The sequence below is a fragment of the Comamonas sp. BIGb0124 genome (genome assembly GCF_003752175.1).
Taxonomy (GTDB): Bacteria; Pseudomonadota; Gammaproteobacteria; order Burkholderiales; family Burkholderiaceae_C; genus Comamonas_F.
The window spans coordinates 745,167-972,871 of record NZ_RJVF01000009.1 but is presented as its reverse complement, the minus strand read 5'-3'; the positions used below and the strand labels follow the sequence as shown (position 1 = coordinate 972,871).

The following is a 227,705-nucleotide window of genomic DNA, read 5'->3' as shown; positions in this document are numbered from 1 at the left end:
GAACGCGATACAGCGGCCACCGTGTGGTCCTGCTTGAGCGTGGCGGCTTCGGATTTCGGCAGCCGGGCCAGGACTTCGTTCACGTCGAGCTTGAGCGTACGCGACATGCTCGAGGCCAGGCCCCGCACAAAAGCCATGCCGGGCAACTGGTCGTAGCGGTCGGCCTCGAGCGCTTCGAGTCGCTGAACGGGCACCTTCAGCACGGCGGCCAACGAGGCCAGATGGAGGCCGGCCCGCTCGCGGGCCTCGCGGAGCATCTGGCCGGCGCTGACGGCCTGCCCGGAGGCGGGCGCAGCTGCGCTGTCGACATGGGACGTCTGAGGGGAGTTGGCGCGCTCACTGGAGGTCATACTTCACTCTTCAAAATCTGCCGTTCTGTTCAGCCAGCCGGTCGGCCGCCTCGGGATACCGGCTGCGCAGACGCACAGCCAGTCTTTCGGCGGCCATCGGCGAACCCAGAACCTGCTCGAGCTCGATGCCCAAGAGCAGGCTGCGGGCATCGGCCTGGTCGCTGTCATTGATACGGCGCAAATAAACACGCGCATCGGCACTCTTGCCTTGCCGATGCAATACATCCGCCAGATGGTAAGCGGCAACCGGGTCGTCCGGCATCAAAATCACCGCACGCGTCAAGGCAGCGGCTGCGGCGTCGCGATCGCCATCCTGGGCGTGGCAGACACCACGCGCCATGAAGGTCCGTCCGGCCCGGCGGTAGCCGGGTTCGTCCAGCGCCCGGGAGAACCAGGCCTGGCCCTGCTCGCGAGAGCCCATCTGGCACATCATCCAGCCCAGGTTGTGCATGGCATCGGCATGACGGGCATCGACCGTCAGCGCCTGGCGAAAATCGAGTTCGGCCTGCGCATAGGACTTCATGCGCGAATGCACGAGCCCGCGCATGCTGTAGGCATCGGCCAATCGGGCGTCATGCACCAGCGCCTGGTCGATCTCCTCGAGGGCGATATCCAGGCGGTTGTGCTCGAAATACGCCGCCGCCAGTGCCAGTCGCGCCTGAGCGCGCGCAGTCGCAGAGGCGACCGTCACGGGCATCGGCTCGGGGCTTTCGGTCACGGGCGATCGCGAAGACCGTGACGGCTCGCGACTGTCCGACCGGCCTGAGGCACAGGCCGACAGCAGGACAGCCAGCATCAGCATGCACACGAACGCCTGCAGGGCTCTGGCCTGCGCACGGGTCATGGCGACGCTCATGACGGGCAGATCCTCACGCGCCGGTGGACAGGGCCGCGGCGCGGCTCGACACGGGTTTGAGTTCGATGACCCGCTTCTGCGCCATGCGGGTTGCCGCATTCGTGCGGTCGCGCACGTCGCCCGCCAGCTGGCCGCAGGCGGCATCGATGTCGTCGCCGCGCGTCTTGCGCACGGTGGTCACGATGCCGGCGGCACTGAGCAAGGCGGCAAAGGCCTGAACGGCCGCATTGGACGAACGCAGCAAGCCCGAGGCCGGGAAGGGATTGAAAGGAATCAGGTTGAACTTGCACGGCACACCCGTGCCACGATGCCGCTGCACCCATTCGATGAGCTGACGGGCATGTTCGGGCTGGTCGTTGACGCCGTCGAGCATGCAGTACTCGAAGGTGATGAAGTCCCGCGGTGCATGTTCGAGGTAACGCAGGCAGGCATCGAGCAGTTCGGCAATCGGATACTTGCGATTGAGCGGCACCAGATGGCTGCGCAGTTCGTCGGTGGGCGCATGCAGCGACACCGCCATGGCGACGGGGCAATCCAGGGCCAGGCGGTCCATCATGGGTACGACCCCCGATGTCGAGACCGTGACGCGGCGGCGTGAAAGGCCGTAGCCGTGGTCGTCGAGCATGGCGCGCAGGGCCGGCACCAGGGCGTTGTAGTTCTGCAGGGGCTCGCCCATGCCCATCATCACCACGTTGGAGATGACGCGCTCGTCGCGGCCGAACTTGCGGCGCAACAGATGTTCGGCATACCAGAGCTGCGCCAGGATTTCGCTCGTCTTGAGGTTGCGCGCAAAACCCTGATGGCCCGTGGAGCAGAAACGGCAGCCCACGGCACAGCCCGCCTGGGACGACACGCACAAGGTGCCGCGATCGTCCTCGGGAATGAATACGGTTTCGACCGCGTTGCCGTCGCCCACGTCGAACAGCCACTTGATGGTGCCGTCGGCGGAGACATGTTCGGTCAGCACGGTCAGGGCACGCACTTCGGCGCAGCCCTTGAGTTTCTGGCGCAGGGATTTCGCCAGATCACTCATCTGGTCGAAATCCGAAGCTCCCCGCTGATGGATCCAGCGAAACAGCTGGGTGGCGCGAAAACGCTTTTCCCCGAGCTGCTCGCAGAACGCGGCCAGACCGTCGAGATCGAAGTCGAGCAAATTGGCCGTGGTCATGGTGGGTATCCGTGTCGGGAAAGTGTCCGCGCCGTCTCAGCTTAGCGGCTGTAGACGTTCAGTGCGGGAAAGAAGAAAGCGATTTCGACGGCAGCGGTTTCGGCGGCGTCGGAACCGTGCACGGCGTTGGCGTCGATGCTGTCGGCGAAGTCGGCGCGGATGGTGCCGGCGTCGGCCTTCTTGGGATCGGTAGCGCCCATCAGGTCACGGTTCTTGAGGATCGCGCCTTCGCCTTCGAGCACTTGCACGAACACGGGGCCGGAGATCATGAATTCGACCAGGTCCTTGAAGAAGGGACGCTCTTTGTGCACGCCGTAGAACTGCTCGGCTTCGGCGCGCGACAGTTGGGTCAGGCGGGCAGCAGCGATCTTCAGGCCGGCGGCTTCGAAGCGAGCGACGATCTGGCCGATGGCGTTCTTGGCAACGGCGTCGGGCTTGATGATGGAAAGGGTACGTTCGATAGCCATGATGAATTCCTGTCGAGGAGTTTTCTGAAGGGGAAAAATCTGAACAGGCGCTGCCACCGGCAACGCCTTGCGCAAAGGGTCGGTATTTTAACCCGGAGACTCAGCGCGAACGGCCGCCCCGGCCTCCGCCGCTGCGGCGTCCACCGCCGTTGCCGCCGTATCCGCCGCCATTGCCCCCACCGTTGCCCCCGCCGTTACCGCCGAAACGGCCCCGATTGGGACGGCCGGAGAAACCTTCGGCACCGATGTAGCCCAGCGAGGTGCGCATCGGATCGGGTTGACCGCCCGCACCGCCGCCCGGCAGGCCGCTGTCGTTGAAACCGCCGCGGCGGCGTCCACGCCCCTGCATGAGGGCCAGACTGTGGCTCTGCTTGTAGGCATCGGCCGTCGGCTGGCGATCGCCACGCGGATCCTCGTAGTCGTCACGATCCCGATCCCGTTCGCGATCCTGGTTCGGATTCTGAGTGGGGTAGCGGTCGGCATTGCCACGTTGTTTCGGGCCCGGGCCTGCATTGCCGTTGTTGAAACGCGCCTGCTGGCCGTTGCGGTTCTTGTTGTTGCCGCCGTTGCCGCCGTTGTTGTTGCCGCCACGGCCCTCGCCCTCGAAGCGGGCGCCCTGCTGCTGGCCGCCTTGCGGATTCCGGGCCTGACCGCCCTGCTGGCCGCCTTGCTTGTTGTTGCGGCCGCCCCGGCCATTGCCTTGCGGCTGGCGGTTGCCGCGACCCGGGCGGGGCTGCTGGATGCTGTCGGTCGCCAGGGGTCCGCCGGATGCCTCGGTCAGTTGGCGGATCTCGCGCTCGTCGAGCTCGAGCCAGGCGCCACGCTTGAGGCCACGCGGCAACATCACGGCGCCATAGCGGATACGGATGAGGCGGCTGACAGCATGCCCCACGGACTCGAGCAGCCGGCGAACCTCGCGGTTGCGGCCTTCGGCGATCGTGACGCGATACCAGCAGTTGGCGCCGTCGCCGCCGCCGTCTTCGATGCTCTGGAACTGCGCCATGCCGTCATCCAGACGCACGCCATCGAGCAGTTGCTGCTTTTCTTCGTTGTTCAGTGCACCAAGGACCCGCACGGCGTACTCGCGCTGCAGGCCAAAACGCGGGTGCATCAGGCGGTTGGCCAACTCACCGGAACTGGTGAACAACAGCAGGCCTTCGGTGTTCAGATCCAGACGCCCCACCGATTGCCATTTGCCCTGGTAGAGCTTGGGCAAGCGGCGAAACACCGTCGGACGATTTTGCGGATCGTCGTGCGTGACCACTTCGCCGACCGGCTTGTGATAAGCCAGCACGCGCGGCGGCGGCGGTGCGATGCGGTAGCGGATCGGCTTGCCGTCGACCTTGATCTGGTCGCCGAACTGGATGCGCTGGCCCACATGGGCCGGTTCGTTGTTGACGAAGATCTTGCCATCGGCGATGAGCTTTTCCATCTCGAGGCGCGAACCCAGACCGGCCTGGGCCAGCACCTTGTGCAGCTTCGGCGTTTCGGGTTGGGGCTGAAGCACACGCTTGAGGGAAGGAAGGTTCTCGTCCTCTTCGTCGGCATCGAACTGGCCGGAAATCACATCCGAGAACAGCAGCGGCGCAGGCGCTTCGTTGAAGACCGTGGGTGCACGTGCACCGTCGGCTTCGTCTTCCTCGACGTCGGAACCAGCGGATTCCGGCTGCTGCTCGACCACGGCACGTTCGGCTGCGGCACGCTGGCGGCGGCGCTTGTTGGCCCCAAGCAGGCCCACGCCAGCACCGCCGGCAGGCCCATTGCGGACCGGCTCTGCAGCGGATGCGTCGTCGCTTCGCGGAGCTTGTTCGTGCGCATCGCCCTGCGGGGCTGCATCGGCATCCAACCCGGCGGCAGCCACCGGTGCGACCGGCTCGGCGGCAACGGCGTCGCGAGGGCTCGATTCGACCGGATCGACCCCTGCCTGCGACGTGGCACCCGATTCGGCATCCACATCGGCCTTGGGCTTGCGCGGACGGCGTGCACGCTTGACGGGCGCAGCGTCGGCCGCGTCGCCGGCAGCGGCGACTTCAGCCGTTCCGGCAGCCTCGCCCCCCTCGGCCGCAAGGGCCTGCTCGGCAACCGGCGCATCCTGCTGGACGTCCGCGACCACCTTGCGGGCGCGCGGCTTGCGAGCCTTCACGGGCTGAGCCTCGACGGCATCGGTCGCGGGCGCCTGCGGCTCGGAACCGGGCAACGAGGGGGTGTTGGTCTTATCGTTCATGTACGAAGGTCAGTAGTTGGACTTCAGCCACCGGCATGCACCAGGTGGGCGTCAAATTGTTATTCTGAGTCGGCTGCACGCGGTCCCTGGGGACCTCCTGCGGCCTGATCGTCTTCGGCGCGAGCGCCGGCCGCCGAATCGGCGAGCGTCTGTTCATCGGCACGTTCGCCTGCAGCATCCACGGCCTGCTGCGGCTGTTCGAATGGCTGTGATTCCAATTCGAAAGCCTCTGCCACCGCGGCCGAATCGACCGTTGCCGCATCTTCTTCGGCCCCCTGGGCCACGCTGGACTGCGGCTCGGCATCGGCTGCCACCGCACCGGGTTCGTTTCCGGCCTCACCGGTATCGCCGGTGGCGCCGGGCTCGACCGCATCCATGGCGAGCGAGCCTTGCAACTGCTCGAATGCCGCCGCGGCGGCCTGTCCATCGAGCGTCGGCAATTCCTCGAGAGTCGCCAGCCCCAGGTCGTCCAGGAACTGGCGGGTGGTGGCGAACAAGGCCGGCCGTCCCGCCGCTTCCCGATAGCCGATCACCTCGATCCAGCCACGATCCTCGAGCTGCTTGATGATCTGCGAGTTCACCGCCACCCCACGGATATCCTCCATGTCGCCCCGCGTGCAGGGCTGACGGTAGGCGATGATAGCCAGCGTCTCCAGTGTAGCGCGACTGTAGCGCGGCGGCTTCTCGGGCCGCATGCGATCCAGAAACTCGCGCATTTCAGGCCGGCTCTGGAAACGCCAGCCCGAAGCCACCTGAACCAGTTCGACACCGCGCGGTGTCCATGACACCCGCAAGGACTCGAGCAGGTCCCGGATGGTGTCGGCGCCCAGTTCGTCGTCGAACAGCACGCGCATCTCGCGCACGGTCAGCGGTTGCTGCGCGCAAATCAAAGCGGTCTCGAGGACGCGGACTGCATCCACCGTGTTCATGGTGCCATCAGTTTTCAGGAAGGGATGCCAGGCAACGCGCCGGGCGATCAGCAGGTATTCAAAACCGGAACGGGGCGAGAGAGCCCTCTGGACTGCCTTGGCAGTCGGCTGCCGGTCCGCCTTGCGGATGCCGGGGCTGGCGCGGTATCAACGGCCAGCGGCTGTCAGCCTAGATGACGCCATTGTAACTGAGGCCGAGAAAACGTCCAGCCTGTGCCATGTCCTGTGGCAATTCGGCATAAAAACAGAGCGCTTCGCCGGTCATCGGATGCTCGAACGCAAGACGCCAGGCGTGCAAGCCTTGTCGCGACAGTCCGCCGGCCGGCATGCCGCCATACAGCGCATCGCCGACCAGGGGGTGGCCCAGACTGGCCATATGCACCCGGATCTGGTGAGTTCGCCCCGTGTGCAGCGTGCAGCGCACCCAGCAGTGCTGCTCGACCGTTTCCAGCACGTCCAGCGTGGTCGAGGCCGTCTTGCCCGCATGATGGGCCAGATCGACCACGGCCATGCGCAGGCGATTGGCGGGATCGCGTCCGATCGGCGCCTCCACCTCCCGGCGCGCCGGGCCCCGCCAGCCCCGATGGGCCAGCGCCGCATACTGCCGGTTGACGTCGCGTCGCGCGATCATCTCGACCAGGCGGTCCATGGCCGTACGGCTGCGCGCCACGACCATCAGGCCGCTGGTGTCCTTGTCGAGCCGGTGCACGATGCCGGCGCGGGGCAGCATGGCCGCCTGCGCGTCGGCAGCCAGCAAGCCGTTCAGCAGGGTTCCCGACCAGTTGCCCGGCGCAGGGTGCACCACCAGGCCGGCCGGTTTGTGGATGACCATCAGGTGCTCGTCGCGGAAGACCACGTCGAGCGCCATGTCTTCAGGCCGGAAGGCCTGGCTTTGCTGGGTGGGCCGCAGTTCGACCTGCCAGCGCTCGCCCGCCTTGACCTTGAGCGAGGTCTTGAGCGCCGCGCCAGGCTCGGTGGGCATGATGCCGCCCACCGGCTTTACCGATCTTTTCACCAGCCCTGCGCCGATGAGCTGCTGGAGGTAGCTGCGCGAGAATTCCGGCAATTCGTCGGCCAATACCCGGTCAAGGCGCATGCCGTGGGCTTCCACGGGCACGATCAGCTCGCGCCACTCGACCGAATCGGCACTGTCGGCCACGTCGGCGAGCTCGTCCGGCAACTCTCGGGAATCTTCTGGGCTGAAATTTGTCAATGGAGCGATCTATATAATTTTGGCGGGGCACTTCAGTGGTGCCCCGCCCTGTTGAACGAAAGATAGGATTTTGATGTCCAGCACTAAATTATCAATGCTGCGAGCCGGCAGTCTCGCAGTATTGGCTGCCCTGCTCTTTGCAGGCTGCGCCACACAGAACGAAGACCCGACGGTGGGCTGGAGTCCGAATCGCATCTATTCGGAAGCGAAAGACGAATTCGCGGCCGGCAATTACGAAAAGGCCATCACCTACTACGACCGGCTCGAGGGCCGCGCCGCAGGCACGCCGCTGGCCCAGCAGGCGCAGCTGGAAAAGGCCTTTGTGCAGTACAAGAACGGCGACAAGGCGCAGGCCCTGTCCACGCTCGACCGCTTCATCCGGCTGCACCCCGCAAGCCCCGCCCTGGACTACGCTTTTTACCTGAAGGGCCTGGTCAACTTCAACGACGACCTGGGCATGCTGTCGTTCATCTCGCGCCAGGATCTGTCCGAGCGGGACCAGCAGGCGGCCAAGGAGTCCTACGAGTCCTTCCGCGAACTCACGACCCGCTTTCCCGAGTCGAAGTACGCCACGGATGCGACCCAGCGCATGACCTATATCGTCAATTCGCTGGCGCAGTACGAAGTGCACGTGGCACGTTACTACTATTCCCGCGGCGCCTATGTGGCCGCCATCAACCGGGCCCAGACGGCCATCGCCGAGTACCGCGAAGTGCCGGCCGTCGAAGAAGCGGTCTACATCCTGGTGAAGTCGTACGATGCACTGGGTATGACGCAGTTGCGCGACGATGCGGCCCGCGTCTTCAAGGAAAACTACCCCAATCGCCGTCTGGACCGCGAGTTCATCCGGGATCAGGACAATCCGTGGTGGAAGCTCTGGTAAGCGCCTCCAGCGCTGCCTGGTAATCGGCCGGGCCGCCCAGTACACGCATGGGCGGCAGTGACGCCAGGAGGCGGCGGCCGTAGCCCATGTTGACCAGACGGGTGTCGCCGATGACCAGGATGCCCCGGTCGGTCTCGCGCCGGATCAGACGGCCGGCCCCCTGCTTGAGGGCCACCGCAGCCTCGGGCAGCGAGTAGTCGGCGAACGAACTGCGGCCCTGCGCCTCCAGACGCTTGGAGCGCGCCTCGACCAGCGGGTCGTTGGGCGGCGGGAACGGCAGCTTGTCGATGACGACCAGTTGGAGCGCATCGCCGGGCACGTCCACCCCTTCCCAGAACGAGGTCGAGGCCACCAGCACACAGCCACGCTGCTGTCCGTCCTGGTCGCCCTGCCGGAAACGCTCGATCAGCGAGCGCTTCGAAGCCTGCCCCTGAACCAGCACCTCCAGTTGCTCGCCGAGCGCCTGGGCCAGCACGTCGCCGATGGTGCGCAAGGCCCGCAGGGTGGTGGTGAGCACCAGCGTGCGTCCCTGCAGACGACGTGCGCCTTCGGCCGCCACATGGGCGATCGCGGCGCTGTGCGAGGGATCCTGGGGCCGCGGCAGGTGACGCGGAACGTAGAGAGCCGCCTGACGTGCATAGTCGAACGGGCTTTCGACCTGCAGGATGTCCGCATCCTGCAGACCGCAGGGCTCGGTGAACCAGCTCAGACGGGCATCGGCTCCCAGCGTGGCCGAGGTAAAGATCAGCGCGCACTGCACATGGGGCTGCACGCCCTCGGCGGCCTGCCGATCGCCGGCCAGCCAGGCCGACTCGGCCTCGTCTTGCCAGGGCGGATCGAAATCGTCGTCCCCCACCGCGTCGTTCGCCGGTGCGGCCGAGGCGTCGCCGGCAGGCTGGACGCCCAGCATGCGCCGCTTGACGGTTTCGGCAATGTCCAGCGGGGCTTCCTTGAGCCGGATCTGCTGGCTGCCGACCTCGACCCAGCGCACGTACTCGGGTGACGGCAGACCCATGAAGTGTTCGCAATGCGCGGTCATCTGTTGCGCGCGCTCGAGCAGCTTGACGAAATCGGGCGCCATTTCCTCGACCGTGGCCAGTCCCTCCTCAGCCAGCCCGCAAGCCGCGTGCACGGCCGCCAGGGCCGTTTCCCAGGCCTGCGCATCGACGTCGTCGGGCGATGTGCCCTGCCAGCGCAACTTGGCGTCGGGATACTGCCGCCCGACCGCCAGGCGCAGTTCGCGCGCCGCACGATCCAGGCTGGCGGCCATGAGCTGCCAGTCGACGAGTCCGCGCGCCCGCTGGAGGCCCGCCGCCAGCACGTCGTGCGCCAGATCGAGCAGTTGGCGGCTGCCCAGTTGCCGGCCGAGAAACTGCACACCGGTCTCGTTGAGCTGGTGGGCTTCGTCGAAGACCGCGACCGACACCGAAGGCAGCAGCTCGGCAACGCCGGATTCCCTGACGGCCAGGTCGGCAAAGAACAGGTGATGGTTGATCACCACCACGTCGGCGGCCATGGCCTCGCGCCGCGCCAGGTTGACGTGGCAGGCCTTGTAGTGCTCGCAGTCGGAACCGAGGCAGTTCTCGCGGGTCGAGGTCACCAGCGGAATGATGGGCGAGCGTTCGTCCAGGCCCTCCAGTTCGGCCAGATCCCCGCGGCGCGTGCTGTGCGACCAGCGCTCGACGCGAGCCAGGGCCCGTTGCATGAAGGCGTCCTGCAGCGCGTCGTCGTGGCGGGCCAGCTCCATGCGATGCAGGCAGAGATAGCTGGCCCGGCCCTTGAGCAGCGCCAGCCGTGCAGGCAGGCCCATGGCCTCGACCAGCATGGGGATGTCGCGCCCGTAGAGCTGATCCTGCAATGTCTTGGTCGCCGTGGAAATCAGGGCCCGTTCACCCGACAGCAGCGTCGGCACCAGGTAAGAGAACGTCTTGCCCACGCCCGTGCCGGCCTCGACCACCAGGGGCCGACGCGACAGGATGGCCCGCGCCACGGCCCGCGCCATGGCCTGCTGGCCGGAGCGTTCGTGGAACTGCTGGGTCGCGTGTGCCAGCCAGCCATCGGCCGCGAAGGCATCGGCGACGGCTTGTTCCAGCGGAATGCCGTCAAAAGGGGAAGATTCGGTCGTCAAGGGTTGCGATAGAAGTTGCGATGCGCGCCCGCTCGGCAGAGCGGGCCGTGCTCAGGTCAGCTTGGTGTCCACCACGCGGCGCTCGAGCGCCAGGAACTCGGCCGACTGCATTTCCGTGAGCCGGGAGACCGTGCGCGGAAACTCGTGCGACAGGGGCCCTTCGACGTACAGTTGCTCGGGCGGCGCGGCAGCGGAGATCATCAGTTTGACACGCCGGTCGTACAGCACGTCGATCAGCAGCGTGAAACGGCGCGCGGCCGATGCCATCGCCACCGACATGACCGGCACGTTGGAGAGCAGCAGCGTGTGGTATTGATTGGCCACTTCCAGGTAATCGTTCTGCGAGCGAGGGCCGTCGCACAGGGTCTTGAAGTCGAACCAGATGACGCCGCCTGCGCGGCGCCGGGCCGTCAGTTCGCGGCCCTCGATGGTCACCACCGGGTTCTCGTCCTTGACCTCGGCGAGCTTGTCGAAAGCCTCGCCGAGCGCGGCATCGGCCTGCGGACCCAGCGGCGTGTGATAGAGCCGGACCTGCTCGAGCGTCCGGCGGCGGTAGTCGGTGCCGTTGTCGACATTGATCACTTCGAGCCGGTCGTTGAGCAGCTTGATCGCCGGCAGGATGCGGTCGCGATGCAGGCCGTCGGGATAGAGCCCGTCCGGCCGGAAATTGGAGGTGGTGACAAAACCGACGCCGTTGTCGAACAAGGCTTCGAGCAAACGGTAGAGGATCATGGCGTCGGTGATATCGGCCACGTGGAATTCGTCGAAGCAGATCAGCTCGTAGCGCTGGGCGATGCGGCGCCCCAGCTCGTCGAGCGGATTGACCGTTCCCTGCAGGCCGGCCAGTTCCCGGTGCACCTCGTGCATGAACTCGTGGAAATGCAAGCGGGTCTTGCGCTCGACGCCCACCGCATTGAAGAAGCAGTCCATGAGAAAACTCTTGCCCCGCCCGACACCGCCGTACATGTAGACGCCGCGCGGCACGACAGGCTTGCGGAACAACCGCTTGAGCCGGCTGCCCGACTGCGCCTTGTAGGCTGCCCATTCGTCGGCACAGCGCTCGAGCGCCTCGATGGCGCGCATCTGCGCGGGATCGCTTTGGAAGCCGCGCTGCTGCAGCTCGGCCTGGTAGTTTTCGATGACGGACACGGTGGTGCGGACTCGTAGGCTGGTGAGGCTGAACCGTAAAACGGGGCCTGGGTGGAGCGGCGGCGCCGAAACGACGACGCCTCGATGCCATGATGGTATCGAGGCGTGCTGCGGCAGGCCCCGGCCGATGCCCTCAGGCAACAGACGGGTCGGGCCTGTGGTGCTCAGAAATTGAGCGTACGCTTGTCAACGGCCAGTGCGGCTTCCTTGGTCGCTTCGGACAACGAAGGATGGGCATGGCAGATGCGTGCGATGTCTTCGGCGCTGGCCTTGAAGGCCATGGCGACGACCGCTTCGGAGATCAGCTCGGAAGCCATGGGACCCACGATGTGCACGCCCAGGATCTCGTCGGTCGTGGCATCGGCCAGGAACTTCACGAAACCGGTCGTGTCGCCCAGGGCACGGGCACGGCCGTTGGCCAGGAAGGGGAACGAGCCCGCCTTGTAGGCCACGCCTTCGGCCTTGAGCTGCTGCTCGGTCTTGCCGACCCATGCGATTTCCGGGTTGGTGTAGATCACCCAGGGGATGATGCCGAAATCGACATGGCCGTGCTGGCCGGCGATGCGCTCGGCGACCGCCACGCCCTCTTCTTCGGCCTTGTGGGCCAGCATGGGGCCACGCACCACGTCGCCCACCGCCCACACGCCGGGCAGGTTGGTACGGCATTCGTCGTCGACCACGATGGCACCGCGCTCGTCGAGCGCAAGGCCGACGGCCTCGGGGTTGAGGCCCACGGTGTTGGGCACGCGGCCGATCGACACGACCAGCTTGTCGACATCCAGCGACAGGGCTTCGCCCTTGGCGTTGGTGTAGGCGATGCTCACGCCCTTCTTGCCGGTCTTGATCTCGCCGACCTTCACGCCGAGCTCGATCTTCAGACCCTGCTTGGTGAAAGCCTTGAGGGCTTCCTTGGCCACCTGTTCGTCGGCCGCAGCCAGGAACGTGGGCATGGCTTCGAGCACGGTGACCTCGGCGCCCAGACGACGCCACACCGAACCCATTTCAAGGCCGATGACGCCGGAGCCGATCAGGCCCAGCTTCTTGGGCACGGCACCGATGCGCAACGCGCCGTCGTTGGAAAGCACGGTTTCTTCGTCGAAAGGCGTGCCGGGCAGCGGGCGGGCGCTGGAACCGGTGGCGACCACGATCTGCTTGCCGGTCAGGATTTCTTCTTCCTTGCCTGCAACCTTGATCTCGTAGCCGCCTTCGACGGCCTTGACGAAAGAGCCACGGCCGTGGAAGAACGACACCTTGTTCTTCTTGAACAGGTAGAGGATGCCGTCGTTGTTCTGCTTGACCACGCCGTCCTTGCGGCCGATCAGCTTGGCCAGGTCGAGACCCAGGCCCTTGACTTCGATGCCGTGCTCGGCAAAGTGCTTGCCGGCATGCTCGTAGTGCTCGGAAGACTGCAGCAGCGCCTTCGAGGGGATGCAGCCCACGTTGGTGCAGGTGCCGCCGGGGGCCGGGCCGCCCTTGTCGTTTTTCCACTCGTCGATGGCTGCCACGGTGAAACCGAGCTGGGCCGCGCGGATGGCGGCAATGTAGCCGCCGGGGCCGCCGCCGATGACGATGACGTCGAATTGTTTGGACATGTCTTGGATTCCTTGTTCAGTGACGCGCCAGGCGGCCCGCAAGGGCTCTGGCTGCCAAGAAGGCGGCAGGACGGACCCCACGCGAACACGTCACGGGAGCCCGCCTGCCAGGCTGGGAGCGGACACGGCCGCTCCGAAGCGATGCCCGCGCCCGCAGGCGCAGGGCTGGCGGACGATCAGATGTCGAACAGCAGGCGCGAGGGATCTTCCAGCGCTTCCTTCATGGCGACCAGGGCCAGCACGGCTTCGCGGCCGTCGATGATGCGGTGGTCATAGGACAGGGCCAGGTAGTTCATGGGACGCACCACCACTTGGCCGTTCTCGACGACGGCACGGTCCTTGGTGGCGTGCACGCCCAGGATGGCCGACTGGGGCGGGTTGATGATGGGGGTCGACAGCATGGAGCCGAAGGTACCGCCGTTGGAGATGGTGAAGGTGCCGCCCGTCAGGTCGTCGAGGCCCAGCTTGCCGTCCTTGGCCTTCTGGCCGAACTCGGCGATCTTTTTCTCGATGTCGGCAAAGCTCAGTTGGTCGGCGTTGCGCAGGATGGGCACCACCAGGCCACGCGGCGAACCGACGGCGATGCCGATGTCGAAGTAGCCGTGATAGATGATGTCGTTGCCGTCGACGCTGGCGTTGACGATGGGGTACTTCTTGAGGGCGTGCACCGCAGCCTTGACGAAGAAGCTCATGAAGCCGAGCTTGACGCCGTGTTCCTTGGTGAAGCTGTCCTGGAAGCGCTTGCGCAGATCCATGACCGGGGCCATGTTCACTTCGTTGAAGGTCGTCAGGATGGCGTTCTGCTGCTGCGATTGCAGCAGGCGCTCGGCCACGCGGGCACGCAGGCGGCTCATGGGCACGCGCTGTTCCGGACGCTCGCCCAGGCCAGCCAGGGTGGGAGCGGGAGCGGCAGCCTTGGGAGCCGGTGCGGGTGCAGCGGACTTGGCACCGGAGGCCACGGCCGACAGCACGTCGCCCTTGGTCACGCGGCCATCCTTGCCGGAACCGGTGACATCGCCGGTCTTGAGGTTGTTGTCGGCCAGCAGCTTGGCGGCAGCGGGCATGGCCACGTCGGCCTTGCTGGTGCTGGCAGCGGGTGCAGCAGCGGCGGCGGGGGCCGGAGCCGGGGCGCTGGTGGTCTCGGGGATGGCCTTGACTTCGAGCGGGCTGGTCTTGGCTTCGGCTGCGGTATCGATCTTGGCGATGATTTCTTCGCTGCCCACGGTCGCGCCATCGTCCTTGACGATGTGGGCGATCACGCCCGAAGCGGGAGCCGGGACTTCGAGCACGACCTTGTCGGTTTCGATTTCGATCAGGATTTCATCGGCGGTCACGGCCTCGCCCGGACGCTTCTTCCACTGCAACAGCGTGGCTTCGGCGATGGATTCAGACAGCTGCGGGACCTTGACTTCTACGATAGACATGGTTGTTTTCCTTGATGAGGCGATGTGTCGTTACGTTTATGTAAAGCAAAGCGGAACCGGGCATAGGCCGGTTCCGCTCGTCTCCTGTTTTACTTGGTCAGGATGAAACCCTTGAGCTTGGCGAAGGCCGCATCGGTCAGGGCCTTTTGCTGCTCTTGGTGCAGGTGGGCATAACCGACGGCCGGCGATGCCGAAGCCGGACGGCCGGCGTAACCCAGGCGCTGGCCTTCGGACAGCGTTTCATGGATGTAGTGCTGCACGAAGAACCAGGCACCCTGGTTCTGGGGTTCGTCCTGCGTCCACACCACCTCGGTGAGGTTGGGGTACTTCTTGAGCTCGGCGGCGAACGCCTTGTGCGGGAAGGGATAGAGCTGCTCGACGCGGATGATGGCCGTGTCGTAGTCCTTCTTCGCTTCGCGTGCCTTGACCAGGTCGTAGTAGACCTTGCCCGAGCAGGCAACCACACGCTTGACCTTCTTGGCATCGATGTCGCCGAAGACTTCGCCGATGACGGTCTGGAAGCTGCCGTCGGTGAACTCGGACAGCGGCGACGTGGCGTCCTTGTTGCGCAGCAGCGACTTGGGCGTCATGATGATCAGCGGCTTGCGCAGCTGACGCACCATCTGGCGGCGCAGCAAATGGAAGATCTGGCTGGCGGTGGTGGGCTGCACCACTTGCATGTTCAGATCGGCCGACAGCTGCATGAAGCGCTCGAGGCGAGCCGAGCTGTGCTCGGGGCCCTGGCCTTCGTAGCCATGGGGCAGCATCAGCGTCAGGCCGTTGACGCGGCCCCACTTCACTTCGCCCGAAGCGATGAACTGGTCGATCACGACCTGGGCGCCGTTGGCGAAGTCGCCGAACTGGGCTTCCCAGATCACCAGGGTGTTCGGATCGGTCGAGGCGTAGCCGTATTCGAAGCCGAGCACGGCCTCTTCGGACAGCAACGAATCGATGACGACGAACGGAGCCTGGTTCTCGGCCACGTTCTGCAGCGGGATGTAGGTGCCTTCGTCGAACTTCTCACGGCTCTGGTCGTGCACGACCGAATGACGGTGCGTGAAGGTGCCGCGGCCGCAATCCTCGCCCGACAGGCGGATCGGATAGCCGCCGGCCACCAGCGAAGCGAAGGCCATGCTCTCGCCCATGCCCCAATCGACGTTGATCTCGCCGCGGCCCATGGCTGCACGGTCGTTGTAGACCTTCTTGAGCAGCGGGTGCGGCGTGACGCTTTCGGGAATGGTGGTGATGCGTTCGGCCAGACGCTGCCACTCGGCCACCGGAATGGCGGTGTCGGCGGCATCGGTCCACTTCTTGTTGAGGAAGGGGCTCCAGTCGACGGCGTACTTGTTCTTGAAGTTGGTGAGCACCGGATCGACCGTGTGCTTGCCTTCGTCCATGGCGGCACGGTAGGCCTTGACCAGGTCGTCGCCCAGCGTTTCGCCCAGGCCCTGTGCGGCCAGCTTGTCGGCATAGAGCTTGCGGGTGCCGGGGTGGGCCGCGATCTTTTTGTACATCAGCGGCTGGGTGAGCGAAGGCGTGTCTTGCTCGTTGTGGCCCAGCTTGCGGAAACACACGATGTCGACCACGACTTCCTTGCCGAAGGCCATGCGGTACTCGACCGCCAGTTCGGTGGCCAGCGCCACGGCTTCGGGATCGTCGCCGTTGACGTGCAGCACGGGGGCTTCGTTCATCTTCACGACATCGGTGCAGTACAGCGTCGAACGGGTGTCGCGCGGATCGGACGTGGTGAAGCCGATCTGGTTGTTGATCACCAGATGCACCGTGCCGCCCGTGGTGTAACCGCGGGTTTCGGCGAGCGCCAGCGTTTCCATGACCACGCCCTGGCCAGCAAATGCCGCGTCGCCGTGCACCAGCACGGGCAGCACTTGTTTGCCCTGGGGATCGCCACGACGGTCCATGCGGGCGCGCACCGAGCCCTCGACCACGGGGTTGACGATTTCAAGGTGGGACGGATTGAAGGCCAGCGACAGGTGCACCGGGCCGCCGGGGCTGGACACGTCGGAGCTGAAACCCTGGTGGTACTTCACGTCACCGGAGGGCAGATTCTCCGGCGCGGTGTGATCGAACTCGGAGAACAGATCCTTGGGCGCCTTGCCCAGGGTGTTCACCAGCACGTTGAGGCGGCCGCGGTGGGCCATGCCGATGACGATTTCCTGCACGCCGCGCGAGCCGGCCTGGCGGATGATCTCGTCCATCGACACGATGAAGCTTTCGCCGCCTTCGAGCGAGAAACGTTTCTGGCCGACGTACTTGGTGTGGAGGAAACGCTCCAGGCCTTCGGCGGCCGTCAGGCGTTCGAGCAGGCCCTTCTTGCGTTCGGCGGAATACTGCGGCTTGGTGCGCGTCGTTTCCAGCTTTTCCTGCCACCAGCGCTTCTGGGCCTGGTCGGTGATGTACATGTACTCGGCACCGATGGTGCCGCAGTAGGTCTCGCGCAGGGCGTTGAGCAGCTCGCGCAGGGACATCGTGTCCTTGCCGAAGAAGGTGTTGCTCGTGTTGAAGACGGTTTCGAGATCGGCGTCGGTGAAACCGTAGAAAGACGGTTCGAGTTCCGGAATCGAAGGACGCTCGCGGCGCTTGAGCGGATCGAGATCGGCCCAGCGCACGCCCACGTTGCGGTACGCGGCGATCAGTTGCTGAACGGCGGTGCGCTTGCGGCCCAGTTCCGAATCGGCACTAGCGACCACGACCTTGTTGTAGCCCTGCTTGGCGCGGTCCGCAAAGGCGTTGACCACCGGCAGGTGAGGCACGTCGCGGGTGTCGCTGCCGTCTGCAGCGGGAACGTGCTGCAGCGCGTCGAAATACTCGCGCAGATGCTCGGGCACGCTGCCCGGGTTATCCAGATAGTTCTCGTACATTTCTTCGACATAGGGCGCATTGCCGCCGAAGAGGTAGGAACTGCCATTGAAGGCATCGTAGACCTTGTTCGTCTCACTCATTTTTAACGCTGACTTTCACTTCCCTGTGGGAAGCTGTAGCTGGTTAGTAAACCTTCCGCGACACGGCTTCACCGGTTAGCGGATTGCGACTGTGGCTAGGGAAGGGCCAAGTAATAATGCGCAGTCATTGTGCCACCGAACATCCCTACACGTCGTCGGGAGTTGCACCAGTCTGCTCAAGTTTCCACACATTCGACACACTCGGATCGCCAAATGCCGTCCAGAGTTCCCCCCACCCACCCCGTGAAAACCCTGATCCGCCCTTTTTTGGGCGCGATCCACCCACCTGGCGGCCGGCCGCGCAGGCCTCCGGCAAAATAGCGCCCATGTTGATCCAAATCCTCTCCCTGATCCTGAATGTGGCCGTGGGCCTGCTGGCCGGCGCCTGCCTGCTGCGGCTGTACATGCAATGGACGGGGACGCCTTTCTACAACCCGATCGGGCATCTGGTGCTGTCGCTGACCAATTGGGTGGTGTTGCCCTTGCGCCGGTTCATTCCGGCTCTCGGACGCCTCGACACGGCCAGCCTGGTGGCGGCCATGCTCATGAAAGTGCTGCAGCATCTGTTGCTGTCCGCGCTTCTGGGCGGCCTGATGGGCGCAGCCACGCCGCTGGCCGCTACCCTGGTGATGGCCCTGTTCGATCTGCTGGCCCTCGCGCTGAGCCTCTGCACCGCCATCCTGATCGCCTCGGTCATCGCCTCGTGGCTGCGCACCGATCCGGCCATCAACCATGTGCTGCAGCGTCTGGCGGCTCCCCTGCTCGATCCCATCCGTCGCTGGCTGCCGACTCCCGGCGGCCTCGACCTGTCGCCGCTGGTGGCGCTGGTGCTGATCCAGATCCTCTCCATCGTGCTGGGCTATCTTCAGGACGGCGTGCTGCGCAGCCTGGTGGTCGGCTGAAGCCCGCCGGTCACGTACACATGGGGGGCCGCGCCCTCACCCGCCCGCCGCAGAAGCCACCCGACCGCCTTGCGCGAGAAAAACCAGCAGCCGGCGTTCCGCTGCACTGAGGCCGCGCGGCGAGGTGCGTGAACCCAGGGTGTCCCAGATGCCCTCCAGGGCCGGGTCGTCCGACTGCAGCAGGCGTGTGCCCAGCGCCATGATTTCCGGATGGACATAGGCCTTCCGGCAAACCGCCGGTGTATTGCCCAACTGACTCGCCACCTTCTTCAGGATGGCCATGGCGGCCATGTCCTTGCGGGCCGTTTCCGTCCGGCAGGCCAGCCGGGTCAGCTCGAGCGCCAGCACCGATCCATGCCAGGTGCGGAAATCCTTGGCGGTGTAGCCGTCCCCGCCGGCCTCCGCGAGATAGTCGTTGACCTGCCCGGAGTCCACCGCGTGGCTCGCGCCGTCCTGTCCTTCGTAGCGGAAAAGCTCCTGGCCAGGCAGTTGCTGGCACCGCCGGACCAAGCGCGCGATGCGGGGATCGTCGACCCGTGCACTCTGCTCGACGCCGCTCTTGCCCCGAAAGCGCAAAGTCAGCTGGCTGCCCTCCAGCTTGGCATGGCGCTGGCGAACCGTGGTCAGGCCGTAAGAGCCGTTGCTGGCGACGTACTCCTCGTGCCCCACCCGCATGAACGTGGTGTCGAGCAAGTGCACGAGTGCGGCCACCACGGTCTGCCGGTCGGGCACGCTCAGACGCGCGCCGGCCTGCAAGTCCCGCTCCACCTGCCGCCGTATGCGCGGCAGCGCCCGGCCAAAGGCCTCCAGACGTTCGAACTTGCCGGCATCGCGCAGCCGGCGCCAGTCGGCGTGATAACGGTATTGCCGTCGCCCCTTGGCGTCGAGCCCGGTCGCCTGCAGGTGGCCGTTGGGCAAGGGGCAGATCCAGACCTGCGTATAGGCCGGCGGGATCGCCAGACTGCGGATGCGCGCGAGCACCGCCTTGTCCTGCAGCCGGCGCCCGGCGGCGTCGCGGTAGCCGAACGCCCGACCATGACGCACCCGGGTCAGTCCCGGCATCGCGGCATCGACATAGACCAAGCCCATGGGCAAGCGCCGGGCATGGGCCGGGCCGGCGGATGTCGGAGGTCTTGCGGCGGGTCTTGCTACGGATGGCATGGGCAGACTGTCCGATGCCTGGCCGCCCCTCCCTGTAGGAAACGGGACGCGAATGCGGTGGGACTTCTGCGACTCGGTTTGCTGCACCACAGCAGAAACACAATCCCCGTGTATAAAACACCGTGCCCGGCACCCGGTGCACGACGGCACGCCCGCCTGCCATTCGCTCTATCCCCAACCCCACAGGAGACACCCGCCCATGGCCAGCACAGCCGCCATTCTCGTTTCGCTTCTTTTGCTGATGTTCCTGGCCTATCGCGGCGTCACCGTGCTGCTGCTGGCGCCGCTGATGGCGGCGCTGGCGGTACTGCTGTCGGGCGACGTGGCCTTTCTGCTGCCGATCTACACGCAGACGTTCATGAGCGCACTGGGCAACTATGTGCTGCAGTTCCTGCCCATCTTCCTGCTGGGCGCACTGTTCGGCCAGCTCATGGCGGATTCCGGCGCGGCAGAGGCCATCGCCCAGTCCATCGTCCGGCGGCTCGGCCACCGCCACGCGCTGAGCACGGTGGTACTGGCCTGCGGCGTGCTCACTTACGGCGGCGTCTCGCTGTTCGTGGTCGCTTTCGCGATCTATCCGATTGCCCGCGAACTGTTCCAGTCCGCCCAGATCCCCAAACGGCTGGTTCCGGCCGCCATCGCGCTCGGCTCGTTCACCTTCACCATGACGGCCCTGCCCGGTACGCCGGCCATCCAGAACGCCATCCCCATCCCCTACTTCGGCACCAATGTGTTCGCGGCACCGGGCCTGGGCATCATCGGCGGGCTGATCATGCTGACCGGCGGCCTGTGGTGGCTGCAGTCGCGCGCGGCGCGGGCTCGTGCAGTGGGCGAAGGCTACGGCGAACACGACGAGACCAAGGCCCAGGCCGGCAGCGCGGGCAACGATGCACAGGGCTCGGCCGCGGCCCCCATGCCGCTGCCGCTGGCCCTGCTGCCTCTGGTGCTGGTGATCGCACTCAACGCCCTGTTCACCTACGGCGTGTTCGCGGGCATGAACTTCGATGCCATGCGGGAACGGTTCCCCAACGTCGATCCCGCCAAGGTGTCGGGTCTCTGGGCCCTGATCATCGCCCTGACCGGCGCCTGCACCGTGCTGGTCCTGCTGCGCCTGCGCCATTGGCGCAATCTGCGTGAGACCATCAACAAAGGGGTTTTCGGCTGCATGCTGCCCCTGTTCAACACCGCCTCCGAAGTCGGTTACGGCGCGGTCATCGCCGGTCTTGCGGGCTTTGCGCTGATTCGCGATGCCGTGCTCAACGTGGCGCCGAACAATCCGCTGATCTCGGAAGCGGTGGCCATGAATGTGCTGGCGGGCATCACGGGTTCGTCTTCGGGCGGGCTGAGCATCGCGCTGCAGACGCTGGGCAGCGACTACCTGCGCATGGCCCAGGAAACCGGCATCAGCCCCGAACTGCTGCACCGCGTGGCCGTGATGGCCGCCGGCGGCTTCGACACCCTGCCCCACTGCGGCGCCATCATCACGCTGCTGGCCATCTGCGGGCTCAACCATCGCCAGTCCTATCTCAACATCGCGGCAGTGACCATGCTGTTCCCGTTCATCGCGCTGGTGACGGTGATCACCCTGGGCACGCTGTTCGGCAGCTTCTGACGCATCGCCGACCAAACGCGGCCGCAACGCCGCTCAGGCTTCCAGACGCGCGCGGAGGTGCTCGATCACGGCGGGATCTTCCAGGGTGGTGAGGTCGCCCGGCTCACGTCCCTCGCAGATCGCCTGGATCACCCGGCGCAGCATCTTGCCCGACCGCGTCTTGGGCAATGCCGACACCAGATGCACGGCACGCGGCCGCGCCAGCGCACCGAGATGGCCGTCCACCCGCGCGCCGATCTCGCGGACCAGCTGACTGCCGCCGGTGTCGCCGAGTTCGCTCAGGGACCGGCGCGGCACGACGAATGCCAGCGCAGCCTGGCCCTTGATCGCGTCCTGAACGCCGACGACGGCGACCTCGGCCACGCCGGGGTGGCCGGCGATGCTTTCCTCGATCTCGCGGGTGCCGAGGCGATGGCCGGCCACGTTGATGACATCGTCGGCACGGCCCAGGATGAAGTAGTAGCCGTCCGCATCCCGCGTGGCGTAGTCGAAGGTGCTGTACACCTGCCGTCCCGGAATGCTGTGCCAGTACGTCGCCTCGAAACGTGCATCGTCCTGCCACAGGGTCTGCAGGCAGCCCGGCGGCAGCGGTCCTTTGAGGGCCAGTACGCCTTTCTGCCCGGGCTCGGTGAGTTCCTCGCCGCTGGCCGGATCGAACAGGGCGGCGTCGTAGCCGTACATCGCGAATCCCGGGCTGCCCAGCCGGCCGGGCGAGGAATCGACGCCCTGGGCGATCGTCAGGATGGGCCAACCGGTCTCGGTCTGCCAGTAGTTGTCGACCACAGGCACACCCAGGCCTTCGCCTATCCATTGCGCCGTGGGCTCGTCGAGCGGCTCGCCGGCCAGGAACAGGCGCTGCAGGCTGGACAGGTCGTACTCGCGCAGCAGGGCGGCATCGTGCTTCTTCAGCACCCGGATCGCCGTGGGTGCGCTGAACATGTGGGTGACACGGTAGCGTTCGGCCAGGCGCCACCAGATGCCGGCATCCGGATTCACGGGCAGCCCTTCGTACATCAGCGTGGCCATGCCGGCGATCAGCGGGGCGTAGACGATGTAGCTGTGGCCCACCACCCAGCCGATATCGGACGTACAGAAAAACACCTGCCCGGCCCGCGCATCGAAGATGTGGCGCATGCTCGCGGCCAGTGCCACCGCGTAGCCTCCGGTGTCGCGCTGCACGCCCTTGGGCTTGCCGGTGGTGCCGCTGGTGTAGAGCGTGTAACTGGCATGGGTGGCATCCACCCAGGCGCAGGCGACCTCCGCACCGGCCAGTTCGTCGCGCAACGCAGCGTAGTCGTGGTCGCGACCGGGCATGCGCGACATGGGCGCCAGCCCGCGGTCGACCAGCAGCACCTGCGCCGCCGACCCCGACAGCGCCAGGGCTTCGTCGAGCATGGGTTTGTAAGGCACGATCTTGCCCCCGCGTGAACCCGCATCGGCGCTGACAATGGCGGCCGGCTGGGCATCCGAGATGCGCGTCGCCAGGCTGCCGGCGGCAAAACCGCCGAAGACGACCGAATGCAGCGCACCGATGCGGGCACAAGCCAGCATCGCAAAGGCGGCCTGCGGCACCATGGGCATGTAGATGAGCACCCGGTCGCCCTGCCCGACCCCCAGCCGCTGCAGGATGGCGGCCATGCGCTGCACTTCGTCGTGCATCTGCGCATAGGTGTAGGTCTGCTCCTGCCCGGTTTCGGTCGAGACGTAGATGAGCGCGGGCTGATCGGCACGTTCGGCGAGGTGCCGGTCGATGGCGTTGTGGCACAGGTTGGTCAGGCCGCCGGCGAACCACCGGGTATGGGGCGCACGGCTGTCGTCGCACACGCTGTCGAAAGGCCGATGCCAGTCGATCAGCGCCGCCTGCTCCCGCCAGAAGCCGTCGCGGTCGACCAAGGACCTGCGGTGAAAATCCGCATACGCCACCATACCTGTCTCCTTGTCTTGTTCAGGAGACCATGGTCGGCCGGGCGACTTGCAGCGCGCTGACAAGCGCCTGACGCACCGCCTCAGGATTACCCTGAGCCGGCGCGCGGTGCTCCTCGGCGCCTCAGTCGACGACGGGAATCAGGAAGTCCTTGCTGATGCGACCGCCCAGGTTGTTGACCCGGTCCAGGAACTGCGTGAGGAAACCATGCAAGCCGGACGCCAGGATCTCCTGGATCGAGGCGTACTGCAGGTCGGCGCGCAGCTTGCCCGAGTAACGCTGGGTCTCGGCCGACTGTTCGTTGGCCAGCACCTTGAGGTTGTCGTCGACCTCGATCAGGCAGCTCAGCAGCGAGCGCGGCATGTCGGGACGCAGGATGAGCAGTTCGGCAACGCGCTCGGGCTTGATCACATCGCGATAGACCTTGCGGTAGACCTCGAAGGCCGAGACGCTGCGCAGGATCGAGCTCCAGTGGTAGAAGTCAAGCTCCTGTTCGCTGTCGAGCTCGACATCGGCGGACTGCGACTGGCTTTGCGAGCCGCTGGTCTTCACGCCCTCGATGGGCAGGGCATGGAACTTGACGTCGATCAGCCGCGCGGTGTTGTCGGCCCGTTCGAGAAACGTGCCGATGCGCATGAACTGGAAGGACTCGTCCTGCAGCATGGTGCCCAGGGTCACGCCCCGCGAAAGGTGCGAGCGGAACTTGACCCACTCGAAGAACTCGGCCGGATCGCGTTCGATGTCGTCCTCGCGCAGCATGCGGCGCAGTTCGAGCCAGGTCTGGTTGGCCGTCTCCCAGGCTTCGGTGGTGAGGCTGCCGCGCACGGCCCGTGCGTTCTCGCGTGCGGCGCGCAGGCACGAGGCAATGGACGACGGGTTGTTCTCGTCGCGGATCATGAAGTCCATGACATGGCGCGGGGTGACTTCCGTGCCGTATTTGGCGGCGTAGCCGGGCAGCAGCTCGCTGATGCCCAGCGCGCCTCGCCAGCCGGCCTCGGCGGCACTGGCCGACTGCGGCAGCAGCGAGGTCTGGTAGTTGACATCGAGCATGCGCGCCGTGTTTTCGGCCCGCTCGGTGTAGCGGGACATCCAGAAGAGATGGTCAGCCGTGCGTGACAACATAAGGATGGGCTTTCGTAGAAGAAGGCGCGTGCTGGGCCGCGCCGTTCGCGCAAGGGAGTGTGGCGTGTTGGACGGAGGGTGTCGTCATGACGTGCGGCGTGCGGTGCGGACTCAGGACTCCAGCACCCAGGTGTCTTTTGTTCCACCACCCTGAGAGGAGTTGACGACCAGCGACCCTTCCTTGAGCGCCACGCGCGTCAGGCCGCCCGGCACCATCTGCACCGTCTTGCCCGACAGCACGAACGGCCGCAGGTCGATATGCCGGGGCGCGATGCCCTGCTCGACGAATGTGGGGCAGCTCGACAGGCTGAGCGTCGGTTGCGCGATGTAGTTGTCCGGACGCGCCTCGACGATCTTGCGGAACTCCTCGATCTGCGCCTTGGTCGAGGCCGGGCCGACCAGCATGCCGTAGCCGCCCGCGCCGTGCACTTCCTTGACGACCAGGTCCTTCATGTTGGCCAGGATGTACTTCAGATCGTCCGCGTTGCGTCCCATGAACGTGGGCACGTTGCTGAGGATGGGTTTCTCGCCGAGGTAGAACTCGATCATCTTGGGCACATAGGGATAGATGGACTTGTCGTCTGCAATGCCCGTGCCCACGGCATTGCACAGCGCCACGTTGCCGGCCTTGTAGGCCCGCATCAGGCCCGGGCAGCCCAGCGTGGAATCGGGGCGGAAGACTTCGGGGTCCAGGAAATCGTCGTCCAGGCGGCGGTAGATCACATCGACCTGGCGCGGACCGCGCGTGGTGCGCATGTAGACAAAATCGTTCTTGACGAACAGATCCTGCCCCTCGACCAACTCCACCCCCATCTGCTGGGCCAGGAAGGCATGCTCGAAATAGGCCGAGTTGTACATGCCCGGGGTCAGCACCACGACCGTGGGCGACGCGGTGTTGGGCGGCGCAGAGGCCTGCAGCGTCTCGAGCAGCAGATCGGGATAGTGCGCGACGGGCGCAATGCGATTCTGCGAAAACAGCTCGGGAAAAAACCGCATCATCATCTTGCGGTTCTCGAGCATGTAGCTCACGCCGCTCGGGACACGCAGGTTGTCTTCCAGGACGTAGTACTCGCCCTCGCCGGCCGCATTGGGTGCCCGCACGATGTCGATGCCCGCAATGCTGGAGTAGATCTGGTTGGGCACGTCGACCCCGATCATCTCGGGACGGAACTGCGTGTTGCCCAGCACCTGCTCCTTGGGCACCAGGCCGGCCCGCAGGATGTCCTGGTCGTGGTAGATGTCGTGCAGGAAACGATTGAGCGCCGTGACCCGCTGCGCCAGGCCCCGCTTCATGGTTCGCCACTCGGCGGCGGGAATGATGCGGGGGATCAAGTCGAAGGGGATCAGGCGCTCGGTTCCCGACCCGTCCTCGTCCTTGTCGCCATAGACGGCAAACGTGATGCCGACCCGACGAAAAATGACTTCTGCCTCATCCCGCCGGCTGCGCATGACTGCATCCGTCTGGTGAGCCAACCAATCACTATAGTTTTTATAGTGACCCCGGACCACCTCGTTGTGGTCGCGCATTTCGTCGAACTTTTGCATTGATCGCTACTCCTGTGCGAAAGCATAGCAATATCCAGGCCTGGGAACGGCGCTCGTGCACCGGCTTTTTTGTCGTCCGCCATGCGCCTCTCCTGTCGGCAAGGGGCCATCGAGGATCAGGGCATGCCGACATGATGCCAGTAGCGAAGCACGGTTTCACGTTCGCAACGACCTGTTGCGGGCCGATCCGACCGCCAGAGCCACGCGCCGCAACGCGCTGTATCGACGATCTCGACCCCTTGTGCCCGGTAGCGTGCCACGGCATCGGGAGCCGGATGACCATGCCGGTTGCGATAGCCTGCCTGGGCAACGGCCCAGCGCGGCTGCAGTTGCGCCAGAAACGCCGGCGACGACGAATGGCGGCTGCCGTGGTGCGGCATCGTCAGCCCGTCGACACGCCAGTCCGCCCCTTGCAGGACCAGCAGTTCGCGCTCCTGTGCCACACCGATGTCGCCGGGCAGCAGGACCTCGGCGCGGCCGTTGCCGACCTGCAGCACACAGGACATGGCATTGGCCTCGTGTTCGGCCCGCGCATCGTCGGGTTCTTCGGGATAAAGCACACGAAAGTTCACACCATCCCATTGCCAAGATTGGCCGCGACGGCACGGCACCCCGGCGCGCTGGCGATGCAGCGCAAAGCCGGAGGCGGCCGAACCCAGCCAATCGGCCTTTGCATGGGCCTGCAGCACAGCCGCTGCGCCGCCGGCATGGTCGATGTCGGTGTGGCTCAGCAACAGGCGGTCGAGCGCCAGGCCGCGGGCCTGCAGGTAGGGAAGGACGATGCGCTGGCCGGCATCGCCCTGCTTTCCGATGGGCGGGCCGCTGTCGACCAGCAGAACATGGTGCGCAGTCCGCACGACGATCGCCTGCCCCTGACCGACATCGAGCGCAACGACCTCGAATTCGCCCTCTTTTGGTGCAGGCCATTGCCACAGCAGCAAAGGCAATGCCCAAGGCAGGAACAGCAGTCGCCAGCGCCAGGGCCACGGCAGGACCGCGGCCGCGCCCGCGATCACGCCCAGCACGGCGATCCACAGCGGCCGCGCCGGAATCGACCAGGTGGCCCAGGGCCAGGCGGCAAAAAAAGCCAGCGCACGCATCATGGCGTCGATGAGCACGGCGTCGAGCGACCACAGCCAGGGTACGGCAACCCCCAGCAAGGCCAGGGGCAGCACCAAAAACGAGACATAGGGGATGGCAGCGAGGTTCACCAGCAGTCCCACCAGCGAGGTCTGCTGGAACAGCAGCAGGCTCAGCGGGGCCAACGACAGCGTCATCCGCCATTGCTCGCGCGAGACGGCAACCAGGGGCGCCGCCAGGCGTCCGAGGCGTGCAAACCGGCGGACGACGGGTGCCCCCATCGGTGCAACGACCTGTCGCGCCTCGGTGAACAGCACGCCGACGGCGACAAAACTCAGCCAGAAACCGGCCTGCAGCAGGGCCCACGGATCGGCGGCGACGATGACGGCCATCGCCGCCGTCCAGATCATGGGGCGGGGCCAACGCCCACCCGACAGGCGCAGCAGCGTCACCAGGCCCAGCATCCAGATCGTGCGCTGGGCCGGCACGCCCCAGCCGCAGAACAAGGCGTAGAGCGTGGCCAGCAACAAGCCGCCCAGCGCGGCCGCGACCGGCGCGGACATTCGCCGCGACAACCAGGCCGAGCGCCGCCAGAGGCGGCGCAGGCCCTGGACGGCCAGCCACGCGAACAGCGTGATGTGCAGACCCGAGACCGCGATCAGGTGGGAGATCCCGGTGTCGCGGAAAACATCCCAGTCCTCGGCAGCGATCGCCCCCTGGTCTCCCAGGACCAGGGCAGCCAGGATCCCGCTGGAGCGCCGCAGCGCTTCGTCGTCGCCGAGCGCGGCCCGCTGCTCGATCCGGTCCCGAACCTGCTGCCGCCACCGGTCGACCCACCGGCCCTCCGGCTGGCCCAGTTGCACCGGCTGCAGATCGAGCGGACCGTCGCGCACGCTGCCCTGGGCCAGGATGCCGCGCTCCCATGACCACAGCTCTTCGTCCCGTCCGTGGGGATTGACGTAGCCGTGCGGTGCCTGCAGCCGGACAGCCAGCCGCCAGCGCTGGCCGGCACGCATGTCGCGCGTCGAGGGGGGTCGGGATCGCTGCGCCGTTGGAAGATTGTCCGGCTCGGCGGACTCGCCGGCCTGCCGCTCGCCGGTCGCGCCCATCGTTGTTTCGGCCGGGCGCCCGGCCGATCGGGCGCCTGATCGCTTCTCGGGCCGAGGCGCATACCAGGCCAGCATGAGCCGGGGCGGCACCTCGACCGCCGGGCCGGCGACCGACGAATCGCCTGCGGAGGCCGATCCGGCCGCCGCACGCGGCTGGAGCTGCGTCGCGTGCTCGACCGCCAGGACAAAACGCCAGGAGCCGTCGGGCGTACGGCGCGGCAAGTCGTCGATGCGCCCGGTCACGAGCAGATCGCGCCCTTCGAGCTCGGGCTGCAGGACGCCGGCATGGCGGACCGTGGCACGCCATCCCACCTGCGCCATCGACACGGTCGCTGCCACGGCCAGCCACAGCCAGCAGACGCCCGGCAGGCGTCCGGCGCGCACGGCGAGGACCAGCGCGGCGCCGGCGCCGACGCATCCGATGCCGAGATAAGTCGTATCCGCCCACAGCCGGGCCTGCTGCATCTGGACGGCGGCGCCCAGCACCCAACCGATCAAGGCAAAGAACAGCCGGCCACCCACTGGGCCTACCGCCAGGTCCGAACCATGCCGTGTTCGAGATGACACGGCCATGAAAAGCAGCGTGCAGGGCACAAAAGCTCTGCGACTATGCCGTGCAATGGCTCAGCTCTTGCTAGCATGTCGTCACCGACTGTCCGGCAACAACCGATCTTTTTATGTCCATCCACGCCGCGCTACACCACGTCACGCATTACCGGTACGACCGATTGATCAATCTGGGGCCACAGATCGTCCGGCTGAGACCGGCGCCCCATTGCCGCAGCAAGATCATTTCCTACTCCCTCAAGGTCGAGCCTGCGGGCCATTTCGTCAACTGGCAACAGGATCCGTTCGCCAACTACATGGCTCGCCTGGTCTTCCCGGAAAAGACCCGCGAGTTCAAGGTCACGGTGGATCTCGTCACCGAGATGGCCGTCTACAACCCCTTCGATTTTTTCCTCGAGCCCGCGGCGGAAACCTACCCCTTCGTCTACGACGAATCGCTGGCCGAGGAACTTGCGCCTTATCGTAAGCCGGCACCTGCCACACCTCTGGTACAGGCCTACCTCGATCAGATCGATCGCACGCCGAAACGCACCATCGACTTCCTGGTGCAGATCAACCAGCAGGTGCAGAACGATGTGGGCTACCTGATCCGCATGGAACCTGGCGTGCAGACGCCCGAAGAGACGCTGACGCTGCGCTCGGGTTCGTGCCGCGACTCGGGCTGGCTTCTGGTGCAGTTGCTGCGCCACTGCGGCCTGGCCGCGCGCTTCGTGTCGGGTTACCTGATCCAGTTGGCGCCCGACGTCAAGTCGCTCGACGGCCCCAGCGGCACCGAAGTCGACTTCACCGATCTGCACGCCTGGTGCGAGGTCTTCCTGCCGGGCGCCGGCTGGATCGGCCTGGACCCGACCTCGGGGCTGCTGGCCGGCGAAGGCCACATACCCCTGGCCTGCACACCGCAGCCCTCGAGTGCCGCGCCCATCGAAGGGCTGATCGACGAGGCCGAGGTGACGTTCGGCCATGAGATGAGCGTGAGCCGCCTCTACGAATCGCCCCGCGTCACCAAGCCCTACACGGAAGACCAGTGGGCCGACATCCAGGCGCTGGGCGAGGCAGTCGACGCCCGGCTGATCGCCGGCGACGTCCGTCTGACCATGGGCGGCGAGCCGACTTTCGTGGCCACCGTCGATCGCGATGCGGGCGAGTGGAACACCGATGCGCTGGGTCCGACCAAACGCGGTTATGCCACCGAACTCGTCGACAAGCTGCGCGAAGAATACGGCCAGGGCGGATTCCTGCATTTCGGCCAGGGCAAGTGGTACCCCGGCGAACAACTGCCACGCTGGGCCCTGTCCATTTTCTGGCGGGCCGACGGCCAGTCCGTCTGGAGCAATCCCAAGCTGTTCGCCGACGAGCGCAAACCCACGAGTTATACCGACGCCGATGCGCAGCGCTTCATCCACGGCCTGGCGGGCAAGCTCGGGCTCGAGAACAAACACATCCTGCCCGGCTACGAAGACACCTGGTACTACCTGTGGCGCGAGCGTCGCCTGCCGGTCAATGTCGACCCCTTCAACGCCAAGCTCGACGATGAACTCGAGCGGGCCCGCCTGCGCCGCATCTTCGAGCAGGGTCTGGACAAGGTCGTGGGTTACGTCCTGCCGGTCTCGCCGGGTCATGGCCCGGGCCTGCAAGGTCCGAACTGGACCACCGGCCCCTGGTTCCTCCGCGATGAACGCCTGTACCTGATGCCCGGCGACTCGCCCATGGGCTACCGGCTGCCGCTGGATTCGTTGCCCTGGGCCAGCAAGGGCGACTTCCCCTACATCAACCCCACCGACCCCATGGATGCGCAGCCGGCGCTGCCGGCCTCGGGCCAGATTCACGGACGCTACAGCGTCGGTGGCCCGAGCGGAACGGCAGGCGGTGCGACGGCCGCAGGTCCCGGTGGCCACACGCCGGCCGGTGCCGGAGGCGCTGCGGCAGGCTCGACGCCGGGCGCCGGACTGCAGCGGCCGTCGGTGCTCGCCAAAGCCCGCGTGGCCCTGCAAAGCGCCATCGGCCCCCAGGGCGAGGACCATGCGACCCGCGACGCGCAACCGGAACCCGACGCGTTCTCTCGCGCACCCCAGCGTTCGGAGTCCGCGCACGCGACCATCCGCACGGCGCTGTGCGTGGAGGCCCGCGATCCGCGCCGTGCCAACGGCCCCCGGGCCGAGCGCCAGGGCCAGGCCAGCGGCGTTCTGTACGTCTTCATGCCGCCGCTGGAGCGGCTGGCCGATTACCTCGACCTGCTGGCCGCCATCGAGGCCACCGCCGAGGAACTGGGCGTCACCATCGCGCTCGAGGGCTATCCGCCGCCGCGCGACACCCGGCTCAAGCTGCTTCAGGTCACGCCCGATCCCGGCGTGATCGAGGTCAACATCCACCCGGCCCATAACTGGGGGGAACTGGTGCAGCACACCGAGTTTCTCTACCAGGCGGCATTCGAGACCCGGCTGTCCGCCGAGAAGTTCATGACCGACGGCCGCCATACGGGCACGGGCGGCGGCAACCATTTCGTGATGGGCGGCTCGACGCCTGCCGACAGCCCCTTCCTGCGGCGGCCCGAACTGCTGGCCAGCCTGCTGGCCTACTGGCACAACCATCCGAGCCTGAGTTATCTGTTCTCGGGCCTGTTCATCGGCCCCACCAGCCAGGCCCCGCGCGTGGACGAGGCCCGCAACGACCAGGTCTACGAGCTCGAGATCGCCATCGCCCAGATCCATGCCAACCGCGAGAAATACGGGCAGTCGATGCCGCCGTGGCTGGTCGACCGCACGTTGCGCAATGTGCTGATCGACGTCACGGGCAACACCCATCGGGCCGAGTTCAGCATCGACAAGCTCTATTCCCCCGACAGCGCGACCGGCCGTCTGGGACTGCTCGAACTGCGCGCTTTCGAGATGCCTCCACATGCCCGCATGAGCGTGGTTCAGCAGTTGCTGCTGCGCGCCTTCATCGCCCGATTCTGGGACGAACCCTACACCGCTCCGCTGACGCGCTGGGGCACCGAGCTGCATGACCGTTTCCTGCTGCCGTCGTTCGTGAAACTGGATTTCGAGGATGTGGTGCGCGACCTCAACGCGGCCGGTTACGCCTTCGACCCGTCGTGGTTTGCACCGCACTTCGAGTTCCGCTTCCCGCTGGTCGGCGAGCTGGCGATCCAGGGCATGCAGCTCACGCTGCGCAACGCCCTCGAACCCTGGCACGTGATGGGCGAGGAAGGCGCACCGGGCGGCACGGCGCGTTATGTCGACTCCTCGCTCGAACGGCTGGAGATCCATCTGAGCGGCTTCAACGAAAGCCGCTACGTGGTGACCGTCAACGGGCGTGCACTGTCGGTCCAGCCGACCGGGGTGAAGGGCGAGTTCGTCGGCGGCGTGCGCTACAAGGCATGGAACCCGCCGTCCTCGCTGCATCCCAGCATCGGCGTGCATGCGCCGCTGGTCATCGACATCGTCGACACCTGGAACGGCCGCTCCATCGGCGGCTGCCAGTACCACGTGACGCATCCCGGCGGCCGCAACTACGACACCTTCCCCGTCAATGCCTACGAGGCCGAAAGCCGCCGGCTCTCGCGCTACTTCAGCATGGGTCACACGGGCGGTGCACTCAAGGTCCCGCCGGCGACCATCAACGTCCCGGGCAGCCGCGAGTTTCCCTTCACGCTGGACCTGCGCCGTTGAACCTCGCACCCTTGCCTCCCGGCGCAGCCGTGGCGCCGGGTCTGGCGACGGTGCATGCCGATGCCGCACTGCTGGCCTTCGACAAGCCCAGCGGCCTGCTGTCCGTCCCCGGCCGGGGACCGGACAAGCAGGACTGCCTGGCCACCCGTGCGCAGGCCTCTTATGCCGATGCGCGGGTCGTCCATCGCCTCGACATGGCGACTTCGGGGCTGATCGTGATGGCCCGCGGCCTGGAGATGCAGCGACGCCTCAGCCAGTGTTTTGCCGATCGGCACACGCACAAGGCGTACGTCGCCCTGGCCGACGGCTGGCTGGCCGAGGACGATGGCGAAATCGATCTGCCCTTGCTCACCGACTGGCCCAACCGCCCCCGTCAGAAAATCGACCCGGTGCTGGGCAAGCCGTCGCAGACCCGCTGGCGTGTCCTGGCACGCCTGCAGGACGCCTCGGGCCAGCCGTGTACCCGTCTGGCGCTGATTCCGATCACCGGCCGCACCCATCAGTTGCGTGTGCATCTGCTGGCCCTGGGCCATGCCTTGCTGGGCGACACGCTGTACGCCAGCGCCGAGGTCCAGCAGCGGGCACCGCGTCTGATGCTGCATGCGCAGGCGCTGCGGCTCCCCCACCCGGAGACCGGCGCAACGCTGGCATTGACCTGCCCCGCGCCGTTCTGAGGAGCCGGGCGGCACCAGGCAACGGAGCACCGGAACGCCGCTTCGGCCCGTCGGTCATGCAGCGAACGCCGCAAGCGACTATCCTGTCAGGGCCCGACGCCGGGCACCATCACGTGCAGGGCCCGGGCTGTCGCCTGGCCCTGCCAACCTTCTCTCGATCCATCGTCCAGGAGTTCCAGCCATGTCCTTGCGCCCCGATCTCGAATCCGACTTCCATGCCCTGCTGCCCGGCTCGGCCACCGAACGTGGCAATACACGGCGTTCGGCCCTGCAGATCGCACTCGGCGTCGGCTATGCAGCCAGCGTGCTGCCCGCGCTGGCCCAGACGGCGATCCAGACGCCCGACGACGGCCTCGAAAGCGGCCCGGTGACCATCGATGTCGACGGTTTTGCGTTGCCCGCCTACCGCTCGGCTCCCGCCGGCCGGCGCAACCTGCCCGTGATCCTGGTCATCCAGGAAATCTTCGGTGTGCATCACTACATCGCGGATGTCACCCGCCGCCTGGCGCGTCAGGGCTACCTGGCCATCGCCCCCGACCTCTTCAAGCGCCAAGGCGATCCGACCCAGGTCACGGACATGAGCCGGCTGATGGCCGACATCGTGTCCAAGGTTCCCGATGCCCAGGTCCTGGGCGACCTGGATGCAACCGTGAAATGGGCCGGCGAGCATGGCGGCAATCCGCGCCGGGTGGGCATCACCGGATTCTGCTGGGGAGGACGGCAGGTCTGGCTGTACGCGGCTCACAACCCCGACGTACAGGCCGGTGTCGCCTGGTACGGCCGGCTGGTGGGCGCGGCCACGCCGCAGACGCCCAAGCAGCCGATCCAGGTGACGCCGTCCCTCAAGGCCCCGGTGCTGGGCCTGTATGGCGGCGCCGACACCGGCATCCCGGTCACGTCCATCAACGAATTCAAGACCGCGCTGGAGACGGCGGCCAAGGCGGGCAACAAGGCCGCCGGCGAATCCACCTTTGTGCTCTATCCCGACGCACCGCACGCCTTCCACGCCGACTACCGGCCCAGCTACCGGGCCGGTCCTGCCCAGGATGGCTGGAACCGCGCGCTCGCCTGGTTCAAGCAACACGGACTCGGCTGAATGCCGAACGGGCGGCCGGCTGATCGACGCCACACCGATTTCACGGTAAAAGAGGTGTCCGTTCACCACCGCCTGCCGCCCCATGCCACCAGACACGATTCACAGCCGGCGAACGCCTGCTGAGCAGACCCCCCGGCTGCCGCGCATGGAGTTGCCCGGCGCAGTGGCTTCGGCCCTTCCCGCAGCCGTGGCGGCCGAAACGACCGAACCTTCTTTGCAAACCCAGGCGCAACCTGGCGCCGCCTCGTCCTCTCCCATGTCCCAACACCTCTACATCCTGACCGGCGCCTCGCGCGGCCTGGGCCTCGCGATGGCCCGCGAACTCCTGCAGCCCGGCAACCAGTTGCTGTGCCTGTCGCGCAAGACCCAAGACGAACTGCAGCAACAGGCCGAGGCCGCAGAGGTCGTGCTGGAGCAGTGGTCTCAAGATCTGTCGTTGGCAGGCGAAGCGGCGATCCGGCTGGAAAGCTGGCTGACCGCGCTGCCGCGCCAGCCGCTCGAGAGCGTCACCCTGATCAACAACGCCGGCATGATTCCCCATATCGGGCCGCTGGACGCACTGCCCGTCAACGACCTGGCCCAGGCCATTCGAGTGGGCATCGAGGCCCCCATGCAACTGACCGCAGCCTTTCTGCGCGGCACGGCCGATTGGCCCATCGCGCGCAAGGTGCTCAACATCTCGTCGGGCCTGGGGCGCAAGCCGCTGGCGGCACAGGCGGCCTACTGCGCGGTCAAGGCCGGCATGGATCATTTCACGCGCTGCGTTGCGCTCGAGCAGGTGCTGCTGCCGCACGGCGCGCGCATCTGCGCACTGGCCCCGGGGGTGGTGGACACCGACATGCAGGTGCAGATGCGCAGCGCCGACGAGTTCCCCGACCGCGAGCGCTTTGCGCAACTCAAGGCCGAGGGAAAACTGACGTCACCGGAAGACGCAGCTCGCCGCATCCTCGCCTATCTGGCGAGGCCGGATTTCGGCGACCAGCCCATCGCCGACGTGCGGGACTGAATCAAGCCAGCCACCGGGCCGGACGGAATCCGCCGGCCCGGCAGGCCGGGTCAGACGGCGTTGACGTCGTCCTTCAGCTTGGGACTGCGAACCACCAGCACGGGAACCGTGGCACGGCCCAGCACCCGCAGGGTCTCGCTGCCCAGCAGCAGCTTCTCGAGTCCCTGGCGGCCATGCGAGGACATCACGATGAGATCGGCGCCGATTTCCTTGGCGGTCTCGAGAATGCCCTCGTGCACGACATGCTGCTCGACGATCCGGCGCTGGGGCGTGACGCCGAGCGCTTTGACGGTGTCTTCGGCTTTGTCGAGCGCGGCCTTGGCATTGGCATTGGCGGCCGCCAGATACTCGACCTGACCATAAGCGAAGTCGGCGCCGACGCCAGTGAAAGGATAGCTGTCGACCACACACACCAGCGTGAGCGATCCACCAAAGGCCTTGACCAGTTCCACAGCTTGGTTGGCGGCCTGCAGGGCCGTAGCGGAACCGTCGACCGGCAACAGGATGTTCTTGAACGACATGGTGTACTCCTCGGTGTCAAAAGTGAAGAAACAGCGGATGGGCCCGCTGAAAAACATCGTGCAGCCAGCGTTCCGTTTTGTCAAAGAGCGCAATGTGGCCGCAGGGCATTTCAGTATCGATTCAGTAGCGCATTCCGCTCTGGAATTCGTACTTTGAACGGTATCTGTCGATTTCTTAACGGAGATCAAGACAAAGCTTTGTCGGACAGACCGCTTAAGCTTACGAAGCCAGGGTTATCACCGACTATGGATGAGCCAACTCCGGATAATTCATGTCCATGAGTACGACACACGCCCCTTCTCCCGTTTCCGCCCGCCCTCGCATCGTCATCGTCGGCTGCGGTTTCGGCGGACTCGAGGCCGCGCGTGCACTGGCCGACGCCGACGTCGACATCACCGTCGTCGACCGCACCAACCATCACCTCTTCCAGCCCCTGCTCTATCAGGTGGCCACGGCGGGCCTGGCTTCGCCCGCGATCTCGGCACCGATCCGACGGCTTTTTCGCGAGCAGCGCAATGTCACCAGCCTGCTCGGCGAAGTCGTGGACATCGACACGCAGGGGCAGGCCGTGCTTCTGCAGACCGGTGAATCGCTGCCCTACGACCACCTCGTCGTCGCCGCCGGAGCCACGCACAGCTACTTCGGGCGCGACGAATGGGCCGCGCACGCCCCGGGCATCAAGACCCTCGCGGATGCCACCGAAGTGCGCCGCCGCATTCTCATGGCCTACGAGGAGGCCGAGCGCATCCACGACCCCGTGCAGCGGGAGGCCTTGCTGACCTTCGTGGTGATCGGCGGCGGGCCGACCGGCGTGGAAATGGCGGGCACGCTCGCGGAAATCTCGCGTCGCACGCTGCCCGGCGAGTTCCGCCATTTCGAGCCCTCGCATGCCCATGTGCTGTTGCTCGAAGGCGGCTCTCGTGTCCTGCAGGCCATGCCGCCAGAGCTCAGCCGCCGGGCAGAGGAACAGCTCAAGGCGCTGGGCGTGGATGTACGCACCGGCGCCAAGGTCACGCACATCGACGAACAGGGGCTCGAGGTGGAAACCGCCTCGCCTGCCGAGGGTGCCGCTGCGGCCGGCGAGGCCGGGGCCCGCTACACGATACGCAGCAAGACCGTGATCTGGGCGGCCGGCGTGGCCGCCTCGCCGCTGGGCCGCATCCTGCAACGGCATACGGGTTGCGAGACCGACCGTGCAGGCCGGGTGACGGTCGAGGCAGACCTCAGCCTGCCGGGCCATCCCGAGGTGTGGGTGATCGGCGACCTCGCGGCAGCTCGCAGCCACCACGGGAACGAGCTGCCCAAACCCGTCCCCGGCGTCTCGCCGGCTGCCAAGCAGATGGGACGGCACGCGGCGGCGAATCTCAGGCGCCGGCTGCAAGGCCAGGCGACCCTGCCCTTCCACTACCGCGACTATGGCAATCTGGCGACCATCGGACGCAACTCCGCCGTGGTCGACCTGACCTCGCCGGTCGGACCCATCCGGTTTTCGGGCTGGACGGCCTGGCTCTTCTGGCTCGTGGCGCACATCTATTTCCTGATCGGTTTCCGCAACCGGCTGATGGTGCTGTTCGACTGGGCCAGCGCCTATTGGAGTTCGCAGCGCTACGCCCGCATCATCGCCAACAACGAGCCGCACCGCTCGCGGGCAGCCCGTGCGCCCGACCAACCGCCGGCTGCACCGCCACCCGGCGAGGCCTGAGTTCCCGCCGGTCTCCCATGCCCGACCGGCCCGGGCGCCGGCAGCGGCTGCTCTCCATTTACGCTACTTTACAAACGTAAAGCGCGCCGACATCAGCGGTGGCCCGACGACCGCAATACTCGAAGTCATCTCCATAGCGCAAGCCGTTGTCATTCAGCGGCACCGGCCTTTGCGCCACAATGCGTGCGCCGTGGCCTGCCACGGACCGCAAGTCCCGCTTGTCCCGTAGACCCCTCCATCCTCTGCCTCCATGACTTTGAATTTCCGTCCCGCACGTGTCATCCGTCTGGTCCTGATCCTGCTGGCCGTGGTGCTGGCCGTCTGGGCGGCCAAGACTTACATCTGGCCCGACAAGCCGGTGCAGAACTTCATCACCTCGCCGGTCCGCAAGGGCGACATCGAGGACACGGTCCTGGCGACGGGTACGCTCGAAGCCTTCAAGCTGGTGAGCGTCGGCTCGCAGGTCTCCGGTCAGCTCAAGTCGCTGAAAGTGGAACTGGGCCAGAGCGTCAAGGCCGGCCAACTGGTCGCGGAAATCGACTCGACGACACAGCAGAACAACGTGCGCAACACCGAAGCGGCATTGGCCAGCGCCCGCGCGCAGTTGCAGTCCGCCGAGGTCTCGCTCAAGCAGGCGCGCCTGGTCTTCCAGCGCCAGAAGCAGTTGCGTGATCAGGATGCGATCTCGCAGGCCGACTACGAATCCGCCGAAGCCGCCTACGAGTCGGCGCAAGCCGCGGTGAACACCTCGAAGGCCCAGGTCACGCAGTCGGAGATCTCGGCCGACACGGCACGGGTTAACCTGGGCTACACCCGCATCACCTCGCCCATGGACGGGCAGGTCGTGGCCATCGTGACCGAAGAAGGCACGACCGTGAACGCCAACCAGTCGATTCCCACCATCATCAAGGTCGCCAACGTCGACACGATGACGGTGCAGGCGCAGATTTCCGAAGCCGACGTGCCCAGCGTGAAGCCCGGCCAGAAGGTGTATTTCACCATCCTCGGCGAGCCCGACAACCGCATCAGCGCCACGCTGCGCGCGATCGAGCCCGGCCCGGATTCGCTGAGCACCAGCACCACGTCGTCGTCGTCGTCCTCCTCGTCCTCGTCGTCCTCCTCCTCGTCTTCGTCGAGCACCGCGATCTACTACAACGGCCTGTTCGACGTTCCCAACCCGGATGGCAAGCTGCGCATTTCGATGACGGCTCAGGTCTATATCGTGCGCGGCGAAGCCCGCGGCGTGCTGGTGGTGCCCTCGGCCGTGCTCGGACGCCGCGGACGCGATGGCAGCTACACCGTGCGTGTGCTCAACGCGAAGGGCGAAGCCGAGAGCCGCCAGGTCACGGTGGGACTCAACAACAACGTCAATGCCGAAATCAAGTCGGGCCTGACCGAAGGCGATCAGGTGGTGCTGGGCGACGGCTCCATGGCGGGCAGCGCGACCAACCCGCGCCGCATGCCCGGGCCCGGCGGCATGCGCCTGTGAGGCCTGCGGTCCACCTCGTCCTACCGGGTGCCTGAAGCGCCCCTGTCCTACCGACTCTCAGCACACCAGGCATGAATACCCCCGCCCAATCGGCCCCCTTGCTCTCCCTGTCCAAGGTCCGCCGGGAATTCCCGGCCGGCGAACAGATGATCGCCGTGCTCAAGGACGTCGACCTCGACATCCGGGCCGGCGAAATGGTGGCCATCGTCGGCGCGTCGGGCTCCGGCAAGTCGACGCTGATGAACATTCTGGGCTGTCTCGACAAGCCCACCCGCGGTCAGTACCGTGTGGCCGGACGCGAAACCGGCCAGCTCGGCCCCGACGAACTGGCCGAGCTGCGCCGCGAACACTTCGGTTTCATCTTCCAGCGCTACCACCTGCTCTCGGACCTCACGGCCCAGGGCAATGTGGAGGTTCCGGCCGTCTACGCCGGCGTGACGGCGGATCGCCGCCATGCCCGTTCGAGCGAGCTGCTCGACCGGCTGGGCCTGAGCGACCGCATGGGCCACACGCCGGGCAAGCTTTCGGGCGGCCAGCAGCAGCGCGTGTCGATCGCCCGCGCGCTGATGAACGGCGGCAGCGTGATCCTGGCCGACGAGCCGACCGGCGCCCTCGACAGCCGCAGCGGCGAGGAGGTCATGAAGATCCTCCAGGAACTGCACGCCGAGGGTCACACCATCATCATCGTGACGCACGACATGCAGGTGGCCCAGCATGCCGAGCGCATCATCGAGATCAGCGACGGCGTCATCATCGGCGACCGGCAAACCCGCGCCGGCAACCCTGGGCAAAGCCAGTTGCAGCGCACCGCCGGCGTGCCCGCGAGCTGGGCCGCGCGCCAACGGGCCGTGTGGGATCGCTTCACCGAAGCCTTCCACATGGCCCTGCTGGCCATGAACGCGCACCGGCTGCGGACTTTCCTGACCATGCTCGGCATTATCATCGGCATCGCCTCGGTGGTGTCCGTGGTGGCGCTGGGCACGGGCTCGCAGCAGAAGGTGCTGCAGAACATCAGCGCCATCGGCACCAACACCATCGAGATCATGCCGGGCACAGGCTTCGGCGATCGCCGCTCCGGCTCCATCCGCACCCTGGTGCCGGCCGACGCCAATGCGCTGGCGCAGCAGAGCTACGTGCAGGCGCTGTCGCCGCAGGTCTCGACTTCGGTGACGCTGCGCTACCGCAACATCGAGGCCTCGGCCACGGTGGCCGGTGTCGGCGAGAACTTCGACATCGTCAAAGGACTGAAGCTGGCCCAGGGCAGCTGGTTCGACCGCAGCGCCGTGCAGCAGCGCACCCAGGCCGCCGTGATCGACGAGAACACCCGTGCGGCACTGTTCCCGAACACGCCCAACCCCATCGGCGAAGTGATCCTGCTGGGCAAGGTGCCGATGCGTGTGATCGGCGTGACCGCCAAGCAGGACATCGTGGGATTCGGCAACACCGAGAGTCTCAACATCTGGGTGCCCTACACCACGGCCATGGGTCGCATGGTGAGGCAGAACCACTTGCGCAGCATCACCGTGCGGGTGGCCGACGATGCCCCCATGGCCGCGGCCGAACAGGGCATCACGCAGTTGCTGACGACACGCCACGGCCGCGTCGACTTCTTTGTGCTCAACACCGACAGCATCCGCCAGACCATCGAGAGCACGACCCAGACCATGACGCTGCTGATCTCCTCGATCGCGGTGATCTCGCTGATCGTCGGCGGCATCGGGGTGATGAACATCATGCTGGTGTCGGTCACCGAGCGTACCCGCGAGATCGGCGTGCGCATGGCCGTGGGTGCACGCCAGAGCGACATCCAGCAGCAGTTCCTCATCGAGGCGGTTCTGGTGTGCCTGCTCGGCGGCGTTCTGGGCATTCTCGGGGCCTTGGCCTTCGGCCAGGTGTTCGCGCGCGCCAGCGCCGAGTTCACCCTGGTGTATTCCACCGGGGCCATGGCTGCCGCTTTCCTCTGCTCCACCCTCATCGGCGTGGTCTTCGGGTTCCTGCCGGCGCGCCGCGCCGCGCAACTCGACCCGGTCGACGCCCTGGCCCGCGATTGATGCCTCTGCACATGACCACTTTCCGATCCTCCGTGCCGCACGCACGAGACTTCCGCCCTACCCCGTTCGTCGCAGCGGCCTGCGCCCTGCTGCTCGCCGGCTGTGCCGCCACGACACCCTACAGCCGGCCGGCCCTGGATTTGCCGACGCAATGGGCCCACGAGAGCACGGACGGTGCGCAGCCGGCGGCCACGGGCCCGTTGTCGCCATCGTCCGCGCCGGCCCAGTCGGCCGCCAGCCGCTGGTGGCAGCGCTTCGGCGACGCCCGGCTCGACAGCCTGATCGACGCGGCACTGGAGCGCAACGCCGACCTCGCCCGTGCCGCGCTCAATGTGCGCCAGGCACAGCTCAGCGTGGGACTCAGCGGCGACCCGCTGGCGATCGGCCCCGAAGCCGCGTTGAGCGCGGGCGGCAGCCGCCGGCTCGACAATGGCCGCACGAGCAACAGCCGCGCCAGCAGCGTCACGGCCAGCGTGAGCTACACCGTCGACCTGTGGGGCCGCCTGGCGGCCCAGCGCGACATCGCCGCCTGGGCCCTGCAAGCCAGCGAAGCCGACCGCGAGACCGTGCGTCTCAACGTGATCAGCACCACGGCCGATCTCTACTGGCAGTTGGCGTTCCTCAACCAGCGGCTGGCCAACGCACAGCAGAGCCTGGAAACCGCGCAGCGCACCCAGCAGCTGGTGCAGGCGCAGTACACGGCCGGTGCGGTCTCGGCGCTGGAACTGCGGGAGGCCGAGCAGACGGTGCTGAGCCAGCGCAGCAATCTTTCGCAACTGCAGCAGTCGCGTGTGGAAACGCGCAATGCGCTGGCCGTTCTGTTCGACGCGGCACCCGGCGCCAGTGTGCTGCAGCAGGTACTGGGGGCAGAGCCCGGCACGCTGCCGACCGGCCCGTTGCCGCGCGTGGACGAAGGCCTGCCGGCCGAACTGCTGGCACGCCGCCCCGACCTGCGCTCGGCCGAATGGAGCCTGCGCCAGAGCCTCGCCAATGTGGACGTGGTGCGCACCAGCTACTACCCCAACCTCAGCCTGACCGGTACCGTGGGCACCAGCAGCACCTCGCTGGGCAACCTGCTGGCCAACCCGATCGCCACGCTGGGCGCCGGGCTGACGCTGCCTTTCCTCAACCTCAAGGAAATGCGGCTCAACACCGAAGTCGCCCGCGTGCAGTACGAGACCGCCGTGGTCAACTTCCGCCAGACGCTCTATCAAGCCTTTGCCGATGTGGAAAACGCGCTGTCGGCGCGCACCCGCCTGGCCGAGCAATCCACGCTGCAGGAACAGAGCCTCGTGGCCGCACGCGAAGCCGAGCGGCTCTATGAAATCCGCTACCGCGCCGGCGCCGTGCCGCTGCGCACCTGGCTCGATGCGCAGGAATCGCGCCGCAGCGCCGAGATCAACCTGGCCCAGGTCCAGTTGAGCCGCCTGCAGAACCAGATCACGCTGTTCCAGGCCATGGGCGGGGACACCGTCCGGCCGTCCACGAACTGAGCACCGTCGCGCCCGCTCAGGCGGCCGGCGCGGCGCTCAGTGCGCCTTGTCCCAGTTGGGGCCGACGCCGACCTCGGCCACCAGCGGCACCTTGAGCTCGGCCACGCCGGCCATCAGCTCGGGGATGCGGCGCCGCAGCCATTCCACCTCGCCCTCGGGCAGCTCGAACACCAGTTCGTCGTGCACCTGCATGATCATGAGCACATCGGGTTTTTCGGCATCCAGCACGGCCTGCACGGCCACCATGCTCTTCTTGATCAGATCGGCTGCCGTGCCCTGCATGGGCGCGTTGATGGCCGCGCGCTCGGCACCGGCCCGCCGCGGCCCGTTGGGCGAGTTGATCTCGGGCAGCACGAGACGGCGTCCGAAGACCGTCTCGACATAACCCATGTCCTTGGCCTGGGCCTTGGTCTCGTCCATGTAGCGCTTGACACCGGGATAACGCTGGAAATAGCGGTCGATGTAGTTGCGTGCCGCCGTGTTGTCGATGCCGAGGTTGCGCGCCAGTCCGAAGGCGCTCATGCCGTAGATCAGACCGAAGTTGATGACCTTGGCGTACCGGCGCTGCTCGCTGCTGACCTGTTCGACCGACACGCCGAAGACCTCCGCCGCCGTGGCGCGGTGCACGTCCTGGCCGGTGGCGAAGGCCTGCAGCAGCGACTCGTCGTTGCTCAGGTGGGCCATGATGCGCAGCTCGATCTGCGAATAGTCGGCGCTGGCGATCACCCGGCCCGGCGGGGCGATGAAGGCCTCCCGCACCCGGCGGCCTTCCGGTGTGCGGATGGGAATGTTCTGCAGGTTGGGATCGTTGCTCGAAAGCCGCCCCGTCACGGCCACGGCCTGGGCATAGTGGGTGTGCACGCGCCCGGTCCGCGGCAAGGCCAGAGTGCCCAGCTTGTCGGTGTAGGTGCCCTTGAGCTTGGACAGGCCACGGTGCTCCAGGATGCGGGCCGGCAGGGGGTAGTCCTCGGCCAGTTTTTCGAGCACTTCCTCGTCGGTGCTGGGTGCGCCCTTGGCCGTCTTCTTGATGACCGGCAGCCCCAGGCGCTCGAAGAAGATTTCGCCGATCTGCTTGGGACTGGCGAGGTTGAAGGGCTGGCCGGCCAGCTCGTAGGCTTCCTGTTCCAGCGCCAGCATGCGGGTGCCCAGTGCGTGGCTCTGCGCGGCCAGCACGTCGGCATCGATCAGCACGCCGTTGCGTTCGATGCGATAGAGCACCTCGCTGGTTTCCATCTCGAGCGCATAGATGCCGAGCAGCCGGGCATCGGCCTCGAGCTGCGGCCACAGCACCTGGTGCACGGCCAGCGTCTGGTCGGAATCCTCGCACGAATACTCGCCGGCGCGGACGATGTCGACCTGGGCAAAGGGAATCTGCTTGGCGCCCTTGCCGCACAGGTCCTCGTACTGGATGCCGCCGCGTCCGAGATGGCGCTCGGCCAGGCTCGACAGGCCATGGGGCTTGTGCACCTCCAGCACGTAACTCTGCAGCATGGTGTCGTGGCGGTAGCCCTGCACCTCGATGCCGTGGTTGGCGAACACATGCCGGTCGTACTTGACGTGCTGGCCCAGCTTGGCATGCTGCGGGTTCTCCAGCCAGGGCTTGAGGCGCGCCAGCACCTCGTCGCGCGGCAGTTGCGCCGGCGCATCGGGATAGTCGTGGGCCAGCGGCACATAGGCGGCCCGGCCGGGCTCGACGCTGAAACTCACGCCGACGATTTCGGCCCGGCTCTCGTCGAGCGAAGTCGTCTCGGTGTCCAGCGCGACCAGTCGGGCCTGCTCGAGCCGGAGCAGCCAGGCGTCGAAGTCGGCCCAGGTCAGCACGATGTCGCAGGTCAGTCCCGACGACACGCCTGCCGGGGCCGCCTGCGGCACACCGCCCGGTTCGTCGCCGTCGAAATCGAAACCCGCCTGCCCGTCGTCGGCCTTGGGGCGGCTCTTGGGGGCGGCCGCAGCCGGCGCCGGTGCGGCGGCCGTCGCGGCCGTGCCCAGCGCCTTCGCCAGGCTCTTGAAGCCGTAGCGCTCGTAGAAAGCCGCCAGTTCATCGACCCGGGCCTGTGCCATGCGCACGCCGTCGAGCGACGGCAGGCCCTCGATGTGGCCTTCGAGGCCGCAGTCGGTCTTGATGGTCACCAGGCTGCGCCCGGTGGGCAGCCAGGGCAGCGCCTTGACCAGATTCTGTCCCGCCACGCCCTTGATCTCGCCGGCACGGGCCATCAGTTCCTCGAGGCTGCCGTACTCCTTGAGCCACTTGGCGGCGGTCTTGGGGCCGACCTTGTCGACGCCCGGCACGTTGTCGACCGTGTCGCCGACCAGGGCCTGGAAGTCGATCATCAGGCTGGGCGGCACACCGAACTCCGCTTCGACGCCCGCGACATCGCGGGTCTTGCCGTTCATGGTGTCGATGACGGTGATGGCCGGCGTGACGAGCTGGCTCAAGTCCTTGTCGCCGCTGGAAATCACCACTTCGTAGCCCTGGGCCTCGGCCAGGCGGGCGAGGGTGCCGATGACGTCGTCGGCCTCGACGCCCGGAATGTCGAGCAAGGGCCAGCCCATCAGCCGCACCACCTCGTGGATGGGCGTGATCTGCTCGCGCAGCGCATCGGGCATGGGCGACCGATTGGCCTTGTACTCGGGATAGATCTCGTCCCGGAAAGTCGGTCCCTTGGCATCGAAGATGCAGGCGGCGTAATCGGCCGGGATGTCCTTGCGCAGGGCCTGCAGCATGTTGATCATGCCGCGGATGGCGCCCGTGGGCGCGCTGTTCATGTCCCCCGGCACCGCCCGCAGATCGGGCATGGCGTGGAAGGCACGGTACAGATAGCTGGAGCCGTCGACCAGCAGCAGGGTCTTGGCGGGCGGCTGGTCGTCACCCACGCCGGTTGGCACATGGGTGCCCGGGCCGGTCGGCCGGGGCAGGTCTTTTTCAGTCACGTTGGCTTCACTCATGCGCGCATTGTGCATGCCAATGCCACCCGTACGAACGGGCAGCTTGCCGCCGACGGCCGGTTGGGCTGCGCGCTTGCTGGCAAGCCCCCCGAGGCCCGCCTACAATCGGAACATGAAACACACACTACGCTCCGTGAAGGCTGCCTGGCTGCTGGCTTGCATGCTGGCGGGCAGCGCGACTGGCGCCTGGGCCCAGGCTCCGGCTGCCACCCCCGATTCGTCCAGCGGCAATGCGGCCTCTGCGCTATCAATCGAGGACACATCCACTCAACCCTCGGCCCAGAACCAGCGCATCGAGCGGCTCAGCCATGAAGACGCCGGCAGCCGCGTCGACGAGCTGCGCGTCGGCGGCCGAAGCAAAAGCGTGACCGTGACGCCCAAGACCGGCGCCCCGGCTTACGAAATCGTCCCCAACGACCCCTCGCGCAACCGCGGCGACAACAGCAACGGCGACGGCTCCAGCCCGACCGGTCGCCGCGTCTGGAAGCTCGGCAACTTCTGATCGCAAGGCTCGACATGGCGGTCTTCACCGAAGTTTCCCTGCAGGAAGCCGATGCCCTTGCCAAAAAGCTCAAGCTCGCCCCGGTGGCGCAGCTCAAGGGCATCACCGGCGGAATCGAGAACACCAACTACTTCCTGACCACTGCGCAAGGGGATCAGTACGTGCTCACGCTGTTCGAGCGCCTGAGCGCCGAACAGTTGCCGTTCTACCTGTTCCTGATGAAGCATCTGGCGTCACGCGGCATTCCCGTGCCCGACCCGGCTGCCAGCCCGCATGGCGAGATCCTCCACGAGGTCTGCGGCAAGCCGGCCGCGCTGGTCGATCGCCTGCGCGGCGCCAGCGTGCTCGAGCCCCAGGCCAGCCATGCCGCGCGGGTCGGCGACATGCTCGCCCGCATGCACCTCGCAGGCCAGGACTACCAGCGCAGCCAGCCCAATCTGCGCGGGCTGGATTGGTGGAACGAGACCGTGCCCGCCGTGCTTCCGCATATCGGCGAAGCGCAGGCCCGGTTGCTGGGTGCCGAACTGGCCTACCAGAACCATGTGGCCGAAAGCGCGGCCTATGCCGCCCTGCCGCGCGGCCCGATCCATGCCGACCTGTTCCGCGACAACGTGATGTTCGACACGGACGGCGAAGGCCAGTTGCAGCTGACCGGCTTTTTCGACTTCTACTTCGCAGGCGTCGACAGTTGGCTGTTCGACCTCGCGGTCTGCCTCAACGACTGGTGCATCGACCTGCCCACCGGCCGGCACGACCCGGACCGCGCACGGGCCATGGCGCAGGCCTACTGCGCCGTGCGACCGCTGACGGCCGCCGAACGCCATCTGCTGCCGGCCCTGGTGCGCGCTGCGGCCCTGCGTTTCTGGATCTCCCGCCTCTGGGATTTCTACCTGCCCCGCGAAGCCGCCCTGCTCAAGCCCCACGACCCGACGCACTTCGAGCGGGTGCTGCGCGAGCGCATCGCCTATCCGCTCGGCGCCGAGGCCTTGCTCGAGGAATCCGCCGCCGGCCAGCCGGCCCAGGTCGAGCCGGTGAACGCCACCGCAGAAACCACCCCATGACACCGGCGGCGCCTTCGGCGCGCCCTTCGACCCCTTGCGCGCACCCCAGGGTGCGGCAGTCGACCTACCCCTGAAAGTCCATGAAACTCAACCTGGTTCCCGCACGCTCGGGCATCTCCTGGATCAAGGAAGGCGCCACCACCTTCTTTCGCAATCCGCTGGCGCTTTCCAGCACCTTCATTCTGTTCATGATCGTGCTGACCGTGCTGTCCGTGTTTCCGCTGGCCGGCGGCATCGCCGCACTGGTTCTGCTGCCGGGCATGACGCTGACCATGATGAGTGCGACACGCCTGGTCGCCGAGTCGAAGCTGCCGGTTCCCGGCGTGATCGGGCGCGCACTGGCGGATGTGCGCGGCAGCACACGCTCGCTGCTGGTGCTGGGCCTGATGTATGGCGCAGGGTACCTGCTCATCATGGGCATCAGCTACCTGATCGACGGCGGCACGCTGGCTCGCCTGATGCTGGTGGGCGAGCCGCTCTCTCCCGAAGCGATCGGTGCGCCCGGATTCATGGCGGCGACCTGGGTGACGGCAATCCTCTCCATGCCGCTCTCGCTGGCGTTCTGGCATGCGCCCGGCCTGCTGCACTGGTACCAGGTGCCGCCGGCCAAGGCCCTGTTCTTCAGCCTCGTGGCCTGCCTGCGCAACTGGAAGGCCTATGCCCTGTTCCTGCTGGGCTGGGTGGGGGTCATCCTCGCCCTCAACATTGCAGTGCTGATCCTGGGCCTGCTGCTGGGCTCCATCGGTGGCGGCGAGATGGTGGGAGCCGTGCTTCGCACCTGCTCCACCGCGGCCATGCTGATTGCAGGAGCCGTGTTCCTGTGCTCGTCCTACTTCCCCCTGCGGGACAGTTTCATCCCCAGTTGAAGTCGGGCCGACCCCGGCGCCGCCGGGGTCGTCGTCATCCGTTCACGGGCGTGAGCTTGGCGACGCTCAGCGCCAGCCACTTCACGCCGTGGCGCGGGAAGTTGATCTGCGCGCGTGCATCGGCGCCGCTGCCTTCGAGCGTCAACACGGTGCCCTCACCGAACTTGGTGTGGAAAACCTGCATGCCCAAGCGCAATCCGTGGCTGGGGGCGGCTTTCTGGGCCGGCACCGGCCCCGCGCCCGTCATGGCATCGTAGGTGCCGAAATCGCCGTTGCGCCGCACGGACGACGGGGCATAAGCTCCCGATTGCGGCACCTTGCCCGCCATCGACGACCCGAAACCCCCATTGCGCGGCGAGATCCACTTCAAGGCCGACTCGGGCAACTCGTCGAAGAACCGGCTCTTGACGTTGTAGCGGGTCTGCCCGTGCAGCAGACGCGTCTGGGCATGGCTGAGGTACAGGCGCTTGCGTGCCCGCGTGATCGCCACATACATGAGGCGGCGCTCCTCCTCCAGGCCGTCGAAGTCGGACAGGCTGTTTTCGTGGGGAAACAGGCCTTCCTCGAGACCGGTGATGAAGACCACGTCGAACTCCAGGCCCTTGGAGGCATGCACGGTCATGAGCTGTACCGCATCCTGCCCGGCCTGGGCCTGGTTGTCGCCCGACTCCAGGGCCGCGTGCGTCAGGAAAGCGGCCAGCGGACTCAGCGTCTCGCCGTCGGGCGAGATGGCCTGCATCTGCTCGACCCGCTCGTCGGGCGCCACCATGGGAAGCCCGAAATCGACGCCCTGGCTCGCCGGCGATTGCCCGCCCAGTTCGTCGACCGGCATGGCCACCGCGTCGCGCCCGAACCCTTCCTGGGTCACGAAACTTTCGGCGGCATTGATCAGTTCCTGCAGATTCTCGATGCGGTCGGCGCCTTCCCGCTCTTCACGGTAATGGTCCATCAGGCCGCTGAGGTCGAGCACGGCCTCGATCGTCTCGCGCAGCGTGGCGTTCTGGGTGCGCTCGCGCAGCACATCGATCTTGGCCACGAACGCGCTCAGGTTGGCACCGGCCTTGCCGCCGACCTGACCGACGGCCTCGCTCAGCGGCAGGCCGTTGCCGCGGGCCGCATCCTGCAGTTGCTCGATGCTGCGCGCACCGATGCCGCGCGGCGGGAAGTTGACCACCCGCAGGAAGCTGGTGTCGTCCCGGGGATTCTCGATCAGCCGAAGATAAGCCAGGGCGTGCTTGATTTCGGCACGCTCGAAGAAGCGCAACCCGCCATACACGCGGTAAGGAATGGCGGCGTTGAACAGCGCCGTCTCGATCAGCCGGCTCTGCGCGTTGCTGCGGTAGAGCACCGCCACTTCGCTGCGGCTGCCGCCCTCTCGCACGTGGTGCCGGATCTCGTCGACCAGCCACTGGCTCTCATCGAGATCACGCGCGGCCTCGAGCACCCGCACGGGTTCGCCGGGGCCGGCATCGGTGCGCAGATTCTTGCCCAGCCGATGACGGTTGTTGCTGATCAGCTCGTTGGCCGAATCGAGGATGTTGCTGTGGCTGCGGTAGTTCTGTTCGAGCTTGATCTGGTGCTCGACGCCGAACTCGCGTACGAAATCCGACATGTTGCCCACGCGTGCGCCCCGGAAGGCGTAGATGCTCTGGTCGTCGTCTCCCACGGCCAGCACGCTGGCGGGATGGGCCGTACCCTGTCCGGCAAACAGCTTGAGCCAGGCGTACTGCAGCTTGTTGGTGTCCTGGAACTCGTCGACCAGGATGTGGCGGAAACGCCGCTGGTAATGCTCGCGCAGGGCGGCGTTGTCGCGCATGAGCTCGTAGCTGCGCAGCATGAGTTCGCCGAAGTCGACCACGCCTTCGCGCTCGCACTGGTCCTGATACAGCTGGTAGAGCTCGATCTTCTTGCGGGTGTCGGCATCCCGCGCATCGAGACTGCCGGGACGTTCGCCGTTTTCCTTGGCGCCCGAGATGAACCACATCACCTGCTTGGGGGGATAACGCTCGTCGTCCACGTTGTGCTGCTTCATGAGCCGCTTGATGGCCGACAGTTGGTCTTGCGTGTCCAGAATCTGGAAAGTGGCCGGCAATCCGGCGAGCTTGGCATGCGCACGCAGGAAACGGTTGCACAGGCCGTGGAAGGTACCGATCCACATCCCCCTCACCTGGATGGGCAGCATGGCGCTCAGGCGTGTGAGCATCTCCTTGGCGGCCTTGTTGGTGAAGGTCACGGCCATCAGCCCGCCCGGCGAGACCTGCCCGGTCTGCAGCAGCCAGGCGATGCGGGTGGTGAGCACGCGCGTCTTGCCCGACCCTGCGCCTGCCAGGATCAGCGCCGGGACGGCCGGCAGAGAGACGGCGGCGCGCTGTTCGTCGTTGAGGGTGGCCAGCAGCGGCGACTGGAGGGCATCGGCCGCGGGGCCGTCAAACAGGGAATCGAGAGACATATGCTGACCATTTTAATTTTGAAACGCCGTCCGGACCCGGGCAGGGCCGACGATGGCCCCAAGTCCGGAGGTTCGAGGCTTTTCAAGAGCGGCGAAGTCAATAAGGTGTATCACGCCAGCGTTATGGCCAGGATGGCGTACTGCGCTATAGTCAGTCACCGGGCCCAAGTTTCTTGCGCCCGGTTTTTTGTGGACAAGAGGTCGCCAGATCTCGCTGCGCAGTCTTCGGCCCAGGCCGGTCGCTGCAGCCCAGCGTCCCGTCAAACCGGTCCAAGCCAAGTGCTCAAGCAACCTTCTCTTCTATCTGGAGCTTGAGAGACCATGGAAATCTTCGACTACGACAACGTCCTGCTGCTGCCGCGCAAATGCCTCGTGGAAAGCCGTGCCGAATGCGACGCATCGGTGGAACTGGGCGGCCGCAGCTTCCGCTTGCCGGTGGTGCCTGCCAACATGAAAACGGTGGTCGACGAAACCATCTGTTTCAAGCTGGCGCGCGAGGGCTTCTTCTACGTCATGCACCGCTTCGACCTCGACAACGTGGCGTTCGTGCGCCGCGCTCGCGAAGCGGATGTGTTTGCCTCGATCTCGCTGGGCGTCAAGCAACCCGACTACGACACCGTCGATCGCCTGGTGGCCGAAGGCCTGGTGCCCGAGTACATCACCATCGACATCGCCCACGGCCATGCCGACAGCGTCAAGAACATGATCGGCTACATCAAGTCCAAGCTGCCCCAGTCCTTCGTGATTGCCGGCAACGTGGGCACGCCCGAGGCTGTGATCGATCTCGAAAACTGGGGCGCCGATGCCACGAAGGTCGGCATCGGCCCGGGCAAGGTGTGCATCACCAAGCTCAAGACCGGCTTCGGCACGGGCGGCTGGCAACTGTCGGCGCTCAAGTGGTGTGCACGCGTGGCGACCAAACCCATCATCGCCGACGGCGGCATCCGCAGCCATGGCGACATTGCCAAGAGCGTGCGTTTCGGCGCCACCATGGTGATGGTCGGTTCGCTGTTTGCCGGACACGAAGAATCCCCGGGCCAGACCGTCGAGGTCGACGGCCAGCTGTTCAAGGAATACTACGGCTCGGCCAGCGACTTCAACAAGGGCGAGTACCGCCATGTGGAAGGCAAACGCATCCTCGAACCGGTCAAGGGAAAACTGAGCGAAACGCTGACCGAAATGGAGCAGGACATCCAGAGCTCCATCAGCTACGCGGGCGGACGCAAGCTGCTCGACATCCGCAAGGTGAACTACGTCATCCTGGGCGGCGACAACGCCGGTGAACACCTGCTGATGTGAGATCGCCGGGAGACGAGAGCTTGTCGGTGCGATAGACACCGACTGAAACGTGCGGCGTCGCGGCCTTCTTGGGGCCCCGGCGCCGTTTTTGCGTTCGGCACCAGCGCGCCATGCCCTGCACCGTGCAGCAGACGGCAAACCGGACGGGCAAGCCTCGAGCGGCCCCGCCGAGCCTGCGCAAGGCCCGGACTCAATCGTCGGGGATCAGTCTTTTGCCCAGGCTCACGGCCGCATCGGCGCCGTAGCCGAGCCGTGCATAGAACGCCAGCACCTCGGTGTTCTCGCTGCGAACCTGCAGATTGACCTTGGGGCACCCCAAGTCCAGCAGCAGTCGCTCGACTTCGCCGACCAGCGTCTGGCCGATCCGAAGACGCCGGTGCCCGGCCGAGACGGACAGGTAGTTCATCCAGCCCCGATGGCCGTCGTAGCCGGCCATGACGCTGGCACAGATCACGCCTTCGCACTCACCCACCAGAAACAGCTCGCGCTGCACCGTCAGCTTGCGCGCAATGTCCTTGTACGGATCGTTCCAGGGGCGCAGCAGACCACATTCGCGCCACAGCGCGACCACGGCCTCGCGATCCTGTTCACGGTACGGCCGAATCGCCAGACCCTGCAATCCGCGCCTGGCGGCGACCGGGGGGACTGGCGACCCGCCCTGCTCCGCCGGGCGATGCGCACTCACTTGCGCAGCAGGGCCTTGAGCACGGCCTGCAGGCGGCGTGCCTGGCCTTCGTCGTGAGGCGCGGCAAGGACCCGGCCCACATCCTGCGTCCAGGTCTGGCTGGGCGACGGATCGTTGCGGCGGGTCAGCAGTTGAAGCTGCAGCGCACGGCGTGCGTCGAGCTGAGCGGCCGGTGTCGGCACCTCGGCTGCCATCTCCAGGCGCAGCAGGGCTTCGCCGGCTTGTTCGGGCTGGCCATTGCCGGTGGAAACGGCCTGCTGCCATTGACCGCGCGTCGAGGCGTTGACACGCGAGCCGAACTGCTGCGCGGAAGGCAGTTGTTCGACGTCACGCGCCGACCAGGCCGACAGCAGTTGCGTCAGCACTTCGCCATGGGCCTGGGCCGCCAGCTTGCGCAGAGCCTGCTGGGCGTGCTCGACGGCATCCCGGCTGGCCTGGAAAGCCGCGCTGGACAAGCGGGGGCCCCGCGGTGCGTCGCCATAACGGCTGCCCCGGTCGTCGCCGCGTCCCGGACGCGCATCGTCGCGGCGCGGGCCACGGCCTGCGCCGTCACGGCTGTCACCTCGGCCACCCGGGCCACGGCGGTCGTCGCGGCCGCCCCGTGCGGGTCCGGCCGAGACGGGTTCTCCCTTGCGGGTGCCGGGACGGTCGTCACCCCGCACAGCCACGACGGGCTTGCGCGGAGCCGGGGCAGGCGCTGCTGCCGCAGCGGGAGCATCGCCTTCTTCGCCGGCGCTGGCTTCGTCGGTGGCTGCAGCGGTTGCGTCTTCGGATGCCGCCGTTGCTGGTGCGGATGCGGATGCGGATGCGGATGCCGAGGGCGTTTCGGCCCGGGGGGCCGGCTGAGCCAGCGTCGCGGCCTCGAGCTCGGCAATGGCGGCATGGATGCGCTGTGCATCGCCGCTCGCATTGGCCGCCTCCAGCGCCTTGGCCGCCTCGAGAACCCGGCGGTCGACTTCACTCACGGAGGAAGCCGCTTTTTCGCGCTCGGCAGACTTGCGGTTGAAAGCCTCGTCGATGGGCTTGCGGAACGCATCCCACAGACGCTGCTCCTGGCGGCGGTCGAGGGGCACACGTTGCGCCTCGGCCTGCCAGCGCTGCTGGAGAACCTTGACCGCGTCGACACGGAAAGCCGGCGTCTGGCCGATTTCGGTGGCTTCTGCGATCAAGGCCTTGCGGGCGTCGACGCTGCTCTTCTGAGCGGCTTCGAGCGGCGCGTGGGCAGCCGAAATGGCCGTCTTCCACAGCGGCTGCAGTTGTTCGAACAGCTTTTCGCTGAGGTGGCCGGCCTGGCGCCAGCGGTCGCTGAAGACCTGCAGTTGACGGTTGACGGCCTTCCAGTCGCTGGTCTGCGCGTGTTCGGCGGTCCAGGACTTGACTTCCTCGATCAGCGCCAGGCGATGCGACTTGAGGGCTTCGGTTTCGGCCTTGGACTTTTCGAGCCAGGCCTCGACGACCTTGTGCGCCTCGTTGCAGGCTTCGTCGAAACGACGCCACAGGGCATGGTTGGCCGGGCCGCCCTGGTCCACCTGCTTCCATTCCTCGCGCAGCTTGCGCAGGGCATCCTGCATCTTGCGGCCCTGCAGGCGCGGCGTGCGGCCCCGAACGGGCGCATCGGTGGCTTCCGGCTCGGCCTTGGCCACGGCCGGCTCTTCAGCGGCGGCACCGGCTGCCGCTTCGGCAGAAGGCTCCTCGGCCACGGCGTCGGTCGACGGCTCGGCAGCCGAAACGTCGGCTGCATCGGCAGCGGATTCGGTCACGGGCGCAGCGGCTGCGTCTGCAACGGGAGCCGATGCAGCAGGCTGGGGCTCGAACAGGGCTTCGGCGCGCTGCACGAGTTCTTCGCGCAGTTGGTCGGCCCGCCAGCGCTGCCAGTCCTCGAGCTGTCCTGCCGCGGCCAGGGCGGCATGCGCCGTGGCCTCGGCGGTCTTGCCGATCTGGTGGCCGAATTCCTTGAGTGCCAGACGCAGGTCGGCTGCGGCCTTGGGCGTGGCCTTGCCTTGGCCTTCGGCGACGGCTTGCTGCACCTTGGCGGCTGCATCGTTGACGGCACGATCCGCGACCACGCGCGCACCCGGGTCGACCAGCTTCTCGGGCCGGTTGCCGCGAGCGGGCTTGGGCGAGGACTCTGCCGCCACGGCCTGCGCCGCGACCGGTTCGCCACGGCCTGCACGCAGTTCATCGGCCCAGACGGGCACCGGCGGCAGTTCGGCGGCGGCGTCTTCCGCAGCCAGCACGGCTTGCGCCAGGGCCGACACGAAAGCTTCCCACACGGCCACGAGCTGCTGGCGCGAACCGTCGAGCTGGGTCGGGAAACGTGCATCGACATTGCCCCACTGCGCATCGGTGGCCAGGGCGTCGGCCTGCGCCTGCCACTGCGACACGTCGGTGGACAGCGCGTCTTGCACGGCCTGTGCTTCGCGCCAGGGCTTGGTCGAGAGAATCTCGATGCGCTGGGCCAGCAGGACGGCGGCTTCCCGGTGGATCTGCGCGCGAGTCTGCAGGTCCTCGATGGTCTTGATGCGTTCGGACAGGCTGTTGCGCAGGCTGGCCAGCGGCTCGCGTGACAGCGGTGCGCCGGCCTTGGCGGCATCGCGCTGCCAGGCCATCGCATCGGCGATGTTGAGGCGCTCGGCGGCCAGCAGGCCCTGGGCCTTGGCGGCCCATTCCTCGGCGATCAGTTCCTGGTTGCGAATGCGCTTGATTTCATCAAGCTTCTCGCGCAGCGGCTTGGCCGCCCCCTTGTCCTTGACGCTGAGCTCTTTGTAGACATCCTGCATTTGATCTGCGCTGGGCTGCGTAGCCAGCCAGTCGCGGACGCGGGCGGCTCGTTCGCCGGACGTCGGCGCAGTGAAGGCACCTCCCGTCATGGCGTCGAGCGTCGGAATATCGGATGCGGATTTGGCGGGCGACTGTGGCACGGCGTTGATGACCTAAACAGGAAAATTGGTTGGAGACAAACCGCTATTGTCGCCGCATTGCGCTCCGCTCTGCCAAGCGGGGGGAGCAGGCGCCTGCAAACACACGCACAAGCATGCACCGCGGGCCTGCCGGACACGACAAAAACGCCGTGATTTCAACACGGGCCCGGGTCTTGCGGCAAGAGGACTTTCGACATCGACTTGTCCTACATGGCCTAACCCACAAGGTCCGACAACGGGTTCGCCGCCAGCCCCCTACAGTGATCCTATGCCATGCAGAGACATGGCGCGCTGGTCCGCCGGATAGTCACCCTGCCAGACGGACGGCATCCACAGGCTGTTCCATCCATTGCACAAAGGAGCTACGTCATGAACACTCGCCTTCGCACCTATTCCCGAGCCCCCTTGACCGCGCTGTCCGCCCTGGCGCTTGCGCTGGCGCTGTCGGCTTGCGGCCGGGAAGAATCCCAGACGCCGACTGCCGCTCCCACCCCGGCGCCGACCGCAGCGGAAACCGTGCCCGCGCCCGCCACCGGCGCCAACGATCCGGCCAGCAACAACAGCGTGACGCCGGGTGCGAGCACCGCCCAAGGCTCGATGGGCCAGGCCGCGGATGCCACACGCGATGCCGCGGGTTCGGCCGCCAGCAGCGCCGCCGTGGCGCTCGACGACACCGGCATCACCGCCAAAGTGAAGACCGAGCTGGCCAAGGACAGCGAACTGAGCGCCCTGGCGATCTCCGTCGAGACCAACGGCGGACAGGTCACCCTGACCGGCCCCGCGCCCAGCGCCCAGGCCAAGGAACGCGCCGAAGGACTTGCCAAGGCGGTCGAAGGCGTGAAGGGCGTGACCAACAAGCTCGAGGTCAAGGCCGCAGGCTGATCGACCGCCCTGGCCTCTCGCCAGGGCCCTCTGCAAAAAAAAGCCCCTGCGGTACACATGTCCGCAGGGGCTTTTCGTTGCCTGGGATCGACCGGGGAAAACCAGGGCCGTCTCAACGCAGGGCGATCGAAAAAATCGGCCGATGCCGGATCGTGAAACCCGGCCCGGAGATCGCGCACGTCACTTGGGATCGACGTCCGTGACATCCTTCGCTCGTTTGTCACGCCAGTCGCCCGACGCCGACAGACGGCCGCCGTCGTCGCCGCCGGTCGGTGTGTGTGCCGCTTCACCGTTGGCTTGGCCCGGGCCGCGCGCGCCCCGCGCGAACGGATCGCCCGCGCGGTAGAACCGGTTCCATCCGGCGCGCGGATCGACCTTGAAAACCCAGGCCTGCACCGGGCGGCCCGTCAGTTTGGCCCACATCAAGCGGACCCACCACACCACGGCCAGGACGGCCGCCGCACACAGCAGGCTCAAGGCAAACACCAGCCCGATTGCCAGCAACACGATACGGACGGTGACGCGCAACAGCAGGGACAAAAAATCGTTCAAGGCCATTCCTTTGGAAAGCAGACAGGCAGCGGACACGAGGGGCCGCTGCCTTGGGGGCTATCCTAAAGGATGGGGTGCACCGCCGCCTGTTTCAAGAGGCGATGCACCCGACGGATCTCAATCCGTCACGGGCTGGCCGTCGGCGGCGAAGTGGAACTCGCCGGGCGCCTGCACCGGATCGACGCTGACCCCGATGGTGCTCTTGGGCGGGAAACGCCCTTCCAGCAGCAGGCGCGAGAGCGGATTCTCGATGCGCTGCTGGATGGCCCGCTTGAGCGGACGCGCACCGAACAGCGGATCGAAACCGACCTTGGCCAGCTCTTCCAGCGCGGCCGGCGTCACGTCCAGCGTGAGATCCATCTTCGCCAGCCGTTGGGTCAGGCCGTCGAGCTGGATGCCTGCGATCGAAGCGATGTGCCTGGCGTCGAGTCCATGGAAGACCACGGTCTCGTCGATGCGGTTGAGGAACTCGGGCCGGAAATGCCCTTTCAGCTCTTCCCACACGGCATCCCGGATCTCCTGCTGGTCACGGCCGGCCAGCATCTGGATGATGGGCGAACCGATGTTGCTGGTCATGACGATCACGGTGTTCTTGAAGTCGACCGTACGGCCCTGGCCGTCGGTCAGGCGGCCGTCGTCGAGCACCTGCAGCAGGATGTTGAACACGTCCGGATGGGCTTTTTCCACCTCGTCGAGCAGCACCACACTGTAGGGTTTGCGGCGCACGGCCTCGGTCAGATAACCGCCTTCGTCGTAACCCACGTAGCCCGGAGGCGCGCCCACCAGGCGGCTCACCGAGTGTTTCTCCATGAATTCACTCATGTCGATGCGGATCAGGTGGTCGGTGCTGTCGAACAGGAAATCGGCCAGCGCCTTGCACAGCTCGGTCTTGCCCACGCCGGTGGGGCCCAGGAACAGGAACGAGCCATAGGGACGGTTCGGATCCGACAGACCCGCACGCGAGCGCCGGATGGCATTGGAGACGGCGACGATGGCCTCGTCCTGGCCGACCACGCGCTCATGCAGCTTGGCCTCCATGGTGAGCAGCTTGTCGCGCTCGCCCTGCAGCATGCGGGACACGGGAATGCCCGTGGAGCGGGCCACCACTTCGGCGATTTCCTCGGCCCCCACCTCGGTACGCAACAGGCGGTTGCCCTGACCCTGGCCATCGCCGCGGGCCTCGGTCGCCTGGGCTTCCTTGAGTTTTTTCTCGAACTCGGGAAGCCTGCCGTACTGCAGCTCGGCGACCCGGTTGAAATCGCCCTTGCGTGTCGACTCCTCGATCTGGAACCGCAACCTGTCGATCTCTTCCTTGATGTGGGCGGAGCCCTGGGCTGCGGCTTTTTCAGATTTCCAGATTTCCTCGAGGTCGGAGTATTCCTTCTGGACCTTCTCGATCTCCTGCTCCAGCAGTTCGGCACGCTTGATCGAGGCCTCGTCGGTCTCTTTCTTCATCGCCTCGCGCTCGATCTTGAGCTGGATGAGCCGGCGGTCGAGCCGGTCCATCGCCTCGGGCTTGGAGTCGATTTCGATCTTGATCTTGGCGGCTGCCTCGTCGATCAGGTCGATGGCCTTGTCCGGCAGGAAACGATCGGTGATGTAGCGGTTGGAGAGCTCGGCCGCCGCCACGATGGCCGCGTCGGTGATCTCCACGCCGTGGTGGACTTCGTACTTCTCCTGCAGTCCGCGCAGGATGGCGATGGTGTCTTCGACGCTGGGCTCGCCCACGAGGATCTTCTGGAAACGGCGTTCGAGCGCGGCGTCCTTCTCGATGTACTTGCGGTACTCGTCGAGCGTGGTGGCCCCCACGCAGTGCAGTTCACCGCGGGCCAGGGCCGGCTTGAGCATGTTGCCGGCATCCATGGCGCCGTCGGCCTTGCCTGCGCCGACCATGGTGTGGATCTCGTCGATGAACACGATGGAGCGGCCTTCGTCCTTGCTCAGTTCGTTGAGGACGGATTTCAGGCGCTCCTCGAACTCGCCACGGTACTTGGCACCGGCCAGCAAGGCGGCCAGGTCGAGCGACAGCACCCGCTTGCCCTTGAGCGAGTCGGGGACCTCGCCTGCGATGATGCGCTGGGCCAGGCCTTCGACGATGGCGGTCTTGCCCACGCCCGGCTCGCCGATGAGCACGGGGTTGTTCTTGCTGCGGCGCTGCAGCACCTGGATCGCGCGGCGGATTTCCTCGTCGCGGCCGATCACCGGATCGAGCTTGCCCAGCCGGGCCCGCTCGGTGAGATCGAGGGTGTATTTCTTGAGCGCTTCGCGCTGGCTCTCGGCATCGGCCGAATCGACGTTCTGGCCGCCACGCACGGCCTCGATGGCCGCTTCGAGCGACTTTCTGGCCAGGCCGCCCTCTTGCGCCAGCCGGCCCGCGTCGCCCTTGGCATCGGCCAGGGCCAGCAGGAACAGCTCGCTGGCGATGAAATGATCGCCGCGCTTGAGCGCTTCCTTTTCGGTCGCCTGCAGCAGGCGGATCAGTTCGGGGCCGGGCTGGACCTGGTCATGGCCCTGCACCTTGGGCAGACGCTGGATGGCGGCCTCTGCGGCCGTCTGCAGGCCGCCGACGTTGACGCCGGCGCGCTGCAGCAGCGACTTCGGTCCATCGGCCTGCTTGAGCAGGGCCGAGACCAGATGGGCCGGCTCGATATAGGCGTTGTCCGCCCCCAGCGCCAGTGACTGGGCGTCGCCGAGCGCTTCCTGGAATTTGGTGGTGAGTTTGTCAAAACGCATGGATGAATCCCTTTCAGACGGATGCCTCTTCGAGCTGCTGCTCCGGCATTCCACTGTGAGAACATGTGCGCCTGCCGGCGCCGTTTTCAAGAGTGTCCCATTCTGGGCAAGGGGGCCATCCATCGGCCCCCACTTCGTGAACGAATCTGCCGGCCGGACAGGCCGCACCGAAAAATGTGACAATCGACGGATTCATCGCAAACGAAGAATTTTCCCCAACACGGAGACCGCCATCATGACTGGCATGCACACGCCGCGCACCTCGCGCGGCTTTTTGTTTTACGCCTGCTGGGCGATCCTGCTCGCACTGCTGGCGGGCTACTGGATCTCCCCCCTGCTGCCGGTTTCGGCAGGCTGGGAAAACGGCGTCATCGAGAACACGCAGGTCGCGGTCTGCCTGTTCGGACTGGTCTGCGCCATTCACTATGCGCGCCGCGACCGATCGCTGCCGGACGGCTGGTTCTGGCTCATCATCATCCCGTTCTGGGCGGCCTTTGCCGCACGCGAACTCAGTTGGGGCGCCACCCTGTTCGCACCGCTCGAATTCTCGGAACTCACCGGGCCGGGCTTTTCATCGCGCAGCCTGCCCTATCGCCCCCTGATCACCCCCGTGCTGGCGCTGGTGCTGCTCGGCTGCCTGTATCTGGCCTGGCGCCACCGGCTGGACCGGTTCCTGGCGCAGTTGGTCCAGGTCCGGCAGTTTCCGTTGGCCGAGGCCGCATTGTTTGTGCTTTGCATGATGACCAGCGCCGTCGCCGAAGGCCACATGGGGCTGTTGCATCTGAGTTCGCTCGATCACCTGCATGCCCAGGTCTACGAGGAGTGGGCCGAGTGCCTGGGCTACGCGACGCTCTGGCTGGCCCAGTTGCGCATCCACAGGGCCCTGCCGGCCATGGCTGCCGCGCCCCGCGCGCGCTGACGCCCCCATCGGGCTCTGGCTCGGGCTCACTGGGCCCGGCGGCCCCCCCAGTGCCGCCCGGTCGCCGGACACAAAAAAGCCCTGAGCCGCAAGGCCAGGGCTTTTTTTGGGTCGTAGCCGGGGCGAAGGCGGGTGCAGGCCGGCTCGGACCGGCCTGCACCCCGGTCTCAGTGCGCCACCCGGCTGGTGCCGTTGACCGTGAGAACACGCACACGATCGCCGACCCGGAAGGTCTCGCCTTCGTTGACCTGCTGCACGTAGGCGCGCGTATTGCCGTGCGAATCGAGGATGGTGATCTCCACACCCTGGGTGCGGGTCAGGCCTTCTTCGGTGGCCGAACCCAGCAGGCCGCCGCCGAGGGCACCGATGATGGCTGCCACCGCAGCGCCTCGGCCACCGCCGATGCCGCTGCCGGCCACGCCGCCGATGGCCGCGCCGCCCAATGTTCCGATGTTGCTTTTGGTGCCCTCGATGCGCACCGGGCGCAACTCGGTGATCACCCCGGTCTGCACGCTCTGGACGGTGCGTGCTTCGGAGCGGGAATAGGTGTCGCCGGTCAGGCTGGAGGCGCAACCGGCCAGCGTCAGCGTCGCGGCAGACATGCAGACGACCAGCAAGGTCGACAGGTGCGGCGGACGCCGCATGAGCAGAGTGGAGGGTCGCATCGATAGCTCCTGGTGTTGTGCTTTACATACAGTCACCCGATCAGACTGCAGCAGACCGCCAGAAGTTCAACCGTTTGCAACACGGCATTGCGACGGCCTTGGCCGGGGTGACAAAGCGCGGACAGCCTGCCGCAGGCCGGTCGGCGCCAGCCTCATTCTAGGGCGCACCTGCCGGCCAGCCGGAAAGCACTGCACCAAATTGCGGCGAAACGGGGGAGGACCGGATGGCGACCGGTGCCGGGACGTGGTCCAATAGCGCCCGCATGTCTTCCGTCACCCCCTTGTCTGCCGCCTGGCCCGCTACGGCCAATGGGCGCGCCATCGTGTTCATGGTGGCAGCCATGGCGTGTTTCATCTGCAACGACACCCTGGTCAAGTACCTCGGCACCGCGCTGCCGGTGGCGCAGATCCTCGTGCTGCGCAGCCTGCTCGTCATGGTGGTGCTGCTGGCCGCGACCCGCCCCTGGATCGCGCACGGAGACACCCCTGCCGTGCGCTGGTCGATGCTGGGCAGCCGGTGGGTGGTGCTGCGCGCCCTGTGCGATGCGGCCGGCACGTTCATGTACCTGACCGCGCTGGTCAATCTGCCCATTGCGAACGCATCGGCGATCGGCATGTCGCTGCCGCTGATGCTGGTGGTGCTGGCCGCCCTGTTCCTGGGCGAGCGTGTCGGCCTGGTGCGTTCGCTGGTGGCCGGCCTGGGTTTCCTGGGGGTGCTGCTGGTCATCCAGCCGCGAATCGACGGTTTTAATGCCTTTGCGCTGCTGTGCCTGACCGGTGTGGTTTTTCATGCCATGCGCGATCTCATCACACGCCAGTTGCCGCGGCGGATTCCCTCGGTGCTGATCAGCCTGTCGTCGGCCCTGGGCATTGCGCTCGTCGGCGGCCTGTTCAGCCTGCAGCAGGGATGGCTGGCGCCCAACGGCGGCCAGGTCGCCATGCTGGTGGCCTCGTCGCTGCTGATGGCGGCAGCCTATCAACTCATCATCACCAGCCTGCGCACGGGCGAACTGTCGGTCATCGCACCGTTCCGCTACAGCACCCTGCTGTTCGCCCTGATCATCGGCTGGCTGCTGTGGGACGATGTTCCCAACCCTCTGGCCTGGCTGGGGATCGCGCTGATCACCGGATCGGGCCTGCTGATGCTCAGGCTGCAGTCCGTTCCCGCCCCCCGCAGCTGATCGCGCCGGCCCGAATCACGCCTGCCACTTGCGCACGGCCCTGTCGTCGCTCTCCCGGGCATCGACCCAGCGCTCGCCTTCGGGTGTGGACTCCTTCTTCCAGAACGGGGCTTCGGTCTTGAGGTAGTCCATGATGAATTCGCAGGCATCGAAAGCCGCACCGCGGTGTTCTGCCGTGACGGCAACCAGCACGATCTGCTCCTGAGGCTGGAGCAACCCCACCCGATGGATCACCCGAGCCGCGCGGATCCCGAAGCGTTGCCGGGCCTCGTCCACCCGGCCGGCGATCAGCGACTCGGTCATGCCGGGATAGTGCTCCAGTTCCATGCTGCGGATGTCGCTGCCTTCGCTGCGGTCGCGCACGGTCCCGACAAAACTGACGACAGCCCCCACGCCGCCATCTCCGGCCCGAAGGCTCCGCACCTCCTCGCCCAGGTCGAAATCCCGCTGCTGGATGTCGATGCGGACAACGATGCGGGGAGCCAGGGAGGGGTCGGCGGGGCGGTCTGTGCGGGAAGCGTTCATACACCGATTTTGGCACTGCGGCAGACCGATGAACCGCAGCCGGCCCGTGCACCATGGAGAATGAGCACCTGTCCGCGTCGCCGACGCCCCTTCCAGATCGCCCAGACCGTCATGCCCGCTCCTACCGCTGCCTCAGCACTGCCCCACGTCGTCATCCTTGCCACCGGCGGCACCATTGCCGGCAGTTCGGACAGCAACACCGACACCACGGACTACCTGCCCGGCGCCATCGGCGTGGCCGACCTGATCGCCGCGGTTCCGGAAATCACCCAGGTCGCCCAGGTCAGCGGGCATCAGGTGGCCAACGTCGCCAGTTCGGACGTGGATCAGCAAGTGCTGTTGACGCTCAGCCGCCGGATCACCGCCACGCTGGCCGATCCGCAGGTGCACGGCGTGGTCGTCACGCACGGCACCGACATGCTGGCCGAATCCGCCTTCTTCATCGACCTGACCGTGCGCAGCACGAAACCCGTGGTTTTTGTCGGTGCGATGCGGCCGGCCACCGCCATCAGCGCCGACGGCCCCATGAACCTGCTCAACGCCGTCACGCTGGCGGCCAGCGCGCAGTCCGCAGGGCGTGGCACGCTCGTTGCGCTCAACGACCGCATCGGCTCGGCTTACTACACGCTGAAGACACACGCCACCAGCCTCGACACCTTCGGGGCCGACGAGCAGGGTTACCTGGGCTTGATGGTGGCAGGCAAGCCCCACTTCTATTTCGAGCCCGCGCTGCCGACCGGCCGCCCGTCCTTCGACATCGCCGGACTCGACAGGCTGCCACGCGTCGACGTGCTGTATGCCCACCAGGATCAGGGGCCCGAGCTGCTGGACGCGGCCGTGGCCGGCGGCGCCCGGGGCGTGGTGATCGCGGGGTCGGGCAACGGCACGCTGACCGAATCCCTCAAGCAGCGGGTGCAGGAGCTCGATGCCCGTGGGTTTCCGGTGGTGCGGTCTTCGCGCACCCACAACGGTTACGTCACCCCCAAGGCCGAGGGCATCGCCTCGGGCATTCACAGCCCGTCCAAGGCCCGCTGGGTGCTGGCACTGGCCTTGGCGAGGAACGAGCCCCTGGCGCAGATCCGGGCGCATTTCGGCGCCTGATCGGCCACCGGGACCTCAGGACCTCAGGACCTCGGGACGGCGGGGCCGGGCCTGGCCGCCGGCAAGTGCGGACGCCGAGGCAGGGAGTGCGGGAAAAGCCCCCGCAATCCGGGGATCAACCGCCCGTCACGGGCGGGAAAAACGCCAGCTCGGCGCCGTCGCGCAGAGGGGCCGACTCGTCGCACAGGGTCTGATCCAGCGCCAGGCGAACCGCACGCCCGCGCGACAGCGTCTGGGCATAGGCGCCGCCACGCGCCAGCAGCTCGTCACGCACCTCGGCCACGGTGCGGGCCTGGGTTTGAAGCGTCTCTTCGCCGTGGCCCAGGGCCTCGCGGATCGACGCGAAGAATCGGAGTTGCAAGGTCATGTTCGCCATGGTGTCATCTCGTCGTGGTCAATCCAGAAAGGCCGAGAACGGCAGGAAACGAACGACATCGCCGGGCGCGATGGTCTGGCCCGCCGGATTGTCGACCAGACCATCGGCCCAGGCCACCGAAGTCAGGACACCCGAGCCTTGATGTGCATGCCGCTCCAGCGCGCCCGACGCATCGAGCCGCACCCGCAGAAATTCGCGCCGCTTGGGATCGGGCGCATCCCAGGTGAAACGAGCCGTCGCCGGCAGCGCCTGCACAACGATGTCGCGCCGGCCCTGGAGGCGCAGCAGAAAGGGGCGCAACAGCACCAGGCCGGTGACATAACTCGACACCGGATTGCCCGGAAGGCCGATGAAATGGGCGGCATCGTCCAGCCCCGCAGCCGAGGCATCGCGGCGCACGCGACCGTAGGCAAAGGGTTTGCCGGGCTTGATGGCGACCTGCCACAGCTCCAGGCTGCCCAACGCCTGCACGGCCGGCTTGACGTGGTCTTCCTCGCCCACCGAAACCCCGCCGCTGGTCACGATCACATCGTGGTCGCGGGCGGCCTTCGCCAGGGTCTGCCGTGTGGCCTCGAGTCGATCGGGCACGATGCCCAGGTCGGTGACCTCGCAGCCCAGCCGCTGCAGCAAGGCGCGCAGGAAAAACCGGTTGGAGTTGAAGACGCCGCCGCGCGGCAGGTCGGCCGGCGCCACTTCACCGGGCATGGCCAGCTCGTCGCCCGTGGACAGCAGGGCCACGCGGGGCTTGCGGCAGACGGTCAGGCGGGCCGCCCCGATGCTGGCAGCCAACCCCAGATGAGCGGCCGACAGCCGTTGACCGGCCTCCAGCACCGCCTGTCCACGGGCCACGTCTTCGCCCGCACGCCGGATGTTCTGGCCGGCCCGCGGCTCGGCCGTGAAACGCACGCGCCCGTCGGCATCGACGACGCTGTCCTCCTGGATCACCACGGCATCCGCTCCGGGCGGCACCGGCGCACCGGTGAAGATTCTGGCGACCGTTCCAGACGCCAGCGGCGCATCGCCGGCTGCACCTGCCGCCACGCGCTGCGAGACCTCGAACGAGGCCTCGGCTCCTGCGTGGAGCAGATCGGACAGGCGCACCGCGTATCCGTCCATCGCGCTGTTGTCGAAACCCGGCACTTCGAGCTCGGCGATCAAGTCCTGTGCCAGCACACGGCCGTCGGCATCCCAGGTCGCCACGGTTTCGCAAGCCAGCGGCGTGGCCGCAGCGGCTCTGTCGAGCAGATTGGAGAGCGCCTCGTCCAGCGGCATGAGCGGCTTGCGGGGAGGCGCCGGCGACGGGGCCGTGCGTGCGGTATCGGGTGTGTTCATGGAAGGGGCAACTCACTCTCTGTCAAAGGCCGGGCACCCAGTCGGCAATGGCGCCCGAACGGCCCTGCTGCAGCAGCCAGAGGGCGATGTCGTCGACCCGGTCCAGATCGAGACGGTGCACACCCGCATGCGGCCATTGTGGCAATTCGGCGCCGGCGGGCACGGCGACGGCGCACACGGCGGCATCCTCGAGATAACGCACCGGTTTGCCGACCTCCGGCCGCCAGACCTCCAGCTTGGGCAAATCGCCATGCTTGAAGCCCTCGACCAGCACCCAGTCGACGCTGCGGTCGAGCCGCTCGACGAGCGCACGGCAATCGGGCTCGTGCGGCTGCTCGTATTCACGCATCAGGGCCAAGCGGGTGTCGGATGCCACCAGGACCTCGAGAGCCCCCGCCTTGCGATGGCGCCAGCTGTCCTTGCCCGGCCGGTCGACCTCGAAGGCATGGTGCGCATGCTTGACCACCGAGACCCGCTGCCCCTGGGCACGCAGGGCCGGTATCAGCCGCTCCAGCAGCGTGGTCTTGCCTGCACCGGAGTACCCGGCGATGCCCAGCACCTTCATGGCGTGCTTGCGCTTTCTTCGTCAGTCCCGGGCATGCGCCACGATGTAGTCCTTGACCTGCTGCACATCGGCCGGCAGCACGGTCACCCGCTTGGGCAGCGCTTCGATGCCTTCGAACTTCGCCGGCCGCTCGGGCTGACGGCCCAGGGCTTCCTCGATCGTGGCGGCGAACTTGATGGGCAAGGCCGTCTCCAGCACGATCATGGTCACGTCGCCTTCACGACGCTCGCGTGCCACCTTCAGGCCGTCGGCGGTGTGGGTGTCGATGGTCACGCCGAAACGCGCATCGGTGTCGCGGATGGTGGCCAGGCGGTCGGCATGGGTGCTCTTGCCGCTCTGGAAACCGAACTTCGCAGAGGCATCCCTGAACACCGCTTCGCCGCTGATGTCGAACTGGCCGTCGGCGCTCAGCGCTTCCTTGAAGAGCGACTGCACCCGTACGCCGTCGCGTCCCAGCAAGTCGAACACGAACCGCTCGAAGTTGCTGGCCTTGGAGATGTCCATCGAGGGGCTGGAGGTCTCGTGGGTGTCGGCGCCCGCGCGCACACGGTAGATGCCGGTGCGGAAAAACTCGTCGAGCACGTCGTTCTCGTTGGTCGCGACCACCAGATGGGCGATCGGCAGTCCCATCATGCGCGCCACGTGGCCTGCGCAGATATTGCCGAAGTTGCCCGAAGGCACGGTGAAGCTCACGCGCTGCTCGTTCGATTGCGTGGCCTGCAGGTAACCGGCGAAGTAATAGACCACCTGTGCCAGCAGGCGGGCCCAGTTGATGCTGTTGACGGTGCCGATCTTGTAGCGCCGCTTGAAATCGAGGTCGTTGGAGACGGCCTTGACGATGTCCTGGCAGTCGTCGAAAACGCCTTCGATCGCCAGGTTGTGGATGTTGGCTTCCTGAAGGCTGAACATCTGGGCCTGCTGGAAGGGGCTCATGCGGCCATGCGGGCTGGTCATGAACACCCTGACGCCCTGCTTGCCCTTCATGGCGTACTCGGCCGCGCTGCCGGTGTCGCCAGAGGTCGCGCCCAGGATGTTGAGCTGTTCGCCGCGGCGGCCCAGTTCGTATTCGAACAGGTTGCCCAGCAGTTGCATGGCCATGTCCTTGAAGGCCAGCGTCGGGCCGTTGGACAGGGCCTCCAGGTACAGACCGTCCTCGAGCCCGCGCAGCGGCACGATGGCTTCGGTGCCGAAGACCTCGGCCGTATAGGTCTTGCGCACCAGCGCCTGGAGGTCGGCGGCGGGAATGTCGTCGATGTAGAGCGACAGGATCTCGAAGGCCAGTTCGGCATAGCCCAGTCCGCGCCAGCGGGTCAGGGTGGCGGCATCGACCTGCGGGTAGGCCTCGGGCAGGTAGAGGCCGCCGTCCGGCGCCAGGCCTTCGAGCAGGATTTCGCAGAAACTGCGCGGCGTGGCGTCGCCCCGGGTGGAGATGTACTTCATGCCAGTTCCTCCTTGCGGATGCGGGTGATCGGCGCCTTGACTGCAGGCAGCGCCTGAATGCGGGCCAGGACCTCGTTCATGGTGCCTTCGCGCGTTTCGTGCGTCAGGATGATGAGGTCGGTCTGGTTCTCGCCCTCGCCGCTGACCTGGTCGGCCTCGCGCTGGATCACGGCATCGATGCTGATGCTGGCCTCGGCCAGCAGGCGGGTGACCGTGGCCAGCACGCCGGTCTCGTCGGCCACGCGCAGGCGCAGGTAATAGCTCGTCACGACCTGGGCCATGGGCAGCACCACCTCGTCGCCCAGCGCATGCTGCTGGAAGGCCAGGTAAGGCACGCGCTGGCTGGCGTCGGCTCCGGCCAGACGGGCGATGTCGACCAGATCGGCGATGACGGCGCTGGCGGTGGGCTCGCTGCCGGCGCCCTTGCCGTAGTACAGCGTGGTGCCCACTGCATCGCCCTGCACCACCACGGCATTCATCGCGCCTTCGACATTGGCGATCAGCCGCTTGGCGGGAATGAGCGCGGGGTGCACACGCAGCTCGATGCCTTCGGGCGTGCGTTTGCTGATGCCCAGCAGCTTGATGCGGTAGCCCAGCATCTCGGCGTAGCGGATGTCCTGGGCGGCGAGCTGGGTGATGCCCTCGACGTAGGCACGGTCGAACTGCACGGGCACGCCGAAGGCCATGGCGCTCATCAGCGTGGCCTTGTGTGCGGCATCGATGCCCTCGATGTCGAATGTCGGGTCGGCTTCGGCGTAACCCAGTGCCTGGGCCTGCTTGAGCACGGTGTCGAAGTCCAGCCCCTTGTCGCGCATCTCGGAGAGGATGAAGTTGGTCGTGCCGTTGATGATGCCGGCCAGCCACTGGATACGATTGGCGGTCAGCCCTTCGCGCAGCGACTTGATGATGGGGATGCCGCCGGCCACGGCCGCCTCGAACGCCACCATCACGCCGCGGGCCTGGGCCGCCGCGAAGATCTCCGTGCCGTGCACGGCCAGCAGCGCCTTGTTGGCCGTGACCACGTGCTTGCCGGCCGCAATCGCTTCGAGCACCAGTTCGCGGGCCAGGTCGTAGCCGCCGATCAGTTCGACGACGATCTCGATCTCGGGGTCGCGGATGATGTCGCGCGGATCGGCCACCACACGGGCGGCATCGCCCACGATGGCGCGGGCCTTTTCCAGATCGCGGCGCGAGACGGCGCTGATCTCGATGCCCCGGCCGGCGCGGCGCGTGATTTCTTCCTGGTTGCGGCGCAACACCTCGAACACGCCACTGCCGACGGTGCCGATGCCCAGCAGACCCACTTTGACTGGCTTCATACTCACTCTACTCTCAACGAAATCAAGGAAAAAACGACCTCAGGCCGGCTTGCGCGGATGGCGGGCCCGGTAACCTTCGAGGAACTTCGCAATGCGCCCGATGGCTTCGCGCAGGTCGGGCTCGTGCGGCAGGAAAACGATGCGGAAATGGTCGGGGTGCGGCCAGTTGAAGCCCGTGCCCTGGACCAGCATGACCCGCGTGGCCTCGAGCAGTTGCAGGAAGAACTGCCGGTCGTCCTTGATCGGATAGACCTCGGGGTCGAGGCGCGGGAACATGTAGAGCGCGGCCTCGGGCTTGACGCAGGTCACGCCGGGGATGGCGGTGATCAGTTCGTAGGCCAGATCGCGCTGGCGGCGCAGCCTGCCGCCGTCGCAGACCAGGTCGTTGATGCTCTGGTAGCCGCCCAGTGCGGTCTGGATGGCCCATTGCCCCGGCACGTTGGCGCACAGCTTCATGTTGGCCAGCATGTTCAGGCCTTCGATGTAGTCGGCTGCGCTGGCCTTGTCGCCCGAAACCACCAGCCAGCCGGCCCGGTAGCCACAGGCCCGGTAGCTCTTGGACAGGGAGTTGAAGGTCAGCGTGAGCACATCGGTCGACAGGCTGCCCAGCGCGGTGTGATGGACGCCGTCGTACAGCACCTTGTCGTAGACCTCGTCGGCCAGGATGACCAGGCCGTGCTCGCGGGCGATGGCCACGATCTCGTGCAGCACTTCGTCGGGGTAGAGCACGCCGGTGGGGTTGTTCGGGTTGATGACCACGATGCCCTTGGTGCGGGGCGTGATCTTGGCCCGGATGTCGTCGAGGTCGGGAATCCAGCCTTTTTCCTCGTCGCACATGTAGTGCACGGGCGTGCCGCCGGACAGGCTGGTCACGGCCGTCCACAGCGGATAGTCGGGGGCCGGCAGCAGCAGTTCGTCACCATCGTCGAGCAGCGCGTTGGTGGCCATCGCGATGAGTTCGGAGGCGCCATTGCCCAGATAGATGTCCTCGAGCGTCACGCCGGCGATGCCTTGCTCCTGCGTGTAGTGCATCACCGCCTTGCGCGCCGCGAAGATGCCCTTGCTGTCGGAGTAGCCCGCCGAGTTCGGCAGGTTGCGGATCATGTCCTGCTGTACTTCCTCGGGCGCATCGAAACCGAACACGGCCAGATTGCCGATGTTGAGCTTGATGATCTTCTGGCCCTCGTCCTCCATCTGCTTTGCGCGGTCCATGATGGGACCGCGGATGTCGTAGAGGACATGCGCGAGCTTGCTCGATTTGTGGATGGTCTTCATGGATGGCAGGCGCTGCGGGGGCGCCCCTTTCTGCGATTCTTGTGGCTCCGGCCTTGTTGTCTTTCACGGCGCTGCGCAGTCTCCGAAGCGCCCGGTCGACGGAAAACCTACAATTGAACCACAATCCCGGCCCGTGCCATCGCCTTGGGCCACGTGTCCCTGCGTGGACGCGCCTTCGATACAACATCCGAGCGCCCATGAAACTCCAGCCCGACAAATTCGATGTGCAAAGCGTCAACGCCTACGGCGAGGGCTGGCTGGCCCTCAACGGCGAACGCATCGAGCACAGCGTGGTATTCGGCTCGCACGGCGAGCGGTTTGCCTGGGACTGCCGCACGGTGGCGGACCTGACGCCCCAGCATTTCGAGGAGATCGTCCGGATCAAGCCCGAACTCGTCATCCTGGGCAGTGGACCCACCCTGCGTTTCCCGCCCGTGGCCGTGCTGCGCCCGCTGATTGCCGCGGGCATCGGGGTCGAGACCATGGACAGCGCGGCCGCCTGCCGCACCTACAACATCCTGGCGGGCGAGGCACGCCATGTGATCGGCGCCATTCTCGTCGCGCCGGCGGCCGTGGATCCGGCCTGAAGGCTTTCTGGCCCGCCTTGGAGCCCGGCCCGTACAGGCCCGCGGAGGGCCGGCGCGCACGCCCTCATGCAGCCAGCGCAGAAGCACTTGCGCGGCGTGTCTGACCACGGGCCTGACGGCGGGCGTGGTTTCGGGTAAAATTATGCCTTTCGCGAGGTTGTCCTGGCACTGAAGTGGGGTTGTCGACCGGTTGGGTTCCGATCCGGCCGCCCGCCTGACTCTCTCCGTGCGCTGCCCCAGGTCAACTTTTATGCTCTGCCTCGTCGCAGTGCACCGCCGAGGATAGCGTACCGCTACCTTTTTGGTGCCCGCTGGTTTGGCGCCCGTCTTGAAAGAAACTGAAACATGGCGATTGTTGTCAACAAGCCCCTTCCTGAATTCGAAGCAAACGCCACCAACGACGTCAAAGTTTCCAACACCTCGCATCTCGGCCAGACCATCATCCTGTATTTTTACCCCAAGGACAATACGCCTGGCTGCACCACCGAAGCGATGCAGTTCCGCGACAAGTACAAGGATTTCGTCAAGGCCGGTGCCGAAGTGTTCGGCGTCTCGCGCGACAACATGAAGTCGCATGACGACTTCAAGGCCAAGCTCGAACTGCCCTTCGAGCTCATCGCCGACACCGAAGAAAAAATGTGCCACATGTTCGGCGTGGTCAAGAACAAGATCATGTACGGCAAGAAGGTCAAGGGCATCGAGCGCAGCACCTTCCTCGTCGGCCCCGACGGCGTGCTCAAGCAGGAATGGCGCGGACTGAAGGTCCCCGGCCATGTGGACGAAGTGCTCAAGGCCGTCAAGGAACTCAAGAAGGCAGCCTGAAGCCCGGATAGGCGAAGGCGCCAATCCCCTCCGCGCGGCTGCGCCGCAAATCAGAAACCGGGCTTGTCCCGGTTTTTTTATGGGCCGGGACCCGGCTTGGCCCGGCGAACACACGATTCCGGCAAGCGGGGATCCGGGAGTTCGTTCATCTCGGCTGCGGGATGTCCCGCCTTGTGCATAATGGTTTCATGCCGTTGAGACTGACATCTTCTGTCACCGCCGCAAATCCGAATCCGAAAGAGCCCCCTGGCTTGCCAGGAGGCTCTTTGTTTTTTTCGTTTCCCGCTTTCCACCACACGCCGTAGCCCGGCCATAACCGCCTATGCCACTGCCACCCGCCCCCACCAAGCGCGCAGCTCTGCTGGCGCATGAAGCCTACGATGCCCCGGCACGCAGCAAGGCCCCCAGCTCATCCGGCAGCCGCGGTACGCGCAAGCCGGCCGGCGACGACAGGCCCCAGGCCCTGTCGGCCCCTGCCTACGACCGGACCGACGACGCCACGCTCGGCGCGTCCCCCATCCAGGAAATCACCGAAACACCCAAGTCCGGCCGAACCTCGGCCAAGGCCAAGTCGACCGGCAAGACCGAAGTGGCGCGCAAGACCGCAGCCAAGACCGGCAGCCGCCGTGTCTCCGCGCTCGTCCAGGCGCCTCCGGCCCCGGAAGCCCCGGTGCCGCAACCGGTGGCTACGCCCATCGAAGCCGCAAGCCAGCCCGCCGGCAATGCGGTCAACGCATCCTCTGCACGGGGACGCAAGCGTGCGCCGCACACGGGACCGACCAAGCTGTTCGTGCTCGACACCAACGTGCTGATGCACGATCCGATGAGTTTGTTCCGCTTCGAGGAACACGACATCTTCCTGCCCATGATCGTGCTCGAAGAGCTCGACGGTCACAAGAAAGGCACGACGGAGGTCGCTCGCAACACCCGCCAGGCCAGCCGCACGCTGGATGCGCTGGCGGCCATCAAGGGCGCTGACCTCAGCAAGGGGCTCACCCTGGACGCCACCGGCCACCACGAGGCCGGCGGCAAGCTGCTGTTCCAGACCACCCCGCTGAACTACACCCTGCCCACCAGCCTGCCTCAAGGCAAGGCCGACAACCAGATCCTGGGCGTGGTCGAGGCCCTGCGCCAGGCCCATGCCCCGCGCGACGTGGTGCTGGTGTCGAAAGACATCAACATGCGCGTCAAGGCGCGCGCGCTGGGCCTGCAGGCCGAGGATTACGAGAACGACAAGACGCTCGACGACGGCGACCTGCTGTACTCGGGCGCCCTGGCCCTGCCCGGCGACTTCTGGGACAAGCACGGCAAGACGGTCGAGAGCTGGCAGCAAGGCGGGCACACCTACTACCGGATCACCGGCCCGGTGGTGCCGCAACTGCACATCAACCAGTTCGTCTATTTCGAGGCCCCCGGCGAGCCGTCGTTGTATGCACGCGTCAGCGAGATCCGCGGCAAGACCGCCGTGCTCAAGACGCTCAAGGACTACAGCAGCCAGAAGAATGCGGTCTGGGGCGTGACCACGCGCAACCGCGAGCAGAACTTCGCCATGAATCTGCTGATGGATCCGGAAGTCGATTTCGTCACGCTCACCGGCACTGCCGGAACGGGCAAGACGCTGCTGACGCTGGCCTCCGGCCTGACCCAGGTCCTCGACGACCGCCGCTACAGCGAGATCATCATGACCCGGGCCACCGTCAGCGTGGGCGAGGACATCGGTTTCCTGCCGGGCACCGAAGAGGAAAAAATGGGGCCGTGGATGGGCGCGCTGGATGACAACCTCGAGTTCCTGGGCCGCAACGACAGTGGCGGCGCCGGGGAATGGGGCCGTGCCGCGACTAATGAACTGATCCGCTCGAAGATCAAGATCAAGAGCATGAACTTCATGCGCGGCCGCACCTTCCTGAACAAGTACGTCATCATCGACGAAGCGCAGAACCTGACGCCCAAACAGATGAAGACCCTGATCACCCGGGCCGGTCCGGGCACCAAGATCATCTGCATGGGCAATCTGGCGCAGATCGACACGCCTTACCTCACCGAAGGTTCGTCGGGCCTGACCTTTGCAGTGGACCGCTTCAAGGGTTGGCCGCACGGTGGGCACATCACCCTGGCGCGTGGCGAACGCTCGCGCCTGGCCGACTTCGCCAGCGAAGTCCTCTGACCGGGCTCCAGGCGGTCCGCTGGACCGCCCGGGCTTGAAACCGCACCATTCGCCGGTATCTGCATCAACAGAACCGGCGTTTTTTTATTCTGCTGAAGGAGACCCCTGTGGCCCTACCCTGGCTCGCCGCCCTGAAGATCATCCCCTGGAAAGATGTCATCGCCGCCACGCCGCAAGTCGTCAAAGGCGCGCAGAAGCTGTATGACTCGGTCAAGAACAACCCGAAAAAAACCGAGCCTCCGGTTTCGAGCGAAGAGATCGAACGCCTGCACCACGACCCGCAGGCCCTGCGCAACCATGTCCAGGCGCTGCATGACCGTCTGGGCCGTCTGGAGCAGGAACAACGCACCAGCGCGGAGCTGATCCGCGATCTGGCCGAACACAACGAACGGCTGGTGGCCGCAGTCGATACGCTGCGTGTGCGCACCCGCCTGCTGTTGCGCGTGGGCTACGGCATGGCGATCGTGGTGCTGGTGCTGGCGATCCACGCCTGGCGCACCTGAATGCGGGGGCGCACGGCGCCTGCCCGAAGGCCAGGCAGAGACCGGCGCTCGTCGGCGCCCGACGGGTTTCAGTCTTCAAACGACCGGCAGGCGGCGGCCACGACTCACCGCTGAGGCGGCCTGGGCGGCAAAAGCCGGCTGGCGGCATTGGCGCCGGCATTGACAGGGGCCGGCGCTGCAGCGGCACCCGGCGAACCTGCGGGACGGAGCGTGCGTGCTGCACCACCTGCACCGACCTTGGATGCGTATTCCTGAGGCATGTCCAGTGTCCAGTCCGCATGGCCCTGTTGCACCAGCACGGCCCGCTGGGTATCGAGCGAACCGACCGTATAGCCGTCGGCCACGACCTGCCCGGGCCGGAAAGGCTGAGCCGGAGCGCCGTTGATGGCGATCAGCGCTGCACCGCCGTCGGCCCGGGCCACCACGCCTGCCAGCGTGAGCTGGGCGCGCGAGGAAGGCGCGGCGGCGGCGGCCGGTCCGGGGGCGGCCCCGAGCAGCCGGGCCACGCTGGCTTCTTCGGCCACGGGCAACGGTGGCGTCACAGGCGCAGGGGCTGCCGCGCTCGAGGACCAGGCCAGCAGCTTGAGACCCCAGTAGACCACCACGGCACCGCCGGCCAGCCAGACCGCGAGGGTGGCCAGTCGTGCAAGAGTCAGGGAAGCCACGGGGCTGGAGGCCGAAGATGAAAGGGTGTTGGCAGACATCCGTCGATTATGATCCCGTGCGCTGTCGGTTGGTGCCAGTGCGCGCCAACTTCGATATCGTCACCCCGCGGTCATGACCATGTCATGATAGACGTTGCAAAATGACCGATTCCCCGAATCGCACCTGAGGAACATTCCAGCTATGCATAGTGCAGTCCACGCACCCGCCCGCCGTGCCCGCCGGCAACGGGGTTTCACTCTGATCGAACTGATGGTGGTTCTGGCCATCATCGGCGTGCTGGCTGCGCTGATCGTGCCCAATGTACTCAACCGCGCCGACGACGCCCGGGTGACGGCCGCCCGCACCGACGTCAACAATCTGATGCAGGCGCTCAAGCTGTATCGTCTGGACAACCAGCGCTACCCGACCACCGAGCAGGGCCTCCAGGCCCTGGTCACCCGCCCGACCACCAACCCGGCCCCGAACAACTGGAAGTCCTATCTGGACAAGTTGCCCAACGACCCCTGGGGCCGTCCCTACCAGTACATGAACCCGGGCGCACGGGGCCCGGTGGATGTGTTCTCGTACGGCGCCGATGGCCAGCCTGGCGGCGAAGGCAACGATGCCGACGTCGGCAGCTGGCAGTAAGCCGGCGGCGCGCTGGCTTCGGCTTTCTTCCCAATAGTGGCATCCGGACGTGACCCGCGCCTTCCGCCCTTCACGTGTGATGCCGCGCGCGCGCGCGGCGGGCTTCACGCTGCTGGAGCTGCTGATGGTGGTGGCGCTGATCGCGACCGCTTCGGCACTGGTGACGCTGTCGTTGCCCGATCCCGATCGGGCCGTGCTCGAACGCGACGGACAGCGACTGGCCGCCCTGCTCGATTCGGCCCGGGCGCAGTCCCGTGCCAGCGGACGGCCGGTGTTCTGGCGTGCCATCGACGGCGGTTTCCGTTTTGAAGGCATGCAGCCCTCCGGCCAGGCCGCGCCCGGTCCCCGCCCCGCCATGCGCTGGCTCGACGGCGACGTGCGCATCGTGCAGGGTGCAGGCGTGATGCAGCTGGGCCCCGAGCCCATCATCGCGGCGCAGGGCGTGGTGCTGGGCCGCGGCAGCCAGAGGTTGCAGATCGCCAGCGATGGCCTGCGGCCTTTTGCGGTCACGCTGCTGCCATGAAGCGCATGCCCCAGACACGCCGGCCGGCGCCATCCAGGGCTCGCGGCTTCACACTGGTCGAGGTCCTGGTCGCGCTGGCCGTGGTCGCCCTCGCGCTGGCAGCCGGCCACAAGGCCGCCGGCTCTCTCATCCACAACACGCAGCGGCAGGACGACGCCCTGCTCGCCGAACTGTGCGCTGACAACGCCCTCATCGGCCTGCGTCTGGCACGGCAGTTGCCGGGCATCGGCAACAGCACCAGCAACTGCATGCAGGCCGGGGTGCGCTACGACGTGAGCCTGCGGGTGCAAGGCACGCCCAACCCGACCTTCCGCCGCGTCGACGCCCAGGTGCTGCGCGACGGCGCCAACGTGCTGACGCTGTCGACCATCATGGGGCAATACTGACATGCGGTATGGCGTCGCCGCACGGCCCATGCGGGGCTTCACGCTGGTCGAAGTGCTGGTGGCCCTCTTCATCCTCAGCGTGCTGGCCATGCTGAGCTGGCGGGCGCTCGACGGCATGTCGCGCGTGCAGACCCAGGTCTTTGCGCACAGCGACCAGACCCTGGCCCTGCAGTCCGGCCTGGGCCAGTGGCGCAGCGACCTCGACGCCGTGCAGGAAAACGGCATCTACAACGCCATGGACTTCGACGGCCGGGTCTTGCGCATCACCCGCAAGGCCGCGGCCACCGGCCTGGTCGATACCGAGGGCAGCCTGCAGCTGGTCGCCTGGACCCTGGTGCCGGCCAACGGCACGATGACCTGGCAGCGCTGGGCCTCGCGCACCTTCACCACCCGGGGCGAGCTGCGGCAGGCCTGGCAGGCCGCCGGCGACTGGGCCTCGAGCGGCGGCGCGTCCGCCAGCGCACAGATCATCACACCGGTGATCGCCGCCACGAGCTGGCAGTTGCTGTATTACCGCAACAACAGCTGGACCAATCCACAATCGAGCGCGGATGCGGCCACCGAATCGCCCAACGACACAGGGACGGGCACCGGCACCCCGGAGGCCGCCCCGCGCACCGGGCTGCAAGCGATCCCGGACGGGGTCCGCCTGGCGCTGACTCTCGCCAGCCCGAGCGGCATGCAGGGCGAAATCGTGCGCGACTGGATCCATCCCATCGTGGGAGGCACCCAATGACGCGCACGATCCATCGCGGCCGCCAACGTGGCGCAGCGCTGCTCATGGCGATGCTGACCGTCGCACTGGTCGCCACCCTCGCGGCAGCGGCCCTCTGGCGCCAGTGGCGCGGCGTCGAGGTCGAGACCGCCGAACGCGGACGCGTGCAGGCGCGCTGGATCCTGGCCGGTGCGCTCGACTGGGGACGGCTCATCCTGCGTCAGGACGCTCGCAGCGGCGGCCCCGACCATCTCTCCGAGCCTTGGGCCATCCCGTTGGCCGAAGCCCGCCTGTCGACCTTTCTCTCGGGCAACTCGGATGCCTCCGCGGCCAGCGAGGACGACGCCATGAACGCCTTCCTCACGGGCTACATGGTCGACATGCAAGGCCGTCTCAATGCCTACAACCTCATCGAGAACGGCCAGATCTCGGAATCGCAGTCGCTGGCGTTCGAACGTCTGTTCAGCTTGCTGGCGCTGCCCGCGTCCGAGCTCGAACGCTGCGTGCAGCAACTGCGCCTGAGCATGCCGGCGAGCGCCGGCAGCCAGACCGGCAGCTCCGGCAGTGCAGGCAATACAGGCGGCGACTCGGACAGCAACACGGTGATCGCGCCCACCCGGTTTGCCGATCTGCGCCGCATGGGCCTGAGCGCCACCACGCTGGCCCGGCTGGCGCCCTATGTGACCTGGCTGCCCTCGCGTACCACCGTCAATCTCAATACCGCGCCGGTCGAAGTGCTGTACGCCAGCATTGCCAACATCGACCGCGCCGGTGCGCAAAAAATTGCACAGGCTCGGCAGAACACCCACTTCACGTCGGTCGACGAGGTGCGTAAAGTCCTGGGCTCGACCAGTACCTCGGGTGGAAGCGGCGACGCACCTGCACCCGAGATCAGCAGCCAGCTCCACGGCGTGAGCAGCCGCTATTTCCAGATCAACGGCCAGGTCCGCATCGACGATACCCTGGTCGGAGAACAATCCATCGTGGTCCGTAACGGCTTGCAGATCCGGACGCTGCAGCGCGATTCGCTCTTTGCGCCCTTACCCATGCCATCGTCCTGACGTGGCTGCCGAACTTACCTACCGTCCATGACGCTTTTTATTGCCTTAGCCCCCCCCCATACCGGTGATGTGCCTGCCGGCCAGTACCGTTATGCGACCAGCGCCGACGGCACGACACTGACCGCGCAAGGCACGGCGCCGCTGGCGGTGCTGCCGCGCGGGGCCGGGGAAACCGTGGCCGTCGTGCCGGCCAGCGCGCTGTCGTGGCATGCCGTGCGGCTGCCGCAACTGCCGCGCGGCACATCCGCGGCCCGGCTGCGCAGCGTGCTCGAGGGCCTGCTCGAGGAACACCTGCTCGACGACCCCTCAACCCTGCATTTCGCACTGGCCCCCGGTCGCCATACAGGGCAGTCCGAAGTCTCGCCGGTGTGGATCGCCTGCTGCAACAAGGCCTGGCTGACCAGCCAGTTGCAGGTACTCGAACAAGCCGGCCTGCCCGCCGCACGCTTGCTGCCCGCGCAATGGCCGCGGCCGGCCGGAGCCCTCCCCGATCTGCTGTTGGCCGGCGAGCCGGATCAGCCCGTGCTGCTGGCCAGTTCGGCGAACGGCGTCTGGCAGATTCCCGTGCGCAGCCAGCAGGCGTTCGAACAGGCGCTGGCCCAGTGCGCGGTTGCCCATCCGGCCCCGGCAGCGAGCGACGCACCCGACACCGACGGCGCCGTGGAGCCGTCCGGTCCGGTGCTGCACACCGAACCCGCCGTCAGCGTGCTGGCCGAGAAATGGCACGGCGCACCGGTGCCGCTGCGCACGCTCGAGCAGAACTGGCTGGCCGCGCATGCCACGGATTTCGATCTGGCCCAGTTCGACCTGCGGCTGAGCGGCGGTGGCCACGTCCTGCGGCGCTGGCGCAAGGTCGGCACACGGCTGCTGCACGCGCCCGAATGGCGTGCCGCCAGGGTCGGTCTGGTGGTCCTGGTCGCCGCGCAGCTCATCGGGCTGAATGCCTGGGCCTGGATCCAGCAGCGGCAGTTGCAGGCCACGCGCGCGGATATCCAGACGCTGCTGACGCAGACCTATCCGCACGTGCGCGCGATCGTGGATGCGCCCTTGCAGATGGAGCAGGAAACCGATCGGCTGCGCCATGCCAATGGCCAGGCGACCCGCCGCGATGCGGAAACACTTCTGCAGGCGCTGGCCAGTGCCTTGCCGACCACCCAGCGCCTGGAGCGCCTGGCATTCTCGGCGGGCGAGCTGCAGTTCAACACCCGGGCCCTGTCCGCCGAGGCTCTGGAGGATGCCCAGGCCCGGCTGCAATCGTTCGGCCTGCTGCTGCGGCCGGCTGCCAACAACCAATACACGCTGACCGTCCAGGCGGCACCCTGACCCGGCCATGACACAGACCCGAACCTCACGATCCTCCCCGTCGCGCGGCAGCCGTGCCTCGCCCGCACCGGCCCGGCCTTCGGGCGCCGCGGCCCAGTTGCGGGCCCGCTGGAACACGTTGCAACCGCGCGAAAGATTGCTGCTGGGCGGCGGCGGCGCCCTGCTGGCCTTGACGCTGGCGTGGCTGCTGCTGCTGTCGCCCGCCCTGAACGTGCTGGCCACGGCACCGGCCCAGATCGAACGATTCGAACGCCAGAAACAGCGCATGCAGGCGCTGGCTGCCGATGCGGCCACGCTGCGCGAACAGGCCAGCGCCGTGCCGGAAGACCGTGGCGCCGCGGTGCAGGCCACGGCCCGCGTCGTGCTCGGCGACCGCGCCAATCTCACCCTCGGAGGCGAGCAGATCGTCGCCCGGATCGAACGGGTGCGCGGCGACGAGCTGATGAGCTGGCTGTCCCAGGTCCGCAGCAATGCACGGCTCACCCCCGACGAATCCAGCCTGGAGGCCGACGCCGCCGGCCTCTGGAAAGGCAGCGTCACCTTCAGGCTGCCGCCGGAGGCCCGCTGATGACCTTTGTCCTTCGCCGCCGACAGCCCCCCGAACCGCTGGCCGCCCGCGCCGCACGATTCGACGCCACCTCGCAGGCCCGCCGGGCCACACTGCCCAACGCACCGAACACCAGCCTCTCGCTTGCCGACATCATGAGCCATCCTCTTTCCCTGATCCGCCTGGCCACGCTGGCCGTCTGCATGTCCACCGCGCTGGCCTCGCCGCTCGCCCATGCCCAGGCCGCTGCCAATACGCCTGTCACGCTGAACTTCGTCAACGCCGAGATCGAGGCGGTGGCGCGCACCATGGCGGTCATCACCGGCCGCAACGTGGTGGTCGATCCCCGTGTCAAGGGCACGCTGAATCTGGCCAGCGAGACGCCCCTGTCGCCCTCCGCCGCCTGGGACCAGTTCATGGCCGGCCTGCGGCTGCAAGGCTATGCGGTGGCCGAATCGGCAGGCATCTACAAGGTCGTTCCCGAGGCGGAAGCCAAGATCCAGACCACGGTGGTGAACGCCGGCCCGGCACGCCTGGCCGGCAACCAGATCGTCACGCAGATCTTCGCGCTCAACCACGAGAACGCGAACGGCCTGGTGCCCGTGCTGCGCCCGCTGATCACGCCCAACAACACCATCAATGTCAGCCCGGGCACCAACGCGCTGGTGATCACCGACTATGCCGACAACCTGCAGCGCATCGCACGCATCATCAGCGCGCTGGACGTGAGCAATGCCGGCGACGTGGATGTGATTCCCTTGCAGCACGCCATTGCGACCGACCTCGCGGTGCTCGTCAACCGCCTGGTCGAAGGCGGCAGCGCCGGCGCCTCCGGCAGCGGCACACCGGCCGGTGTGCAGACAGCGGCCAATTCGGCTTCCGGCGACAGCTACCGCACGTCGGTGCTGGCGGAGCCGCGCAGCAACAGCCTGGTGATCCGCTCGGCCAACCCGGCCCGTGCGGCCCTGGTCCGTTCGCTGGTCAGCCGCCTCGACCGCCCGACTTCACAACAGGACAACGGCAACATCCACGTGGTCTATCTGCGCAACGCCGACGCCACGCAACTGGCCGTGACGCTGCGCGCGGCCATGAGCGCCGACCCGGGTTTCGCCGGCAACAACAACACCGGCGGCGGCGCAAGCACCGGCGGCACGAGCAACACCAGTTCCACGGCCAGCCTCAGCGGCCTGAACAGCAACACCAGCACCTCGACGCTGGGTTCGGGCAGCAGCAGCTCCAGCAGCATGGGCAACAGCAGCAGCAGCGGCAGCAACCTGATGACCGGTGCCGCACAGCCCAGCACCGGCGGCATGATCCAGGCCGACCCGGCCAACAACGCCCTCATCATCAGCGCCCCCGCACCTCTGTACCGTCAGATGCGCGCAGTGATCGATCAGCTCGACACGCGCCGTGCACAGGTCTATGTCGAGGCGCTGATCGCCGAAGTCACCGCCGACAACGCCAGCGACCTGGGCGTTCAGTGGCTGGGCCTTGCCGGCAGCGGCAACGGCTACATCGGCGGCGGCACCAACTTCGGCTCCACCGGCAACCTCTTCAACATCGCCGCCAGCGCCGCGCTGGGCACGACCACCGGCTACAGCTACAACCAGGGCCTCAACATCGGCCTGTACAAGGGGTCTCTGGCGGTGCTGGCCAACGCGCTGGAAACCAAGACCAATGCCAACATCCTGTCCACGCCAACGCTGCTGACGCTGGACAACCAGGAGGCCAAGATCACCATCGGCCAGAACGTGCCGGTGGCCACAGGCTCCTACTCCAACAGCAGCTCCAGCGGCACGGTCAATCCCTTCACGACGTTCGACCGCATGGACGTGGGCCTGACGCTCAACATCAAGCCGCAGATCAACGCCGACGGCACCGTCAAGATGCAGATCTACCAGGAGGTCTCGAGCATCTCGGGCTCGCTGGGCTCGGCCACCACCGACTCGTCCAACCTGGTGACCAACAAACGCACCGTGGCCTCGACCGTGCTGGTGCAGGACGGCAGCACGGCCGTGCTCGGCGGCCTGATCCAGGACCAGCTCGAAGTCGGCAACAGCGCCGTGCCGGTGCTCGGCCGCCTGCCCGTGATCGGGGCCTTGTTCCGCAGCGAGAGCCGCTCGCGCAAGAAGACCAATCTGATGGTGTTCCTGCGTCCCGTGATCCTGCGCGACAACTCCAGCATGGACCGCCTCTCGCTCGATCGCTACGACATGATGCGCACCCTGCAGACGATAGGCCAGCCCGAGCCGAGCAGCGTGATGCCGATCAACAGCGGCCCGATCCTGCCGATCGAGCCCAACAGCGCGCCGCTGAGCACCAACGGCAGCGCTCCGGTGCCGCAACCGCTGGTCCGGCCCTTCGATCCGCCGGCACCCGCGCCCGCACCCGACCTCACCCCCATGCGCCGCAGCACGCCCGCCGCGCCGGCAGCCGATCCGTTCTTCCGCAGCGAAATGCCCTGAGGTCCGCCATGAGCAGCAATCCCGCCCGCGCCCTGGCCTATCCCTTGCCTTACGCGTTCGCGCGCAGCCACCAGGTGCTGCTCGAGGACGATGGCCAGGAACGCCTGCTGTGGCTGAGCCCCGCATCGAGTTCCGCCGCCTGCGGCGAGGTGATGCGCCGCCATGCCGTGCACGACATGCGCCGAGAGGATGCGGCCAGCCTGGCCCAGCGCATCAGCAATGCCTATGCCCAGGGTGAATCGAGCGCCGCGGCCGTGGTCAGCGAAGTCGAGTCCGACGCCGACCTCTCGCGCATGATGCAGGAACTGCCCGCGGTCGAGGATCTGCTCGAGACGGCAGGCGATGCGCCCATCATCCGCATGCTCAACGCCCTGCTCACGCAGGCCGCGCGCGACGGTGCCAGCGATATCCACATCGAACCCTTCGAGCGGCACTCGAGCGTGCGTTTCCGGGTCGACGGTGCGCTGCGCGAGGTGGTACGGCCCAACCGCGCCCTGCACGCCGCGCTGATCTCGCGCCTGAAGATCATGGCCGAGCTCGACATCTCCGAAAAACGACTGCCCCAGGACGGCCGCATCGCCCTGCGCATCGGCAACCGTGCGGTCGACGTCCGGGTCTCGACCCTGCCCTCGGCACACGGCGAACGGGCGGTGCTGCGCCTGCTCGACAAGAGCGAGAGCAAGCTCACGCTGGAAGCCATCGGCATGCAGGGCGAGGTGCTGGGCGAATTCACGCGCCTGGTGTCGCAGCCGCACGGCATCGTGCTGGTGACCGGGCCCACCGGCTCGGGCAAGACCACCACGCTGTATGCGGCGCTCAACCGCATGATTTCCGGCACGACCAACATCATGACGGTCGAAGACCCCATCGAGTACGAGCTCCAGGGCATCGGCCAGACGCAGGTCAACAGCAAGATCGACCTGACTTTCGCCAAGGCCCTGCGCGCCATCCTCCGGCAGGATCCCGACATCATCATGATCGGTGAAATCCGCGACTTCGAGACGGCGCAGATCGCCATCCAGGCCTCGCTCACCGGCCACTTGGTGCTGGCCACGCTGCACACCAACGATGCCTCGAGCGCGGTGACCCGTCTGATCGACATGGGGGTCGAGCCCTTCCTGCTCAGCTCGTCGCTGCTGGGCGTGCTGGCCCAGCGGCTGGTGCGCAAGATCGACCTGACGGACCCCAGCGGCTACCGTGGCCGCACCGGGCTGTTCGAACTGCTGGTCGCCGACGACGCCATCCGCGCGCTGGTGCACCGGCAGGCCTCGGAAGCGGAGATCCGCGAAGCCGGACTGGCACGCGGCATGACGCTGATGCGGGACGACGGCCAGAGGCTGGTCGAGCTGGGCGTGACCAGCCTGGAGGAAGTGCTGCGCGTGACGCGAGACTAAGCCCGGGCCCTTCGCCCGCCATTCCGATCTTCCTCTAGCCATTCCACCATGCCCGCCTACGCCTTCGAAGCCCTGGACGCCCAGGGCAAATCCCGCAAAGGGCTGATCGAGGCCGATACGGCCCGCGCCGCCCGCAACCTGCTGCGCAACCAGTCGCTGGTGCCGCTCGAGGTCAAGCCCGTCGCCGGCGATACGGCGACGGCCGCTGCGGCGGCTCAATCCGGCAGCGGCGCTACCCGCGCGAGCTGGAACATCACCCTGTGGCAGAGCCGCGCCTTCAGCTACACGGCGCTCACCGTGTGGACGCGCCAGCTCGCCGATCTGGTCAGCGCCGGTCTGCCGCTGGAGCAAGGTCTGGCTGCGCTGGCCGAGGAGTTCGAGGACGAGCGCCAGCGGGCCCTGGTCGCCACCTTGCGTGCCGAGGTCAACGGCGGTTCCTCCTTCGCGCGAGCGCTGGGCCTGTATCCGCGCGAGTTCTCGGACATCTACCGCGCGGTCATCGAGGCGGGCGAGCACAGCGGCAAGCTCGATCTGGTGCTCGACAAGCTGGCCAACGACATGTCCGACAACCAGGCCCTGCGCGGCAAGCTGCTGGCTGCCGTGCTGTACCCGGCCATCGTCACCCTGGTGGCCATCGCCATCGTGATCTTCCTGTTGAGCTATGTCGTGCCGCAGGTCGCCCAGGTGTTTGCCGGCTCCAAGCAGGCCCTGCCCTGGCTGACGGTGATGATGATGAATCTCAGCGATGCGGTGCGCAACCATGGCTGGGCCATGCTCATCGGCATCGTGCTGTTCGCCGTGCTGTGGCGGCGGCTGATGCGCGTCGATCGATTTCGCCAGCTGTTCGACAGCTGGTGCCTCACGCTGCCTGTGGTGGGGCGCCTGGCAGCAGGCTACAACGCCTCGCGTTTTGCTTCGACCCTGGCGATGCTGGCCGCAGCCGGCGTGCCCATCCTGAAAGCCTTGCAGGCCGCCGCCGATACCCTGGGCAACAGTGCCATGCGTGCCGATGCACAGGACGCCCTGGTGCTGGTGCGCGAAGGCGCGCCGCTGGCTTCGGCCCTGCAGGGCAAACGCGGCTTTCCGGCGCTGGTCGGCATGTTTGCCCGGCTGGGCGAACAGACCGGCCAGTTGCCCATGATGCTGCAGCGGGCCGCCGCACTGCTCTCCAACGACGTGCAGCGGCGAGCCATGCAGTTGGCCACCATCCTCGAGCCCCTGCTCATCGTGGGCATGGGCATGATGGTGATGTTGATCGTGCTGGCGGTGCTGATGCCCATCATCCAGCTCAACCAGTGGGTGGGATGAAGCCGATGGCCCTGCGTTCACGTTCATCCGCGCCCGCCGCCTCGAAAACCGCCCGCGTCAGGCGTACACGCGGCCTGCGGATCTGGCCCTATGCCGCCACCGGCCTGGTGGTCGGCGGCCTGATCACCCTGGTGAGCCAGTTCCCGGCCGCCTGGGCCGCGCAGTGGATCACCTCCGGTACCGACGGACGCGTCAAGTTGCTCGATGCTCGCGGCACGATCTGGCGCGGCTCGGCCGTGCTGGGCGTAGGCGGTGGCGCCGGCAGCCGGGACGCCCGCATGCTGCCCGGCCGCCTGTCGTGGAACCTGCAGACCGCCCGATGGCCGGACAGCTACCGCCCGGCCCTGCGCCTGGCACTCGATCATGCCTGCTGCCTGCAACGGCCGGCCGAGGTGCTGCTGAGCCCGGCCTGGGGTGGCGGCGCCTTCACCCTGAAGGACCTCGACCTGCATGTGCCCGCCAGCGTGCTCGAAGGGCTGGGCACGCCCTGGAACACGATGGCGCTCGACGGTGCGTTGTCGCTGACGGTCGCTCAATGGGGCGGGAGTTTCAGCGAAGGGCGTTTTGCACAGCAGGGCAAGGCCAGGTTGCAGCTCACCTCGCTGACCTCGCGGGTGACCACGGTGAAGCCCGTGGGCAGCTATCGGGTCACGTTCGATGCCGGCGACGGCGAGCGCCCTGGCCCGTTGCGTTTCACGCTCGAGACCCTGCAGGGCGCACTCCAGCTGTCCGGCCAGGGCGAACTGGCCGGCAACGGCTGGCGCTTCAACGGCGAAGCCGGCACCGAGCCCAGGCACCGCGCCGCGCTGGCCAACGTGCTCAACCTGATCGGAACCCGCAACGGCCCGATCATCTTCCGCATCCGGCCCTAGCCAGCCGCTCCGGCGGCAGACACGGAACGGCAAGCAGGCCACGGGCGCCTCGCGTGGCGCGCCCAGCGTGTGCCTTGCGCTGCATCGCCCAAGGCGGGGCCGGACGGCCCGATTTCAGCGCCTGCCCAGCCGCCGCCACAGCGCCAGCACGGCCAGCCAGGCCAGTGCGGTCGCGACGCCGTACACATGGGCCGCGCCCACGATGGCGCCACCGATCATGCGCTCTTCGGAGGCCATGGGCCCGGCGATCTGCTGCCAGGCCATCCAGGCCAACACCAGCGCCAACGCACCCGCCATCCAGGGATCACGCCGCTGCGGCCACAACACCAGCACCAGCAGACCGTACAGCACGCCCGAGAAACCGACGTAATGTCCGATTCCGGGGGAAAAAAGCCACAGCCCGCCGCTCACGCCGGCCATCAGCAGGATCAGCACGCCCAGCGCGCTCCACACGCTGTCCAGGCCCGCCGATGCAGAGGCCGAGGGCCCGGTGGCCACGCTGCCCAGCGTCCGCTCGCCCCTGCTGTGGCCGGCCTGCGTTGCAAGGCTCAGGCACAGTGCCAGTCCGACCAGGTTGAGCGCCGCATGCACCCATCCCAGATGCACGAGGTGGGCCGTGACGATGCGCCACCACTCGCCGTCGGCCAGCGCCGCACGCTCGTAGCGCAAGGCCAGCCGCCAGCGGTCTCCGCCCAGGCAGGCCACGGCGAACACGGCGCATGCCGATCCCAGAGCCAGCCACTTGCAGCCGGTCCCGAAGAACCGGGCCGCACGCGGCGGCTCAGAAATCATCGCCACCCATGCCGGCCGCCAGATTTTCGAACTTGGTCAGCGGCTTCAGGAACGCCAGCTTGACGGTGCCCGTCGGGCCGTTCCGCTGCTTGCCGATGATGACCTCGGCCACACCCGGCTCCTTGCTGTCCTTGTTGTAGTAGTCGTCGCGGTAGATGAACATGATCACGTCCGCATCCTGCTCGATGGCGCCGGATTCGCGCAAGTCGCTCATCATGGGGCGCTTGTCGGTGCGCTGCTCGACCGAACGGTTGAGCTGCGACAGCGCGATCACCGGACATTGCAGCTCCTTGGCCAGCATCTTCAGGCCCCGCGAGATCTCGCCCAGCTCGGTGGCACGGTTGTCGCCGCCCCCGCCCGACGAACCGCTCATGAGCTGCAGATAATCGACCACGATGAGGCCGAGCTTGCCGCACTGGCGCGCCAGGCGCCTGGCATTGGCTCGCAGTTCGCTGGGGGTGAGGCCCGGTGTTTCGTCGATGTGCAAGGACACCGCCCGCAGTTTCTCGATGGCCTCGGTCAGGCGCGGCCATTCGTCGTCGGTCAGCTTGCCCGTGCGCAGATGGCCCTGGTCGACGCGGCCGATCGAGCCGACGATACGAATCGCCAACTGGGCCGCCCCCATTTCCATGGAGAACACGGCCACCGGCAGGCCTTCGTTGAGCGCCACGTTTTCGGCGATGTTGATGGCCAGCGAGGTCTTGCCCATCGAGGGCCGCGCCGCCAGCACGATCAGGTCGCCGGCCTGCATGCCCGAGGTCATGCGATCGAAGTCGTAGAAGCCCGTCGGCACCCCGGTGATGTCGTGCGGGTTGTCGGACATCTCGGTGACCCGGTCGATCAGGTCGGTGACCAGCGAAGACATGGGCTGGAAGCCCTGCTTCATGCGGGAACCTTCTTCGCCGATGGCAAAGATCTTCTGCTCGGCCTCGTCGAGGATCTGCGCCACCTTGCGCTCGCCCCGGTTGAAGACGCTGGTCGATATTTCGTCGCTTACGCCCACCAGCTTGCGCAGGATGGAGCGCTCGCGCACGATTTCCGCATAACGCCGGATGTTGGTCGCGCTGGGCACGTATTGCGCGAGCGCATTCAGGTAGGCCAGGCCGCCGATTTCCTCGGCCTTGCCCAGCGCCTGCAACTGTTCGTAGACGGTGATGACGTCGGCCGGCTTGCTTTCGTTGATGAGCTTGCCCACCACGCCGTAGACCAGCCGGTGTTCGTAGCGGTAGAAGTCGCCGTCGCTGAGCAGGTCGCCCACCCGATCCCAGGCCCCGTTGTCGAGCAGCAGGCCGCCCAGTACGCTCGATTCGGCCTCGGTGGAATGGGGGGGCGTGCGCAACTGCTCGACTTGGCGGTCGGGCTGGTCATCGGCGGAAGTCAGGACAGCGGACATAGATACTCAGGTAGTTCCCGACGGGACAGGAAAGGCAGACAGACGGTCGAGGAAAGCAAAAGCGGTATTTTGCCAGCCCGAAGCAGAAAGCAAAAAAGCCGCCCGAGGGCGGCTTTTCGCGTGGACACGGAAAACCGTGTCGCGACTCAGGCGGTTTCGCCGTAGACCGTCACGGTCACGTCCACTGCCACGTCGGTGTGCAGGGAAACGCTCACGGTGGTGTCGCCGATAGTCTTGATGGGACCGTTGGGCAGGCGCACTTGCGACTTGGCAACAGCGTGACCTTGCTTGGTCAGCTCTTCGGCCACGTCGGCGTTGGTCACCGAACCGAACAGACGGCCATCCACACCGGCCTTTTGCGTCAGCTTGACGACAAAACCGCTGAGGGTTTCGCCTTGAGCCTGAGCAGCAGCCAGCTTTTCAGCGGCGGCCTTTTCCAGGTCGGCACGGCGAGCTTCGAACTCGGCCTTGGCAGAGGCGGTGGCACGGCGTGCACGGCCGGTGGGGATCAGGAAGTTACGTGCGTAACCGTCCTTCACCTTGACGATCTCACCCAGATTGCCCAGGTTCACGACTTTGTCGAGCAGAATGATTTGCATGGTTCGTGCTCCTTAGATCTTGTGCTGGTCCGTGTAGGGAACCAGGGCCAGGAAGCGTGCGCGCTTGATGGCGGTGTTGAGCTGACGCTGATAGATGGCGCGCGTGCCGGTCAGGCGGGCGGGCACGATCTTGCCGTTTTCGCCGATGAAGTCACGCAGGGTGTCGACATCCTTGTAGTCGATTTCTTCGACGCCGGCGACGGTGAAGCGGCAGAAGCGCTTGCGCTTGAACAGCAGGGATTGCGTGTTGCGCTTGGGGCGCTTGTCTTTGTTGAAACGTTTCGGTCCGGGCATGATGGGACTCCTGAAAATTAAGCTTGTTCGATGTGCTGGATATGAAGCAGCAGGCCTTTGCCATTGCGGGTGTTGCTTAGAAAACCAGTGAATTGCCAACGGCTGCCGACTGGCTGCCGTGTCAGTTTCTCGGCCATCGAGCCAAAGGCCACGGCCTTGAGCTCGAACTTGACTCGACGAAGCTGACCTGCTTCCCTGACTTCGGACTCGTGTTCGAGCCGGATGTCGAGGGCGGGCAAACCGGCCGGTGTGTAACGCAAGGCGGCAACTTCAGCCACCACTGCCACGAGGGCCAGATGATTCACTTGACTTCGATGGGTTTTCTGCAACCAGCCGCACAGGGCGATCAGGCGCTGGCTTGCTCCTGCTGGGACTTGCGGGCTTCTTCGCGCTCGACGGCCTTGAGCATGGAGGAAGCGCCGGTTTCGGCCTTCTTCTTCAGCACGGTCAGGTGGCGCAGCACGGCGTCGTTGAACTTGAACGCGTGTTCCAGTTCACCCAGCACAGCCTGGTCGATCTCGATGTTGACCAGCAGGTAGTGCGCCTTGTTGAGCTTGTTGATCTGGTAAGCCAGTTGACGACGGCCCCAGTCTTCCACGCGGTGGATCTTGCCGCCGCCCGTGGTAACCATGCTCTTGTAACGTTCCAGCATGGCAGGAACTTGCTCGCTTTGATCCGGGTGGATCAGCAAGATGATCTCGTAATGACGCATATTTACTCCTTGTGAGTCTGAAGCCACCCACTGCGTCTGTTAGTGGTGTGGCAAGGGAAAGCCGACGATTATAGCGTGGCTGCCGGCATCTGGCCAGCCGACCGTTTTCCCTGCTCCGTCACCAGGCTCACCAGCACCGTCACGATCACCCCCGCGGGCACCCCGAACACCCCCGCAGAGATCGGCTGTATGCCCCACCACAGCCCGGTGAACGAGGGCGCCAGACCCTGCATCCAGGCCGATGCCAGCAGCATGTAGCCCAGGGTCACCACCATGCCCGCGAGCATGCCGGCCACGGCACCGGCCCGCGTGGCGCCGCGCCAGAAGATGCCGAGCACCATGGCGGGCACAAAGATCGCGGCCGCGAGCGAAAAAGAGGCCGAGACCAGGTACAGGATGTCCGCCGCCCGCTGCGCCGCCGCATAGGCGGCCAGCAGAGCGACCAGAAGCAAGGCGAACTTGGACAGCATCACCCGGCTCATGGCCGAGGCCTTGGAGTCGACTTCGCGGAAGTACGTGTCGTGTGCCAGGGCATTGCCGATCGACAGCAGCAGCCCGTCGGCCGTCGACAGCGCCGCCGCCAGCCCGCCTGCGGCCACCAGGCCCGATATCACGTAAGGCATGCCGCCCAGCTCGGGCATCAGCAGCATCAGCACGTCGGCTCCCATGCGGATCTCGTTGAACTGCACGCGCCCGTCGCCGTTGATGTCGGTCACCGACAGCAGGGTCGGGTCGATGCGCATCCACTGCGTGATCCAGGCCGGCAGATCGGAAAACGCATGGCCGACCAGTTGTTCGAGCACCTCGTAGCGCACCATCACGGCCAGCGCGGGCGCACTGACGTAGATCAGGCCGATGAACAGCAGTGTCCAGGCCACGGACTGGCGCGCCTGGGCCACGCTGGGCGTGGTGTAGTAACGCACCAGCAGATGGGGCATGCCCATCGTGCCCAGCATCAGGCAGAAGATGAGCGCCATGTAGTTCAGCCGTGAACGCTCGAAGCGCTCCTGCTCAGGCTCATCGCCTTCCGGGTCGCCCGCATAGGCCTGTCCCCAGAGCACTCCGCTTTCGACCGGGGCCGCACGCGCCCGGTTTTCTTGCAGCGAGGCCGACCAGCGCCGCCGGGCATCGGCTTCGTCGCGCGGCACCTCGGCCAGATCCCGTCCGGCCGCAAACACCGCGTCGGCACTGGCCCCCCGGTCCATCAGGTGCTGCAGCCGCTCCTGCGCCAGCCGGCGTTCCTCGGCCAGCGCCAGAGGGACATTGGCCAGCTTGCGCTCGTCTTCCTGTGCGCGCCGCAGGTACTCGGCCTGAACCGCCTGCTCGGCCGGGTCGTGCTGCAGCGCGCGTTCGCGGCTGTCGATCTGGCTCACCAGTTGGCCGTAGGCCACGGGTGCCAGCGGCGAGCCGAGCTGCTTGTAGGCCAGCCACGAGATGGGAATGAGGAAGGCCAGCAGCATCACGGCGTACTGCGCCACCTGCGTCCATGTGATGGCCCTCATGCCGCCCAGGAACGAGCACACCAGCACGCCGCCCAGCCCGAGCAGAATGCCGATCTCGAAACGCACCCCGGTGAGGCGCGAGGTCACCAGTCCGACGCCGTAGATCTGCGCCACGACATAGGTGAAGGAGCACAGCACCACCGCCACCACGGCCACGCGCCGCGGCCATTGCCCGCCATAACGCACACCGAAGAAATCGGGCAGGGTATAGAGCTTCATGCGCCGCAGGTAGGGCGCCACGAGGATGGCCACCAGCACGAAGCCGGCGCTCCAGCCCATGATGTAGGCCAGCCCGCTGGGCAGACCGTCGCTGCCGCCGTAGCCGTAGAGGTAGATGCCGCCGGCCAGGCTGATGAAGGATGCGGCACTCACCCAGTCGGAGGCGGCCGCCATGCCGTTGTAGAAAGCCGGGATGCGCCGGCCGGCCACGTAGTATTCCTCGGGATCGGAGGTGCGGTTGTACACCCCGATCGCCGCATACAACCCGATGGTGACGAGCAGGAAGATCGCACCGATCCAGTTGCGCGACAGACCTCGTGCTTCGCCCCATCCCAGCAGCCAGACAAAAGCGGCGAAAGACAACAGGAACAGCAGCAGCCAACGGTGCAGGTGCCACAGATAACGGCGTGCGTCTGCGGCCTGCGCCGCGTCAATCCGCTTCGGTTTCATCGTCGAAGCGGCCGATCAGCCACACCGAAAGCGCACACAGTGCGATGGAAAACAGGATGCTGCCCTGCGCCGCCCACCACAGGTAGAACGGCCAGCCCCGGACGACGAAATCGAGGTCGCGCGCAAACCACGGCACCGCCCAGGCGCCCGCCATCCACAGCGCCAGCAGCCCGAGCCTCGCGGCAGTCAAAGAACGCATGCATGCCCTCCACGGTGCAGCCCCGTCATGAAAAAAGGTGCCATGACTTGCATCATGGCACCTTGCGCCGGGCCTGCGGCCTAGGATTTAGCCGGAATCAGGCTGCGATTGGTCAGGCCGTCTTGACGGCAGCCAGTTGCTGCCAGGTATCGATCACCGAGTCGGGGTTGAGCGAAATCGAGGCGATGCCCTCGGCCGCCAGCCACAAGGCGAAGTCGGGGTGATCGCTGGGGCCCTGGCCGCAGATGCCCACATACTTGCCCTGCTTCTTGCAGGCTTCGATGGCACGGCTGAGCAGCACCTTGACGGCCGGATCGCGTTCGTCGAAATCGGCGGCCAGCAGTTCCAGGCCGGAATCGCGATCGAGGCCCAGCGTGAGCTGGGTCAGGTCATTGGAGCCGATCGAGAAACCGTCGAAGAACTGCAGGAACTCGTCGGCCAGGATGGCGTTGGACGGCACTTCGCACATCATGATGTGGCGCAGGCCGTTGCTGCCGCGCGCCAGACCGTGCTCGGCCAGCAGCTTGGTGACCTTTTCGGCCTGGCCCAGCGTGCGCACGAAGGGCACCATGATCTCGACGTTGGTCAGGCCCATCTCGTCACGCACACGCTTGATGGCCTGGCACTCCATGGCGAACGCTTCGCTGAACTCGCTGCTCACGTAACGCGCGGCACCGCGGAAGCCCAGCATCGGGTTCTCTTCTTCCGGCTCGTAGCGGCTGCCGCCGATCAGCTTGCGGTATTCGTTGCTCTTGAAGTCGGACAGGCGAACGATGACGGGCTTGGGCCAGAAGGCGGCCGCGATGGTGGCCACGCCTTCGGCGACCTTGTCGACATAGAACGCACGGGGCGAGGCATGGCCGCGCGCCACCGATTCGACGGCCTTCTTCAGGTCGGCATCGACATTGGGATAGTCGAGGATGGCCTTGGGGTGGACGCCGATGTTGTTGTTGATGATGAACTCGAGGCGCGCCAGGCCCACGCCGCCGTTGGGCAGTTGCGCGAAGTCGAACGCCAGTTGGGGGTTGCCCACGTTCATCATGATCTTGGTGTCGATCTCGGGCATGGCACCGCGCTTGACCTCGGTGACCTCGGTCTCGAGCAGGCCGTCGTAGATGCGGCCGGTGTCGCCCTCGGCGCAGCTCACGGTGACCAGCGTGCCGTCCTTGAGGCGGTCGGTGGCGTCGCCGCAGCCGACCACGGCCGGGATGCCGAGTTCACGCGCGATGATCGCCGCGTGGCAGGTACGGCCGCCGCGGTTGGTGACGATGGCGCTGGCGCGCTTCATCACCGGTTCCCAGTTGGGATCGGTCATGTCGGTGACCAGCACGTCGCCGGCCTGGACCTTGTCCATCTCGGAAATCGAGCTGACCAGGCGCACGGGGCCGGTTCCGATCTTCTGACCGATGGCGCGGCCTTCGGCCAGCACGGTGCCTTCGCCCTTGAGCTTGTAGCGCATCTCGGCCTTGCCGGCGGACTGGCTCTTCACGGTCTCGGGACGGGCCTGCAGGATGTAGAGCTCGCCGTCGGTGCCGTCCTTGCCCCATTCGATGTCCATCGGGCGGCCATAGTGTTCCTCGATCACCAGGGCATAACGGGCCAGTTGCTGGACTTCGTCGTCGGTCAGCGAGTAGCGGTTGCGCAGTTCGGCCGGCACGTCGGTGGTCTTGACCAGCTTGCCGCTGGCAGCCTTTTCCTCGGGCGAGGCGAACACCATCTGGATCAGCTTGCTGCCCAGATTGCGGCGGATCACCGACTGGTTGCCGGCAGCCAGCATGGGCTTGTGCACATAGAACTCGTCGGGGTTGACGGCGCCCTGCACCACGGTCTCGCCCAGGCCGTAGCTGGAGGTGATGAAGACCACCTGGTCGAAACCCGACTCGGTGTCGATCGTGAACATCACGCCTGCGGCGCCGAGGTCGGAGCGGACCATGCGCTGCACGCCGGCCGACAGGGCCACCACGTCATGGGCAAAGCCCTTGTGCACGCGGTAGGAAATCGCGCGGTCGTTGTAGAGCGACGCGAACACTTCCTTCATCTTGTGCAGCACGTCCTCGATGCCCACCACGTTCAGGAAGGTTTCCTGCTGGCCGGCAAACGAGGCGTCGGGCAGATCTTCTGCCGTGGCGGACGACCGCACGGCGAAGCTGGCCTGGTCGTTGCTTGCGCTGAGTTCGGCAAACGAGGTGCGGATGGCGGCCTCGAGGTCGGCCGGGAAGGGCTGGGCTTCGACCCAGCCGCGGATCTCGGCACCGGCCGCAGCCAGGGCACGGACGTCTTCCACATCGAGGGCGGCGAGCTTCTTGCTGATGCGTTCGTACAGGCCTTCGAATTTCAGGAACTCACGGAAGGCGTGGGCGGTCGTGGCAAAACCCGTGGGGACACGCACGCCCTGGGGCAACTGCGAGATCATTTCGCCCAGACTGGCGTTCTTGCCGCCGACGACTTCCACGTCGGTCATGCGAAGAGCCTCGAAAGGGATGACCAGGGCGGTCTCTTCAAAACGTTGGGACATGACTAAAGCTCCATAAAGTAAAAACCTGCATGGCGCCTGGCACCCCTCGGGGCATGGGCCAGGAGCCGGAAAGCGTGCGCTGCCGCGGTCGTCCGTCCGATGCTTGCTTCTGGTTCTTCATCGACCAGCCGGACACCCCGTCAGCACACGTCTCCCCTCATTCTTTTCGGCATGCAGCCGGATCCTGCCGGAACCGACTGGCACGCCATCCCGCAATCTATCCCAAATAGAAGGTGCGCGCCGGGAAGTGAACGTCAGATAATAAGCACTGATCCATCACAACCCGGTCATCTTGCGATTGTAGGCCAGCCCCAGGCGGCCAGCCGCCCCCACCCGAAGGACCCCATGTCGAACCGCACAGTCTTCTATGTTTCCGATGGCACAGGCATCACCGCCGAGACGTTCGGCACCGCCATCCTCAACCAGTTCGAAGTCAATGTTCGCCAGGTCAGGCTGCCGTTCACCGACACCGTGGACAAGGCCCATCAGGTGGTGCGGCAGATCAACCACACCGCGGTGATCGAGGGCAAGAAGCCCATCGTGTTCACCACGCTGGTCAACCGCGACATCATCGATGTGCTGCAGGCCGGCTGCAAAGGCATGCTGCTCGATACCTTCGGCACCTTCATCGCGCCGCTGGAACAGGAGCTGGGACTCAAGTCCAACCACCGGGTGGGCCGCTTCACGGACATCTCCCAGAGCAAGGCCTACAACGCCCGGATCGAGGCAATCAACTTCTCGCTCGAACACGACGACGGCCAGACCCACAAGGACCTCGACTCGGCCGATGTCATCCTGGTGGGCGTGAGCCGCAGCGGCAAGACCCCGACCTCGCTGTACCTGGCGATGCAGCACGGCATGAAAGCCGCCAACTACCCGCTGATTCCCGACGACTTCGAGCGCCGCCAGTTGCCGCCCGCCTTGGTGCCCCATCGCAAGAAGATCTTCGGCCTGACGATCGATCCGCTGCGACTCTCCGAGATCCGCAACGAACGCCGGCCCGATTCACGCTACGCCTCGCTGCAGAACTGCCGTTACGAAGTCTCGGAGGCCGAGGCCATGATGCGGCGCGCCGGCGTGCGCTGGCTGTCGACCACCACCAAGTCCATCGAAGAGATCGCCACCACGATCCTGCAGGAAATTAAGCCCGAACGCCTGGGCATCACCAACTTCTGAGGCCTGGCGGACACACGGGTCCCGCCCAATCGGCCCTGCATTCCGGCCTGCAGGAAGGTCCGGATATGGGAGCACGCAATGCCTGCCCCCTGGTCGTGCAGACCGATATGCCCCTGGGCGCTCGCAGGCAAGAGCCAGGGAAAGCGCGCTCCGTGACGGCAGCGGGAACATCCCCACACATGGGAAGACCATTGAAAATACGATGAATTCGTATTTATAATGCGGCGCAACACTGATTCGTCAACAGCAAGCCCTCCCCCTGTTCCGCGGCCCGCCATGATCATCTGCATTTGCAATCGCGTTTCCGATCGAGAGATCACCCGTTGCGCCCGCGGTGGCATGGCCTTTGAAGACATCCAGCTGGAACTGGGCGTCGCTACGCAGTGCGGTCAATGCGAAGACAGCGCCCGTGGCATCCATGCCCGTTGCGCGACCGAGCATACGATCGCATTCATTCAAAACAGCGCGGCATGCGGGTCTGCCAGCCACCAACCGAAGGACTCGTCATGGAATTCATCGGAGCCCTGGGTGGCAGCCTGATTCTGGTTCTGGGATCGATCTGGTGGATTTTTCACGGCTGAGCCGTCCAGAGCGGTCCCGCCCAACCCGTGCCTGTCAGCCGCAAGTCGGCGGGTGCCATTTTTCCGCTACATGCCCAAGTCGTATTCGCACAGCTCCCGCAACACCGTCATCGCTGGCTCGGTCGTGGCTCTGCACGTCGCCGTGCTCTGGGCCTTCCAATCCGGTCTGCTGCAACGCGCCATCGAAGTGGTGGTCCCGGCGGAAATCATTGCCGAGTTCGTGACGGCTCCGGTACCGCAGGCGCCGCCCGCACCACCGCCGCCGAAACCCGAACCGCCCAAGCCCGAGCCGCCGAAACCGAAGCCCACGCCGCCGCGTCCGGCGCCGCCCAAACCCGCGCCGGTCCCCGTGGTGCGCGATACCACGCCGTCGCCGAACGCCATCGAGGTCGCGCCGACACCGCCGGCCCCGCCTTCACCGCCGGCCCCGCCGCCCGCCCCTTCGGCCCCGGCTCCGGCACCACCCGGTCCGCCCCCGCCGCCGGCCATCGTCATGCCGTCGAGCGATGCGGCCTACCTGAACAACCCTCGCCCCGCCTATCCCAGCATGAGCCGTCGCCTGGGTGAACAGGGCACGGTGATGCTGCGGGTCTTCATCGGCGCCGACGGCTTGCCCAAGGAAGCCGAGATCCGCACGTCGAGCGGCTACGACAGGCTGGACCAGACCGCCCTCAACACCGTCATGCGCTGGCGCTTCACGCCAGGCAAGCGCAATGGCGCCGTCGAACCTATGTGGGTCAATGTCCCCATCAATTTTGTAATGGAGTAATAGCATCATGGATTTTCAGTTTGGCCTGGCCCACGTTTGGAATCAAGGTGACATCGTCATCAAGGCAACGGCCGTGCTGCTGCTTGTCATGTCGCTGGCCTCCTGGATGGTGATCATCGTCAAGGCGCTGGATCTGCGCCGCTACCGCAAGCAGGCCCACGTGGCCATCAATGCGTTCTGGCACAGCGCCGACTTCGCCGAAGGCGTGGACAAGCTCGACAAGGACCCGGGCAACCCCTTCCGCAACCTCGCGCTCGAAGGCCGCGAAGCCGTCGCCCACCATCGCAACACCCAGCCTCAGTTGCACGACACGCTCGACCTGAGCGACTGGACCACCCGTACGCTGCGCAACGGCGTCGACGAAGCCACGGCGCGCATGCAGGCCGGCCTGGCCGTGCTGGCCTCGGTCGGCTCGACCGCCCCCTTCATCGGCCTGTTCGGTACCGTGTGGGGCATCTACCATGCCCTGATGAGCATCAGTGCGGCAGGCCAGGCCACGATCGACCGCGTCGCCGGTCCCATCGGCGAGGCCCTGATCATGACGGCCCTGGGTCTGGCGGTTGCCATTCCCGCCGTGCTGGGCTACAACGCGCTGGTGCGCGGCAACAAGGCGGTGCTCAACCAGCTCAATCGTTTTGCACACGACCTGCACGCCTACTTCGTGACCGGCGCCCGTGTGAACAACACCGATGCGGCCGGCGCCACCATCGTGAAGATCAAGAAGGGTTGAGCCATGGCTTTCGGCACTCAGGACGACAGCGACGAGGTCATGAACGAGATCAACATGACGCCGCTGGTCGACGTCATGCTGGTCCTGCTCATCGTCTTCATCATCACCGTTCCGGTGATGAAGCATGCGGTCAACGTGGAACTCCCACGGGCCAGCAACGTGCGGGAAGAAATCAAGCCCGAGACCGTGCGCGTCAGCGTGGACAGCAAGGGCGACTACTACTGGAACGAGGACAAGGTGGACGACACCACGCTGTTCAACCGCCTCGAGTCCATCGCCCATCAGGAGCCCCAGCCCGATCTGCACATCCGCGGCGACAAGGACGTGCGATACGAGCGTGTGGCACAGGCCATGGCTGCCGCCCAGCAGGCCGGCATCAAGAAGATCGGCTTCATCACCGAACCCAACGCCAAGTGACACGGCCTGGGGCCACGGGCACCTCGCCCGGCCCCGGCCCCGGCCCCGTTCCCCGGCTTGCAGCGACGTCAGCCGTGCGTGCGGAAGGAATCGACAGAAAAGCGCCCCTGGGGCGCTTTTTTTACGGCCGCAGCAGGGGCTTCATTTCAGCCAGTGCGTGGCGGCTTCCTGCAGGCCGCCGCGCTTGTCGACGAGGTCCCAGGTGAACGACATCACGCGCGTGTAGTCGGCATCGTCGGCCGGCATCATGAAGCCCAGGTAGCTCTTGGGCGTCAGGGGTGCATCCACGAACTGCGCGGCCAGACGGCTATCGGCCTTGCTGTAGTGCAGCGCTTCGTAGGTCTCGGTGATCATCACGTCGCCCTGGCCGGCGGCGATGAGGCCGGGGATCTCGGCATTCTTGTCGTGGGTGCTGACCTGGGCCTGCTTGAGATTGGCCAGCACGAACGCCTCGTTGGTGCCACCGGGGTTCTTGATCACGCGCACTTCGGGCCGATTGAGATCGTCGACGGTCTGGTACTTGGCACGTTCGGCAGAGCGCACGAGCGCGACCTTGCCGAAAGGGGCGTAGCCCGGCAGCATCTCGACCTTGCGCAGGCGCGTGACGTTGCGGGTGATGCCCCCCACCGCGATGTCGAACTTGTCGGCCTGCAGATCGGCCATCAGATTGGGCCACGAGGTCTGTACGTACTGAATGGAGACGCCCAGTTCCTTGGCCATTTTTTCGATGACCTCGATGTCGTGGCCTTCGAAGCCGGTATCGGTCTTCATGGCAAAGGGCCGGTAGTCGCCCGGCGTGCCGACCCTCAGGGTCTTGGTGTCGAGCACATGGTCGAGCCGGGGGCCGGCCCAGGCCTGCGACATCACGGCCACGGCGGCCAGCGCACCGAGTGCGCAACGGGTAAGACGGATGGAGAACTTCATGATCGCAAAAGAGTGCAAAAGACCGGCGCCCGCGGGATGGGGGGACGGTCGGACCACCAGATATCCTGGCCCGGAAGCTGAGCAATAACCGGACCAACCGGCCGCGCAAAGCGGTCCCATCGCGCGTGCAGCCATCCGATCGCAGCCTGCATCGTGGACTTCACCCGCTTTACACAAAAAATTACATTTACCCGCCCGATTCCGCTTGACCTTCTACTGCAAATCATTATCATTTGTCGTCAGGAGATTGATCATGCACAGCACCTATTCCTTGTCGACCGCGAACGCACACGACACCGCGTCCCTGCACCGCACCGACAGCCACGACGTCCCGGCCCATGTTGCCGTCGACAGCGCCGATCTGTTGCAAGGACAGAAAGCCGTCCAGATTCATCACAACGGATCGGTCTACCGCCTGCAAGCCACCAAGCTGGGCAAACTGATCCTGACCAAATAAACCCGGTTTCATCGTGGGGCGACTCCAGAGGACATGATGTTCTCGAAGGGTCGTTTTTGCTAGCCAAGGATTCTGTTCACTAGCCAAGCTTTTTTTCCCCACTCGTCTGCCTGACCGCCCTGCCCTGCAGGACGGCTCGCCCAGCAAAAAGCCGACCCGAGGGTCGGCTTTTTGCTGGGTACACGGCCTGGGGAAGCCAGCGTCGCGGGCACCGAGGCAGGCGGCTCGTGCAGGCTGCCTCTGCCGGCGAGGATCAGAGACCCAGGGCGGCGATGCCGGCCTTGCCGATCTGCACGTCTTCGGTCGACTTCACGCCGCTGACGCCGATGGCACCGATGACCTGGCCGTCCTTGAGGATGGGCACGCCGCCTTCGAGCATGCCCTTGAGCGCCGGGGCGCTGAGGAAGGACGTACGGCCCTGGTTGATCACGTCTTCGTAACCCTTGGACTCGCGGCGGCCCCAGGCTGCGGTCTGGGCCTTGGCCGGTGCGATCTGGGCCGAGATGGGCGCGGCACCGTCCAGGCGCTGCAGCCACAGCAGGTGGCCGCCGTCGTCGACGATGGCGATCGACACGGCCCAGTTGTTCTTCAGCGCTTCGGCTTCGGCTGCAGCGGCAATGGTCTTGACGTCGGCAAGTTCGAGTACGGCTTTCGATTTCATGAAAAAGTCTTTCGGATCGGTTCGCCCGGGGGACGAGAGGATGGTGGAAAAAAACGCTGGGGAAACGGCAAGCATACATGCCGCAGCGGTTCATCGACGCCAGTTCACGGGTGAAACGGCCCCACCTGGAACGGGGGCAATCACAGGGGCAGCAGGCTCGCCAGTTCACGGACGGTGGCAGACACCGCACCGCGCCGATGCTGGGCGAAATCTTGGCTCGCCGCACGCATGGCCTGGAGGCCGGCGGGTTGTTCAAGGACCAGTTCGCGGACCCGATCCAGCGCCTGCGCCAGATCTGCCACACGCCGCGCGGCACCGGCGGATTCGGCCAACTGCGCGGCCTCGGCGAAATTGAAGGTGTGCGGCCCCATGACGACGGGACATGCACAAGCCGCCGCCTCGATCAGATTCTGCCCGCCCAGGGGCTCGAAGCTGCCCCCCAGCAGGGCCAGATCGGCCAGGCCGTAGTAGAGCGCCATCTCGCCCAGGGTATCGCCCAGCCAAAGCACCGGCCGGCGCACCGAGGCGGTGGCCGCCGTGCCTGCGGGGCCTCGAGCATCGTCCCAGCCACTGCGTACCGACACGTGCCATCCGGCCTGTTCCGCCAGCACACGCACGGCGTCGAAGCGCTGGGGGTGGCGCGGCACGATCATCCACTGCACCGCATCGACCCAGGTACCCGCTTCGCGCAGGGCCGCGAGCCGGGCCAGCAGGGCCTGTTCCTCGCCTTCGCGCGAGCTGGCCAGCATCACGACCGGCTTGTCCAGCCCGGCACGCCAGCGCGCGGCCTTCTCGAGCTGCGGCATCGACGGACGGGCGTCGTATTTGAGGTTGCCCGTGACGACCACATCGACGCCGCCCGCCAGGCGCAGCCGTGCGGCGTCTTCGTCGCTCTGGGCCAGGATGCGGGTGAAGCCGGCATAGGCAGGCGCCATCAAGGCCGGCCAACGCTGGGCGCCTCGCAGGGATTTGTCGTTGAGCCGAGCATTGACCAGCACAGCGGGCACACCGGCGGTGCGGCAAGCCGCCATGAGATTCGGCCAGACCTCGGTTTCCATGACGAGGCCCAGGTCGGGTCGGGCGGCCTGCACAAAACGGCCGACGCAAGCTGGCGTGTCCCATGGCAGCCAGAGCTGCAGGTCGCCCTCGCGCATCAGCCGCTGCCCTTCGGCGCGGCCGGTCGCCGTGCTGTGGGTGAGCAGCAACTGCACGCCCGGCCAGCGCTCGCGCAAGGCCGGCACCAGAATGGCGGCGGCCCGGGTCTCGCCCAGCGACACGGCATGGATCCAGAGACGCGGCGCACCGGCACGCCTGGCGAGCGCTGCCCGCATCTCGGCGTCGTAGCGGCCGAACCGCTCGTCTATGCGCATCAGATAACCGGGCTCGGCCTGACCGCGACGGCGCAGCTTGCGGCGCAGCAAGGGCTGCACCAGCCAGGTCAGGACGCTGTAGAAGCGGCGTGACAGGCTTTGACTCGGCAGGGGACGATCACCGGGCGCCATGCCAGAGTCGTTCGTAGACCCGGCCAATGCCGCTGGCCTCGTCCTGCAGGGCAAACGAACCCGCGACCCGCTCGCGGGCCCGCTGGCCCATGGCCACGGCGTGTTCAGGCGTCTGCAACACCTCACACACGGCCTGCGCCGTCGCCGCAGCGTCGCCCGTCGGCACCAGTTGTCCCTGCACGCCGGGTTCGATCAGGGCTTCGAAGGCACCGGTGCGCGAACACACCAACGCACAGCCGCTGGCACCGGCCTCGAAGGGCGTGAGGCCAAAGGGTTCGTAGCGGGGGCAGGCCACGCAGACCAGGCAGCGTTGATACCACAGGTGAATGTCGCCCATGGGCACTTCGCCCAGGAAGATCACGCGGTCGGTCAGACCGGCCGCGGCGATGCGCGCCTTCAACTCGTCCTGGTAAGCCTGGTGCCGGGGCTGGCAGAGTCCGGCGATCACGGCCGTTGCGCCCGGCAGAGCCGGAAGCGCTTCGATCATGGCATCGACGAAGACGTCCGTCCCCTTGTCGTGCCGCACGCGGCCAAACACACCGATGCCGTAGCGTCCGGGCAGGCCGCTCTCGGCCCAGGCCTGGAACTTGTCGGCCGGCGGAGAAAACCGGTGCAGCGCGATGCCGTGCGGCACCACCGCCGTGGTGTTGGGCACAAAAGCCGCCGCACGGCTGGTCGTGCTGATCACGGCATCCATGCGCGAGATGAGGCCGCGCACGAACGCGCCATGGCGATGCTGGGCCGCAGAGGTGAAGACCAGGCGGATCGGCAAGCGCAACACATCGCGCGCAAACAGACCGGCCATCATCTCCGGATCGCGGCGCACATGCCAGATCCTGAACTCCCGGCCGGCCGGCGGTCTGCGCGATACGCGCACGGCCTGGGCCAGGCTCATGCCCTCCACGCCATTGGGCAGGGTATTGCCGCAATAGCCCAGTTGCCACTGCTGCATCTGCAGCGGCACCAGTGCATTGACCGTCGCCGACACGCCGGAGAACCGGCGCTTGAGATTGAAGACGATCACTTCGGGATCGTGGCTCAGGCGGGGCGCGACCACAGGGGCGCGCCGCTCCTCTTCAGTGATCAATGCGCTGCCTCGCCGATCTTGGCATCGGCCTTGACCTGGCGCAGCAGGGTCAGCATGTCGTTCTCGATGCGGTGCAGCGCCTCTTCGGTGTGGCCTTCGAAACGCAGCACCAGCACGGGGGTGGTGTTGGACGAGCGCACCAGACCGAAGCCATCGGGCCAGTCCACACGCAAGCCGTCGATGTCGTTGATCTTGGCCGGCGCGGCAAACGGTGCGTAGCCCGAGGCCAGCTTCTGCAGCTCGGCCACGACCTGGGGTGCTTCGCCTTCGGCGGTGGCGACATTCAGTTCGGGCGTGCTGAAGCTGGTGGGCAGCGCGTTGAGCACGGCCGAGGGATCGTCGTGGCGGCTGACGATTTCCAGCAGGCGGGCGCCGGCGTAGGTGCCGTCATCGAAACCGTACCAGCGTTCCTTGAAGAAGATGTGGCCGCTCATCTCGCCGCCCAGAGGGGCATGCACTTCCTTCATCTTGGCCTTGACCAGGCTGTGGCCGGTCTTGAACATCAAAGGCTTGCCGCCCGCCGCCTCGATGGCGGGAGCCAGGCGCTGGGAGCACTTGACGTCGAAGAGGATGGTCGAGCCGGGTTCGCGGCTGAGCACGTCCTGGGCGAACAGGATGAGCTGGCGGTCGGGGTAGATGGTCTGACCGTCCTTGGTGACGATGCCCAGGCGGTCGCCGTCGCCGTCGAAGGCCAGGCCCAGCTCGGCATCGGTGTCCTTCAGCGCCTGGATGACGTCCTTGAGGTTGTCGGGCTTGCTGGGATCGGGATGATGGTTGGGGAAGTCGCCGTCGACTTCGCTGAAGAGTTCGATGACCTCGCAGCCCAGGGCACGGAAGATGGCCGGAGCGGAAGCACCGGCGATGCCGTTGCCCGAGTCGACCACGATCTTGACCGGACGGGCGAGCTTGATGCCGTCGACGATACGCTGGCGATAGGTATCCTGGACATCGACGTGCTCGACCGAGCCGCCGTCGACCAGTTTCCAGGATTCGGCCTCGATGATGCGGCGCAGGTTCTGGATGTCGTCGCCATAGATGGCGCGGCCGGCCAGGACCATCTTGAAGCCGTTGTAGTCCTTGGGGTTGTGGCTGCCGGTGACCTGGATGCCGCTGGAGGCCAGCGTGCTGGCGCCGAAGTACACCTGCGGCGTGGTCACACGGCCGATGTCGACGACCTGGATGCCGGCGGCCACGAGACCGCGGATGAGACCCGCGCTGAGCGAGGGGCCGCTGAGGCGGCCGTCGCGCCCCACGACCACCTTCTTTTCTCCCTCGGCCAGGGCGACCGTGCCGAAGGCCTTGCCGAGCGCCTCGGCGACCTGCTCGTCGAGGGTGGAGGGGACCACGCCCCGCACGTCATAGGCTTTGAAGATGGAGGGACTGACTTGCACGGAAAAATCCTTCGTTGGTGAAAACCGGCCAGGGGGCCGGCGAATAGTGTGCAGCGGGCCACCACAGGCTGGCCGGTGGCATGCACCGATGTTCCGGGCATTGTAGGGCGGGCAGGCCAGCGCCTGACCGTCGTTCCATGCCGCTCCAGCGAATATAGCGGCAGGGCCGTGACAACTGCCATCTAACACTTTGGTGTTCATGCAGGCCGAGGCCGCGACTTCGTGACGGACGGATTCGGAGTATCGTGCTGGCCTGCCTCGAGCCGGGCGGCCATCGTGGCGTCCGGCGTCAGTCGCGCCTGAACTGTCCGCATGAAAACCTGGTCGCTCGAATACCTGCTGCTGTCCGCCGTCTGGGGCACCTCCTTCCTGTTCATGCAGGGGGCGGTGCATGATTTCGGCGTCGTGCCGACCGCCGCCATGCGGGTCGCCATCGCCGCTCTCACCCTCTTGCCCTGGCTGTTCCTGCGCGGCCAGGCCGGTGCCCTGAAGCGTCACTGGAAGGCCATCGCGCTGGCCGGCCTCATCAATCCCACCATTCCCTTCGTGGTCTATGCCTTTGCCCTGCAGTCGCTGACCACCGGATTGGCCGCCATCCTCAACGCCACGACGCCGCTGTTCGGAGCCCTGATTGCCTGGCTCTGGCTGCGCGAGCGACTCAGCCGCGCGCGCGTGCTGGGCCTGCTCATCGGATTCGCCGGCGTGGTCGCTCTGGCCTGGGACAAGCTGGGTGGCTCGGGCGACACAGGCACCGGCCTGGCCGTGCTGGTCTGCCTGCTGGCCCCCCTGATGTATGGCGTGGGGGCATGCTTCACGCAGCGCTATCTGCGCCAGGTGCCCAGTCTGCCGGTTGCCGCGGGCAGCCTGCTGTCGAGCACGGCCCTGCTGGCTTTGCCTGCTGCCTGGAGCTGGCCGGCAACATGGCCCGGTGCACACGCCTGGACCTCGGTGGTCGCCGTGGGCGTGCTGTGCACCGGCTTTGCCTATGTGATTTTTTTCCGGCTGATCGACCAGATCGGCTCGGCCCGCACGCTGACGGTGACCTTCCTGATCCCGGTCTTCGCCATCCTGGCCGGCGTGATCTGGCTGGACGAGTCCATCACGGCCCGCATGGTGATCTGCGGCCTCGTGATTCTGGCCGGCACCACCCTGTCGACCGGCCTGCTCAAGCTCGGCTGGCTGGAGCGGCCGCAACAGCCGCGCGGCCAGGCCTGAAACGGCGGCCGCGGCCATGAAAGACCGCGAGCCGGTCTGCGGTCAGATCGGCACGTCGTCGGGCGGCAGCAGGCTGGCCAGCACCTTGTCGATGCGCCGGCCGTCGAGGTCGAGCACTTCGAAACGCCACCCCCCGCTGTCGATGCGCTCGCCGACGCCGGGCAGGCTGCCGCTGACGGCCAGCAGCATGCCGGCCAGCGTGTTGTAGAGGCCCTTGTCCTCGCCCGGCAGCTCGCGCAGGCCCAGCCGCGACTTGAGCTCCGAGACCGGCATCATGCCGTCGAGCAGCCACGAGCCGTCTTCCCGCTGTACCGCCCAGGCTTCGCTGGGCACGGCGGTCTGCAGTTCGCCGGTGATGGCCTCCAGCATGTCGTGCGGCGTGATGAGGCCCTGGACCTCGCCGTACTCGTCGACCACCAGGATGACCCGGGTCGACTTGAGGCGAAAGCTCTCGAGCAGCTCCAGGCCCGAGAGCGTCTCGGGGACAAAGCTGGCGGGCACCACATGAGCGCCCGTGCGCGGGTCGGGGCTGTTGCGGGCGGCCAGCAGGCCGGCCACGCTGATCATGCCGACCACGTCCTCGAGTCCGCCCCGGCACACCGGATACCAGGAGTGACGGGTCCCCACCGCCAAGGTCAGGCTGTCTTCGATGCTGGCGTCGGCATCCAGCCAGACCAAGTCGCTGCGCGGCACCATGATCGAGGTCAGGGGCCGGTCGTCGAGGTGGAACACATTGCGCACCATCTGATGCTCGTGGCGCTCGATCACTCCCGCGTCCAGGCCCTCCTCCAGGCTCGCGGCGATCTCTTCCTCGGTCACCGCCCGGCTGTTGCCGCCGTCGATGCGCAGCAGCTTGAGCGTGCCCGCCGTGGCACCGGAAAGCAGGGCGACGGCCGGCGCAGCCAACCGTGCCAGACCGGCCATCAGCGGAGAGATGCCGCGCGCCACCGGCTCGGGAAACATCTGGCCGATGCGCTTGGGCACCAGTTCACCGAAGATGATGGTGAAAAACGTGATGCAGCAGACCACCACGGCCGTGGAGGCCACGCTGGCCACGCCTTCGGTCATGCCCCACCCCTGCATCACGACGGCCAGGGGGCCGGCAAAGGCGGATTCGCCCACGATGCCGCTGAGCATGCCGATGGAGGTAATGCCGATCTGGATGGTGGAGAGGAACTGCGTCGGCTGGTCGACCAGGCGAATGGCGGCGGCAGCCCCTTTGTCGCCCAGCTCGGCCAGCGTGGCCAGGCGGGCCTTGCGGCTGGTGGCCAGGGCCATCTCCGACATGGCGAACAAGCCGTTGAGCGTGGTCAGGAAAACAAGCAGCAGGACATCCATGAGGCAACAAGGCAGGCGACAATGAGGAGATGGCACTTTACTGTATCGGCGACATCCAGGGTTGCGACGCCCCCCTGGCCCGGCTGCTGGCCGAGCTCGACTTCACCCCCAGCCGCGACACGCTGTATGTGCTCGGCGATCTGGTCAACCGGGGCCCCGAATCGGCCGCGGTGCTGCGCCGTCTCATGGCCTATGGCGATGCGGCCCATTGCCTGCTCGGCAACCACGACCTTCACCTGCTGGCCATGGCCCATGGCATCCGCCCGGCCCGCCGCCACGACACCCTCACCCATCTGCTCGACGCCCCCGATCGGCCGGCACTGCTGGACTGGCTGCGGCACCGGCCGCTGGCGATCGGGGCACACGGCCTGCTGATGGTGCATGCCGGCGTGCTGCCCGCCTGGACGGTGGAGAAGACCCTCGCCCTCGCAGCCGAAGTCGAGTCCGTCCTGCGCAGCGACGGACTGGTCGATTTTCTGCGTCACATGTACGGCAACGAGCCGGCCCGCTGGTCGGACGATCTGCAAGGCGCAGACCGCCTGCGGGTGATCGTCAACGCGCTCACGCGGCTGCGTTTCTGCACCGCAGACGGCACCATGGACTTTCTGGCGAAGGAAGGACTGGATACCGCACCGGAGGGCTGCATGCCGTGGTTCGACGTGCCGGACCGGGCGACCGCCGGCCACACCGTGGCTTTCGGCCACTGGTCCACCCTGGGATGGCAGGGTCAGCGGCGCGATATCCTGTCTCTGGACACAGGCTGCGTGTGGGGCGGATGCCTGAGCGCGGCCGAAATCGATGCCGACGGCGCTTTTGTGCGGCTCATTCAGACCCGCTGCGAACAGGCCCAGAAGCCGGGCAAATCATGACCGGCATCGCTTGATGCCCTGACGCCGGCCCGAGGCCGGCGGCAGCACCCGGCCTTCGATGCTCAGTTGGCGGATGTCGCGGGGCGGAACAGCGCGGCCACCTTCTTGCGGTTCTTGCCGGGCGCCGGGCGCGACGAACCGTTGCCCGACTTGGCGGCCGGATCCCAGGCCGGGGCCTGCTCGGCCGTGGCGGCGCTGGCTTCGTAGGGACGATCGAAGAACGGATCGCGCGAGCGTGACGGCTGCGCCGGATAAGGCTGGTTGACCGCGCGCTCGCGCTGGCGGGCAGGCTGGGCCTGCAGCGCTTCGTCCTCGCGGCGATGGCGCTGGCCGTCGTTGTAATGGCCGCGGCGGGGACGGTGTTCCTCGAACTCGACCGCCTCGATCTCGATCTTGGACTTCAGCATCTTCTCGAGATCGGCCACATTGCGCTGGTCGCGGTCGCCCACGAAGCTGATGGCCAGGCCCGAAGCTCCGGCACGGCCGGTGCGGCCGATGCGGTGCACGTAATCCTCGGAATTGAACGGCAGATCGAAATTGAAGACGGCCGGCACATCCTTGATGTCGAGGCCGCGCGCGGCCACGTCGGTGGCCACGAGCAGATCGACGGCACCGCTCTTGAAGGCCTCGAGGGCCTTCAGGCGTTCGTCCTGGCTCTTGTCGCCGTGCAGCGCGGTCGCCTTGAGGCCGTCGTGCTCGAGCGCCCGGGCCAGCCGTGCACATCCGAGCTTGCTGTTGACGAAGACGAAGGCCTGCTTGACCTGGCGGTCGCGCAGCAACTGGACCAGCGCACGGCGCTTGTCGTCGTCGCCGACCCGGTAGAAATGCTGCGACACCGTGGAAGCCGTCTCATTGGGACGGGCCACCTCGATGACGACCGGGTCCTGCAGGTAGCTGCCGGCCAATCGTTTGATCTCGGGCGAGAACGTGGCCGAGAACAGCAGCGTGGTGCGCTGCTTGGGCAGATGACTCAGGATGCGTTGCAGATCGGGCAGGAAACCGATGTCGAGCATGCGGTCGGCCTCGTCGAGAACCACGTACTCGACCTGATTGAGCACCGCGTTCTTGGCTTCGATGTGGTCGAGCAAGCGGCCCGGCGTCGCCACCAGCACCTCGACGCCACGCTTGAGCTCGGCAGTCTGGGGTTTCATGTCCATGCCGCCGAACACCACCGCGCTGCGCAACTGGGTGTACTGGGCATACAGCTTGATCTGCTGCGCGACCTGATCGGCCAGCTCACGCGTGGGCAGCAGCACCAGGGCACGCACCGGATGCCGGGCCGGCGATGTCGAGGCGTTCTCGTGGCGCATCAGCTTCTGCAGCAGCGGCAGCGAGAAGGCAGCGGTCTTGCCCGTGCCCGTCTGGGCGGCGCCCATGACGTCCTTGCCGGTCAGCACGACGGGAATGGCCTGCGCCTGGATAGGCGTCATCGACGCGTACCCCATCTCGGATACGGCGCGTGAAATGGGCTCGGCCAGGCCCAGGGAGGAGAATGTATTGCTCATGTAAGACCGATATTGTCGCATTGTGTCGCGCCAGCCTCCAAGACTGCCGTGCACACGGGCCTTTCGGCGCCCCCAAAAGCGTCTCAGATCGGCGAATCGAAGGTGTCGCAAGCGGCCAGCGTGCCGCGTTCATAGCCCGTGCTGAACCACCGCACGCGCTGCGCGCTGGTGCCGTGCGTGAAGCTCTCGGGCACCACGTGGCCCTGGCCCTGTTTCTGCAAGGTGTCGTCGCCGATGCGTGAAGCGGCATTGAGCGCCTCTTCGATGTCGGCGGGCTCGAGCTGGAAATTGGAGCGTGCCTTCTGGGCCCAGACGCCCGCCAGGCAGTCGGCCTGCAGTTCGACCCGCACCGACAGGCGGTTGGCGTCGGCCGGCGCGGCGCCGCGCTTGAGCTGCTCGACCCGGGGCAGCACACCCAGCAGGTTCTGCACGTGGTGCCCCACCTCGTGGGCAATCACATAGGCCTGCGCGAAGTCGCCCGGTGCACCGAGCTGCTGACGCAGGGTGTCGTAGAACGCGAGATCGATATAGACCCTCTGATCGAGAGGGCAATAGAACGGGCCCATGGCCGACTGGCCCTGCCCGCAGGCGGTCGGGGTGGCACCGCGGAACAGCACCAGCCGCGGCACGGCGTAGGTCGAACCCTGTTCCTTGAAGAGGCGGGTCCAGACATCTTCGGTATCGGCCAGCACCGTCGAGACGAACTGGGCCTGGCGGTCATTGGCCGGCGGTGCGCCGGCAGGCGCCTGCTGGGTCGCGGCCGGCCCGATGTCCGCGCCGCTGAGCAAGCCGAGGATCGTCAGCGGGTTGATGCCGAAGACCCAGCCGGCGACCAGGGCGACGACCACCGTGCCCAGCCCGATGCTGCGCCCGCCCAGTCCTCCGCCCCCGGAAGCGCCTCGGCGGTCTTCGACGTTATCGGAGCGGCGGTTGTTTTCCCATTTCATGGCATCGGTTCCTGGCTGGCGGCGGCGCTGGCGCAGGGCATGCGCGGCTTACTCGCCCACTTTCTTGAAGCGGTTGACGTACTGGTCGCGTGTCTGCGTGGCCACCGGCACGGGCTTGGGCGGCAACTGATAGCTCCAGGTCTCGGACAGGACCTGGCCATTGGCCGCCAGGGCGGCACGCAACTCGCCGACCTGGGTCGCATCCTTCACGCGCACCCGCAGCGTCAGGCGCCAGCCCTTGATGGCCGGGTTGCGCTGGAGTTCGGTGCCGATGATCTCGACATTGCCGTTGGCGCTGACCTGGGCGCTGAGCGCCGAATCGGCCACCTGGGCCAGGCCAGGGCCCTCGAAATCGACCAGCATGGCCAGCGAGCCGTCGTTCTGACGGATCAGATTGGCCTGGTAGCGCTCACCCAGCGTACGGAAAGTCTGGCGTACCCATGCGGTCTGGCCGTCGAGCAAGTCCGGCTCGGCCATCGTCCAGTGCATGCGGTAATCGAAGGGCATGGCCTGGCCGGGCGCAGGAAGCTGGTCGGGCACCCAGTAGGCGACGATGTTGTCGTTGGTCTCGTCGGCCGTGGGAATCTCGACCAGTTCGACGCGGCCGGAACCCCAGTCGTTCTGCGGCTCGATCCAGGCGCTGGGCCGCAGATCGTAGCGGTCCTTCAAGTCCTCGAAACGGGAGAACTCGTGGCCGCGCTGCAGCAGGCCGAAGCCCTTGGGATTGGTGGTCTGGTAACTGCTGAGGGCCACCATGGAAGGGTTGTTCAGCGGACGCCAGATCCACTCGCCGTTGCCGGCATGGATGGCCAGGCCGTTGGAGTCATGGATGGCCGGGCGGTAGTTGGGCACGGCCGACGGCTGGCTGGGGCCGAACAGGAACATGCTGGTCAGGGGCGCGATGCCCAGCTTGGCCGGCTGGCCGCGCAGGAAGACCCGTGCCTTGACGTCGAGCAGCGTGTCGGCGCCCGGCGTCAGCGTCAGCTCGTAGGCGCCGGTGGCCCGTGGCGAATCGAGCAGTGCGTAGATGGTCAAGGAACGGTCCTGCGGCTGCGGACGGCGTATCCAGTATTCACGGAAGCGCGGGAATTCTTCGGCGATGGGCAGTCCGGTGTCCATCGCCAGGCCGCGCGAGGACAGTCCGTAGATCTGGTCCTTGCCGATCACCCGGAAATAGCTCGCCCCCAGAACACTCATGATCTCGTCGTTCTTGCCGGCCTGATTGATCGGGTAGAGCACCCGGAAACCGGCCCAGCCCAGGCTGCTGGTCGCCGCCCGGTCGAAATGCAGGTCGCCGAAGTCGAAGCGCACCGGGTCGTAGCGGATTTCCTGCACCGCGTCGCCCTCGACCAGTTCGTTGATCTTGACGGGGGTGTTGAACTGCATGCCCTGGTGATAGAAGGCCAGCTTGAACGGCGTCTCGAGATTGTTCCACTCGAACTGGTCGCGCCGGGGCTGGATTTTCTGGTAATCGGCAAACTGCATGCGGCTGAAGACGTCGGGCAGGTTGCTCACCGGAGCCGCATAGGGCTGGGCGGCCAGGTCACGGGCCTGCGCCTGCACGTCGTCCAGAGAAAAAGCGCCCGCGTGACCGGCCACGGCGGCGGTGAACATCAGCATGGCAATACGGGTCTTGGTCCGCAAATGGGCGCGGACGGAAGAAAAGTTCACGGGAACTCCAGATGGTTCGATCGAGGGTTGCGATAAGCCGACACCGCGGCTCCAACCCGGATCATGCAAGGCTCGGGCCGGGAATCCACCGCTATTGGCACTGTCAAGCTTAGCATCCGCCATCCGGATTTACCGCGAAAATAGGCGGCTGCCCATTTCGAGGGCCAACCCGCGCACCTGCGCCAGGACCGACCAGGAAGTGAAAACCTCTATGCAAATCATCAGCGGCAAGCCCAGCCTGGGCCGGAACGCGCAGGCCCCGACGCAGGGCACCCGGCGGGCGCCCGGTCTACGCTGGCGCCGGGTGGCGCTGGCCACGGCCCTGGCCTTCCCGCTGGCCGGCCTGTCGCCCGCCTGGGCGCAGACCGCATCCCCCGATTCGTCCCAGACCCGGCTGGAGACCAAGTCGGCCTTCGTCGCCGACCTGATCGGCCGCATGACGCTCGACGAGAAGATCGGTCAGTTGCGCCTCATCAGCATCGGTTCGGACATGCCGGCGGCCAAGCTGGCCGACGAAATCGCCGCCGGGCGCATCGGGGCGAGCTTCAACACGGTCACCCGAAAGGACAACCGCCCCCTGCAGGCCGCCGCCGTGGAACGCAGCCGCCTCAAGATCCCGGTGCTGTTTGCCTACGACATCGTGCACGGCCATCGCACGGTGTTTCCGATCAGCCTGGGGCTGGCCTCGACCTGGGACATGCAGGCCGTGGAACTGGCCGCACGCACGGCCGCCGTCGAGGCGGCTGCCGACGGCATCGACATGACCTTCGCGCCCATGGTCGATATCAGCCGCGATCCCCGCTGGGGCCGGACCTCGGAGGGCTTCGGCGAAGACCCGCACCTGGTCTCCGAAGCGGCGCGCGCCAGCGTACGCGGTTTCCAGGGGATGTCGCTGGCTGCGCCCGACAGCATCGGCGCCAGCGTCAAGCACTTCGCGCTGTACGGCGCCGTCGAGGGCGGACGCGACTACAACACCGTGGACATGAGCCCCATGCGCATGTACCAGGACTACCTGCCGCCCTACCGCGCAGCGGTGGATGCGGGCGCGGCCGGCGTGATGGTGGCGCTGAACTCCATCAACGGCGTACCGGCGACTTCCAACACCTGGCTGATGCAGGATCTGCTGCGCAAGCAATGGGGCTTCAAGGGCGTGACCGTGAGCGACCACGGCGCCATCACCGAGCTGGTCAAGCACGGCGTGGCCCGCGACAGCCGCGAAGCCGCCAAGCTGGCCATCAAGGCCGGCATCGACCTCAGCATGGCCGATCAGGTCTATCTGCAGGAACTCCCGCGCCTGGTGCAATCCGGCGAAGTGAGCATGCAGGAGATCGACAACGCGGTGCGCGAAGTGCTGGGCGTGAAATACGACCTCGGCCTGTTCAGCGACCCGTTCCGCCGCATCGGCACGGCCGATGGCGATCCGGTCGACGTCAACGCCGAACAGCGGCTGCATCGCGCAGCCACGCGCGACGTGGCACGCAAATCCCTGGTGCTGCTGGAAAACCGGAACGGCACGCTGCCGCTGCGCAAGGCCGGCACGATCGCCCTGGTCGGGCCGCTGGCCGATTCGCCCATCGACATCATGGGCAGTTGGTCGGCTGCCGGCGTGGCCAAGCAGTCGGTGACCTTGCGCCAGGGCCTGGAAGCCGCCGTGCGCGGCCGCGCGCGTGTGGTGTACGCCCGGGGCTCCAACGTGACCGACGACCCGGCCATCGTCGAGTACCTGAACTTCTTGAACTGGGATACGCCCGAGGTCGTCAACGACAAGCGGCCGGCCGCCGATCAGATCGCCGAAGCGGTGCGCGCCGCGCAGCAGGCCGACGTGGTCGTGGCCGCCGTGGGCGAGGCCCGTGGCATGTCGCATGAATCCTCGAGCCGCACCAGCCTGGAACTGCCGGCCAGCCAACGCGATCTGCTGGCGGCGCTGAAGGCCACCGGCAAGCCGCTGGTGCTGGTGCTGATGAACGGCCGGCCGCTGGCGCTGGACTGGGCCAAGAAGAACGCGGATGCGGTGCTCGAGACCTGGTACACCGGCACCGAAGGCGGACACGCCATCAGCGACGTGCTGTTCGGCGACTACAACCCGGCAGGCAAGCTGCCCGTGTCGTTCGCGCGCTCGGTCGGCCAGATTCCCACCTACTACAACCACCTGCGCATCGGCCGCCCTTTCACGCCGGGCAAGCCGGGCAACTACACCTCGCAGTACTTCGAGGAACCCAACGGACCGCTCTACCCCTTCGGCTACGGTCTGAGCTACACCCGTTTCGAGCTCTCGGACGTCAGCCTGTCGGCGCCCACGATGGCGCGCGGCGGCCGGGTGACGGCCAGCATCGCCGTGCGCAACGCCGGCGATCGCGCAGGCGAGACGGTGGTGCAGCTCTACATCGAAGACCCGGCGGCCTCGGTGGCACGTCCGGTCAAGGAACTGAAGGACTTCCGCAAGATCATGCTGCAGCCCGGCGAGCAGCAGGTGGTGCGCTTCGAGATCGACGAGCAGAAGCTGGCCTTCTACAACGCGAAGCTCGAACACGTGGCCGAGGACGGCCAGTTCAATGTACAGATCGGGCTGGACTCGCAGGATGTGAAGGTCGGCACCTTCGAGCTGCGTTAAGCGATTTCGGCCTCCCAGACCACGGCCCGGTTCTTGCCCGACCGCTTGGCCCGGTAGCAGGCCTGGTCGGCATCGGCCAGCAGTTGCGATGCCGGCTCGTTGCCGCAGCCGTTGTCGCACAGGCGGATGCCGATGCTCGCCCCCAGCGAGTAGGCCGAGCCGGCCAGCTCGAAGCGGTGGCCCTGCAGGCTCGCGATGAGCTTGCCCGCGACGACCAGGGCCTGCGACCGGCTGCAATCCCGGGCCACCACCACGAACTCGTCGCCGCCGACGCGTGCCACGGCATCGCTCGAGCGGGTGGCCTGCCTGAACAGGTCGGCGATCTGCCGCAGAACGGTATCGCCATAGGCATGGCCGACACGATCGTTGACCGCCTTGAAGCCGTCGAGATCGATGTAGAGCAAGGCATGGCTGCCCGAGGTCAGGTCGCGCAGGGCCGCATCCAGGTATCGCCGGTTGCCCAGGCCCGTGAGCACGTCGTGAAGCGCCTCGTTGCGCAAGGCCTCCATCGCGCGTTCGCGGGCCAGGTCGCTGTTCTTCTTGTCGGTGATGTCGATGAGATAGAGCACGGTGCGGGCGACCGGATGTTTGACGGCCGACGCGCCTGCAGCGATCAGTTGGCCGTGACGCACGGTGCCGTCGGCATGTCTGAAGACGGTCTCGAGATGCGCCACGGTACCGCTGCCCGCGCCCCCCACCAGGCGCAGGCGCGCACTGACTTCGGGTTCGAAAAGCTGGCTCAGCAGCATGCCCCGCAGATCGGACACGGCATGCCCGAGCAACTGCAAAGCGGCGTCGTTGGCGTCGAGGACCACCCCGTGCGGCGACGCCACGACGATGGCGATGCCCGCGTTCCCGAAGGCGATCTGCAGCCGTTGTTCGGACTGGTCGGCACGACGCTTTTCGGACAGCAGGCTGTCGGTGACCTCGATCAGGCGCGACTCGCTGCTGCGCACCCGCTGCTCGGCCTGCCGCAGGGCCAGCTCGGCCTGCTTGCTGTCGCTGATGTCCCAGTGCAGCGAGTACAGCACCTCATGGTCGACCGACCAGTGCGTCGAAACCTGGACCCAGCGGCCATCCGGCAGCGGGATGTCCACGGGAACCCCCAGCTCCGAATCGAGCGGGCTCGGCACGGCCAGGCCGGCAGCATCGGCCGTCACCGCAGCCGCCTGCCACCAGTCCTCGATGACGGTGCAATAGGAACGCCCGAGCAGGCCGGCCTTGTCCCGGATGCGGTAGAGCGCCATGAAAGCATCGTTGACATCCAGGATCCGCATCTGGCTGTCGAGCAGGGCCGCGCCCTCTTCGGCCTGACTCAGCAGCGCGCCGTACTCCATGGCCGCCAAGCGCATGAGAGGCACGCCGGCCTGGGCAGACGCCTGCTCGCGGGGAATCTCCTGCCACATGCGGATGCGACCGCCTGCCGCATCGGGCACGGCCATGACCTTCAGCCACCGGCCGTGGTGCTCGAACACGAAGGGCTGGGTCGGCAGACGATTGCGCTGGACACCGTCGGCCACGTAACGTTCGAGATGGACCTGCTCTTCCTGCGGCAGACGTCCGGTGTAAAAGCGCCGCAGGTTCTCGCTGTAGTGCTCGCCCGGATGAATCAGCCCGTCGTGCTCGGGGAAAAAAACCAGAAATGTGTCGTTCCACAGCACAGCGCGATCCTGTGCGTCGAAAACGCAGAAAGCGTGACCGAACGTATCCAGCAGACGCGCAACCGACTCGACTCCCATGTCAACGCCTTTCTTTTTCGATGAAGGTCTGTTGGAACATTGTAGGCCGCTCCCCCGTGAGGCTAAACCGCAAACAGCGCCCCTCCACACGCGTTGTTTTACGATCGTTTTCGGCCACGAAAGCGTGCAATGCCTTCTGAATACGCGATTTTCATGACGGGTTCGGCCGGTCCGCCCCCTCCGCAGCCCGGTATACGACCGATATGCGGCCACCGCTGACTTGTCACCCTCCCGGCCTCGCGTTCCAATGGTCGTTCGCTCTATCCATTGCCCTATCCATCCCCCTATCCGTACAAGAGGAAGACATGAACAGCGCCGATCCCACGATGACCAATTTGTTTCTGCAACTGGGCCTGGATGCCGAACCCGAGACCATTGCCGAGTTCATCCAGTCGCACCAACTCCCGGCCGACACCCTCATCGCCGACGCATCGTTCTGGAGCGACGCCCAGCGCCAGTTCATCGCCGAGCAGATCAAGGCCGATGCCCCCTGGGCCTTGATCGTCGACCAGTTGAACGAAGCCCTGCATGCGGATGCCGTCGCGGCCAGCCAGAGCTGACCGGAGCGATCGCCCGCCCGCTCCGACAGAGGCGACAACGAGCGCCTCCATTCCGGCAATCCACCGCGTTTGCATGGAATCGGTCAAGACAATCGGCGCAAGTCAGGCCGATCGGCTACACTTGACAGGTCTGCCTACGTTCTGCTCGTTCTAAAGGCACCCGTTTGACGCATGGCCGCGATTCCTGCAGCCGTGTCCCAGTCGTCGTTTGCACGCCTCCTGTCACTCTCAGTTGCGACGAGCTCACGACCGGTTCCGTTTTGTTGCATCACGGACCGCCCCGATCCACCGACTGGATCGCCCTCCCCCCTTTTTTTTCGGAAGACATGTGCCCGGTGTGGCGATGTCTTCTCGACGCCATGACGCTACAAAACTACAACATCGAGCGCGTCGGCAACTACGTTGTCACCCCGCTCATCAAGCTGTCCGATAACGGCTTTTTCCAGGCCGCCGTCTCGATACGCCGCGGCATGCACGACCGTGTTTTCCGTTTCATTCCCGACTTCACCAGCGATGCGAGCGCCGTTCGCTACGCGATGGACGAAGGACGCAGCATGGTGCTGCTGAATCAGCTCGGCTGATGACTGTTTTCCAACTTCACGCTAAGGAGATACGTGGCCAAAGAAGAATTGATTGAAATGCAAGGCAAAGTGGATGAAGTCCTTCCCGACTCCCGCTTTCGCGTGACCCTCGAAAACGGCCATCAGCTCATCGCTTATGCCGGTGGCAAGATGCGCAAGCATCGAATTCGCGTTCTCGCAGGCGACCGTGTGTCCCTCGAGATGTCGCCGTACGATCTCGACAAAGGCCGACTCACGTTCCGCCACATCGAAACCCGAACCGGGTTCTCCGCGCCTCCGCGCCGGCGCCGCTAAGCACTCGCTGGGCGATTCGCCCGGTTCGCATGCAGAGCCGATCTGCATCGCCCCGGCCGCGCGCCGTCATCGCTCCTTCCAGCGGTCGTCTCGGCGCCCGCCTCAGCGCATCACCAGGCCGCCGTCCACGAACAGCACCTGCCCGGTCACGAAGCCGCTCCAGTCCGATGCCAGAAACAGCACCGGCCCGGCGACATCCTCGGGCCGGGCCAGGCGACGCAAGGGCGTGGCTGCGATCAGCGACTCCCTGAACGACTCGCGTGTGCCCTGGCTGCTCGCGGTCGGGTAGACCAGGCCCGGAGCGACACAGTTCACGCGGATGCCCAACGGCCCCAACTCGGTGGCCAGATTGCGGCTGAAGGCCACCAGCGCGGCCTTGGCCGTGGTGTACGCGTGGTAAGGCACCACCGGCCGTTCGACCAGATCGCTCACGATGTTGACGATGCAGCCCTGCGCACGCTGCCTGAACTGCGGCAACACCGCCCTGCACACATGAAAAGCCCCGCCCACGGCGCCATCGAACTGCGCCTGATAGTCGGGCCACGCGATGTCGTCGAACAGCGTGCGCCGCTCCGGATCGAACGCATAGGGGCGGAAAGCATTGTTGACCACCACATCGATGCGGCCGGTCTCCCGCACGATCTCGTCGACCATCGCCTGCACCGCAAGCGCCGATCCGACATCGGCCTTGACGGCCCAGGCATCGCCGCCTGCGGCCTGGCACTGTTCGACGACTTCGGCCGCTGCAGCCGCGTTGGACACATGGTTGACGACCACCGTCGCCCCCTCGGCGGCAAAGGCATGTGCGATGCCGGCGCCGATGCCACGGCTTGCGCCCGTGACCAGCACGACCTTGTCCTTGAACTTCATACGGTTCTTTCGTTCACGCTGCAGGCAGCAGCCGTGTGTCGACCACGTCGGCCACGCGGATCGGTCGTTCGATCAGGCCCAGCGTGCGATAGGCATCCGCCGCTTTCTGCAAGGCATCGAGATCGAAGGTACCGAGCACGGCCGCAGCGCCCTGTGCCCCCTGGCCGGCAGGCAACGCCGCGGCATTGCGCAGGCGGATCACCTCGAGGTTGATCTCGCGGTCGGTGCCGTCGATGGCGTAACGGGCGGCCAGCGTGGCCGCCTCGTCGGGATGGGCGATCATCCAGGCGGCGCTGTCGCGATAGGCCCGGAGGAAAGCTCGCAGCAGATTTTTCTTTTCCTGGTAGACCTGCTCGCGCACCACGAACAGATCGCTCGAGACATTGAGCACGTCGCGTGTTTCCATCACGTCGACCTCGCCGATGCCGCGGCGTTTGCCCACCACCAGGCCGGTATCGGTCGCGGCCGTGGCATCGACCTGGCCCTGCAGCAGCGGCGCGAAGTTGAGCAGGCCGGTCACGACGATGGTCACGTCGGACTCTTTCAGCCCGGCCTGGTGCAGCATCACGAGCAGATTCTGGCGGGTGCCGCTGGAGAGGCTGTAGACGCCGATCCGCTTGCCCTTGAGATCGGCAGGCCGGGTGATGTTGGCCGACTTGAGCGACACCACGTTGAAGACGTTCTGCGGATAGATGTCGTAGATGGCTCGCAGCTTTTCGCCTTTGTCGAGCGCCATGAAGAACGAACCCGGGTCGGTGAAGGCGACGTCGGCCTGGCCGCTGAGGATGTTGCGGATGGCATCCCCGCCGCCTGCGCCCGGCATGTAGGTCAGCGCCAGGCCCTGGGCCTTGAAGAAGCCTTTTTCGGGCTCGACCAGCACGTTGGTGATTTCGCTGATCGGTTTGCTCCAGCCTGCCAGGGTGATCTTTTCGGCGGGGCCGGGGCCGGCGGCGCGCACGGCCGGCCAGGCGGCCAGACCGGCGGCCGCGAGCAGGGCCGAACGACGGGAGAGGCGTGCCGGGGAAACCGCGGCGGAAGGACGAGCGGGAGCTGAAAGGGTGTGCATGGTGCCGTGTGTTCCGGAGTTCATGGGCTGTCGGTGTAAGAGCGCAAAAGCCATTTTTCGATGGCGAGCGTGATTTGGTAGAGCAGCAATCCGATCACCGCGATCACCGTCAGCACGGCAAACATCAGCGCGGTGTCCATCATGCCCTGGGTGGCGATGATCACCGCGCCCAGCCCCTGGCTGGCGCCGATGAACTCGCCGACGACGGCGCCGACCAGCGCCAGCACCACGGCCACGCGCAGACCGGCCAGAATGCCGGGCAGCGCGGCCGGCACCTTCAGGCGCCGCAGGGTCTGCCAGCGCGTGGCGCCCAGCATGCGGAAAAGCTGCAGGCGTTGTGCATCGACCTGCCTCAGGCCGGTCAACGTGTTTTCCATCAGCGGGAAAAAGCAGATGAGCGCCGTGATGACCACCGTCGAGGTCATGCCGAAGCCGAACCACATCACGAACAGCGGCGCCAGGGCCAGCTTGGGGACGACCTGGCTGACCACCACGCACGGCCTGAGCAAGCGCTCGAGCAGCGGCGATTCGGCCAGCACGATGCCCATGGCCAGGCCCATCGCGCCGCCGCCCGCGAGGCCCAGCAGAAGCTCCAGCAGCGTGGCGCGCACATGCGGCCACAGGTACCCGCTGCTCATGGCAGCCCACAGCGACTTCATCACCGCCGAAGGGGCAGGCAGCACCAGCGCGGAAATGCCGGACCACGCCACGGCCCATTCCCACACCACGAACAGGATCAGGAACACCGCCCAGGGCACCAGAGAGGCTCGCCAGGATGGCGTCGTCATGCGGTGTCTCCGTCGAGTGCCGCGCGTACCCGCGCGCAGTAGCGGTTGAACTCGGCGCCATGGCGCATGGCCTGCGAACGCGGTGCATCGAGCGTGATGCGCAGCGTGTCGAGCAGCCGCCCGCGCTGCATCACCACGATGTGGTCGCCCAGGTAGACGGCCTCGGTGATGTCGTGGGTGACGAACAGCACCGTGGTCCGGCGCAGCCGGCACATGCGCAGCAAGTCGTCCTGCAGCTCGCCCCGGGTGATGGCGTCCAGCGCGGCGAACGGCTCGTCGAGCAGCAGCAGCGGCGGCTCGAGGATCAGGGCCCGTGCCAGGGCAACCCGGCTTTGCTGCCCGCCCGAGAGCTGGCGCGGGTAATGGCGGGCACGGTCGGCCAGCCCGAGCAGGGCCAGCAGTTCGAGCGCGCGGTCGATGTCGTCGGCGCGCGGCCGCCGCTGCAGGGACACCGGCAGCAGCACGTTGTCGATCACGCGCGCCCACTCCAGCAGGGTCGGCGCCTGGAACACGAATCCCAGTTGCGGGCCGGGTGCTCGCACCGGCTCGCCGCGCATCAGGATGCGGCCGGACCGAGGCTGCATCAGCCCCGCCGCCAGTTTGAGCAGGGTGCTCTTGCCGCAGCCGCTGCGGCCGACCAGGCAATGCACCTCGCCGGCGTCGATGCGCCAGTCGACACCGTCGACCACCGGCGGCCGGCCCGGATAGGTGTAGACCACACCCTGCATGTCGAGAAAGGCCATGTCGGTCTGCCGCCTAGTCTGCATAAGGCGCCAGCGGCTCGGCCGCCGATTCTGCAGAGCGCTCGATCTCGGTCATGCGGACGAGGTCGAGCAGATTAAAACGGCCGTCGTGGTGCCAGCCGGCTTCCGGTGAACTCATCGAACCGATGGCGCTGATGCGCGTGACACCGGCAGCGCCCAGCGCATCGGCCAGCGCAAAGAGCTCCTCGGGCGATGCCGCCACCCCTGCCGTCTGCAGGAAACGGCTGTGGCCGGCCACCATCGGGATCACCGCGTCGAGCGAGTCGACACCGACCACCTGGATCGTGCGCTGCAGGGCCGTGGGAGACAGCGGCTGCAGCGTGTCGCTGTACGCGACGTGCCACGCCGATCCGGATGGGCCGATCAGGGTATCGGGCGTGCCATCGGCCGGTGCGGACAGGGCCTTCCATTCCATGGCGTGATGCCACCGGGCCACGGCTGCGGACTCCTCGAGGCCGAGCGCACGGCGTGGAAAACGCCGCTCCAGGTTGGCCAGTTCGCCCGCCAGGTAACCCGCGAACGCACGCGGCGACACGGCACCGCCGCGCGCCACATAGAACACATGGGGCGAATAGCAGCCCTGCTGGTCGTAGCGCATGACATCCCAGGCGGCCTGCCTCGCCATTGCGGGGGCTTTCAGGCTGTCGAGCGCGGCCGTACCGATCAGGCCCAGCCCGAGCTTGTGGCCGTGGGGCAGGAAACGGGTCGTGACCGGCAGGCGGCTGCGGATGGCATCCAGCGCCTCGTTGCCGCCATAGGCCAGCACGGTATCGGCCTGGGCGTAGAGCGCCGAGGCCCCGGCATCGCCCGCGCCGCGCCACCAGACCACGGCCAGGCAGTCGGCCAGCGGCGGGTGGACGTCGGCCAGCAGGCGGGCGAACCAGCCGGCAAACAGCGGCTCGGCGCTGGGCACCTTGCCGATGTTGCCGGCCTTGACCAGCAATCCGCACACCAGGCTCCAGACCGCGAGTGCGGGGACGTTGCCTGCCCAGCTGTGCACCAGCAGATCGGGGCCGAAGGCCCGCACGGCACCGCCCTTGGGTGTGGGCTGAAAGCCGTCGAGAACCTTGGGGTTGGCAAAGTCTTCGGCCACGAACCGGTCGAGCTGCGGTGCACGGAAGGTCTTGAGCAAGGCATTGAGGCCCAGCCTCACCATCTCGGCGTCGTAACCGGTGACCACGGGCAGCCAGGTGTCGGCCTGCCGGCGCAAGGGATCGCCGGGGTCGAGCAGCCGTCCCACGGCACGGTCGACGACGGCGACGATCTGCGACACCGTCATCGTCTTGAGGTGCAGGGCGCTGGCGCGCCGCACACGCGCGGCCAGTGCGGCCATCTGCGATGCCGACAGCACCGGCACGGCGACCTCCAGCCGCCGGCCCTGCTGCTCGAAATGCAGCACCTGCCAGTCGACCTCGGCGCTCGGCAGTCCGGGCAGATAACCGGCTTCGACCCGGGTCGCGGTCATGCCGCCGCGGCCCGCATGAACTCCTCGACGGCCAGCGAACACCCCTTGGCCTCGACACCCTGCGCACGGCCGAGCAGCAGGAAACCGCCCGCCACGGCCTGGCCGATGTCTTCCGTCAGGATGCTCGTGACCGAGTTGAAGTTGCCCAGGTCGCAATGCACGAGGAGACCCCGCGCACCCGGTGCGACGGTGCGGCCGGTCGCTGGATCGATCAGGCGCGAACGGATCCAGTGAGGCCCCGACTTGACCGACGGCACGGCGGCATTGCCGTCGTCGTAGAACTGCGTGCTCAGTTCGGTCATGCCGTACATGTTGATGCAGTCGCTGCGCGGCACGCCCAGGGCCTGCGACAGGTCGGCGTAGAAGGACTCGAGCGGCAACTCCCGCGACTGGCCCTTGTAGCCGCCGGTGTCCAGGATCCGGCTTCCGGGCGGCAGCAAAAAACGCCGTCCCTGCTGGCGCAGGGCATCGACCAGATGCACGAAGCTGTAACTCGCGCCCAGCAGGGCATACGGCTGGCCCTGGCGTTCGGCGTCTTCCAGCGTGGCGAGCAGGCCGGGCAGGTCCAGGCCCTGCGGCGTCATGAAATGACGGCTGCCGCTGCTGCCGAACGTCGACTTCGCCAGCGACAGGTAATGCGCCAGCGACGAATTCGGCAGGGCCTCTTCATCCGGGAACAGAATGCCCATGGGCAGGTGCGCCGCCCCCTTCATGAAACGCTGCGCGAAATTAAGGGTCATGGACAGGTCGTACACATCGAGCCGCGGGTGGAAATGCCGCCCCCGGTTGTCGGCTCGCGTGGTGCCGCTGGTCATGAACACCCGCTCGGCCGGCGACGACGGTTCGCAGCGCAGCTCGAGGGCCTTGAAGGCGTCGATGGGCACGGCCGGGATGTCGTGCCACGACTTGACCTGGCGCGGTGTCGCGCCGCGGCGCTGGCAAAAGCTGCGGTAGGCGCCGCTGGCCGCATACTGATAGGCGAACAGCCGCAGTGCGAGCCGATCGAACTGCGCGTCGGTGCAGCTCTCTTGTGCGATGAAGTCGAGGATCTCGGCGACCGGGGAAGCAAGCGTATCCATGGGCATCTTTCATGACCTGAGAAATGATGCTCCGAATGCCACCTGCCCCGCCGCGCTCCGTCGTGCGGCCGCGTCGGGCAAGTCCAAGCTCTTCTTCCGCCGGTACGAACCGGATCAAGTTCACGGGTTTGAATCTCAGCACTGGCGTGCACCCCGGAGCAGTGCGGATTTTACCCCGCAGGCGCAGACCGTGCGGCCCCACGGGACACGTGTGCACCAGGCAGCGGTCGGCGCGCAGGCCCTTTCGTACCGCATCCGCGATGGACTACCATACGGCTCCCCCGCATGCAGCCGTGTGCGGACTTTCCCTCCGTGATCCCGGCCCGCCACGATCCGAGCAAACATCCTCGCAGATCCCGCATGAGCACCAAGATTGAGCTGACGTTTCTAGTTGCCGACGACCATCCCCTGTTCCGCGCGGCGGTGATCCAGGTGCTGAGGGAGTCGTTCGCCGACCTGCGTATCGTGGAGGCCGCCAGCGCCTCGTCCCTCGATGCGGGACTGGAAGGCACGCCGCAGGTCGACCTCGTACTGCTGGACCTCACCATGCCGGGCACCAAGGGTTTTTCGGCCTTGCTGCGCATCCGCGGCAAACACCCCGATGTGCCGGTGATCGTGATCTCGTCCAACGACCAGCCGCGGGTGATCCAGCGGGCCCGGCAATTCGGCGCCGCCGCATTCATCCCCAAGGCCTCGCCGCCTGCGCTGATCCACGATGCGATCGCCCAGGTGCTGGAAGGCGGCAGCTGGTTTCCGCCGATCACGGTGGCGTCGTCGAAGGAAGACGAAGAACTCGCGGAAAAGCTCGCGCAGCTCACGCCGCAGCAGTTCAAGGTCTTGCTGTGTCTGGCCGACGGCCTGCTCAACAAGCAGATCGCCCATGAGCTGGATCTGGCCGAAAACACGGTGAAAGTGCACATCACCGCCATTCTGAAAAAGCTCAATTGCTACAGCCGGACGCAGGCCGCCGTGCTGGTCAAGAGCCTGGAGCCCGAGAGCCGCGACCTCTCCAATTGAAAAATCCGCGCCGGTTTCCCGGAGCGGCTGGCGATCGAGAGGGGCGCGGCCGAGGCATGGAGCCTCGATGTGCGGCCCCGGCGGCCGATCAGGCTTGTTTGGTGCCCGGAACCAGCAGTTCGTCGGCAGCGCTGCGTGCGGGCTGGACAGCCACGCTGCCGTCCGAGTCGAGTGCGGCGTTGAGCTGCTTGTAGTCGAGCGCGTTTTCCCAACGGGCGACCACCACCGTCGCGACGGCGTTGCCCATGAAGTTGGTGAGCGAACGGCATTCGCTCATGAAGCGGTCGACACCGAGGATCAGCGCCATGCCGGCCACCGGCACTTCGGGCACCACGGCCAGCGTGGCAGCCAGGGTGATGAAGCCGGCGCCGGTCACACCCGCAGCGCCCTTGGAGCTGAGCATCGCCACCAGCAGCAGCGTGATCTGGTGCCACAGCGTCAGCTCGGTGTTGGTCGCCTGCGCGATGAACAGCGCGGCCAGCGTCATGTAGATGTTGGTGCCGTCGAGGTTGAAGGAGTAGCCGGTCGGAACGACCAGGCCCACCACCGACTTCTTGCAGCCGGCGCGTTCCATCTTCTCCATCAGCGACGGCAGGGCCGATTCCGACGAGGACGTGCCCAGCACCAGCAGCAGCTCGGCCTTGAGGTAGCGGGCCAGCTTGAACACCGAGAAGCCGCACAGGCGGGCGACCAGACCCAGGATCACCACCACGAACAGCAGCGACGTGATGTAGAAGCTGCCCACCAGCCAGGCCAGGTTGATCAGCGAGGCCACGCCGTACTTGCCGATGGTGAAGGCGATGGCACCGAAGGCGCCGATCGGGGCGGCCTTCATGAGGATGTGCACCAGCTTGAAGACCGGCGCCGTCAGCGACTCGAGAAAGCTCGCGACCATCTGGCCTTTTTCACCGGCCAGTGCCAGCGAGATGCCGAACAGCACGGCGATGAACAGCACCTGCAGGATGTTGCCGTCGACGAAGGCGCTCATCATCGTGTTGGGGATGATGTCCATGGCGAAGCCGATGAGGCTCAGCTCATGCGACTTGGCGACATAGGTCTTCACGGCGCCCTGGTCGAGATCGGCCGGATTGATGTTCATGCCGGCGCCGGGCTGGACCACGTGCGCGACGATCATGCCGACGACCAGCGCCAGGGTGGAGAAGAACAGGAAGTACGCCATGGACTTGGCGAACACCCGGCCCACCGTGCGCAGGTGCGTCATGCCGGCGATGCCGGTGACGATGGTCAGGAAGATCACCGGTGCGATGATCATCTTCACCAGCTTGATGAAGGCGTCGCCCAGGGGCTTGAGCTGAGCGGCGAACGCGGGTTCGAAATGTCCCAGAAGCACGCCCAGAACGATGGCGACCACCACCTGGAAGTAGAGCTGGCGGTAGAACGGAAGACGCGCGGGGGCCGCGGTGTCGGCAGAAATCGCATGCATGCGTTGGCTCCTGACTTTTTAATCAATAAGATAGCGCGACGATGCGGCGCTGACGGGCCGTTTGTAACTGCCAGTGCCGACAATGGCAGATAGCTCATTGGTAGTAGACGCCGATGGGCACGGCCGCACCCCGAACCGCGCGGCGCACGATCGCCCTTCGAACAATCCTTTCAAATACAAGGGCTTACGTTAGCCATAATCGGAAATCGAATGCCCTCCGGCGGCTCTGCCCGGCGCCCCTCTCGTGGTTTTCCCTAGCCCCCCTTTCCAGCCCATGAATCTGTTGCAACGCCCCAACCCGCTCTGGACCGTGGTGGCCATTCTGGGTGGCATGGCGCTCGCGGCCTTGGCCGCCTCGCACCTGGCGCACAACGGCTCCCTGCAGGTCGAAAGCGACAGCGTGCGGCGCCAGCTCGATCTGTACACGCAGTCGCTGCAACAGCGCATCGACCGCTACAACACGCTGCCGCAACTGCTGGCGCTGGACACCGAATTGCGCGATGCGGTTTCCCGCCCCTTGCTCGCCGACGACGTGACCCGGCTCAACGCCAAGCTCGAGCAGGCCAACGGCGCCAGCCAGTCGTCCACGCTGACGCTGATCGATGCGCAGGGCACGGCCCTGGCCGCCAGCAACTGGCGCGATCCCCGCAGCAATGTGGGCGTGAACTACAGCTTTCGCCCCTATGTGCAGCAGGCCCTGGCCCGTGGCAGGGGCGATTTCTACGGCATCGGGCTGACCACGGGCGAGCCGGGCTATTTCCTGTCGCAGGCCATCGAGGATCCGCAGGGACACGTGATGGGCATCATCGTGATCAAGATCATCCTGACCGCACTCGAACGCGACTGGCTGGAGACCCCGGACGTCGTGCTGGTGTCCGACACGCATGGCGTGGTGTTCCTCGCCAGCCGCAAGGAATGGCACTACCGCGTGCTCGACTCGCTGAGCGAGGCGCAGCGCCGGGAATTGCGGGCCAGCCGGCAATACGCCGACCAGCCCCTGCTCGCGGCCCGCTACGAACCGCTCGAACGGCTGGAAACCGGCGGCACGATGACGCGGGTGCTCGATCCGGCCGTGAAGGGTGCGGTGCTGTGGCACACCCAGTTCCTGAGCGACAAGGGCTGGACCGTGCACCTGCTGCACGACACCCAGGCATCGACAGCCGCCGGCCGGGCCGCCGGACTCGCGGCTGCCGGCATCTGGCTGGCCCTGTCGCTGCTGGTGCTGTACGGCCGGCAGCACCGCCGCCTGTCCGCATTGCGCCAGCGCAGCCGGCAGGAACTCGAGACCGTGCTGCAGCAGCACGCGCAGGAACTGCGAACGGCGCAGGACGGCATCGTCCAGGCGGCCAGCGCAGCCGACAGCGGGCTCAGCCGCAACCTCGCCCACCTGCCCCAGGGCGTGGTGGTCATCGACGCCGAACTGCGGCTGACGGCCTGGAACAAACGTTACCTCGAGCTGTTCCGGTTTCCGCCGGGACTCATCCGGGTCGGCCTGCCGATCGAGGATCTGTTCCGCTACAACGCACGACGCGGACTGCTCGGTCCGGGGCCGGTCGAAGAAGCGATCCAGCGCCGCCTCAATCATCTGCGCAGCGGCAAACCGCACTTGCGCGAAAGCGAAAAAGAGGACGGCACGGTGCTGGAGATCCGGGGCAACCCGCTGCCCGACGGCGGCTTCGTCACCAGCTATGCCGACATCACCAGCTACAAGAATGCGGCGCGTGAATTGCGTTCGCTGGCCGATGCGCTGGAGCACCGCATTGCCGAGCGCACCCGCGACCTCGACCTGGCGCGGCGTCAGGCGGAAAAGGCCAATCACTACAAGACGCGCTTCGTGAGCGCCGCCGTGCACGATCTGCTCCAGCCCCTCAACGCCGCCCGCATGTACCTCTCCGGACTGCGCGGCCATCTGACCGACGACACCGGCCGCGCCTACGCCGACCACATCCACCATGCGCTGTCGGCGCAGGACGACATTCTGAGCAGCCTGCTCGATATCTCGCGCATGGAATCCGGCCAGTTGCCGGTGCACATCCGCGACTTCGCGCTGGCGCCCCTCATGGAGACGCTGCTGCGCGAATTCGGCATGCTGGCGGCCAGTCACGGCCTGCAGTTGCGGGGGCGGGCCTCGCCGCTCGTCGTGCGCAGCGACGAGGCCCTGCTGCGCCGCATCCTGCAGAACTACCTCTCGAACGCGGTGCGCTACACCCGGCAGGGCCGCATCCTGTTCGGTTGCCGGCGCCACGGCGACACCCTGCGCATCGAAGTCCACGATCAGGGCCCCGGCATTCCCGAGAGCCTGCTGGGCGAGATCTTCGAGGAGTTCCGCCGCCTCGACGAAGGTCACGGCGACGACCGGGGCGCCGGCCTGGGCCTGGCGATCGTCGAACGGGTCGGCCGCCTGCTCGGACACCCCATCGGGGTCTCGTCTCAACTGGGGCGCGGCAGCACGTTCTGGGTCGCCGTGCCCATCGGGCAGGCGGCGGCGCTGGAAGAGACACCGGCCGCCCTCCTGCCCGCGCCCGAACCTGCGGCCGCAGACACCGACACACCGCTACGCGGCCACAGCAGTTGGTGCATTGCAGACGACATCCCGTTGTGCGCCACGCTGGGCGGCTTGCTCGAACGGTGGGGCGGCACCGTGCCGTGGACCGGCAGCGCCGATGCGGCCCTCGCCGCGGCGGTTCCGGGCCAGGCACCGCACATGGTGTTGCTCGAGGTGCATGGCGATGCCACCGAAAGCCTGGCCCGCTACGACCGTCTCACGCAACGCTGGGGACAATCCACCGCCGTGGTGCTGATCGCGGCGCAGCGTACCGAGGCATTGCTCGAACTGGCCGGCGAGCGCGGCTGGGGCATTCTGGTCAAGCCGGTCCGCCCGCCGGCGCTGCGCGCACTGGTGAGCCAGATGCTGCTGCGACGCCGTTGAGCCGGCGTTTCAGGACCAGAGTGCCGAGAGCGGCGTGTCGGGCGTGAACCGGTGGGCGACCTGGGCCTGCAGCAGTTCGGCAGTGGCCAGCGCATCGGTCAAGGCATGGTGCAGGCGATAACGCGGCAAGCCGTAGCGGTCGCGGCTGGCGGCCAGCCGGATCGACACGGGAGGCGCAGGCCGGTGCAGCCAGCGGGGCAACCACTGCCAGGGCTGCGGCTGACGGTGCAGGCGGGCCTCGAGCGCCATGGTGTCGATGACCGGAAACTGGACGCCCTCCCCCACACGCGACGACACGGCGGCACGCAGGAACTGCCGCTCGATCTCGCGGCAATGGACCACCATGACATGGCCGGCCATCATGCCCAGCACCTCTTCGAGCACATCGAGCAAGTCGGGGGCGTGGCGGATGTGGGCATGGGTGATGCCATGGAAAGCCACCGAGGCGCTGCTCAGCGGCAGCCTCGGCTTGAGCAGCCAGTGGCGTGCCTGACTGGAACGGATGCGCGAGAGCGACATCGGGACGAGGCCGATGCTGAGAATGCCGTCGCGTTCCGGATCGAGCCCCGTGGTCTCGACGTCCAGCGCCATGAGCGGCGCCTCGTGCAGCGGCGTGCTGCCTTCGGGCGCGCCTGCACGGTAATAGGCCTGCAGCCGCGGGTCGCGGGTCGCCGCCAGCAGTTGCCGCATGCCCAGGGGCCAATCGAGCGCGCGGGAGCCCTCGGCGGGGGGCGTTCCGCCGGGACCGCGCAAGAGGCCGCTGTGCAGCATCAGCGCGGCCGCTCCGGCCCCCGGGCGGACTGGAAACGGAACTTCAGGTAGTCCTGGGCATGGCTGAGGATGGTGAAGGCATCCCGCAGGCTCTTGCGTTCGAACTCGGAGAGCTGGTCGGGCTCGATGCTGTTGTCGGGCTCTCGCCCCCCCTTCAGATCGCGGGCCTGGTTGCGGATGCGCACCATGCTGATGAACTCGAGCGCATCGTGCAATGCGGGTCCCCGGCCGGGCGGCAATGCGCCGGCTTCGACCACTTCGTCGAGCCGGTCGAACGAGTTGAGGGCCTCCGAGCCGATACCCAGGGCATGCACGCGGATGAGGTCGGACAGCGGGGCCGTGCCGCGCCGCTTGAGATTGATGGCCGCACTGTGGCGGCCATCCACCTCCAGCACAAAATCCTTGAAGAATCCGAGCGGCGGTGTACGCAGCAGCGCGTTGCGAGCCATGCTGGCCAGAAAGCGCGGATGGGCACGGGCGTGCCGGGCCACCATGGCCCGCAGGCTGTCCGCCCACTCCGTGCGGCCGGCCACGCCGTCGATGTCGAAAAAGATGTTGCTGTGGAGCAGCGACTCGGGCGTGGGGTTTTCGATCCATTCGCGAAACCGCGCTTCCCACACCCGCAGGGGCTGGCGCCACTGGCGGTTGCTGGCCATGACACCGCCGGTGCAGTAGGCATAACCGCACTGCGCCAGGCCGTCGCAGACAAACCGTGCCAGTTGTTCGAAGTAGGCGTCGTGAACCGCCTCGTCGTAGCTGTTGTCCAGGATCAGGGCGTTGTCCTGGTCGGTCACGACGAGCTGTTCCTGCCGCGCCATGGAGCCCAGGGCCAGAAAGCAGTAAGGCACCGGCGGTGGGCCGAACCGCTGCTCGGCGAGTTCGAGCAACCGTTGCTTGAACGCCCGGCCGATGGCCGACAGCGTGCTGCCCACGATGCGCGAACTGAGATCGCCTTCGACCATCTTGACGAAGCTGGCCCGTGCCTCGCGGGCCAGCACCGCCAGTTCTTCGACCGAGGCCGCCCGGTTGATGCCGGCCACCACGAACAGGCTGCTCTGGGATTCGAGCCGGACGATATCGGACATGGCCAGCACGCCCACGGGCTCGCGTTTCGCGAGGACCGGCAGATGGTGCACGTTGTGACGCAGCATGAGCATCATGGCCTCGAACACCAGCCGGTTGTGATCGATGGCGATCACGTCCTGCGTGGCGATCCGGACCACCGGCGTGTCCATGTCCCGGCAGCCGGCCACCAGCCGCGAGCGGATGTCGCGGTCGGTGACGATGCCCGCCAGGACCGGCCGGCCCGTATCCGGATCGGGGCGCACCACCAGCAGCGACGACACGTCGTGCTCGGTCATGCGCTGCGCGGCTTCGCGGGCCGTGGCCGACTCCGGGATCGTGACGGCTTCGCCCTGGAGCAGGCTCTGTACATCGGCCGACAGCAGGCCGCTGTCGGTCTGCTGGCGCAGCACGGCCTGCCTCAGCCGGGTGCGGTCCTCGATCTCGACCTTGTCGGCAAACAGTTCATGCGTTTCGAACAGTTGGGTGAAGACCGGCTCGGGGACCAGGTAAAGCAAGGTGTCTTCGGCGGCACGCGCCGGGAAACGCACACGCTTGCGATGCAGCAGGCCGAACTCGCCGAAATAAGCGCCTTCGGTGACCCGGTTGTAGAGCGTGCCGTCGCGCCTGAAGACCTCGACCACACCGCTGCGCACGATATGCCAGAACTGCGCATCCTGGCCGAACTCCACGATCGGGCTGCCGCCCTTGAAATAACGCACGTCCACCGACTCGGCCAGGCGCTGCAGCGTGGGCCCGTCGAGCTCGCGGAAAGGCTCGTGACTGGCCAGGAAAGCCAGAATCTCGAACTGTTCATCCTGCATCGTCATCCCTGCCGCGGTTCTCTCAACGCGGACGCGGCTCGGACGCCAGGCCCTTGACGATGCCGATGGTCGCCACCAGCAGCAGGATCGCGAACGGCAGGCCGGTGGAGACGGCCATGGCCTGCAGCGCGACCAGCCCGCCCCCCAGGATCAGGGCAATGGCCACCAGGCCTTCGAAGGTGCACCAGAACACACGCTGCGGAATGGGCGATTCGATCTTGCCGCCGGCCGAAATCACGTCGATCACCATCGAACCGGAATCCGAGGAGGTGACAAAAAACAGCACGACCAGGATGAGTCCCACGAACGAAGTGATCTGCGCCAGGGGCAGCGCCTCGAGCATCAGGAACAGCTGCAGCGGCAGCTCTGCATCGGCCGCCGCGCGATAGCCGGCGCTGACCAGTTCATGGATGGCGGTTCCACCGAAAACGGTCATCCACAGGGTGCACGCCAGCGAGGGCACGATCAGCACCGAGACGATGAACTCGCGCACCGTGCGGCCACGCGAGACCCGCGCAATGAACATGCCGACGAAGGGCGACCAAGAGATCCACCAGGCCCAGTAGAACGCCGTCCAGCCCTGGGCAAAGTTGGCGTCGTCGCGACCGAAGGGATTCGCCAGCGCAGGCAGGTACTCCAGGTAGGCGCCCAGATTGGAGAAGAAGCCGGTGAGGAGAACCAGCGTCGGGCCCAGCACGATGACAAAGACGACCAGCAACAGCGCCAGCAGCATGTTGATCTCGGAGAGCAGCTTGACGCCCGCATCCAGGCCCGAGAGCACCGAAGCGGTGGCGATCGCGGTGATGCCGATCACCAGCACGATCTGGGTGGTCTCGCCCATGGAGATGCCGAACAGATGGTTGAGGCCCGCGGCAGCCTGCGCGGCGCCCAGGCCCAGCGAGGTGGCCAGCCCGAACAGCGTGGCGAGCACCGCGAGGATGTCGATGACGTGGCCGGGCCAGCCCCACACCCGCTCGCCCAGCAAGGGATAGAAGACCGAGCGGATGGTCAGCGGCAGGCCCTTGTTGAAAGAGAACAGGGCCAGCCCCAGCGCCAGAATGGCATAGATCGCCCAGGGATGCAGCGCCCAGTGGTAGATGGTGGCCGCCATGGCCAGTCGGCTGGCTGCGGCGGCATCGCCGGCAGCACCGCCCAGCGGCGCCCAGTCGGTGCGCACCCCGTCTTCCATCTGCACGCCGGCCATGGCCGTGCCAAAATGCGACAGCGGCTCGGAGACGCCGTAGAACATCAGCCCGATGCCCATGCCGGCCGCGAACAGCATGGCGAACCAGCTGCCGTAGTTGTAATCGGGACGGGCTTCGGTCCCGCCCAGCCTGACGCGCCCGAGCGGCGAAATCGCCAGCACCGCGCACAGCAGCACAAAGATGTTGCCGACCGAGATGAAGAACCAGTCGAGATGGCCGGTCAGCCAGTCTCGCAATCCGGAGAATATCGGCTCGACCGAATTCTGAAATGCCAGCGTGAGCACCACGAACGCGATGACGGCGACGGCCGACACGGCAAACACACGGTTGTGTATGTCGAGGCCGAAGGGGCCCAGTTGCATGACGATGTTGTCCTGCCCCACCTTGTAGTCCGTCGAGATGGGGGTGACCTCGCCATCGGGGGTCATCGGATCCGGCTTGTCTGCCATTCGTACTCCTTGCATGTCCATTCACCGCCGCTCACCGGACAAGGCATTGACCAGCCAGCCGGCAGCCTGTGTATTGGGCTCGGAAACGGCAGCGCGCCGCGTGCTCCGCAAGGGTCAGACGATGTAGGACAAGGCCCCGGACGCGGTCCTCCGGCGGGACGGAGGACGGACGCTTCAGTCGAGGCTGATCTTGGCCTCCTTGACGATCACGCCGTAACTCGCATAGTCCTTTGCAAGGAAAGACGCGTAATCGGCCGTCGTGTCGCCGACGGGGATGAGGCTGATCTCCTTGAGCCGGGCATTGAGTTCGCCATGAATGGCCTGGCTCACCAGCGCATTCAGTTTCTGCACGATGGCCGGCGGGGTTCCGGCCGGCGCCGCCATGCCGATCCAGGCATAGGACTCGTAGCCGCGCAAGCCCGCTTCGCTGATGGCCGGCACGTCGGGCAGATTGCTCAGGCGCTGCTGAGTGGTCACGCCCAGCGCCACGAGTTTTTTTGACTGCACGAAAGGCACGGCCGTCGGCGAGGTCTCGAACATCAGATCGATCTGTCCGCCCACCAGATCCGCCAGTGCGGGTGCGCCGCCCTTGTAGGGGACATGCAGCATCTTCACGCCGGCCTGCGCGGTGAAGACCTCGGCGGCAATGTGCTGCGCGCTGCCCGGCCCTGCCGAACCGTAGGTCAGCTCACCGGGCTTCTGGCGGGCCAGGGCGATGAGTTCCTCGACCGACTTCACCCCCAGCCTGGGATTGACGATGAGCACATTGGGCTGGTCGGCCACACGGGTGATCGGGGCGAAAGCGGTCCGGGGGTCGAACGCGATCTTTCTGTAGAGATGGCCGTTGGCCGACAGCGCGGCCGGGGCCATCAGCAGCGTGTAGCCGTCGGGAGCCGATTTGGCGACGAAATCCATGCCGATATTGCCCGAGGCACCCGATCGGTTCTCGATCAGGACGGGCTGGCCCAGCTTGTCGGTCAACATCTGGCCGACCATGCGGGCGGTCATGTCGACGCTGCCACCGGGCGGAAACGGCACGACCAGGCGGATGGGTTTGACAGGATAGTCCTGCGACCAGGACAGCGTGGGGCAGACGCAGAAAACACAGAAAGCCAGCAGATAACGGAATGCAGACATGAAAAGCCTCGCGCGCAGAAGAATGAAATGAACGCGGCTCCAGGACTTCGTCAACGCCCGGAATCGTCCCGGCTCCGCTCCCCTGCGAAGGCGCAGCATCCGTGCCAAGGCCCGACATGGATTTTTTTGCCGGTTGATAAATTCCGCCCGTTTCTCCGCGGGTTTCGTCGAGACCGAAGCCCAGTCCACCTGCCTCGATCGCCCATTCGGTGCATGTTCACGACCCTGCCCCGATGTGGTTCGGCGGGCGCACCAAGTTGCGGAGCGAACCCGGTGCCGGTGTCCAAAAAAAAGACCACGGCGCAAGGCCGTGGTCAGGACAGTCGAGAGGGCGGACGACGTCTGCACGCGGTGCGGTTCAAGTCTCCCAGGCCGGCCAGCGCGCCTCATGAAAAGGCGTGAGTTTCTGGAACTCGGCGGCGATGCGAAGCACGTCTGCGTCGCCACGGCGCATGCCCGCGATCTGCAGTCCCATGGGCAAACCCTGGCGATCGAGGCCTGCCGGCACCGACACGCCGCAGCGCTGGAGCAGATTGAAGATGCGGGTGTAGCGGATCGGCGCCTGTGCGGGATCGAGCGTCTGCAGCGACTGGGCCGTCGTCGGTGCGGCGGGCGTGAGCAGCACATCCAGGCGATCGCATTGCGCGGCAAACCGATCCTTCAGAAAAGCCTGATGACGCCGTGCCTGCAGATAGGCCGTGGCCGGCAGCTCGGTGCCCGCCAGCAGGCGCGGGCGCACGGTGCGGTCGATCGGCAGGCTCTCGTCGCGCGCCAGGTCGCCATAGAGCAAGGCGCCTTCGGCCAGCATGATGCGGCTGGCGGTCTCGGCAAAATCCTCGAACGTGGTGGGCAAGGCGGTCTCGACCACCTGGGCACCCGCCTGTTCGAAGACCGTCAATGCAGACGCATAGGCATCCAGCACGTCGGGAGCCACGCCCTGCAGATCGGCAGCACCCAGGCAGCCCATGCGCAAACCGGCAAAAGGCTGCAGGGGGTCGCCTTGCGGTGCGGCGGGTGCACTGCCCGGCCGGCCCAGCGCCTGCCCTTCGGCCAGCACCTGCATCAGGGCCAGGGCATCGATGGCACGCGTGGCAAAGACCCCCACGCTGTCGAGCGTCGGGCTCAGGGCAGCGACCCCGCGTGCATCGACCAGGCCCCACGTGGGCTTGTGGCCGGTGATGCCGCACAGCGCTGCGGGCACACGGACCGAACCGCCGGTATCGGTGCCGATGGCCAGCGGCACCATGCCGGCAGCCACCGCCACGGCCGAACCGCTGCTCGATCCGCCCGGGCTCAGGTGCTGCGCGCCACCCCAGGGATTGCGCGGTGTGCCCATGAACTCGTTGAGCCCCCAGGCCCCGAGGGCAAATTGCACCAGGTGGGTCTTGCCGACGATGATGGCACCTGCGGCCAGCAGCGTGTGCACCAGCGGCGCCGACACGTCCGCAAGCGCTTCGCGCCGGAAAGCGCAGCCCCAGGTCGTGGCCTTGCCGGCGATATCGACCAGATCCTTGATGGCAACGGGCACGCCGTGCAGCGGTCCCAGCCAGTGTCCGGCCTGCAGCATCGCATCGGCGGCTTCGGCGGCCGCCAGGGCCTCGTCTTCATAGACCTCGACGAATGCGCCCAGGTGCGGATCCAGTGCCCGGATGCGCCGCAGGCATTCCTGGGTGGTGGCCAGCGCGCTGGTACGCCCTTGGCGATAGTCGGCTGCGTGCTCGGCCAGGCTGGGCCACGGCGCGGGGCTCGAACAAGGGGCGGCGGCGTTCATCGGGCCTCCATCGCTTTCTGGATGACGGCCGTCGTGCCCATGATGTCGGGATACTTCTCGCCCGCGCGCAGGCGGGCCAGGGTGGTCTTCTCGTCGTGCTGCATCTGCAGGGCACGCCGGGCCGAGGCCTGGATGTCGGCGCGCGGCATGACCAGCAGACCGTTCTCGTCGGCCAGCACGGCATCGCCGGGGTTGACGGCCACGCCGCCGCAACTGACGGGCACGCAGAACTCGCCGCCCAGCCCCAGCGTCTTGACCGTCACGGCCGAGACGCCCCGCGACCACACCGGCACGCCGTATTCGCGCAGTTCGCCGAGGTCGGTCACGGCGCCATCGACGATGATGCCCGCCACGCCGGCGCAGCGCGCTGCGTAGGCCACTGCGCCGCCGAGCGAGGCAATCGCCCGGTCGCCGCAGCGGTCGATCACCAGCACATCGCCGGCACGCGCCTGCCCGATGGCGTAGTGCACGATCGAGCCGTCCATGCCGGGCATGCGCACGGTGATGGCCGTTCCGGCAATGCGTCTATCCTGGAAATGGGCCCGGATGCCGATGTCCATGAAACCGGTGAATCGGAAATGGCCGATCACGGCCGGTTCGGCCTGCACCAGCAGATCGAGATCGTCGGGCGCAATGGCGGGCGGCAGGGGATTGAGGACAAACATCGCTAGACTCCAAAACAAAAGGCGTTGACACGTGCCAATCTACGGACAGCGCCGCACATCGCCAAGTCAGTAATTTCGACCATACTTGATTAATTTTTTTGCGATGCTCCGATTCACTCTGCGCCAGCTCGAAGCGTTCTACTGGACAGCCAAGCTGGGCACGGCACATGCCGCAGCCGATCACCTCAGCCTGACGCAGCCGGCCGTGTCCACGCGGATCCGCGAACTCGAAGGCACGCTGGGCCTGGCGCTGTTCCGGCGCAGCCAGCAACGCATCGAACTCACGGCCGAGGGCATCAATGCACTGGCCTACGCCGAGCGTGTATTGGGCGCGGGCCAGGATCTGGAACTGCTGGGCAGGGGCGCATCGCCGCTGCGGGGCGTGCTGCGCCTGGGCGCCGACGAGTCGTCGGCCACCGTCGGCATGGCAGAGACACTCACCCGGCTGAAGGCCAGACACCCCGACCTGCGCATCGAACTCACGGTCGATGTCGGCAAGGTGCTGTCTGAAAAAGTCGAAAAACGCGAATTGGATGTGGCCCTGCACAGCGGCGGCACCACCAGTGCCCACGTGACACGCAAGCCCATGGGCGCCATTCGCTTCTGCTGGGTCGCGGGGCAGACCAGCGGCTTTCCCGCAGGCCGGGTGCAGCCGGCCATGCTGGCAGACCTTCCCATCGTCACCCACAAGGCGCCGACCACCCTGCACAGCCTGGTGGACGACTGGCTGCGCACCGGTGGCCACGCGTTTCGCACGTTTCATTCGTGCAACTCGCTGGCTCTCATGCTCGATCTGGTGCGCCACGGACATGCCATCGCGGTGCTGCCGTATGCGCTGCTGCGCCCTTATGTGGAGTCGGGCGAGGTGCGCATCCTGGAGGCCGATCCGCCGCTGCCCATGGCGCAGTGTTTCATTTCGTACACCGACACGGCCCAGGCCGCCGGCGTGCAGGCGTTCATCGAAGTCGCGCAGGCCGTGTATGCCGACAAGCAGTTCTTCTCGCCGATCGAGTCGCTGCCGGACTGACACCTGAAAGCAAAAAAACGCACCGCCGCTCCACCCCCTGCAACAGAAACGTTCAGGGCCTGGAACGGCGGTGCGGTGATGCGCACAAGTCGGCGGGGAAAGAGCCTGTCGGCACGACCGGCCCATCCACAGGCGGTCGATCGCGCCGCCTACCCGCCCGCCGGGGCACCGTGCCGATCACAGAGGAACGGCCGGACCCCGACGAACGCGCCTCAGGGCAGCGCGTAGGCGATGATGTAGTCGCCGCGGTTGTCGTTGGTGCCGGTGCGTGTCGCACCGCCCACGGTGACGACGACGTACTGCTTGCCGTCCTTGCCCATGTAGGTCATGGGCGCGCCCTGGCCACCGACCGGCAGACGTCCGCGCCACAGTTCGCGGCCGGTGTCGTTGTCCAGCGCACGCAGGTAGTAGTCCAGGGTGCCGTGGAAGAAGGTCAGACCCCCCTTCGTCACCAGCGGACCGCCCATGGTGGGCATGCCCAGCGGGATGTGCACGCCCGGCACGATGCCGCGCACAGGCGCGTCTTCGATCGAGCCCATCGGCACCTGCCACTTGGTCTTGCCGGTGGTCAGGTCGATGGCCGTCATGCTGCCGAACGGCGGCTTGAAGCACGGCACGCCCAGCGGGGAGACAAACATCGAACGCTCCACGCCCCAGGGTGTGCCGACCTGCTCGGAGTACTCGCCTTCGGTGCTCGGTGTCAGCCCGATGCGCTTGGCTTCGTCCTGCTTGATGAAACGGCCCCATTGCGCCATGCGGATGTCGTTGACGATCAGCGTTCCGGTGGACGCATCGACTGCGCCGCCGCCCCAGTTGAAACCACCGTAGTAGCCCGGATAGATCAGCGTGCGCTGGCCTTCGGCCAGAGGCGTGAACTCGCCTTCCCAGCGCATTTCCTTGAACTGGATGCGGCAGTAGAGCTGATCGAAGATCGACGCGCCCCACATGTCGGACTCCTTGAAGCGCTCGGTGCCCACGGACAGGGCCGAGTACGGCTGCGTGGGTGCGGGGTTCATGCCTTCGACCGCGTCGGTCGAGACCGCACGCTGCTCGACGTCGAACACCGGTGTGCCGTCGCGGCGGTCCAGCACGAAGATCTGGCCGCGCTTGGTCAGGCCGATCACCACGGGCGTGGTCCCGCCTTCCTTGTTGGGCAGGTCGTACAGGATGGGCTGGGCCGAGACGTCGTAGTCGAACTGATCGCGATTGGCCGTGCGGAAGTGCCACTTGTCGACGCCGGTCTTGACGTCGATGGCGACGATGGCATCGTTGTACTCGTCCGAGTAGGCATGGCGGTTGCCGGCCCAGAAGTCGGGCGTCTGGTTGCCGGTGGGAATGTAGGCCAGGCCCAGCTTGGGATCGTACGAAGCCGTGCCCCAGAAATTGGGCGACTCGGGCGCATAGAGCTCGCCCTCGGGCAGCGGCGTGCTGTCCTTCGGACGTGCCGGATCCCAGGCCCACAGCAGTTGGCCGGTCCGCACGTCGAAGCCGCGCACCACGCCCGATGCCTCGCCCACACGCAGGTTGTCGTTGAGCTTGCCGCCGATCACGACGACATCGCCGGCCACCAGCGGCGCCGACGTCAGGTAATACGAATCTTCGGCACCGTGGCCCAGGTTCTTCAGCAGATCGTAAGACCCGTTGTCGCCGAAACCTGCACACGGTTGGCCGGTCGCGGCATCGAGCGCGATCAGGCGGGCGTCCACCGTGGTCATCACGAGGCGCTTGCGGCAGGCGGCGGCCTGTTGATCGGCACCGGCCACGGCCGTGGCCTGCGATTCGGGCTCGGCAAAGTAGCCCAGGCCCCGGCAACGTTTCCAATGCGCATTGGCGAAGGTGTTCTTGACCTGCGGGTCGTACGACCATTTCTTTTCGCCCGTCTGCGCATCCAGTGCGAACACCTGGTTGCTCGGCGTGCACACGTACAGCGTGTCGTCGATCTTCAAGGGCGTGCCCTGGTACTCCTTGCCGTCGACCGCGAGATCGCCGGTGCGGAAGGTCCACGCCACCTTCAGGTCCTTGACGTTGGCCTTGTTGATCTGGTCGAACTGCCCAAAACGATCGCCATGGGTGTTGCGGCCATAGGCCGTCCAGTCGTCGCCGTCGGCAGCACCCGCCTGCGCATCGAGCACCGGCGCGGCGGCATCGCTGTCGGCCACCACCGTGGGATGCGGCTGGAACATGCCGACAAAGATGCCGACCACCACCAGGGCCAGCACCACGGCGAGACCGCCGGCGGGCTTGCAACGCAGCGCAGCCTGGCCGTCGGCTTTGAGCAGCCAGGGGGCACCGGCAGCGGCGACCAGCGCCACCACGATGAACGTCACCAGACGCGGCACCAACTGCCAGAAGTCGCTGCCGACTTCCCAGAAGGACCAGATCCCGCTCACGGCCAGCAGCGCCAGCGCCAGCGGCAAGGCGAACGCCCGGCGCTTGAACAGGCCATAACCCACGCCGACGAGGGCCAGGCCGGCCGGCAGATAGAACCACGAGCCACCCAGCGTGAGCAGGTAGGCGCCACCGCCTGCCAGCCCCAGGCCCAACAGGGCCAGAATGCCGCCGACAACGGCGAGCACAGTCGAGGAAAAACCTCTCATCAACAACCTCCAAAGTGTTTTAGGCACGGCTGCGCCGGAACCTCGATTCCCACGCCATAACCGCCATCTCGATGACAGCCAGGTGTTTTGCACCCGGATGCAATCTCGGGGCGCAGTATGCATCTCGATTTGGACAAGTTTTCTTCGCCCCCTTTAAGACCCACTGCCACTGACGTTATTTCCGATATGAATTTTGACCGGTTTTGCTATAATTTTTTACTCGTATATTTCAAATATTACTGAAACATCAGAAATACGCATTCAACGATGCGGCGCCGGCCCATCCTTCGGATCGCGACGAGGTCCTGAGCCAGAGCCCACGGATCGGGCTGCTGGCACAATGCAGCGCACACTGGCCCGAGTCGGCAAGAAACCGGCGGCGTGCCCCCCTGACGGCATGCACGATGCGACAGGGCTGGGCCGCACATCGGTCCACCTGGGGCCCCACAACAAAGATTCCGAGACAATCTCCACCGTGAAGACTCACACGTCCACCCCTCCGCGCAAAGCCACCGCCAGCGACGTCGCACGCGAAGCCGGCGTTTCCAAATGGACGGTGGCTCGGGCCTTCACGGCCGGCGCGTCGATTTCGCCGCACAGCCGCGAGAGCGTCATGGCAGTGGCCCAGCGCCTGGGCTACCGGCCCAATCTGCTGGCGCGCAGCCTGTCGACCAAAAGAACCCACCAGGTCGCCGTGATGGTCGACGACTTCGCCAACCCTCACAAGCTGCTGGCCCTGGAGATGCTGACGGCCGAATTGCAGGCCAACAACCTGATGGCCATGCTCATCCACATCGGCGAGGCCTTCGACGATACGCATGCCTTTCTGACGGCCGACCAGCGCCAGGTCGACGCCGTCGTGATGTTCGGCTCGGGGTTTCGCGCCAGCACCTTGCAACAGACCCAGCGCGACGACAGTCCGCCGCTGTATGTCCTGGCGCGCGAAAGCACCATCGACGGCGTGCCGTCGGTGTCCTGCGATGTCGAACCCTCCATGGGCGAGATCGTCGCCCACCTGGCTGGCAAGGGCTATCGGCGGCCCGGTTTCATGTCGGGCCCGAAGCCCCTTTTGACGCAGGTGGGCCGACAGCAATACCATGCCAGCCACTGGCTGAAACGGGGTATCGACAACATCGTCGAGATACCCTCGGGTCAGTATTCACTGGATGCGGCACAGAAGGCCCTGAGGCATTACCTTCGGTCGACCCCCGAGGCCGAGCGCATCGACGCGCTGGTGTGCGAGAACGATGTCCTGGCGCTGGGGGCCATCGATGTCGCCCGTCACGAATTCGGCCTGCAGGTGCCGGGGCAATTGGCCATCGTGGGCTACGACGGCATCGAGCTGGGCCGGCTGGCCTCGTTCGGACTGACCACCTACGAGCAACCCATGCGGGAAATGGTCCGGGTGCTGGTCGAGATGATCCTGGGCCAACGCGAGCCGGCTTCGCTGGCCCTGCGTGGCCGGCTGATCCTGAGGCAATCGGCCTGACTCGCCGTGCATCGCCACCGCCATCCGGCCCGGTGCCGGTTCAGGGCGTCACATCCAACGCATCGCCGATCGCATAAAAACGTCCGCCGGCAATGTAGTGCAGGCTGCGCAGGTCGGGATCGGCCTGTTCGAAATGCCAGTGACCGTCCGAGAACACACGGCTGTCCGCCCAGGCTCCGGTCACCTCGCCGATGAACAGGTCATAGGCCTGCTGGTTGTGCGGCTCCGGCACCAGCCGGCAGGCCAGCCAGGCCGAGCAGCCCTGCACGAAAGGCAGATCCTGTCCCTCGATGTCGAACAGCGTCACGCCGCACCGCTGGAGCTTGCCGGGCTCGTCCGCCAGACTGCTGTGTCCCACCTGATGCGTCAGCCTCACCTGCGCAACCGTCGGCACATGGATGACAAAACGCCCGCTCCGCTCGACCAATTGGCGGGTGCGCGTGCTCTTGTCCAGCACCACCGTCAGCTTGGCCGGTGCGAAGTCCAGGGCACAGGCCCAGGATGCGGCCATGACGTCGTCGACGCCCGCGTGGCGAGCCGACACCAGTGTCGTCGGTCCATGATTGAGCAGCCGATAGGCCTTCTCGAGCGGCACGGCCGCGATGGGGTGACTCATCTCAACTCCTTGTACGAGGCCGCCTGCTGCCGGCGCGCCTGCGGTCGCACTATGCCATGCGGCGTGCGCTGGCGCCGGGTCGGGGTCTTGCGGTGCGTCAGCCCGCGGCCCGTGTCACGATCTCTTCCAGCAGGGCATGCAGGCGGTCGCGGTAGCCGGTGCGCGCCGATGGCGAAGACTCATCCGACGTCATGGCCACCACCAGCCCGGCCGCCGGCACCACGTACAGCATCTGCCCGCCGTAGCCCCAGGCATAACGCACGTCGTGCCCTGCCATGCGGCGCAGGAACCAGCCGTAGCCATAACCGTCGCCATTGAACACCGACGTGGTGCGGGGGCGCCAGGACTGCTCGATCCAGTCCTGCGACAGCAGCCGCCGGCCGTCGGCCGTCAGGCCGCCGCGCACATACAGTTCACCAAAGGCCAGCAGCGAGCGCGGGCTCATCGCCATCTGGTTGCCCCCCAAGTAGATGCCTTGGGGATCGCGCTCCCAGTCGACGATGGCAAATCCGCCCAGCGGTGCCAGCCAGTCCCGCGCCAGCGCCAGGGTCGAACGACCGCTACGGCGGGTCAGGATCGCCGAGAGCAGGTGCGTCGAACCCGTCGAATACAGCATGCCGCCGCCCGGCTCGTCGACGAAATCCTGGGCCAGCGCACTGCGTACCCAGTTTCGGCTGGCCACCCAGCGACCGTAGTGGGGGCCCGAGGTCCGCTGCAGGCCCGCCTGCATGGACAGCAGGTGCCCGACCGTGAGCCGGGCCAGCCGTGGATCGGGGTCGCGCGGCAGATCGCCAGGCAGCAAGGCCGCGACGCGCTGATCCGTTCCTGTCAGCACACCGCGGTCTATCGCCGCACCCACCAGCGCCGACACCACCGTCTTGCTGGCCGACTTGATGTTGGTGGCGGCAGCCAGGGCACGCCGTCCATAGGCCCGCTCGGCGAGCCGTTGCCCATGGCGCGACACGACGACGGCCTGAAGGGGTTCGAGCGCCCCGGCCGCCGTCAACACCGCCTCCAGGCCTTCCGGCCCGTCACCCCTCGCATCGCCTGCCTTGCGCGCGCCGCGCGCCGCCGGGGCATCGGACTGCGCCCAGGCCCATGCCGGCAGGCCGGCGGCCGCGCACACAAAGTTTCTTCGGTTCAACAGGGGCGGAATCAACAACCTCGTCATGGGCTTCATCACTCCAGATCGGTGGAGCACACGACACACGGCTCCTCATACCCGTGTTGTGAGAAGCTGGCCGCACCACAGTTCCGCCGGCCGCACCAAAGGAACAGCCGGATCGCAAAAAACCGGGGATGCGGGCCTGTGGTCTGCGGTCTGCGGTCTGCGGTCGGCGTCAGCCTTGGTCGCTGCGCCACGATACGCGCGGCACCTCGTGCTGGTCGACCGGCCGCGGCGAGGCCATCGTGCAGGCGCGGTTGGCACTGGCTTCGGCCAGCGCGAGGTAACGATCGCGCAGGTCGTCGAAGCGCGTATCGCGGCCGCGCTGGTCTTCCAGAAAGGCAAATGCGGGCCAGAGCAGAAAACCCGGCGCGTCGACCACACGCGTCTTGGCGGGGGAGTCGACGATCCAGTCGCTGTATTCCGCCAGCTGGCGCTGGGCGTTGCGGGTCTCGGCCGCCAGCGAGGGACAATCCTGCTGCTGGTAACGCGCGACATGCGAGGTGGACGCACAGCCTGTCGCCAGCAGGGCGAAGCATGCAGGCAACAGACGGAGGGACAGGGCAATCTTCATCGGGTGGGCACAAAAAGTAGCTGCGATCGCTGCTGCACCGCAAGCCCCCACTCTAAGCAGATCGGCCTTGAAAGGCTATCGGGGTGAGTCCGGGTGGATCAGCAGGATCCGTGCATGCAAGACCCGTGCACACTCGCGCGATGCAACCGGCCCGTCATGGCAGCCCCGCATGCTGGCGTCATTCCGTGACGCCTTCATGGCAATCCCCCGAGACGGACGCCCGGTTTCAGTGCAAGTGGCGGGGTTTGCGGCCGTTGTTGCCCCGTCCGCCGCTGCCCGGATTGCCGGTACCGCGCGGCGGACGCCCGACCTGCAGCGACTCGACCAGCGCATCGAAACGATCTTCGAAGAGCTTGTCGATTTCCTGCACCACGCCGCCCAGCTCGGAGCCGTCGAAGTGGCGCTCCATGAGATTGACGACGTCCTGGATCAGCAGGTCGCGCTGGACCTGCATGATGGCCGCCGGCGTGGGGCCCACGAACAGCATGACGAAATCGTCGCGCGATTCGTCTTCGCGGCCCTCTTCCTCGTCATCGTCGAAAGCGGTGTCGTAGAAGGTGACTTCGATGAAGGCGCCGCGCTCGGCCAGTTCATTGAGGGCCATGCACATGTCGTCGAGCGACTGGCGGAAATCCTCGTCGCCGCCGACCGTCCAGCACATGTGCAGGACGTGGGTCTTGTTGTCGTAGCGGATGCCGGGCTCGTCGTCGTAGCTGCTGGCGGCGCCGTCGGCCAGCGAGCGCGCGCCGGCGTAGCTCCACAGCGGCTTGAGTGCTTCTTGCAGTTGGGTCAGTTCGACGTCGGCCCTCAGCGGAACATCGCCGTGGACATGGATTTCAAACGGGGCGTTGTAAAGAGACATCGTGAACCGATCAGGAAAGCCCAGGCCTGGCCCCGAGCCGGCGTGCCGGGGCATTCAGAAACCTGACGGGTGATTTTAAGCCGTGTGCGCGGGTGAATGGCCGCTGTCGGCCACACGCCGGGCCGGCAGCCCCTGGCGCCGGAATGCCCGCCGACGCAAAGGGGTATGCTTGGGACTGCTCCGCAACCGTCGGCCCTTGCCTTCCTGCAGCCCCTTTCCGAACGCCTGCGCCAACCTCACCCCTCCAAGATGTCTCATCCCGTTTCCAACGCCACGCCCCCCCTCAAGCCGAACACGGTCAACCTGACGATGGACGAAGCGCAGGACCTGGTGGTCCGGGCGTTGACCACTGCGGGCGCGCTCCCCGAAAACGCACGGCCCGCCGCACGGGCGCTGGTGCAGGCCGAGGCTCAGGGCCTGTCTTCGCATGGACTCGGCCGTGTTCCTTCGTACGCAGGCCACCTGCGCACCGGACGCGCGCACGGCGACGTACACCCCGTCGTGGCGCACCGCCGTGGTGCAGCGCTGCTGATCGATGCCAAGGATGGTTTTTCTTTTGCCGCCTGCGACATGGGTATCGCCGAAGCCATCGGCATGGCCCGAACACAGGGTATTGCCCTGTTGGGCGTAACCAACAGCCACCACGCCGGCGTGCTGGTCGACCACCTGCGACCCGTCGCTGCCGCCGGCATGATCGGACTGGGCTTCACCAACGCGTCGGCCTGTATGCCCGCGGCGGGCGGCAAGCGCGCCCTGTTCGGCACCAACCCCATCGCGGCGATCTTTCCGCGCCAGGCGGGCAACCAGCCGGCCGATCCGCTCATGATCGACCTGGCGCTCTCCGAAGTGGCGCGCGGCAAGCTGATGACGGCCGCGCAACGCGGCGAATCCATCCCGCTGGGCTGGGCCGTGGATGCCGACGGCCAGCCGACCACCGACCCCGTGGCCGGTCTGGCCGGCTCGATGCTGCCCATCGGGGCGGTCAGCAGCCCCAAGGGCGCCATGCTGGCCCTGATGGTCGAGATCCTGGCCAGCGCCCTGCTCGGCGCCAACTTCAGCTACGAAATGGGGACGTTCTTCACCGACGAAGGCGGCCCGCTGCGCTCGGGGCATCTGTTCATCCTGATCGATCCGGGCGCCATGGCCGGGCAGGCCGAATACCATGCCCGCCTCGAAGAACTGGTGCTGTCGATGTTCGAGGACGACGGCGTGCGTCTGGCCGGAGCCCGGCGCCTGGCGCTGGAGCGCGCGGCCCAGGTCCACGGCATTCAGATCCCCCGGGCGCTGTACGACCAGATCCAGGCGCTCATCGAGGCCTGAGGCCCGGATCGCGGCTGCCCGCCCCCGGCAGCCGATTCAGTGCCGGCCGCCGCAGACGGGGCAGGCAGGCTGCCGCGGCACCTTGAGTTCGCTCCAGCGCATGCTGCGCGCGTCGAGCATCTGCAGCCGGCCCGCCAGCGTCGGGCCGATGCCCAGCAGCAGCTTCAATGCCTCGGCGGCCTGCATGCTGCCCACGATGCCGACCAGCGGGGCAAACACGCCCATCACCGCACACCGGACCTCCTCCGGCACCTGGGACGGCGGGAACAGGCAGGCATAACACGGCGACTGCGCATCGCGCAGGTCGTACACGCCGATCTGCGCGTCGAAGCGAATCGCAGCCCCCGAAACCAGGGGCTTGCGATGCCGAACGCAGGCCGCATTGATGGCCTGCCGGGTGGCGAAGTTGTCGGTGCAGTCCAGCACCACGTCGGCCAGGGCGACCTGCTCGGCCAGCGCCTGGCCCTCGAGGCGCTGCGCCAACGCCTGCAGCTGCACCTCGGGATTGATCGAGCCGACACGGTCCGCGGCCGACAGGGCCTTGTTGCGGCCCACGGCCGCCAGGTCGTGTGCGATCTGGCGCTGCAGGTTGGTGACGTCGACCACATCGTCGTCCGCCAGGGTGATTCGGCCCACGCCAGCCGACCCCAGATAAAGTGCCGCAGGCGATCCGAGTCCGCCTGCACCGACGATCAGCGCATGCGACGACAGCAGCCGCTCCTGCCCCTCGTCGCCGATCTCGTCGAGCAGAATGTGGCGCGAATAGCGCAGCAGTTGATCGTCATTCATCACACGGCCGTCCTGGCTCGGGCATGCCCTCGGGCACACGCACGTTCATCACAACACAAAAAAACCCAAAGCGGGAAAAGCACAAGGGCACCAGCCGCAGGCTTGGTGCCCTTTCTTGGCATGGCCGGCCCGGTTCAGGGCCGGCAGGCCGCTCAAGGCGCCGGCTTGCTGGCCGGGGGCTCGACCTTCTCGGCCGGCACCGGCGTCTTGTCGCCAGGGGTACGGGCCGGTGCGCCGGGCTGGGCCGGCGGCGTGGCCACGGGCTTGGCGGCCGTGCCTTCGGGAACGGCGGGCCGTTCGGTCAGGGTCTTGCTCACCACGACCGGCTGGCCCTTGAGCTGGTTGATGGCCTGCTGCAGCTGGAAGTCGTCGTTGCTGCCGAGTTCGGGCACCTTGCGCTCGGACTGCGGCTTCTTGGACTCTTCCTCGAGCTTGCGCAGCGCTTCCTGGCGTGCTTTTTCACGCTCGGGATCGACGGCGGCGGCCTCGGTTCCGCGACCGGCGGTCAAGTGCTGCGCCAGATCGGCCTCGCGGGTCCGCAGGATGGCGAACGGGCTGCCGTCCTTGGTGTCGTCGACCATCACGTCGGGCACGATGCCCTTCGCCTGGATCGAGTTGCCGCTCGGCGTGTAGTAACGCGCCGTGGTGATCTTGAGGCCGGTGTCCGGGCCCAGGGCGCGCACGGTCTGCACCGAGCCCTTGCCGAAGGTCTGGCTGCCCATGATGGTGGCGCGCTTGTGATCCTGCAGCGCACCGGACACGATCTCGCTGGCCGAGGCCGAGCCTTCGTTGACGAGCACGACCAGGGGCACGGACTTCAGTGCGGCCGGCAGCGTGCGCAGCAGATCGGGAGCGCCGCGGCGCTGGTAATCGGCCGGCGTGGCACGGTACTCGGAATTGCTGTCGGGCAACTGACCCTTGGTGCTGACCACCAGCGCGTTGTCGGGCAGGAAAGCCGCGGACACCGCAACGGCCGCATCGAGCAGGCCGCCCGGGTCGTTGCGCAGATCCAGCACCAGGCCCTTGAGCTTGGGCTGGTCGGCATAGATTTCCTGCACCTTGCGCACGAAATCCTCGACCGTGCGTTCCTGGAACTGCGTCAGGCGGATCCAGGCATAGCCCGGTTCCACCACCCGGCCCTTGACGGACTGGGTCTTGATCTCCTCGCGGGTGACCGTCACCGGGAAGGTGCGGTTCTCGTCCTTGCGGAAGATGGTGAGCGTGACCTTGGTGCCCGCCTCGCCCCGCATGCGCTTGACGGCATCGTTGAGGCTCAGGCCGCGCACGGCCGTGTCGTCGATGCGGGTGATCAGGTCGCTGGGCTTGAGGCCGGCCCTGTAGGCAGGCGAGCCTTCGATGGGCGAGACCACCTTGACCAGGCCGTCTTCCTGTGTGATCTCGATGCCTACACCGACAAAACGGCCGGTCGTGCCTTCGCGGAATTCCTTGAAGGTCTTCTCGTCGAAATACTGGGAGTGGGGATCCAGGCTGGAAACCATGCCCGAGATGGCGTCGGTGATCAGCTTTTTCTCGTCGACCGCCTCGACGTAATCCGTCTTGACGATGCCGAAGACCGCCGCGAATTGCTGCAACTGCTCGAGCGGCAACGGCGTCGGTCCCCCTCTTGCAACAGCCTGCAATTGCACCATCGTGAGTGCGCCTGCAAACGCGCCGATCGAAATCCAGCCCGCGATTTTCAGTTTTTGACCCATCTCTGCTCTTTCCTTGCGCCATCACGGGCATCCATGCCCGTGGCAGCCATCAGTGTCTCATGACTAGCAACCTGCTGCAGCGTGCGAGTACCGCACACGCCCAATGGTTCCGCCATCTTCCGACACGCACAGAGGATGCCAGCCCACGGCGGGCCGGCATCCCCGGTCGGCTGACCTCAGGCCTTGCCCTGGTTGGCCACGGCTGCCGCGGCCTTGGCCACGGCATCGGCATCGCCCAGGTAGTAGCTGCGGATGGGGCGCAGATCGGCGTCGAGCTCGTACACCAGCGGGATGCCGTTGGGGATGTTGAGGCTCACGATGGCATCGTCCGAGATGTCGTCGAGGTACTTGACCAGCGCCCGGATGGAGTTGCCGTGAGCGGCAATGACCACCCGCTTGCCGCCCAGGATGGCGGGGGCGATGCTATCGTTCCAGAAGGGCAGCACACGCGCCACGGTGTCCTTGAGGCACTCGGTCAGCGGGACGCTCTCGCCTTTGCCCAGGTTGTCGTAACGGCGGTCGCCACGTTCGCTGCGGGGGTCGTCGGCTTCGAGTGCCGGCGGCGGCGTGTCGTAGCTGCGGCGCCACACCAGCACCTGTTCGTCGCCGTACTTCTTGGCGGTCTCGGCCTTGTTGAGGCCTTGCAGGCCGCCGTAGTGGCGTTCGTTGAGGCGCCAGCTGTGCACCACGGGCAGCCAGGGGCGTTCGAGTTCGTCGAGGGCGTGCCAGAGGGTGTGGATGGCGCGCTGCAGCACGCTGGTGTAGGCCAGGTCGAAGTCGTAGCCGCCTTCCTTGAGCAGCCGGCCGGCCTGCTTGGCCTGTTCCACGCCCGTGGGCGTCAGGTCCACGTCGGTCCACCCGGTGAAGCGGTTTTCCAGGTTCCAGGTCGATTCGCCGTGGCGGATCAGAACTAGCTTGTACATGAGAGTCTCTCGTCTGAGTTATGGAACAGGCAGCACCGGAGGCCTCGCGGCGACCGGCTTCCGGAAGCATTTCACACCCCCGGGCAATACGCCATTCTAAAATGCTGGATTTTCGATAGCCCAACAAGGATAGTTGTGAACTTCATTACCCAGAACTGGATATTGATCCTGGTGGCCCTCGCGTCCGGCGCCATGCTGTTCCTGCCTGCACTGCAGGGCGCCCGTTCCTCGCTCACGGCCGCTGCGGCCGTGCAGCGCATCAACCGCGAAAAAGGCGTGCTGATCGACGTCCGCGATGCGACCGAGTACGCGGCGGGTCATGCCCGGGGTGCCAAGCACGTGCCGGCGGCCGAGATCGACACCCGGCTGCCCCAGGTGGTGAAGAACAAGGCGACGCCCATCATCGTGATGTGCGCCACCGGTTCGCGCGCAGGCAAGGCCGTGGCGCAGATCAAGAAGCTGGGATACACCCATGTCGACGCCATCTCCGGCGGTCTCAAGGGCTGGCGCACGGCGGAGCTGCCGGTTGAAAAATCGGCCTGAGCCCCCAGCTCGGCTATTCCCTCTTCTCCTGATTTGCACAAAGGATCCGTCATGCAAGCCGTCAAGATGTACACCACTGCCGTATGCCCGTACTGCATTCGCGCCAAGCAGGTGCTCAAGAGCAAGGGCGTGGAACACATCGAGGAAATCCGCATCGACCAGTTGGCCGACGAGCGCGTGCGCATGATGGAACTGACAGGCCGCCGCACCGTGCCGCAGATCTTCATCGGCGAAACGCATGTCGGCGGCTGCGACGACCTGATCGCGCTCGACAGCAAAGGCGGCCTGGTGCCGTTGCTGCAAGGCCAGGCCTGACCGCCTCGGGCACTGCACCCGGCCCTGTATCTGGACCGGAACATCTTGTTCCGCTGCCATAATCCGACGTTGACCCGGCCCCCGAGCCGGCAGTCCGAGCCAGCCGCCGGACACCGCGAGGCCTCGAGTCCGCGGCACCGGCGGTCTTTGTTCGGCCGGGTCGTCATGCAGCCGGTCCCAGGGGGTCGAGTTGCCCGAATTCCCTACCTCTTACCTGAAAGTCTTCCATGTCCGAAGTCAACCAAGATCCCGTGTTCCAGATCCAGCGCGTCTACCTCAAGGATCTGTCGCTCGAGCAGCCCAACTCGCCCCAGATCCTGCTCGAGCAGCAACAGCCTTCGGTCGACATCCAACTGGCCGTGGCCGCCGAACCGGTTGCCGACGGCATCTACGAAGTGGCCGTGACCGCCACCGTGCAGACCAAGATCGAAGACCGCACGGTGTTCCTGGTCGAGGCCAAGCAAGCTGGCATCTTCGAAATCCGCAACCTGCCCGACGAGCAGCTCGGCCCGATCCTGAGCATCGCCTGCCCCCAGATCGTGTACCCCTACCTGCGTGCCAGCGTGGCCAACACCGTCACGCAAGCCGGCTTCCCGCCCGTGCACCTGGCGGAAATCAACTTCCAGGCCATGTACGAAGCCCAGCAGCAGCAAGCCGCTGCCGCCCCCACCGTCACGCAATAAACCCCGCTTGGCGCACGGCAGGTCTGGCCTCCGGGCCGGGTCTGCTCTAAGCTCAAGGGCCGGTCGCCGTCTCGACGACCGGCCCGTTCTTTTTTCGGGAACCCGTACCCGTTCGGTGCGCTCCACTCCAGAACCTGTTGTCTCTCTGCCCGACGCCGCATCATGAGTTCGTCCCCGCTGCCTCCGCTTCACATCCTCGTCCTCGGTTCAGGGGCCTGGGGTACCGCCCTGGCCATCAACATGCACATGGCCGGCGGGCACCGGGTCACGCTGTGGAGCCGGTCGGCCGAACAGGCCCAGGCCATGCAGGCCACGCATGAGAACGTCCGTTATCTGCCGGGCATCGCCCTGCCCCAGGGGCTGGCCATCGACAGCCGCGCGGTGACCGAACTGCCCCGTTATGCCGCAGGGTTCGATCTGGTGGTGATCGCCACGCCGATGTCGGCCCTGCGCGGCATGCTGACGGTGCTGGCAGAGACCGGCACACCGGTGGCTTGGCTGTGCAAGGGCTTCGAGCAGGCACGGGCCGCAGCGGCGGGACGGCATGCCGACTCCCAGCCCAACGGCCTGCTGGGCCACGAGATCCGGGCGCAGGTCTCTCCCTTCATGAAGGCCGGCGTGCTGAGCGGGCCGAGTTTTGCGCAGGAAGTCGCCAAGCTCCAGCCTTCGGCACTGGTGGCCGCCAGCCGCGACCCGGCCGTCAGCCAGTTGCTCGTGCGGGCCTGCCACAACGCCACCCTGCGGGTCTACGCCAGCGACGACCCGATCGGCGTGGAAGTCGGCGGCGCCGTCAAGAACGTGCTGGCCATTGCCGTCGGTCTCTGCGACGGGCTGGGACTGGGCCTGAACGCCCGTGCCGCGCTCATCACGCGCGGCTTGGCCGAGATGGCCCGGCTGGGCTTTGCACTGGGTGCGCAGACGGAAACCTTCATGGGCCTCTCGGGTCTGGGCGATCTGGTGTTGACCGCCACCGGCGACCTGTCGCGCAACCGCCGGGTGGGCATGCTGCTCGCCCAGGGCCAGACGCTGGAGCAATCGGTGCAGTCGCTGGGGCATGTGGCCGAAGGCGTGTATTCGGCACGCACCGTGCTGGCCCGTGCCGCGTCGCTCGACGTCGACATGCCCATCACGGCAGGGGTCGTCGAACTGCTCGATGGCCGCATCACGCCGGCCCAGGCGGTCAGCGCACTGATGGAACGCGGCGCCACCACCGAAGTTCACCCGCCGTTGTGACCGGCCGTCGCGGTCAGGAGTAGGGAACGGGGCGCAGCACCGCGCTGGCAACGCCGACCATCAGGGTCAGCACCACGGCCAGCACGATGAGCAGCACGCCCCACCACTGCCGCCGGCGCAGCACGCCCACGGTAAAGACGACCGCCAGGCCGTAGGCCGACCATGGCAGCCAAAGCGCCAGCCAGACCAGCAACAGGTTCACCGCCGTCCAGACTTCCTGGGCAGTCACGTTCATTCCGACTCCAACAACGATCCGGCCTTGCCACCAACGCCACGAGGCACCGATTGTGCCCGCGGCAGCGTGGTGCCGGCGCCACGAGGCGGCACCACGTGCAGACTTTTGCTGTATTTCCCCCGACCGCATGCGTTTGTAGAATGGCTCCGAGCCCCCGCCTCCCGCGCCGGCTTGGCTGTCTGGAGAGACTGGAACCCGTATGCCTTTGCGGTACATAGACCCTCAGGAACTGGGGGGCGCCCCTTCGGAGTCCGAGCGCTCGGCGCATCGCCAGGTACGCCTGCACATGCTGCTGGCCGTTCTGGCCATGGCCCTGGGCGTGGCCGGCGTGGCGATGGTGGTCTACGCCAGTTGAGCCGGCACGGTCGGTCTGCCGGCCCGCTCGGCCGACGAGACACGCCAAGGCCACGGCATAGACCGCCGGCACACCCCGCGTGGCCGGTTCATCCTCAACCCGCCAGCGACTCGTACACCAGCACGGCAGCCGCAAGATCCTCCACGGCGCTGCCGACGGCCTTGAAGACCGTGCGCGGCCGGGCTTCGCCGTCGGCTGCTGCAGGCGGGCGGACGCTGCCCCGGCACAGATCGGCCAAGGTGCCGGCGATGTCGCTCTCGCGCAGAGCACCGGCAGCCACCGCATTCAGGATATCGCCCGATTTCATGAGCGCCTCGGGCGTATCGACGTACACATGCGCACCGTCGAAGCAATCCGGGGCGGCCTCGGTCATCCGCGGTGTGAAAGAGCCGATGAGATCGAGATGGGAACCGGGCTTGAGCCAGTCGCGCCACACCAGGGGCTCGGTCGACAAGGTGGCGCAACTCACGATGTCGGACTGGGCGACCGCATCGGCCAGGTCGGCGCAGGCACTGGCCCGATGACCCTGTTGCTGCAATTGCCGGGCCAGACGATCGGCCTGCTCCGGCTTGCGGGTCCAGATTCGAACCTGCTCGATGGGCCGCACGGCCGCCATGGCCTGTGCCAGCAGCCCTGCAATGCGGCCACCGCCCACGATCAGCAGCGTACGGGCATCGTCCGCGGCCAGAAAACGGGCCCCCAGCGCAGCGGCCGCCGCCGTGCGCCAGGCGGTGATCACATCGCCGTCGAGCGTTGCCAGCGGCACGCCGGTGGTGGCGTCGAACAGGATGTAGGCCGCATGCAGGCCCGGCAGGCCCAGGGCCGCATTGCCGTCGAAGATGTTGATGACCTTCAGGCCGTAATAACCCTGATCGCTCCAGGCCGGCATGAGCAGCGACGTGCCGCTGGCCTGACCGCAGGTGACGGCATGCGTATGGCGCAGGGGCACGGTGGCCTCGCCGGCAAAGGCATCGGCCAGACCATCGATCAGCCGGGGAAAGCCGAGCGCGGCCTGGGTCTGTTCAGCGTTGAAATGCCGCATGGTGATCGAGCGATGAATGACGGGGCAGGCAGGCATTCCACCACAGAGCGCGCCCTGCCGCTGTCACGCGTGCAGTCTCGCCGGGCTGGGCTGCACCTCGGCACATGAAGTCCTCGCGAACCCTTCTGCCGACCTGCCGCACGCCCCTCAATGCCCATGGCCGGTGTGATCGCCATCGTCGTCGATGTCGTCGTCATGCCGATGCACCTCGGGCGCTCGGATCGCCACCTTGACGTCGACGTTCCGGGTCTTGCCGGCAGGATCCATCACACGCAGGGTCAGCGGCACGGTCTGGCCGGCGACGAGCTCCTGCGTCAGTCCGAGCAGCACGATGTGATCACCGCCGGGCTTGAGCTGGACGGCTTCGCCGGCCGGCAGATCGAGCGCATCGACCGCACGCTCGCGCGACACATGTCCGGTGAGCGTGACCTCGTGCAGCCGAGCCACCTTGGCGCTGGGGGTGGAGACGCCGACCAGCTTGCCTGCAGACGGCGACTGGAGATCGACGAAGACCCGGGCATTGGCTTGCGAAGGACCGGTGGTGCGGGCCCACGCATTGCGGGCTTCGATGTGCGAGGAATCGCACCCTGCGGCGGCGAAGGCGCAGGCCGCGACCAGGCAGTGAGCCAGGCATCGTTGAATGTTCATGGGGTATCCCTTCGAGGAGCGAGTCGGACGGCCGCGATCACGCGCACTTCTTGAAAAGCGACGAGGCCGTGCTGGCCCGCGACACCTCTTGCGCCGCCTCGAGCAGCGCAGGACCGAGGGCTTCCATCCGGGCCGCATTCAGCCTGACCGAAGGGCCTGCAATGGTGACCACACCGATCGCCCGGCCCTGGAAATCGAGAACCGGTGCCGCCATCGAACTCATGCCCGGGCCGAAGACGTCCACGATCATGCTGAAGCCCTGTTGCCTGGACGCCTTGACCAGCGCCATCACGCCTTTGATCGAGGTCGGGGCCTTCGGACCGAAATCTTCGGGTTTGCCCAATCCCTTCTTGGCGACCAGCGTCATGGCCTCGTCGTCGCTCATGGTCGAGAGCCAGGCGATGCCCGCAGCGCTGCACGACAGCGCGACCGACAGGCCCATGTCGGGGTCGTAGCGCAGGCCGCGTGTCGCACCCTGCGCCTTGGCGACAAAGGTGAGGTCTTCGCCGTCGACCACGGCCAGGCGAACCAGATCACCCGAGACCGACGCCAGGTTGTCGAGCAGAGGCTGTGCGACATCGACGATACCGGAGGCACTCAGAAACGACAGCCCGACGGAGACCAGCTTGATGGTGAGCACGTATTGGCCGTCCTGCGGGTTCTGCCGGACGTAACCGCACTTGATCAGCTCCGCGAGCAAACGATGGGAGGCGCTGAGCGGGATGTCCAACTCACTCGCCAACGTCGACAACGGACACCCCGAAGGGCGGGTCGACAACAGCTCCAAAGCCTGGAAGGCCCTTTCAAGCGCACTGCTCATCTGTATCTCTCTGTCTCTTTTTCTCTGTTGCGCGAGTGTAGCGACAAACATCGTTCAAATACTAGGAAGGGATTTCCATTAGGAAATGTTTTCCATTTCAACTTAGTATTCCGCCTGCACCACTGCTGCCGAGAAATTGGCTCGGTATCGACAGGCCCGTCAGGGCTCTTTGCGCAGTTGCACATCGTCTTCGTGGCCAGCCCCATCAGCGGAACGCCACGACGGACCGGTGGCTTGAATCGGCTTTTTTCCTGAGTTCAGCAACCCGTAATCTTGAGGAGACATCTTTGAAATCGAAGAAAACACTGGCCCTTGCAATGGCCTCCGCGCTCGCTCTCACCCTGGCCGCCTGCGGCGGTGGCAGCGACAACAACGATCCGGTCGCCGAAACCCCCGTCGTGGAAGACCCTGTTGCAGGAGGCCCCGATGTTCCGGAGGTGCCCGAGGTTCCGCCGATCGACGTGCCGGACGAGTTGCTGGACACCTACTACAACGTGTGCCGCGGCACCAGCCCGAAGTGCTACAACGACTGGGGCGCCTTTGCGACCACACCCGATCGCGTGCTGATCTATTCGCGCACGGCTGGGCCGCGCCACGCCAACCTGGGCACCGTGATGGCAGCGGGCCTCAACCCCCCGATGGCCGACAACAACGTCATGCAGGCCGGCCTGGTGCGGTTGATGACGGAAAACGGCATCCAGGCGGACTGGACGGAAGACGTGACGATTCTTGCCGGCCGCATCAACCAGTACAAGGCGGTCATCTTTGCGTCCAGCAACCGCGACACCCTGTGGAATGCAGCTGCGCCGAACAGCAACGATGCGGCGCGCACGGCCCTGCGCAACTACATGCGGCGCGGCGGCGGTTTCGTGGCACTGCACAACGCCTTCGGCGCCGAATACAACTGGCCCTACTACGAAGGCCTGCTGGGCAACGCGAACTTCTACAACCACGGCCCCAACCGTGCGGGCGATGTCGAGATCCTCGCCACGGATCCCTCCACGCAAGGCATCCCGCTCAAGTTCGGCTTCCAGGACGAGTGGTACAACCTCGAGCCCTTCCCCACCAACGTGAAGTTCCTGGCGAAGGTGGACACGTCGACGCTCAATCCCCTGACGTCCGCTCCCCACCCGGGCCACAAGGACTTCCACCCGGTGGCCTGGTGCCAGTACTACGACGGTGGCCGCGCCTGGCTGACCACGCTGGGCCACAACGCCAACTCGTTCACGGCCGACCTGAGCGGCGCCGGTGCCGAACCCTTCCAGAAGTTCATCGTGCAGGGCATCAAGTCCGCCATGGGCCTGACCGAGTTCTGCACCGAGTGATCGCGACGGCCCGGGCGGCGTGCACGCGCTGCCCCGCCCGGGCCCATCCATCGCGCGCGCATCGCCGACGCATGACGCGCGCGACCGTCTTCCTGCCTTTTCTTTCAGCCAGACTGGAGTCAATCTTCCATGAAGCTCAGATATCTAACGTCCTCGCTGCTCCTCTGCGGTGTGTTGACCACGCCCATCCTCCTGGTCGCCTGCGGGGGAAACGACTCCTCCAACGAAACGCCGCCCACGACGACGCCTAACCCTCCGCCCACGCCCACACCGGATCCCGTCGGCGCGGTCGACCTCAAGGACTGCTGCACCCCCGGCGACAAGGACTTCCCGAAGGTCGGCGGCAATCTGGGCAATCAGAACTACTCCAAGCTCGATCAGATCACCAAGGAAAAAGTCTCGCAGCTCGGCGGCGCCTGGCTCAACCGCATCGAAGGCGGCCTGAACACCGGCACCAACCAGAGCACCACGGTGGTCGTCGACGGTGTGATCTACATCGAATCGGCGCTGGGCAATGTGCTGGCGGTCGACGGCAAGACCGGCGTGACCAAGTGGAAGTGGACCACGCCCTACGACGCGCTCACACGTCGCGGCGTGGCCGTGGCGAAGGACCTGGGCCTGGTCTACACCATCGCCTCGGGCAACCGCCTGGTCGCCCTGAAGATCGACAGCGGCGAAGTGGCCTGGATCAAGCAGTACCCGACGGCAAACACGGATCCCGGCTACCTGGGCGGGGTGCAGAAAGTGGCGCTGGTCTATCACGACAAGCGGCTCTACATCGGCACCAACGACGGTTCGCGCGGCGCGGCATTCTCGGCCGATGCGACCAACGGCGACGTGCTCACGAGCTTCTGGGGCGTTCCCCGTCCCGGCGAAATGGGCTACGACTCGTGGGGCAGCGCCTCGGAAGCCAACCGCACAGGCGCCACGCCCTGGGTGCATCCGGCGGTCGACCCCGAGCTGAACATGGTCTACTGGACCTTCGGCAACTCGCGCGGCGGCTCTTCGCAGGACGGCTCTTCGCGCCCCGGCATGAACCTGTTCGCCAATTCCATCGTGGCGCTCGACCTGAAGACCGGCGAGTACAAGTGGCACTTCCAGTCGGTGCACCACGACATCTGGGACATGGACAATGTGATGTCGCCCGTGCTGGCCGACGTCAAGATCAACGGACAGGACCGCAAGGTCGTGATCTACGGCAGCAAGACCGGCATGTACTTCATCCTGGACCGCAAGGACGGCTCGGCACCGCTCGGCATCGACGAAGTGCCTGTCAAGCAGGACGCACGCCAGGCCACCTGGCCCACGCAGCCGATCCCGCGGCAAGGCGCTTTCGTCGAGACCTGCATCGTCAACCAGCCGCTGGGCACTGCCCTGCCCGGCGATCCGAACCGTGCCGTGCCCAACTACAAGACGGGCTGCCTGTTCGATCCGCACTGGGACATCCCCATCCTGTCGACACCGGGCCACGGCGGCGGCGCGAACTGGAACCATCAGTCGTTCAGCCCGACCACCGGACTGGTCTACACGGGACTCGGCTACGTCGGCGCAGCGCACTCGCTGACCGAATCCAGCAACGGCCTGCGCCCGCCGGGGTCTTACATGACGGGCGGCATCGTCGCCGTCGACCCCAGCACCAACATCGTCCGCTGGAAGAAGTCCCTGCCCTACTCGGTGGTGCATGGCAACGGCGTGCTGACCACCGGCAGCGGGCTGCTGTACATCGGCCAGCCCGATGGCAATCTGCTGGCCATGGACGGCTACACGGGCGAAGAAGTGTGGCGCTTCCAGACGGGTGCGGCCATCAGCGCCAGTCCGGTTTCTTACGAGATCGACGGTGAGCAGTACATCGCCGTCTACGCCGGCGGCACCTCGATTCCCTACGGCAACTCCGCACCGCGCGGCGATTACCTGTGGGCATTCAAGGTGGGCGGCAAGGTTCCCCCTGCAGCCACGCCCGAGCCGCCGATCGTGCGCCGCCCCGTCTCGGGCAACCCGGTCGAAGGTGCGGCGCTGCCGACACCGAACACTGTGTTCCTGGCACGCGTGCAGACCGCGACCAACGCGCCCGGCGCTGCCGAGTCGACAGCCGTCAATGCGATGACGCCGACCTGGATGCGTGTGCCGGCCAACACCGAAGTCACCTTCACGAACCAGGCCAGCAACGAGAACACGCATTGCGCGACGCAGTTCTTCGAAGGCAAGTTCAACTTCAAGCTGGCCCCGGGCGAATCGGCCAAGTACACGTTCACCCAACCGGGCGAGTACTTCTACAACGACTGCCACAGCCCAAGGCCCACCGGCAAGATCGTGGTGTATTGAACGGTGTCTCGTAACCCCCCGCGTTGATATGGATTGCTCCCCGACGCGGGCGGCTTTGAGCGGCCTTCTGACGAAGGCCGCTTTTTTTGATGACCCGGCGATGCAACAGCGCTCTAGGGGTCTTCACTACTAAAGCAGTTTCCGATGTGGAAACTTTTTCCGAATACGTTATCCTGACTGCTCAAACAATTTTCTGGAGGCAGACGACATGAAACTTCTTCGCACGCTCATCGCTACCGGCCTGTGCCTGGCCTTCGCAGCTCCCGCGCTGGCCCAGCAGGAACGCACCATCCGCTTCGGTCACCTCAACAACACCGACCATCCCATCAGCTTCGGCGTCAAGAAGTTCGCCGAGATCATCTCGGCCAAGAGCGGCGGCAAGATCAAGGTGCAGGAATACCCCGCCAACCAGCTGGGCAGCGAACTGCAGCAGCAGTCGGCCCTGCAAGGCGGCGTGCAGCAGATGTCGTTGCCGGCCACCACGTCGCTGGCAGGCATCGTCAAGGAATTCGGCCTGATCGACTTCCCCTTCGCCGTGAGCAACTTCGAGCAGGCCGATGCGTTGCTCGACGGTCCGTTCGGCAAGGCCCTGCTGGATAAGCTGCCTGAGAAGGGCCTGGTCGCACTGGGCTACTGGGACCTCGGTTTCCGCAACGTCACCAACAGCAAGCACCCCGTCAACAAGCCCGAAGACCTGCAGGGCCTGAAGATCCGCGTGATTCCGAATCCGGTGTTCCTGGAGACCTTCAAGGCCTTCAACGCGAACCCCGTGCCGCTGTCGTTCTCGGAGCTGTACAGCGCGCTCGAGACCAAGGCCGTCGACGGCCAGGAAAACCCGTTCGCCGTGATCCTGTCGAACAAGTTCTACGAGGTGCAGAAGTACGTCAGCGCCACCAACCATGTGTATGCCGCCAACATCGTGCTGGTGAGCAAGAAGTTCTGGGACCAACTGACCCCGGAAGAACAGAAGTGGATGAACGAGGCCGCAGACGAATCGCGCATCTACCAGCGCAAGCTCAGCCGTGAAGCGGCAGCCAAGGCCGTCGGCGAACTGCAGGCCAAGGGCGCGACCTTCAATCTGGTCAGCCCCGAGCAACAGGCCCGCATGCGCGACATCGCCAAGCCGGTGACCGACAAGTTCTCCGCCAACTACGACCCGGCGATCGTGAAGCTCTACAACGACGAGCTTGCACGCGTCCGCCAGCAATAACCACCCCTAGGGATCGACAGCATTATGAAAATTCTCGTTTTGAATGGACCAAACCTCAACCTGTTTGGCCGCCGCGAACCTCACATCTACGGCACCACGACACTGGCTCAGATCAACGAGTCCATTGCCGTGCTGGCCCGGGAGCTGGATGTGACCGTGGAAACCATTCAGTCGAACCACGAGGGAGAACTGGTCGATTTTCTGCACCGCTACATCGACGATGCGCAAGGCGCGCTGGTGAACCCCGCAGGACTGACCCAGCATGGCGTGCCTCTGCACGACGCCATCAAGGCCATGCCCTTCCCGGTGATCGAAGTGCACATGTCCAACATCGCCGCGCGCGAACCCTGGCGTGCCCATTCCATCATCTCGCCGGCCGTCAAGGGCACTATCCAGGGACTGGGTCCGCAGTCCTACCTGGCCGCGCTGCGTGCCGTGGTCGAGATCGCGAGACAGGCCAAGGCCTGATTCCGGCAGTGCCGGGCGAGTGGCCGGGTCCAGCCCTGCCCTCGTCCACACACGCCGCGCATGCCGGGTCCTGCTTCCGTCGAGGAACGGACCCGGTTCGCACATACAGAGCGGCATCTCCGGCAGATCCCGCACAAGAGGAGCTCTTACCTTGAATCGATTGCTTGATATCTACTGCAAGCTTCTGGATGCGGTCACGGCCGCTTTGTTGTTTGTGATGGTCGTGCTGGTGTTCGGCAACGTGGTGCTGCGCTACGGCTTCAACTCGGGATGGTCCATCTCCGAAGAGCTGTCGCGCTGGGCCTTCATCTGGGTGGTGTTCCTGGGCTCCATCGCCGCCATGCACCACAGGGGCCACCTGGGCAGCGACATGCTCATCAGCAGGCTTCCCCGGCTGGGCCAGAAGGTCTGCTACGGCCTCACACAGGCATTGATGATCGTGGCCTGCTGGCTGGTCATGACGGGCAGTTGGCAGCAGGCGATGATCAACTGGGACGTCACCGCGCCTTCGACCGGCTGGTCGATGGCCATCGTGTACATGTCCGGCGTGGTCTTTGCCGCGTCCACGCTCGTGATCCTGGCGCTCAACCTGTTGCGCCTGTTGACCGGAAAGATCTCGCAACGGCAACTGACCGGCATCCAGGAATCGGAAGAGACGATGCTCGTTTCCTCTGCGCATGCGCCGACGGCCGACAAGACGCCCTGACCGCCAGAACACCTTAAAACACTGAGACAAGACCGCTTTGCCATGACCATACTCATTTTTGTAGGGGCCTTGCTGGGCTCGATGGCCCTGGGCGTGCCCATCGCTTTCTCGCTGCTGCTGACGGGCGTGGCGCTGATGATCCATCTGGATCTGTTCGACGCCCAGATCCTGGCCCAGAACGTGATCAACGGAGCCGACAGCTTCCCGCTGCTGGCCGTGCCCTTCTTCATGCTGGCCGGCGAGATCATGAACGTCGGCGGCCTGTCGCGACGCATCGTCACGCTGGCGCTGGCGATCGTGGGCCATGTGCGTGGCGGCCTGGGTTATGTGACCATCATGGCGGGTTGCCTGCTGGCCGCGCTGTCGGGCTCGGCCGTGGCCGACGCCGCGGCACTCACCGCCCTGCTGCTGCCCATGATGGTCCGGGCAGGTCACGACAAGGCCCGGGCCGGCGGCCTGATCGCCGCCACCGGCATCATCGCGCCGGTGCTGCCGCCTTCCATCGGCCTGATCATCTTCGGCGTGGCCGCCAACGTGTCGATCTCCAAGCTGTTCATGGCGGGTATCGCGCCCGGCCTGATGATCGGCATGGCACTGTGGTTCACGTGGTGGTGGCTGGTCCGCAAGGACAAGTTCGTGGCACCGCCCCGGCAACCCCGCGCCGTGGTGGTCCAGGCGCTGAGAGATGCAGCCTGGGCGCTGATGCTGCCCGTGATCATCCTGGTGGGCCTGCGCATGGGCGTGTTCACACCGACCGAGGCGGCCGTGGTGGCTGCGGTCTATGCGCTGTTCGTCTCGACGGTGATCTACCGCGAACTCAAGCTCGGCCAACTCTACGGCCTGTTCGTGAGCGCAGCCCGCACAACGGCCGTGGTGATGCTGCTGGTCGCGGCCGCGATGGTCGCGGCGTGGCTCATCACCGTGGCCAATCTGCCCGCGGCGGTCATCGACCTGCTGGAGCCCTTCCTCGACAGCCCCAAGATGCTGGTCTTCGTGATCATGGTGCTGGTGATCATCGTCGGCACGGCCCTGGACATGACGCCCACCATCCTGATCCTGACGCCCGTGCTGATGCCCGCAGTCATTGCAGCCGGTGTGGACCCTGTCTACTTCGGCGTGATGTTCATCATCAACACCGCCATCGGCCTGATCACCCCGCCGGTGGGCGTGGTGCTGAGCACGGTGGCCGGCGTGGGCCGCATGCGCATGGACGAAGTCACGCGTGGTGTGCTGCCCTTCATGGCCGCTCAGTTCTTCGCGATGTTCATGTTCGTGCTGTTCCCGCAGCTCATCACGGTGCCGGCCAGCTGGTTCTCGCCGTAAGCAAAGCTCCGAGAGGAAGGGCGCGGCCCGAGCCGGCGGTCCTCCTTCCGAATCGTCGGCAGCGAACGCCGATGCCGATCTGTCCGGGTGATCGTGAAGCCCCGATACCCAGAAAGCCCACATGCGATCTCGCACCGTGGGCTTTTTTCATGGGCTTCTGGTGTTCGGCGACTCTTCGTTGCACACGTCACCGCCGACGACATCCTCGTGCGCAACGGCCTTGCGTGGATCAACGGGATCCCTCGGTCTTGCCCTCGGGAACATAAGCGTTCGCGATGACCTCGCCTGTCGGGCCGGACAGCGCAGCCACCTGCTGCGCATCGCGTACGGCCAGCGGCAGCAAGGGGAACAGCAGTTCGGCCACCCGATAGGCTTCCTCGAGGTGAGGGTAGCCCGAGAAGATGAAGGTCTCGACGCCCAGCTCGCGGTACTCGAGCATGCGCGCAGCGACCTCTTGCGGATTGCCCACCAGCGCCGTTCCTGCTCCGCCGCGGACCAGCCCGACGCCGGCCCACAGGTTGGGACCGACCAGCAGGCGTTCACGGCTGCCGCCATGCAGTTCGGCCATGCGGCGCTGCCCCACCGAGTCGTAGCGTGCAAAGGTCTGCTGCGCGATCGCGATGGTGTCGTCCGTGACGTGTTCGATGAGCTCGTCGGCAGCCCGCCACGCGGCCTCGCTGGTTTCGCGCACGATGACATGCAACCGGATGCCGAATCGGACTTTGCGGCCATGCAGGGCGGCGGCCTTGCGCACCTTGTCTATTTTCTCGGCCACGGCGGCCGGCGGCTCGCCCCAGGTGAGGTAGACATCGAGCTGTTCGCCCGCAAGCGCGATGGCTTCGTCCGAAGAGCCGCCGAACCACAGGGGCGGATGCGGTGTCTGCACCGAGGGATACAGGCGACTGGCCCCATCGACCTTGAGATGCTTGCCATGGAAGGTGACGGTCTCGCCCGACGAGACGCCGCGCCAGATGCGCAGGAACTCGTCCGTCAGTTCGTAGCGCTCGCGGTGGTCGAGGTAGACGCCGTCGCCCTGCTGCTCGACAGGGTCGCCCCCGGTGACCACATTGATCAGCAGGCGGCCGTTGGAAAAGCGGTCGAGCGTCGCAGCCTGCCGGGCCGAAACCGTGGGCGATTGAATGCCCGGGCGGATCGCCACCAAGAACTTCAGGCGCTCGGTCAGCGGAACCAGGGAAGACGCGACCACCCAGGAATCCTCGCACGAGCGGCCCGTGGGGATCAGCACGCCTTCGTAGCCCAGGGCATCGGCCGCTTGCGCGATCTGCGCCAGATAACGGTGATCCACCGTGCGTGCACCCTGGGTCGTCCCCAGGTAACGGCTGTCCCCATGTGTCGGCAGAAACCAGAAAACTTGCATGCGTCAAAACTCCAGCGCCCGAGGGGCGACCAAAGCCTTGATTTCAAGACAAAAACCGGCGCGGCCATGCTTGTTTTCCGCATAAGCTAAGACCGGCGCGAACCTGCATCAGCCCAGAAACTCGAATCCCATGGTGCGGCCCTGGTAATAAAGCCCCCCGTCCTGGACGATCAGAAACAGGGCACGGGTGTTGCCGGCATTGTGATGCGAGTGGGCGGCAGCGGCCGGAGTGACCAGTGTCGACCAGGGCTGCCAGCCGACCGCCTGGCCATCGATCCGGGTATGGCAGTTCTCGCCCTCGACGACCAGCGTCAGGGCCGCCGAGTTGTGGCGATGAGCGGACTGATCCGTCCGGGGCGGCAGGCTGTTGAGGGACAGCGTGAGGGTGGGCAGGATGTTCCTGCCGTCCTGCAACGCTTCGCTGGAGAAGACCACGGCCAGCCCGGAGGTGCCTTCGTCGGGCCGGCTCGCATGGATGAGATCGAGCTGATGCCGGATATCGCCGGCCTTGAACTGCACGGTGGGCAGCATCTCTTCGGGCTGGGTCGATGGGCGTGCCTTGGTGAAGGCATACAGCGGCTCGTCCGTGACCACCCACAGCACGGCCTGCGAAGACAGCGCGCCGAGCACCAGCGGCTGGCCGCCGGCGAAGAACATGAGATCGCCGGCCTGCCAGTTCAAGGTCTCGCGCGGGGTTCGGCTCCAGCCTTCGCCGGCGATCACGAAACACAGCACCCCGCTGGCCAGGAACTGCGCATCCAGTGTCTGTCCTTGCCGGATGTGCGCGTAGCGCGCGAGCATGAAGGGCGTGGTCGCCGCCGACGGGCTGCCCAGCGCTGCGGACTGGTCGCACACATGCCAGCCGGTCGTCTGGCCGGAGCCGAGCGCGGCCGCCGCCACGTCGTCGAACGCGTGGGCCGGAACCACCGGCAGCTTGACGTTGAAGGCGTTGGCCGAATTGAAATAGCGGGCCTGGGCCTGCGCCGCATTGGCCGGTGCAATCGCGCGCTGCGCGCCCAGTGACGACATGAGCGGCCGCGCGTCGATCGCGCCGGCCTCATTTCCAGAACACATAACGTCTCTCCACAAAGCTGACGGCGCCGAAAAACAGCAGGCTGCCGGCCGATGCGACGAAGATGGCCGACCAGACTTGCACGAAGTCGACCTGCAGAACGGCCTGGTAGATGGTCCAGCCCAGTCCGTGATAGGCGCCCAGCATTTCGGTGACGATGGCGACGATCATGGCACGCACGGTCGAGACCCGCATGCCCGCGGCCGTCAGGGGCATGGCGGCCGGCAGCCGGATGCGCCAGAGGATCGCGGCACTGCTGGAGCCGAAGCTGCGCATGAGATCGACGATACGCTGGTCGATGTTGCCCAGGCCTGCCAGAGCGTGCAGAAAGACCGTGAAGCCCACGGACAGCGAGACCATGATGATCTTGGACTGCGGGCCGATGCCGAACCACAGCAGGATCAGCGGCGCGTAGGCGACCACGGGCACGGAGTTCAGCGCGGTCACCAGCGGCAGCACGGGCTTGCGGGCACGCGGCAGCATGGTGAGCACGATGGCCAGCAGCAGGCCGGCCAGGGTGCCGAGGCAGAAACCCACGACGGCTTCCATGAACGTGGTGCCGGCAGCCAGGGCCAGGGTCTGGTACTGCTGCACGGTGGCCAGCAGGATGCTGCTGACCGTGGGCAGCACATAGGCCGGCACGTCCAGCAGACGGGTCAGCAGCTCCCAGAGGACAAAGACGCCGACGATGCCCGAGGCACCCCGCCAGGTGGCGGAAGACACGCGCGGAAACACCCGGCCGCCCGCGGCCTGGCCTGCAGCAGGCACCGGCGGCTGCGCGGTCTTCGGGGAAGAGGACGGGAGGCTTGTACTCATAGTTCGCTTTTCCAGAAAACGATGCGCTGCTCGGCCAGCGCCACCACGGCAAAGAAGCCGGTTCCCAGCAGGCCCGAGGCCAGGATCGCCCCCCACAGGGCCACGATCTGTTCGTTGTACATGGCCTGCAGCAGCAGCACGCCGAGACCGACGGTGTCGCCGAACCACTCGCCCGCAATGGCGCCCAGCAGGCTCAGGGTGCAAGCCAGCCGCAGAGCCACGAAGATCTTGGGCAGCGCGGTCGGCAACTGCAGGCGGATCAGCAACTGCCAGCGGCTGGCGCCGAAGCTGCGCAGCAGGTCTTCCTGACGCCGGTCGACCGACTCCAGTCCCTGCAGCGTGTTGACCGTCACCGGGAAAAAGGTCAGATAGAACGCGATCATGGCCTTGGCGAGTATGGTGTTGCCGAACCACAGCACCACCACCGCACCGAAGGCGATGACCGGGATCGTCTGCGAGATCACGAAGATCGGAAACACCGTCTCGCGCAACAGCCTGGACTGCCGGAAGATCACGCCGAAGAGCACGCCCACCACGGCACCGCCGGCAAAGCCCAGGACGGTTTCGCTGAGGGTGCGCAGGAACCCGTCGACATAGGCCTGCGGCGAGGCCGCCATGGCCTGCAGCACCACGCTCAGCCGCGGCAGGTAATAGGGCGAGATGTCCAGCAGGATGACCGCGCCTTCCCACAGCGCCGCCAGCGCCAGGATCATGGCGAGGGCCTGGCCGGCCAGCACTGCGAGTTGGCGGACCGATCCGGCCCGTTGCGCGGCGGCACTCATGGCAGGCGGTCCTGCTTGGGAATGCTGTTGAGGATGCTGCCGTCGAAGGCGGACTTGAGATCCACGGCCTTGGGCAGGGCCTTGTTCTCGAGCAGGAAGTCGTGGGCCGTCTTGATCGCCGCGTCATCCACATAGAACAGGCCTTCGGTCTTGGCCTTGCCTGCCGTCATCAGCCGGTAGGCCTCGGTCAGCATGTACTCCTGATGCGCACGGTTGAGCGTGGGCGCGACCTTCATGACGATGTCGACGGCTTCCTTGGGATTGGCCATGGCGTCGCGCCAGCCGCGGATGGAGGCGGCCAGGAAAGCCTTGACCAGCTCGGGCTTCTGCTGCGCGGTTTCCTTCGACACGATGAGGGTATCGCGCGGGAAGGTCATGCCGAAGTCCTCGGCGACGAAGGTCTTGAGTTTCTCGGCACCCATGCGGTCGCGGATGGTGTAGAGCTCGTTGTACCAGGTGGCCGTGGCGACGTCGATCTCACCGTTCACGAAGGGCGTGACGCTGACCTGCTGAGGCTGGACGTCGACCTTGGCACGGTCGACGCCGGCATTCGCCAGCATGCCGAACAGCACGTAGTTGGCGCCGGTGAACCAGGTGGTGACCTTCTTGCCTTCGAAGTCCTTGAGGCTCTTGACCGGGCCGTCGGCCCGCGTGACGAACACGAAGGGCGTGATCTGATGCGCCACGCCGACCGCCACGATGGGCAGGCCCTTGTCGATGGCCCCCATCACGCTGTCCGTGCCGCCCGACAGGCCGAAGGTATCGGCACCGGTGGCGACCAGGTTCTCGGTCAGCAGATTGGGGCCGCCGGGATTGATGGTGAGGTCGATGCCTGCATCCTTGTAGTAGCCCTTGGCCTGGGCGTAATAGAAGCCGGCGAACTGGGCTTGGGGCAGCCACTTCAGGCGAAGCGAGGCCTTCACGGGGGCGGCGCTGGCCTGGGCCAGCACCGACAGGCTGGTCAGTCCCAGGGTCGCGGCGATGACCAGTTGGGTCAGCAAACGGCGTTTCATCATCATCGGCTCCAATTTGAAAAAAGTGAACGAACAGGCGAGAGGAAGGGAAAAGACAGGGGGCAGGCGCGTACGCGGGTCAGGTGCGATAGCTCGGGTCCAGCCGGTCGAGGCGACGGAGCAGGCCAGGCCATTCGCGTTCGCCTGCGACGAGGATGTCGCCCTTCTGCTCCCAGAACTGCCGGGCGGCTTTTTCATTGACTTCGTGCGGCGGGATCAGCAGCGGGCCGGCACCCCCGGCTGCGGCGGCCTGCATGTCGAGCTGGATGCGCGCCGCCCGCTCGAAGTAGTACAGCAGCATGAAAGCTTCGGCCGCCGTGCGGCCCACGGTGAGGATGCCGTGATGGCGCAGCAGCAGCACCGGGTGATCGGCGATGTCTTGCACCAGCCGTTGCTGTTCGTCGAGATCGAGCGCCACGCCTTCGTAGTCGTGGAAGCCCTGGCGTTGATAGAAACGCATCGCGAACTGCGACAGCGGCAGCAGGCCTTCGGTCTGGGCCGACACCGCGAGGCTGGCATCGGAGTGGGTGTGCAGCACGCAGACCGCGTCATGCCGGCCCTGATGGATGGCGCCGTGAATCACGAAGCCGGCCACGTTGACCTCGTGAGGCGAGTCGTCGAGCTTGTTGCCGTGGATGTCGATGCGCACCAGGCTGGAGGCCGTGATCTCGTCGAACAGCAGGCCATAGGGGTTGAGCAGGAACTGGTCGCTGGTGCCGGGCACCCGCATCGAGATGTGGTTGTAGATCATGTCGTCCAGCCCGAGGCTCGCCACCAGCCGGTAGCAGGCCGCCAGGGACACGCGGGCCTGCCACTCCGAGGCATCGATGTGAGCGGGACGATGCGCCATCACGGATACGGGTTTCATGCCGGCCGCCCTTGTGTCGACATGAAGGACTTCATGCTCTCCTCCTCGATAGCATCGAGCAGGATGCGCTTGCGTTCGATGAAGTCCGGCGAGGTGACGATGTCGGGGCGGCGCGGGCGCGGCAGATCGACGGTCAGTTCGAGCTTGACGCGCCCGGGGCGGGCACTCATGGCCAGCACCCGGTCGCCCAGGAACAAGGCCTCGTCGACATCGTGGGTGATGAACAGAATCGTGCGGCGGTGCTTCTGCCAGACATCGAGCAGCCAGCGCTGCATCATCGTCCGGGTCAGTGCATCGAGGGCACCGAAGGGTTCGTCGAGCAGCAGCAGATCCCGCTTGAACATGAAGGTGCGCATCAGCGCGACACGCTGGCGCATGCCGCCCGAGAGCTGGTGCGGATACTGGTTCTCGAAGCCCGCCAGGCCGAACTCGGGCAGCATGTCGAGCGCCATACGGCGGGCATCGGCGCGGCGCATGCCTTCCATCTCGACCGCCAGGATGGCGTTGTCGATCACGGTGCGCCAGGGCAGCAGCAGGTCGCGCTGCGGCATGAAGGACACCTGCCCCAGCAGATCGCGGGCCTTGCACTCGCGGCCCAGGAAGTCGAGCCGGCCGCCGGCATCCGGCTCCTCCAATCCTGCGACGATGTTGAACAGCGTGCTCTTGCCGCAGCCGCTGGGGCCGACGATCGTCACGAATTCGCCGGGTGCGATGGCGACATCGAGGTCGCGCAGGGCCTGGACGGAGCCGAAGGTCTTGCTCACGCCGGTGAGCGACAGCAAGGGCTTGGCGCCGGCTCGGGCAGCGGCGGGCACGGTCTGGGTAGGGTTCATCGGTTCGGATTCACTGCTCTGGAAGAAGGTGGCGGCGGAGTGGACGGTGGTGCTCATGTGACGCTTTCTGGCGATGAGGCCGTGGTCAGGGCCTGCAGCATGTCGGCCAGCACGCGCGTGCCGAGCCAGAGGTCGTGCGGCGATGCGTACTCGGCCTCGTTGTGCGTGATGCCCAGATGGCAGGGCACGAACAGCATGGCGGATGGGGCCAAGGGATTGAGATAACGGGCGTCGTGCCCTGCGGCAGAGGGCAGTTCCAGGGTGGCGATGTCCTGCGCCTGCGCGCAGTCCTGTGCCAGTTGCCGCATGTCGGCGGAAAAACTCAGGGAATCGGCGGCCGACAGGCGCTGCACCACGACCTCGCACGGTCCGCGGTGCTCGGTGCACAGTCGCTGGACCTGCTGGCTCATGGCGTTCAGGCGATCGGTGTCGGGGTGGCGCAGATCGATCGAGAAGACCGCACGGCTCGCCACCACCGACGGCGCATTGGGTTCGACCTCGAAGCGCCCGACGGTGAACTTGGTGACGTCGTCCTCGTCATGGAAAACCTGTGCCATGGCCTGGACCATGGCGAGCGCAGCCATCAAGGCATCCTTGCGTTCGGCGCGCGTCGACGTGCCGGCGTGAGCGGCCTCGCCCAGCACCTCGATCCGCCAGGTGTGCTTGCCCTGGATGCCGGAGACGATGCCGACGGACAGGCCCACCCGCTCGAGCACAGGACCTTGTTCGATGTGGGCCTCGACATAGGCGGCCACAGGGCCGCCCAGAGGCCGCAGGACGACCGGCGACAGCCCCTCGGGGGCCAGCAGTTCGTCGAGCCCGCTGCGCGTGGCGGCGAGGGCCTCGTCGACGCGGATGCCGGCACCGTCCCGCACGGGCAGGAATTCGTCCAGCTCGCGCGCACCGGAAAACGCGGCCGAGCCCATCATGCCGGGTGCAAAACGCGAGCCTTCCTCGTTCATCCAGGCCACGACCTCGATCGCACGCACCGGCCTGTGGCCGGCTTCGGCCATCGCCTGCACCGCCTCGAGCGCCGCCACCACGCCGAACACGCCGTCGAACCGCCCGCCGGTCGGCTGGCTGTCGAGATGCGACCCGCTGAGCACGGGCGGCAGCCCGTCGTCGAGCCCCTCGAACCGCAGGAACAGGTTGCCTGCCGGGTCTCGGCTCGCCTTCAAGCCCAGCTCATGACCCCAGCGCACCATCTGCGCCTGGGCCAAGGCGTCTTCGCGGCTCAGGGCCTGCCGGTCGACGCCGCCCTTGGCGGTTGCGCCGAACCGGGCCAGCGTATCCAGGCGCGCTTGCAGGCGTTGCTGGCTGACGTGACGGGAGACGGGTTGGTCGGGGGCATTCAGGGGCACGGCGCAGTCCTCAGGACGTCTTCATGATTTCGGCAGGCGTGGAGCGCGGATCGCGCGCCAGCCACCGGCCTTGCTCGACCGTGGCCAGGAAATCCGACACCAGTTGGTTGAACAGGGCCGGTTCCTCGATGTTGAGCGTGTGGCCGGCCTTGGGCAGCACGGCCAGTCCGCATGCGGGAATCACGCGCTTGAGGAAGATGCCGGGTTGCAGGCAGTGATCGTCCTCGTCGCCGACCATGACCAGCGTGGGCACGGCCATCGCCTTGAGCTCGGGCTCCAGGTCGTAGATCGACGGACGGCGTGCCTGAACGCCCTGCATGGTGCGGGCCGAGCCCAGCGACGAATGTTCGCCGAGCTGGGTCGCGAACTCGAGCCAGCCCCGCGGGTCCTTGCACTGAAAGATGATGCGCGAAGCGGCCGTGGAATAGGTCTTGGAGAACTCGGGCGCCCCCCGGGTCTCGAACTGCCGGGCCACCTCGAGCGACACGCCGCGGAAGTAATCCTCGTACTGCTTTTCGGCACCGTAGCCGGCTCCGGCGACAACCAGCGACAAGGCCATCTGCGGATAACGCAGGCCGAAATGCAGGGTCGCAAACCCGCCCATCGACAGGCCCACCACGTGGGCCTTTTCGATCTCCAGCGACTGCAGGATGTCTGCCATGTCGTCGACGGCGATGGCTTGAGAATAACGCTCGACATCTTCGGGGATGTCCGACGGCGCATAGCCTCGGGCGCTGAAGGTGATGCAGCGGTAGCGGCGCGCGAAATAGCGCATCTGGGGCTCCCAGCTGCGCCAGTCGCCACCGAATTCATGGACGAACAGGATCGGCGTTCCGCTGCCCGTTTCCTCGTAGTAGAGACGGGTTCCGTCGCGTGCGGTGATGTGGGGCATGGTGGCGGCTCCCGTTCTCAAAACAGCCCTTGGGGCAATTCGATGGTGCGGGCGCGTTCGACCATGGCCGGCAGCTTCTCGCAGAATGCATCGGCCCAGGCCTCGGGCACGGTGAGGCTGACCTTGACGAAACGATCGCCGAACGTCTTGGTGTGGTACGTGCCCTGGCGAATCATGATGCCCTCGGCCTGATAGGCGGCAACCAGCGCTTCCGGACGGATGCCGGCAGCGACGGTTTCGATGACCAGCAGATTGGCCTGCGAGGGATAGACCGGAATCGACAGGCCGGGCACGCGGGCCACGGCCTCGGCCACAGCCGCCTGGTTGCGCCGCAGCCGTGCCTTGACCGTCGGAAACCATTCGGCCTTGGTCTTGAGTCCGGCAATCGCCGCGCGCTGCGACAGCACGTTGCTGCCCAGGTTGTTGGGCGGTGCGGCAGCGACCATCTCGATGATGTCCGGATTGGAGATCACCGCTCCGAGGCGCATGCCCGCCAGGCCCAGCCACTTGGAAAAGCTGTAGGTCACCAGCGTCTTTTCCGGGTAGAACGGATAGGCCGGGGTGAAGCCGTCTGCGAACTGCGCGTAGGTGGCGTCGTGGATCAGATAAGCCCCCACCGAACGGGCGATGGCGGCGAAGGCCTCGATCTCTTCGGCGGTGTGGCAGGTGCCCAGCGGGTTGTTCGGATCGACCAGGTAGATCACCCGGGTCTGCGGCGTGACGGCGGCCTGCAGTTGCGCCGGGGTCAGCTTGTAGTTCTGGGCCGCGTCGTAGATCGGCAGTTCGACGACCCGTGCGCCGGCCTCCCGGGCAAACTGCATGGGCCAGGCCCAGCTCGGATCGGTGGTGACGAAATCGGTGCCCGGCTGGCAGATGCGGCGGCAGATGTTGTAGAGCGCCTCGACCGCGCCGTCGGTCACGAAGGCGCAGGCATCCGTATGGGCCAGTCCGAAGTCCTCGACGATCAGGCTGCGCAGTTCCTCGAAGCCGGCGGGCGGGGCGTAGGCGTGGTAACTGCCGTCCTGCAACGCGTCGATCACGGCCTGGATCACCGTCGGGTGGGGCTCGAAGTGGTTGGTGTTCTGGCCGAGCCACATCAGCCCGGGGGTGTTGCACAGCCGATCGAAATAGGCGTTGCGTGCTTCGAAGAGTCGCATGGTGGATCTGCCTTTGCTGCGCTCAGATGATGGAGCGGCGCGACGCGATGCCGCCGTCGATGGTGACGATGGTGCCGGTGATGTACTGCGCGCGGTCCGAGGCCAGCCAGACGATCAGGTCGCCCACTTCCTCGGGTTGTGCGGGACGCTTGGCCGGGTACTTGTCGAACAGCTCTTCCCAGCGGCCTTCGTCGCCGTACCAGTCGAGCGCACGGCGCTTCATGAGCTTGACCATGCGGTCGGTCGCCACCGGTCCGGGATTGACGCCCACCACGCGGATGCCGTCGTCCAGGCTGCGACCGCCCACGCCGCGCGTGAAGGCCATCATTGCGGCATTGCCGGTGGTGCCGACGATGTAGTTGGCATCCCAGTTCTCGCCCGAGTTGCCGATGTCGTTGACGATCACGCCATGGCCGCGCTGCTTCATGTGCGCATAGATCTCGCGCGTCAGCGTGGCGTACGAAAAGATCTTCATGTCCAGGCTTTCGCGCCACTGGGCATCGCTGAGCTTGTCGAGCGGGCCGGGGGTGGAGTCGGCGGCGTTGTTCACCAGGATGTCTGCATCGGCGCAGCGCGCGGCCAGGGCGATCACGTTCTCGGTCTTGGAGAGATCGGTGGCGTGGATCTCGACCGTCACGCCGAACCGGCGGACGAGCTCATCGCGGGCTTCGGCCAGCTTGTCTTCGGAACGGGCAGCCAGATGGAGCTTGCCGATGCCCTCTTGGGCAAAGCTGAATGCGGTAGCCAGTCCGATGCCCTTGGAGGCGCCGGTGATCAGTGCGGTTTTGCCTTTCAGACCGAGATCCATGATGCGATGACCTTTCTATGTATACAGAGTGTTGTGCATGTCGCCCTCGTGCTGCCGTCTTGCATGCATGAGGCGGATGCGCTCTGTTCAGCAAGGGGCGTGCCAGATGGAATCCCTTGTTTCAGCCCCTGTCCAAGGTCGGATAAGCCGTCTCCATGCACCATATGCGGAGACGAGGATACGCATTGGTGCATGCCTGCATCGTATTGATGCATACACAGATTAATTCAATGTATGCAAGAAGTCGGTCGACGATGTTTTCCAGCGCCGTGGCTGGCATGATTCCAGCTATGCTTGTGCATAGGATCTTCCTGATCGCCACACACTGATTTCAATGACAACAACGCTTACGCGCTCCGAACACGTGCAGCAAATCCTCGAGCAGGAAATCTTTTCGGGCGTCCTGCAGCCGGGCGCCCGGCTCGATGAAATGGAGCTGGCCGCGCGCCTCGACGTTTCCCGCACTCCCGTGAGAGAGGCCCTCCGGCATCTGGCCTCAGCCGGGCTGATCGAGATCCGCAATCGCCAGCCCGCACAGGTGGCCCGGCTGTCGGCGCATAAGCTGATCGAGATGTTCCAGGTGATGGCGCAACTCGAGGGCCTGTGCGCCAAGCTCGCTGCCCGGCGCATTTCGACCGAACACCTGGCCGCACTCAACGAACTGCAGGCCACGCTGGTGACCCTGGTCGACTCCGACGATGCGGACGAGTTCTACGAGGTCAATCGGCGCTTCCACGAGCTGATCTACGAAGCCTCGCAGAACAAGTTCCTGGCCGAGCAGACACGGGCACTGCGCAACCGCGTCGGCTCTTACCGGCGCATGGTGACGCAGCGTGCGAGCCGGCGCATCGACACCATTCCCGAGCACGATGCGGTGCTGCGCTGCATCGCCCGGGGCGACGAGGAAGGTGCCGACAAGGCGATGCAGGCCCACGTCAACCTGCTGGGAGAAAAGCTGCTCGACTTCATCGCGCTGTTCCCCAAATGAAGCCGTGAACCGGCACCCGCCCCCAGGGTGCCTCGAGCCGCCCGCAACGGCCGGATGTCGGCGCGGCGGGCCAGGCTTTTTCAGCGCACGGGCGCCGGGCGCGACAGCCCCAGGTGATCGCGCAGCGTGCTGCCCTCGTAACGTGTGCGGAACAGCCCGCGCTCCTGCAGGATCGGCACCACGCCATCGATGAAGTCGTCGAAGCCTTCGTGGAAGTAGGGCGGCATGATGTTGAAGCCGTCGGCGGCATGGCCTTCGAACCAGGTCTGCAGCGTGTCGGCGATGGTTTCGGGACTGCCGCAGAGCACCCAATGGCCGCGCGCCGCAGCGGTCAGGCTGTAGAGATCGCGCAGCGTCATCTGTTCACGGCGCGCCTTGGCCAGCAGCACGCGCGTGAAGGCATGGTAGGTATCGGGCAGGGCCAGCTCGGGCACCGGTGCATCGAGCGCGTAGCCCGAGAAATCGTGCCCGAAACGTTCGGACAGCACCGCCATCGCGGTCTCGGTGCCGATGTACGCCTGCAACTGATTGAGCTTTTCGCGGGCTTCCCGATCGGTGCGCCCGACCACCGGCATGACCCCCGGCAACACCGTCACATCGCGCGCGCTGCGGCCGAACTGCGGCAGGCGACTCTTGAGATCGGCATAACTGGCGCGCGCCTCGTCGTAGTCCTGCACCACCGAGAACACCACGTCCGCCGTGCGGGCTGCCAGTTGCAGACCCGCATTGGAGCCGCCGGCCTGCAGCACCACAGGCCTGCCCTGCGGTGCGCGGCCGATATTGAGCGGCCCTTCGACCTTGAAGAACTCGCCCGCGTGGCGCAAGGCGTGTACCTTGGAGGGATCGATGTACAGGCCGCCGACCTTGTCCGCCACCACCGCATCGTCGTCCCAGCAGTCCCAGAGGCCCTTGACCACGTCGACGAATTCGCCGGCCATCTCGTAACGCCGGGCGTGATCGGGGTGGACGGTGCCGAAGTTGGCGCCGACCGCCGCATTCGACGTGGTCACCGCGTTCCAGGCCGCCCGGCCGCCACTGATGTGATCGAGCGATGCAAAGGCCCGCGCCACCGTGAACGGATCGCTGTAGGTCGTCGAGACCGTGGCCCCCAGGCCGATGCGATGGGTGCCCGTGGCCAGCGCCGACAGCAGGGTGAGCGGCTCCAGCCTCAGGGTGTACGAAGGGTGGGCTCGGGGATCGGCATTGAGGTTGTCGCCCATGAAGATCAGGTCGAACAGCCCGCGCTCGGCACTGGCGCCGATGCGCTGGATGGCCGAAAAATCCTGGAACGTATCGACCGCCCCCGGATGGCGCCAGCCTGCGCTGTGGCTGCCGGTGCCCAGAAGGAAGAGTCCGAGATGCATCTGCCGTTGCGTCATTTCAATCCTTTGTACATCTGATGGTTGGTTTTGTATGCATCGAATGACGACGCAAATTGCGTGCCGGACCGTTGATACAAGCGGACATTCGACAACCGATACGCATCCTCGACGAATCGATTCGTTCTCGGCAAACGATCAGGTATACATATTGCATGCATCTGCATAAACAAAGGTCATCCCCTCCTCTTCCCGTCTTGTCATGAGCCTCATCAGCAGCCCCCTCCCCTCCAGCGTCCCTGTGCCCGCGGCAGCCCTGCCGACCGGGCAGGCCGAGGACCCCATCGAGCGCGCGCGGGCCTTTCGGGCGGCGATGGCGCAGGTGGCCGCAGCCGTGCATGTGGTGACCACCGACGGCCCGTGCGGACGGGCAGGCTTTACCGCATCCGCCGTCAGCAGCCTGAGCGATGCACCGCCCATGCTGCTGGTCTGCCTGCAGAAGAACTCGTCGGCCTACGCGGCCGTGCGCGGCAATGGCGTGCTGTGCGTCAACACGTTGAGCGCCGATCAGGAGGACCTGTCGCGCCTGTTTGGCGGCAAGACCCCCATGGCCGAGCGCTTTGCCGGCCTCGCCTGCGAGGCCGGGGCCAGCGGCTCGCCGCTGCTGCCGGGCGTGCGGGCCCGATTCGACTGCCATATCGAGCAGGTTGTCTCGGTGGCGACCCACGATGTGCTGCTGTGCCGCGTGGTGGCCCCGCAGGCCTGTGCGCCGGCGGCCGGCTCGCTGGTCTATGCCGACCGGCGGTATCACGGGGTGGGGGTGGGGGCGGCGTGACCGCCCCAGCCGTTCGACCCCGACTCGATCGATCCGGCGCCTTGTTCCCGGCAGCACCCCCGATGTTCAGGGGCGTTCCGTCACGATAGGGGCGCGAACTTCACGCGGTTGGCGGCGGTAGCCCGCAGCACCTGCACCCGCAGAAATCAGCGCACCGAGGATCAGCACCGCCAGCGTGGCCCACGAGCCCTTGGCGATCGCGGCAGCGGCCTTGGCACCGGCTTCACGCGCCTTTTGCTCGGCGTCCTGCTTGGCCTGCTCGAACTTGGCGCGAGCCTCGTTGTAGGCGCGTTCGTAGTTGTCGGCGATCTGCTGGGCTTCGGCCCGTGACTTGCCTGTACGGGCCACGATGATGTTGATCAGCGCGTCCTTGTCCGCGGCGTTGAGCACCCGGTCGGCACGGGCCATCACGCCCTCGAACCAGGCCTTGCCATCCGCACCGGCAGCTTGGGGGGTCTGGGCCGACTGCTCGACGCGCGCCTGGCCTTCGGCGGCTGTACCGGAAGCCTCGGACTTGAGCTGCTCGGGCTGCAACTCGGGCTTGCCGGTCTGCCGCAGCAGCGTTTCCAGTTCGTCCTGCAGGCCCCGTGTGTCGAACGACACCCCTGCGTTCTGGATCCCTTGCTGCAACGCTGGCCCGGCGGCTGCCGCGCCGGCAGTGACCACGGTGCCCGCCGCCGACAGCCCGGCCTTGGCGGCACTGCCGGCCATGTTCAGCGCCGTACCCGTGGCACTGAGCAGCAGGTAGCCCGCAAACAAGGTTGTGACGGCCCACGACAGCAAGCCATGCAGCGCGCCGGAGCGCCGCGCCAGATAGCCCGCGACAAAGCCGCCCAAAGCAATCGAAATCAAGGTCGTCACCCCTGCCCAGATGCTTGCCCCGGCGCCAAACCCATCGAAAGGGTTACCACTGGCCAGTGGATCGATCGCCGACGCGCCGATGGCCGTCCCCAGAACGGACAGCACCAGATAAACGATCAAGCCGATCACCAGACCGGCAAAAATCGCGCCCCACGAAACCTTGGCAAATCGGTATGACTGCTCTGTGATATAGCTATTTGTTACAGACATGTAATGCCTCTTGGATGTTGACGACACTCTGAACTCGCCTGGATGAGAGCGAGTGCGGACACCATGGACTGCCTGTTTGCTCGTCGACGCGCCATGAATGGCCCGCATTACGGCCGAGTGAAAATGGCCGGAATCTTTGGGTTTGTGCATGAACTGTATGCACCCCACTCGAGCGACCCTGTCGGTCAAGCACGCGGATCGCTTCTGGGGCGCAAGCAGTGAAGAGATAGGAGCGCTGCGCCAAGAGATGTAGGCCAGACAAGCGGAGCGGGGCTGAACCCTCTCCGTCCGATTCCACCCCGTCACACCCCCTCTCGAGAGGGGGTATCACGAGATGGCGCACAGGGGCGTAGGACAAGGCCTATTCATATTGCTGGCCCTGACTCACACGGATACTTGAATTCACAGTCAACACTCCACGTCTCATTTTTGTAAACGCAGGAGACGTGAAGATGTCCTCAACCAAGAGGTGGGCTTCCACCGTGATCGCGGCCTTGACCCTCAGTTTGTTGGCCGCCTGTGGCGGCGGCGGTGGTGGCGGAGGCGATGACTCGGCCGGTGGCGGCAATGGTGGAGGAGGAGGCGGCGGTGATGGCGGCGGTGGCGGCACCAATCCGCCCGGTTCGACCACGCTCACCTACTTCTACCGAAGCACGCCCATGGCGACCGATGTCGACACCCTGGCCAGCAACCTGGCAGCCCAAGGCGCCGAAGGCTACCGGTATGTCGGCCCGGCCTCGTTCGGCAGCGTGCCCAGCTTCGAATTCGCCAACCTCTACGCCAAGGATGTGGCGGCGACCTATGCCTACCGCCTGCTGGATGTGCAGGCCGGCGAGACCGACGCACTCGCGCAGCTCAATGCCCAAGGCGCCGAAGGCTACAAGTACTACGGAGACCTCGCCATCGGCCCGATCGGCTCGATCGGGGCTCAGCGATCCGTGTATGTTCGCGACCAGACCAACCCCGGCAACTTCGAATACCGCCTGCTCGATGCGACGAACGATCGCAGTTCCTTCCTTGCCCAGGCCAACGGCCAGGGTGGCCAGGGCTACTGGTACATCTCGGGCGTCGCGCTGGGTGGCGGCGCATCGATCAAGCAGCTGTACATGACGGACAAGACCCATGCGGACGCCCGTTACGAATACCGTGCCGTCGATGCGGTGAGCAGCCGCAATGACCTGAGCACGCAACTCAACGAACAAGGCGGCCAGGGCTACCGGTTCAAGGGCCCGGACTTCCAGGCCGGCAACCTCTACGTGCGCGACACCACACAAAACGCGACCTTCACCTACCAGATCGAAGACCCGAAGACCAGCGCGGGCGACTTCGTGAACCACGCCAACGAGCTGGGCGGATCGGGCTTCGGTTTCCTGACCACCCTGGTACAAGGCGAAATCTTCGTGCGCCCTGAAAACTGCAGCGGTTATCTCTGCACCGTCCTGCATCCGCTGACGCAGAACTGATCCCCCGTCGAACGATCCGGCGCCGCCAGGAAACCGCCCACCCCGGGCGGTTTCTTTTTTTCGGACGACTGCAAGACAAAAAAATGCCCCGATGGGCACCGCTAGAGTCGGGCCGGATCGGCAGTCCGGGCAGCGATGCGCTTCAGGCCGTGACGGCGGCGATCGGCTGCGTGCGCCGGGCCGATCTCACGCGGTGGTGCCCGGCCGGCTTTTTATCGGCGCTGTGGATGCGAACCAAGGAACGGAGAACCCCATCGCCTCCGGCCGTTTTCCGGGTCTTCACCTCCCATCCCTGCAGGCGCAGAAACTCGAGATACGCGACCAGCACCGGGTGGCACGCAGACCCCTCGCCCGCACAGGCGTGCAGCTTGTTCAGCGTCGCCACCAACTGATCCTTGCCTGCAGGCCCGCCCATGGCGTACATGAGGCTCATGATCATGGGCAGGCCCATCATGGCGGGCGCCCCGCCAGGGGGCGTGGGTGAACCGTGTTGATGGAGGCGATCGGCGATGGTTTCGGAGCAGGCGTGCTGGGCGTTGCCGACGTCCATGGGCCGGGGGAGCAGGACTTCCATCACCTGCAGCAGCGCTCCGGGATCGAGTGCCAGACCGGCATTTCTGGCTCGCCTGAAAGCCAGAACGGTGGTGCGCAGAAGATCCAACTGTTTTTCTCGTTCACCGGCAAAGCCATCGAGCACGATGGGGCTGGTGACCGCAGTCGCCTGAACACTGTGTTGTCGTTGCATGATCCGCCTCCCTCCCCTTCGATGCACCGAAGTGCCCAGTTGGAACTCGGACCTCTTGGGCCACGTCTGCTTCCCCGGCCGCTTGTCCCTCGACCTCTTTCGAGATGAGACCAGTCTAGCTCAACCCATGAGCGTGAAGGGGTGGAGGCGGAAGTCAGGAAGGTCGACAAATGTCAACGAGGCATGCTCGCATGCAGGCGTTTCAATTTCGTCTAGCCGCCCGGCGACGAAAGAAGCGGTGTCGTTGTGCGACGACGCCCCCTTGAAAAAAAACGAGCCTGCGCGATTGTCGATGGTGGTAAACCGAGCTTTACATGCACCGTTGTAGAACATACAGGCTGGGCTCCGCACACAGGCGGTGCCCGCTGCGCCCAAAACTAACCCCATAAGTTTTATAGAACGGTTTTTGATAATTTTCAACTGTGCTTATGAGGGGTCCGGTGCAAGAATGACATCAAATTGTCAAACGCATGAGGATGCCAAATGGACGGCCAGCAGCAGGAAGTCAAAAACCCGGCCCCTTTCAAGATGCCGCAGTATGTGATGGAGCGGGTCATGAAGAAAAGGGGTCGACTTCGAGTTTTCGAAAACTTCGATCCGCGAGAAACCGCCTTGGTGGTGGTGGACATGCAGGATTTCTATGTCCGGGACGTTCCGAACGCACTGGCCATTATTCCCAACATCAATCGTCTTGCGCGGGAATTCAGAAGTCGGGGCGCCAAGGTGGCTTGGGTGAACATGGTGGCCGGTGAAGGTGGCCGCAGCCTGTGGCCTCTGTATCACGACTTCTTCTTTTCGCCCGAGAACGGCCGACGCCACCGCGACAACCTGACCAAGGGTCACCCCGGACAGGCCGTGCATGGCGAGCTGGAAACCCGTCCCGAAGATGTATTCGCCGACAAACGCCGCTTCAGTGCATTTATCCCCCAACATTCTGATTTACACGAAAGACTCCAGGACCAGGGAATACGGAATGTCGCCATCACGGGCATGTTGACGAATTTCTGCTGTGAAACCTCTGCCCGCGATGCCATGATGCTGGATTATCACGTGGCGATGATTTCAGACGCCAATGCGGCCCGGTACGACGAAGACCACAATATCGGGTTTACCACGGTATTCCAAAGCTTCGGTGATGTCGTGACGGTCGACGAGATGCTCGACGAGATACTGAAACCCCCTTCCGGCGACGGAGAAAGCCCACTGCGATGAATCCCGAGATTCATTGCATCGAATCCCTGCTGCGCGAATTCGCGGCGTTGAACGATGCTGGCCGTTACGAAGAGCTGGCAGGCCTTTTCATCGACGAGGCGACGTTTTGCAGGCCATCGGATCCCGACCGCCCCTTGCGCGGAAGAGTGGCCATTCTGGAATCCCTGCTGGCCCGCCAGCAGGCACCTGGCACCAGCCGGCACCACATGGTCGCAGATCTGGTGGTGGAAACGTGCGACGACGGTGTAGCCCGTGTGTCCAGCGCCTCGATCCTGATCACGATGGACGCCCATGGCGCCGGATCGGTGTCGATCGGAGGCTACAGCGATGTTCTCGTCCAAGTGAATGGGACATGGCGATTCGCGACGCGCCGGGGGTTCACGACCATCGGCCCGCTGTCCTACACCGCTGCAGACACGCCGCCCGGCCCTGCAGGGTCTGCCGCCGCGGCACGGTGACGACGGCCCTCTGCCGTCCCGAGAGGCACAACGACCCGGCCTTATCCCCAGGCGCGTCTCGAGACCCATCAACAGTGTGAGCAAGGAGTTCAAATGGCCAAGATACTCGGCGGCATCGGGATGTCGCACGTACCGACCATCGGGGTGGCATACGACCGGGAGAAGTGGAACCAGCCCGCCTGGGCACCGCTTTTCGAGGGCGCACGTCCTGCTTACGACTGGCTGGCAGAAAAGAAGCCCGATGTCCTGATCGTTCTTTACAACGACCATCTCAACGCGTTTTTCTACGACCTGTATCCGACGTTCTCCATCGGTATCGCGCCCGAGTACGACGTCGCCGATGAAGGCGCAGGCCGCCGCCCGCTGCCCATGCTGCCCGGCGACACGGCATTCGCATCGCATCTGGCCGAGCAGTTGGTCGACCAGGAGTTCGACATGGCCGTGTTCCACGACCGTCCGCTCGACCATGGCGTGTTCTCCCCCCTGCCGTTGCTGTGGCCGCATCGGCCGGGCTGGCCGGGCCGGGTGGTCCCCATCATGGTCAATGTCGTCCAATACCCCCTGCCGACGCCCATGCGCTGCTTCAAGCTCGGACAGGCACTGCGGCAAGCCATCCACGCCTATCCCGAAGACATCAGCGTGGCGATCGTCGGTACCGGTGGACTGTCCCATCAGATCCACGGCGAACGCACCGGCCACAACGACACCGAGTGGGACATGCGTTTCCTGGATCTGCTGCAGCATGACCCGCTGGAGCTGGCCCGCATGCGGCATGTGGACTATGTACGCCTGGGTGGAGCGGAAGGTGCGGAAGTGATCATGTGGCTGGCCATGCGCGGGGCCCTGAGCGACGACATCACGCAGCGCCATCGCAACTACTACCTCGCGACCACGACCGCCATGACGACGCTGGTGCTGGAGGAGAACGTTGTCCATGCCCCGCAGAGCGACGAGATACGCGCCGGCAATCCCCAGACGGAAGGCATGGAGGAAATTCCGGGAACCTATCCCTTCGATCTGCGCACGGGCGTTCGTCAGACCCGGCTCAACCGGTTCTTCTGGCAATTGCGGCTGGCCGAAGCGCGCACGGCTTTTCTGGAAGATGGCCAGGCGGCGTGCACGGCGGCAGGTCTGTCGGCCGAAGAAACTGCCCTGGTCCTCGGGCGTGACTGGCTGGGGCTGGTACGCGCCGGAGCCAACTTCTTTGTACTCGAGAAGTATGCGCGACTGGTCAAGGAAACCAATCTGGAGGTCTACGCCAGCATGCGCGGCGAGAGCTATGAGACGTTCATGGCCACACGTCGCGTGCCGGACGCAACGTGACGTTCGAGACTGGATATCACGTCCCCCTTTTTTTCAGCCTTCTCTTTCTCGCGTTTTCTGCCTTTTGTCATTTCACCCTGCTCGCGGTTGTGCCGCAGCGCACTTTCGACCTTGAGGAAAGATCATGAACACTCAGCGAACCGGCAAACTTGCCCTGCATCGGCGAGCCCTTCTGGCCTCGTCGGTAATCGCCCTGGCGGCTTGGGTTTCCGCCACCATCCCGGCCCATGCGGCCGACAAGCTTGTCGTCGGCACCATCCTGCCTCTGTCAGGCGCTTTCGCGGATCAGGGCAGTCACTATGAAACCGGCATGCGGCTCTATCAACAGGTTCATGGCTCGCAAGTCGCCGGTCGCGACATACAGATCGTCACGCGCGACGACCAGGGCCCCGGCTCCGGCGACCTGGCACGTCGCCTGACCCAGGAGCTGATTGCGCGCGACAAGGCAGAGATCATTGCGGGCTACAGCTTCACACCCAACGCCATGGTCGCGGCCAACGTGCTGAGTCAGGCCAAGACACCAGGCATCGTCATCAATGCGATGACTTCGGTCATCACCGAAAAATCGCCCTACTTCACCCGGGTGTCGGCCACCATGCCCATGGTCACCTACACGCTGGGCAAGTGGGCCACTGAAAACGGCATCAAGTCGGCCTACCTGATCGTTTCCGACTACGCACCCGGCATCGATGCCGAGACATGGTTCATCAATGGCTTCGAAGCAGGCGGAGGCAAGATCCTGGGCAAGGATCGAACGCCCCTGACTGCCATGGAATACGGCCCCTACCTGCAGCGCGCGATCGAGGCCAAGCCCGACGCCGTCTTTGCGTTCAACCCAGGTGGCGACGTCTCCATTGCCTTCATGAAGCAGGCCGGCGTGCGTCTCGACGGCACGGGCATCAAGCTGATGGTTACGGGAGATGTGGTCGACGACAACCTGCTCGGTGCGATGGGCACGGCGGTCAAGGACGTCATCTCCGCATGGCATTACCAGGCCGACCTCGACAACGCAGCCAACCAGGCCTTCATCCAGGCTTTCAAGGCCAAATACGGCGCAAAGGCTGTCCCCAGCTACCGCGTGGTCCAGGGCTACGACGCCATGGAGATGATCTACCGCACTCTGGAGAAGACGAAGGGGAAAACCGGGGACGCCTTCATGGAAGCGGTCAAGGGCAGCGAGTTCTCCAGTCCGCGGGGCACCTTCAGCATCGATCCGCAGACCCGTGACATCATCGAGAACATCTACATCCGCCGCGGTGTACTGGCCGCTGGCGCCGCGATGAACAAACGCATTGCGACCATCCAGGCCGTCAAGGATCCTTCGAAATGAACTGGACGGGTCTGCTGACCGTGCTGATCGATGGCGTCACCTACGGCATGCTGTTTTTTCTCTTTTCGATCGGCTTGTCCATCACGCTTGGCTTGATGCGATTCATCAATCTCGCACACGGCGCCTTTGCGATGATGGGCGGCTATCTCGTGGTGCTGCTGGTGGGCAGCCTGGGCATGCCTTTCCTGCTGGCATTGCCCTTGTGCTTTGCACTCACGGGGGTTTTCGGGGCGGTGCTTGAACGCTTGCTCATCCAGCATGTCTACGCCAAATCGGAACTCCAGCATGTGCTGTTCTCGATCGGCCTCGCCTTCGCCGCCGGGGCCATCGCCAACATCCTGTTCGGCCCGCAACAGCAACCGATCCCCCTGCCGGACTGGGCCGAGGCCAAGGTCGTCCTGCTGGGGGCGACCACCACAGGCTACCGCATGTTCATCCTCGCCGCGGGCGCCGCGGCCCTGGCGCTGCTGATGGCACTGTTCCAACGCTCGCTGTTCGGTGCACGGGTACGTGCAGCAGTGGATCGCCGCAGAACGGCGGAAGGTATCGGCATCAACGTCGGTCGTCTGTTCGCGCTGACGTTCGGTCTGGGTGCGGCCTGTGCCGGACTCGGCGGTGGGCTGGCAGTTGGCCTGCTGGGGCTGGATCCGAGCTTCCCGCTGAAGTACTTGGTGATCGTCCTCATGATCGTGGCGATCGGCGGACCCGGCTCCATCCTGGGGTCGTTCCTGGCCGCCCTTTTCCTGGGTGTGGTGGACGCCGTCTTCAAGTACTACCTGCCGGTCGCGGGCAGCTTCGTCATCTACGCCCTGCTGGTGCTGACCATGGTATTCGTGCCGAAAGGCTTTATGGGGAGAAAGTCATGAGCCAAACCGTGGATATCCGTATCGCGTTGCCGGCGATCATCGCGCTGGCCATGGCCTGCTATCTGCTGTTTCCCGACTATCTGGGCTTGTTCAGTTCGATCCTGATCGTTGCGATCTTTGCACTGTCCTACGATTTGCTGCAAGGCTATGCGGGCATCGTCTCGCTGGGCCATGCCGTGTTTTTTGGACTGGGTGCCTACACGGTTGCCATTCTGGGCAGCCATGGCGTATCGCAACCGCTGCTCACGCTGCTGGCGGCAATGGCCGTCGGTGGCCTGGCCGCCGGCATCCTGGCCCCGATCGTCGTCATCGGCAACGACCTGACCCGCCTGCTCGTGACGCTGGGCATCGGTTTTCTGTTCCACGAGGCCGCCAACCAATTGCGCGGACTGACAGGGGGAGCGGACGGGCTGTCCTCTTTCGAGGTCGCCCCCGTTGCCGGCGTCTTCCCCTTCGATTTCTCGGGGCACACGGCATTCTTCTATACATTGACAGGCTTGGTGGCTGCGTATCTGTTCGTATGGCGGGTGACCACCTCGCCCTTCGGACTGGCACTGCGAGGGCTGCGCGAAAACACCTCTCGCATGCATGCGATCGGCGCGGCGGTCACCCGCCATCGGGCCATGGCCTATGTGCTGTCGGGCGGCATTGCAGGCATGTCCGGCGCGATGCTGGCCCAGACCAACAACTTTGCATCGCTCGACATGCTGGGCTTCGAGCGCTCCGCCGAAGTCATGATGATGACGGCCATCGGCGGAACCGGCAGCATTCCCGGCGTCATCTTCGGCAGCGCGCTCTTTGCGTGGATGAAGGATGCACTCTCGTCGCTGAGCCCGAAGTACTGGCAACTCGGCGTAGGGCTGGTGTTGATGGTGTCGGTCTTCGTGCTGCCCCAAGGCCTAGCAGGTGTTCCCGCCGCGATCAAGAAACTGTTTCGGAGGCGCGCATGAACCCCGCCATCAAGACCTCGGGCCTGACATTGAAATTCGGCAATTTCGTGGCGGTCGACAACGTCTCGCTGACCCTGCCCGTCGGGGCGCGGCACGCGATCATCGGCCCCAACGGGGCGGGCAAGACCTCGTTCGTGCACGCACTGACAGGCACCCTTGCGGCGACCAGCGGCTCGGTTGCAGTCAACGGCAAGGACGTCACGCCCCTTTCGCAGGCTCGGCGCGTGCGCCATGGATTGGCTCGGACCTTTCAGATCAACCAGCTTTTTTCGGGACTGACGGTTCTTGAGAATCTGCTGATGGCCCTGCAGGAGCGCGACGGTACATCGGCAGTCTTCTGGCGCTCGGTCGCTTCCCAGACCCGGGCAATCGACGAGGCGCATGAGCTGCTCGCGCTCGTGCAGCTCGGCAAGCATGCCCGCGACCGGGTGTCTTCTCTGCCGTACGGCCTGCGGCGCCTGGTCGAGATCGCCATTGCACTGGCCACCCGTCCGAGCGTGCTGATACTCGACGAGCCCGCAGCCGGCGTGCCCAGCACGCAAAGCGAATTGATCTTCGAGCGCATCCACGCATTGCCGCAGAACATGACTCTGCTGTTCATCGAACACGACATGAATCTGGTCTTCCGTTTCGCCGACCAGATCTCGGTCCTGGTCGCCGGCCGCTTGCTTACGCAAGGAAGTCCGGCCCAGATCAGCGCCGACGAACGGGTGCGCGAAGTCTATCTGGGACACAGGGGGCACCATGCCGCTGCTTGAAATCAGGAACCTCACCACAGGCTACGGCGATGCCGTGGTCATCGAAGACCTGTCGCTCGCCCTGGACGAGAACCAGGGGCTGGCAGTACTGGGGCGCAACGGTGTGGGCAAGACCACGCTGATGCTCAGCATCATGGGCCACGCGAAGCACATGGCGGGGGCGATTTTCTGGAACGGCCAGGATATCTCGGCCACGCCCGCCTACCTGCGTTCCCAGTTGGGGCTCGGGTGGGTCCCTCAGGAACGAGACATCTTTCCATCGCTGACGGTCGAGGAAAACCTCCGCGTCGCGGCTAGACCGGGTCCTTATGGGCTGGACAAGGTGTATCGCGTCTTCCCGCGCCTCCAGGAGCGGCGGCGCAACATGGGCGACAAGCTCTCGGGGGGCGAGCAGCAGATGCTTGCCATCGGCCGAGCCCTGATGACGAATCCCCGGCTGCTGCTGCTCGACGAGCCGTTCGAAGGACTGGCGCCGGTGATCGTGCAAGAGCTCGAGGCCACCCTAGACCATCTTCGGCGCCACGAAGGCTTCGCCACCATCATCGTGGAACAGCGTGCAGAGGATGCCTTGCGCCTGAGCGACGAGGCCGCGGTGCTCGATCGCGGCAGGATCGTCGAACAGGGACCGGCGGGGCATCTGCTTCAGGATTTCGACAGGGTCAAGAAATGGATAGCCGTCTGACCGCGATGCCGGCCGAAGCTTCTGCCGGCCCCTTGTTCCCCATCACATTCATTCGATTCCATCATGAACATTGCGACTGCATCCAGCCCCGGTGACTGCGTCCTGAAAGACACCCTGGCAGAAATGACCTATCTCGAAGTCGAGGCCGCGATTTCCAGAGGGGCCATCGGCCTGTGGGGGCTCGGTGTCATCGAGCAGCACGGCCCCCATCTGCCGACGGCCACCGATGTCTACATTCCCAGCGTTCGCTTGCGCGAGGTGAAACGACTGCTGGCGCAGCAGGGTATCGAGGCCTTGATCATTCCCCCCTTCTATTGGGGCGTGAACCACGTCTCGTCGAGTTTTCCCGCCACGATCAAGGTCCGACCCCGGGTCATGGTCGATCTGATGACGGACGTGATCAAGAGCTTGGCCGACGACGGATTGCGGCATCTCTTTTGTCTATCGGGCCACAACGACCGGGCCCACAACGAAACGATCTTTCAGGCGGTCTGCCGAGGCTCTGCCGAGAGCAGCCTGCAGGCAGCGTTCGTCGCAGAAGACGTCATGATCGGTCGCCTGGGTGTGGAGCCCGGCCACCCCCATGCCCTCGCCTTCAGCGTGCCAAGCAACGCAGTGCCCTCGCCCTTTCTGGACATCCATGCCGGTGACTGGGAAACCTCGGTCATGCTGGCATTCAACCCCGAGGTCGTCCGGCACGAGGCGCTGCATGACCTGGCGCCAACCAACCTCGTTATCGCCGACCTCCAAGAATGGCGCAAAGGCCACGACGATGCCCGGCGGGTGACACCGCTCGGGTATTTCGGCGACCCGGCTGCAGCGACTGCCGAGCACGGCCGAGCCTGGATCCTCAGAGAAGCCGAATCCATCTGCCAGGTCATTGCAAGACGTGTGCAAGACGCATAGTCAACAAGGAGTACCCCATGAAAACACAAGTAGGCATCATCGGCGCCGGTCCTGCCGGACTGTTCCTCTCGCATCTGCTCAATCAGCACGGCATCGAGTCCGTCATCCTGGAGGCACGCAGCCGCGCCTACGCCGAAGGCCGGGTGCGCGCAGGCGTGCTGGAAGCCGGCACCATCAACACTCTCAACAACCTGGGTCTGGGCGATCGGATGAACCGCGAAGGATTGGTGGACAACGGTCTGGACATGCGTTTTCGCGGCCGCACCATCCATCTCGACCTGCCGGGCCTGACGGGCCGCTCGGTGAAGATCTACGGACAGCAGGAAGTGGTCAAGGACCTCATCGCAGCACGCCTGGAAAGCGGCGACCCTTTGATTTTCGATGCCGAAGTCATTCGCCTCGAAGGCCTCGACAGCGACGCACCCCGCATTCACTACCGCCATGAAGGTATCGAAAAAACACTGGACTGCCTGTTCGTCGCCGGTTGCGACGGTTTCCACGGCATCGCCAGGGCAGCGGTTCCCGAGGGCCTGATCCAGACCTACACGCGCGAATACGATTTCGCCTGGCTCGGCGTCCTGGCTCATGCGGCCCCCATGGCCGATATGACCTACACCAACCACGACCGGGGTTTTGCGCTGTGCAGCCGCCGCTCCATGAGCATCTCGAGGCTTTATCTGCAGGTTCCCCTCTCCGACACGCAGGAGGACTGGTCGGATTCCAGATTCTGGGACGAGCTCCATACACGCATGTTCGACGGCAACGGGCAGGAAATCCAGGAAGGGAAGATTTTTCAGCGCGACATCGCACGGCTGCGCTCGTACATTGCCCAGCCCATGCAGTACGGCAACCTGTTCCTGGCGGGCGACGCGGTGCATATCGTCCCGCCTGCCGGCGCCAAGGGGCTGAACATGGCCGTGGCTGATGTACGGGTTCTGTGCCGGTCGATGGCGGCGTTCTTCTCGACGGGCTCGCGGGCCGGGCTCGACCGCTACAGCGCGGAGTGCGAACAGCGTATCTGGAAAACCATTCGTTTTTCCGTTCACCTGACCGGACTGCTGCACCGCTTCAACGAGCACACGCCTTTCGAGCGAGGCACCCAACTGGCCGAGCTCGAGCACATCGCCAGCTCCGAATCGGCGCAGCGCATGATTGCCGAGCAATATGTGAACCTGTCCGACGTCGCGGACTGACAGGTGCCAGCACGATCGGCAGGCGCTGCTGTGGGGGATGTATATTTCCCCGGCATGATCAACCCAAGGAACCTGCGTGCCTTCGTCATGGTCGCCCGCACGGGGAGCGTCGTGCGGTCGGCCACGGCCATCCATCGCGTGCAATCGGCCATCACCCGGTCGATCAAGGAGCTCGAAGGGGAACTCGGCGTTCAGCTATTCGAACGGCGGCCGTACGGCATGCTGCTCACGGAGTCCGGCAAGGTCCTGCTCTTGCGTGCCGAAAACATCTTCGCAGAGATGGATACGGCCCGGGCTGGACTCGAGACGACTTGCGGACCCTTGCGCCTCAACACGAACGCGCCCATTTTTTCACTGGGCATCGGTCGTCAGCGACTGCTGGTTTTCGTCGAGCTCATGAAGCAATGCCATATGGGCGCGGTCGCGGACATCTTCGGCATCTCGCAGCCGGCAGTCAGCCAGGCGCTGCGCGAGGTGGAGCAAAGCATCGGCATTCGCCTGGTCGCCCGCACGCCATCGGGCATTCTGCCCAACGACAGCGGCAACCTGCTGGCAACCCATCTGAGGCGCGCGCTTGCAGAAATGTCGAAGGCCGAGGAAGAGATCGTTTCGTTGCAACAGGGCATCACCGGGCATGTGGCCGTGGGCACGCTGTCGCTGGGCCGCATCAGGCTCCTGCCTCAGGCCATCATCCACATCACTCAAGCCCATCCCAAGATCACGGTGTCGACCATAGAGGGCAGTTTCGAACACCTGGCCTTGCTGCTGCGAGCCTCTGAGATCGACTTCATGCTCGGAGGCCTGCGTCCACCCGAGCACATGGCCGGCCTGACTGCGCAGGCAGTCACGTCGTCGCACATCTCTCTGATCGCACGGACCGGTCATCCCTACAGCCATCTCGGACACGGCGAAGGCTGGGACCTGCTGTCACAGGCGTCCTGGATCCTGCCGCAGCGCGGCACATGGACACGCTCGTCTCTGGAAGCGAGCTTTGCCGCCAAGCAACTGCCGGCACCCGGCGTGGTCGTGGAGACGGCGGATATCACCATTACCAAGGGGCTGCTGTTGAGCAGCGACATGATCACGGCGGCCTCCCCTCACCTTTTCCAGCATGAGATCGAAATGGGCGAGTTGATTGTCCTGAATCCGAGCCTGCCGTCCCAGCTCCGCGCCATCGGCATTGTGCAGCGAGAGGGAAACAAGCCCACGGTCGCAGCGCAACTGCTGATGGATACCATCGCGGAAATCCAGACGACGGGGCCGGCGCAGGCCCCGGTACGTCCTCAACCGTCGGCGCAATTGCCGTAGCACGCCGGGTGCCTTTCGTGCACATCGTGTTTCGTCATGCTGTTGCAACCCGGCCGGGCCACGGCACACCCCGGCAGCGCCCGCTCACTGTCCCGTCAGAGCCGCCAGGACATTGTGGCCCGTCCGTTCGATGTGGGTGCGCATCAGGCTGCATGCGAGTTCTGCATCGTGGTCCAGAGACGCTTCGACGATCCTCGCGTGCTCGTCGGCAACAGCCCGATCGAGCGGATTGCCCTCCAGGAACAATCGACGATAACGATCGTTCAGGTCGTGCAACGTGGAGCAGAACTGAAGCAGCAACGGCATCTTGCAGGCAGAGATCAGCTTCTGGTGCAGCTCGCGATGTGCCGCCTCCCACTCCTGCAGACGGGCCGGCGTGGGTTCGCCTTTGTGCAACTTCATCAGGCGATAGTGCGCAGCCACGACTTCGCTCTCCCACTGATCGTTGCCGTTGCCGATGGATTCGCGCAGAGCAAAACATTCGAGCTCGAGACGCAGGCGCGTGACCTCAAGCAGATTGGTTCGCGACACCGGTGCGACACGGTAGCCGCGCTGGTCCTCCATGACCACGAATCCTTCCACGCTGAGACGTGAAAGTGCCTCTCGCAAAGGACTCAAGCTCACACCGAACGACGCGCGCAGGTCGTCGAGCCTCAGCTTTTCACCGGGCGCAATGCTGCCGCTCGTGATCTGTTGCTTGAGCCTGTTGGCCAGGCTGCTGGCCAGCGTCTGACCGGCCGATTCGGGCTTGATCGTGGGTACATCCATAGAGTCTCCAGAAAATCGATTTTTATGTTGACAACGATTTTATCACTTCGTAAACTAAAAAAATCGATTTTACATAGAACATCGATTTAGACTTTTCCGATTGCCGACTGCTGGGGGAAAAGTCGACGCCCCTCACACCACGCTTGAAGACTCCTCACAAAAAGGGGGCAGAAGATGGCGCGGACCTTGCGTGGGCTACTCATGTTCCGTGTCCATTGTTGAAAGGTATTCATGCCCAAGGTTCTTGTTCAGAGCAGCCAAGCCCCGGTCACCGGTTTCACCACTCAGGGCGTGCCATCGCCACTGGCGCAAGCCATCCGTGCAGGCGATCTCTTGTTCGTCTCTGGCCAGGGCCCGCTCGATCCGCAGACCAAGGAAGTCGTGTCCGACGACATCCGCGAACAGACCTTGCGCACCTTGAACAACCTCAAGGCCGTGCTGGAAGCCGGCGGTGCGTCGACGGCCCAGATCGTCAACATGCGCGTGTGTCTGCGCGACGTGGCCGACTTTCCCGAATTCAACGAGGTGTTCAAGGAATTCATGAACGGCGAAAAGACGACTCGAACCTGCACCGGCGGCACGCCGCACCGCAAGGGCGTGCGTGTCGAGATCGACTGCGTCGCCTACCTGGGCTGACGGCTCGGACGCGAACTCACACGAAAAGGGAAAGAGCATGAAGTACACGACGCAAGTCGCCATCATCGGAGCCGGACCGGCCGGGCTTCTGCTGGGGCGGCTCCTGCACCTCTCGGGCATCGAGGCGGTGATCCTCGAGGCCAAGGACCGTGCCTATGCCGAAAATCGTCTGCGCGCAGGGCTGCTGGAACAGCCCACGGTGGACTTGCTCGCAGCGGCGGGAGTCGATGCACGCCTGCGCCGGGAAGGCCAGTTTCACGCGGGCTTCGAATTGCGCTTCGGTGGAAAGAACCTCCGCATCGACATGGCCGAACTGACGGGTGGCAGCAAGACCATCCTGTATCCGCAGGCCGAGGTCGTGAAGGACTTGCTGGCCGCGCGCGATGCCAGCGGGGACGCGATCTTCTTTGACGTGTCCGATGTTCGTCTGGAACAACTGGCTGCCGACGAGCGACCGGTGGTGCGCTTCGGCACACCCGACGGCGAAGCGCACGAGCTGCATGCCCAGTTCATTGCCGGCTGCGACGGTTTCCACGGCGTCAGCCGGCAGGCCATGCCGAAAGATCTGCTGAAGACGTACAGCCGCGAGTATCCCTTTGCGTGGTTCGGCATCCTGGCGGACGCCCCGCCGGTGACACGCGAACTGATCTACGCGCACCACGAGAACGGCTTTGCCATGCACAGCCTCCGCAACGAACGGACCAGCCGCCTGTACCTTCAGGTCGCACCGGACGAGCAGATCGAGAACTGGACCGACGAAGCCATCTGGGCCGAGCTGCAGACGCGACTGTCGCTCGATGGTGCGCTGCCTCTCAACGAAGGCCCCATCATCCACAAGAGCATCACCCCGATGCGCTCGTTCGTGGCCGAGCCCCTGCAATACGGCAACCTCTTCCTGGCCGGCGACGCCGCGCACATCGTGCCGCCCACGGCAGCAAAGGGGTTGAACCTGGCTGCCGCCGATGTCAGTGCGTTGTCCGACGGCCTGATCACGTACTTCAAGCACAACGACCGATCGGTTCTCGATGCCTATTCCACGGTGGCATTGCGTCGCATCTGGCGGGCACAGGAATTCTCCCGCTCGATGACCGAACTCCTGCACTACGTGCCCGGACAGCGATTCGATGCCCGGCTGCAGCGGGCACGCCTCGAGGGTCTCGTGGCTTCCCGGGCCGCGCTGACCACCTTCTGCGAGAACTACACGGGGCTTCCGTTCGCCGGGCGCATCCATCACTGACTCGATGCCGACCGGCAACGGCCTCCTACGTTCGACGAGAAACATCATGGCAACAAACGAAGCCTTCATTCCGAATCTTCCGGTCATCGACCTGGAGTCCGTCTGCCAGGAGCTGGCCGACAGCGGTCGGCGCGTGAAAGTCCTCTGGCAGCACCCGGGCTCGCTGGCCTTTGTGGCGCGCGGGCGTGAGTACCGCAGCGAATTCCATGTCAATGCGAGCGACGAAGTCACGTACATGATCAAGGGCACCATGCACCTGCACTACCGGACGCAGGACGGCGAGGAACATGTGGCGGTGATTCCCCAGGGAAGCTCGAACTGGATGCCTCCCAACACCGAGCACTCGCCGCGTTTTCCGCCGGATGCATTCGCGCTCATCATCGAGCGGCACCGCACCGAGGGCGAGATCGATCGCTTCCGCTGGTACTGCCCCTCCTGCAAGGCCTTCCTGCACGAGGAACAGGCCAATGTGTCCGACTACTCGGTCGATCCGGTGGGCCGGGCCTATCGCAATTTCTTCTACAACGAAGATCACCGGACTTGCAAGGCCTGCGGCCATGTCATGCCCAATGCGATGGCCGAGTCCGAGGCCAATCGTCTCGGCGCCCAAGCCTGATCCACCGAAACGTATGGGCGATCTTCCTTTTTTCCTGATGATCCTGTTGCTGGGGTTCGGGCTGGTCAGCGGATTTCTTGCAGGGCTGCTCGGTGTCGGCGGAGGGCTGATGCTGGTTCCCGCGCTGGTCTTCGTGTTGGGGCACCAAGGCGTGTCGGGCGACCTGGCCATCAAGATGGCGGTCGCCGCATCCATGGCGACGATCGTGCTCACCTCGTTGTCGAGCGTGTGGTCGCACCATAGGCGGGGCGCGATTCGCTGGGATCTCGTGCGCCGCATCGCACCCGGCATCATCGCCGGCGGCATGCTCGCAGGCGCCGGCGCCTTCTCGATCCTGAAGGGCCAGACGCTGGGCCTGGTCTTTGCGGGTTTTGTCGGTTTTTCCTCGTATCGCCTGTTCCGCGCCAAGCGCCCCTCCACATCGCAGCCCGTCCCGCAAGGGGTCGTCGAGCTTGCGGCGGCAGGTGGCGCCATCGGATTCATCTCGGCGCTCGTCGGGGCCGGCGGCGGTTTCCTGTCGGTGCCCTACATGAGTCGCCGCGGTGTTCCTCTGCACGCAGCCGTTGCGACCAGTGCCGCACTCGGCCTGCCCATTGCGCTCGCGAGCGTGACCGGCTACATCGCCAGCGGCTGGTCGCTGCCACAGGCTCTGCCCGGCAGCTGGGGCTACTTCTACCTGCCGGCCATCGGCTTGATCGCGGCCGGCAGCATCACCACGGCGCCCTGGGGTGCAAAGGTCGCACACGGTCTGGACGTCACCCGGCTGCGGCGAATTTTTTCCCTGATGCTCGCCCTCCTCGCGGTCTACATGCTTCAGAAAAGTCTCTTGCAAGCTTGATTTCCAGAAGGCCGCTCCGCTCGAACCGGGCGCTGCGCACGATCCACGTTTTTACATTTCGTCCGGCTTGCCGGCTAATCTTAAAGAGGGGTGAATGATGATGATGAAGAAACGAACGCTGCTGGCTGCCACGGCCCTGGGCCTGTTTGGCGTTCTGGCCTCGGCTCACGCGGCCGACGGACCGCTCCGTATCGGCATGATCGCCACCTATTCCGGCCCGTACGCCGACTACGGCCGGCAGTTCGATGCAGGCGTTGCCCTGTACCTGAAAGAGCACGGCGGCAAGATCGCCGGCCGTTCGGTCGAGATCGTGCGCAAGGACACCGGGGGCGCGGCGCCCGATGCCGCCAAGCGGTTTGCGCAGGAACTGGTGGTGCGCGACAAGGTGAGCTTCATCACAGGTCTCGACTTCAGCCCCAACGCCTACGCCATTGCACCCATCGTCACGCAGGCCAAGATTCCGACGCTCGTGATGAATGCCTCCTCTTCGGCCATCACGACCAGTTCGCCCTACATCGCCCGCCTGTCGTTCACGGTCCAGCAGACATCGGCTCCGCTGGCACAGTGGATGATCAAGCAGGGCATCAAGGAGGCCTACACGGTGGTGGCCGACTATGCATCGGGAACCGATGCCGACACGGCATTCAGCCAGGCCTTCGAGGCCGCCGGAGGCAAGGTCGTCGGGCGCTTGCGCACGCCGATGAACAACCCCGATTTCTCGGCCTATGTGCAGCGGATCAAGGACGCCAAACCGCAGTCGGTGTTCTTTTTCTTTCCCTCCGGCGTCATGCCGCCCGCTTTCCTCAAGGTCTGGAAAGAGCGCGGCATGGACGAAGCGGGCATCAAGCTGTTCGGGCCTGGCGAGGCCACCGATGACAGCTACCTCGAAGCCACGGGCGACGTCGCCTTGGGTCTGATCACCAGCCACCACTACTCGTACGCGCATGCCTCGGCCAAGAACCAGAAGTTCATCAAAGACTTCGAATCCGACTTCGGCACCTCGATGCGGCCGAGCTACTTCGCCATCACGGCCTACGACGCCATGGCCGCCATCGAGCTGGCCCTCGCCAAGACAAAAGGCGATGTCGGCGGCGACAAAGTGATGGAGGCGCTCAAGGGCCTGCAATTCGAGAGCCCCCGTGGCCCGATCGAGATCGATGCCGTCACGCGCGACGTGGTTCAGACCGTCTACATCCGCAAGACGGAACGTGTCGGCGGCAAGCTCGTGAACGTCGAGTTCGACAAGTTCGAACGCGTCAAAGACCCGGCAAAAGAAGGCAAGTGAGCGGCTGGCCGCCGCTTCCTTGCCTGAATCCCTGCCACCACGACAGACACCGGAACACACATGGAAATCGTGCTCTTCGACGGAGTGGCCTACGGCATGCTCCTCTTCCTCATGGCCGTCGGGCTGTCGGTCACGTTGGGGCTGATGAACTTCGTCAATCTTGCGCATGGCTCGTTCGCGATGACCGGCGGCTACGCCGCGGCGCTTGCCATGAGCCAGCTGGGCTGGAACTTCTACGCATCCGTCTGCGGCGCCTTCGTCGCGGCTGCGCTGGCAGGGGCGGTGCTGGAGGTTCTGCTCTATCGAAGGCTGTACCGTGCGCACCCGCTCGACCAGGTCCTGATGTCGATCGGGCTGGTGTTTGTCTCGATCGCCGTGTTCACGTACTTCTTCGGCCCGACCATGCAACCCTTCGCTCTGCCACCCGAGCTCGCCGGACAGATCGCCCTGGGCGGCGGGCTGGAGATCGGGCGCTACAGGTTGTTGTTGATCGTGTGCGGAGCCTGCGTCTTCGGCGCACTCATGCTCGTTCTGAGCCGCACGCGCTACGGCGCGATGGTGCGGGCGGCGGTGGACAACCAGCGCGTGGCCGCCGGTACCGGCATCCACGTCCAGCGTCTCTTCCTGCTGACGTTTGCGCTGGGCAGCGGGCTTGCGGGCCTGGGTGGCGCGTTGAGCCTGGGCATGCTGGGGCTCGAGCCCAGCTTTCCTCTCAAGTACATGGTGTATTTCCTCATCGTGGTGTGTGTCGGCGGGGCCGGCACGATCACGGGTCCGCTGGTCGCGGCGCTGCTGGTCGGCGTGGTCGACATGGCAGGCAAGTACTACTGGCCCGAGGCCGGCGCCTTCCTCATCTATGTCTTCATGATCGTCACGCTCATCGTCCGGCCCAACGGCCTGATTCCACGCAAAGGCCAAGCATGACCAAGCCTTCCCTTTCCCCTCGGACGCTGCAAGCCGCCGAAGTGGCTTTCTGGCTGGTCCTGGCCAGCGGCCTGTTCCTGCTGCCCGATCATCTGACGCTGCTGGGCCAGATTCTTGTCTTCGGCCTGTTCGCCGTCTCGCTCGACATCGCGCTGGGCTATGCCGGCATTCTGACGGTGGGCCATGCAGCCTTCTTCGGTGCAGGCGCCTATACCGCAGGCCTGCTGGCGAAGCACGGCTGGGGCGAACCCTTCTCGGGTCTGCTGCTGGCGGCGCTGGTGAGTCTGGCACTGGGCTACCTGCTCAGCGCCTTCGTCGTGCGCGGTGCAAATCTCACGCGGCTGATGATCACCATCGGCGTCTGCCTGCTGCTGACGGAGCTGGTCAACCGCCTGACGGGCATCACCGGCGGATCGGACGGCCTGCAGGGCATGGACGTATGGCCGGTCCTGGGCTTGTTTGAATTCGATCTCTTCGGCAAGACCGCTTTTGTCTACAGCCTCGTCATGGTGCTGGCTGCGTTTCTGCTGGTGAGGCTTGTCCTGCGTTCGCCTTTCGGGCTGGCGTTACGCGGCATCCACGACAGCCGCAAGCGCATGCTGGCCATCGGCTGTCCGGTCGATGCCCGATTGCGGCTCGCCTACGCGTTCTCGGCCGCCGTGGCGGGTTACAGCGGTGCCTTGCTCGCGCAGACCACACAGTTCGTGGGCATCGAATCGATCGGCTTCAATCGTTCCGCCGAGATCCTCATCATTCTGGTGTTGGGCGGAACGGGGCGCCTGTATGGCGGCCTGATCGGTGCCATCGTCTACATGTTCGTGCACGACTGGTTTGCCGACATGAACCCTCAATACTGGATGTTCTGGCTGGGCCTGTTCCTGATTGCCGTGGTTCTGCTGGGGCGCGGCGGCATCATGGGCATGCTGGCTCGCGCCTTCAAGATTCGGGGAGCGTGAGCATGGCCATGAACTTCACCCTCCAGGACACGGCCCTTCGTACGCGCGGGCTGGGTATCCGATTCGGCGCCTTCCAGGCGGTCAACGAGGTCAACCTGGATCTCGAGCCGGGCGCCAGGCAGGCCCTCATCGGTCCGAACGGTGCCGGCAAGACCACGCTGATCAATCTGCTCACGGGCGTTTACCGGCCCACGAGTGGAAGCATTCACCTCGGCGGGCACGACGTCACCGAACAGAGTGCCGATCGCCGCGCACGCGCCGGCATGGCCCGCACGTTCCAGATCAACACGCTGTTCCCCAGCCTGACCCCTTTGCTGTCGGTCGTGCTGGCGATCTGCGAACGCGACGGGCTCGGCGGGCAGTGGTGGAAGCCCCTGCAGTGGCATAAGCCCATCTACACCGAAGCCCACGCGCTGCTGGACAGGCTGCGGCTGTCTCCACTGGCTCATACGCCCGTCACCGAACTCGCCTATGGCAAACAACGGTTGCTGGAAATCGCATTGGCCCTGGCTGCCAAGCCTCGCATCCTGCTGCTCGACGAGCCGGCGGCCGGCATCCCTGCAGGCGAGAGCAGCGAGCTGTTCGAAGTCATTGCCGAGTTGCCCGCCGACATCAGCGTCCTGTTCATCGAACACGACATGAACCTGGTGTTCCGTTTTGCGCGGCGCATCTCCGTGCTGGTTGCCGGCGAGATCCTGACCGAGGGCACACCCAGGGAAATCTCGACCGATCCGCGCGTCAGGGATGTCTATCTGGGACACCGCACCAACAAGATGGCCCAGGGAGCTGCGACAGATGCCTGATTCACTCGTTTTCGACCGCGTCCGCGCGGGCTATGGCAACGCCGTCGTGCTCGACGACCTCAGCTTCACCCTCGGCGAAGGCCAGAGCCTCGCCATCCTGGGGCGCAACGGCGTCGGCAAGACGACCCTGCTCGAAACACTGATGGGCAACACACGCGTGAGGAGCGGCCACATTCACTGGCAAGGGCAAGACATCACGGCCATGCCCCCTCATCGGCGTGTGCGGGCCGGACTGGGATGGGTGCCGCAGGAACGTGAGGTCTTCCCCTCCCTGACCGTCGAGGAGAACCTGACCGTGGTCGCCAGCCCGGGCCGCTGGAGCCTGGACCGCGTTTACCGATTTTTCCCGAGACTGCGGGAGCGGCGCGGCAACTACGGCAACCAGTTGTCCGGCGGCGAGCAGCAGATGCTGGCAATCGGTCGTGCGCTCATGACCAACCCGCGGCTGCTGTTGCTGGACGAACCCATGGAGGGCCTCGCCCCCATCGTGGTCGATGAACTCGCGGCCGCCATCAAGGCCTTGTGCGACAGCGAAGGACTGGCTTCCATCGTGGTCGAGCAGCACCCGGTTCTGGCCCTTTCGATGACCCACACGGCCATCGTGCTCGAAAGGGGAACGGTGGTTTACCGCGGCAGCAGCGACGACCTCGCGCAAGATGAAAAACGACTCGAGAGCCTGCTCGGCATCGATGCAAGCCTGCACCTCGCGCCGGGTCACGAACTGTGACCGGGCGATGAGCCGGCATGAGGTGCGGCGGGCGATTCGGAGACTTGGGGCGCCGCTGGCTGGGGCCATTTGGCGGAAGCGGTGTAAGACACAAACTCTTTAGAAACAACACCTTACTTGAGGTTTCGATTAATTATGCCGTCAATTTAACCAACATCATCCACCCAAAAAAACCAACTGCGTCTATTTCAGAGGCAAATTTACATTGCCATCCGCTTAACCTCCGAGATCACATCATCTCCAATTCCGCCATATCTTACGAACATTCCTCTCTCTACGAACCCAAAAATAATACTTTTGCATCCATAAGAAACCATGACATCCTGCAGTCGCTCTATAAACCTATCCCCCTGGCGCCCATGCAATAGCGACATGAAATTTATCTTATCAAAAATCAATATCAAAACATAGCCTGAAAAAAAACCTGTCCGAATTCTATCTGCCGCATCGTTAAATGCAGACCTACAGATACTCAGAATATCCGACACATTTAATCGAAGCACAACTTTGAATTCAAATGCATACACACCATCAAACCTGCGCGCAAGAAATATTTCATCATTTTTCAAATCAACACCAATCGTACCAACCTCCATTTCGAGCCAATGCTTCATCATGAATGCCGAATGACTCTTAGTACGAATGAATTCATAATCATCATCTTCGATATCGCTGTAAAAATTTATTAGACTTTTATGAATACCGGCGTACCCACCCGAGTCAACCTCATCGACCGAAACTTGCGAAATTTCGCGAACAGCCTCACTTGAGACCCCCGCATGAAAATATTTATTTGCATGCTCAACAAACTGAAGAGAAGAATAAATCCAAAATAGCTCCACTCCACCACTGATACGCATTTCATTAATTAACTCTGGATGCGGCCCTATTGTTTTTCCAGACTCCCTTCTCCACCAATCTTCCTTTTTATCTTCAGTAACAAAGATCAGATGCTTTCTATCTCCAGAACGGACATGATCGATCATCTGCTTCCAAAGCAGCAAGTCTCCAAATTTACTTTTATATTTCAGTTGGCCATGAAGGAAATTCGCCTCTTTAGGATTTCTATCTTTTGCCGCGTCAAGAAAACCTGGTGGAATTAAATTTTCGAACCTCCCCTCACCTTCTTCAAAAACACCATCTAATACATCTTGACTCACAGGCCCATCACCGACCCCACCCTTATACAATTCATCCAGAGAATCTCTAATTGGATCCTCAGAAAAAGAATTTAACTGCTTGGCCAATATTTCATCAAATAATTTCGCAACCTGTTCTTCCATAGCAATAAGACCAGACTCTAACGAGCTTCCTTTTTCTTGCAGACCTCTTTTCTCCAACTCCAATCCCGCAATAATTCCTTTTAAATCCCCAAAATAGCCTACTGCTTTTTCCAGACCATTTTGTATTGATTTTCGCTCGGCATTGATTACTGTAATTCTGCGCCGCTGAAACTCCAATGCAACTTGATGCGGAATCCACAATCTATCTTTAAGTGTTGAGAGAACAGTTAGAAACTCATCCCGCGTTGAAGTGGGGAGCCTGTATAGATCCAAAAGCACATTGGTGTCGAGAACGATGAGTGCCTTGTCCCACAGTGTGCCGAATTGCTCACCTGTGGGCTGGTAGTAAGCGACAAAAAGATCTCTCATCAATGGTCCCTCCTGATCAACACATGGTACAGAAAATTTCGAAAATTCTCGTAATGGTTTGAGCTTGGTTGGAAGCAGGCTTGGCACTGGCATCTCGGGTGCAATCCGCACTCGACCATGTCGTAATTTGCGCCCCTTGAAGCGGGGAGGCGCGGCGGGGGCGATGTGGCGCGCCGCGAGGGCTGGAAGCACCCTTTTGGGGCCGAAAATGCCTCTTTTTTAGGCAGTTCAGCGGCTCGACCGAGGGGCGGCGGTGCCCCGGCAGGGTCGCAGCGGGGGTCAGGCGGACCGCAGGCGGGCCCGAGCTCATCAACTGAGGGGTAGCGAGGGCCAAAACAAAGGGCGCCTCTAGCGCCCTCTGGTGCGGTCAGCCGGTCACACCGGCCAGCGTCATGCGGGCTTGCCGTCGTCGAGCAGGTACGGGCCGAACCGCACCACCTCATCACCGGCCCACTCGTTCATCTGGCGGAACCGCCCCTGCAGCGGGAGAACCTCATTGCGGATGAACACCCGCAGCGCGTCGTTGGGATTGCCAAAGCCGCCAGTGCTGTTAGGAATGATCCCCAGCAGGCCGGGCGGCACGCGGTGCGCTGCCAGCACGTCTTCACGGCTGGCGCTCTTGATCGCGGTGAAATCGTCTTTGGCTGCAATCTCGCTCACCGGAATCAGCTTCAGCCCATCGGCCTTGCCATTGGGTGCGTGCACGAACAGGTTCCGGAAATTGCCCGGGCCTTTCGACCGGCGAAGCTGGTCACGCAGCGTGTCGACATCGCTCGCTCCCACTGCAGCATCGGAGAGGTACATGATGAAACCCGCGTGGCTGCCGTTGTCGTAGTAGCGGCGGCGGAACATGGTGGCCGACTTGTTGAGCAGCGCGGCCTGCAGCGCGCTCAGATACTCCGGCAGCCCGTAGACCTCCTGATTGATGTCGGCCTCGCGCAGGTGAAAGATGCTGCCCTGCGCGAACTCGTGCGCCTGTTGCCAGCCTTGCACGAAAAAATACCGCCCATCCTTGCCGCGCCGAGTGAATCGAGCCAGCGAATGCTGATAGCCCATCGGTCGGCCGGTGATGGCGCGCCGGTCTTCAGCGTAGCAGTTGCCGAACACCAGGAAGTCCAACACCATGGCCTCGAATGTCGCGTGCGTCAGCAGCGGGTGCGGCTCGAACATCGCCGCGAGAATGTTGCGCTTGAGATAAATGGCCGAGCTGTGGTGCGGAGAGGCCCGGAACGCGCTGGCCAGGCCATCTAGGGGCATGGGCGGCTCGTAAAACCGGCCGTTGAACGCTGTCTCGACATAGTCGAGCAGACTGGCACGGTCGACCACCTCGGGCTCGCCAAAGGTGAACATCTCGACGCCCTCGCTCGGGGCGATGGATGCCTGCACTGCTGTGGGCGCCGGCTGGGCCTGATGGGCGCGGTGGCGCATCTTCATTCGTAAATCTCCACGGAAGAATTGGAGCCGAGGACATCCCCGGCCAGTGTTTCGTTGTCGAGTGCGTGCATGACGGCCCAGGCGAGATCCGCGTGTCCCACGTCGTCACTGCGGCCAGCGTGGTAGGTCACGTGCCGCTGGCTGGGTGTCAGCACACGCTTGATGGCCATGAACGCTGCAGCCACGTCGGTGCAGTCGGCATCCATCTGCAGGCGGCCTTTGCTGATGACGTGTTTCGCCTTGAGAACCAGGCGTGACTTGATAGCCAGGTCGTACTGGTAGGCCCGGGCTTGGGGAAAGAACTTCAGCACGAGCTGATAGACGCCCTGCCCCATGCCTGTGGTGTCGATGCCCATGTAGGCCACGTTGTATTGCTTGGTGATCGACTCGATGTACTTGGCCTGGGCCTCGTAATCCGCGCCCCGGAACTGTTGGCGGTGCAGCAGTCGGAACTTGCCGCCCGGCACACGCGGGGGCGCAATGACCGCCAGTGCGGCCGAGTCGCCGGTGTGCGCCGGGTCGTAGCCCACCCAGACGGGTGCGTGGGCGAAGGGCCGCTGCGCGAGCGGCTTAAAGTCGTCGGCCCACTCGGTCCACGAGTCCACCATGCACGACTGCATGAGGGCCAGTGGAAACATCGACTGGCTGTCGTCGATGAACTCGCACATGAACAGGTTGGAAAACTCGTCGTCGGAGTACTCGCTGCGCAGCTCATCGATGTCGAACAGGTTGCAGCCCATGCGGACCGCATCCTCCACTGTCACGATGTGGCGGAAGCGGCGATCCGTGCAGCGAATGCCATCGGCCAGTGCGCGGTGACTGAGGTCGAGCTGTAGGTGCTTGGTCTTGTCGCGCCGCTTGTTGAGATCCTCGCCAGTCCAGAACGGATATGCCTCGTGCGACTTGGCCGACGGAGTCGAGAAATAGGTCTTTCGCCAGTGCTTGTGCGTGGCCATCGCGCTGGCCACCTTGTTCAACTCCTTGAAGCCGCCGGCCCAGAAAAACTCGTCGAAATAGAAGTCGCCGCTGCGGCCCTGCGCGGTCTTCGCATTGGTACCGAGGAAGTGCAGCTCAGCGTTGTTCCACAGCACGATGGGATCGCCGCCGAGGTCGACGTCAACCTCCCGCGCGAAGGCGATCATGTAGTTCTTGAACTGGTGGGCCTGGGCCTTCGAAGCCGACAGGAAAATCTGGTTGCGGCCTTCGGTGACGGCACGCACCAAAGCCTCGCGCGCAAAGTAGTAGGTCGCGCCGATCTGCCGCGATTTGAGCAGGATGCGCGTGCGCTCCTTCTGGGCTTCGAACCACCGATTGCCATAGGCGAAATTGCCCTCATGGAACAGCTCGACCAGGCGCTCAATCTGGGCCTCGCTGAACTGGTTGCGCTTGGGCCGTTTCTTCGGCCCGGCGTTGCGAGCGGCGATAGCCGGATTGAGGTCGCCTTCCTTGCCGGTTTCCTTGTATTTCTCGACCCGCGCCGTGCGTTCGAGCTGCCGGCCCAGCAGGTCGATTTCTTTGAAGTCACCGCCGGTCTTGGTGTCCTTCATGATCAACTGGACCATGCGGAATTCGAGCGCTCCGTTCACGCGCTCCAGCGGCGTGAACTTGTCCCAGTTCTCAGCGTCTTTCCAGCCGTAAACCGTCGTGGGCGGCAGACCCAATTTTTCGGCAATGAGCTTGATTCGCCACCCTTGCCAGTACAGAAATCGTGCGGCAGTCCGGGGTTGCGCTTCAGGCGTCAGCGTGGCAATCTGAGCGCCCGCTGCCGGCGGTTCTTCGACGGCACACACGAGCCCCTCGTCCTCCCACGGGGCAACGGGCTCTCTCTTGGATACAGGGGCAACGCTGCCCCCTGCGGCTTTCTTTCTTGGCATGCCGCCAAGGTTGCCGACGCCTCCCCCTTATCGCCAGCACTCGCATCCGTGCCCGTCACCGCCACACAGTGCGCGGCTTGAGCGCGCGCGGGGCCCGGATCAACATGGGAACACACGCACCAACCACCCTTTGCGTCCCTGTTAACCCCCCAGCGAGGCACATCCACTCATGGCCAAGAAATCCCAGTTTTTCCGCGTCGCCGTCGAAGGCGCAACCAGCGACGGCCGCACCATCGAGCGCGTCTGGTTGACTCAGATCGCCAAGCACTACGACCCCAAGAAATACGGTGCGCGCGTCAACATGGAACACATCCGCGGCTTCAGCCCGAGTGGCGATTTCAAGGCTTACGGCGATGTGCTGGCGGTGAAGACCGAAGAGGTCGAAATCAGCGGCACCAAAAAGCTGGCCCTGCTGGCTCAGATCGAACCCACCGACGAACTCGTCGAGCTGGTCAAGAAGAAACAGAAGCTCTACACATCTATCGAAGTTCGCCCGAGTTTCGCGGACTCGAACGAGGCGTATCTCACCGGTCTGGCCGTGACGGACAACCCGGCCAGCCTGGGCACCGAGATGCTGGCTTTCGCGGCCACGCAAGCGGTCAACCCGTTTGCCGCACGCAAGACCAACGAAGGCGACCTATTCGCCGCTGCAGAAGAAGTCGTCTTCGAATTCTCCGACGATGAAGTTGCAGCCAACGGCATGGCCGCTCGGTTCAAGTCGGCGCTGGACGGTGCAGTCGCCTTGTTCACCGGCAAGTCGACGACCGACGACTCGCGCTTTTCTGCCGTGGCCGATGCCCTGAAACAGGTGGGCACGCATTTCGCGACACACGTCACTGCCGCTGAAAAGCATCAAGCCGAAAACGACCGGGCCATTGCCGATCTGCGCAACGAATTCAAAGCGCTCAAGACGCAGCACGACAAGTACGACAGCACGCCGAACTACACGCAGCGCCCCCCGGCAACTGGCGGCGAGGCCGCTGCACAGACCGACTTCTAAGCCGGCCGCATTCGCGCCGAGCCATCTATCCGAACCACAGCAGGAAATCCGATCATGAAGACCGAAAGCCGCCGAATCTACAACGCGTATCTGGGCCGCGTGGCCAGCCTCAACGCCGTTGGGAGCACCGACGTGGACAAGACGTTCAACGTCGTGCCCAGCGTGCAGCAGAAGCTCGAAAACAAAATGCAGGAGTCGAGCGACTTCCTCAAGCGCATCAACCTCGTGCCCGTCGACGAGAAGTCCGGCGCAAAGCTGGGCCTCGGTCTCTCCGGCCCGAGTGCCGGCCGCACCAACACCGCGAACAAGGAACGTCAGACGCGCGACCTCACGACCTTGAGCGAGATCGGTTACCAGTGCGTCCAGACCAACTATGACACCCACCTGGGTTACGAAAAAATCGACGCCTGGGCCAAGTTCCCCGATTTCCAAAACCGCGTGGCCATGCAACTGGTCATCCGCCAGGCGCTCGACCGCATCTGCATCGGGTTCAATGGACTCAGTGCTGCGGCCGATACGGACATCGCTGCCAATCCGCTGCTGCAGGACGTGAACAAGGGCTGGCTGCAGCACCTGCGCGAAGATGCGCCCGGTCGTGTTCTCGCCTCGGGCGATGTCGAGGCAGGCAAGGTCGTGATCGGTGTGGGTGGCGACTACAAGAACATCGACGCGGCGGTGTTCGACGCCATCCAGTTGCTGGATCCCTGGCATCGCCAGAACCCCAACCTCGTGGCCATCCTGGGCAGTGCATTGATGCACGACAAGTACTTCCCTCTGGTCAACGTGACCCAGGCCCCGTCCGAGACGCTGGCTTCGCAAGTGGTGATCAGCCAGAAGCGTGTGGGCGGGCTGCAGGCTGTGACAGTGCCGTTCTTCCCCGCCAATGCCGTGCTGGTCACGACGTTCGACAACCTGTCGGTCTACTGGCAGTCCGGCGCACGCCGCCGTCACATCATCGAGAACCCCCGCCGCAACCGGGTGGAGAACTTCGAGTCCAGCAACGACGCCTTCGTGCTCGAGGACAACGGTCTGGCCGCGCTGGTCGAAAACATCGAGATTGCCGAGTAACCGCCGCATCCCGGTCGCCACGCGGCCGGGCCCATCGGTCCAACCTATCCCGCACGACCATGCCTTTATCCCCTGCTCAGCGTCACTACGCCCGCGTCATGGCCGAACAGGCCCAAGCGGCCTCGCCCTTCGGAAAACAAGTTCAAGGCGACGCCTACCAGCTCATGCTGGCCAAGTTGGCTTTTGACCAACGTCGCCTCAAAGAAATTCAAGGCATCTTGCTCAAGGCCAGCGTGAAAGCGGAGATCCTGCCGGACTACTTCGACTGGATCACGAGTGCTGTGCAGAAGGGCAACGGGGCCGAAGACAAGGTCGTGACCACCACCATGGTGTGGGCCGTCGACGCAGGAGCCTATGCGCTGGCCCTGGAAATGGCAACCTACGTACTGCAGTACAAGCTGCGCCTGCCGGACCGCTATGAACGCAGTACAGCGACCACGGTCATCGAAGAATTTGCGGACGCCTATCTCAATGGCCGCTGGACGCCGCTGAAGGTCGGGAAGTCGGAAACGGGCCAGCCGGCCCTGGTACCCGATCCGGATTGCCCGGCCGTGCAGATCCTGCAGGGCGTGCAGGCGATCACGGCAGCCGAAGATGCGCATGACCAGCCGCGCGCCAAGTTGCACAAGGCCATCGCGTATGCGCTGCTGGGCAAGGTGCAGACCGCCGAGTCGCCGGATCTCGAAGTCCTGCCGGCCACCGTGCTCAATCAGGCGTTGGCACTGCTGCAGTCGGCGCTGAGCTACGACGCACAGTCCGGCGTGAAGAAAGACATCGAGCGCATCGAGCGCAAGCTCGCCGCCGCCAGTGCCGGCAAGGTCACGCTGCCCGACGCCGACGCCCCGCCGGCTGTTACAGCGGCAGAAGCAGCGGCGCCCGTTGCCGACACAGCCGCGGCTGCTGCTGAGCCCACACCCAAGCCGGATGTGGTCAACAACAAAACGGCTGCCAAAAAGACGGCAACCGCCACCCCCAAAGCCGCTACTGCGCGCGCGAAGCCGGGCCGCAAACCCGCTGCCGCGAAGTAGCCCAACCGAGCACCCCCGGTGCCGGGCGGCTCGCCGTGCCGCGTGAAAGGTTAGGTCCTCACCACAACGCACGGCGACCACCGCCCCCCTATTCCTCAACCGACGCCCGACCATGTCCTTGATCGCAAACGGCCCGCCCCTGGTCGTGACCTCGCCGTCCGAAGACCCCAGTCCGCTGGGCACGCTCAACGCTGGCCCTGTCTGGCCTGTCATCGACCTGGCCAAACTGCGGGACACCGTGGCCCTCGACGGCGCGGTGACAGCCGAGCGGCTCACGCACGCGGCTACCACCGCTGTGGCCAGCGTCGTCCAGGACCTGGCCACCTGGTGGGCCACGCAGTCGGCCGCCGGCCATGCGACGCTGGCGGACGTGCCGGCGCTGGCCATCAATGGCCAAAGCGTGAAGGTCGGCCAGTTCGAGACGGCGGTCTACGCACTGACTCGGGCGTCGCTGCTGGAACGCTATGCGGGCATCGAGGCCACCGGCCGGGCCAACAACGGAGCCGAGATCCGCGCGGCCCAGGCAAACGAGCTGCGCCGCGATGCCTTCTGGGCCGTGCGTGACATCCAGGGCACCGCTCGCATGACCTCGGAGCTGATCTAGCCATGCCGGTCACGGTCATCGCCCGCCAGAACGACACCGTCGACATCCTGTGCCGCCGGCATCTGGGTGTGACGGCCGAGGTGACGGAAGCGACCTACGACCTAAACCCTGGCCTGGCTGCCCTCGGCCCGTTCCTACCCCTGGGAACGCGCGTGGTGCTGCCAGACCCACCGACTGCCACCCCGAAAGCCAAAACCGTGTCCCTGTGGGACTGAAACACCATGTCCAAAGAACTCGACCTGATCGAACGCTTAGACGCCCTGGTCCCGAGCCTGGGCAGCAAGATCGCAACCGGTGTGACCGTGGCCGGTGGCGCGACGGCCAGCGGCGGCCAATGGCTGCTCTCCAGTGACCACGTTGCCTGGTTGGGCATCGCCGTGGCCGTGGCCGGATTCATCGTCAACTGGATCTACAAAGCTCGTGAACTGCACATCACCCGCACCGTGCGGATGGCCCAGGCAGCCCGGGACGCTGAGGCGCACGAAGCTGAACAGCGTCGCAAGGACGAACAGCACCGGGCAACGATGGATCAGATCACAGGAGGTGGCCATGTCCGCTAAGGTGCGCGTGGCCATTGCGGGCCTGACCCTGAGCGCTTCGGCTTTTGTGGGCATCGCCATCCGCGAGGGCTACACCGACAGCGCGATCATTCCCACCCGGGGCGACGTACCCACGGTGGGTTTCGGCAGCACCGTGCGCGACGACGGCAGCCGCGTGCAGATGGGCGACCGGACCACGCCCGTGAAAGCGCTCCGCACCGCGCTGATCCACGTCCAGCGGGACGAACCGAAGATCCGCGCGTGCATCGGCCCCGAGGTCAAGCTCCACCAGGCCGAGTACGACATCTACGTCGACCTCGCCTACAACATCGGTACGTTCAACTTCTGCACGGGCGGCAAGGCTGGTCGCACCTCGACCATCGTGCTGCGCCTGCGCGCCGAAGACTACGTCGGCGCGTGCAATGCCATCCCGGCATGGAAGTTCGCCGGCGGATATGACTGCTCCACGCCGGGCAACAAGATTTGCGGCGGCGTGTGGACGGATCGCCTGCGGCAGCAGGCCGAGTGTCTGAGGGCCGCTTCATGAAACTCGCTCAATGGCTGATCGCGGCCGCAGTCATCGCCGTCCTCACAGCACTGGCCTGGGGCGCGCATCGCGTCGACGCTGCCGGATACGCCCGGGGCCAAGCAGAAACGCAGATCCTCTGGAATGCCGCGCAGGACCGTGTCGACCAGGCCACCGCCCAAGCGCTTGCCGACGCGCTGGTCGCTCGAGATAAAGCCCAACGTCAGGCCACCGATCTGCGCCTGGAGCTCGAAGACATCAACACCCGCCATCAGGAGGAAATGACCCGTGAGAAAAACGCTCAAGACGCTTTCATTGCTGGCGTGCGCGCTGGCCGTATCCGCCTGTCAGTCCCCACCCGGCCAGCCGCTGGCAGTGGCGCCGGTGCCTGCCAGCCTGCTCTGCCCGCCGCCGCTAGAAGTACCGGCACTGCGCCTGACGAAGCGAGAACCGAACTTGACCCGGCGACTGGTGCAGACCTTGTCGCCATCACCGACAGCGGAGACGACGCCGTCCGTGACCTCAACCTCTGTATCGACAGTTACAACGCCGTCCAGCGCGCCCTGACCAAGGCCCGCCAGGACTGGGAAACCCAAAGACAGGAAGCCCCATGATTTATCTCTACATCCTCTTGTGCGTGCTCAACCTCGCCGACATCTACACCACGCAGCGCATCCTCGGTCGTGGCGGGTCTGAGCTCAATCCGCTCATGGCGAAGCTGTTCGCCAGGGTCGGGGTTCTGCCCGGCCTGCTGCTGGTGAAGATTCCGCTGGTGGCCGGCCTCGGCCTGCTGATGTTCCTCGGCGGCCTGCAGGGCCGGTACTGGCTGCTGCTGCTCGGCGCGGCCTGCGCGGTCTACCTCTACGTGCTGTGGCACAACCTGCGCGAGATGCGCAAACAGCGCTGATCGGCAGCCGGTGAAGAAGCTCCACGCTCTGCGGGCATTCCTGGCCCAGGCCATGCCCGAATACACCACCGATCCGCAGCGGCTCAAGGTGTTCGCCGACCAGGGCACGCTGGTGGCCAAGGGCACCGCCTCTCTGTCCTTCGCGTACCGGTACACGGGCACCCTGGTGCTGCTGGACTTTACCGGCGACGTGGACAAGGTGTCCGTGCCCGTGCTCGCATGGCTGAGCAAGCATCAGCCTGACATCGCGCTCAACAAGGAACAGCGGGAACGCGCCGTTCGCTTCGAAGCCGAATTCATCGACGCGAAGACCATCGACCTCGTGATCAAGGTCGACCTGGTCGAGAACGTCGCCGTGCATGAAGATGTGGTCGACGGCCAGCGGCGTCTGCGCACCGAGCACCTGGGTGAAGTGACGCCAGCCGCGTCCGGCTCCGGCACCACCTGGGTCGTGGCGGGGCCGTACTGATGGCCGACGCCCTCGACGATCTGGCGGGCTGGGCCTCGCCGCTGCTCGAGAACCTGGGCCCGGCGGCACGCAAGGCGGCCATGGCGGAGATCGCCCAGGCGCTGCAGCGCAGCCAGAACCACCGCATTGCCGATCAGCGCAACCCGGACGGCAGCCCCTTCGATCCGCGCAAGCCGCGCACCCGGGACAAGGCCGGCCGCATCAAGCGGATGTTCGAAGGGCTGCGCAAGGCCCGCTACCTCAAGCGCTCGGCCACCACCACCACCGCGACCGTGTCGTTTGCCCCCTTCGTCAGCCGCACGGCCCGGGTCCACCAGTTGGGCCTGCGCGACCGCGTCGACTTCCGCAACCCCAAAAGCCCCGAGGTGCGGTATGCGCGGCGCGAACTGCTGGGCGTCACCGATGCGGACCGCGATCTGATCGCCGACATCATCCTCAAGCACGCCACCGGCGGCGCATAGCCGCCACACCGGCGGGGGGCTTTCCGTACCCGCCACCAGCACACGCGCAATAGCTCGCGCACGCGCGGAGCCATCGGCACATTGGGGGCATGAGTCAAGACCAAGCCCTCTTCAACGCCGAAGTTCAGCGCCTGCTGAACAACGTGGTGCGCGAGGGTGTCATCAGCCAGGTGGACTATGGTCGCGGGCATGGTGCCTGGGTGCGTGTACGCCTTTCCGAAGAGCGAACCAGCGACTGGCTGCGCTACGCAGAACATCGCGCCGGCAGCACCCGTACCTGGAACCCGCCCACTATTGGCGAGACGGTGATCGTGCTGGCCATCGGCGGCGATCCGAAAAACGCGCGTGTATTCGGCGGCTTCAACACCGACGACAACCCAGCCCCCACGCTCGACCCCAACAAGACCACCGTCGTCTACCCGGACGGTGCCGTCGCCGAGTACGACCACGAGGCGCACGCCCTTGCCATCACCTTGCCCGCAGGCGGCACGGCTGCGATCACCGCACCGGCCAGCGTCGTCATCAAGACCGAGGTGGCCACCATCGACAGCCCCCAGACCACCCTGACCGGGCACTGCACGGTCAAGGGGACGCTGACCTACCAGGGCGGCATGAAGGGCAGCGGCGTGGCAGAAGGCGCTACGTCATCGGCACAGATCGAGGGCACGCTGACCGCAAGCGAAGACCTGATCGCCGCCGGCGTCAGCACGGTCAAACACACCCACGGCGGCGTCGCCTTCGGCAGCCAGCAAACCGCCCAACCCACCCCGACCGAACCATGATGAACGCGACTACCGGCCGGCGCATGTCGCTCGCCGATCACATCAGCCAATCGATCCGCGACATTCTGACCACGCCCATCGGCTCGCGTGTCATGCGCAGGCCTTACGGCAGCCTGGTGCCCTCGCTGGTCGACCAGCCGGCCACCGCCTCCAATCTGCTGCGACTGCAGGCCGCTGCCGTGCAAGCCGTCATGAAGTGGGAACCTCGCACATCGATCCGCCGCGCCCGCGCTGTGCTGGGGGAATCCGGTGCCTGCACGTTCTACATCGAGCGTCTCGACCAGGGCGCGTTTGCAGTGACCCAGCAGACGGTCAGCATCGGAGGGACGGCATGATCGATCTTTCCCTGGTGCCCTCGCCCGATGTGCTGGAAGCTCTGAACTACGAAGACCTGCTTGCCGTGCGCAAAGCACGGTTGATCGCCGCAATGCCGGCGGATCAGCGGGCGGCAGTGACAGCCACCCTGGCACTCGAATCCGAGCCGCTGACCAAGCTGCTCGAAGAAAACACCTACGAGGTGATGGTGCTGCGGCAACGCGTCAACGACGCGGCTCGCGCCGTCATGCTCGCGCACGCGGTCGGCACGGATCTGGACAACCTGGCGGCGAACCTCGGCGTGCAGCGCCTGGTCATCACGCCCGCAGACTCCGACGCCGTCCCGCCGACCGACGCGGTGATGGAATCCGACGCAGACCTCCGAGAACGGACACTGCTGAGCTTGGACGCGTACGCCACTGCGGGCAGCTCAGCGAGCTACAGGTTCCACGCTAAGTCTGCCTCGGGCCAAGTGCTCGACGTATCGGTGGAGTCTCCGACGCCGGGTTATGTCACGCTCTACGTCCTATCCCGAACCGATCAGGGCGAAGCCAGCGAGGACTTGCTTGCCGCAGTCACAGCCGCCTTGAGCTCGGAGACCGTTCGGCCGCTCACGGATCAGGTGACCGTGCTGTCTGCCAGCATCGTCACGTACACCATCGAAGCCACGCTATACATCGACCGGGGCAGTGATCCGACCGTGGTGCTGGACAACGCGGTGACAGCCGCCCAGGCCTATGCCGACAAGGTGCATCGCCTCGCTGCTGGGGCCAGTATCAGCGGCATCTACCGGGCCATTCACCAGCCAGGTGTGCTGCGGGCCGAACTGTCGACGCCGGCCGCCAACGTCACGGTGTCCGCTGGTCAGGCGGCGTTCTGCACGGCCATCACGCTCACGCCGGTTGTCGAGCCATGACGCAAGCGACACTGCTGCCCCCGAATGCGACGGCGCTTGAACGCGCTGTGTCGGCGCTAGGCGTGGACGTGCGGAACATCCCCGTTCCGCTGCGCACCCTGCACGATCCATACCAGTGCCCCGCCAAGCTGCTGCCGTGGCTGGCCTATCAGGTCGCCGTCGACGAGTGGGACGAAACGTGGACAACCCAGGTCAAGCGCGACGTGATCGCCCAATCCATCCCGCTCAAGCGGATCAAGGGCACCTATGGCGCCGTGCAGCGTGCTGTGTCTGCGCTCGGTATCTCGGCCACAGTTCAGGAGTGGTATCAGCAGGCCCCTGCCGGCGCACCCTACACCTTCCGGCTCAACATCGAAGCCGACCAAGTCGGGTATGACCAACGTCAGCTATCGCGGATCGTGGGCGTGGTCGACCAAGCCAAGAACCTGCGCAGCCATCTGACGGGCATGTCGCTGTCCATTCGCAGCACGAGCGGCTTGCGCAAGGCATCTGCCCCGATGGCTGGGCAGGAGCTGACCGTGCAAGACGGCACGCCTCGCTATGACGACGGAATCAGCGCCCTCGATCTGCTGGTTGACGGTGCCGTCAACGGCTACGACGCCACGGGCGATGCCGTTGACGAACTGACCGACATCTTCCTATCCATGCCGACCCGGCTTTCCATTCCGACCGATCTATGACCAACCCTCTCAACGGCAAAGTTGCCAACTTCGGGAAAAGCGTGGATGTGCTCGAGCAGTTCATGACTGCACCGGCAGGCGACGTCGAGTTGCCAGACGGCAGCGCCATTCCCAACCTGCGCAAGCTCAACGAAGACATGCGCGAAAGCGGCGCGGTCGGTCAGGTGATGGCAGCCGCCCGCATTGCCGAGAATGCGGCCATCACCGTGACGGACGAGATCAATCCACAGAACAGCAAAGCCGAAGGCTTGACCAACACCCCGGAAGGCGGGATCTTCACGATCCTTCCGGGCGGTGTGGACAACCTCACGCGCACAACCAAGTTCCGCAAGAACAATGGCTTGGCGGTCAAGGTCACAGACACTGCCTCCGGCTCTGAGCACGACGACCTGTCGTCGACCACCGCCGGCGTGGCCAGCGTGTTCGACAGCCCCAACCTCTTCACCGACACCGACTTCACCAAGATGGCCGAAGGCGCGGCCAACGGGACCGACCCCGAGGGCTACTTCTTCAAGACCACCAGTGCATTGCTGGACAAGGCCACCACAGCCGACGGACGGCCTGCCCTGCGTCTGCGCAAGACTGCCGCTTCGCCCAACACGCTCTACACCTGGTCGCAGGCGCTGACCGCGCTGGAGTTCGCCGCAGCAAGCAAGTTTTCGGTGTCGCTGCTTCTGGAACCGGGCAGCATCGTGGCAGGCAACACGTATGTGTTCCTCAAGCAACTCGACAACACCGGAGCGGAGATCCCAACCACAGGTGTGACGGTACAGGTGCCGGCTGGCATCCTGACGGCAAAGCTCCCGATTCGATTCGCTGGCCAGACGGTCCACGCGGACGCGCGGCGCATTCAGGTCTCCATGTCGAGCACGTCTGCCGCGCTCGACGTGATGCACAGCAGTGTGCTCGTGGCCGCTGGCACCAATGCCAACTTCCGGCCCGCGTCAGCCAAGGCCATCGACAAGCGGGCCAGCGTGGTAGCCGCTGCAGCAGTGGTGCCCGAGACCCGAGCCCGGCAGCGCCTGCGCAATCGAACGGCGGGCCTGAGCGAGGTATTCGACCAGCCCAGCGTGTTCATCGACCGCGACTATGCCAAGACCGTGGCGGCTGCCGGCAGCGACAGCAATGGCGACATCTACACCAAGACCTCGACGGCGGTCCTGGCCGTGGCCACCAACCCGGACGGTCGGCCCGCGTACAGGCTCACGCGCATCGCGGGCACACCCGAAGCCGTGCAGTACTGGCGCTTTTCATTCAACCGCCTGGGCGTGGCCGTTGGCGAAAAGTTCAGCGCGCATGTGCGCATCGACGGCCTGGTCGAAAACAGCGCCTGCCGGGTGATGCTGGTCCAACGCACGGCTGCCGGCAGCGAACTGATCGACGCACGGGTAGCCATCACGCTGCCGAACGGGGCGCTTGAAAGCGAACCGGTCAACTTCGCCGGCGTGACACGCTATCCGGACATGGCCACTGTTGAGGTCTATGTCGGCATCGGTGCACAAGGACCGAACTCAGCGCTCACGGTGTCCGAGCACACAGCAGCCGCGGGCACCGTGGCGGACTATCGACCGTCAACCGAAAAGGCCTTCAGCGCCAAGCTGGCCGACTGGCGGGCGGCCGGCAGCGTGGTCGGCAAGACAGAGGTCGGCAACACGCTTGCCGCCCTGGTCGAGCAGCCCAACCTGGTCAACAACGCATGGATTGAAACCGTGGGTCAGGGTGTCGGCTCGGCCCGGCGCGAGACGGTCACGGTCGACGGCCAGCAGCGCGTGCGGGTCTACTACTCCACTGGCGAATGGGCGCTGATCTATCCGCGCTCGAAGTTCCCATCCGGCAAGATCGCAATGTGCGGCACGCTCGCGGCACGGTCTGCAGTGGCCAATGGCCGGGTGCTGGTCATGCAGCGCGACGCGGCGGGCGTCGAGGTCCCGAACACCCGCGTCACCATGACATTCGGCAGTCCTCTGGTGCTGCCGACGGCGTTTGACGCTGTCACCGATCTGCATCCGAACTGCGCCAATGTCTACCTCTACCCGTCGGCCAACACCGGCGCGGTGGCCGAGGATTGGGCGGAGTACGTGCACGTGCTGCTGTCCGATGGGGCCAATGCCGCCTATCGGCCAAGTCTGGCCACTGCCAGCGCCCAGGCGGCGACCGTCGCCGAGGTGGCATACACCGGCAACGATTCGACCGGCAACGGCACCGTCGCGGCCCCCTATCGAACGCTGAATCGTGCGCTGGAAGCGATCTATGGCAATGGCCGCATCAACATCGCGCACTCCCTGCTCTACGGCTCCGAGATGCGCGTGACGCCCGGCAAGGTCAAGGGCCATGTCAGCATCTACGGCGAGTGGAAAGACGGCGCCTATCCGCTGATCCGGATGGCTGCGCCCATCACTGGCTGGACCAAGACGCCGGGTCGCACCAAGATCTACCAGGCGCAGGTGGCGGGGCTGCCCAGCCTCGAAGACTTCAACTGGGCCTATCAGGACGGCGTCAACGATCCGCGCTATCCGATTGCGAATGAGCACCGGCAGCCCGAGCATCGCGGTCGCACACATGTGCTCGTGGGCATGACGATGTTGGTCAAGCCGACCGCTTATCTGGTCCTGGCCAATGCGTTGACGGAAATGGATGCGGCAGCGGGCGACAACCCGATGGCCACGGTCGATCCTGTGGCGGGGACCATCTATGTGACGTGCGTCGGGGGTGTCGCACCTACCGAATCCAACATCTACTTGGACGCAACGGTCGGGCTCGTCAGCGCCGCCACCATGCGCAGCGCCGGGACCATCGAGGTATTTGGTTTGGAAGTCCGGTACGGCGGCGTCGACCTCCGGCCGTTCCGTCACGCCCACGTCGACGAGCTGATTGTCAAAGGCGCACGCAACAACGGTGTGGACTACAGCTCGCTCAGCTTCGGTTGTCTGGAGATCGGTGCGGCTGGTTCGCGGTCGGGGTCTGTGGGGGATGGCCTCAACGGCCATGCCCGCTCCATCGCCTATGGGCGCATCCTCTACACGTACTTGGTGCGCGATGATGGATGGTCCGGCCACGAAAATGACGCAACCCACATCATGGGCGGCCTAGCCGAATACAACGGCGGCACGGCACTTTGCCCGAGCTATGGCTGCAATGCCATCATCGAGAACTACCGCTCATTCCGCAACCAGCGGCGCGGCGCGCAGCACAAGGCGTTTGCCTTCTACGTGCACTTTGACCCGGCTGCAAGCGACTACGGCGTGGCGACCGTGGGCCTGTTCAAGAACTGCACGTCCATCGAGGACGTAGCGTCTTTCGGTGACAACTCGCCAAACCGTAAGTCGTTCCTGACGGCCATGGAATGCAAGTCCATTCGCCCAAGCGCGGTGGCGTTCGACTGCTACAAGATCATGGACTGCACTCAGGTGGGTGCACCGCTGGCAAAGACAATGAAGGTCGCAGTCCACAACTCACAAGTCGTAATGTGAGCCGCCCCTGCTGAGGTCATTGAATTTCCTTAGGATGTGTAGCTTCCGCACATTCCGCGCGTACTAGTGCCTCAGACTTACAAGCTTCGATTCATGCTGCTGGATCTTCAGCAATGCGCTACGATTTGCTGCACGCGCTGGGGAGGGTCTTGACTTCTTCTTCTGCGGCCTACAAATTGCTCAACTTACCTTGGTGGTAACATTGCAAGTCCTCTCCAAGTACAACGACTCACCTCCGACACGAGAGACCTGGGAGTCAAGTCGTTCGGATCTGTCCGGCCCTCTATATGAACTCGAATCGGTGATCAGCATCGCTTCTAAGCCGGGAAGTGTATCGCTGGCAACTCGCAAAGCTATTCGCGATGCGCGGGCATTCCATGGTACTAGCGGGGCGAATTATGACTCTGACGAAGCATTCGTAGCTCAGCTCATTTGTGAATTAGACAAAAATGACTATCGCGAATCCGTTTGGTGCGAAACTGGTCGCTCGGGTGGTGTTGCCGCATGCGATGTATACAGGCTAAACAGAGAAGAAGAACACCTTTACCCAAAATACGAGGTAAGAGTGGTAAATGTTGAATACTATCTGAAATTTGCTATTGGGAATTTAGGTAACGTAATTCTAACGGTATCCATACACCCCTAATGGAATTAAACTATGAATAAAATAAATGCTTGCCCATTTTGCGGCTGCGGCGAATCAACAGAATTTGTTTTCGACGACGAACAAATCATCGGCGGGTTAGCTGCCAAAATTCCACTGCACATGCGGCAGTGTTCAAACTGTGGATCCGAATTCACCAGCGAAGAGGATTCACGAAAAAATCATCGCGCACTAATTGCCCATAAACGCAGGACATTAGACTTTGTCACGGCGAAACGAATTCTTGCGCTCCGTAACAAGTACGGAATTACACAAAAACAGGCAGGGCAAATTTTTGGCGGCGGTCCTGTCGCATTCTCTAAATATGAAAGAGATGAACTTTGCCAGTCGGAGCAAATGGATCGACTATTGGTGGGAGCGGAAGAATTTCCTGCCTTCTTTGCTCTCCTGTGCCGCCGGGCAAATGTACACGTCGAAGGTGTGAATGTGCTGAAAGGGCGAAGCGAGATGAGCACTACAACTGATGCAGAAAGTAACGCAAACCTTACCTCACATAGTTATTACCCAAAAATTCATCGCCAACACGTTGACTCGAGAGTGAAACATGGATAATCCGATTCGACCGAAGCTCGACACATTCAGGTTGGTCTCTGCAACTATCAAAAATGTTGACAACATGCACCTGAAGCATCGGGCATGGTCTTTTGTCATCGACTCGGAATTTGCATTTGGAGCACTCTTCCATGAAGATAAGCCAGCGAGAATCACACTAAACATCAACATTAGTATAAATGGGACTCCATCCGACGATGGAGAAGGCACTGCTGAATTTAATGCACACTACCAAGTAGGATTTGAAGTACCTATCGAATTCAATCAAGAAGAAATCGACACAGCCATGGTGAAGGATGACAATCTACAGCACCTCTTAGCATCTCAAGCATACCTACTCTGCATAAGCGATTTGCGTGGCATGGTGCAAAATGCGGGATTCGACCCAAAAGCAATTTCGTACACCTATTAAATCAACATAGATCGCAATGCATGTAGCCTAACGAAATTGCACTACGATTCAGCGGCTACAATGAAAATTCCAAGCCGGCCAATTACCACAATTAAGATGTGATTTGCTTCGCCAATATCACCCATTAGATGAACATAAGGGCGTCTAGGCAGTCCATGCACACCTTTTACAAGGCAAAACGAGAAATCGACTATCAAGTCGGAGATCTGAAGCGATAAATGCAAGTGATGCATCACTGCTGGTGACATCAAGTTGGCGATACCTGATCGAATAGGATCATTACATCATGCAAGGGCGGATCAACCTCTTTTCAATTGGTGCTCCAGTAGCCCTCCTTACTTCGCGACAAAGTGAGTCGCCAGCACTTTAGCCATGCGTTTAGTCAGAATTACCAAAAGGCATTTGTTGGCGGTTCGTGGAGTGCTCGAGAATACTCACCCCGAAAGGTTACTGTAGTTACTCGACACGATTGATCCGTACCCGCCGCCGCCACACTAAAAGAAGCTCGCGCCCGCGCGATTCCTTTGGCACATTGGGTGCATGGCTTTATACGCAAGCATCCACACCACTCTCGGCCTGCGAGAAATCGCACGGGCCGAAGCTACGTCCAGCCAGATCAACCTGGTGGAGATGGTGTTCGGCGATGGCGGCGGCAATCCGGTCGAGGTCAGCGAAGCCATGACCCACCTGGTGCGCGAACGCTACCGCACCACTATCAACCGCATCTACCAGAACCCCGACGACTCCACGCAGTTCATCGTTGAAGGCATCATCCCCGCCAGTGTCGGCGGCTGGACCGCCCGCGAAGGCGGGGTCATCGACTCCAACGGCAATCTGTTCATCGTCTCCAAGCTGCCGGACAGCTATCAGCCGCTGCCATCCGAAGGCGCCTTCAGCGACACCACGCAGCGCTTGGTGTTCCAGGCACTGAACGCCGACAGCGTTACGCTGATCGTCGACCCCAATGTTTCGGTGGCAACTCAGAGCTGGGTCATCAACTACACCACCGGGGGCAACGTGTTCCCCGGCGGCACCACCGGCCAGATCCTGACGAAAACCGGCAACGCCGACGGCCAGGCTGAATGGCGAGACCCGGACGGCATCACCGTGAGTGTCGACGTGATCGAGGAACCCCAGGTGCTGGCCGCTGGCCAGACCGTTGTGGATCTGGCGCTCACGACCAGCCGGGGCCTGGCCATCTACATCGAGGGGCTGCGTCTTCGCCGCGATCAGTGGACGCCCGACCCGGATATCGAAACCCGCTTGACCCTGGCCACCAGCTACCCCGCCGGCACGCGACTCACCGCTGCGCAAAACGAGCCCACAGGAAACGCGCCCACGCCGCTGGAGCGCGACAAGAACCTGTCGGATGTGGCCAACAAGGCCCAGGCCCGTGCCAACCTCGACGTACCCAGCCGGGCCGAGGCCAATCGGGCCGGGCCCATCGGCATGCCAGCCCGCTGGCCCACCGGCAACATCCCCACGGGCTGGGTCATTCGCAACGGCGCAGCGCTCAGCCGCACGGCCTATCCCGAGCTGTTCGCCGTGTTGGGCACTGCCTATGGCGCGGGCGATGGCTTCAACACCTTCAACGTGCCGCAGGACTGCGGCGGATTCGACGGCAACGCGGATATGGGCCGTGGCCTGGACCCGGCCATGACGGTCGGGGCATGGCTCACCAGCCAGAACAAGGACCACATTCACGCCGGAAGGACACGAGGCGCAGGCGCACACAACCATCGCGTCCGTCGCGGGACCACCAATGCCCAGGGAAATGCGGGTCAGGGCGGCGAAGAAATCAGCAAGTCTGATCGCTTCATGATCGAGTTCTACAGCGACAGCGTCGAAGACCACGAGCACGACTTCGAAACCAGCCGCAACGGCGGCACGCACGCACGCCCCAACGTCCGGGCCTACGTGCCGATCATGAGGGCCTACTGAGCATGGCCAACCGCAAACCCGTATTCCAGCTCACCCGGGCCGGCCTGTTCAACGATGTCGTGCCCGCACTCGAGTCTGAGCGAGAACCCGGCATGGATGTCTGGCACGTCCCCATGGGCGCGGTCGAACGCCCCATGCCTGCGGACTGGATTCGCATAACCCCGACCGATGGCGGCTTCTACCTCTGGCTGGCCGCCTGGCCGGCTGACCAATGGCCGCGCTTCAACGGCAATGCCTGGGAGCTGGTGAACCGCCCCGTGCAGCCACAGGAGCCGACCGCAGCCGAAAAGCTCGCCGCACTCATCGCCGATGACCCCAGGGTCGCCGACCTCATCGCAGCCCTCGCCAACTCTCAAACCCCCTCTCAGGAGCAATAGCCCTATGGCTTACGAATACCATCACGGCGTCCGCGTCTTCGAAACCACGGCCGTCGGCGCAGCGATCCGCATGATCTCGACGGCCATCATTGGCCTGGTGGCCACCGCGCCCGCCGCCGACGCCGAGGCTTTCCCCCTCAACGTGCCGGTGCTGCTCACCAACCCGGCCGGTGCCGTCGGCAAGGCCGGCGCAGGCGGCACGCTCGCCAAGGCGCTGCAGCAGATCGGCGCGCAGACCCGTGCCGTGGTCGTGGTCGTGCGCGTCGAGGCCGGTGCCACGCCGGCAGACACCACCTCCAACGTGGTCGGCACCACCACTGCCACCGGCCAGCGCACGGGTATCCAGGCGCTGCTGTCGGCGCAGAGCGAGCTGGGCGTCAAGCCCCGCATCCTGGGCGCGCCGGATCTGGACACCAAGACCGTGGCCAACGCCCTGGCCACCGCTTGCCAGTCGCTGCGTGCGTTCGCCTATGTGGCGGCTCGTGGGGCAGACGGCATTGCCGTGGCCCAGACCAAGGAAGAGGCCACCACCTACCGCGATGAATTCGGCCAGCGCGAGCTGATGGTGCTGTGGCCCCGCTTTCTGTCGTGGGACACGGCCACCAGTGCCGTCGTCGAGTCCAGCCCCGTGGCCTACGCCATGGGCCTTCGCGCCAAGCTCGATCAGACCATCGGATGGCACAAGTCGCTTTCCAATGCGGTCATCAACGGCCCCGAGGGCATCAGCACGCCGGTGTTCTTCGACCTGCAGAACCCCGAGAGCGACGCCGGCTATCTGAACGGACTGGAAGTCACGACCATGATCAACCAGGCCGGCTACCGCTTTTGGGGCAGCCGGACGTGCGAGATGAAGGGCGGCAAGTTCCCGTTCGAGAACTACACCCGCACCGCGCAGATCATGGCCGACACCATCGCCGAGGGGCACATGGCGTTCATCGACCAGCCCATGACGCCGACCCTGGTCAAGGACATGCTGGCCTACATCAACAAGCTGTTCCGCGACATGGTCAACAGTGGCCGCATCGTCGGAGCCACGGCCTGGTTCGACCCGGATCTGAACGACGCCGCCAGTCTCGCTGCCGGGCAGTTGCTCATCAGCTACGACTACACGCCCACCCCGGGACTCGAGAACCTCATCTTCGAACAGTCCATCACCGATACCTACCTCGTGCAGTTCGCCGAGGCCATTGCCAGCGCCTGATCGCCCAGGCCGGTCCCACGCGGGGCCGGTCAGGCCCCCCAACCTAACGGAGCACCACCATGGGCTTGCCCTTCAAACTCAAGAATTTCCTGCTGTTCAAGGACGGCACCAACTTTCAAGGGGAAATCGAATCCGTCACGCTGCCCAAGCTCACCCGCAAGGTCGAGGAGTGGCGCGGCGGCGGCATGAACGGTCCTATCGAAGTGGATCTCGGCCACGAGAAGCTGGAGATGACGTTCAACGCCGGCGGCCTGATCAAGGTCGGCATCGCGGCCTTCGGGGCGACCACGCACAACGCCAATCAGTGGCGGTTTGCCGGGGCCTACGACAACGAGTCCGGAACCATCATGGCCGTCGAGGTCCATGTGTCCGGCCGCCTGCGCGAGCTGGACATGGGCGAAGCCCAAGCCGGCGAGGAAACCAGCCACACCCACGCCATCAGCGTCAGCTACTACAAGCTGGTGATTGACGGTGTCGACACCATCGAGATCGATGTGCCCGGCATGGTGTTCAAGGTCGAGGGCGTCGACGCATACGCGCAGGTTCGACGCGCTATCGGCCTGTCCTGAAACGCATTGCTTTGAACCACGCCAGTTCTGGGCGTGGTCCCTTTTACCTCCATTGCCTGAATCGAAATGTCCACCAGCACCGCCACCCCTTCCGCCGTCCCCAGCGCTGACGTCACTGCCGACAGCACGCCTGCAGCGGAGCTGCATCCCAACACCGTGGTGCTCGATTTCCCGGTCATGCGCGGCACCGAAACGATCAAGTCCGTCACCCTGCGCAAGCCCAACGCCGGCGCACTGCGCGGCATCAAGCTGACCGAGCTGCTGCAGATGGATGTCGGCTCCCTGCAGCTCCTGCTGCCGCGCGTGACCACGCCGACCCTATTGCGCCACGAGGTCGAGGGCCTGGACCCCGCTGACCTGACCGCGCTGGGCACGGAGCTGGTGAGTTTTTTCGTGCGGCGGAGTATCCGCGAGGAATTCCAGACCACGTAGAGGACGGCATGGCCGATCTGGCCACCGCCTTTCACTGGCGGCCAGCGGACATGGACGATATGCCGCTGTCCGAATTGATGGAGTGGCGAGAACGTGCCCGCATCCGCCTCAACCCAGAAAAACGATAGTCACCCACCACCATGGCAAACCCGCTCAAGCTCGAAATCGTGATGTCCATGGTGGACAAGGTGCTCGCCCCATTGCGCGGCGTGGACAAGCAGTCCAAGCAAGCCGCCGAATCCCTGCGCGAGACGCGCCGCACGCTCAAGGCGCTCGACGATCAACAGGCCAAGGTCACCGGCCTGATGAAACAGCAGGAGGCCTACGCCAAGGCCAGCAATGAGCTCAAGATCAACAAGGCCTTGCTCGACGGTGCGGTCAAGGCCGGGACGGCATCAGCCGCGGAGATCGCCAAGCGAGAACGGGCCATCGTCAAACAAACGGCGGCTCTGCGCGACCAGCAGCAGAAGATGATTCAGATGCGGTCTGCAGCGGCCGCTGCCGGCGTCGGCGTAGGCAGCCTCGCCGGTCACCAAGCCCGGCTGCAGGCCGAAGCCGCGAAGACGACGGCGAACCTCAAGACGCAGACCGATGCGCTGCGCCGCCTGGGAGACCAGCAGCGCAAGACCGCAGCCATCCGAGAGCAGCACGGCCGCAACATGGCCATGGCTGCGGGCGTGGGCGGTGCGGGCGCGGCTGGCATGGTCACCGGCCGGGCCATCGCCCAGCCGGTCATTCGCTCGCTGGGTGCCTTCAGCGATCAGGAGAACTCGGCCACCCAACTGCAGGCCAGCATGATGCAGGCCGACGGTAGCGTGCCCGAAGAGTTTCAGCGCATCACCGATCTGGCCATGCGCCTGGGGGATCGGCTGCCCGGTACGACGGCAGAGTTTCAGGAGATGATGACCATGCTGCGCCGGCAGGGTCTGAGCGCGCAGACCATCCTGGGCGGCACAGGCGAGGCCGCAGCCCTGCTCGGCGTGCAGTTGCGCATGCCCGTGACCGAAGTGGCCGAGTTCTCGGCCAAGATGCAGGACGCCACCCAGACCACCGAAAAAGACATGCTGGGTCTGATGGACATGATCCAGCGCACCTTTTACCTGGGCGTGGACTCGGGGAACATGCTGCAAGGCTTCACCAAGATGTCGCCGATTCTTAGCGTGCTCAAGAAGAAAGGCCTGGACGCTGCCAACACGCTGGCCCCTCTGCTGGTGATGATGGACCAGTCCGGAATGAAGGGAGAGTCGGCAGGCAATGCGATTCGAAAAGTGTTCGACGCCGGCCTCGATGCCAAGAAAATGGGCAAGGCAAACGATGCCCTCAAGGGCGCGAAGGCCGGATTTGAGCTCAGCCTGACCGACAAAAAGGGCAACTTCGCAGGCATGGACAACCTGTTCCAGCAACTCGAAAAGCTCAAGAGTATCGAGAGCGACACCGTCCGCAAGACTGTGATCAAAGAATTGTTCGGCGACGATGCGGAGACCTTGCAGGTGCTCAACACGTTGATGGACAAGGGTCGTGCTGGTTATGACGAAGTCCTGTCGAAAATGAAGGCCCAGGCCGACCTGCAGCAGCGTGTCAATGTCCAGCTCGGCACGCTCTCCAATGTGGTCGAGGCTGCACAAGGCACCTTCACCAATGTGATGGCCAGCGTCGGTGCAACGGTCGCGGGCGACGCAAAGGGCATCGTCGACTGGCTGGGCGAAATCTCTGCAGGCATCGGTGCGTGGGTCCAAGAAAACCCGGCGCTCACCGCTGGCATCACGCGCGTGGTCGCTGTCCTTGCCGCACTCTATGCGGGCCTCGGCGCTGTGATGCTGGCCCTGGCCGGGCTCGCCGCCCCGCTGCTGATCATGCGTCTGGGTTTTGGCATGCTCGGCGTGCGCCTGCCCGGCATCATCACCCTGGTGCGCATGCTCGCCATGGGCTTTGTGCGCCTGGGCATTGCCCTGCTGACCACCCCCATCGGCTGGTTTGTGCTGGCCGTCGCCGCCTTGGCTGCCGTCGTGTTCGCGGTGTACAAGAACTGGGGACCGATCAAGGCGTTTTTCTTGGACATCTGGAACAGCCTGAGCACAGGTGTTGCCGCGCTGCCCGGAATCTTTGTCGCGTGGTTCGCTCAGGTGTTCGCATTCATGGCCACCCTGCCGACGAAGTTCGGGCAGTTCGGCGTCGACATGATGCAAGGCCTCATCAACGGCATCACCGGCGCACTTGGCGGCGTGCGCGACGCCATTACAGGCGCGGCGTCGTCTGCAATCACCTGGTTCAAGGACACGCTGGGCATCCGCTCGCCGAGCCGCGTGTTCATGGCCGCCGGCGTCAACGTGGGCGAAGGCGCGGCGCAAGGCATCCAGAGCACCCAGGGCATGCTGCGCAATGCCGCGCTGGGCATGGCTGCCGCCTCAGCTGTCGCGTTGCCCGCCATGGCCGCCGCCGGCATCGAGGCGCCCGGCCCGGGCCTGCGTCCTGCGCGCATCGACAACCGGCCCGCCATGTCTGCCGCCGCCCCCCGAGCACCGATCACCGTGCAGGGCGACACCATCAACCTGCACATCCACGCCGGCCCCGGCATGGACGAGATGGCCATTGGCCGCATCGTCGCGGACAAGCTCCAACAACTCGAGCGCGCCAAAGCGGCCCGGGTCAACAGCATGTTCATCGACTCCAACAACTGAAAGCCACCGTCATGATGCTTTGCCTGGGGCAATTCGTGTTCTCGCTGTCCACCGCCTCGTATCAAGAGCTGCAGCACCGCACGAGCTGGAAGCACCCCACTCAATCCCGCGTCGGTGCCCGCGACGCCTCCCAGTTCGTCGGTGCCGGTGAAGAAACGATCACCCTCAACGGCAGCATGGTCCCCGAGTTCGCCGGCGACCCCGAGTCGCTCGACACCCTGCGCGCCATGGGCAACCTCGGCCACGCCTGGGCACTGGTCGAGGGCTCGGGCATCACCTATGGGGCATTCGTGATCACCGACCTGCAGGAGACAAAAAGCTATTTCCTGAGCGACGGACAGGCCCGCAAAATCGAGTTCACCCTGTCGCTGCGACGCACCGATGAAGATGATCCGATTGGCGACGTGGACCGCGTGGCCAGCCTGTCGGACGGTGCCGAGGCCGTGGCATGAGCGACATCGCCGATATCCAGAAAACCCTGGCATTGGCCCAGTCGCGGGGCGGTCGAGGTCGACGGCCGGCGGGCAACCTGCGGCCGGCATGGCGCGTCACGGTCAAGGGGCGCGATGTGTCTGCCCGCCTCGCTCCCCGCCTGGTCAGCCTGTCGATCACCGACAACCGCGAGAACGAAGCCGACGAAGTCGAGATCGTGGTCAGCGATCACGACGGCGCGCTTGAGCTGCCCGAAACCGGGGACGAGCTGACCGTGGCCATCGGATGGAAAGCCAATGGCGTCGACCACGTGACCGGCACCTATGGCCAAGCCGGCGCGGCAGATTTCCCTCTCGGTCTGGTCGACAAGGGCAGCTACACCATCCAGGCCGTGGAATACAGCGGCACACCCGACGTGATCACCATCCGCGCACGGGCCGCAGATCTGCTCGACAGTCTGCGCAACCTCAAGGATCGCAGTTGGCACAAGACCACCGTGGGCGCCGTCGTCCGGGCCATCGCGTCGCAGAACAAGCTGACCGCCATCGTCGCGGCCGAGATCGCCAAACGGACCCTCGATCATGCTGATCAGGCCGACGAGTCCGATGCGTCGT

Annotated in this window: 209 protein-coding genes and 1 riboswitch (2 of these 210 cut by a window edge); of the genes, 113 read left to right on the top strand and 96 right to left on the bottom strand. The window is 65.5% G+C overall.

Annotated features, from left to right (window positions below; all coding sequences use genetic code 11):
• From EC845_RS10555 to EC845_RS10525, 7 genes are all read right to left on the bottom strand, one after another.
• Nucleotides 1-350: the beginning of a helix-turn-helix domain-containing protein gene (locus tag EC845_RS10555; RefSeq protein ID WP_123297890.1), read on the bottom strand. The gene continues 667 nt to the left of window position 1, outside the view; the window shows 350 of its 1,017 coding nt (coding positions 1-350); its start codon is at nucleotides 348-350; its stop codon lies beyond the left edge, outside the window.
• 10 nt (nucleotides 351-360) lie between these two features.
• Nucleotides 361-1,206 (bottom strand): type IV pilus biogenesis/stability protein PilW, encoded by an 846-nt coding sequence (gene pilW, locus EC845_RS10550; protein ID WP_158615670.1) that lies wholly within the window; start codon nucleotides 1,204-1,206, stop codon nucleotides 361-363.
• A 13-nt stretch (nucleotides 1,207-1,219) separates the two neighbouring features.
• Nucleotides 1,220-2,374: a 23S rRNA (adenine(2503)-C(2))-methyltransferase RlmN gene (rlmN, locus tag EC845_RS10545; protein WP_123297886.1), complete on the bottom strand. Its 1,155-nt coding sequence runs from the start codon at nucleotides 2,372-2,374 to the stop codon at nucleotides 1,220-1,222.
• 41 nt (nucleotides 2,375-2,415) lie between these two features.
• Entirely contained in the window at nucleotides 2,416-2,841 is a 426-nt protein-coding gene (gene ndk, locus EC845_RS10540) for a nucleoside-diphosphate kinase (RefSeq protein ID WP_123297884.1), read from the bottom strand.
• 100 nt (nucleotides 2,842-2,941) lie between these two features.
• Nucleotides 2,942-5,065 (bottom strand): pseudouridine synthase, encoded by a 2,124-nt coding sequence (locus EC845_RS10535; protein ID WP_370451287.1) that lies wholly within the window; start codon nucleotides 5,063-5,065, stop codon nucleotides 2,942-2,944.
• A gap of 59 nt (nucleotides 5,066-5,124) precedes the next feature.
• Complete coding sequence (scpB, locus tag EC845_RS10530) at nucleotides 5,125-5,994, bottom strand: SMC-Scp complex subunit ScpB (RefSeq protein WP_123297882.1); 870 nt, start codon at nucleotides 5,992-5,994, stop codon at nucleotides 5,125-5,127.
• Between the two features lie 169 nt (nucleotides 5,995-6,163).
• The gene (locus EC845_RS10525; protein WP_233598012.1) at nucleotides 6,164-7,174 is read right to left on the bottom strand and encodes an RluA family pseudouridine synthase; all 1,011 of its coding nucleotides are present in this window, start codon (nucleotides 7,172-7,174) and stop codon (nucleotides 6,164-6,166) included.
• Between the two features lie 106 nt (nucleotides 7,175-7,280).
• Between EC845_RS10525 and EC845_RS10520 the strand changes: the two genes are divergently transcribed.
• Nucleotides 7,281-8,090 (top strand): outer membrane protein assembly factor BamD, encoded by an 810-nt coding sequence (locus EC845_RS10520; RefSeq protein WP_123297880.1) that lies wholly within the window; start codon nucleotides 7,281-7,283, stop codon nucleotides 8,088-8,090.
• Here EC845_RS10520 and EC845_RS10515 read toward each other — a convergent pair.
• From EC845_RS10515 to EC845_RS10495, 5 genes are all read right to left on the bottom strand, one after another.
• Nucleotides 8,050-10,188: an ATP-dependent DNA helicase gene (locus EC845_RS10515; RefSeq protein WP_370451296.1), complete on the bottom strand. Its 2,139-nt coding sequence runs from the start codon at nucleotides 10,186-10,188 to the stop codon at nucleotides 8,050-8,052. The genes EC845_RS10520 and EC845_RS10515 overlap by 41 nt on opposite strands.
• 81 nt (nucleotides 10,189-10,269) lie before the next feature.
• Nucleotides 10,270-11,367 carry a cell division protein ZapE gene (gene zapE, locus EC845_RS10510; protein ID WP_123297878.1) on the bottom strand — a complete coding sequence of 366 codons (1,098 nt, stop codon included), beginning with the start codon at nucleotides 11,365-11,367 and terminating at the stop codon, nucleotides 10,270-10,272.
• Nucleotides 11,368-11,531: 164 nt separating this feature from the next.
• Complete coding sequence (gene lpdA, locus EC845_RS10505) at nucleotides 11,532-12,959, bottom strand: dihydrolipoyl dehydrogenase (RefSeq protein ID WP_123297876.1); 1,428 nt, start codon at nucleotides 12,957-12,959, stop codon at nucleotides 11,532-11,534.
• Nucleotides 12,960-13,135: 176 nt separating this feature from the next.
• Nucleotides 13,136-14,383: a 2-oxoglutarate dehydrogenase complex dihydrolipoyllysine-residue succinyltransferase gene (gene odhB / locus EC845_RS10500; RefSeq protein ID WP_123297874.1), complete on the bottom strand. Its 1,248-nt coding sequence runs from the start codon at nucleotides 14,381-14,383 to the stop codon at nucleotides 13,136-13,138.
• 89 nt (nucleotides 14,384-14,472) lie between these two features.
• Entirely contained in the window at nucleotides 14,473-17,343 is a 2,871-nt protein-coding gene (locus EC845_RS10495; RefSeq protein WP_123297871.1) for a 2-oxoglutarate dehydrogenase E1 component, read from the bottom strand.
• 326 nt (nucleotides 17,344-17,669) lie between these two features.
• Here EC845_RS10495 and EC845_RS10490 point away from each other — a divergent pair, with 326 nt between their 5' ends.
• The gene (locus tag EC845_RS10490; RefSeq protein WP_123297870.1) at nucleotides 17,670-18,245 is read left to right on the top strand and encodes a YggT family protein; all 576 of its coding nucleotides are present in this window, start codon (nucleotides 17,670-17,672) and stop codon (nucleotides 18,243-18,245) included.
• A gap of 36 nt (nucleotides 18,246-18,281) precedes the next feature.
• Here EC845_RS10490 and EC845_RS10485 read toward each other — a convergent pair whose 3' ends face one another.
• Nucleotides 18,282-19,406 carry a DNA topoisomerase IB gene (locus EC845_RS10485; RefSeq protein ID WP_123297868.1) on the bottom strand — a complete coding sequence of 375 codons (1,125 nt, stop codon included), beginning with the start codon at nucleotides 19,404-19,406 and terminating at the stop codon, nucleotides 18,282-18,284.
• A 199-nt stretch (nucleotides 19,407-19,605) separates the two neighbouring features.
• On the opposite strand from EC845_RS10485, the gene EC845_RS10480 reads away from it, so the two are divergent.
• A complete protein-coding gene (locus EC845_RS10480) occupies nucleotides 19,606-21,018 on the top strand; it encodes a GntP family permease (RefSeq protein ID WP_123297866.1) in 1,413 nt (470 codons plus the stop codon).
• Between the two features lie 33 nt (nucleotides 21,019-21,051).
• Here EC845_RS10480 and EC845_RS10475 read toward each other — a convergent pair whose 3' ends face one another.
• The 4 genes from EC845_RS10475 to EC845_RS10460 all read right to left on the bottom strand — a co-directional run bounded on the left by EC845_RS10475 (nucleotide 21,052) and on the right by EC845_RS10460 (nucleotide 28,371).
• Entirely contained in the window at nucleotides 21,052-22,944 is a 1,893-nt protein-coding gene (locus tag EC845_RS10475) for a propionate--CoA ligase (RefSeq protein WP_123297865.1), read from the bottom strand.
• Nucleotides 22,945-23,065: 121 nt separating this feature from the next.
• Nucleotides 23,066-24,064, bottom strand: coding sequence for an alpha-E domain-containing protein (locus EC845_RS10470; RefSeq protein ID WP_123297863.1), 999 nt, complete (start codon nucleotides 24,062-24,064; stop codon nucleotides 23,066-23,068).
• 111 nt (nucleotides 24,065-24,175) lie between these two features.
• Nucleotides 24,176-25,609, bottom strand: a complete 1,434-nt coding sequence (locus EC845_RS10465) for a circularly permuted type 2 ATP-grasp protein (protein WP_123297861.1) — start codon at nucleotides 25,607-25,609, stop codon at nucleotides 24,176-24,178.
• 116 nt (nucleotides 25,610-25,725) lie between these two features.
• Nucleotides 25,726-28,371, bottom strand: a complete 2,646-nt coding sequence (locus EC845_RS10460; protein ID WP_123298097.1) for a DNA internalization-related competence protein ComEC/Rec2 — start codon at nucleotides 28,369-28,371, stop codon at nucleotides 25,726-25,728.
• 104 nt (nucleotides 28,372-28,475) lie between these two features.
• Here EC845_RS10460 and EC845_RS10455 point away from each other — a divergent pair, with 104 nt between their 5' ends.
• The 4 genes from EC845_RS10455 (at nucleotide 28,476) to EC845_RS10440 (ending at nucleotide 34,809) form a co-directional block, all read left to right on the top strand.
• Entirely contained in the window at nucleotides 28,476-32,033 is a 3,558-nt protein-coding gene (locus EC845_RS10455) for a DUF2126 domain-containing protein (RefSeq protein WP_123297859.1), read from the top strand.
• Nucleotides 32,030-32,707, top strand: a complete 678-nt coding sequence (locus EC845_RS10450; RefSeq protein WP_233598011.1) for an RluA family pseudouridine synthase — start codon at nucleotides 32,030-32,032, stop codon at nucleotides 32,705-32,707. The genes EC845_RS10455 and EC845_RS10450 overlap by 4 nt, the downstream gene beginning before the upstream one ends.
• Before the next feature lie 181 nt (nucleotides 32,708-32,888).
• Entirely contained in the window at nucleotides 32,889-33,803 is a 915-nt protein-coding gene (locus tag EC845_RS10445) for a dienelactone hydrolase family protein (RefSeq protein ID WP_199739768.1), read from the top strand.
• Between the two features lie 256 nt (nucleotides 33,804-34,059).
• The gene (locus EC845_RS10440; protein WP_123298095.1) at nucleotides 34,060-34,809 is read left to right on the top strand and encodes an SDR family NAD(P)-dependent oxidoreductase; all 750 of its coding nucleotides are present in this window, start codon (nucleotides 34,060-34,062) and stop codon (nucleotides 34,807-34,809) included.
• Between the two features lie 50 nt (nucleotides 34,810-34,859).
• Here the strand turns inward: EC845_RS10440 and EC845_RS10435 are convergent, their stop codons facing one another.
• Nucleotides 34,860-35,330: a universal stress protein gene (locus EC845_RS10435; protein ID WP_123298094.1), complete on the bottom strand. Its 471-nt coding sequence runs from the start codon at nucleotides 35,328-35,330 to the stop codon at nucleotides 34,860-34,862.
• Between EC845_RS10435 and EC845_RS22360 the strand changes: the two genes are divergently transcribed.
• The 5 genes from EC845_RS22360 to EC845_RS10415 all read left to right on the top strand — a co-directional run bounded on the left by EC845_RS22360 (nucleotide 35,329) and on the right by EC845_RS10415 (nucleotide 42,066).
• The gene (locus EC845_RS22360) at nucleotides 35,329-35,487 is read left to right on the top strand and encodes a hypothetical protein (RefSeq protein WP_158615669.1); all 159 of its coding nucleotides are present in this window, start codon (nucleotides 35,329-35,331) and stop codon (nucleotides 35,485-35,487) included. The two genes, EC845_RS10435 and EC845_RS22360, sit on opposite strands and share 2 nt — an antisense overlap.
• A gap of 121 nt (nucleotides 35,488-35,608) precedes the next feature.
• Nucleotides 35,609-37,033, top strand: coding sequence for an NAD(P)/FAD-dependent oxidoreductase (locus EC845_RS10430; protein WP_123298092.1), 1,425 nt, complete (start codon nucleotides 35,609-35,611; stop codon nucleotides 37,031-37,033).
• Nucleotides 37,034-37,283: 250 nt separating this feature from the next.
• Entirely contained in the window at nucleotides 37,284-38,522 is a 1,239-nt protein-coding gene (locus EC845_RS10425; protein WP_123297855.1) for an efflux RND transporter periplasmic adaptor subunit, read from the top strand.
• A gap of 71 nt (nucleotides 38,523-38,593) precedes the next feature.
• On the top strand, nucleotides 38,594-40,573 hold the full coding sequence (locus tag EC845_RS10420) for a MacB family efflux pump subunit (protein WP_123297853.1): 1,980 nt from the start codon (nucleotides 38,594-38,596) through the stop codon (nucleotides 40,571-40,573).
• 11 nt (nucleotides 40,574-40,584) lie between these two features.
• The gene (locus EC845_RS10415) at nucleotides 40,585-42,066 is read left to right on the top strand and encodes an efflux transporter outer membrane subunit (RefSeq protein WP_123298090.1); all 1,482 of its coding nucleotides are present in this window, start codon (nucleotides 40,585-40,587) and stop codon (nucleotides 42,064-42,066) included.
• Nucleotides 42,067-42,102: 36 nt separating this feature from the next.
• Here the strand turns inward: EC845_RS10415 and polA are convergent, their stop codons facing one another.
• Complete coding sequence (gene polA / locus EC845_RS10410) at nucleotides 42,103-44,862, bottom strand: DNA polymerase I (protein ID WP_370451295.1); 2,760 nt, start codon at nucleotides 44,860-44,862, stop codon at nucleotides 42,103-42,105.
• 262 nt (nucleotides 44,863-45,124) lie between these two features.
• On the opposite strand from polA, the gene EC845_RS10405 reads away from it, so the two are divergent.
• The 3 genes from EC845_RS10405 (at nucleotide 45,125) to EC845_RS10395 (ending at nucleotide 47,441) form a co-directional block, all read left to right on the top strand.
• A complete protein-coding gene (locus tag EC845_RS10405) occupies nucleotides 45,125-45,514 on the top strand; it encodes a hypothetical protein (RefSeq protein WP_233598010.1) in 390 nt (129 codons plus the stop codon).
• Between the two features lie 14 nt (nucleotides 45,515-45,528).
• The gene (locus EC845_RS10400) at nucleotides 45,529-46,575 is read left to right on the top strand and encodes a homoserine kinase (RefSeq protein WP_123297849.1); all 1,047 of its coding nucleotides are present in this window, start codon (nucleotides 45,529-45,531) and stop codon (nucleotides 46,573-46,575) included.
• A gap of 80 nt (nucleotides 46,576-46,655) precedes the next feature.
• Nucleotides 46,656-47,441: a BPSS1780 family membrane protein gene (locus EC845_RS10395; protein WP_123297847.1), complete on the top strand. Its 786-nt coding sequence runs from the start codon at nucleotides 46,656-46,658 to the stop codon at nucleotides 47,439-47,441.
• 34 nt (nucleotides 47,442-47,475) lie between these two features.
• Here EC845_RS10395 and EC845_RS10390 read toward each other — a convergent pair whose 3' ends face one another.
• On the bottom strand, nucleotides 47,476-49,890 hold the full coding sequence (locus EC845_RS10390; RefSeq protein ID WP_123297845.1) for a UvrD-helicase domain-containing protein: 2,415 nt from the start codon (nucleotides 49,888-49,890) through the stop codon (nucleotides 47,476-47,478).
• A gap of 321 nt (nucleotides 49,891-50,211) precedes the next feature.
• Here EC845_RS10390 and EC845_RS10385 point away from each other — a divergent pair, with 321 nt between their 5' ends.
• Complete coding sequence (locus EC845_RS10385; RefSeq protein WP_123297843.1) at nucleotides 50,212-51,189, top strand: GMP reductase; 978 nt, start codon at nucleotides 50,212-50,214, stop codon at nucleotides 51,187-51,189.
• Between the two features lie 190 nt (nucleotides 51,190-51,379).
• Here the strand turns inward: EC845_RS10385 and EC845_RS10380 are convergent, their stop codons facing one another.
• Together EC845_RS10380 and EC845_RS10375 are read right to left on the bottom strand one after the other, a co-directional pair.
• Entirely contained in the window at nucleotides 51,380-51,799 is a 420-nt protein-coding gene (locus tag EC845_RS10380; RefSeq protein WP_123298086.1) for a GNAT family acetyltransferase, read from the bottom strand.
• 71 nt (nucleotides 51,800-51,870) lie between these two features.
• Nucleotides 51,871-54,744: a DUF349 domain-containing protein gene (locus EC845_RS10375; protein WP_123297841.1), complete on the bottom strand. Its 2,874-nt coding sequence runs from the start codon at nucleotides 54,742-54,744 to the stop codon at nucleotides 51,871-51,873.
• Nucleotides 54,745-55,164: 420 nt separating this feature from the next.
• Between EC845_RS10375 and EC845_RS10370 the strand changes: the two genes are divergently transcribed.
• Nucleotides 55,165-55,677, top strand: coding sequence for a BON domain-containing protein (locus tag EC845_RS10370; protein WP_158615668.1), 513 nt, complete (start codon nucleotides 55,165-55,167; stop codon nucleotides 55,675-55,677).
• 180 nt (nucleotides 55,678-55,857) lie between these two features.
• Here the strand turns inward: EC845_RS10370 and EC845_RS10365 are convergent, their stop codons facing one another.
• Together EC845_RS10365 and clpB are read right to left on the bottom strand one after the other, a co-directional pair.
• Nucleotides 55,858-56,235: a hypothetical protein gene (locus EC845_RS10365; RefSeq protein ID WP_148077280.1), complete on the bottom strand. Its 378-nt coding sequence runs from the start codon at nucleotides 56,233-56,235 to the stop codon at nucleotides 55,858-55,860.
• A gap of 111 nt (nucleotides 56,236-56,346) precedes the next feature.
• A complete protein-coding gene (gene clpB, locus EC845_RS10360; protein WP_123297835.1) occupies nucleotides 56,347-58,962 on the bottom strand; it encodes an ATP-dependent chaperone ClpB in 2,616 nt (871 codons plus the stop codon).
• 235 nt (nucleotides 58,963-59,197) lie between these two features.
• Between clpB and EC845_RS10355 the strand changes: the two genes are divergently transcribed.
• Complete coding sequence (locus tag EC845_RS10355) at nucleotides 59,198-59,881, top strand: hypothetical protein (RefSeq protein ID WP_123297833.1); 684 nt, start codon at nucleotides 59,198-59,200, stop codon at nucleotides 59,879-59,881.
• A 167-nt stretch (nucleotides 59,882-60,048) separates the two neighbouring features.
• Here EC845_RS10355 and EC845_RS10350 read toward each other — a convergent pair whose 3' ends face one another.
• A complete protein-coding gene (locus tag EC845_RS10350) occupies nucleotides 60,049-60,546 on the bottom strand; it encodes a glycine zipper 2TM domain-containing protein (RefSeq protein WP_233598009.1) in 498 nt (165 codons plus the stop codon).
• A gap of 263 nt (nucleotides 60,547-60,809) precedes the next feature.
• On the opposite strand from EC845_RS10350, the gene EC845_RS10345 reads away from it, so the two are divergent.
• Nucleotides 60,810-61,727, top strand: a complete 918-nt coding sequence (locus tag EC845_RS10345) for a DMT family transporter (RefSeq protein ID WP_158615667.1) — start codon at nucleotides 60,810-60,812, stop codon at nucleotides 61,725-61,727.
• A gap of 15 nt (nucleotides 61,728-61,742) precedes the next feature.
• Here the strand turns inward: EC845_RS10345 and moaE are convergent, their stop codons facing one another.
• A complete protein-coding gene (gene moaE / locus EC845_RS10340) occupies nucleotides 61,743-62,252 on the bottom strand; it encodes a molybdopterin synthase catalytic subunit MoaE (protein ID WP_123297827.1) in 510 nt (169 codons plus the stop codon).
• Between the two features lie 111 nt (nucleotides 62,253-62,363).
• Between moaE and EC845_RS10335 the strand changes: the two genes are divergently transcribed.
• Complete coding sequence (locus EC845_RS10335) at nucleotides 62,364-63,353, top strand: type II asparaginase (RefSeq protein WP_123298084.1); 990 nt, start codon at nucleotides 62,364-62,366, stop codon at nucleotides 63,351-63,353.
• Between the two features lie 115 nt (nucleotides 63,354-63,468).
• Here the strand turns inward: EC845_RS10335 and moaD are convergent, their stop codons facing one another.
• From moaD to EC845_RS10305, 6 genes are read right to left on the bottom strand one after another with little or no spacing between them, the layout of a single operon-like run.
• Entirely contained in the window at nucleotides 63,469-63,720 is a 252-nt protein-coding gene (gene moaD, locus EC845_RS10330) for a molybdopterin converting factor subunit 1 (RefSeq protein ID WP_123298082.1), read from the bottom strand.
• Between the two features lie 27 nt (nucleotides 63,721-63,747).
• Nucleotides 63,748-65,061 (bottom strand): gephyrin-like molybdotransferase Glp, encoded by a 1,314-nt coding sequence (glp, locus tag EC845_RS10325; RefSeq protein WP_123297825.1) that lies wholly within the window; start codon nucleotides 65,059-65,061, stop codon nucleotides 63,748-63,750.
• Between the two features lie 22 nt (nucleotides 65,062-65,083).
• A complete protein-coding gene (gene mobB / locus EC845_RS10320) occupies nucleotides 65,084-65,626 on the bottom strand; it encodes a molybdopterin-guanine dinucleotide biosynthesis protein B (RefSeq protein ID WP_123297823.1) in 543 nt (180 codons plus the stop codon).
• 21 nt (nucleotides 65,627-65,647) lie between these two features.
• Nucleotides 65,648-67,066, bottom strand: a complete 1,419-nt coding sequence (gene thrC, locus EC845_RS10315; RefSeq protein WP_123297820.1) for a threonine synthase — start codon at nucleotides 67,064-67,066, stop codon at nucleotides 65,648-65,650.
• Entirely contained in the window at nucleotides 67,063-68,385 is a 1,323-nt protein-coding gene (locus EC845_RS10310) for a homoserine dehydrogenase (protein ID WP_123297818.1), read from the bottom strand. Before EC845_RS10310 ends, thrC begins: the two co-directional genes overlap by 4 nt.
• Nucleotides 68,386-68,424: 39 nt before the next feature.
• Nucleotides 68,425-69,660: a pyridoxal phosphate-dependent aminotransferase gene (locus EC845_RS10305; RefSeq protein ID WP_123297816.1), complete on the bottom strand. Its 1,236-nt coding sequence runs from the start codon at nucleotides 69,658-69,660 to the stop codon at nucleotides 68,425-68,427.
• A 197-nt stretch (nucleotides 69,661-69,857) separates the two neighbouring features.
• Between EC845_RS10305 and EC845_RS10300 the strand changes: the two genes are divergently transcribed.
• The 4 genes from EC845_RS10300 to EC845_RS10285 all read left to right on the top strand — a co-directional run bounded on the left by EC845_RS10300 (nucleotide 69,858) and on the right by EC845_RS10285 (nucleotide 73,736).
• Nucleotides 69,858-70,247: an Mth938-like domain-containing protein gene (locus EC845_RS10300; RefSeq protein WP_123297813.1), complete on the top strand. Its 390-nt coding sequence runs from the start codon at nucleotides 69,858-69,860 to the stop codon at nucleotides 70,245-70,247.
• A gap of 345 nt (nucleotides 70,248-70,592) precedes the next feature.
• Nucleotides 70,593-71,069 (top strand): peroxiredoxin, encoded by a 477-nt coding sequence (locus EC845_RS10295; protein WP_123297811.1) that lies wholly within the window; start codon nucleotides 70,593-70,595, stop codon nucleotides 71,067-71,069.
• A 322-nt stretch (nucleotides 71,070-71,391) separates the two neighbouring features.
• Entirely contained in the window at nucleotides 71,392-73,233 is a 1,842-nt protein-coding gene (locus EC845_RS10290) for a PhoH family protein (protein WP_123297809.1), read from the top strand.
• A gap of 107 nt (nucleotides 73,234-73,340) precedes the next feature.
• Entirely contained in the window at nucleotides 73,341-73,736 is a 396-nt protein-coding gene (locus EC845_RS10285; protein ID WP_123297807.1) for a hypothetical protein, read from the top strand.
• Nucleotides 73,737-73,840: 104 nt separating this feature from the next.
• Here the strand turns inward: EC845_RS10285 and EC845_RS10280 are convergent, their stop codons facing one another.
• Complete coding sequence (locus EC845_RS10280) at nucleotides 73,841-74,401, bottom strand: type II secretion system protein N (protein ID WP_199739767.1); 561 nt, start codon at nucleotides 74,399-74,401, stop codon at nucleotides 73,841-73,843.
• 181 nt (nucleotides 74,402-74,582) lie between these two features.
• Here EC845_RS10280 and gspG point away from each other — a divergent pair, with 181 nt between their 5' ends.
• The 11 genes from gspG (at nucleotide 74,583) to gspN (ending at nucleotide 85,623) form a co-directional block, all read left to right on the top strand.
• On the top strand, nucleotides 74,583-75,029 hold the full coding sequence (gene gspG / locus EC845_RS10275) for a type II secretion system major pseudopilin GspG (RefSeq protein WP_123297805.1): 447 nt from the start codon (nucleotides 74,583-74,585) through the stop codon (nucleotides 75,027-75,029).
• A gap of 49 nt (nucleotides 75,030-75,078) precedes the next feature.
• Nucleotides 75,079-75,552 carry a prepilin-type N-terminal cleavage/methylation domain-containing protein gene (locus EC845_RS10270; protein WP_233598008.1) on the top strand — a complete coding sequence of 158 codons (474 nt, stop codon included), beginning with the start codon at nucleotides 75,079-75,081 and terminating at the stop codon, nucleotides 75,550-75,552.
• A 5-nt stretch (nucleotides 75,553-75,557) separates the two neighbouring features.
• Complete coding sequence (gene gspI, locus EC845_RS10265; protein WP_123298078.1) at nucleotides 75,558-75,938, top strand: type II secretion system minor pseudopilin GspI; 381 nt, start codon at nucleotides 75,558-75,560, stop codon at nucleotides 75,936-75,938.
• A 1-nt stretch (nucleotide 75,939) separates the two neighbouring features.
• Nucleotides 75,940-76,674: a type II secretion system protein J gene (locus EC845_RS10260; RefSeq protein WP_123297803.1), complete on the top strand. Its 735-nt coding sequence runs from the start codon at nucleotides 75,940-75,942 to the stop codon at nucleotides 76,672-76,674.
• Nucleotides 76,671-77,714, top strand: coding sequence for a type II secretion system minor pseudopilin GspK (gene gspK / locus EC845_RS10255; protein WP_158615666.1), 1,044 nt, complete (start codon nucleotides 76,671-76,673; stop codon nucleotides 77,712-77,714). Before EC845_RS10260 ends, gspK begins: the two co-directional genes overlap by 4 nt.
• Nucleotides 77,715-77,741: 27 nt before the next feature.
• The gene (gspL, locus tag EC845_RS10250) at nucleotides 77,742-79,037 is read left to right on the top strand and encodes a type II secretion system protein GspL (protein ID WP_123297801.1); all 1,296 of its coding nucleotides are present in this window, start codon (nucleotides 77,742-77,744) and stop codon (nucleotides 79,035-79,037) included.
• Nucleotides 79,038-79,044: 7 nt separating this feature from the next.
• Complete coding sequence (gene gspM / locus EC845_RS10245; protein ID WP_123297799.1) at nucleotides 79,045-79,605, top strand: type II secretion system protein GspM; 561 nt, start codon at nucleotides 79,045-79,047, stop codon at nucleotides 79,603-79,605.
• 134 nt (nucleotides 79,606-79,739) lie between these two features.
• Nucleotides 79,740-82,049: a type II secretion system secretin GspD gene (gspD, locus tag EC845_RS10240; protein ID WP_123298072.1), complete on the top strand. Its 2,310-nt coding sequence runs from the start codon at nucleotides 79,740-79,742 to the stop codon at nucleotides 82,047-82,049.
• Nucleotides 82,050-82,081: 32 nt separating this feature from the next.
• Nucleotides 82,082-83,443 carry a GspE/PulE family protein gene (locus EC845_RS10235; protein WP_123298074.1) on the top strand — a complete coding sequence of 454 codons (1,362 nt, stop codon included), beginning with the start codon at nucleotides 82,082-82,084 and terminating at the stop codon, nucleotides 83,441-83,443.
• 48 nt (nucleotides 83,444-83,491) lie between these two features.
• Nucleotides 83,492-84,751 carry a type II secretion system inner membrane protein GspF gene (gene gspF / locus EC845_RS10230; RefSeq protein WP_123297798.1) on the top strand — a complete coding sequence of 420 codons (1,260 nt, stop codon included), beginning with the start codon at nucleotides 83,492-83,494 and terminating at the stop codon, nucleotides 84,749-84,751.
• A 5-nt stretch (nucleotides 84,752-84,756) separates the two neighbouring features.
• Nucleotides 84,757-85,623, top strand: coding sequence for a type II secretion system protein N (gene gspN, locus EC845_RS10225; protein WP_158615665.1), 867 nt, complete (start codon nucleotides 84,757-84,759; stop codon nucleotides 85,621-85,623).
• Nucleotides 85,624-85,737: 114 nt separating this feature from the next.
• On the opposite strand, the gene EC845_RS10220 is transcribed toward gspN, so the two are convergent.
• The 9 genes from EC845_RS10220 to ppsA form a co-directional block, all read right to left on the bottom strand.
• Nucleotides 85,738-86,415: a rhombosortase gene (locus tag EC845_RS10220; RefSeq protein ID WP_123297785.1), complete on the bottom strand. Its 678-nt coding sequence runs from the start codon at nucleotides 86,413-86,415 to the stop codon at nucleotides 85,738-85,740.
• Nucleotides 86,405-87,808 (bottom strand): replicative DNA helicase, encoded by a 1,404-nt coding sequence (gene dnaB / locus EC845_RS10215; protein ID WP_123297783.1) that lies wholly within the window; start codon nucleotides 87,806-87,808, stop codon nucleotides 86,405-86,407. Before dnaB ends, EC845_RS10220 begins: the two co-directional genes overlap by 11 nt.
• 146 nt (nucleotides 87,809-87,954) lie before the next feature.
• Complete coding sequence (gene rplI, locus EC845_RS10210; RefSeq protein WP_123297782.1) at nucleotides 87,955-88,407, bottom strand: 50S ribosomal protein L9; 453 nt, start codon at nucleotides 88,405-88,407, stop codon at nucleotides 87,955-87,957.
• Between the two features lie 12 nt (nucleotides 88,408-88,419).
• Nucleotides 88,420-88,701: a 30S ribosomal protein S18 gene (gene rpsR / locus EC845_RS10205; RefSeq protein WP_123297781.1), complete on the bottom strand. Its 282-nt coding sequence runs from the start codon at nucleotides 88,699-88,701 to the stop codon at nucleotides 88,420-88,422.
• A 17-nt stretch (nucleotides 88,702-88,718) separates the two neighbouring features.
• Complete coding sequence (priB, locus tag EC845_RS10200) at nucleotides 88,719-89,006, bottom strand: primosomal replication protein N (protein ID WP_123297780.1); 288 nt, start codon at nucleotides 89,004-89,006, stop codon at nucleotides 88,719-88,721.
• A 41-nt stretch (nucleotides 89,007-89,047) separates the two neighbouring features.
• Nucleotides 89,048-89,413: a 30S ribosomal protein S6 gene (rpsF, locus tag EC845_RS10195; RefSeq protein ID WP_123297779.1), complete on the bottom strand. Its 366-nt coding sequence runs from the start codon at nucleotides 89,411-89,413 to the stop codon at nucleotides 89,048-89,050.
• 68 nt (nucleotides 89,414-89,481) lie between these two features.
• The gene (locus EC845_RS10190; protein WP_123297777.1) at nucleotides 89,482-91,584 is read right to left on the bottom strand and encodes a VC_2705 family sodium/solute symporter; all 2,103 of its coding nucleotides are present in this window, start codon (nucleotides 91,582-91,584) and stop codon (nucleotides 89,482-89,484) included.
• Nucleotides 91,565-91,783 carry a sodium/substrate symporter small subunit gene (locus tag EC845_RS10185; protein WP_123297775.1) on the bottom strand — a complete coding sequence of 73 codons (219 nt, stop codon included), beginning with the start codon at nucleotides 91,781-91,783 and terminating at the stop codon, nucleotides 91,565-91,567. Before EC845_RS10185 ends, EC845_RS10190 begins: the two co-directional genes overlap by 20 nt.
• Before the next feature lie 112 nt (nucleotides 91,784-91,895).
• Nucleotides 91,896-94,298, bottom strand: a complete 2,403-nt coding sequence (ppsA, locus tag EC845_RS10180; protein WP_123297773.1) for a phosphoenolpyruvate synthase — start codon at nucleotides 94,296-94,298, stop codon at nucleotides 91,896-91,898.
• 345 nt (nucleotides 94,299-94,643) lie between these two features.
• Between ppsA and EC845_RS10175 the strand changes: the two genes are divergently transcribed.
• From EC845_RS10175 to EC845_RS10155, 5 genes are all read left to right on the top strand, one after another.
• Nucleotides 94,644-95,474 (top strand): pyruvate, water dikinase regulatory protein, encoded by an 831-nt coding sequence (locus EC845_RS10175; protein WP_123297771.1) that lies wholly within the window; start codon nucleotides 94,644-94,646, stop codon nucleotides 95,472-95,474.
• Nucleotides 95,475-95,750: 276 nt separating this feature from the next.
• Nucleotides 95,751-96,014 carry a bacterioferritin-associated ferredoxin gene (locus tag EC845_RS10170; protein ID WP_123297770.1) on the top strand — a complete coding sequence of 88 codons (264 nt, stop codon included), beginning with the start codon at nucleotides 95,751-95,753 and terminating at the stop codon, nucleotides 96,012-96,014.
• Between the two features lie 111 nt (nucleotides 96,015-96,125).
• Entirely contained in the window at nucleotides 96,126-96,824 is a 699-nt protein-coding gene (locus EC845_RS10165; RefSeq protein WP_123297768.1) for an energy transducer TonB, read from the top strand.
• Nucleotides 96,825-96,831: 7 nt separating this feature from the next.
• Entirely contained in the window at nucleotides 96,832-97,554 is a 723-nt protein-coding gene (locus EC845_RS10160; protein ID WP_123297766.1) for a MotA/TolQ/ExbB proton channel family protein, read from the top strand.
• A gap of 3 nt (nucleotides 97,555-97,557) precedes the next feature.
• Nucleotides 97,558-97,971 (top strand): biopolymer transporter ExbD, encoded by a 414-nt coding sequence (locus EC845_RS10155; protein WP_123297764.1) that lies wholly within the window; start codon nucleotides 97,558-97,560, stop codon nucleotides 97,969-97,971.
• Between the two features lie 141 nt (nucleotides 97,972-98,112).
• Here the strand turns inward: EC845_RS10155 and EC845_RS10150 are convergent, their stop codons facing one another.
• Nucleotides 98,113-98,895: a transporter substrate-binding domain-containing protein gene (locus EC845_RS10150; protein WP_123297762.1), complete on the bottom strand. Its 783-nt coding sequence runs from the start codon at nucleotides 98,893-98,895 to the stop codon at nucleotides 98,113-98,115.
• Nucleotides 98,896-99,148: 253 nt separating this feature from the next.
• On the opposite strand from EC845_RS10150, the gene hemP reads away from it, so the two are divergent.
• The gene (gene hemP / locus EC845_RS10145) at nucleotides 99,149-99,352 is read left to right on the top strand and encodes a hemin uptake protein HemP (protein ID WP_123297760.1); all 204 of its coding nucleotides are present in this window, start codon (nucleotides 99,149-99,151) and stop codon (nucleotides 99,350-99,352) included.
• Nucleotides 99,353-99,605: 253 nt separating this feature from the next.
• Here the strand turns inward: hemP and EC845_RS10140 are convergent, their stop codons facing one another.
• From EC845_RS10140 to EC845_RS10125, 4 genes are all read right to left on the bottom strand, one after another.
• The gene (locus tag EC845_RS10140) at nucleotides 99,606-100,013 is read right to left on the bottom strand and encodes a heme-binding protein (RefSeq protein WP_123297758.1); all 408 of its coding nucleotides are present in this window, start codon (nucleotides 100,011-100,013) and stop codon (nucleotides 99,606-99,608) included.
• Nucleotides 100,014-100,153: 140 nt separating this feature from the next.
• Nucleotides 100,154-101,515, bottom strand: coding sequence for a 3-deoxy-D-manno-octulosonic acid transferase (locus tag EC845_RS10135; RefSeq protein ID WP_123297756.1), 1,362 nt, complete (start codon nucleotides 101,513-101,515; stop codon nucleotides 100,154-100,156).
• Nucleotides 101,502-102,602 (bottom strand): glycosyltransferase family 4 protein, encoded by a 1,101-nt coding sequence (locus EC845_RS10130; RefSeq protein ID WP_233598006.1) that lies wholly within the window; start codon nucleotides 102,600-102,602, stop codon nucleotides 101,502-101,504. The genes EC845_RS10135 and EC845_RS10130 overlap by 14 nt, the downstream gene beginning before the upstream one ends.
• Nucleotides 102,599-103,993 carry a phosphomannomutase/phosphoglucomutase gene (locus tag EC845_RS10125; protein ID WP_123297754.1) on the bottom strand — a complete coding sequence of 465 codons (1,395 nt, stop codon included), beginning with the start codon at nucleotides 103,991-103,993 and terminating at the stop codon, nucleotides 102,599-102,601. Before EC845_RS10125 ends, EC845_RS10130 begins: the two co-directional genes overlap by 4 nt.
• A gap of 312 nt (nucleotides 103,994-104,305) precedes the next feature.
• On the opposite strand from EC845_RS10125, the gene EC845_RS10120 reads away from it, so the two are divergent.
• Nucleotides 104,306-105,208 carry a DMT family transporter gene (locus tag EC845_RS10120; RefSeq protein ID WP_123297752.1) on the top strand — a complete coding sequence of 301 codons (903 nt, stop codon included), beginning with the start codon at nucleotides 104,306-104,308 and terminating at the stop codon, nucleotides 105,206-105,208.
• A 42-nt stretch (nucleotides 105,209-105,250) separates the two neighbouring features.
• Here EC845_RS10120 and EC845_RS10115 read toward each other — a convergent pair whose 3' ends face one another.
• Nucleotides 105,251-106,546 carry a hemolysin family protein gene (locus EC845_RS10115; protein WP_123297750.1) on the bottom strand — a complete coding sequence of 432 codons (1,296 nt, stop codon included), beginning with the start codon at nucleotides 106,544-106,546 and terminating at the stop codon, nucleotides 105,251-105,253.
• 29 nt (nucleotides 106,547-106,575) lie between these two features.
• Here EC845_RS10115 and EC845_RS10110 point away from each other — a divergent pair, with 29 nt between their 5' ends.
• The gene (locus tag EC845_RS10110) at nucleotides 106,576-107,415 is read left to right on the top strand and encodes a symmetrical bis(5'-nucleosyl)-tetraphosphatase (RefSeq protein ID WP_123297748.1); all 840 of its coding nucleotides are present in this window, start codon (nucleotides 106,576-106,578) and stop codon (nucleotides 107,413-107,415) included.
• Between the two features lie 62 nt (nucleotides 107,416-107,477).
• Here the strand turns inward: EC845_RS10110 and EC845_RS10105 are convergent, their stop codons facing one another.
• From EC845_RS10105 to EC845_RS10095, 3 genes are all read right to left on the bottom strand, one after another.
• Entirely contained in the window at nucleotides 107,478-108,920 is a 1,443-nt protein-coding gene (locus EC845_RS10105) for a DEAD/DEAH box helicase (RefSeq protein WP_123297746.1), read from the bottom strand.
• 83 nt (nucleotides 108,921-109,003) lie between these two features.
• On the bottom strand, nucleotides 109,004-109,867 hold the full coding sequence (locus EC845_RS10100) for a neutral zinc metallopeptidase (RefSeq protein ID WP_123297744.1): 864 nt from the start codon (nucleotides 109,865-109,867) through the stop codon (nucleotides 109,004-109,006).
• Between the two features lie 48 nt (nucleotides 109,868-109,915).
• Complete coding sequence (locus EC845_RS10095; RefSeq protein ID WP_123298070.1) at nucleotides 109,916-111,487, bottom strand: glucan biosynthesis protein G; 1,572 nt, start codon at nucleotides 111,485-111,487, stop codon at nucleotides 109,916-109,918.
• A gap of 262 nt (nucleotides 111,488-111,749) precedes the next feature.
• Between EC845_RS10095 and bglX the strand changes: the two genes are divergently transcribed.
• Entirely contained in the window at nucleotides 111,750-114,149 is a 2,400-nt protein-coding gene (gene bglX, locus EC845_RS10090; protein WP_123297742.1) for a beta-glucosidase BglX, read from the top strand.
• On the opposite strand, the gene EC845_RS10085 is transcribed toward bglX, so the two are convergent.
• Entirely contained in the window at nucleotides 114,146-115,888 is a 1,743-nt protein-coding gene (locus EC845_RS10085) for a diguanylate cyclase (protein WP_123297739.1), read from the bottom strand. The two genes, bglX and EC845_RS10085, sit on opposite strands and share 4 nt — an antisense overlap.
• Before the next feature lie 305 nt (nucleotides 115,889-116,193).
• Between EC845_RS10085 and EC845_RS10080 the strand changes: the two genes are divergently transcribed.
• The 3 genes from EC845_RS10080 to infA all read left to right on the top strand — a co-directional run bounded on the left by EC845_RS10080 (nucleotide 116,194) and on the right by infA (nucleotide 117,323).
• Entirely contained in the window at nucleotides 116,194-116,448 is a 255-nt protein-coding gene (locus EC845_RS10080) for a DUF2789 family protein (protein ID WP_123297737.1), read from the top strand.
• Nucleotides 116,449-116,807: 359 nt separating this feature from the next.
• Nucleotides 116,808-117,029, top strand: a complete 222-nt coding sequence (locus EC845_RS10075; protein ID WP_123297736.1) for a hypothetical protein — start codon at nucleotides 116,808-116,810, stop codon at nucleotides 117,027-117,029.
• Between the two features lie 33 nt (nucleotides 117,030-117,062).
• The gene (gene infA, locus EC845_RS10070) at nucleotides 117,063-117,323 is read left to right on the top strand and encodes a translation initiation factor IF-1 (protein ID WP_123297734.1); all 261 of its coding nucleotides are present in this window, start codon (nucleotides 117,063-117,065) and stop codon (nucleotides 117,321-117,323) included.
• Between the two features lie 102 nt (nucleotides 117,324-117,425).
• Here infA and EC845_RS10065 read toward each other — a convergent pair whose 3' ends face one another.
• Genes EC845_RS10065 through EC845_RS10040 form a run of 6 tightly spaced genes read right to left on the bottom strand, consistent with a single transcriptional unit; the run spans nucleotide 117,426 to nucleotide 123,355 of the window.
• Nucleotides 117,426-118,193: an SDR family oxidoreductase gene (locus EC845_RS10065; RefSeq protein ID WP_123297733.1), complete on the bottom strand. Its 768-nt coding sequence runs from the start codon at nucleotides 118,191-118,193 to the stop codon at nucleotides 117,426-117,428.
• 13 nt (nucleotides 118,194-118,206) lie between these two features.
• Complete coding sequence (locus EC845_RS10060) at nucleotides 118,207-119,259, bottom strand: ABC transporter substrate-binding protein (protein WP_123298068.1); 1,053 nt, start codon at nucleotides 119,257-119,259, stop codon at nucleotides 118,207-118,209.
• A 20-nt stretch (nucleotides 119,260-119,279) separates the two neighbouring features.
• Complete coding sequence (locus EC845_RS10055; RefSeq protein ID WP_123297730.1) at nucleotides 119,280-120,047, bottom strand: ABC transporter permease; 768 nt, start codon at nucleotides 120,045-120,047, stop codon at nucleotides 119,280-119,282.
• Nucleotides 120,044-120,790: an ABC transporter ATP-binding protein gene (locus tag EC845_RS10050; protein WP_123297728.1), complete on the bottom strand. Its 747-nt coding sequence runs from the start codon at nucleotides 120,788-120,790 to the stop codon at nucleotides 120,044-120,046. Before EC845_RS10050 ends, EC845_RS10055 begins: the two co-directional genes overlap by 4 nt.
• A gap of 13 nt (nucleotides 120,791-120,803) precedes the next feature.
• Nucleotides 120,804-122,276 (bottom strand): acyl-CoA reductase, encoded by a 1,473-nt coding sequence (locus EC845_RS10045; protein WP_123297726.1) that lies wholly within the window; start codon nucleotides 122,274-122,276, stop codon nucleotides 120,804-120,806.
• Nucleotides 122,273-123,355, bottom strand: a complete 1,083-nt coding sequence (locus EC845_RS10040; RefSeq protein ID WP_123297724.1) for a long-chain fatty acid--CoA ligase — start codon at nucleotides 123,353-123,355, stop codon at nucleotides 122,273-122,275. The genes EC845_RS10045 and EC845_RS10040 overlap by 4 nt, the downstream gene beginning before the upstream one ends.
• Nucleotides 123,356-123,429: 74 nt before the next feature.
• A riboswitch (TPP riboswitch) is annotated at nucleotides 123,430-123,521 on the bottom strand.
• 194 nt (nucleotides 123,522-123,715) lie between these two features.
• Between EC845_RS10040 and EC845_RS10035 the strand changes: the two genes are divergently transcribed.
• Nucleotides 123,716-124,372, top strand: coding sequence for a response regulator transcription factor (locus EC845_RS10035; RefSeq protein ID WP_123297723.1), 657 nt, complete (start codon nucleotides 123,716-123,718; stop codon nucleotides 124,370-124,372).
• 88 nt (nucleotides 124,373-124,460) lie between these two features.
• Here the strand turns inward: EC845_RS10035 and EC845_RS10030 are convergent, their stop codons facing one another.
• Nucleotides 124,461-125,816 carry a dicarboxylate/amino acid:cation symporter gene (locus EC845_RS10030; RefSeq protein WP_123297720.1) on the bottom strand — a complete coding sequence of 452 codons (1,356 nt, stop codon included), beginning with the start codon at nucleotides 125,814-125,816 and terminating at the stop codon, nucleotides 124,461-124,463.
• Nucleotides 125,817-126,090: 274 nt separating this feature from the next.
• Between EC845_RS10030 and EC845_RS10025 the strand changes: the two genes are divergently transcribed.
• Nucleotides 126,091-128,745 carry a PAS-domain containing protein gene (locus tag EC845_RS10025; protein ID WP_123297718.1) on the top strand — a complete coding sequence of 885 codons (2,655 nt, stop codon included), beginning with the start codon at nucleotides 126,091-126,093 and terminating at the stop codon, nucleotides 128,743-128,745.
• Nucleotides 128,746-128,754: 9 nt separating this feature from the next.
• Here the strand turns inward: EC845_RS10025 and EC845_RS10020 are convergent, their stop codons facing one another.
• The 6 genes from EC845_RS10020 to EC845_RS09995 all read right to left on the bottom strand — a co-directional run bounded on the left by EC845_RS10020 (nucleotide 128,755) and on the right by EC845_RS09995 (nucleotide 136,629).
• Entirely contained in the window at nucleotides 128,755-129,516 is a 762-nt protein-coding gene (locus EC845_RS10020) for a 3'-5' exonuclease (RefSeq protein WP_123297716.1), read from the bottom strand.
• Nucleotides 129,516-131,408 (bottom strand): DUF294 nucleotidyltransferase-like domain-containing protein, encoded by a 1,893-nt coding sequence (locus EC845_RS10015; RefSeq protein WP_233598005.1) that lies wholly within the window; start codon nucleotides 131,406-131,408, stop codon nucleotides 129,516-129,518. Before EC845_RS10015 ends, EC845_RS10020 begins: the two co-directional genes overlap by 1 nt.
• 16 nt (nucleotides 131,409-131,424) lie before the next feature.
• The gene (locus EC845_RS10010) at nucleotides 131,425-133,056 is read right to left on the bottom strand and encodes a BCCT family transporter (protein ID WP_123297714.1); all 1,632 of its coding nucleotides are present in this window, start codon (nucleotides 133,054-133,056) and stop codon (nucleotides 131,425-131,427) included.
• Between the two features lie 174 nt (nucleotides 133,057-133,230).
• Nucleotides 133,231-134,193 carry a tripartite tricarboxylate transporter substrate binding protein gene (locus EC845_RS10005; RefSeq protein ID WP_123297712.1) on the bottom strand — a complete coding sequence of 321 codons (963 nt, stop codon included), beginning with the start codon at nucleotides 134,191-134,193 and terminating at the stop codon, nucleotides 133,231-133,233.
• A 358-nt stretch (nucleotides 134,194-134,551) separates the two neighbouring features.
• Nucleotides 134,552-135,964, bottom strand: coding sequence for an amidase (locus tag EC845_RS10000; protein WP_123297710.1), 1,413 nt, complete (start codon nucleotides 135,962-135,964; stop codon nucleotides 134,552-134,554).
• Nucleotides 135,961-136,629, bottom strand: a complete 669-nt coding sequence (locus tag EC845_RS09995) for an RraA family protein (protein WP_123297708.1) — start codon at nucleotides 136,627-136,629, stop codon at nucleotides 135,961-135,963. Before EC845_RS09995 ends, EC845_RS10000 begins: the two co-directional genes overlap by 4 nt.
• Before the next feature lie 103 nt (nucleotides 136,630-136,732).
• Between EC845_RS09995 and EC845_RS09990 the strand changes: the two genes are divergently transcribed.
• Nucleotides 136,733-137,656: a LysR family transcriptional regulator gene (locus EC845_RS09990; protein ID WP_123297706.1), complete on the top strand. Its 924-nt coding sequence runs from the start codon at nucleotides 136,733-136,735 to the stop codon at nucleotides 137,654-137,656.
• Nucleotides 137,657-137,868: 212 nt separating this feature from the next.
• On the opposite strand, the gene EC845_RS09985 is transcribed toward EC845_RS09990, so the two are convergent.
• Entirely contained in the window at nucleotides 137,869-140,253 is a 2,385-nt protein-coding gene (locus EC845_RS09985; protein WP_123297704.1) for a membrane-bound PQQ-dependent dehydrogenase, glucose/quinate/shikimate family, read from the bottom strand.
• Between the two features lie 475 nt (nucleotides 140,254-140,728).
• Between EC845_RS09985 and EC845_RS09980 the strand changes: the two genes are divergently transcribed.
• On the top strand, nucleotides 140,729-141,742 hold the full coding sequence (locus EC845_RS09980) for a LacI family DNA-binding transcriptional regulator (RefSeq protein ID WP_199739764.1): 1,014 nt from the start codon (nucleotides 140,729-140,731) through the stop codon (nucleotides 141,740-141,742).
• Nucleotides 141,743-141,782: 40 nt separating this feature from the next.
• Here EC845_RS09980 and EC845_RS09975 read toward each other — a convergent pair whose 3' ends face one another.
• The 4 genes from EC845_RS09975 to EC845_RS09960 all read right to left on the bottom strand — a co-directional run bounded on the left by EC845_RS09975 (nucleotide 141,783) and on the right by EC845_RS09960 (nucleotide 144,959).
• Nucleotides 141,783-142,358, bottom strand: a complete 576-nt coding sequence (locus EC845_RS09975) for a flavin reductase family protein (RefSeq protein WP_123297700.1) — start codon at nucleotides 142,356-142,358, stop codon at nucleotides 141,783-141,785.
• A 97-nt stretch (nucleotides 142,359-142,455) separates the two neighbouring features.
• Complete coding sequence (locus tag EC845_RS09970) at nucleotides 142,456-143,502, bottom strand: serine hydrolase (RefSeq protein WP_199739763.1); 1,047 nt, start codon at nucleotides 143,500-143,502, stop codon at nucleotides 142,456-142,458.
• A gap of 196 nt (nucleotides 143,503-143,698) precedes the next feature.
• Nucleotides 143,699-144,097, bottom strand: coding sequence for a hypothetical protein (locus EC845_RS09965; protein WP_123297698.1), 399 nt, complete (start codon nucleotides 144,095-144,097; stop codon nucleotides 143,699-143,701).
• Between the two features lie 226 nt (nucleotides 144,098-144,323).
• Nucleotides 144,324-144,959: a DUF6806 family protein gene (locus EC845_RS09960; protein ID WP_123297696.1), complete on the bottom strand. Its 636-nt coding sequence runs from the start codon at nucleotides 144,957-144,959 to the stop codon at nucleotides 144,324-144,326.
• A gap of 249 nt (nucleotides 144,960-145,208) precedes the next feature.
• Here EC845_RS09960 and EC845_RS09955 point away from each other — a divergent pair, with 249 nt between their 5' ends.
• Nucleotides 145,209-146,279 (top strand): Ldh family oxidoreductase, encoded by a 1,071-nt coding sequence (locus tag EC845_RS09955; RefSeq protein WP_233598004.1) that lies wholly within the window; start codon nucleotides 145,209-145,211, stop codon nucleotides 146,277-146,279.
• Nucleotides 146,280-146,315: 36 nt separating this feature from the next.
• Here the strand turns inward: EC845_RS09955 and EC845_RS09950 are convergent, their stop codons facing one another.
• The 3 genes from EC845_RS09950 to gpmA all read right to left on the bottom strand — a co-directional run bounded on the left by EC845_RS09950 (nucleotide 146,316) and on the right by gpmA (nucleotide 149,703).
• A complete protein-coding gene (locus tag EC845_RS09950) occupies nucleotides 146,316-147,068 on the bottom strand; it encodes a HesA/MoeB/ThiF family protein (protein ID WP_123297695.1) in 753 nt (250 codons plus the stop codon).
• Between the two features lie 152 nt (nucleotides 147,069-147,220).
• Nucleotides 147,221-148,780 carry a S41 family peptidase gene (locus EC845_RS09945; protein ID WP_123297693.1) on the bottom strand — a complete coding sequence of 520 codons (1,560 nt, stop codon included), beginning with the start codon at nucleotides 148,778-148,780 and terminating at the stop codon, nucleotides 147,221-147,223.
• A gap of 176 nt (nucleotides 148,781-148,956) precedes the next feature.
• Complete coding sequence (gene gpmA / locus EC845_RS09940) at nucleotides 148,957-149,703, bottom strand: 2,3-diphosphoglycerate-dependent phosphoglycerate mutase (protein ID WP_123297691.1); 747 nt, start codon at nucleotides 149,701-149,703, stop codon at nucleotides 148,957-148,959.
• Nucleotides 149,704-149,838: 135 nt separating this feature from the next.
• Here gpmA and EC845_RS09935 point away from each other — a divergent pair, with 135 nt between their 5' ends.
• The 4 genes from EC845_RS09935 to EC845_RS09920 all read left to right on the top strand — a co-directional run bounded on the left by EC845_RS09935 (nucleotide 149,839) and on the right by EC845_RS09920 (nucleotide 152,477).
• Nucleotides 149,839-150,246, top strand: coding sequence for a rhodanese-like domain-containing protein (locus EC845_RS09935; protein WP_123297689.1), 408 nt, complete (start codon nucleotides 149,839-149,841; stop codon nucleotides 150,244-150,246).
• A 51-nt stretch (nucleotides 150,247-150,297) separates the two neighbouring features.
• A complete protein-coding gene (grxC, locus tag EC845_RS09930; protein ID WP_123297688.1) occupies nucleotides 150,298-150,561 on the top strand; it encodes a glutaredoxin 3 in 264 nt (87 codons plus the stop codon).
• A gap of 227 nt (nucleotides 150,562-150,788) precedes the next feature.
• Nucleotides 150,789-151,244 (top strand): protein-export chaperone SecB, encoded by a 456-nt coding sequence (secB, locus tag EC845_RS09925; RefSeq protein ID WP_123297686.1) that lies wholly within the window; start codon nucleotides 150,789-150,791, stop codon nucleotides 151,242-151,244.
• Nucleotides 151,245-151,406: 162 nt separating this feature from the next.
• Complete coding sequence (locus EC845_RS09920) at nucleotides 151,407-152,477, top strand: NAD(P)H-dependent glycerol-3-phosphate dehydrogenase (RefSeq protein ID WP_123297684.1); 1,071 nt, start codon at nucleotides 151,407-151,409, stop codon at nucleotides 152,475-152,477.
• A gap of 13 nt (nucleotides 152,478-152,490) precedes the next feature.
• Here EC845_RS09920 and EC845_RS09915 read toward each other — a convergent pair whose 3' ends face one another.
• The gene (locus tag EC845_RS09915) at nucleotides 152,491-152,712 is read right to left on the bottom strand and encodes a hypothetical protein (protein WP_123297682.1); all 222 of its coding nucleotides are present in this window, start codon (nucleotides 152,710-152,712) and stop codon (nucleotides 152,491-152,493) included.
• Between the two features lie 199 nt (nucleotides 152,713-152,911).
• Between EC845_RS09915 and EC845_RS22355 the strand changes: the two genes are divergently transcribed.
• On the top strand, nucleotides 152,912-153,067 hold the full coding sequence (locus EC845_RS22355) for a hypothetical protein (RefSeq protein ID WP_158615664.1): 156 nt from the start codon (nucleotides 152,912-152,914) through the stop codon (nucleotides 153,065-153,067).
• A 94-nt stretch (nucleotides 153,068-153,161) separates the two neighbouring features.
• On the opposite strand, the gene EC845_RS09910 is transcribed toward EC845_RS22355, so the two are convergent.
• From EC845_RS09910 to EC845_RS09900, 3 genes are all read right to left on the bottom strand, one after another.
• Entirely contained in the window at nucleotides 153,162-154,109 is a 948-nt protein-coding gene (locus EC845_RS09910; RefSeq protein ID WP_123298060.1) for an ornithine cyclodeaminase family protein, read from the bottom strand.
• A gap of 147 nt (nucleotides 154,110-154,256) precedes the next feature.
• A complete protein-coding gene (locus EC845_RS09905) occupies nucleotides 154,257-154,757 on the bottom strand; it encodes a copper chaperone PCu(A)C (protein ID WP_123297680.1) in 501 nt (166 codons plus the stop codon).
• A gap of 37 nt (nucleotides 154,758-154,794) precedes the next feature.
• Nucleotides 154,795-155,577 carry an IclR family transcriptional regulator gene (locus EC845_RS09900; RefSeq protein ID WP_123297678.1) on the bottom strand — a complete coding sequence of 261 codons (783 nt, stop codon included), beginning with the start codon at nucleotides 155,575-155,577 and terminating at the stop codon, nucleotides 154,795-154,797.
• 287 nt (nucleotides 155,578-155,864) lie between these two features.
• Between EC845_RS09900 and EC845_RS09895 the strand changes: the two genes are divergently transcribed.
• The 6 genes from EC845_RS09895 to EC845_RS09870 all read left to right on the top strand — a co-directional run bounded on the left by EC845_RS09895 (nucleotide 155,865) and on the right by EC845_RS09870 (nucleotide 162,931).
• The gene (locus tag EC845_RS09895) at nucleotides 155,865-156,902 is read left to right on the top strand and encodes a ThuA domain-containing protein (RefSeq protein WP_233598003.1); all 1,038 of its coding nucleotides are present in this window, start codon (nucleotides 155,865-155,867) and stop codon (nucleotides 156,900-156,902) included.
• 129 nt (nucleotides 156,903-157,031) lie between these two features.
• Nucleotides 157,032-159,224: a PQQ-binding-like beta-propeller repeat protein gene (locus EC845_RS09890; protein WP_123297675.1), complete on the top strand. Its 2,193-nt coding sequence runs from the start codon at nucleotides 157,032-157,034 to the stop codon at nucleotides 159,222-159,224.
• 208 nt (nucleotides 159,225-159,432) lie between these two features.
• Entirely contained in the window at nucleotides 159,433-160,434 is a 1,002-nt protein-coding gene (locus EC845_RS09885; protein WP_123297673.1) for a TRAP transporter substrate-binding protein, read from the top strand.
• Between the two features lie 24 nt (nucleotides 160,435-160,458).
• Nucleotides 160,459-160,902, top strand: coding sequence for a type II 3-dehydroquinate dehydratase (locus EC845_RS09880; RefSeq protein WP_123297671.1), 444 nt, complete (start codon nucleotides 160,459-160,461; stop codon nucleotides 160,900-160,902).
• A gap of 151 nt (nucleotides 160,903-161,053) precedes the next feature.
• Nucleotides 161,054-161,608 carry a TRAP transporter small permease gene (locus tag EC845_RS09875; RefSeq protein WP_123297669.1) on the top strand — a complete coding sequence of 185 codons (555 nt, stop codon included), beginning with the start codon at nucleotides 161,054-161,056 and terminating at the stop codon, nucleotides 161,606-161,608.
• 42 nt (nucleotides 161,609-161,650) lie between these two features.
• The gene (locus EC845_RS09870; protein ID WP_123297667.1) at nucleotides 161,651-162,931 is read left to right on the top strand and encodes a TRAP transporter large permease subunit; all 1,281 of its coding nucleotides are present in this window, start codon (nucleotides 161,651-161,653) and stop codon (nucleotides 162,929-162,931) included.
• A gap of 229 nt (nucleotides 162,932-163,160) precedes the next feature.
• On the opposite strand, the gene ssuD is transcribed toward EC845_RS09870, so the two are convergent.
• The 11 genes from ssuD to EC845_RS09815 all read right to left on the bottom strand — a co-directional run bounded on the left by ssuD (nucleotide 163,161) and on the right by EC845_RS09815 (nucleotide 173,911).
• On the bottom strand, nucleotides 163,161-164,309 hold the full coding sequence (gene ssuD / locus EC845_RS09865) for an FMNH2-dependent alkanesulfonate monooxygenase (RefSeq protein WP_123297665.1): 1,149 nt from the start codon (nucleotides 164,307-164,309) through the stop codon (nucleotides 163,161-163,163).
• Between the two features lie 108 nt (nucleotides 164,310-164,417).
• The gene (locus EC845_RS09860; RefSeq protein WP_123297663.1) at nucleotides 164,418-165,383 is read right to left on the bottom strand and encodes a cupin domain-containing protein; all 966 of its coding nucleotides are present in this window, start codon (nucleotides 165,381-165,383) and stop codon (nucleotides 164,418-164,420) included.
• Complete coding sequence (locus EC845_RS09855) at nucleotides 165,367-166,197, bottom strand: ABC transporter permease (protein WP_123297661.1); 831 nt, start codon at nucleotides 166,195-166,197, stop codon at nucleotides 165,367-165,369. Before EC845_RS09855 ends, EC845_RS09860 begins: the two co-directional genes overlap by 17 nt.
• Entirely contained in the window at nucleotides 166,194-166,979 is a 786-nt protein-coding gene (locus tag EC845_RS09850; protein ID WP_123297659.1) for an ABC transporter permease, read from the bottom strand. Before EC845_RS09850 ends, EC845_RS09855 begins: the two co-directional genes overlap by 4 nt.
• Nucleotides 166,976-167,992: an ABC transporter substrate-binding protein gene (locus EC845_RS09845; protein WP_204577723.1), complete on the bottom strand. Its 1,017-nt coding sequence runs from the start codon at nucleotides 167,990-167,992 to the stop codon at nucleotides 166,976-166,978. The genes EC845_RS09850 and EC845_RS09845 overlap by 4 nt, the downstream gene beginning before the upstream one ends.
• Nucleotides 167,993-168,071: 79 nt before the next feature.
• A complete protein-coding gene (locus tag EC845_RS09840) occupies nucleotides 168,072-168,860 on the bottom strand; it encodes a class II aldolase/adducin family protein (RefSeq protein WP_123297657.1) in 789 nt (262 codons plus the stop codon).
• Nucleotides 168,857-169,750, bottom strand: a complete 894-nt coding sequence (locus EC845_RS09835) for an ABC transporter ATP-binding protein (RefSeq protein WP_233598002.1) — start codon at nucleotides 169,748-169,750, stop codon at nucleotides 168,857-168,859. Before EC845_RS09835 ends, EC845_RS09840 begins: the two co-directional genes overlap by 4 nt.
• Complete coding sequence (locus EC845_RS09830; protein ID WP_233598001.1) at nucleotides 169,747-171,054, bottom strand: M20 family metallo-hydrolase; 1,308 nt, start codon at nucleotides 171,052-171,054, stop codon at nucleotides 169,747-169,749. Before EC845_RS09830 ends, EC845_RS09835 begins: the two co-directional genes overlap by 4 nt.
• 10 nt (nucleotides 171,055-171,064) lie before the next feature.
• Nucleotides 171,065-171,946 carry an alpha/beta fold hydrolase gene (locus tag EC845_RS09825; RefSeq protein ID WP_123297655.1) on the bottom strand — a complete coding sequence of 294 codons (882 nt, stop codon included), beginning with the start codon at nucleotides 171,944-171,946 and terminating at the stop codon, nucleotides 171,065-171,067.
• 17 nt (nucleotides 171,947-171,963) lie between these two features.
• On the bottom strand, nucleotides 171,964-173,103 hold the full coding sequence (locus EC845_RS09820) for a pyridoxal phosphate-dependent aminotransferase (RefSeq protein ID WP_123297653.1): 1,140 nt from the start codon (nucleotides 173,101-173,103) through the stop codon (nucleotides 171,964-171,966).
• A 22-nt stretch (nucleotides 173,104-173,125) separates the two neighbouring features.
• Nucleotides 173,126-173,911 carry an SDR family oxidoreductase gene (locus EC845_RS09815; RefSeq protein ID WP_123297651.1) on the bottom strand — a complete coding sequence of 262 codons (786 nt, stop codon included), beginning with the start codon at nucleotides 173,909-173,911 and terminating at the stop codon, nucleotides 173,126-173,128.
• Nucleotides 173,912-174,245: 334 nt separating this feature from the next.
• On the opposite strand from EC845_RS09815, the gene EC845_RS09810 reads away from it, so the two are divergent.
• Nucleotides 174,246-174,899, top strand: coding sequence for a GntR family transcriptional regulator (locus EC845_RS09810; protein WP_123297649.1), 654 nt, complete (start codon nucleotides 174,246-174,248; stop codon nucleotides 174,897-174,899).
• An 80-nt stretch (nucleotides 174,900-174,979) separates the two neighbouring features.
• Here the strand turns inward: EC845_RS09810 and EC845_RS09805 are convergent, their stop codons facing one another.
• Nucleotides 174,980-176,263: an LLM class flavin-dependent oxidoreductase gene (locus EC845_RS09805; RefSeq protein ID WP_233598000.1), complete on the bottom strand. Its 1,284-nt coding sequence runs from the start codon at nucleotides 176,261-176,263 to the stop codon at nucleotides 174,980-174,982.
• 217 nt (nucleotides 176,264-176,480) lie between these two features.
• Here EC845_RS09805 and EC845_RS09800 point away from each other — a divergent pair, with 217 nt between their 5' ends.
• Nucleotides 176,481-177,053, top strand: coding sequence for a flavin reductase (locus tag EC845_RS09800; protein ID WP_123297645.1), 573 nt, complete (start codon nucleotides 176,481-176,483; stop codon nucleotides 177,051-177,053).
• A gap of 66 nt (nucleotides 177,054-177,119) precedes the next feature.
• On the opposite strand, the gene EC845_RS09795 is transcribed toward EC845_RS09800, so the two are convergent.
• On the bottom strand, nucleotides 177,120-178,274 hold the full coding sequence (locus tag EC845_RS09795; RefSeq protein WP_233597999.1) for a TIGR04086 family membrane protein: 1,155 nt from the start codon (nucleotides 178,272-178,274) through the stop codon (nucleotides 177,120-177,122).
• Between the two features lie 302 nt (nucleotides 178,275-178,576).
• Between EC845_RS09795 and EC845_RS09785 the strand changes: the two genes are divergently transcribed.
• Nucleotides 178,577-179,587 carry a hypothetical protein gene (locus tag EC845_RS09785; RefSeq protein WP_199739762.1) on the top strand — a complete coding sequence of 337 codons (1,011 nt, stop codon included), beginning with the start codon at nucleotides 178,577-178,579 and terminating at the stop codon, nucleotides 179,585-179,587.
• Between the two features lie 142 nt (nucleotides 179,588-179,729).
• On the opposite strand, the gene EC845_RS09780 is transcribed toward EC845_RS09785, so the two are convergent.
• Nucleotides 179,730-180,332, bottom strand: coding sequence for a hypothetical protein (locus EC845_RS09780; RefSeq protein ID WP_148077279.1), 603 nt, complete (start codon nucleotides 180,330-180,332; stop codon nucleotides 179,730-179,732).
• 120 nt (nucleotides 180,333-180,452) lie between these two features.
• On the bottom strand, nucleotides 180,453-180,665 hold the full coding sequence (locus EC845_RS09775) for a hypothetical protein (RefSeq protein ID WP_148077278.1): 213 nt from the start codon (nucleotides 180,663-180,665) through the stop codon (nucleotides 180,453-180,455).
• Between the two features lie 150 nt (nucleotides 180,666-180,815).
• On the opposite strand from EC845_RS09775, the gene EC845_RS09770 reads away from it, so the two are divergent.
• From EC845_RS09770 to EC845_RS09720, 11 genes are all read left to right on the top strand, one after another.
• Nucleotides 180,816-181,544 (top strand): cysteine hydrolase, encoded by a 729-nt coding sequence (locus EC845_RS09770; protein WP_123297636.1) that lies wholly within the window; start codon nucleotides 180,816-180,818, stop codon nucleotides 181,542-181,544.
• On the top strand, nucleotides 181,541-182,002 hold the full coding sequence (locus tag EC845_RS09765; protein ID WP_123297634.1) for a nuclear transport factor 2 family protein: 462 nt from the start codon (nucleotides 181,541-181,543) through the stop codon (nucleotides 182,000-182,002). Before EC845_RS09770 ends, EC845_RS09765 begins: the two co-directional genes overlap by 4 nt.
• 93 nt (nucleotides 182,003-182,095) lie before the next feature.
• Complete coding sequence (locus EC845_RS09760) at nucleotides 182,096-183,325, top strand: gallate dioxygenase (RefSeq protein WP_123297632.1); 1,230 nt, start codon at nucleotides 182,096-182,098, stop codon at nucleotides 183,323-183,325.
• Between the two features lie 124 nt (nucleotides 183,326-183,449).
• Nucleotides 183,450-184,655 (top strand): ABC transporter substrate-binding protein, encoded by a 1,206-nt coding sequence (locus EC845_RS09755; RefSeq protein ID WP_123297630.1) that lies wholly within the window; start codon nucleotides 183,450-183,452, stop codon nucleotides 184,653-184,655.
• On the top strand, nucleotides 184,652-185,521 hold the full coding sequence (locus EC845_RS09750) for a branched-chain amino acid ABC transporter permease (RefSeq protein WP_123297628.1): 870 nt from the start codon (nucleotides 184,652-184,654) through the stop codon (nucleotides 185,519-185,521). Before EC845_RS09755 ends, EC845_RS09750 begins: the two co-directional genes overlap by 4 nt.
• The gene (locus EC845_RS09745; RefSeq protein WP_123297626.1) at nucleotides 185,518-186,471 is read left to right on the top strand and encodes a branched-chain amino acid ABC transporter permease; all 954 of its coding nucleotides are present in this window, start codon (nucleotides 185,518-185,520) and stop codon (nucleotides 186,469-186,471) included. Before EC845_RS09750 ends, EC845_RS09745 begins: the two co-directional genes overlap by 4 nt.
• Nucleotides 186,468-187,229: an ABC transporter ATP-binding protein gene (locus tag EC845_RS09740; RefSeq protein WP_123297624.1), complete on the top strand. Its 762-nt coding sequence runs from the start codon at nucleotides 186,468-186,470 to the stop codon at nucleotides 187,227-187,229. Before EC845_RS09745 ends, EC845_RS09740 begins: the two co-directional genes overlap by 4 nt.
• Nucleotides 187,216-187,911 (top strand): ABC transporter ATP-binding protein, encoded by a 696-nt coding sequence (locus EC845_RS09735; RefSeq protein WP_123297622.1) that lies wholly within the window; start codon nucleotides 187,216-187,218, stop codon nucleotides 187,909-187,911. Before EC845_RS09740 ends, EC845_RS09735 begins: the two co-directional genes overlap by 14 nt.
• Nucleotides 187,912-187,974: 63 nt before the next feature.
• Complete coding sequence (locus EC845_RS09730; RefSeq protein WP_123297620.1) at nucleotides 187,975-188,817, top strand: creatininase family protein; 843 nt, start codon at nucleotides 187,975-187,977, stop codon at nucleotides 188,815-188,817.
• Between the two features lie 17 nt (nucleotides 188,818-188,834).
• A complete protein-coding gene (locus EC845_RS09725; RefSeq protein WP_123297618.1) occupies nucleotides 188,835-190,010 on the top strand; it encodes a 4-hydroxybenzoate 3-monooxygenase in 1,176 nt (391 codons plus the stop codon).
• A 54-nt stretch (nucleotides 190,011-190,064) separates the two neighbouring features.
• Complete coding sequence (locus EC845_RS09720; protein WP_123297616.1) at nucleotides 190,065-191,318, top strand: LysR family transcriptional regulator; 1,254 nt, start codon at nucleotides 190,065-190,067, stop codon at nucleotides 191,316-191,318.
• Between the two features lie 84 nt (nucleotides 191,319-191,402).
• On the opposite strand, the gene EC845_RS09715 is transcribed toward EC845_RS09720, so the two are convergent.
• On the bottom strand, nucleotides 191,403-192,086 hold the full coding sequence (locus tag EC845_RS09715; RefSeq protein ID WP_123297614.1) for a GntR family transcriptional regulator: 684 nt from the start codon (nucleotides 192,084-192,086) through the stop codon (nucleotides 191,403-191,405).
• Between the two features lie 231 nt (nucleotides 192,087-192,317).
• On the opposite strand from EC845_RS09715, the gene EC845_RS09710 reads away from it, so the two are divergent.
• From EC845_RS09710 to EC845_RS09670, 9 genes are all read left to right on the top strand, one after another.
• Nucleotides 192,318-192,722: a RidA family protein gene (locus tag EC845_RS09710; RefSeq protein WP_123297612.1), complete on the top strand. Its 405-nt coding sequence runs from the start codon at nucleotides 192,318-192,320 to the stop codon at nucleotides 192,720-192,722.
• Nucleotides 192,723-192,759: 37 nt separating this feature from the next.
• Nucleotides 192,760-193,959 carry a 4-hydroxybenzoate 3-monooxygenase gene (locus EC845_RS09705; RefSeq protein ID WP_123297610.1) on the top strand — a complete coding sequence of 400 codons (1,200 nt, stop codon included), beginning with the start codon at nucleotides 192,760-192,762 and terminating at the stop codon, nucleotides 193,957-193,959.
• Nucleotides 193,960-194,005: 46 nt separating this feature from the next.
• Entirely contained in the window at nucleotides 194,006-194,575 is a 570-nt protein-coding gene (locus EC845_RS09700; RefSeq protein WP_123297608.1) for a 3-hydroxybutyryl-CoA dehydratase, read from the top strand.
• 13 nt (nucleotides 194,576-194,588) lie between these two features.
• Nucleotides 194,589-195,413: a sulfite exporter TauE/SafE family protein gene (locus tag EC845_RS09695; RefSeq protein WP_123297607.1), complete on the top strand. Its 825-nt coding sequence runs from the start codon at nucleotides 194,589-194,591 to the stop codon at nucleotides 195,411-195,413.
• A gap of 97 nt (nucleotides 195,414-195,510) precedes the next feature.
• Nucleotides 195,511-196,698 (top strand): ABC transporter substrate-binding protein, encoded by a 1,188-nt coding sequence (locus EC845_RS09690; RefSeq protein ID WP_123298052.1) that lies wholly within the window; start codon nucleotides 195,511-195,513, stop codon nucleotides 196,696-196,698.
• A gap of 60 nt (nucleotides 196,699-196,758) precedes the next feature.
• Entirely contained in the window at nucleotides 196,759-197,622 is an 864-nt protein-coding gene (locus EC845_RS09685) for a branched-chain amino acid ABC transporter permease (RefSeq protein ID WP_123297605.1), read from the top strand.
• Nucleotides 197,619-198,578, top strand: coding sequence for a branched-chain amino acid ABC transporter permease (locus EC845_RS09680; protein ID WP_123297603.1), 960 nt, complete (start codon nucleotides 197,619-197,621; stop codon nucleotides 198,576-198,578). Before EC845_RS09685 ends, EC845_RS09680 begins: the two co-directional genes overlap by 4 nt.
• Before the next feature lie 8 nt (nucleotides 198,579-198,586).
• Nucleotides 198,587-199,381, top strand: a complete 795-nt coding sequence (locus EC845_RS09675) for an ABC transporter ATP-binding protein (RefSeq protein ID WP_199739761.1) — start codon at nucleotides 198,587-198,589, stop codon at nucleotides 199,379-199,381.
• Nucleotides 199,374-200,108 (top strand): ABC transporter ATP-binding protein, encoded by a 735-nt coding sequence (locus EC845_RS09670; protein WP_123297599.1) that lies wholly within the window; start codon nucleotides 199,374-199,376, stop codon nucleotides 200,106-200,108. Before EC845_RS09675 ends, EC845_RS09670 begins: the two co-directional genes overlap by 8 nt.
• Nucleotides 200,109-200,308: 200 nt before the next feature.
• On the opposite strand, the gene EC845_RS22145 is transcribed toward EC845_RS09670, so the two are convergent.
• From EC845_RS22145 to EC845_RS09655, 3 genes are all read right to left on the bottom strand, one after another.
• Nucleotides 200,309-201,760, bottom strand: coding sequence for a PIN-like domain-containing protein (locus tag EC845_RS22145; RefSeq protein WP_148077277.1), 1,452 nt, complete (start codon nucleotides 201,758-201,760; stop codon nucleotides 200,309-200,311).
• 390 nt (nucleotides 201,761-202,150) lie between these two features.
• Nucleotides 202,151-203,188: a phage portal protein gene (locus EC845_RS09660; RefSeq protein WP_370451294.1), complete on the bottom strand. Its 1,038-nt coding sequence runs from the start codon at nucleotides 203,186-203,188 to the stop codon at nucleotides 202,151-202,153.
• 2 nt (nucleotides 203,189-203,190) lie between these two features.
• A complete protein-coding gene (locus tag EC845_RS09655; protein ID WP_123297593.1) occupies nucleotides 203,191-205,068 on the bottom strand; it encodes a terminase large subunit domain-containing protein in 1,878 nt (625 codons plus the stop codon).
• 169 nt (nucleotides 205,069-205,237) lie between these two features.
• Between EC845_RS09655 and EC845_RS09650 the strand changes: the two genes are divergently transcribed.
• From EC845_RS09650 to EC845_RS09525, 27 genes are all read left to right on the top strand, one after another.
• Nucleotides 205,238-206,068, top strand: a complete 831-nt coding sequence (locus EC845_RS09650) for a GPO family capsid scaffolding protein (RefSeq protein ID WP_123297591.1) — start codon at nucleotides 205,238-205,240, stop codon at nucleotides 206,066-206,068.
• 54 nt (nucleotides 206,069-206,122) lie between these two features.
• Nucleotides 206,123-207,136 (top strand): phage major capsid protein, P2 family, encoded by a 1,014-nt coding sequence (locus EC845_RS09645; RefSeq protein ID WP_123297589.1) that lies wholly within the window; start codon nucleotides 206,123-206,125, stop codon nucleotides 207,134-207,136.
• A 59-nt stretch (nucleotides 207,137-207,195) separates the two neighbouring features.
• The gene (gene gpM / locus EC845_RS09640) at nucleotides 207,196-208,164 is read left to right on the top strand and encodes a phage terminase small subunit (RefSeq protein WP_123297587.1); all 969 of its coding nucleotides are present in this window, start codon (nucleotides 207,196-207,198) and stop codon (nucleotides 208,162-208,164) included.
• A 112-nt stretch (nucleotides 208,165-208,276) separates the two neighbouring features.
• Nucleotides 208,277-208,768, top strand: coding sequence for a head completion/stabilization protein (locus EC845_RS09635; RefSeq protein WP_123297585.1), 492 nt, complete (start codon nucleotides 208,277-208,279; stop codon nucleotides 208,766-208,768).
• A 2-nt stretch (nucleotides 208,769-208,770) separates the two neighbouring features.
• A complete protein-coding gene (locus tag EC845_RS09630; RefSeq protein WP_123297583.1) occupies nucleotides 208,771-208,983 on the top strand; it encodes a tail protein X in 213 nt (70 codons plus the stop codon).
• Between the two features lie 6 nt (nucleotides 208,984-208,989).
• Nucleotides 208,990-209,328, top strand: coding sequence for a hypothetical protein (locus EC845_RS09625; protein WP_123297581.1), 339 nt, complete (start codon nucleotides 208,990-208,992; stop codon nucleotides 209,326-209,328).
• Nucleotides 209,318-209,854, top strand: a complete 537-nt coding sequence (locus EC845_RS09620) for a glycoside hydrolase family protein (RefSeq protein ID WP_123297579.1) — start codon at nucleotides 209,318-209,320, stop codon at nucleotides 209,852-209,854. Before EC845_RS09625 ends, EC845_RS09620 begins: the two co-directional genes overlap by 11 nt.
• Nucleotides 209,851-210,447 carry a lysis system i-spanin subunit Rz gene (locus EC845_RS09615; RefSeq protein ID WP_123297577.1) on the top strand — a complete coding sequence of 199 codons (597 nt, stop codon included), beginning with the start codon at nucleotides 209,851-209,853 and terminating at the stop codon, nucleotides 210,445-210,447. Before EC845_RS09620 ends, EC845_RS09615 begins: the two co-directional genes overlap by 4 nt.
• Nucleotides 210,444-210,740 (top strand): DUF5658 family protein, encoded by a 297-nt coding sequence (locus EC845_RS09610; RefSeq protein WP_123297575.1) that lies wholly within the window; start codon nucleotides 210,444-210,446, stop codon nucleotides 210,738-210,740. Before EC845_RS09615 ends, EC845_RS09610 begins: the two co-directional genes overlap by 4 nt.
• Nucleotides 210,741-210,750: 10 nt before the next feature.
• The gene (locus EC845_RS09605; protein WP_123297573.1) at nucleotides 210,751-211,209 is read left to right on the top strand and encodes a phage tail protein; all 459 of its coding nucleotides are present in this window, start codon (nucleotides 210,751-210,753) and stop codon (nucleotides 211,207-211,209) included.
• Complete coding sequence (locus EC845_RS09600) at nucleotides 211,209-211,670, top strand: phage virion morphogenesis protein (RefSeq protein WP_123297571.1); 462 nt, start codon at nucleotides 211,209-211,211, stop codon at nucleotides 211,668-211,670. The genes EC845_RS09605 and EC845_RS09600 overlap by 1 nt, the downstream gene beginning before the upstream one ends.
• Before the next feature lie 89 nt (nucleotides 211,671-211,759).
• A complete protein-coding gene (locus EC845_RS09595; RefSeq protein WP_123297569.1) occupies nucleotides 211,760-212,452 on the top strand; it encodes a phage baseplate assembly protein V in 693 nt (230 codons plus the stop codon).
• Nucleotides 212,449-212,787, top strand: a complete 339-nt coding sequence (locus EC845_RS09590) for a GPW/gp25 family protein (protein WP_233597998.1) — start codon at nucleotides 212,449-212,451, stop codon at nucleotides 212,785-212,787. Before EC845_RS09595 ends, EC845_RS09590 begins: the two co-directional genes overlap by 4 nt.
• On the top strand, nucleotides 212,784-213,683 hold the full coding sequence (locus EC845_RS09585; protein ID WP_123297566.1) for a baseplate J/gp47 family protein: 900 nt from the start codon (nucleotides 212,784-212,786) through the stop codon (nucleotides 213,681-213,683). The genes EC845_RS09590 and EC845_RS09585 overlap by 4 nt, the downstream gene beginning before the upstream one ends.
• On the top strand, nucleotides 213,680-214,363 hold the full coding sequence (locus EC845_RS09580) for a phage tail protein I (RefSeq protein ID WP_123297564.1): 684 nt from the start codon (nucleotides 213,680-213,682) through the stop codon (nucleotides 214,361-214,363). The genes EC845_RS09585 and EC845_RS09580 overlap by 4 nt, the downstream gene beginning before the upstream one ends.
• Nucleotides 214,360-217,833 carry a hypothetical protein gene (locus EC845_RS09575; protein WP_123297562.1) on the top strand — a complete coding sequence of 1,158 codons (3,474 nt, stop codon included), beginning with the start codon at nucleotides 214,360-214,362 and terminating at the stop codon, nucleotides 217,831-217,833. The genes EC845_RS09580 and EC845_RS09575 overlap by 4 nt, the downstream gene beginning before the upstream one ends.
• 658 nt (nucleotides 217,834-218,491) lie before the next feature.
• A complete protein-coding gene (locus EC845_RS09570) occupies nucleotides 218,492-219,049 on the top strand; it encodes a type II toxin-antitoxin system MqsA family antitoxin (protein ID WP_123297560.1) in 558 nt (185 codons plus the stop codon).
• On the top strand, nucleotides 219,042-219,461 hold the full coding sequence (locus EC845_RS22140) for a hypothetical protein (protein WP_148077276.1): 420 nt from the start codon (nucleotides 219,042-219,044) through the stop codon (nucleotides 219,459-219,461). The genes EC845_RS09570 and EC845_RS22140 overlap by 8 nt, the downstream gene beginning before the upstream one ends.
• A 540-nt stretch (nucleotides 219,462-220,001) precedes the next feature.
• A complete protein-coding gene (locus EC845_RS09565) occupies nucleotides 220,002-221,402 on the top strand; it encodes a phage tail protein (RefSeq protein ID WP_123297558.1) in 1,401 nt (466 codons plus the stop codon).
• 2 nt (nucleotides 221,403-221,404) lie between these two features.
• Complete coding sequence (locus tag EC845_RS09560) at nucleotides 221,405-221,779, top strand: phage tail protein (protein ID WP_123297556.1); 375 nt, start codon at nucleotides 221,405-221,407, stop codon at nucleotides 221,777-221,779.
• A gap of 4 nt (nucleotides 221,780-221,783) precedes the next feature.
• Nucleotides 221,784-222,980, top strand: a complete 1,197-nt coding sequence (locus EC845_RS09555) for a phage tail sheath subtilisin-like domain-containing protein (RefSeq protein ID WP_123297555.1) — start codon at nucleotides 221,784-221,786, stop codon at nucleotides 222,978-222,980.
• 59 nt (nucleotides 222,981-223,039) lie between these two features.
• Complete coding sequence (locus EC845_RS09550; protein WP_123297553.1) at nucleotides 223,040-223,549, top strand: phage major tail tube protein; 510 nt, start codon at nucleotides 223,040-223,042, stop codon at nucleotides 223,547-223,549.
• 66 nt (nucleotides 223,550-223,615) lie between these two features.
• Nucleotides 223,616-223,981 (top strand): phage tail assembly protein, encoded by a 366-nt coding sequence (locus tag EC845_RS09545; RefSeq protein ID WP_123297551.1) that lies wholly within the window; start codon nucleotides 223,616-223,618, stop codon nucleotides 223,979-223,981.
• A gap of 8 nt (nucleotides 223,982-223,989) precedes the next feature.
• The gene (locus EC845_RS09540) at nucleotides 223,990-224,109 is read left to right on the top strand and encodes a GpE family phage tail protein (RefSeq protein ID WP_123297549.1); all 120 of its coding nucleotides are present in this window, start codon (nucleotides 223,990-223,992) and stop codon (nucleotides 224,107-224,109) included.
• 12 nt (nucleotides 224,110-224,121) lie between these two features.
• Nucleotides 224,122-226,659, top strand: coding sequence for a phage tail tape measure protein (locus tag EC845_RS09535; protein WP_123297547.1), 2,538 nt, complete (start codon nucleotides 224,122-224,124; stop codon nucleotides 226,657-226,659).
• Nucleotides 226,660-226,670: 11 nt separating this feature from the next.
• Entirely contained in the window at nucleotides 226,671-227,111 is a 441-nt protein-coding gene (locus EC845_RS09530; protein WP_123297545.1) for a phage tail protein, read from the top strand.
• A protein-coding gene (locus EC845_RS09525; RefSeq protein ID WP_123297543.1) for a contractile injection system protein, VgrG/Pvc8 family crosses the window boundary here: on the top strand, nucleotides 227,108-227,705 show its 5' portion. The gene runs 557 nt beyond the window's last position; 598 of the gene's 1,155 nt are visible here — the first part of the coding sequence; its start codon is at nucleotides 227,108-227,110; the stop codon falls past the right edge of the window. The genes EC845_RS09530 and EC845_RS09525 overlap by 4 nt, the downstream gene beginning before the upstream one ends.

Bases quoted from the DNA above. Each gene is read 5' to 3' on its own strand.
- pilW (WP_158615670.1), bottom strand. From the start codon at position 1,206: ATGAGCGTCGCCATGACCCGTGCGCAGGCCAGAGCCCTGCAGGCGTTC.
- rlmN (WP_123297886.1), bottom strand. From the start codon at position 2,374: ATGACCACGGCCAATTTGCTCGACTTCGATCTCGACGGTCTGGCCGCG.
- ndk (WP_123297884.1), bottom strand. From the start codon at position 2,841: ATGGCTATCGAACGTACCCTTTCCATCATCAAGCCCGACGCCGTTGCC.
- EC845_RS10535 (WP_370451287.1), bottom strand. From the start codon at position 5,065: ATGAACGATAAGACCAACACCCCCTCGTTGCCCGGTTCCGAGCCGCAG.
- scpB (WP_123297882.1), bottom strand. From the start codon at position 5,994: ATGAACACGGTGGATGCAGTCCGCGTCCTCGAGACCGCTTTGATTTGC.
- EC845_RS10520 (WP_123297880.1), top strand. From the start codon at position 7,281: ATGTCCAGCACTAAATTATCAATGCTGCGAGCCGGCAGTCTCGCAGTA.
- lpdA (WP_123297876.1), bottom strand. From the start codon at position 12,959: ATGTCCAAACAATTCGACGTCATCGTCATCGGCGGCGGCCCCGGCGGC.
- odhB (WP_123297874.1), bottom strand. From the start codon at position 14,383: ATGTCTATCGTAGAAGTCAAGGTCCCGCAGCTGTCTGAATCCATCGCC.
- EC845_RS10495 (WP_123297871.1), bottom strand. From the start codon at position 17,343: ATGAGTGAGACGAACAAGGTCTACGATGCCTTCAATGGCAGTTCCTAC.
- EC845_RS10490 (WP_123297870.1), top strand. From the start codon at position 17,670: ATGTTGATCCAAATCCTCTCCCTGATCCTGAATGTGGCCGTGGGCCTG.
- EC845_RS10485 (WP_123297868.1), bottom strand. From the start codon at position 19,406: ATGCCATCCGTAGCAAGACCCGCCGCAAGACCTCCGACATCCGCCGGC.
- EC845_RS10480 (WP_123297866.1), top strand. From the start codon at position 19,606: ATGGCCAGCACAGCCGCCATTCTCGTTTCGCTTCTTTTGCTGATGTTC.
- EC845_RS10475 (WP_123297865.1), bottom strand. From the start codon at position 22,944: ATGGTGGCGTATGCGGATTTTCACCGCAGGTCCTTGGTCGACCGCGAC.
- EC845_RS10470 (WP_123297863.1), bottom strand. From the start codon at position 24,064: ATGTTGTCACGCACGGCTGACCATCTCTTCTGGATGTCCCGCTACACC.
- EC845_RS10465 (WP_123297861.1), bottom strand. From the start codon at position 25,609: ATGCAAAAGTTCGACGAAATGCGCGACCACAACGAGGTGGTCCGGGGT.
- EC845_RS10460 (WP_123298097.1), bottom strand. From the start codon at position 28,371: ATGGCCGTGTCATCTCGAACACGGCATGGTTCGGACCTGGCGGTAGGC.
- EC845_RS10455 (WP_123297859.1), top strand. From the start codon at position 28,476: ATGTCCATCCACGCCGCGCTACACCACGTCACGCATTACCGGTACGAC.
- EC845_RS10445 (WP_199739768.1), top strand. From the start codon at position 32,889: ATGTCCTTGCGCCCCGATCTCGAATCCGACTTCCATGCCCTGCTGCCC.
- EC845_RS10440 (WP_123298095.1), top strand. From the start codon at position 34,060: ATGTCCCAACACCTCTACATCCTGACCGGCGCCTCGCGCGGCCTGGGC.
- EC845_RS22360 (WP_158615669.1), top strand. From the start codon at position 35,329: ATGGTGTACTCCTCGGTGTCAAAAGTGAAGAAACAGCGGATGGGCCCG.
- EC845_RS10435 (WP_123298094.1), bottom strand. From the start codon at position 35,330: ATGTCGTTCAAGAACATCCTGTTGCCGGTCGACGGTTCCGCTACGGCC.
- EC845_RS10430 (WP_123298092.1), top strand. From the start codon at position 35,609: ATGAGTACGACACACGCCCCTTCTCCCGTTTCCGCCCGCCCTCGCATC.
- EC845_RS10425 (WP_123297855.1), top strand. From the start codon at position 37,284: ATGACTTTGAATTTCCGTCCCGCACGTGTCATCCGTCTGGTCCTGATC.
- EC845_RS10420 (WP_123297853.1), top strand. From the start codon at position 38,594: ATGAATACCCCCGCCCAATCGGCCCCCTTGCTCTCCCTGTCCAAGGTC.
- EC845_RS10415 (WP_123298090.1), top strand. From the start codon at position 40,585: ATGACCACTTTCCGATCCTCCGTGCCGCACGCACGAGACTTCCGCCCT.
- polA (WP_370451295.1), bottom strand. From the start codon at position 44,862: ATGCCCGATCTGCGGGCGGTGCCGGGGGACATGAACAGCGCGCCCACG.
- EC845_RS10405 (WP_233598010.1), top strand. From the start codon at position 45,125: ATGAAACACACACTACGCTCCGTGAAGGCTGCCTGGCTGCTGGCTTGC.
- EC845_RS10400 (WP_123297849.1), top strand. From the start codon at position 45,529: ATGGCGGTCTTCACCGAAGTTTCCCTGCAGGAAGCCGATGCCCTTGCC.
- EC845_RS10395 (WP_123297847.1), top strand. From the start codon at position 46,656: ATGAAACTCAACCTGGTTCCCGCACGCTCGGGCATCTCCTGGATCAAG.
- EC845_RS10390 (WP_123297845.1), bottom strand. From the start codon at position 49,890: ATGTCTCTCGATTCCCTGTTTGACGGCCCCGCGGCCGATGCCCTCCAG.
- EC845_RS10385 (WP_123297843.1), top strand. From the start codon at position 50,212: ATGGAAATCTTCGACTACGACAACGTCCTGCTGCTGCCGCGCAAATGC.
- EC845_RS10375 (WP_123297841.1), bottom strand. From the start codon at position 54,744: ATGACGGGAGGTGCCTTCACTGCGCCGACGTCCGGCGAACGAGCCGCC.
- EC845_RS10370 (WP_158615668.1), top strand. From the start codon at position 55,165: ATGAACACTCGCCTTCGCACCTATTCCCGAGCCCCCTTGACCGCGCTG.
- EC845_RS10365 (WP_148077280.1), bottom strand. From the start codon at position 56,235: ATGGCCTTGAACGATTTTTTGTCCCTGCTGTTGCGCGTCACCGTCCGT.
- clpB (WP_123297835.1), bottom strand. From the start codon at position 58,962: ATGCGTTTTGACAAACTCACCACCAAATTCCAGGAAGCGCTCGGCGAC.
- EC845_RS10355 (WP_123297833.1), top strand. From the start codon at position 59,198: ATGACTGGCATGCACACGCCGCGCACCTCGCGCGGCTTTTTGTTTTAC.
- EC845_RS10350 (WP_233598009.1), bottom strand. From the start codon at position 60,546: ATGCGACCCTCCACTCTGCTCATGCGGCGTCCGCCGCACCTGTCGACC.
- EC845_RS10345 (WP_158615667.1), top strand. From the start codon at position 60,810: ATGTCTTCCGTCACCCCCTTGTCTGCCGCCTGGCCCGCTACGGCCAAT.
- moaE (WP_123297827.1), bottom strand. From the start codon at position 62,252: ATGAACGCTTCCCGCACAGACCGCCCCGCCGACCCCTCCCTGGCTCCC.
- EC845_RS10335 (WP_123298084.1), top strand. From the start codon at position 62,364: ATGCCCGCTCCTACCGCTGCCTCAGCACTGCCCCACGTCGTCATCCTT.
- moaD (WP_123298082.1), bottom strand. From the start codon at position 63,720: ATGACCTTGCAACTCCGATTCTTCGCGTCGATCCGCGAGGCCCTGGGC.
- glp (WP_123297825.1), bottom strand. From the start codon at position 65,061: ATGAACACACCCGATACCGCACGCACGGCCCCGTCGCCGGCGCCTCCC.
- mobB (WP_123297823.1), bottom strand. From the start codon at position 65,626: ATGAAGGTGCTGGGCATCGCCGGGTACTCCGGTGCAGGCAAGACCACG.
- thrC (WP_123297820.1), bottom strand. From the start codon at position 67,066: ATGAAGTACATCTCCACCCGGGGCGACGCCACGCCGCGCAGTTTCTGC.
- EC845_RS10310 (WP_123297818.1), bottom strand. From the start codon at position 68,385: ATGAAGCCAGTCAAAGTGGGTCTGCTGGGCATCGGCACCGTCGGCAGT.
- EC845_RS10305 (WP_123297816.1), bottom strand. From the start codon at position 69,660: ATGAAGACCATCCACAAATCGAGCAAGCTCGCGCATGTCCTCTACGAC.
- EC845_RS10300 (WP_123297813.1), top strand. From the start codon at position 69,858: ATGAAACTCCAGCCCGACAAATTCGATGTGCAAAGCGTCAACGCCTAC.
- EC845_RS10295 (WP_123297811.1), top strand. From the start codon at position 70,593: ATGGCGATTGTTGTCAACAAGCCCCTTCCTGAATTCGAAGCAAACGCC.
- EC845_RS10290 (WP_123297809.1), top strand. From the start codon at position 71,392: ATGCCACTGCCACCCGCCCCCACCAAGCGCGCAGCTCTGCTGGCGCAT.
- gspG (WP_123297805.1), top strand. From the start codon at position 74,583: ATGCATAGTGCAGTCCACGCACCCGCCCGCCGTGCCCGCCGGCAACGG.
- gspI (WP_123298078.1), top strand. From the start codon at position 75,558: ATGCCCCAGACACGCCGGCCGGCGCCATCCAGGGCTCGCGGCTTCACA.
- EC845_RS10260 (WP_123297803.1), top strand. From the start codon at position 75,940: ATGCGGTATGGCGTCGCCGCACGGCCCATGCGGGGCTTCACGCTGGTC.
- gspK (WP_158615666.1), top strand. From the start codon at position 76,671: ATGACGCGCACGATCCATCGCGGCCGCCAACGTGGCGCAGCGCTGCTC.
- gspL (WP_123297801.1), top strand. From the start codon at position 77,742: ATGACGCTTTTTATTGCCTTAGCCCCCCCCCATACCGGTGATGTGCCT.
- gspM (WP_123297799.1), top strand. From the start codon at position 79,045: ATGACACAGACCCGAACCTCACGATCCTCCCCGTCGCGCGGCAGCCGT.
- gspD (WP_123298072.1), top strand. From the start codon at position 79,740: ATGAGCCATCCTCTTTCCCTGATCCGCCTGGCCACGCTGGCCGTCTGC.
- gspF (WP_123297798.1), top strand. From the start codon at position 83,492: ATGCCCGCCTACGCCTTCGAAGCCCTGGACGCCCAGGGCAAATCCCGC.
- gspN (WP_158615665.1), top strand. From the start codon at position 84,757: ATGGCCCTGCGTTCACGTTCATCCGCGCCCGCCGCCTCGAAAACCGCC.
- EC845_RS10220 (WP_123297785.1), bottom strand. From the start codon at position 86,415: ATGATTTCTGAGCCGCCGCGTGCGGCCCGGTTCTTCGGGACCGGCTGC.
- dnaB (WP_123297783.1), bottom strand. From the start codon at position 87,808: ATGTCCGCTGTCCTGACTTCCGCCGATGACCAGCCCGACCGCCAAGTC.
- rplI (WP_123297782.1), bottom strand. From the start codon at position 88,407: ATGCAAATCATTCTGCTCGACAAAGTCGTGAACCTGGGCAATCTGGGT.
- rpsR (WP_123297781.1), bottom strand. From the start codon at position 88,701: ATGCCCGGACCGAAACGTTTCAACAAAGACAAGCGCCCCAAGCGCAAC.
- rpsF (WP_123297779.1), bottom strand. From the start codon at position 89,413: ATGCGTCATTACGAGATCATCTTGCTGATCCACCCGGATCAAAGCGAG.
- EC845_RS10190 (WP_123297777.1), bottom strand. From the start codon at position 91,584: ATGAAACCGAAGCGGATTGACGCGGCGCAGGCCGCAGACGCACGCCGT.
- EC845_RS10185 (WP_123297775.1), bottom strand. From the start codon at position 91,783: ATGCGTTCTTTGACTGCCGCGAGGCTCGGGCTGCTGGCGCTGTGGATG.
- ppsA (WP_123297773.1), bottom strand. From the start codon at position 94,298: ATGTCCCAACGTTTTGAAGAGACCGCCCTGGTCATCCCTTTCGAGGCT.
- EC845_RS10175 (WP_123297771.1), top strand. From the start codon at position 94,644: ATGTCGAACCGCACAGTCTTCTATGTTTCCGATGGCACAGGCATCACC.
- EC845_RS10170 (WP_123297770.1), top strand. From the start codon at position 95,751: ATGATCATCTGCATTTGCAATCGCGTTTCCGATCGAGAGATCACCCGT.
- EC845_RS10165 (WP_123297768.1), top strand. From the start codon at position 96,126: ATGCCCAAGTCGTATTCGCACAGCTCCCGCAACACCGTCATCGCTGGC.
- EC845_RS10160 (WP_123297766.1), top strand. From the start codon at position 96,832: ATGGATTTTCAGTTTGGCCTGGCCCACGTTTGGAATCAAGGTGACATC.
- EC845_RS10155 (WP_123297764.1), top strand. From the start codon at position 97,558: ATGGCTTTCGGCACTCAGGACGACAGCGACGAGGTCATGAACGAGATC.
- EC845_RS10150 (WP_123297762.1), bottom strand. From the start codon at position 98,895: ATGAAGTTCTCCATCCGTCTTACCCGTTGCGCACTCGGTGCGCTGGCC.
- hemP (WP_123297760.1), top strand. From the start codon at position 99,149: ATGCACAGCACCTATTCCTTGTCGACCGCGAACGCACACGACACCGCG.
- EC845_RS10140 (WP_123297758.1), bottom strand. From the start codon at position 100,013: ATGAAATCGAAAGCCGTACTCGAACTTGCCGACGTCAAGACCATTGCC.
- EC845_RS10135 (WP_123297756.1), bottom strand. From the start codon at position 101,515: ATGGCGCCCGGTGATCGTCCCCTGCCGAGTCAAAGCCTGTCACGCCGC.
- EC845_RS10120 (WP_123297752.1), top strand. From the start codon at position 104,306: ATGAAAACCTGGTCGCTCGAATACCTGCTGCTGTCCGCCGTCTGGGGC.
- EC845_RS10115 (WP_123297750.1), bottom strand. From the start codon at position 106,546: ATGGATGTCCTGCTGCTTGTTTTCCTGACCACGCTCAACGGCTTGTTC.
- EC845_RS10110 (WP_123297748.1), top strand. From the start codon at position 106,576: ATGGCACTTTACTGTATCGGCGACATCCAGGGTTGCGACGCCCCCCTG.
- EC845_RS10105 (WP_123297746.1), bottom strand. From the start codon at position 108,920: ATGAGCAATACATTCTCCTCCCTGGGCCTGGCCGAGCCCATTTCACGC.
- EC845_RS10100 (WP_123297744.1), bottom strand. From the start codon at position 109,867: ATGAAATGGGAAAACAACCGCCGCTCCGATAACGTCGAAGACCGCCGA.
- EC845_RS10095 (WP_123298070.1), bottom strand. From the start codon at position 111,487: ATGCTGATGTTCACCGCCGCCGTGGCCGGTCACGCGGGCGCTTTTTCT.
- bglX (WP_123297742.1), top strand. From the start codon at position 111,750: ATGCAAATCATCAGCGGCAAGCCCAGCCTGGGCCGGAACGCGCAGGCC.
- EC845_RS10085 (WP_123297739.1), bottom strand. From the start codon at position 115,888: ATGGGAGTCGAGTCGGTTGCGCGTCTGCTGGATACGTTCGGTCACGCT.
- EC845_RS10080 (WP_123297737.1), top strand. From the start codon at position 116,194: ATGAACAGCGCCGATCCCACGATGACCAATTTGTTTCTGCAACTGGGC.
- EC845_RS10075 (WP_123297736.1), top strand. From the start codon at position 116,808: ATGACGCTACAAAACTACAACATCGAGCGCGTCGGCAACTACGTTGTC.
- EC845_RS10065 (WP_123297733.1), bottom strand. From the start codon at position 118,193: ATGAAGTTCAAGGACAAGGTCGTGCTGGTCACGGGCGCAAGCCGTGGC.
- EC845_RS10060 (WP_123298068.1), bottom strand. From the start codon at position 119,259: ATGCACACCCTTTCAGCTCCCGCTCGTCCTTCCGCCGCGGTTTCCCCG.
- EC845_RS10055 (WP_123297730.1), bottom strand. From the start codon at position 120,047: ATGACGACGCCATCCTGGCGAGCCTCTCTGGTGCCCTGGGCGGTGTTC.
- EC845_RS10050 (WP_123297728.1), bottom strand. From the start codon at position 120,790: ATGGCCTTTCTCGACATGCAGGGTGTGGTCTACACCTATCCGGGCCGG.
- EC845_RS10045 (WP_123297726.1), bottom strand. From the start codon at position 122,276: ATGACCGCGACCCGGGTCGAAGCCGGTTATCTGCCCGGACTGCCGAGC.
- EC845_RS10040 (WP_123297724.1), bottom strand. From the start codon at position 123,355: ATGGATACGCTTGCTTCCCCGGTCGCCGAGATCCTCGACTTCATCGCA.
- EC845_RS10035 (WP_123297723.1), top strand. From the start codon at position 123,716: ATGAGCACCAAGATTGAGCTGACGTTTCTAGTTGCCGACGACCATCCC.
- EC845_RS10030 (WP_123297720.1), bottom strand. From the start codon at position 125,816: ATGCATGCGATTTCTGCCGACACCGCGGCCCCCGCGCGTCTTCCGTTC.
- EC845_RS10025 (WP_123297718.1), top strand. From the start codon at position 126,091: ATGAATCTGTTGCAACGCCCCAACCCGCTCTGGACCGTGGTGGCCATT.
- EC845_RS10020 (WP_123297716.1), bottom strand. From the start codon at position 129,516: ATGCTGCACAGCGGCCTCTTGCGCGGTCCCGGCGGAACGCCCCCCGCC.
- EC845_RS10015 (WP_233598005.1), bottom strand. From the start codon at position 131,408: ATGACGATGCAGGATGAACAGTTCGAGATTCTGGCTTTCCTGGCCAGT.
- EC845_RS10010 (WP_123297714.1), bottom strand. From the start codon at position 133,056: ATGGCAGACAAGCCGGATCCGATGACCCCCGATGGCGAGGTCACCCCC.
- EC845_RS10005 (WP_123297712.1), bottom strand. From the start codon at position 134,193: ATGTCTGCATTCCGTTATCTGCTGGCTTTCTGTGTTTTCTGCGTCTGC.
- EC845_RS10000 (WP_123297710.1), bottom strand. From the start codon at position 135,964: ATGAACGCCGCCGCCCCTTGTTCGAGCCCCGCGCCGTGGCCCAGCCTG.
- EC845_RS09995 (WP_123297708.1), bottom strand. From the start codon at position 136,629: ATGTTTGTCCTCAATCCCCTGCCGCCCGCCATTGCGCCCGACGATCTC.
- EC845_RS09990 (WP_123297706.1), top strand. From the start codon at position 136,733: ATGCTCCGATTCACTCTGCGCCAGCTCGAAGCGTTCTACTGGACAGCC.
- EC845_RS09985 (WP_123297704.1), bottom strand. From the start codon at position 140,253: ATGAGAGGTTTTTCCTCGACTGTGCTCGCCGTTGTCGGCGGCATTCTG.
- EC845_RS09975 (WP_123297700.1), bottom strand. From the start codon at position 142,358: ATGAGTCACCCCATCGCGGCCGTGCCGCTCGAGAAGGCCTATCGGCTG.
- EC845_RS09965 (WP_123297698.1), bottom strand. From the start codon at position 144,097: ATGAAGATTGCCCTGTCCCTCCGTCTGTTGCCTGCATGCTTCGCCCTG.
- EC845_RS09960 (WP_123297696.1), bottom strand. From the start codon at position 144,959: ATGTCTCTTTACAACGCCCCGTTTGAAATCCATGTCCACGGCGATGTT.
- EC845_RS09955 (WP_233598004.1), top strand. From the start codon at position 145,209: ATGTCTCATCCCGTTTCCAACGCCACGCCCCCCCTCAAGCCGAACACG.
- EC845_RS09950 (WP_123297695.1), bottom strand. From the start codon at position 147,068: ATGAATGACGATCAACTGCTGCGCTATTCGCGCCACATTCTGCTCGAC.
- EC845_RS09945 (WP_123297693.1), bottom strand. From the start codon at position 148,780: ATGGGTCAAAAACTGAAAATCGCGGGCTGGATTTCGATCGGCGCGTTT.
- gpmA (WP_123297691.1), bottom strand. From the start codon at position 149,703: ATGTACAAGCTAGTTCTGATCCGCCACGGCGAATCGACCTGGAACCTG.
- grxC (WP_123297688.1), top strand. From the start codon at position 150,298: ATGCAAGCCGTCAAGATGTACACCACTGCCGTATGCCCGTACTGCATT.
- secB (WP_123297686.1), top strand. From the start codon at position 150,789: ATGTCCGAAGTCAACCAAGATCCCGTGTTCCAGATCCAGCGCGTCTAC.
- EC845_RS09920 (WP_123297684.1), top strand. From the start codon at position 151,407: ATGAGTTCGTCCCCGCTGCCTCCGCTTCACATCCTCGTCCTCGGTTCA.
- EC845_RS09915 (WP_123297682.1), bottom strand. From the start codon at position 152,712: ATGAACGTGACTGCCCAGGAAGTCTGGACGGCGGTGAACCTGTTGCTG.
- EC845_RS22355 (WP_158615664.1), top strand. From the start codon at position 152,912: ATGCCTTTGCGGTACATAGACCCTCAGGAACTGGGGGGCGCCCCTTCG.
- EC845_RS09910 (WP_123298060.1), bottom strand. From the start codon at position 154,109: ATGCGGCATTTCAACGCTGAACAGACCCAGGCCGCGCTCGGCTTTCCC.
- EC845_RS09905 (WP_123297680.1), bottom strand. From the start codon at position 154,757: ATGAACATTCAACGATGCCTGGCTCACTGCCTGGTCGCGGCCTGCGCC.
- EC845_RS09900 (WP_123297678.1), bottom strand. From the start codon at position 155,577: ATGAGCAGTGCGCTTGAAAGGGCCTTCCAGGCTTTGGAGCTGTTGTCG.
- EC845_RS09890 (WP_123297675.1), top strand. From the start codon at position 157,032: ATGAAGCTCAGATATCTAACGTCCTCGCTGCTCCTCTGCGGTGTGTTG.
- EC845_RS09885 (WP_123297673.1), top strand. From the start codon at position 159,433: ATGAAACTTCTTCGCACGCTCATCGCTACCGGCCTGTGCCTGGCCTTC.
- EC845_RS09880 (WP_123297671.1), top strand. From the start codon at position 160,459: ATGAAAATTCTCGTTTTGAATGGACCAAACCTCAACCTGTTTGGCCGC.
- EC845_RS09870 (WP_123297667.1), top strand. From the start codon at position 161,651: ATGACCATACTCATTTTTGTAGGGGCCTTGCTGGGCTCGATGGCCCTG.
- ssuD (WP_123297665.1), bottom strand. From the start codon at position 164,309: ATGCAAGTTTTCTGGTTTCTGCCGACACATGGGGACAGCCGTTACCTG.
- EC845_RS09860 (WP_123297663.1), bottom strand. From the start codon at position 165,383: ATGTGTTCTGGAAATGAGGCCGGCGCGATCGACGCGCGGCCGCTCATG.
- EC845_RS09855 (WP_123297661.1), bottom strand. From the start codon at position 166,197: ATGAGTACAAGCCTCCCGTCCTCTTCCCCGAAGACCGCGCAGCCGCCG.
- EC845_RS09850 (WP_123297659.1), bottom strand. From the start codon at position 166,979: ATGAGTGCCGCCGCGCAACGGGCCGGATCGGTCCGCCAACTCGCAGTG.
- EC845_RS09845 (WP_204577723.1), bottom strand. From the start codon at position 167,992: ATGAAACGCCGTTTGCTGACCCAACTGGTCATCGCCGCGACCCTGGGA.
- EC845_RS09840 (WP_123297657.1), bottom strand. From the start codon at position 168,860: ATGAAACCCGTATCCGTGATGGCGCATCGTCCCGCTCACATCGATGCC.
- EC845_RS09835 (WP_233598002.1), bottom strand. From the start codon at position 169,750: ATGAGCACCACCGTCCACTCCGCCGCCACCTTCTTCCAGAGCAGTGAA.
- EC845_RS09825 (WP_123297655.1), bottom strand. From the start codon at position 171,946: ATGCCCCACATCACCGCACGCGACGGAACCCGTCTCTACTACGAGGAA.
- EC845_RS09820 (WP_123297653.1), bottom strand. From the start codon at position 173,103: ATGCGACTCTTCGAAGCACGCAACGCCTATTTCGATCGGCTGTGCAAC.
- EC845_RS09815 (WP_123297651.1), bottom strand. From the start codon at position 173,911: ATGGATCTCGGTCTGAAAGGCAAAACCGCACTGATCACCGGCGCCTCC.
- EC845_RS09810 (WP_123297649.1), top strand. From the start codon at position 174,246: ATGACAACAACGCTTACGCGCTCCGAACACGTGCAGCAAATCCTCGAG.
- EC845_RS09805 (WP_233598000.1), bottom strand. From the start codon at position 176,263: ATGCATCTCGGACTCTTCCTTCTGGGCACCGGCAGCCACAGCGCAGGC.
- EC845_RS09800 (WP_123297645.1), top strand. From the start codon at position 176,481: ATGAGCCTCATCAGCAGCCCCCTCCCCTCCAGCGTCCCTGTGCCCGCG.
- EC845_RS09795 (WP_233597999.1), bottom strand. From the start codon at position 178,274: ATGCACAAACCCAAAGATTCCGGCCATTTTCACTCGGCCGTAATGCGG.
- EC845_RS09785 (WP_199739762.1), top strand. From the start codon at position 178,577: ATGTCCTCAACCAAGAGGTGGGCTTCCACCGTGATCGCGGCCTTGACC.
- EC845_RS09780 (WP_148077279.1), bottom strand. From the start codon at position 180,332: ATGCAACGACAACACAGTGTTCAGGCGACTGCGGTCACCAGCCCCATC.
- EC845_RS09775 (WP_148077278.1), bottom strand. From the start codon at position 180,665: ATGTTCTACAACGGTGCATGTAAAGCTCGGTTTACCACCATCGACAAT.
- EC845_RS09770 (WP_123297636.1), top strand. From the start codon at position 180,816: ATGGACGGCCAGCAGCAGGAAGTCAAAAACCCGGCCCCTTTCAAGATG.
- EC845_RS09765 (WP_123297634.1), top strand. From the start codon at position 181,541: ATGAATCCCGAGATTCATTGCATCGAATCCCTGCTGCGCGAATTCGCG.
- EC845_RS09760 (WP_123297632.1), top strand. From the start codon at position 182,096: ATGGCCAAGATACTCGGCGGCATCGGGATGTCGCACGTACCGACCATC.
- EC845_RS09755 (WP_123297630.1), top strand. From the start codon at position 183,450: ATGAACACTCAGCGAACCGGCAAACTTGCCCTGCATCGGCGAGCCCTT.
- EC845_RS09750 (WP_123297628.1), top strand. From the start codon at position 184,652: ATGAACTGGACGGGTCTGCTGACCGTGCTGATCGATGGCGTCACCTAC.
- EC845_RS09745 (WP_123297626.1), top strand. From the start codon at position 185,518: ATGAGCCAAACCGTGGATATCCGTATCGCGTTGCCGGCGATCATCGCG.
- EC845_RS09740 (WP_123297624.1), top strand. From the start codon at position 186,468: ATGAACCCCGCCATCAAGACCTCGGGCCTGACATTGAAATTCGGCAAT.
- EC845_RS09735 (WP_123297622.1), top strand. From the start codon at position 187,216: ATGCCGCTGCTTGAAATCAGGAACCTCACCACAGGCTACGGCGATGCC.
- EC845_RS09730 (WP_123297620.1), top strand. From the start codon at position 187,975: ATGAACATTGCGACTGCATCCAGCCCCGGTGACTGCGTCCTGAAAGAC.
- EC845_RS09725 (WP_123297618.1), top strand. From the start codon at position 188,835: ATGAAAACACAAGTAGGCATCATCGGCGCCGGTCCTGCCGGACTGTTC.
- EC845_RS09720 (WP_123297616.1), top strand. From the start codon at position 190,065: ATGATCAACCCAAGGAACCTGCGTGCCTTCGTCATGGTCGCCCGCACG.
- EC845_RS09715 (WP_123297614.1), bottom strand. From the start codon at position 192,086: ATGGATGTACCCACGATCAAGCCCGAATCGGCCGGTCAGACGCTGGCC.
- EC845_RS09710 (WP_123297612.1), top strand. From the start codon at position 192,318: ATGCCCAAGGTTCTTGTTCAGAGCAGCCAAGCCCCGGTCACCGGTTTC.
- EC845_RS09705 (WP_123297610.1), top strand. From the start codon at position 192,760: ATGAAGTACACGACGCAAGTCGCCATCATCGGAGCCGGACCGGCCGGG.
- EC845_RS09700 (WP_123297608.1), top strand. From the start codon at position 194,006: ATGGCAACAAACGAAGCCTTCATTCCGAATCTTCCGGTCATCGACCTG.
- EC845_RS09695 (WP_123297607.1), top strand. From the start codon at position 194,589: ATGGGCGATCTTCCTTTTTTCCTGATGATCCTGTTGCTGGGGTTCGGG.
- EC845_RS09690 (WP_123298052.1), top strand. From the start codon at position 195,511: ATGATGATGAAGAAACGAACGCTGCTGGCTGCCACGGCCCTGGGCCTG.
- EC845_RS09685 (WP_123297605.1), top strand. From the start codon at position 196,759: ATGGAAATCGTGCTCTTCGACGGAGTGGCCTACGGCATGCTCCTCTTC.
- EC845_RS09680 (WP_123297603.1), top strand. From the start codon at position 197,619: ATGACCAAGCCTTCCCTTTCCCCTCGGACGCTGCAAGCCGCCGAAGTG.
- EC845_RS09675 (WP_199739761.1), top strand. From the start codon at position 198,587: ATGAACTTCACCCTCCAGGACACGGCCCTTCGTACGCGCGGGCTGGGT.
- EC845_RS09670 (WP_123297599.1), top strand. From the start codon at position 199,374: ATGCCTGATTCACTCGTTTTCGACCGCGTCCGCGCGGGCTATGGCAAC.
- EC845_RS22145 (WP_148077277.1), bottom strand. From the start codon at position 201,760: ATGAGAGATCTTTTTGTCGCTTACTACCAGCCCACAGGTGAGCAATTC.
- EC845_RS09660 (WP_370451294.1), bottom strand. From the start codon at position 203,188: ATGCGCCACCGCGCCCATCAGGCCCAGCCGGCGCCCACAGCAGTGCAG.
- EC845_RS09655 (WP_123297593.1), bottom strand. From the start codon at position 205,068: ATGCCAAGAAAGAAAGCCGCAGGGGGCAGCGTTGCCCCTGTATCCAAG.
- EC845_RS09650 (WP_123297591.1), top strand. From the start codon at position 205,238: ATGGCCAAGAAATCCCAGTTTTTCCGCGTCGCCGTCGAAGGCGCAACC.
- EC845_RS09645 (WP_123297589.1), top strand. From the start codon at position 206,123: ATGAAGACCGAAAGCCGCCGAATCTACAACGCGTATCTGGGCCGCGTG.
- gpM (WP_123297587.1), top strand. From the start codon at position 207,196: ATGCCTTTATCCCCTGCTCAGCGTCACTACGCCCGCGTCATGGCCGAA.
- EC845_RS09635 (WP_123297585.1), top strand. From the start codon at position 208,277: ATGTCCTTGATCGCAAACGGCCCGCCCCTGGTCGTGACCTCGCCGTCC.
- EC845_RS09630 (WP_123297583.1), top strand. From the start codon at position 208,771: ATGCCGGTCACGGTCATCGCCCGCCAGAACGACACCGTCGACATCCTG.
- EC845_RS09625 (WP_123297581.1), top strand. From the start codon at position 208,990: ATGTCCAAAGAACTCGACCTGATCGAACGCTTAGACGCCCTGGTCCCG.
- EC845_RS09620 (WP_123297579.1), top strand. From the start codon at position 209,318: ATGTCCGCTAAGGTGCGCGTGGCCATTGCGGGCCTGACCCTGAGCGCT.
- EC845_RS09615 (WP_123297577.1), top strand. From the start codon at position 209,851: ATGAAACTCGCTCAATGGCTGATCGCGGCCGCAGTCATCGCCGTCCTC.
- EC845_RS09610 (WP_123297575.1), top strand. From the start codon at position 210,444: ATGATTTATCTCTACATCCTCTTGTGCGTGCTCAACCTCGCCGACATC.
- EC845_RS09600 (WP_123297571.1), top strand. From the start codon at position 211,209: ATGGCCGACGCCCTCGACGATCTGGCGGGCTGGGCCTCGCCGCTGCTC.
- EC845_RS09595 (WP_123297569.1), top strand. From the start codon at position 211,760: ATGAGTCAAGACCAAGCCCTCTTCAACGCCGAAGTTCAGCGCCTGCTG.
- EC845_RS09590 (WP_233597998.1), top strand. From the start codon at position 212,449: ATGATGAACGCGACTACCGGCCGGCGCATGTCGCTCGCCGATCACATC.
- EC845_RS09585 (WP_123297566.1), top strand. From the start codon at position 212,784: ATGATCGATCTTTCCCTGGTGCCCTCGCCCGATGTGCTGGAAGCTCTG.
- EC845_RS09580 (WP_123297564.1), top strand. From the start codon at position 213,680: ATGACGCAAGCGACACTGCTGCCCCCGAATGCGACGGCGCTTGAACGC.
- EC845_RS09575 (WP_123297562.1), top strand. From the start codon at position 214,360: ATGACCAACCCTCTCAACGGCAAAGTTGCCAACTTCGGGAAAAGCGTG.
- EC845_RS09570 (WP_123297560.1), top strand. From the start codon at position 218,492: ATGAATAAAATAAATGCTTGCCCATTTTGCGGCTGCGGCGAATCAACA.
- EC845_RS22140 (WP_148077276.1), top strand. From the start codon at position 219,042: ATGGATAATCCGATTCGACCGAAGCTCGACACATTCAGGTTGGTCTCT.
- EC845_RS09565 (WP_123297558.1), top strand. From the start codon at position 220,002: ATGGCTTTATACGCAAGCATCCACACCACTCTCGGCCTGCGAGAAATC.
- EC845_RS09560 (WP_123297556.1), top strand. From the start codon at position 221,405: ATGGCCAACCGCAAACCCGTATTCCAGCTCACCCGGGCCGGCCTGTTC.
- EC845_RS09555 (WP_123297555.1), top strand. From the start codon at position 221,784: ATGGCTTACGAATACCATCACGGCGTCCGCGTCTTCGAAACCACGGCC.
- EC845_RS09550 (WP_123297553.1), top strand. From the start codon at position 223,040: ATGGGCTTGCCCTTCAAACTCAAGAATTTCCTGCTGTTCAAGGACGGC.
- EC845_RS09545 (WP_123297551.1), top strand. From the start codon at position 223,616: ATGTCCACCAGCACCGCCACCCCTTCCGCCGTCCCCAGCGCTGACGTC.
- EC845_RS09540 (WP_123297549.1), top strand. From the start codon at position 223,990: ATGGCCGATCTGGCCACCGCCTTTCACTGGCGGCCAGCGGACATGGAC.
- EC845_RS09535 (WP_123297547.1), top strand. From the start codon at position 224,122: ATGGCAAACCCGCTCAAGCTCGAAATCGTGATGTCCATGGTGGACAAG.
- EC845_RS09530 (WP_123297545.1), top strand. From the start codon at position 226,671: ATGATGCTTTGCCTGGGGCAATTCGTGTTCTCGCTGTCCACCGCCTCG.